This is a genomic window from Microbulbifer maximicatervae (SeqCode) (assembly GCF_056232625.1).
In genome coordinates, this window is sequence record NZ_CP174324.1 from 2943195 (window position 1) to 3165000 (window position 221806).

Consider the following 221806-nt stretch of genomic DNA (forward strand, 5'->3'; position numbering starts at 1 on the left):
AATACTGGGGGAAAAGAGATAGAGAAACCCAGTGGCTTCTCATTGATAATGACTCCACGAAGCGATTTTTCGCTTCTCTCTCTAGTTGAACAACTAACAAAATCCCTCGAAGGAATAGCAGGCAGCACCTACGGTGCTACCTGAAAAAGCGATCAGCCTTTTAACGCCCTTTAACCAAATAAGCGATGGCTCGATCCAATCCCTCCAGGGTCATCGGATACATATGCCCGTCCACCAGTCTCTGGGTCATACCGATACTGGGAGTATATTGCCAGTACTCCTCTCCTACAGGATTCAACCAGATCAGGTTACTGTAGGTGTCGGTAACACGCTCCATCCAGGCCGCACCGGGCTCTTCATTCATATGTTCGACACTGCCGAAACGACTGGTAATTTCGTAGGGCGCCATAGACGCATCGCCGACAAAAATTACTTTGTAGTCCTTGCCATAGGTGCGCAGTATTTCCAGCAGCGAGGTATTTTCGCTATAGCGCCGCTGATTGTCTTTCCACACATGCTCGTAAACAAAATTGTGGAAATAAAAATATTCGAGATGCTTGAACTCAGAACGACAGGCGGAGAACAGTTCTTCACAGACGCGCACATAGGGGTCCATAGAGCCCCCTACATCGAAAAAGATCAGCACCTTAATCGCATTATGTCGCTCCGGCACCATTTGAATATCCAGTAACCCTGCGTTGCGTGCAGTAGAGGAAATGGTGTTATCCAGATCCAGTTCCTCCGCGGCACCGGTGCGGGCAAATTTGCGCAACTTGCGCAGAGCCACCTGGATATTGCGGGTGCCCAGACTGATACTGTCATCCAGATTTTTAAACTGGCGCTTCTCCCAAACCTTTGACGCCGAGCGATTGCGCCCCTTGCCGCCCACACGGATACCGCCGGGATGATAACCACTATTGCCAAACGGGCTGGTGCCGCCAGTACCAATCCAGCGATTACCACCGCTGTGACGCTTCTTCTGCTCCTCTAGACGCTTTTTAAATTCCTCCAGTAGTTTTTCCAAGCCACCGAGGCTTTGCACCTGGGCCTTTTCCTCTTCGGTCAGCTGTTTCATAAATTCTGCACGCAGCCAGTCCTCGGGAATCATTTGCTCGACAATGTCGTCGAGGGTCTCAAGGTCCTTAAAATAGGCGTCGAAAGCGCGATCAAATTTATCGAAGTGCTTCTCGTCCTTGACGAGGCAAACTCGGGCAAGGAAGTAAAATTCCTCAAGGTCGGCAAATACCAGGCGCTGCTGTAATGCCTCAAGCAGGGCCAGCAGTTCGGTGATGGTTACCGGTAATTTATAGCGGCGTAAATTCTGGAAAAAGCCAATCAGCATAATAATTCGCAGTCAGCACAGGGAAAAAATAACACCCGGTTAAACCGGGCCGAAATCACCGAGGACAACCTAAGCCCTCGGTGACATTAACCAACACAGTTTAGCGATTATCGCGACGGGCCATAAACGCCAGGCGCTCCAGCATATGGACATCCTGCTCGTTTTTCAGCAGGGCACCGTAGAGCGGCGGAATGGCATTGCTGCTATCGCTGTTTTTCAAGATCTCCTCGGGAATATCATCAGCCATCAACAGCTTGAGCCAATCGATCAGTTCGGAGGTCGAAGGCTTTTTCTTCAGGCCTGGAACCTCGCGCAGCTGGAAGAAAATATCCATTGCCTCGGCCACCAACTGCCCTTTGATCTCTGGATAGTGCACATCGACAATTTTGCGCATGGTGTCACGATCGGGGAAGCTGATGTAATGGAAAAAGCAGCGGCGCAAAAAGGCGTCCGGCAACTCTTTCTCATTATTGGAAGTGATAATTACGATGGGGCGCTGCTTGGCCTTGATGGTTTCTCCAGTCTCATAGACAAAGAACTCCATGCGATCCAGCTCAACCAGCAGGTCGTTGGGAAATTCGATATCCGCTTTATCGATTTCATCGATCAGCAGCACCACGCGCTCTTCTGCCGCAAAGGCCTCCCAAAGCTTACCGCGCTTAATGTAGTTGCCAATATCGTGAACCTTATCCACCCCCAGTTGGGAGTCCCGCAGGCGGGATACCGCGTCGTACTCGTACAGGCCCTGCTGGGCTTTGGTGGTGGATTTAATATGCCACTGAATCAGCTTTAGTCCGAGGCTCTCTGCTACCTGCTCGGCGAGCAGTGTTTTGCCGGTGCCGGGCTCACCCTTGATCAATAGTGGGCGCTGCAGGGTAACGGCCGCATTCACCGCCATCTGCAAGTCGTCGGTCGCTACATAGCTTTCGGTACCGGTAAACTTCATAACTGCTCCAATCCTGTCGTCGAGGCTAACTATCTCTTTTAGCGAATGATAATTGAACAACAGGTTGGGGGCGAGGCGGTAACGCTCAATTTGGATGACCAGCTTGCGCTGGGGGAATTTGCCAGTCCCGCAGGGCAAGCCTTGAAAGTACGCGTGGGCTTTCCGAAGCAGCCTAGGCCATCTGGGTACTGCGGCGGTGTACAACCTGGCGACCTTTGCCGGTGATATACCAGCGGATGCCCAGGTGACTGTGAATTTTCCCGACCATCTCCAGCACCAGCAAGCTATTCAAGGCGCGGGCAATAGAATTGGTTTCCATACCGCTGTCCTGCACCATGCCGGAAAGAGACCGAAATACACACTCCCCCGTATTTAACAAATGCAGTACCTGTAGGGCATTGTCATCCAATTTACGGATCTGATTGAAATCGATGGTCGGCCCCTGCTCGGGATCGCCCTCAATTTCATGCTCCAATAGGGGCATCATTTCCAACTGCATGGTGCGCAGTTCCTGCTCCATATTCTCTACTCGGGCACGGGCAATACTGGCGTCGCGCAACTGGCGCCGCGCGGCGTTAAACACGAACATACGGGACGCAATTGCAGCGAGCAGGCAGTAACCGGTAAAAATCAATAAACGCGAGGGGTCACCCTGGATTTCTATCAACAAGTCACTCTGGGTGAATTTAAGGAATATCGGCACCATCAAGGCGCCACACAGCCCCATAATCAGGCAACGTGCGAGCCCCGCTGGATCTTCTTCGGTGAACAGCATTTGATAGTAATTGACCAGCCCACCCAAAATGCCCGAAACCAGCATTACTGCAGTCAATATAAGCAGGTGATCGAGCATCAGTATTCCTCAGCCATTCGGCTCTCACTGCCAATCCGGGCAAGTGGGTATTGAACTGAATATTTCACTCTATTCACGACTGCCCTTGCCCTCTTCCTCTATTAGGTGCGAGGTATTTCCCACATACCGGATACAGCCGCCTCTTGTTGTTACTGGATACCTGGCAGAAAAGTGACACGGCTTTTACATTGTTTTCCATTGCGCCACAGCGGGAACCAGCTTAATAGATATAGCAGCTGTCATTGACTGGGGTTGTCGGTCTAAAGGGTTTTAGCGCCTTTGATACGAGCAACCGAGTGAAGGCCTGGATATAGGCGTCGAGGAGGGACGATGGCTGCGCAAGTGAATTAAAATGCAACAAAAAATACTGGGTGAATGGCTACCCTGCCCTCAGGCATGACAGCCATATCTTGGGTTATTGTTCGTTAAAGTAGGGATCTTCATCAAAGCGACGACGCCTGTCCCGACGAAATCTCATCAGCAAGCTGACAATCCCCCAAACAACCATGATCGCCAGGGCTCCACCCGAAGCGAATATCAAATTGGTAGTGACCTCTGGCGCCGCTCCATTTTCTTCAAACAGCGTTTGATAAACAAATAGCGGCAACACCGGCACAGCAACTGACTCCGCTACAGAGGTCTTTGCCGGCGCCAACAACACTGCCGCAGCCACTAACAGTAGAGTCTGGCGCACCCAACTCCAGCGCCAATTGCGCATAAACCACCAGCCCGCCAACAGCATAACCAGTGTTGAAGCGGCGTATACCATCCAGGCAAATTGGAAATCTTCTGTCATTCTCTCACTCTACTTTCTGGCACACCGATTTAATATCGGGCGAATATGCCAGGGTCCTTTACATCGTCACTCGCTCGGAACCGGCATATTTACGCCGCTTCGCAGACAAAGACTGCCAGCGATAATTAATTCGAAGAATCGAATTAATTATGCGCAATATTCAAAGGCGTTCACAGGTCGCAGTTCCCGTTTGCGATCAACCTTGTTCAACCCAAGAGACAATATGATCCTCCATATCGTCTGGATGAACCGACTCTTCACTGACAACGCGCCCACGCACCGATATCCCCGCCCGATGTACGGATTCCGGGTCCCCCGACACCAATGGGTGCCAGTCTGCAAGAAGGCGCCCTTCCGCAAGACTGCGGTAGGCGCAGGTGAGCGGCAACCAATCAAATTCGGCAATATCCTCTATACGCAACTGAATGCATCCGGGGACATGGGCTTTGCGCTGGCTGTACTTGCTGCACTGGCAGGAATAGGTATCCAACAGGCGACAGGCCACATTAGTGAGGTAGACCTCACCCGTATCCTCATCCTCCAAACTGTGCAGACAGCAGCGACCACAACCGTCACAAAGCTGCTCCCACTCGGATCGACTCATTTGCTCCAGCGTTTTCCGCCGCCAAAAAGGCTCCTGTGCCATTTAGCTCGACTCAGCGTTGCAACTTGCTGTTCTTCAGCGCGATTTCACTCATTTCGGAATCGGCTATTGGCGGCATCTGTAAGTAATAGCCGCGAGTGCGCACCTCTTTGAGCAACTTGTCCGCCTCTGCACGGGCCAGCTTTTTGTCCGGCGTCACCAACATCGTAGTGACGTGCTGCGGCTTGCCGAAAAGCTCCAGTAGATTTTTGGGAACCCTCGCAGTGCCCTCGCGCTTATCCACGTACAGATACATTTCGTCTTTATTTGGACTGCGATAAATATCGCATAAAACTTTCACTTCAATTCCTCTTTACGCAATTGTTTCAGAGCTTCGAGCAAAGGATGGCCAATCACATCGGCCCGCCACCCTCTGAGCCGCCCCTCTAACTCGGGTCGACGGGCCTGGACCAGAGCTTCGAGCTCTTTTTTGCGAATTAATATTTCGGCAGGCAACCCGGCCCGCTCGGCAATAGACACCATCTCAAGTCGCAGTTGCTTGAGGATCTCTCCCTGCTGCCGGTTGAGAGGCTGCTGCATTCGCGCAGGTGGATCGCTTCTCTCACAGGCTTGGGCAACGATTTTTAACAGGGTCTCTCCGTGCTCACGCAAAGCCCGCCCTTCCATACCCAGTTGGCTCAAGGCGCCTCTGTGCCGGGGCAACTGCTGGGCCAGGCCGAGACAGACATTCTCTTTCAACAAGTGATTGCGCGGCATATTCAGCGCCCTGGCCTGCTTTTCGCGCCAGGCACATACATCCTGTAGCACTGCCAGTTGTTTACTGCGCAGGCGCCAGGCACCTTTCACTTTTTGGTAGTAAACCTCAGGTGGGTTCGGGTTCCGAGCCGTGACCACCAATGATGCACAGTCTTCCTGCAACCACTCCAGGCGCCCCTTCGCATTGAGGTCCTTTACCAGTACGCCGTAGAGTACCGGCAACCAAGCGACATCGAGGGCGGCATAGGTTTTCTGTGCATCACTGAGAGGTCTCTGCAGCCAGTCCGAGCGGGTTTCACTCTTGGGCAACTCAATATGCAGTAGCTGGTTAACTGTCGCCGCATAACCTAAGCCTGCTCCCATACCACAGATTGCAGCGGCAATTTGGGTATCAAAAATGGGCTCGGGAATCACGCCCAGCAAGCGCTCAAGGGTTTCCAGGTCCTCACTACAACTGTGCATGATTTTAGTGACAGCGGTATCGAGCAAGAGGTCGCGAAGCGGCTGTAACTCCTCAATCGCCAAATTGTCGATCAGGTAGCAGTGTTTTCCATCACCTACCTGGACCAGGGCCGGTTGGGGATAAAAAGTACGGCTGCGCATAAACTCGGTATCCAGGGCTACCGCACTCTGCTTGCGCCATTCTGCACACAACTCTACCAGCTGCTCGTAACTGTCGACCCAGCGTGGAGTGGTATCTATTTCTGTCATCGATATCACTCAACTGCCGGAAAAAAATGCGGTTCGACTATTAAAGGCGTGGGCGAGAGTGCCGCCATCGATATATTCCAATTCTCCGCCGATGGGCACACCGTGGGCAATCCGGCTCACCGCCACCCCCTGGGCACGAGCTCTCTCCGCGATGTACTGCGCGGTGGCTTCACCTTCTACCGTAGGGTTAGTGGCGACAATAAGTTCGCGCAACTGCTCAGTAGCGAGTCTCTGCTCCAGCAAGTCGATCCCCAGGTCCCCCGGGCCAATACCATCGATGGGCGAGAGATGCCCATGCAGGACAAAGTAGCGACCGTGATAATTACCAGCCTGTTCAATGGCCAGAACATCAGCGGGCGTCTCAACCACGCACAGTGAGTCCTGCTCGCGCCGGCTATTGCTACACAATGAGCAAACGGGCTCCTCTGTCAGGGTGCGACACTGCCCACAGCGCCCCACTTGTTCCACCGCTCGCGCCAAACTCTGGGCCAGCAGTGAGGCAGCTTCGCGGTCTTTTTCCAACAGGTACATCGCCATGCGCTGCGCGGACTTGGGGCCCACACTGGGCAGACAGCGGAGCGCGCGGATCAGCTCTTCAATCAGGGGACTAAACATACAAACTCAAAACCAGTGGATGGCCACTTCTTAAAAGGGGAACTTAAAGCCTTCAGGCAAATTGATACCTGAAGTCAGGTCTCCCATCCCCTGCTTTTGCAGTTCCTGTGTTTTTTCCTCTACACGGCGCACAGCGTCGTTGACCGCAGCGGCTAGCAGGTCTTCCAGCATTTCCTTCTCCTCGGTCATCAGGGAGGGATCAATTTCCACAGATACCACATCGTGGCGACCATTCATCGTCACCTTGACCATACCCGCCCCAGACTCACCGCAGATGCGAAGCTGAGTCAGGTCCTGTTGCATCTTCTGCATTTTTTCCTGCATATCGGCCTGCATTTTCTGGGCCTGCTGCATCAAATCGCCCAAACCTTTCATAGGTAACCTCTATCTTGTGCATGTAGCCCCGGAATAAACCGGGCCCTAATTGTCATTAATCTTCTACTACTAGTGATTCTACGGAGCCCGGCACCAGTTCCGCACTCAATTCTGTCTGTAATTCTTGAACCAGTGGGTCAGCAACCAGTGCATCCTGGGCAGCTTCTAGCCGCGCTTGGCGGGTAGCTGCGACTAATCGGGCGGGGGTACTCCCATGTACCTGCCCTACTTGGATCTGCGCCACCACAGGCTGCTGGAAGAAGTCAGCCAGAGAGTCCCCCAGGCGCCGCTGGTGAACTTCGTCGTAGAGGCTGCTGTAGGATTCATCCAGGGTGAACGAGAGTGTATTGTCCTGCCTGCCCACCATCTCCAAGTGCTGGGCAATAGAGTGCAAAATACCGGTAATACCCAGCTGTCCATACATTACCGGCCAACTGCCAGGCGTTAATGCTTCCAAACGCCCTTTTGGCACTTCCTGACTGCGGCTTTCTACCGGAGCCTCCCGCGAGGTATTCACCGTATTTTGTGGTACTGGTTGCTGTGGTGCCGGCGCCGACTCCACTTCCGCAACTCGCTGGCGCAGCTCGGCCAGGACATCTTTACGCTGGGGACGCTCTTCTGCCACTCCCTGGACAGGGGGCGGGCTTGTAATTTGCTCCGGCTGAGCCTCCGTCACTGGCTCACTGATCATTTCAGTTGGGACTGCCGGCTCTACCTCTCGCCGCTCAGCCTGATGCTTTAACGGTTGTAGGCCCTCCACTGCCTGCGGGGGAGTTAGATCAACCGCTGTAACAGCCTGCGGCTGTGCCGCTTCAGGCTTTTTTGCCGGACTGACCTCCGATACTTCTGGAGCTACAGGAGCCTGTGGCTGTAGCACTTCTGGAGCCGGTGCTGGTGAAACGGGTTCGGAAGCCGATGGCAGTGGTGAACGGGGAATATCCGCAACCCCCTGAGGACGGAAAGCCAACATCCGCAGCAGAGCCATTTCAAAGCCACTGCGCTGATCCGGGGCCAAGGGCAGGTCACGCCGGGCCAGCAGGGCCATTTGGTAATACAGCTGCACATTTTCCGGGGCGATACGCCCAGCTAAATTTCTCAGTCGCTCACCATCACCCAGGGAATTATCGATAGATTGAGGCAACACCTGAGCCACTGCGATACGGTGCAGGTTATCGGCAAGTTCTGCCAGCGCTGCACTGTAATCAGGGGCCTGCTGAGACAACTCAGCAACTGTGGCAAATAAAGCCTGTGCGTCCTCTTCAGACAAGGCTTGCAGCAGCTTCCACACCAAACCGGTATCGATACTGCCCAGCATACCGCGCACTTCTGCCTCAGTAATTTGTCCCCCACCAAATGCGATGGCCTGGTCAGTAAGACTCATCCCATCTCGCATACTGCCATCTGCGGCGCGACCGAGATGCCACAGGGCCCCTTCTTCAAACGGAACCTGTTCCTGCTCCAACACAAACTTCAAGTGCCCCACAACCCGCTCGGGGCTCATATTCTTCAGTTTGAACTGGAGACAGCGGGACAGCACGGTAACCGGCAACTTCTGCGGATCAGTCGTTGCCAGTAGAAACTTCACATGGGGAGGCGGTTCTTCGAGGGTTTTTAACAGCGCGTTAAACGAGCTGTTCGACAACATATGGACTTCGTCGATCAGGTAAACCTTGAAGCGACCCCGGGTCGGTGCGTACTGCACGTTCTCAAGCAGTTCACGAGTATCTTCGACCTTGGTACGCGAGGCTGCATCCACTTCGATCAGGTCGACAAAACGGCCATCGGCAATCTCATTGCAAGTGTGGCACTGGCCACAGGGCTCAGAACTGACTCCCTCTTCACAATTCAGGCACTTGGCCAGGATTCGTGCGATCGTGGTTTTACCCACACCACGGGTACCGGCAAAGAGGTAGGCGTGGTGCAAGCGACCATTATCCAGGGCGTTGATCAACGCCTGGAGAACATGCTCCTGCCCCACCATCTCGCGAAACAGCTTCGGCCGCCACTTCCGTGCCAGTACTTGATAACTCATTCAATCTCCGGTGCTCGACACACCTCTGCAAGGTCTTATTGTCTGCGCCTGTGGCGCGGCCGCCATTATACCGGCATCCACCGTCAGGCATAGAGAATCGGAGAGTGTGACCATTCAAGTTCGATCGTACCTCTCGTAGCGAAACCAATGCTTGTGATATAACTGTGCGCCAGCTCGCACTAAGAACAATCAGTCCATAACTACAGCGAGCAGGGTACGGGGATCACGATCAGTAATGAATAAGGCCAGGAAGACGCTTCTTGAAAGGTTGTTTACCGAGCACGGACAGGCCTTGGTACGCTTTGTCTCTCGCATTGTAAAAAGCCCTGACGATGCCGAGGATATCGCCCAACACGCCTATCTACGCCTGCAAAAACTCAGCGATGAGAAGGAACTTGAGAATCCACGGGCCTACCTCTACCAGATTGCCAATAACCTTGCTGTGGACCAGCTCCGCCGAGGCAAGCTTCATGTAGAGTATGTGAGCCAGCAGATCCCCATGGAGGGTGAGCCCTACACCGACGACCACGCGGACCACCAGTCACCAGAAAGATTGCTGGCAGCCCGTCAGCAGTTGCAGTCGATATACGAAACCATGGACAAGCTGCCCCTTAAGTGTCGCCAGGCCTTTCTATTGCATAGGACCCGGGGCCTCTCCTATAGCGAGATAGCTAAGGAGATGAATATCTCCGTGAGTAGTGTGGAAAAGTATATTTTGCAGGCTTTGAAAGCGTGTCGTAAGAAGGTAACTCCTGAAAGGTGACCTTCAGTCAGTTGCGCCACTTATGACACCTATCCTTAACATAACGATAAAAAGAAGATGAATCACCGGTATTCAAACCTTAGCAGCAGCGCCACAAAATTATTTGAGGGGGGAAGCTGTTCAGCCGTCTCAGCTTCGAAGGGCCGTATTGAGTAAACCTAAATACTCTACATACAACAGAACTTTTTACTGCAATACAGTAAAAACACGTTGGAATTATTTTTTTACTCAAAGGTCCGTGTAGTAAAGGTCGCACAAATTGAGAGACTTTGAGTAATATGCCGCCTTTAGTATCAAAGTACTAAGTTAATTTTCGCAAATCCAAGGTGCTAGAGCAGCCATGAAGACTAACCCTAAGCAAGCATTAAGTGAAGATAGCCTGGATCAGGCTTGCGCTTGGGTTGCTCGTTTGCGCTCTGACTCGATCACATCTAGCGACCGCCGTCAATTCAAGCAGTGGATTTCCAAAGAAGAGAATCAGCTGGCTTTTACTGAAATCACTGAACTCTGGGGAGATTTGGGGGCCTTGTCTCATCTGCCGATCGACACACTGTTCCCTGAAAGCATCCCCTATCCACAAAGTAAAGCGGCCTCATGCTCCGCATCTAGCGAAACACAGAAGCAGCTGAGCTCGAAGCAATGGACATTGCCTCAGTGGCTTATGGGCGGAGGACTGGCAACCTGTGGAGCAATAGTTGCCCTGTGGGTTGGTTATCAGGGTATGGGCGGCGAACTCAAAGCCCAAATATATGTGACCGAACGCGGACAAATACAAACCATAAGCCTGTCCGACGGCTCAGAAGTGAAACTGAACTCAAATAGTGAACTTCGGGTAATCTATAACCGCAATGAGCGCCGCACGGAGTTAGTCCGAGGTGAAGCCTTCTTCGAAGTGGCAAGACAAACTTCTCGCCCCTTTACTGTTACTGCCGGCAGCGCCAATATCCGCGTATTGGGAACTGAATTTAACGTTGAGCTCAACCCGCAGAGCACGAAAGTATCCGTAACCGAAGGCACCGTCTCAGTCAGTGAGACCGATAGCGCTCCCGGCTTAGGACCCGAATCAGTACAACTAATCAAGAACGAAAAAGTCAGTGTTTCTGAAAGAGGCCTTAGCCCAATTGGCCAAACATCACCGGAAGAAGCTACCGACTGGACAAAAGGACTGTTAGTCTTTGAAAAAACCCCACTTAAGGATGCTTTAACTGAGTTAAACCGCTATTTAGCTGTTCCCGTTGCCGCCTCCCCCCAAGTAGAGGACAAATTAGTTTCGGGGACCTTCGAGATCTCCGATCCAGACAGCACCTTGAAAGCTATCGCTACTGCGCTCGACTTACACGAAGACCACAGTAACTCCAACCTGACTATCTTGTCTCCCGCACATAACTAGGTTATAACCGTCATCACGGCGGTTATATATTACATAAGCAAAATTAGTCCGCCCAAAAACTAAAAAAACTATAGATTTGCTGCATTTTGACATGCTGCATGTATTTGAATGGGCACCTCATTGACACTTAGGTACTGGATAACAATATCCCTTGTGTTAGCGCTCTGCTCCCCTGGCGCTGCTTATGCCCTATGCCCTGAATCAGGCGTCGTAATCTCCAAAGGGAACCTCTCTAAAGCACTGATATCTCTGGGTCAGCAGTGCAAAATATCATTACTCGTAAAAGCCTCATCTGCGACTAGATTTCAAGTAAGCAAGCAAACTTTACACAGCCCTGAAGGCCGGTTTGAGCCCGCGCTTGAAGAACTACTGTCAGGGGTCCCCTTATCCTTTAAAAAAGTTGGACCGTCATCTGTTGCAATTATTGAATCCCCTGAACAGGATACCCCTCAGCTAATAGAAACGGGTATTGCACAAACTGAAGAGGTAACAGTCACAGGGCAAAGCCTAACAGGAAGCCATTTGCGCCACTTCCAATCAGAGGGGTATCTCCCTGTTGACCGGCTTTCGCGGCAACAGCTGGAAATGACTGGCGCTCAAACTATCGCCGATCTACTTAAGTTCCTACCTGCCATTTCTGGCAACTCCACGAGCACCTCTGTAAGCCTGGAGAGCGATGGTACTGCGACTGTCTCACTGCGTGGCCTACCTGCTAACAGCACTCTTGTTCTCCTCAACGGCAGGCGCATCATTAGTGACGGATTTAATGGGGAGGCAACAGACCTAAACACTATCCCTCTAGCTCTTGTTGAAAGGGTAGAAATCCTCAAAGACGGCGCCTCAGCAGTTTATGGATCCGATGCAATTGCAGGGGTTGTGAACATCATCCTGCAAACTGACTTTGAAGGGCTCTCAATAAAGAACTATTACGGTCAGGCTTCGCAAGGCGACCGACAGAGCGAATCCCACCACTTAACCTGGGGATGGAGGGGAGACCGCTCCCATGTAATGGTTAACCTGGCCCAGAAGCGCCAAGGAAAAGTAATGAGCCGAGACAGAGGGCTCTCCAACTCAGCAGACAGCCGTACAAATGGCGGCACCGATCAGCGATCATCCGCTATCCCCGGCGGATTCATTGCCCTAGAAAGAAATGAAGTATTGACCAACCTCTCACCCGGCACATATCAGAAATGGTCACCGGAGGATAAATTTGACTACAACGACTACACCTCAGCAATAACTCCCACTCAAAGCAACTCGATATACATAGTGGGAAATCTAGATATCGGTGATAGCGCGCAAGCTTTTTCTGAGGTCATGGGAGTTCGATCCAGTGGAGAGTCAATTTCAGCCCCGACCCCGGTATTTACACGCTTTGACAATGGGGACCTAACGATATCTGCCGACAATATTTACAACACATTCAATCAAGAAGTTTACGACGTTCGCAGGCGCGTTATTGAGCTTGGCCCACGGACACAAAACAACCGGACAGACACCTGGAGATTTAATGCTGGGGTAAAAGGCTTTTGGGACGAGTGGCAATGGGAGTTGGGTGCTTCGATCCATAAGACCCGCAAGAAAGAAACACTTAATAATGTAATAGACCCCTTCGCACTGTCGCTAGGTCTCAAGGGGCCAGACCTCTGCAATGCCACAACATCCTGTGTGGCAATCAATCTCCTTGGTTCCAGCGGTAGTATCGACGCAGAACAATTGGATTTTGTGCGAGGGAAAAGTGTCACGACCAGCAATTCACGAATGACCTCCCTCACATTCATAACCGACGGCATCATCAAAAAGGTACCGGCGGGAAATATTCTCGCGGCAGCAGGCATTGAGTTAAGACGGGAAAGAGTAAGCCTTCACTCAAACGATAGTTTCGGAATGTCATTTATTGGAGGGCATGCGCCAGGGTCAACTGAGGGAACTCGACTCGTCAAAGAAGCCTTCGCGGAACTGTCCATCCCATTAATTTCTGAAAGATTATGGCTGGATGGAGCGATCAGAAGCTCTCATTACGATGACTTTGGAAATACCAGCAATCCAAAGCTCGCCTTGAGATGGAAGCCCAGTCCCTCCCTACTTGTACGAAGCAGCTATACCACGGGATTCAGGGCACCGACTCTGACAGATATGAACCAGCAGGGCTACCAAACCCAGGAATTTCTATTCGACCCCTGCTCAAGCTCAAATGCAAATAATCTGCCGGGCTGCCAATTTCAATCTGATAGCTCCCGGATACAATATTTAACCGAATTTAGTGGGAATTCAGATCTTTCACCCGAAACATCCCACACAGTTTCTCTCGGAGTAACATGGGAGCCTCTTCAAATCCCCGACTTTATGGCTAAATTTGATCTTTATGATATAGATGAAGACCAAGTAATCGGCACCAACCCCCAATTCCTATTGGACCAAAATGCCTACTACAACCTCTATACCGATTTAGTCATACGCGACCAGAGTGGTGACATTACCAAAATTTATGCTTCCCGCATTAATCAAGGTAGCCGAGAAATCCGCGGATATGATGCTGCTTTTCGTTATCGCCTTTCGCTGAATAATGATAATAAGCTGCAATTAGCTTTAAACATCAGCAAAACTCTTCACTATCTGAATCAGAGCTCCCCCAATTCAGTCAAAGAAGATCTATCTGGCACTTTCACGGACACTTCCGCCGGTGGCCTAGGGTCGCTGCCAAAGTGGAAAGCCAATGCTGGGGCCTATTTAGATATGGGGGCTTGGGATGCCGGCTATACCGTTCATTACGTCGACAACCTCGAAGAAACCTTTACCAATCTAGATGGCACTACCGAAAACCGAAATATCAGCAGCTGGTCATCCCATGATATACAGATTGCCTACTCCTCGAGTTCTCGATTGAGGTTTTCTATCGGCATCAATAATTTATTTGATCGCTCTCCTCCATTTGCATCAACAGCTGAGAGCAATAATCACGATTACCTAACCTATGACCTCACAGGTCGATTTTTTTACGCAAGTTTTTCTCTTAGCCTCTAGGCTTAGCCATTCAACTCCAACCTCTCTTGCAGCTCCTCACGCCTCTAATAGTGCTCAAAAGTAAGGCAGAAAGGCTGCTAAGCAAACACCTGCCAACCTACCAAACCTGACAAAACGCAGTATCAGAAAAAAACACGATTCTATTGAGGGGTTCCGTCCGCCACTCGTTAATAGGAGTGTTGGGAGGGAAGTAGCCACTTGGGGGTAGCTATTTCCAGCAATCGTCATTAATGACCAAAGACTAAAAATCCAACGATCAAGAGAGGATTGACAATGAAAAAGAACCTCCTGTCCGCAGCCGTAAAAGGAGCCCTGGGCTTCACCGCTGCCGCACTTATGGTTCCTGCAATGCCAGCTTTCGCTCAAGAAGATGCGGAAATGGTTGAAGAAGTAATCGTAACTGGCTCCCGCATCCAGCGCGCCGATCTGGAAGGTGCTCTGCCGATCCAAGTAATGGACTCTGACGCCATCGCCGCTACCGGTGTGACCTCTACACCTGAGCTAATGTCCATATTGACTTCTATGCAAGGCATGACCGTAGCTGCTGACTCTGTTGGCGGTAGCGGCGGCGGTTTGCAGACTGCCAACTTGCGCGACCTCGGCGACCAATACACCCTGGTGCTCTTAAACGGCCGCCGTATGGCTTCCTCTACCTCTGACAATCAGGTCGACCTGAGCCACATCCCTCTGGCTGCTATTGAGCAGGTTGAAGTATTAACCGACGGTGCAAGTGCCCTTTATGGCTCCGATGCTATTGCCGGTGTTGTTAACTTTATTCTCAAACGAGAAGTTGACGACACTACAGTAAATTTCCGCTACGACATGACCGAGGCTAGCGGCGGCGGCGAGATCGCTACCTTCGATATTACTAGCGGCTTTGGCAGCCTGGACGAAGACGGCTTCACCATTATGGGAAGCTTCACTCATAGTGAACAGAGCGAGCTCGCCGCGAAAGACCGTGACTGGGCAAGCAGCGGTATTATTAACATAACCAACCCGGTTACTGGCAGCAAGGGCCAGTTCTTCAACGGTTCTTCCAACTCTATCCCGGGTAATGCCTACGTTTACTACACCGAAGAGTATCGCCAAAAGTGGGCCGATGAAAATGGAGTAGACCTCAGCGAAGCTCCAATAAATGAAAGCTTCAACCCATACAGGCAAGCAAACGGCAATTGTGCCGAAGGTAATGCACCTTCTGGCGACTTATGCTCTTTCGACTACACCAGCACCCTGTATATCCTGCCGGAAAAAGAAACTGATTCCGTATTCCTGTCTGGTAGATACCGTATCAGTGATAACCTGGAAGGCTTCGGCGAGCTGGTTTACTCCCAGCGCACCATGACTACCAAAATCGCGCCTTTCCCAACTGGTGGCGTGCCCCTGCCGATGGACTCTGACCTAGTTCAGGATAATGTATTACCCCACGCAAGCGTTGATGAGGCTGATATCGAGCAAGTTGTCGGTACTTGGCGCGCCCTGCCTGCTGGCAACCGCACCACGGAGTGGAAGTCAGATGCTTTTCATTTTGTAACAGGTCTTGCCGGCTCTGTTGGCGAGATCAATTATGAAGGTGCATTTTTCCACTCCTCAACCGACCAAGAGCAGAACTTCGTTGGCGGATGGCTGCTGGAAGAGGAGTTCATCAATCTAGTTTCATCTGGTCAAATCAATATTTTTGATACTCCAGACAACTTGTCTGACGACGCCAGTGCACTCCTGGCTGATACTATTTACTACGGCAACAACGACACCACTGAAACTGCCACTACTGGCATCGACTTTTCTGTGGACATGCCACTATTTAGCATGAATGGTGGTGAAGCCCAGCTGGCAGCCGGTATTGACTACCGCCGCAACACCTATGAACAGGGCATTTCTGACGCTAACAGAAACGACCTTATCCTGTTCGGAGATCCAGGAACTACCTACGACCTGGAGCGCGACACCTACGGCGCTTACGCTGAAGCCCTTTTCCCGGTGCTTGACACCCTGGACTTCACCGCATCTCTGCGCTACGACTCCATTGGCGGTGTCGATGCTGTCGTTGATGACGTAAACTACGGCTCCGTAAACAGTTCTGAATCTGACCTCACCTACAAGCTGAGCACCCGCTGGGCTGCGACCGAGAACCTATCGTTCCGCGCCTCTTACGGTACTGGGTTTAAAGCGCCTTCCATGATTCAGCTGGCACGTCCGCTGGTGAACTTCGGCGTAACGTCTGGTACCTTCGACTGCCCGTTCGAGCCAGGCGATGAACTGCGCAATCTCTGTATCGCATCTGAAGGCTTCCAGGCTCAGGTACTAAGTGGTGGTAACACGGAACTGAGCGCAGAAACTTCTACTCAATACTCCTTCGGCTTTGTTCTGGACACCGACAGCGGCTTCAATGCCACTATCGACTACTGGCACATCGAGATGGAAGACCAAGTAGATTCCTTGACTGAGCAGGAGATCTTTGCCAACCCAGTTGAGTACCGCGAACTGTTTGTAGGGGTACCCAACTCCAGTACTGGTCGTGATGAGCTTGGCATTATCCAAGCCTTTGTGAACATCGGGGAATCCACTGCAAGCGGTGTTGACTACCGTTTCGAGCAATCACTCGAGCTGTCTTTCGGTGATATGCTGTTCTCCCTGGGCGGAACCTACATGATTGAGAACGATAACTCCCTTTACGGCTCCAGTATGGGAGAGTTCGGTTCTGATGACAGTGTGACCTTCCGCAACCAGATCCGCGGTGCCGTCACCCTGTCCCACGGTAACTTCACCCATAACCTGGGCATGAACTACCGTAGCGGTTACCTGGACCAGCCTAACACAATCATGCTGCTCAACGATGACGGCTCCTACAAAACTGAAACCATTTACAATGAAGATGGTGAAGGTACTGTTAGAATCGCAACGGAGACCGTACAGCTGACTGTGCCGTCTTACATTACCTTCGACGTACAGAGCCAGCTTGCCCTAATGGAAGATCAGCTGACCCTGAAACTCGGTATCAACAACCTGACCGACGAAGAGCCGCCGCGCACCCTGCGTACTAGTGGCGCCGGACACCAGTTAGGTTTCGATCCACGTTACTCTGATGGCTACGGCCGCACTGTCTACCTGAATGCAGGTTACACCTTCTAAGAGCGCAAGTTCTTAGTAAAGCCCGCGGCGTTCGCGTCGCGGGCTTTTTTGTTCAACAATAAATTGATGGAGCAGAACAAAAGATAAAAAGGCACTTCTTAGAAGAATTAAAGCGTCACTTAATGCGGCATATCTGCCAATTTTTGAACTAGGACGGCGGGAAGTAATTTGCCTGGAACAGCCCCCCTTAACCTGATTCTCTCAAATACCCCTTTTCTAGTGGTCTTCAGAATGAATCCCACTACACCGGCCTTATTCAGTTCGCCTTTCTTCCACAGCCATCAAGTTCGCATCTCGGCAATAGTCCCTCAAAGCAAACTTCACAGGTAGAAAGAACAAGTTGATTTGCTGACTAACACTCTATTCTTTCCACACAAGTATCGCCCAGACCCTAGGTGCCAGCTCACAAGGGTTGATTGAGAAAAGAAACTACCCCCTAAGATTCATCAGTTTTCAAGTACCAGCATTTCGTAAGCACTCACTTGAAGTAATCTATCGAGCATTGAGAATGCCGGAAGAAGTCGCACATCAGCAAAGTAAAGTTTATTGAAGAACCCTAGGCTACCAACAGGTGGCTCACTATCTAGAACTTGCTCCTCCCCTCTCCAAAGCCCCTCAATGGCAAAGTGGCGTGATCGTTATTTGCTCAATTATTCAGATAAAAAATCTCATACTAAGTTAAAGCTATAAATAGGCTTCAACTTGCCTGAAGCACCAGCTTTAAGGAAGAAAATCCAAGTACTGCCTAAAAAACAACCCAAATACCCTAAACATATTGAGTGAAATTGTTCATAAGTCGACCAAAAACTCATCGTAAAAGTTCCATATTTACCTTCAATGCATTAAAGTCAGCTTCGACAGCTTTTAACTCATATCATAAAAAGCACTATAAGCACCTTAAGTATAAGAAGGTTCCACTATGATTAAGACCAAATTGAGCATAGCCATCGCTGCTCTGGGCACCCTCGCCAGCACAGGCGCTTTTGCCCAAGAGTCTGCTGAGATTGGCGCAGAAGTAGAAGAAGTAATTGTTACCGGTTCACGTATCGCTCGTGACCCGCTATCCACTACAGGTCCAATTACTCTGGTTGATTCCGAAGCGATCCAACGCTCCGGCGTAGGCACTATTGATGAGCTGCTGAACCAACTTCCTTCTATGGGTACCACTGGTATCAATGCGAATGACAACAACGGCGGTGCTGGTCTTTCATTTGTAGACCTTCGCAACCTGGGTTCTGCACGTACCCTGGTTCTCGTTAACGGTCGTCGTTTCGTATCTTCCAGTTCTGGCGTGGCCGCCGCAGTGGATATGAACAATATTCCTGTAGATATGATCGACCGAATTGAAGTGCTAACTGACGGCGCTTCCGCTGTTTACGGCTCAGACGCTGTAGCAGGTGTTATCAACGTAGTTCTAAAAGATTCTTTCGAAGGTGTGCGTGTTAATGCCCGTGCCGGCGCCACTGAATCTGGTGGTGGAGAGAATGGCGAACTGTCTATCACTTTCGGTCAAGAATTTGAGCGCGGAAAATTCATCGCCAACCTTACTCATAGCAAGCGTGATGAGATCGCTTACACCGACCGCGATTGGGCTGGGCTGCAAAGCTCCATGTCCCCAACCGGTAATATCTTCACCTCATACGGTAATTTCGGCGTTGCTGAAGATGGGACTACCCTAGGCGACTACGCTAGCTATGACATTGGCCAGTACATGTGGCTGTCGGGAGCTATGGAGCGTACCAGTTTTACTGGAAGCGGCACCTTCTCAATTACTGACTCCATCGAGCTCTATGGTGAAGGTTCTTACACTACTAAAACTACCAATCAGCAGCTCGCCGCCCAGCCGATGTACGCTGGTAACGGCTTGAATATCACTGCTGACCACCTTTCAGCAGAAGTTCAATCTCAACTATCTGACGCCTGGCAAGAAGCTGAAGACGCTTACCAAATTGAGCTCGCTGCATACAACGCAGCAGTGGCAGAGTGGGAGGCCCAAGGCAGCCCTAAAGATCTTGAGCCTACTGCACCAGTAGCCACCCACGGTGAAAACTGGCAAGACGGCCTCAGTGATGTACGTCTCCGCCCAGTTGCTGGCGGTACTCGCGACTCCGAACAGGAAACCAAAACTTTCCGTGCCCTCACCGGTTTGCGTGGTGATTTGTCCAATGGCTGGGGCTGGGATGCATTCGTAAGCTACGGCAAGAACAAGGGTGATAACACCGTTGGCAACTCCATCAGTAAGACTAAAGTTCAGGAAATTCTTGATGGTGTAAGCGGTATTGCCGAAGAAGATGTTCAATTCCTGGGCGGTATGAGTGATGAAGTCATTGACTACATTAGCTACACCGATCGCGAAGATAACGAATACGATATGCTCAATGTCGGCGCCAGCTTGACTGGAGATATCGACGCTCTTGAGTTCCAAGGTGGAACCTTAGGGTTTGCTGCTGGCGTTGAATATCGAAAAGAGTCTGGTGAATTCAATCCCAGTGAAGAAACTCAGCTAGGCGAAACCTTTAGCAATCAACAAGATGCTACCTCTGGTGACTTCGCAGTAACTGAGGTGTTCGCAGAGTTCAACCTGCCAATCCTGGCTGGCCTCGACCTTGCTGATGAACTCTCCTTTGACGCAGCTATTCGCTATTCTGACTATGACACTTTTGGCGGTCAGGCAACCTACAAGCTTGGCGCTATATACGCACCAACGGAAAACCTACGTTTCCGCGCTAGTTTGTCTACTGCATTCCGTGCTCCAGGCATCTATGAACTATATAGCGGTTCTGCCCAGAGCTATGAATACCTCATTGACCCCTGTGACACCAGCAGTAGTAATGAGGCAGGCCAAGGTGCAAACTGTAGCATGGTAGGTGCAGGTTTCACCCAGGCAGGCAGCCAAGTACCAACCAACATCGGTGGTAGTGAGGATCTGCAGCCAGAGGAATCTACTAGCTTCACCGCAGGTATCGTATGGACTCCAGCTTTCGCTGAAGATCTGTCCATAACCCTCGATTACTTCAAAATTGAAATCGAAGACGCAATCACCTCAGCTGACACCCAGCAGATCCTGGATGATTGTTACCGTGATGGCAACGCAGCAGCTTGTGCACTGGTTCGCCGCAGCGACAGTGGCCAAATCGAGTACCTGGAAGGCTCTCTGATGAACATCGGAGAGATCAATACCAGTGGTATCGATATTGATGTAGTGCAAAACTTCCATTACGACGCTGGTAAGCTAGCCTTGCGTGCCCAAGCAACTCACCTGCTTGAGTACGAAGAGTACAATTCTCAGACAGACCAAACCACTGACCGCGTAGACTATATCGGTACTAACAGTGAGGCTTACACTAAGTGGCGCGGCCTTGCCAGCGCAACTTGGTACGCCGACAGCTGGGACTTCGGAGCTGACATTCAGTACATTGGTGATGGCCACAGCCCATACTTGGACATGCCCTCCCACACCTACCTGAACTTAAAGGCGGGCTGGGATGTGAATGATACTACGCGGCTTACTGCGGGTATCGACAACGTTACTGATCGCGAGCCGGCTACTACTTCCGGCAGCGACTGGAATGGTACTTACGACTTCCAGGGCCGCTATGCCTGGGCTGGCGTTACTTACCAGTTCTAAGTGCTAACTTTCTAAGTCAAGCCGAAAAGGGCGCCTTTTGGCGCCTTTTTTTGTTTCAAGTGAAATAACCTTGTAAAAGCTGCTACCCCCGAATCTAATCCCCGGTCCTCAGCAGAAGGTTCAACTTGTTTGTATATCTATTTTTTACATCCAAATTACCAACTAGTGAAAATGCTTCAGTAAAGCTCTCTTTGGAGGCCGCGATATCACCAAGCCGGTACCGAGTTAACCCCAATAAAAAATGAAATCGATGATCACTCTGATCTGCCCGCAGTGCCCTTCGAAGGCGTTTTTCAGCGAGTTTAAATTTATTGTTTTCATAGGCTTCCCGCGCCTGATAATAAAGGTAATAGGGGTTCCTGTTGCGGTGATAACGCACACGGCTCGCAAAGTCATCAGCCAACCTCTCCCTACCTGTCTTGCGATAAAGCCTCTCCAGATTACTCGCCGCAACAAGGTTACCTCTCTGCAGCTGCAATGCATGCAGATAGCTCTGCTCAGCTTCATCAATAAGGTCGAAATAGCTGTAGAAAGCCCCTAAATTTGACCAAAGGTCCCCTCTTTCCGGCTGTAACTGTAGCGCCTTGCGCAGATACAGAAATGCTCGCTCCTTATCTCCCGCACGCATCAACTCTACCCCCCGATTACTGTAATAAAGGGCAAACGCAGTGCTGTCTTCAAGCTTTTGCTGCTTATAAATTGGATCGTAGACTGCCAGATTAAAGTCAATCACTCGCCGAATATTTCTATACTCAGAAACCATATTGACATGACGGTAGACAGTAAAAACCTCAAGGTCATCCTGGCCCCAAACCGGAGGCACATCCACCTCATTAAAATAGGCTTCCACACCCAGCTCTCTAGCCATAGCAACCATCATCAAGGTAAACGCAAGGCAGTTACCCCGCTGTAGCTGGTAAGTTTTACTCGCTGGAAAAGTACTGTTGGGGTTATATTCGACCTGAAAGTCACCTCGTCCATAGCCATCCACTAAAGACTGTAGCCGTTTAGACGGAGACTCTGCAGGAGCGATAGTATCCAAATAGGCCAATACATCAGCGTCAAGACCCAGGAGATCCTCATCGGGCAGCTCCGCCGGCAAAACTGACCGATTGAGGATAGCCCGCCCACTAAGGGCGCTACTTAGATCAACAGCCCCAGAGTATTTAGGGGGAATTTGGGTACAACTAGAAACAAACAGGACCAGAATAAAAGCTAGTGAGGTCTTCATCGTTATTTTCCCCTCAATATTTTTAGCCTTATGGGATTTAACACCAATTTAACGTAAATAGAAGTACCCTGTTGCCATTTATAGAAATCCCCTCACTTCGGTTCGCCTGTTAAATAGACAACTGGTAAACTTTCCAAGTTACGCAGGAGGTAGGCGCTACAAACATTTAGGCCTTGGAGCTGGCAGAAAACATCTACCCAAGCCCGGATAAGTCCCGACCTCTTTAAACAAGAGCAATACAGGAAAGAAATAGTACTCTGACACACGGATAATTTACCTGGCTAACCAAAGGGCACCGAAATTTCAGTTCCCTGGCCAGGCTGCCTTCCTAATATGCAACAACATATTGCATTAGAGCTATAACAACTGGAATTTCAGCTTATGTCGTCAAATACAGACCAAAATGACGCTGGCTTTTTTGGCCACCCCAAAGGGCTCTCGACACTTTTCTTCACCGAAATGTGGGAGCGGATGAGTTACTACGGTATGCGAGCCCTGCTTGTGCTGTTTATGACAGCCAGTCTTCAGGAAGAGGGCTTGGCCTTTACCGTTGCAGCAGCGGGAGCTATTTATGGGCTCTACACTGGCGCCGTGTACTTCCTCGGCCTGCCCGGTGGCTGGATTGCAGACCGCCTACTAGGAGGGCAACGCACCATATGGTACGGCGGCATCATCATTATGTGTGGCCATATTGTGCTCGCTATCCCAACCAGTTGGAGCTTCTTTATAGGCTTGATCCTTGTTGCTACCGGCACCGGCCTGCTCAAGCCCAATATCAGCGCAGCAGTTGGACACCTGTACCAACCAGATGATGTTCGCCGCGACAGTGGATACGCACTGTACTATATGGGCATCAATATGGGCTCAATCATCGGTTATGCCGTCTGCGGGTACTTTGGTGAAAATGTCGGCTGGCATTGGGGCTTTGGTGCCGCTGCTGTGGGAATGGCTATTGGCTTGATCCAGTATCGCCGCACTATCCACAATCTGGGGGACGCAAGCCTCAATCCCGAGAACCCACTTTCGCCAGAAAAGGCAAAACTGGCTTGGCGCATAATTGGTGCTGTCGTAGTCGGTGTTGCAGTGATTACTGGCTTGGTGATGAATGGCACTATTACCATCAACCCGGTAGAAATAGCCAAGTACGTAGCTGTAGCCTTCACCCTGACTTTCCTTGCCTACTTTGGCTTTATCTACTTTGGCGGCCAGCTGAGCGGGTCAGAGAAAAAGAAAATGTGGGCGCTATTCCTAGTCTGTGTAGCCTCTACCTTTTTCTGGTCGGGCTTCGAGCAAGCGGGCTCCTCACTGAACCTATTCGGTCGCGACTACACGGATCGCCTGATTGGCAGCTTTGAAATGCCCACCTCCTGGCTACAAAGCTTTAACTCCATCTTTATCATTACCCTGTCCCCCTTCTTTGCCGCGCTGTGGATTAACCTGGGCAAACGCATGATCACCCCATCCTATGGGCTGAAATGTGCACTTGGCCTGATCATCATGGCCAGTGGCTTCCTGGTAATGTTCTTTGCCGCTCAATACGCAGCAGCGGGCCTGAAAGTTGCTCCTTACTGGCTGGTAGCCACTTACTTCCTGCACACTGTCGGTGAACTCTGCCTGAGCCCGGTGGCCCTGAGTGCAGTAAGTAAACTTTCTCCTCGCCGCTTTGCTGGCCAGATGATGGGTGTCTTTGTTCTGACCTACTCTATCGGTAACCTCTTTGCCGGCCTTCTATCAGGTAACTTTGATCCGAACAATGTTGCTGAGATGCCAAACCTATTCCTGCAAATCAGCTTGTTCACAATCGGAGTGGGTATCATCCTGGCCCTGATCAGTCTCAAGTCCAAGTACTGGGAAACTGACTCAGAAGCACCCCAGAATACTGCGACAGCTGAAGGCTCTACTAAAACGGCCTAATACTTAGCTGTATTCCCAAATAAAAAGGGCCACTGCTATGCAGTGGCCCTTTTTATTTTCCCTCCCCTAAAGCAAGCCTTGTAACAGACCAACGTTCAGCCAGATAAAGCGCGCCCCAATAATAAACAGCAAAATGGCAAAGCAATGCTTAAGCATTTTGGGAGAAAGGCGATGGGCGAGATTGGCACCAAAGCGGGCAAAAAACGTGCTGGTGACAACGATTCCAAAAAACGCAGGCCAGTACACATAGCCACTACTCCATTCTGGTAGAAGCTGATTACCCCAGCCCTGGAAACCAAAGCTCAGCGCACCCGCAACCGCAATGGGAAGACCACAAGCCGCCGACGTAGCGACCGCACGCTGCATCTTCACCCGGCAGCGGGATAAAAATGGAACGGTTAGTGAGCCCCCACCGATACCAAAAATCGCGGATACCCAGCCAATAACTCCCCCAGCAGATAGCAATAAGGATGACCTTGGCAAGTTCCCAGCCCCCTCCGTCAATTGATCATGCCGGGCACCACTAAGCCACATCCTCACCGCGATCACGATCGCAAAGACGCCGATCAACAGCTGCAGCCAGGCACCGGGCAGTAACTCAGCAGTGGCACCTCCGGCCCAGGAGCCGATTAAAATGCCTGGAGCCATAATCCCAAAGATCTTCCAGTCCACTGCCCCTTTCTTGTTGTGGGCGCGCACTGAACTGGTTGAAGTGACAATGATTGTTGCTAGGGAGGTGCCCACAGCCATGTGGGTGAGGATTTCAGGGGATATCCCCATGGCGGTGAAAACAAAAACCAAGGCAGGAACAATGATCAGGCCACCACCTACGCCAAATAGTCCGGCAATAGTTCCAGCAGCGGCACCGACCAACAAATAAACCAGTAGTATTTCCATAGCCCACCCCGTTTAAATACAACAAACAATTTTGTCGCATTTAAACAGATATAAGCTGGGGATAGATAGCGACCTTAACTCCGGCTTTCCACTGTAAGCCAGTCAAAGCCTTCCTGCTGACAGGCAAAAATACAGCTCTCCACTGTTTCGGCAACTTCTGCCAGGGCCTCCTTTGCCAGAGCAAGGCTGTTATTTTTTTCACTGATATGGGCTACAACCAGGTGCTGTAGCTGTTCATAGCCAACCCGCTGTAGAAAGCCAGCAGCCTGCTGATTACTCAGGTGGCCATAGGCACCTCCAACGCGTCGCTTCAACGAAGGTGGATAGGGTCCTTGAGCGAGCATCAGAGGGTCGTGATTTGCCTCTAGAACCAAGGCATCACAATCACCAAAGTGCGCTTCAACATGAGGGGTGATAGTCCCCAAGTCCGTCAACAAGCCCAGACTGCTACCGCGACAGCGAAACACAAACTGTGCCGCCTCACGGGCATCGTGAGGAACCGCGACCGGGGTTATTTCAATATCAGCGACAACAAAAGGCTGATGCCCCTCAATTAAGTGCAGCTCCGGTAACTTGCCAATATCTCGCGCCTTAAAAGTACCGGGCGTCAGGTAGACAGGCAGGCCATATCTGCGCGCAAGTGGACCTACACCAGAGAGGTGATCACTGTGTTCGTGGGTAACCACAATCGCAGAGATATCAGCGGGAGACATACCGAGCCGCGCCATACGGCGCTCGGTTTCCTTGATGGTAAAACCGCAGTCAACCAAAAGAAAGTGGTCGCCACTGGCGACCACTGTTCCATTGCCTTTACTGCCGCTTCCCAAAGAGGCGAAGCGCAGGCCCATTAAATAAGGTTCTGCTGGATAGATTGAAGCAGCTGGGAAGCTTCATTCTTTGAAAGCGGCTGTCCGCGAGTATCGCGCACGCGCACTTCAATCTCATCGTCATTGCCACGAATAACAATCAGGTAACCGGGATAAGCCTCGCTTGTAGCGGTTCCTACTCCCAGGCCTTTGATTTCCTTGAAGAGAGCAGGTTCAGCACCCTCAGTCATATCAATTCCAGCCAAGATCTGCTGTAGGCTCACCTGATCAGCGCTCTCTGCCAGCTCGTCTTCATCGCTCTTGCTACCCCAGGAGAACCAGCCTCCGTCACCATCTTCCTCATCAGAAGCAAGTGCACGGTCTTCATCGTAGGTGACGTAAAAAAGTCCAATATCGGAATCTTCACGGTGCAGACGATAAGCACCAGAATTCACAGCATGAGCGACAGTAGCCCAGGCCCGATCCATATCGAGCCCCATCGCAATATAAGGTTCGTGACCAGCAGGTTCCAGCAATTGAACTTTAAGAGTGCTGCTTCCAATTGCCTGGGCAACTAAAGACGCTGTAGCAGCAGCTGTTTCTGACGCCAGTGCCGTGGACATTTCATCAATCATCCACCCTTCACGCTCAGGGCTCGAAGAGCGATCAGGCCAATTAACGCTACCGCCAACCGGGGCTGCAGAAGGCACAGACAAGTGGCGCACATGAATCTCTGTCGTATCGGGTTGCACACCAGTTTCTACCTGCAAGCGATACTTATCTTTAGTGTCAGGACTCTCTTTAAAGGCCATCCAGGCAGTTTCCATCACACCCGCATTGGCATCTGACATTTCTATATTCAAGCCTGAGCTGCGAAGGAATTGGTGCAACTGGGGCCACACCTCTTCAGGAGGCTGGGATACCAGCACCCAGCGATTTCCGCCGAGCTTTTGAATCTTTACTCTCTCCAGACCCGCATTCACTGAAAGCGCTTGAGGACGCGGAACTTCAAACTCCCCCTGGGCCAGCTGCTCTCCTGCAATCTGGGGGATCTCATAGAGTTCCTCCTGGTGCTTGGTATTAACACCTTCAGGTATCCGCAGAGGCGTCAGGCTATCAGCATGCTGGTAATCATTACTGCGATCGCGGAAATAGCCATCGTTGCCGAACACACCGCACCCTGCCAGCGTAATACTGGAGATAAAGAGCCCGGCTCCAACGGTCAATTTTTTCATTAAAGCTATCCTGGTTAATTCTCAGTTCGCGGGTTTAGAGTACACCGGCACTGCGCAGAGCTTCGCGCACTGTTCCGTGGTGCTCAGGGGATAAACTTGTCAGAGGCAGGCGTATTCCACCGTCGACACGACCCATCTCCCGGAGAGCCCATTTCACCGGTATCGGGTTGGACTCCAAAAACAGCACTTTGTGCAATATTTGTATTCGCTGGTCAATTGTCCGTGCAGTCACCGCATCGCCAGCTAGCGCAGCTTCACACATTTGGGCCACTGCTGCGGGGGCCACATTAGCGGTTACACTAATATTTCCATGACCACCCAGTAACATTAGTTCAACCGCGGTACTATCGTCGCCAGAGTAAACGGCAAACCCTTCGGGCAGAGTATCTATTAAAACCTTAGCCCGCTCCAGATCACCGGTGGCTTCCTTGATGCCTACGATATTGCCGACCAACGCCAGGCGCTGTACCGTCTCCGGCAACATGTCAACTGCTGTGCGACCGGGAACATTGTAGAGAATTTGGGGAATGGAGACAGCTTTGGCCACCGCACGATAGTGCTGGTAGAGGCCTTCTTGGGTGGGCTTATTGTAATAAGGTGTAACCAGCAAGCAGGCATCTGCACCACATCGGGCGGCATTCTCTGTGAGGTCAATCGCTTCAGAAGTAGAGTTTGCGCCAGTTCCAGCAATCACTGGCACTCGACCTGCCACTTGGTCCACAACACGTCGAATAACCTCAATATGCTCATTGAAGTCCAAGGTTGCAGATTCACCGGTAGTTCCCACAGCAACCAGTGCTCGGGTCCCCTGCTCGATATGCCACTCAACGAGGTTGTGCAGGCTGTCCCAATCCGGGCTTCCGTCTGCGTACATTGGGGTGGCCAGGGCCACCATACTACCGGTTAACATCCTCACTCCTTATTTTTTGCACTCCACCCGGAATACCACCGCCAGAGTCAGTTCAGTATGTTACTTAGGCCAGGGTATCTGCGCCAGTGCGACTAGCTCGCCACTCTTTTGCGTTTCTTTTTCTTTTTGCGTACCCCGTGATACACGTTTTCTGCCCCTTCAGGACGGGTCTTAAAACGGCGATGCACCCACATATATTGTTCTGGGGCCTCGCGAATACGAGCTTCGATAAACTGGTTCACCAGGATCGCATCTTGCCGTTCATCTCCAGATGGAATTTGCTCGATGGGATCGTAAATCTTCACGTGATAACCTGAACAGTCTCCCCTCCGGGTTACCATATAGGGCACTACTTTGGCCCGTCCAACTCGGGCAAACCGGGAGGTTCCCGTTACTGTTGCCGCGGGAATACCAAAGAAGGGGGCAAAGATTCCCTGCTTGATCCCATAGTCTTGATCCGGAGCATACCAGACTGCACGTCCCCTCTGCAGGGCGCGAAGAACACCGCGTACATCTTTGCGCTGATAGACACTGCCATTCTCAGAGTGGCGCTCGCGACCCTTGCGCTGAAGATAGTCGTAAACCGGGTTCTTATGAGGCCTGTACATACCATCCAAGGTAATACTAGCCCCCATCATGGCTGCACCAATTTCCAGCGTGGTGAAATGCATAGCGGTAAGCAAAACACCCTGTCCTTCAGCCTGGATTTCCTGCAAACTCTCCAGCCCTTCGAAGGTAAAACGCTTGCGCAACCAGCGTATGGAACGAAACCAGGCCATGCCGGTTTCCATCAAGGCCATACCACTGGACTCAAAATTACGCCTAAGAAGTTCAGCCCGCTCATCTTCCCCCAACTCAGGGAAACACAGCGCGAGATTGCGTTCGGCGATCGTTCGCCGACTGGTAGCTACTCTTAGCATTAAGCGGCCAAATGCACGGCCCATGGCCAACTGCCAGCGATAGGGCAATTGCGCAATCAAAAACCATAGTGCAAAAAGCAGCCAGGTCAGCCAGTAGCGAGGATGCAGCAGCGCCGCGCGAAATCGGGGTTTTTCCATCAGATCTATATCAGGGTGTGGCGCCGAGGCGCAACCTAAGTCGGTTGAAAACGACGTAGTATACCCTATGCGAGGAGAGCAGGGACTGCGTAACAGCCACAGGAGGTCAGTGCCTTAACAGGGTGTCCAACTCATCCACTGCGACACACCAATCCGAATCATCCAAGATAGCATTCTCCAGGAACTCTCGTTGCCCATCACTCCAGAAGGAGGCGGAGGAAAGCTTCTCATGACGGTGCAAATAGTGCGTGACCAGAAATTCATGGATCTGTGCATCTTCAGACGCCAGCCCCAACTGGGAAAACAGGTCCTTCAGTGTGTGATGTCCAGTAGTTTCCATAACGATTACCGCTATCTATTCTGGCAGCCATATTTTCATGGCGACTACTCCAATTATAGTTGGGCAGCCCCTGATTCATTCCGCATTATTCCTGCGGGGCTTTCAGAGGCATCACAGGCTTTCATCAATAGAATTCAGACTCTGCCCTTTTAGGGCGCCGGGTTGGGATTCCCCTGGTGTATAGCTTCGATAGCCGCTAATTGCTCACCATCCAGGGTGATTTCAACGCTGGAAATATTGGAGCGCAATTGCTCGATAGTTGTGGCGCCAATGATATTTGAAGTGACAAATGGCTGCTGATTCACGAATGCCAGTGCCATCTGCGCAGGGTCCAGACCAAACTCCCGGGCCAAATCCACATAGGCCTGGGTCGCAGCCTGGGTTCGCTCTCCAGCGTAGCGCTGAAAGCGATCATAGCGGGTAAGTCGCGCACCCTCAGGCTTCCTTCCCCCCAGATACTTACCCGAAAGAACCCCAAATGCGAGGGGGGAGTACGCCAATAGGCCACATCTCTCGCGAATAGCAATTTCAGCGCAGCCAACTTCAAAAGCCCTGTTTAAAAGACTGTAGGGGTTTTGAATCGATACAATCCTTGGCTTCCCGTAGGCAATCGACTGCTGCAGGTACTCAAACATACCCCAGGGGGTCTCATTGGAAACACCGATATGACGAACCTTGCCCTGCTCAACCAACTCCTCGAGTGCGCCCAATGTTTCAGCTATAGACACACCATCGTCGCTGCCGTGGGTATAGTCCAGGCGCCCGAAGAAATTAGTTTGCCTTTCAGGCCAGTGGACCTGGTAGAGGTCAATGTAGTCAGTGCGCAAACGTTTTAAGGAATCGTCACAAGCCTGCAAAATCTGCTCTCGGTTCAGGCGGGGACCCGAGCGAATATGGCCAACACCTGAATTGGCGGCACTGCGGCCCGCCACTTTAGTTGCGACAACAACCTGGTGCCTGCCTCCTCGCGCAGCCAACCAGTTGCCGATATATTCCTCGGTTCGGCCCTGGGTTTCTGGCCGTGGCGGTACGGGATACATTTCCGCGCAATCAATGAAGTTAACCCCTTGAGATATTGCATAGTCGAGTTGCTCAGCGGATTCAGCTTCATTATTTTGTTCACCATAAGTCATGGTGCCCAGGCAAATCTGGCTTACCTTAAGGTTGGTGGTGCCGAGTTGGCGATACTCCATTGAAAAACCCCCATAAACCGAAAAACCGGATTATGCAGCTTTGCTAGGAAGAGTTGTAGGAGTGCGTTACGGAAGGGGAAACGGGACTCCCAAATGGAGTCCCGCATAAAATCAATCGAATTTGGTATCTACCATGGGTGAGGTATCTGCATCGTAATCAATACCATCAACACCAAATCCAAACAGCTTGAGGAAGTCCGCCTGATAGCCCTTGAAGTCAGTCAAGTCAAACAGGTTCTCAGCAGTTACCTCTGGCCAGAGCTTTTCGATCTTCGCCTGAGTCTCAGGGCGCAGCTCTTTCTCGTCCATACGTAAACGGTTCACATCATCGAGACGTGGAGTATCGGTATAGAGCCCCTCAGTGTAGAGGCGGTATAGCTGTTCGATACAGCCCTCATGAGTCCCCTCTTCTTTCATGATTTTGTACGCAAGAGAGATATAGAGTGGCATCACCGGAATAGCAGAGCTGGATTGGGTAACCAGCGCCTTCAAAACGGCAACGTTAGCCGCAGCCTTACCGTTATCGGTGATCGCTTTTGCCGCGCGATCAAGATCTTCTTTAGCTTTACCGATAGTCGCGTGACCATAAATCGGCCAGGTCAACTTTTCACCGATATAGGTATAAGCCACAGTTTTGCAGTTATCAGCCAATACCCCGGCATCACCGAGGGCCTGCATCCACAGTTCCCAGTCTTCACCACCCATAACCTTGACGGTATTTGCGATCTCTTCGTCGCTCGCCGGCTCCAAAGTAATATCGGAGATCTCCAGCTTGTCAGTGTTCAGATTCTTGGCAGTGTAAGATTTGTTAATGGGCTTGAGTACAGAGCTATACAGCTCACCGCTTTTCGGATCTGTGCGACGCGGGGATGCCAAGCTGTAAACCACGAGATCAACCTGACCGAGGTCTTCTTTGATCATCTCTACAGTCTGGGCTTTCACCTCATCAGAAAAAGCATCGCCATTGATACTCTTCGCGTAAAGCCCCGCTTTGTGGGCCTCCTGCTCAAAAGCTGCGGAATTGTAATAACCCGCCGAAGCCGTGCGCTTTTCAGTAGGCGGCTTCTCGAAGAACACACCAAGGGTGCTTGCGCCGCAACCAAAAGCAGCTGTAATTCGTGATGCCAGGCCGTAGCCTGTGGAGGCACCTATCACCAGTACCTTTTTGGGCCCATTTTCGACCGCTGGCTGGGACTGAATATACTCAATCTGCTCGCGTACGTTAGCAGCGCAGCCCTGCGGGTGGGCATTGGTACAAATAAAACCGCGTACTTTCGGCTGGATGATCATCCTTACAGTCTCTCCCTTCGTCTTTTGGGAATCGTTGTTACCTGATTACAGATACGCTGGTGGCGCTCCGGAGAACTATCAACCCAAGGTCGTGAGTGCGACGCCTGGGTCAGGTTCGTGGGCCATTCTAATCTTTGTCGCCGAGGAGTCCCATAGCGGTATTTCCCACAATCGATAGATGACGTCCAAAATATCTACTATCCCGGCCAAAGCGCCATATCCTGTTTAAAACCCAAACAGGAAATCGATATTTCCTGGCTTTCCTGCACATAAAAGGAGCTACAGTGATTAATGTCGCGCCAAGCCGGTGCCACAAAAGGGCTAATTGACATATTTCCACAGGAAAATTCATCAACCGCGCGTTTTCTGGCTTGGCACGCTGTATGCAGTTTCACCAGTGAAGGAAGCTTTTCGCTGTCATACAGCAAGCCAGGGATGGCTCGAGCATTGTTAAACCTGTAGTAAGTTAGGAAGGTCAGAGTGAAATACTATTCGCGACACTGTGTGAAACCCGGAGACCTCAATCCCGCCCAGCGCCTGTTTGGCGGACAGCTACTGTCCTGGATTGATGAGGAAGCAGCAATCTTTGCCGGCTGCCAGATGGGTACCCCAATGCTGGTCACCAAACTGATGTCGGAAATTGACTTCGTCAGCTCCGCTTGCTGCGGTGATGTGGTGGAGTTTGGATTCGAGGTGGTTGGTATCGGCCAAACCTCGCTCACAGTCCACTGCGAGGTTCGCAACAAACAGTCACAACAGCTGATTGTGCAAGTGGACCAAATTGTTTTTGTCGCGCTGGACGCAAATGGCAAGCCCACCCCTCACGCGAAGGCCGGCATGTCTCTGGAACAGGCCCGAATTGTTACTCAACAAGAGCGGGAGGTTCGCGAACGCAGAATTGCCAGCTGACTCTACCCCAGAGCAATAACGCTCTAGAGCAGTGAAACGGTGGCGGTATACTGACGCTTTGCACTAACCGCCATCGACTATGTTTGAACTGCGATTTCACACCCCCAAACCCTGGGCTCAAGTGGTGCTCGCCGACTTTGATCGATTTCTGCAGGACCATGCTGCCGCAGAGAAAAAGGCCTCCGGCATGGCGGTATCCATGTTCTCCCACTATCCCGACAAGCCCGTTTTAGTGGAAGCCATGATCAACCTGGCACTGGAAGAAATGAACCACTTCCGCCAGGTTATTAAGATTATGCATGATCGAGGGATCTACCAGGCACCGGATGAGAAAGATCCGTATATCAACGCCCTGCGCCAACTGATTCGCCGGGGGCCAGATGAATACTTGATGGACCGCCTGCTCACCGCAGCGATCATCGAAGCGCGGGGGTGCGAGCGCTTTGGATTGGTGGCTGAGGCACTGCCAACTGGCCCCCTGAAGACCTTCTACCAGGTCATCACCGATAGTGAAGCTCGCCACCACGAACTATTTGTCGAACTTGCCCTGGAGTACTTTCCCCGCGAAAAAGTGGAAGCGAGGCTATCTGAATTACTCGACGAGGAAGCCGCGATTACTGCCGCACTCCCAAATCGCGCGGCATTGCATTAGCGGACCGTAATTCAACGCAATTCCTATTCCCCTCCAATGGTGTATCCTGGCGCCAATCTCTAGCCCGACGTAGAGGCGCCAAACATATGCAGACTTTTCTTCGCCAACACTGGCTCCACCTGTTCTTGTTGACCACATTTGCCATTACCTGGGCCTGGTCTGCCTGGAACCCCCTGCACCCCGATGACTGGTTGCTTGAGAACTATCTGGTATTTGCCGCTCTACCGATCATTTTGATCAGTGCACGGAGTTTTCCCTTATCGAATATCTCCTATACATTGATCACCATCTTCATGTGCCTTCATGTGATCGGCTCTCACTACACCTATGCCGAAACGCCTTTTGGCTACACCTTGCAGGAATGGCTGGGCTCCGATCGCAATATGTACGACCGCCTGGTGCATTTCAGCTTTGGCCTTCTCCTGGCCTATCCGGTGCGAGAGGTTCTTGTGCGCCTGGCTCAGCTGCGTGGATTCTGGGCCTATTTCTTCCCGGTAGACGTGACTTTTGCGCTCTCATCAATCTACGAAATCATCGAGTGGCAAGCGGCAAAAGCTGTCTCTCCAGAATTGGGCGCAGCCTTCCTCGGATCTCAGGGAGATATTTGGGATGCGCAGAAAGACATGCTGCTGGCGGGGCTCGGCTCTATCACCACCATGCTGGTGGTACTCGCCCTGAACCTGTGGTTGAACTCCAACGCCTGGAGTGAGATTCGCAACAGTCTTAAGGCCCCCCCGGGTGACAGCGCCCTGGGAGAAACCCGCTTGCGCCACTGGTGGAGTAATCGACGCGGCTAGAGTCCAGCCCTATTTGGACAATGCATGATTTAGCGGTAAACGGGTTGTCTGCTTCATCGTCTCCATTACAAAACTGGAGCTGACATCAAACAGGTCGGCCTTGATCAGTTCCTTATAGAGACGATCGTAGCCAGGCATATCGGTGACTACCGCTTTGATCAGATAGTCCAAATCTCCACTCATACGATGGACCTCAAGAATTTCAGCCACCCCCTGTATCAATTCGCTAAAACGGGCGGCCCACTGATCATTGTGCTGGTTGGTACGAATTGAAATATAGACCGTCAGCGGCAAGTTCAGTTTTTGCTGATCAAGGAGGGTAACCCTGTCGCAAATCACCCCCTCATTCTCAAGACGGTGAATGCGGCGCCAGCACGCCGACTTGGACATCCCAACCCGCTCGGCAATGTCCCCCACTGACAGGGTCGCATCAGCCTGCAACAGCTCTAGTATTGCCCTATCCAATTTGCTTAATCCTTCAGTCATCACTCAGTCCCCGCCTCACCCAATCACACAAAATGACGCCTTATGGCACATTTTTACGATTTAAATCTTATTATCGGCACATTCATTCATAAATTACACAATAAAAGATACAAGTAGAGACATTGTTTCAAGCATTCGGGACTAAAGTGAGCCCCACAAAACAGGGGAAAGGAAATCATGACAGACCTGATAAAGCACATCCGCGACTCGGTAATCGGCGAATTGCAAGCAATCGTAACGCCGTTTGGAAAACGTCCTCTGGTGTACGCCGATTACACAGCTTCCGGTCGTGCGCTGACATTTATCGAAGAGACTATCCGCCAGCAGGTACTGCCCTTCTATGCCAATACCCACAGCGAGAGTTCTTATACAGGTGCCCATACCACCGCGCTGCGGGAGCAGGCCCGTGAAGAAATTCGTCAGGCAGTCAACGCCAGCGATAACCATAAAGTGATTTTTTGTGGTTCTGGTGCAACAGCCGCGATCAACAAATTGATCGATATTCTCAACTTGCGCCTGCCCGCAGACCTGGATAGGCAACACCAGCTCTTAAGTAGAATTCCCGAACATGATCGCCCGGTTATTTTTATCGGCCCATACGAGCACCACTCCAATGAACTCCCCTGGCGAGAGAGCATTGCCGATTTAATCACTATTCCACTGGATCAAAGTGGCAAACTTGACCTTGAAGTACTGGAATCAGAACTGCGTGCCCATGCCCATAGACCATTTAAAATCGGCAGTTTTTCTGCGGCCTCTAACGTAACCGGAATCAAAACAGATGTAGAGGCAGTGACTGCACTCCTTAAAAAACACGGAGCTTTATCATTTTGGGACTACGCCGCCGCAGCACCCTATGTGCAAATTAATATGCAAGGGCCAGCAACGCCGGATAGCCACTACCAAAAGGATGCCGTGTTTATCTCCCCGCACAAATTCATCGGAGGACCTGGCACCCCAGGTATTCTGGTTGTACACGAAGATCTGCTGAAAAATTCAGTACCTGCCACACCTGGAGGCGGTACCGTCCTTTATGTCACGCCGGAAGATCACCGCTATCTGGAAGACGCCGAGCGCAGTGAAGAGGGCGGCACTCCAGCTATTATCGAGTCGATCAGGGCCGGTATGGTTTTCAAACTTCAACAGACGGTGGGCGCAAAAGAGATTGGTCGACGCGAAACCCAATTTTTACAGCGGGCACTGCAACGCTGGTCGGAGGAGGAGGCCATTGAGATACTCGGCAATACTGACTCCGCACGACTATCCATCATCTCCCTGCGAATTAAATGGAACAATAAGGACCTTCACTACGGTTTTGTGGTGGCATTGCTCAATGACCTGTTTGGTATTCAGGTTCGCGGAGGCTGCTCCTGTGCCGGTCCCTATGGACACGCTTTATTGGGCATCGATATGGCCCACAGTAAATCCCTGGAAGAACAAATCCTGCAAGGTCAGAAGGTACTGAGACCCGGTTGGATAAGACTCAACTTTAACTATTTTATCAGCGAGGAGGTCTTCGAATACTTATTGGAGGCAGTGGCCCTGGTCGCCAACTACGGCTGGAGATTGTTGCCGTTTTACCGTTTTGACCCACTCACCGGCGTATGGAGATATCAGGATAAGAAAATGAGGACATCGCTTGATATTTCTCAGCTGACATTTACTGATAAAGACACGCAACAAGGGCAGGAAAACCGTTGCAACTTAGATCCTAAGAGCTATTTAATGATGGGAGAAAAAGAGCTTCGCAAAGTTGGTCGCGAAGCCCATTTCTACGATTTAAGACTACCCGATGAGGCAGAACCCCTACGCTGGTTTGCCAGCCCCCGGGAAGCGGCACTGGCACTTTAAGTGGGAAGCGAAGGGGCTTCTACCGCAACAGCAACAGAGGCTGGCGGGCTTTCAACAACATTTTAACGGTGATGCTTCCCATCAGAAGGTCGTGCAGGCGGTTGTGACTGAAAGCTCCCATCACGGTTAGGTCAATCTGGTGCTCAGTTTGGTAGGCCACCAAAGCTTCAACGGTATTGCCAGTGAGATTACTGGCAGTGCAAGTGAGTCCTGCAGAATCCAGTTTGGCCGAGGCTTCAGCCAACAAATTCTCCGCAGTTTCAGCGGGCCCTACATAGACAAGGTGACAGGAGAGTTCGCGAAATAATGGGCTCTCTGCAACCATCGCCAATGCCTTGCACGAGGCCTCACTGCCATCGTAGGCAAGCATCACCCTGCTGGGCTCTGTGAAGTCCCGATTGACCACCAGAATCGGCTTGTGCAGTGAGCGCACTACTGTCTCCAGGTGAGCGCCAAGTCCACGCTCAGAATCCCCGTGCTCTTCACCGCGAATTCCTAACACCAGCGCGCGAATGGAGTCTTCCATTTCCACCACTGATTCTGTCAGGCTGTCGTGACGCTGGCAGGCTTTGATATTTTGCACACCGGCATCTTCGGCGCGGCTGCGGGCGGCCTGTAGCATCAGCTTGCCCTGCTGCACCATTAACTGCGCCCGCTGCTGCTCCAGCGCAGTTAACTCTTCCAGCAACTCCTCCTGACTTCCCAGGCCAATACTGCCGGTAAAATCGGTTACCGCAGGGACACTGCTTCTTTCGATGTTGTGCAACAGCTTCAGCGGTGCTTGCAGGCTCCTGGCCAGCCAGGCCGAGTAATCACACACCGCTCCAGTGTAATGAGAGCCATCGATACAAGAGAGTATCAATGGCGCCTTGCCGCCATTACCTGTGTTCTCATTGTTATTTTCGCTGTTGCTTACGGCCATCAATGTCCTCCAAGAACCCGCTCAATTTCCTCGGGCTTATCGTGTACGCCAAAACGGTCGACGATCGTTTCACTGGCCTCATTCAGTCCTACCAGTTCAACTTGTGCTCCCTCGCGGCGGAACTTAAGCACCACCTTATCCAGCGCATTAACCCCGGAAACATCCCAGAAATGCGCACGGTTGAGGTCGATCACCACCGTATCCACCACCTCTTTGAAATCAAATGAAGCGGTAAACTTATCGGCTGAATTGAAAAATACCTGCCCAATGACCTTGTAAGTGCGGCGACTCTGCTTTTCATCCAGAGAGCTGCTCACATACATAAAGTGACTGACTTTGTTGGCAAAGAACAGCGATGCCAACAGCACACCGACAAATACACCATAGGCCAGGTTGTGAGTCCACACTACCACAACCACAGTGGCCAGCATGACCAAATTTGTAGAGAGTGGGTAGTGCTTCAGGTTGCGGATGGAGCCCCAGTCAAAGGTGCCGATAGAGACCATAATCATGACTGCCACCAGCGCCGCCATGGGGATCACAGCAACCCAGTCACTGATAAACACTACCAGTGTCAGCAGACCGATACCGGCCACCAGAGTGGAAAGACGGCCGCGGCCACCGGATTTCACATTAATAACAGACTGGCCGATCATCGCACAGCCAGCCATACCACCCAGGGTACCCGCAGCAATATTGGCAATACCCTGACCTTTACACTCGCGGTTCTTGTCACTGGTAGTATCCGTCAGGTCGTCGACAATCGTCGCGGTCATCAGGGATTCCAGCAAGCCCACAACGGCCAGACCTGCGGAGTAGGGAAAGATAATCTGTAAGGTTTCAAAGTTAAGCGGAACTTCTGGCCAGAGGAAAACAGGCAAAGTATCCGGCAGCTCACCCATATCGCCGACAGTGCGAATATCCAATCCCATAGTCACCGCCACTGCGGTGAGGAGCAGAATACACACCAGCGGTGATGGCACAGCCTTGCCAATCACGGGGATATAAGGGAACAGGTAAATAATCCCCAGACCCGCCGCAGTCATTGCATAGACTTCCCAGGTGCCGCCGATCAATTCCGGCATTTGCGCCAGGAATATCAATATTGCCAGGGCATTGACGAACCCTGTCACCACAGCCCGGGAGACAAAACTCATTAAGCTCCCCAGCTTCAGGTAACCCGCAATAATTTGCAGTACCCCCGTCAATAAGGTTGCCGCAAGCAAATATTGCAGCCCGTGTTCCTTCACCAGGGTCACCATCAGCAGAGCCATGGCCCCGGTGGCAGCGGAGATCATTCCCGGGCGACCGCCAACAAATGCAATCACAACAGCAATACAGAAAGAGGCGTAGAGCCCGACCCTGGGGTCAACGCCCGCGATAATCGAGAAAGCGATGGCTTCGGGTATCAAAGCCAAGGCCACTACCAGGCCGGCGAGAACATCCCGACGTATGTTGCCGAACCAGTCGGCTTTGGTCGATGAGAGCAGCGAAGGAAACATAGGAGACAGCTAATTAAATTGAGATTGATCAAAAAAAGGCCGCGCACTCTAACATAAACGGCAGTAACCCCGCATGGCGCAGCCTCCCTCTCCCCACTTTTCCCCTGATAAATATCAGAACTGTCCACAGCTGTCCGACCGCGGACAAGGCGGACACCGGACACTTTTTGCGGACACCATTAAGAAAACAAAAAAACACAAAAACCTAAAAAAGTCTTTTTATATCAACAGGTTAAATAAAATTTAACTGTTGGCATGCTTATTGCGATACCCCTCCTAACAAGCAGATTCTTAGCTCTGAATCCAAATTTCCAAAAGCCTGCATCCAAATAGCAATGACAGGCAAAACAGCAAGAGAAACGGAAAGCCGCAATGATTAGAGATACTTCCGGACAAGATACCAAGATAGAAGCCGTGCCGGTTTGGAAGAACAAAAAGGTCGTCAAAGCCTCGGTATTTGCCGGTTTGACAGTGGCATTCCTGACCTGGGGTATTAGCTCCTGGCACAGCAATAGCTCTGTCGACAGCACCCTCTCCCTGTCTCAAGTCAATATCGCCCAGGTCCGGCGAGGAGACCTGGTGCGGGATCTGGTGGTTCAGGGCCAAGTGGTCGCCGCAAACAGCCCCACGCTTTTCAGCCCTGCCCAGGGCATTGTGAAGTTTGCAGTGAAAGCTGGGGATACCGTTGACGAAGGGCAGTTGTTGGCCACCGTCGACAGCCCGGAACTATCCAATCAGCTGGCCCAGGAAAACGCCCAACTCAACCAGCTGACGGTGAACCTGCAGCGCCAAAAAATCCAGGCCAAACGCCAGCATATGGAAAACCAGCAAAAGGCCGACCTGGCCAAAGTCAACCTCACCGCAGCCAAACGAGAATTGAGGCGAGCAGAGTTGTCGATGGAAAAGCAAATTATCTCGCGGCTGGATTTTGAAAAAACCAAGGACGATATGGCCCGCGCCCAGCTGGAGTACGAACAAGCCGTACAAAATGCGGGACTGGAAAAAGAATCACTGACCTTCGAAACCCAGAACCTGGAACTCCAGGTCTCACAACAACGCCTTCAGGTAGAAGAAACTGAGCGCCGTGTACGCGAGCTGAACATTATCTCACCGGTCAACGGCACCGTCGGTAGCTTAGCTGTGGCGCAGCGCAGCGCCGTGGGTGCCAATGCGCCACTTATTACAGTTGTCGATCTCACCAGTTTTGAACTCGAGGCCAAGGTGCCGGAAAACTATGCCGACGACCTGGGCATCAGCATGGCCGTGGTAATCAAACTCGGTGGAAAAGAATTACCAGGGGAAATTACTGCAATCTCCCCCGAGGTTATAAACGGCCAGGTGGTCGCACGGGTTCGTTTCACTGAGGGTCAGCCGAAAAAGCTTCGACAAAATCTCCGCCTCACCGCCCGCATACTGCTGGAAAACCGCAATAACGTACTGTTGGTCAAACGCGGTGGCTTCCTCGATCAAAGCGGTGGCAACCATGCCTTTCGTTTGAACAGCGAACAACAGGCAGAGCGAGTTGCCATCCAGATAGGCGCCTTTGGCTTAAAACAGGTAGAGATTATCTCAGGTCTACAAGAGGGAGACAGAATCATTATCTCCTCTTCCGAGGAACTCGAAAATGCCCAGCTAATTGCGCTGACAGATTAACCCCGAATTCAAATTGGAGCTCAGTAAAGCTCCTTAGTAAATCAATCAATAATTTAAAGTTTAAGAAAAAGGGAATATCGCAATGTTAAAAATGAACAATATCCGTAAAAGTTTCCGTACCGATACTATCGAGACACATGCGCTGCGCGATTTCAGCCTTGAAGTTAAAGAGGGTGAGTTTGTTTCTGTGACCGGCCCCAGTGGCTCCGGTAAAACCACCTTTCTTAATATTGCCGGCCTACTGGAAACGCCCACCAGTGGAGAGTACCTGCTCGACGGTGAGAATGTTAGTAATCTCAATGACCGCCAGCGCTCACATCTGCGCAACGAAAAAATAGGCTTTATTTTCCAGGGGTTTAATCTGATTCCCGACCTAACTTTATTCGACAATATCGACGTTCCCCTGCGCTATCGTGGTTTCAATGCAAAAGAACGTCGCAAGCGTATTGAAAAAGTGCTCGAGCAGGTAGGCCTTTCTGCACGCGCTAAACACCTGCCGGCACAGCTCTCCGGTGGACAGCAGCAACGTATCGCTATCGCCCGCGCTTTAGCTGGCGAACCCCGTTTTCTACTTGCGGACGAGCCCACCGGTAACCTCGACTCCTTAATGGCCCGCCAGGTAATGGAGCTACTGGAGTTTATTAACGAGTGGGGAACCACCATCGTGATGGTTACCCACGATCCAGAACTCGCTCGCCGTGCCCATCGCAATATCCAGATCGTGGATGGGCAGGTGTGTGATTTACGTGCGGTCCCCGAACAGCCTGCTGCCGTTACTGCTTAAGGAGTCTGCACCATGTTTGGATACTATATTTCCCTCGCCCTACGAAGTTTGCGCGGAACCCCGATTTTAAGCAGCTTAATGGTTGCCGCTATTGCAGTCGGTGTCGGTGCCTCTATGACAGTACTGACCCTGAACTACACCATGTCCCAGAATGCTTTAAAGCACAAAGACGACGTTCTCTTTGCCGTACAGCTAGACAGTTGGGATGTTAATAAAGCTTACAAAAGTAAAAATGAAATACCCTGGCAGCTGACCTATCGGGACGCCGAAGCGTTATTGCGCTCAGATATTCCCACCCGCCAAGTTGCCATGCATCGCTACGGTTTTACCGTTGAAATTGATAACTCTGCTATTAGACCTTTTGAATCACATACCCGGGTAACTACCCGAGACTTTTTCGCTTTGTTCGATGTGCCCTTTATTTATGGCGGCACCTGGGAGGAGTCTGCTGATAGCTCTCCTACTCAAGTAGTTGTGCTTTCCAAGCCGACAAATGACAAGCTTTTCTCTGGTCAAAATAGCGTTGGAAAGACAATAAAACTCAACGACGAACCCTATACGGTAGTGGGCGTTATCGACACTTGGGAGCCCTCACCAAAGGTATATGATGTCAACAACAGCCCATTTGATACAGTAGAAGAGTTATTCATACCCTTTGGCTTACACCGCAAATTGGAAATTCACAGCTGGGGCAACACCAATGGCTGGGACAATGCCGATCCGCAGGGATATGAAGAGTTTCTACAGAGTGAATATCTCTGGGTTCAATACTGGGTTGAACTTACAACTAGCGAACAAAAAGCACAGTACGAAAATTTTCTTCGCGCTTATATTCAGCAAGAGAAAGCTCAAGGACGTTTCGAGCGACCACTAAAGTTTGCCTTGAGTAAGCCATCTGAGTGGTTGGTTCTCAATGAGGTACTCAGCGATGACAACCGCATTCTTGGGTGGGTTTCTTTGGCGTTTCTCTTGGTATGTATTATCAATGCCGTTGCATTATTGTTGGCAAAATTTCTACGCAAGGCACCAGAAGCTGGTGTACGTCGCGCCTTGGGAGCAAGTAGAAGTGCGATTTTCACCCAGCACTTAATTGAAAGCGCAACCATAGGAATCATCGGCGGAGTAGCAGGTATTTTTCTCGCCATACTCGGCCTTAGCGGCATTCGCTACCTGGCCATGGGCCAAATCGACACACTCCCAACTATGGATTGGGTCATGATGGTTGCGGCTATTGGCCTGGCTATTGTCGCAAGCCTATTGGCAGGTTTCTATCCAGCATTGAAGATCAGTCAAACCAACCCTTCTATCTACCTGAAAACCCAGTAAGGCCTGACCATGCTTGAATTAAAACCGATGCTGTCCGCCCTCTGGCGCAACAAAGTTTCTGCACTGCTGATTGCCCTTCAGCTTGGCTTAACCCTGGCAATAATCAGCAACACAGCAATAATAATCCAAGATAGAGTAGAAAAGATAAACCGGCCCACAGGAATCGATGTAGACAACATTATTACTATTGGGTTCATGGCAATACCAAAAGACTACGACACAATTGGGGCGGTACGAGCCGATTTGGGGATTCTCCGTCAACTTCCAAATGTTGTCGATGCTTCGATCACTCAACAAATCCCTCTATCGCAATCAGGATCGTCTTCGGTATATCACAATAAAGCCAACCAGGAAATCGGCGGAGAAGGAGCCAACTATTATCAAGTTGATCCACACTTTATCAACACCCTCAATTTAAAGTTAGTTGCAGGTCGTAACTTTACCGAGGCCGATATGCAGGCCAGCAACTCTCACGAGGCTACAAAAAAACCTGTTGTCATTATCACCCAGCAACTTGCTGACAAGTTCTACCCCAATCAGGATCCTATAGGGCGGCCAATTTTCTCCGGTGGTAGCTCTGAACCGATGGAAATAGTCGGAGTTGTAGAGCGGCATCTGGGAGCCTGGGTTGGATGGTCCAAAGCTGGCAATGTGATGTTTTACCCAGAAATAAAAAATAGGCGTTATGCAAAATATATAGTGCGCACTGAACCGGGCAAACGCGATGAGGTAATGAAGGTGTTAGCTGACAAGCTTTCTGAACGGGACCCTCAGCGAGTAATCTCTGTCGAACCACTCTCCAAGTATGTCAAGCGCAGCTATGCTATCGACAATATGATGGTTAAAGTACTTTCTATTGTTGCAGCCATGTTGAGCTTTATTGTAGCTCTTGGCATTGTAGGTCTAACCATTTTCTGGATTAATCAAAGGGCCAAGCAGATTGGTGTTAGACGTGCATTAGGCGCTACCCGTACCAATATCAGCCGGTATTTCCTTATAGAGAATGGAATGATAGCGAGCCTGGGTATCGCAGTGGGAAGTGCAGCGGCACTGATTGCCAATCAATATATGGTTCGCGATTACTCACAGCCTACTTTAACAATTGTACCTCTAGTTATTTGTGCACTACTGGTTCTCTTAGTCAGCCTTGTAGCTGCACTTGCCCCAGCACTACGAGCAGCCAATATATCGCCGGCGACAGCCACCCGAAGTATTTAAACAACAACCTTTAGGGGGTGAGCTAATTGCTCACTCCCAAGATAAGGTAAAAATTTTCCTCATTCATTTTCATGGTTTATCTGCCACATTCGGTCGACATACCCCCCAGTAAAAAAACAATAGGGACATTGATCTTGCTTAAAAAAATATCTTCTTTATTTTTTGTGGGGCTAACCTTCATTAGCCCAAACTTACAAGCTGAAAAACATCCGGTTATTGCTGGCCCACTAGTAACTGAAGAACTAGTACAACAAATTACAAAAGCTGACCAACACTTATTTGATGCGTTATTCAATAATTGTGATCTAAGAGAAGCACAAAATCTGGTTACCGATGACTTTGAAATGTACCATGACAAGTGGGGTCAAACAGCAAAGTCTGGAGAAGAGTTTGTCAAGGCCATTACCAATATGTGTGAACAGCGTGAAAATGGAAGTGGTATTCGTGCACGTCGTGAATTGGTAATCGAGAGCACTAAAATCTACCCAGTCAACCATTATGGCGCTATTCAATCTGGCACCCATCGATTTTACGGCATCAATGACGACAAATCTGAAGTCTTACGGGAAATTTCTCAGTTCACTCATCTCTGGAAACGGGTAGATGGAAAGTGGCAGCTAGCAAGGGTGCTCAGCTTCGACCACAAACCTGCCGAGCAACATATCGGCCACTAGCCCTTCCAGATCTATTTGTGGCAGAGAAAACCTGCCACAAGCATTCCCCCTCGCCACCAACACATTGCATAATAGGCGCCTTAATAGCGTGTCTTAGAAACTATGGACAAAGTACTTATTATTGATGACAACAGCAGTATCGTTTCCGCCCTGGAGATCCTGTTGTCCCTGCATGACTTGCAGCCACTTTGTGCGATTACTCCTCAAGCCGGACTACAACTGCTACGAGAGAACAGCGATGTTAGCCTGGTTATCCAGGATATGAATTTCACCGCTGATACAACCTCTGGACAAGAGGGAAAAGAACTCTTCTTTGCGATTCGGGAAATAAATCCGGACCTTCCGATTATCCTGCTGACCGCTTGGACTCAACTAGAAATGGCCGTCGAGTTAGTCAGAGCTGGTGCTGCTGATTACCTGGGTAAGCCCTGGGATGATAATAAACTAATATCCACAATAAACAATTTATTGGAACTGGGAGAATTACAAAAGCGCCAGCAGGCATCCCAGCAACAAGCTTTGAATGCTCGCAGCCAATTACGGGAGGACTTTTTACTACAAGGCATAATTTACCGCAGCGATAAAATGCAAAAGCTGTTGGAGATGGCCACTCAAGTAGCGAAATCTGAAGTTCCCATCCTGATCACAGGGCCAAATGGGGCCGGCAAAGAGAAGATTGCTGAGATTGTCCAGGCGAACTCTTCATCTAGAGAAGGGCCTTTTATTAAAGTTAATGTGGGTGCACTGCCGGAAGATCTGATGGAAGCAGAGCTGTTCGGAGCCGAACCCGGAGCCTATACCGGCGCCGGCAATCGGGCACGCGAGGGCAGGTTTGAAGCCGCCAATGGCGGCACCCTGTTTCTCGATGAGATTGGCGAACTGTCACCCAGTGGCCAGGTGAAACTACTGCGCGTACTACAAACCGGGGAATTCCAGCGTTTAGGCAGCAGCCAAACCCGCAAAACCAAAGTTCGGGTAATCAGTGCTACCAATAGGGATCTCCACAAGGCTATCGAGGAAGGCAAGTTTCGCCAGGATTTATTTTATCGACTCAATGTTATAGAACTGCGCCTCCCGCCACTGCATGAACGCCCTGAGGACATCCCTCCTCTCGCGATGAGCTTCCTCGCGGAAAGTGGCAACTCAAAAAAGCTATCTCCTCAAGCGTTAAGCGCCCTTACTCGCTATCATTGGCCCGGCAATGTGCGGGAACTGCAAAATGTTATGCAGCGAGCGGCCGTCCTAAGTCAGGAGGATACTATCGATGAAGCCGTCCTGGCACTTCCTGAGCAAATGCCAACCGATAAAGTGGAAGTGAGTTTTGAGCCCAGCCGTGAGTTGCTACAAGAGACACTATCCAACTGCAATGGCATTATTGCCCAGGCTGCGCGAGAACTCGGTATGAGCCGCCAAGCACTATACCGCCGCCTGGAAAAACACGGTATACCCTATTGATGTCGAAATATTTTTCACTTGAAGGCCGCCTTATTGCCACGGCGGCCCTGCCTATAATTACTGGTATTACTATTTTCTGGCTCGGCACTCGAGCAGGCTTTGCCCCACCACTCGCATGGGCAACGTCAGTTTTGGTTTCATTGCCACTATTAATTGTACTGGTTCGCCTTATAATTGCTCCCCTAACTAGCACCCTAAAGTCACTACAAAATGGTCTTCTAAATTTTCGCGATGGAGACTTCTCCATTTCTATTGTCTCCCCCAAGGACAATGAACTCCGCCAAATAACCCTCCTTTATAATGAGATTGGCGAACACTTGCGCAAAGAGCGCGCTCATATTTACCAGCGAGAACTCCTTTTGGATACTGTTATCCAAACGTCTCCACAAGCCCTTTTACTGGTCGATCAAAACGACCGCATCATTTATTCGAATAGCAGTGCCAAACAGCTACTGAATAGCGGCCGGCCAATACAGGGGCTTCATCTACAAAAAGTCCTACTCAAAAGCCCTCAGGAAATCGCTAGCGCTATTTATAGCTGGAAAAACGGCCTATTTAATTACACCGACATCCATGGGCCACACTCCATGCATATAGGTAACAGTACTTTCGTGCTGAACGCACAAAAACACCGCCTAATTGTACTGCGCGAAATGACGCGCGAACTGACTCGCGCAGAGGTGGAAGTATGGAAAAAGGTTATCCGTTTGATCAGCCATGAGCTAAACAATTCTCTAGCCCCAATTTCATCACTTGCGCATTCTGGAAAAATGCTGGCAACAAAACCTGGCAAAGAACGGGCTTTGGAGAAGGTTTTCGATATTATCGCAGACCGCTGTAAACACCTGACAGAGTTCACACAGGGATATGCCACTTTTGCCAAGCTGCCAGCTCCAAGCTGCGAGACCGTTGACTGGCAAGAACTGATCAACCGAATAATGCCCATTCAAGCTTTCTCTCTAAAAGGTACCCCACCCGAAGAACCGGGTTACTTTGATCCAATTCAAATAGAGCAAGCCCTACTTAACTTAATTAAAAATTCACGAGAAGCCGGCAGTGAAAGCAGTGACATAGAACTTGAAATCAGCACCGATAACTTTGGGCAAAAACTAGTACTCTCCGATCGTGGCTGTGGCATGAGTGAGAAAGTGCTCGAGCAGGCTTTGCTCCCCTTTTTCTCAACTAAAGAGCAAGGTGTCGGCCTGGGCTTAGCGCTCTGCCGAGAAATCATTGATGCACACGATGGGCACATACAACTCTTAAACCGCCCCGGTGGAGGGTTACAAATTTGCCTCTGGCTACCATGGAAAAACAATAAAAATTAAATGTGCAACAAGTTATGCTACAGAAGCCATCCAGATGGGGAAATAATTTCCAATAACATCATCGGGAAAATTTCTCAGTGATCAAATGGATGTCACACTTTAGTTTAAAATTACGCTAAATCCCCATAAATTTATTGCGGCCTAATCATCTTAAAACGTCATCCCTCTGTAGCTAATAATAAAGAATCTGAGCTGCCACAAATTGAAATCTGACTATTTTAGTAAGTTTTATTTATGTCTAATTTCAGAACTTAAAATCATCTCGGAACGCACAAGAAGGGATCATGCTAAAAATAAACAGTTTGCTCTCCGTCGGCGCGCTTGCACTGAGCCTGATGACAGTCAATGCCCACGCCGTTAATTCATCTCAAAAGGATGGTGATCAAGTTGACTTGGTCATTGCCAATGAAGCCAAATTAATTGATATGCTCAAGCGCTCTGGGCGCATCAGCCAAGATGCTTCTATTGCAGAAGCTGAACGCACTTTACGGGTTTATTTAAAAGAGCGGGCCACCCATAGCATTAATGGGGCTCAAGATCTTTCCAGCGATACCGTAACGATGATGCGCGATGCCCGAGGAGGACACCACCCCCGGCTTAAAAGGGGCAAAGGTTCCCTTCACCGCAACCATGGCAGCCGCCACCCTAGAAACATTCAACTTGAGAGCTACGATGGTGAAGCCCAAACTGCACGGGTTCTCGCTATTTTGATGGAGTTCCCCGATTTTCCCCATAACAGCATCGAGCCCGGGGAAAGTGATATGTACTACGCGGATTACGCCGCTGAACATTACGCTGACTTACTTTTCTCCCAAAACGGCTTTGAAGGCCCCAGTGGGGAAAACATGCTATCCATGCAACAGTTTTACTGGCAGCAATCCGGTAACAGCTACTCAGTTGAAGGCTCTGTAGCAGGTTGGTATATGGCCAGCCAACCAGCAGCTTTTTACGGCAATAACACTGATGGTGATGCTCGCTCCCTAATTCGTGAGGCCCTGGAAGCTGCAGCTGCCGACCCCGCAGTAAACCTGTCAGATTTTGATATTGAAGACCGTTACGACTTGGATGGTGATGGCGATTTTTGGGAAGCAGATGGTTTGGTAGACCACATCATGATCTTCCACTCCTCGGTTGGTGAAGAAGCAGGTGGCGGGCAACTGGGTGAAGACGCCATTTGGTCTCACCGTTGGAACCTTGGCAGCGTCTATTCACTTGAAGGAACTACTGCGGAGGTAGATTACTGGGGCGGCACTATGGCTGCTTATGATTACACCATTCAGCCGGCGGACGCCGCTGCAGGGGTTGTCAGCCATGAATATGGCCATGATTTGGGCTTGCCCGATGAATACGATACCGATGGTAGCGGTCGCGGTGAACCCGTCTCCTCCTGGTCCATTATGTCCAGTGGTAGCTGGGCCGGTATTATTCCGGGTTCAGAGCCCACCGGCTTCTCTGCCTATGCCAAGGAATACCTGCAACACAACCATGGTGGTAACTGGCTTCATGGTGAAACTATTGCACTAGATGAAATTCCTCGCCGCGGTATCGAGTTGCTACTCGATGAAGCGGTTAATAAGGGGACCAATAACGATGCAGTACGAATTGACCTACCAGCAAAACAAGAAATAGTTACCGAACCCAGCAGTGGAGAATACGCCTACTTCAGCGGTAGCGGCAACAACCTGCAAAACTCTATGACAATATCTGTTGATCTGAGCAATGCAGAAACAGCAAGCCTCTCTTTCAAAGCTTGGTACGACATTGAGCTGGATTGGGATTACGCCGCGATCATGGTAGATTCCGGTGATGGCTTTGTCTCCATTCCTGGTTCAGTAACTACAGATACCAACCCCAACGGCACCAACCCAGGTAATGGTATTACTGGTAGCTCCGAGGGCTGGATTGACGTTACATTCGATCTAAGCGCTTACGCCGGGCAAGAAATTAGCCTTTCACTTGCCTATATTACTGATGGCGCCGTAGCGAATTCAGGTCTTTTTGCCGATGACATCAGCATCGAAATTGATGACACAACATTCCTTTTCGATGATGCTGAAACTGATGGCAACTTTAGCCTTGCAGGCTTTAGCCGAAACCCAGGCTATCTCGAGCACGATCACTACTACTTACTCGAATGGCGTACGCATCGCGGCGTTGATGCCGGATTGGCACATGTGAATGTAGCCGGCGAGATGCTCACTTTCACAGAAGGCCTCTTGGTTTGGTACGTAGATTCCAGCTACGATAATAACTGGGTTGGCGTACACCCAGGAAACGGCTTCCTCGGAGTTGTTGATGCCGACCAAAATGTATTGAGATGGAGTGATGATTCCGTTGCCAGTACCCGCTATCAGGTTCACGATGCCACATTTAACATCGAAAGAGCCGACGACATGGTTCTGGATTTACTCGAGGACTACGGCATACTCTTAAGTGACACTCACAACCGCCGCTACCCATTGTTTAATGACACCCGGAGCTATAGCAGCGAAGAAATACCAGATGCCGGCCGCGCTATCACACCTTACGGCTTAAAGGTTCGGGTCGTATCTCGCAGCGGAGATAAATCTGTAGCTAAAATACGCGTAACCAAGTAAAGAAGTAAAAACAGACGGCGCCTACATGGCGCCGTCTCCAATTTAACAAATAGAATAAGATTACCGCTTAAAACAAAGCCTTTAATTTGAGCAAAACTCCCTTCTCCAGCTAACCTGAATGCCAGAAACTTATTTTCATCATTCAGGCGTTCATTTATGGAAAAGCCTCTAGACAACTCCCGTCGCCACTTTCTTAAGCTTTCAGGGACATCGCTACTTTTAATTCCTGCCACATTTATTGCAACACCCTCAGCTCAGGCCCAAATCAAAGCGCAAAAAGATAAGGTAAATTACCAGGATACTCCCAAGGATGGGAAAAAGTGCGTGGACTGTCAGCTGTTTGAGCCCCCCAATGCCTGCCTGGTTGTGGAGGGCGATATCAGTCCCGAAGGGTGGTGTAGCTTATTTGTTCTGAAGCAGGGCAACCCAGTTTCAAATTAAGCTGGGACCCGCTGTTCACCGCGCAATTTAATCACGTCCGCGCGGGGCGGAAGACCAAACATGCGGCTGTATTCACGGCTGAAATGAGAGGGGCTCTCATAGCCAACCCGATAGCTGGCGGAAGCCGCTTCCAGCCCCTCGGTCAACATTAAGCGTCGCGCCTCATGTAAGCGCAGCTTTTTCTGGAACTGCAACGGGGACATGCGGGTGATCTGCTTAAAGCTGTGATATAGGGATGACTCACTCATATTGGCCTGGTCGGCCAAGTCACTGATACGCAGCGGTTCTGAGAAACGGTCCTTGAGTACCTCAATCACCCGCGATACGCGGTTTGCCTGGCTATCAGCCATGGCGAATTTGCGCATCTTTGCGCCAATCTCCCCCATTAAAGCACGATAGATAATTTCACGCCGCGCGAGAGGAGCCAATATGGGCACATCTCTGGGGCTATCCAGCAGAGAGACTAGTCGGTTAAGCGCATCCAACATGCCGTAGTCCATTTTGGTCAGGCACAGGCCGCAGCTGACTTCCGGGCAGTCGTACCCCGCCTCAATTCCAGGAGCCTTATCCCCCAACTCCAGAACCAGGTCTGCCACCTCTTGCGGATCGATCGTTATCTTTACGCCGAGAAACGGAGTATCCAGGGAAGCGTCTTCAACACGCCCCAGGATCGGTAAGTGCACTGAGGTTGCCACATAGCTCAGCGGCATATAGGAAATTTCCCGGTCTCCCAGCTCCAAGGTCTTGCGGCCTTGAATAATAAAATTCAGGGACGGTGTATACACCGATGCCGCACAGGCTCCCGGCTCGTTGCAGCGAATCAGGGAGAGACCACCCAGTACTGTTTCATTTAATCCCTGTTCCGGTGCCTGACGCATCAGGGAGGCAATCAGTTTCTGCCGTATCGACTCCATATCCATGGCGACAGAGTTGAATTCCGCTCTTTTTTCAATGCTCATATGCTCCCCTTGTGCCCGCTAACAATTCCACGACTCAACACGAAGTGGCACAGAGTATACGGAGTTTTAGGCAATTTCCGCGCAGTTTTGCAGGATTGGGCAATTACTGTGCAGTAATAGGTAACCATAATCGATTAACAGGCCTACAGTCACTGTAATATCTTAATCACTTTTTGCGATAACTAGTTATATATCCAGTTATTTACACGTCCACCAGAATGTGATCCTTCCAACCCAAAAGCACGCCTTAAGTAGAAATAGGCAATCAATTAACAGTTCCCGGATACCGCAACCAACTTGGCCACCGCTAGAGTTACGCCCTTACTGGGAGAAGCACCCAATAGCCCTTCCCCCTCCGTAGCAAAGGGAGTACACGCGTAATGGTAAGAAAATTAACGACGGTTTTATTCGGCGTATCTGCACTGGTACTCGCCGGCTGCAACAGTGACGCACCCAGCGGTCAACAACCGCCTCCCCCAGCCGTGGAGGTCGCCCAGGTATCTGCAGGAAATACGACATTGTGGCGCAGCTTTACCGGCCGTGTGGCAGCCCCAGAAACCGTTGAACTACGCCCGCGGGTTAGCGGTTATATCGACAAGGTTTCATTTGCCGAGGGAACTCTGGTCAAGCAGGGCGATGTCCTGTTCACCATTGACCCCCGCCCTTACCAGGCCCGCGAACGCGCCGCCCGCGCAGACCTGGCTCGGGTTCGCAGCGACCTCTCCTATAGCGAGAAGCAAGCTGGCCGGGCAAAACAGCTACTCAACAGCAAAGCCATCTCCCGCGAGGAATACGATCGGCGTATCGCTTCGCGAGATTCGGCCCGAGCGGCCCTCAGCGCCGCCGAGGCAGCGCTGGAAAATGCCCAGTTGGACCTTCAATACACTGAAGTTAAAGCACCAATAAGTGGCCGAGTAAGCCGCGCCCTGGTTACTCAAGGCAATCTCGCCAATGCCGACAGCACCCTGCTGACAACCCTGGTCTCTGTCGACCCAATGTACGTGTATTTCGAAAGTGACGAACAGACTTTTGCTAAGGGCCGCGACTTACTTAATAGCGGGCAAAAACCTACTGTGCGCGTAGGTCTCGCCGGTGAGCAGGGCTATCCACACAGTGGAGAGTTGGACTTTATTGATAACCGCTTGAACAGCCATACCGGCACTATTCAGTTCCGCGCTGTGGTTAACAACAGGGACGGCTTTTTCAGACCGGGGCAATTTGCCCGGGTGGAAATGCCAATTGAAGAGGTTTCACAGGCAGTTTTAATCAATAGCAAAGCGGTTCTTACCGATCAGGACCGCCGCTATGTTTACATCGTCAACGACAGTAATGTCACCGAAAAGCGCCCCGTGGTCGCTGGCCAACGCCAAGGTGACCTAGTGGTTATCCGCAGCGGCCTGGAGCCCGGCGAGAAAATTGTGGTGAATGGCCTGCAAAAGATTTTCTTCCCGGGCATGCCCGTCGCACCGGAAATGGTGGCCATGCAGGAGCAGGTAAAGGCGACCCAAGTCGCCGGCCACTAAACAAAGAGCAAGGGGCTTGCCGAAGTGAGCCCATACATTCAGCTAATCCTATCAATGGAATCCGAGCGGCTGACTAAGTCGCTCTCGGAGTAGCAGTATATGAATTTTTCCCGTTTCTTTGTCGACAGACCGATATTTGCATCCGTGTTGTCGATCATTATTTTCGTCGTCGGCCTGATCAGTATTCCCTCACTGCCGGTCAGCGAATATCCCGAAGTTGTACCCCCCAGCGTGCAAGTGAGTGCTCGCTATCCTGGCGCCAACCCTAAGACGATCTCAGAAACTGTAGCCACGCCGCTGGAAGAAGCGATTAACGGCGTGGAAAATATGATCTACATGAAGTCAGTGGCTGGTAGTGACGGCACCCTGACTTTGAACGTGACCTTTGAGTTGGGCACCGACCCGGACCAAGCCCAGGTACAGGTGCAAAACCGGGTGTCCCAGGCCCTGCCGCGCCTGCCCGAAGATGTCCGCTTGCAAGGTGTTACTACCCAGAAGCAGTCACCAAACCTGATGATGGCGGTGCACCTGATTTCACCGGACGACAGCCTCGACGCTACCTATATTCGCAACTACGCCGTACTGCATATTCGCGATGAGCTATCGCGTATTCCCGGCGTAGGCCTCGCCGCCGTATTCGGTTCCGGTGACTACGCCATGCGCTTGTGGGTGGACCCGCAGAAAGCCGCCGCCGTAGGCATTACTGCTGCCGATATTGTCAGTGCCGTGCGTGAGCAGAACGTACAGGTTTCCGCCGGCCAGATCGGCGCCTCCCCCATGCCGAACGGCTCCGACTTCCTGATTTCCATTAACGCCAAAGGCCGCCTGGAAAGTGAAGAGGAGTTTGGCGATGTTGTACTCAAGACCGGCAATAATGGTGAGATCACCCGCCTGCGAGATGTGGCCCGTGTAGAGCTGGCCTCTTCCCAGGACTCCCTGCGCGCCCTGCTCAACGGCCGCCAGGCTGTCGCTATCCCTATTTTCCAATCCCCCGGCTCCAACTCACTGGAGGTTTCTGCGGCGGTACGGGAGAAAATGGCTGAACTGGATGATCAGTTCCCGGAAGGCCTCAAGTGGGAAGTCGCTTACGACCCCACGGTTTTTGTTAGCACCTCCATCAGCTCAGTGATCAAGACCCTACTGGAAGCCGTGCTGCTCGTGGTTCTGGTAGTTATCCTGTTCCTGCAAACCTGGCGCGCCTCATTGATCCCACTGTTGGCCGTACCGGTATCTATTGTCGGCACCTTTGCGGTGCTGTTGATGTTGGGCTTCTCAATCAACACCCTGACCTTGTTCGCTATGGTGCTGGCCATCGGTATTGTGGTGGATGACGCCATTGTGGTGGTGGAAAACGTCGAGCGGAATATCGAGGAGGGACTGACGCCTTTAGCCGCTGCCCACCAAGCCATGCGCGAGGTGAGCGGCCCGATTGTCGCGATCAGCCTGGTGCTCTGCGCAGTGTTTGTGCCCATGGCATTCCTGGACGGCATCACCGGCCAGTTCTACCGCCAGTTTGCCACCACCATTGCCATCGCCACTATTATCTCCGCGATCAACTCTCTGACTCTGTCTCCGGCTCTGGCGGCAACTCTGTTGAAGCCTCACGGCGCCAAACCGGATATGCCCGCGCGGATTATTGAGCGTTTGTTCGGCTGGATATTCCGCCCGTTCAACCGCTTCTTCCAGCGCAATTCCGAGCGTTACCAGCGGATCGTTGGTGGTAGCCTCAAGCGTCGCGGTATCGTATTTGGTGTTTACCTGATATTGCTCGGCGGTACTTTCGCCCTGTTCCAACAGGTGCCCGGCGGTTTTATTCCGGTTCAGGATAAGACTTACCTGGTGGGTAGTATCCGCCTGCCGGAAGGTGCTTCTCTGGACCGCACCGAGGAAGTTGCTCGCCGCGTGAGTGAATTGGCCCTGGAAACAGAAGGTGTTGCCAACGCCGCGGCCTTTGTCGGCTTCAATGCCCTGCAAGGTACCAACACCCCCAACGTGGGCACGGTATTTATCCTGTTCGACGATTTCGATGAACGTGAGCGCAGTGCCCAGGAAATCGCTGCGGAGCTAAATGGCAAGATCTCACAGATCAAGGAAGGCTTTGCCATGACCTTTATGCCGCCGCCCATCTTCGGTCTGGGTGCCGGCTCCGGCTACTCCCTCTATGTTCAGGACCGTCGCGGTGCCGGCTACGGTGAGCTGCAAAACGCCACCAATATGTTGGCTGGCGCCCTGAGCCAAGCCAGCGGCCTCAGCTACCCCTTCAGCTCCTACCAGGCCAATGTGCCGCAGATGGACGCGGAAGTGGATCGACTACAGGCCAAGGCTCAGGGTGTGCGCATGGACGACTTGTTCGGCACCTTGCAGCTCTACTTCGGCTCTATGTATATCAACGACTTCAACCTTTTCGGCCGCACCTACCAGGTCGTTGCCCAGGCTGACGCACCCTTCCGCGATGAAGTGCAGGATCTCGATAATCTCTACACCCGCAATATGAATGGGGAGATGGTGCCCATCAGCACCATGGTGACCCTGCGCCAGAGTTACGGACCCGATCCGGTGATCCGCTACAACGGCTATCCCGCAGCCGATCTGATGGGGCAGTCCGATCCCAGCATGCTGTCCTCTTCCGAGGCACTGGCAGCGGTTGAGCAGGTTGCCAGCCAAGCCCTGCCACCGGGCATGCAAATCCAGTGGACCGACCTCAGCTTCCAGCAGGTCAACCAGGGCAATGCCGCTATGGTGGTTTTCCCTCTCGCAGTACTACTGGTATTCCTGGTGCTGGCCGCCCTCTATGAAAGCTGGGTAATGCCACTGGCGGTGATCCTGATCGTGCCCATGTGTCTGCTGGCTGCACTATTCGGTGTCTGGGCTACTGGCGGCGACAACAATGTATTTGTTCAAGTCGGGCTGGTTGTACTGATGGGGCTGGCTTGTAAGAACGCTATTTTAATCGTGGAATTTGCCCGCGAACTGGAAATGGAAGGCAAAGGCACTGTCGAGGCTGCACTGGAAGCCTGTCGCCTGCGTCTGCGCCCGATCATTATGACTTCAGTCGCCTTTATTGCCGGTGTTGTTCCACTGGTATTGGCCGGCGGCGCTGGCGCTGAGGTGCGCAATGCCATGGGCATTACCGTATTTACCGGCATGATCGGTGTAACTCTGTTTGGCCTGTTCCTCACTCCGGTATTTTATGTTGCCCTGCGCAAGATTGCCGGCGGCAAACTATCAGCTGCCCGCACTACAGATAGCCAGGAGAGTAACTTACCTCTGGAGCAAGTAGCTAACACCTAACCCCGCTTAGCCCGAGCGCATAAATGCTATGCGCCCGGGCTTTTTTCTATTTGCGCGTTTCCTTTTTCCAGCGGGCTCTCGGAAATAAAATTACATACACCCGAATCAATAATCCCATGGGTACACAAAAAATAATAACGATCACCCCCAGAAGGGCTCGCATATAGTCACTGCCCTCTTCGTGCTTCTCAGCGCGATCCCACAGATAAGACTGGTAACAGTGATCCGGCCCATCTATTGGCATCAAGGTGTAATTAATCACCCGTTCCAAAAATCTCCAATAATGGCGAAAACGGGTTTCCGTCACTCTGGAAAAATATCCACAGCGTGCCGATATTGTTGCATCGGGATTACCACCGGCAATGGCATTTCCCAGCTGATCCACTGCGACAATAACATTTCGCATCCAGCTTCTATTGGCACCCCTCATTATTAAACCTGTTTAAATCGGCATCCCAAAATAAAACGATCCAGTCTTAATTTTTACTCCACTCAGGAAAAAACAATGGAGTCAAAATAAACTGCGTGCCCCCATACCGCCATCTCACATCGGCTCAAAAAGCGGCACTAGTGGAAAATTACTCGGTCAGTAGAAACTGTAACTCAACTCAAACGGTGAATAAGGTCCTTCACACCAATCACCGGTATCCAATTGATAGCAGTGCACACCCTCGGCAATACAGTTATCGAGACTTCCCATATAGGGATCACCGGCCAGGCAAAAACGCGGGAATGCAGTAAGTTCATCCGGTGGCACCGGAGTAGTTTTGTAGGTGTAGTAAGTTGCCGTGCCGGTTAAGTCATAACCGAAACCGTCAGCCACGCAGCCCGCCAGGGACTGCGCTACAAGAATAAGAAAAAAAACAACGCTAATTTTCATAGGAAATACAACGCCTTCCACCGGAAATGTCAAAACAACGGGCACTGGGTGGACAAATAGAACCCGGCGCCAGCTCCTCAGAATCTCCCGGGCAGCTTGTTGGAGACGCAGGCGCATCTGGCACATGGGAGGAATGAGAAGAGTGAGAAGAGGGGTAACCCCGGTATTCCGCATGGCGGGGAATTGGCGGGCTTACGGGATAAACCACTTGATTGCGCGTATCAGGGGTTCCACAACCCTCAAGGAATACACCCATCGACAAGGCAGAAATAAATATCGCAAACTTTTGCATGGTAGCGCTCCGTATCAGCACCGCGCGGACAGAATCCACGCACTTTTAGATCCGGCTATTTCGCAACAGCTCCACACTGGGCTCGGCTACTGTCGTTAGTAAACCCGCAATATAGGGAAAAACCAGGCCATGGAGTCCTGCAAGCTATCTACGCAATCCGCCGCCTCGCATTTGCTTTTGGCGGTAAGGGGTTGTGGGTATTTTGTGTGATTACTGCCGACTTCCACAAAGCTGGCGCTTTGTCCGGCAGCCTCTGCCTCATAAAAGAAAGGGTCTTCGCCCTCCACTTCGTCCGCAGGCAAAAACAAGCAGCCCTGCATCGCAAATACCGCCACAAGCGGCAACGCGAATTTCCTTGTAGGTCCCATAATCCGACACCTCACATTTTCAGTGCTGCGATGATAGTAGCCTCTCTGTGAGTCTAGCTGCCGAGGCATTAGCAGCCAGCAACCCAGAATCGATTTGCGCGTAAATCATCTTATTGTTGTTTTACGCGGCGAATAGTTCATTTCCACTTAAAGGCTAACTTACTTATATGGAATTTAGTCCTGACTATAAAAAAAGCGGCCGATTGGCCGCTTTTTTTTACTGGCTTTAACTCGCTGGCAATTACAGCAACAGTCTGCGCACATCTGCCAGCACGCTGACCAAGTAAGTCATAAAGCGTCCGGCATCTCCGCCATTTACTGCGCGATGATCGTAGGAGAGCGCCAAGGGCAACATTTGGCGAGGCTCAAAGTCCTTGCCGTTCCACACCGGCTTCATCGCCAGCTTGGAAACACCGAGGATACCAACCTCCGGAGAATTGACGATCGGGGTAAATCCGGTGCCGCCGATAGCCCCCAAACTGGAAATGGTAAAGCAGGCGCCCTGCATCTCGTTGGGCTTCAGCTTGCCATCGCGGGCTTTCAGGGCCATTTCAGTGGCCTCTGCCGCCAACTCGTACAGGCCTTTCTTATCCACATCGCGGATAACCGGCACCATTAAGCCTTTGGGTGTATCTACTGCCATACCCACATGCACATAGTCCTTGCGCACAATGTGCTCGCCATCGTTGTGCAGGGACACATTAAAGTTGGGCTCTGCACGCAGGGCCGCAGCTACCGCTTTCAGCAGGAAAGGCACTGGAGTGAGCTTCACTCCGCGCTTCTCCGCCTCGGCCTTCATGGACTTGCGGAAGGTTTCCAGCTCTGTGATATCCGCATCGTCAAACTGGGTGACGTGAGGCACATTGAGCCAGTTGCGCGACATGTTGGCTGCGGTGATCTTGTGGATCTTGCTCATCGGCTCCACATTCACCGCGCCAAACTGGCTGAAGTCGATATCCGGCATCTTGGCGATACCGATCCCACCGCCGACACCAACCGCACCGCTCTCAGCTTTCTTCACCTGCTCGCGGATGTAATTGTGCAGATCGTCCTTGGAGACCCGGTTGCGCGGGCCGGTGGGCTTCACCTTGTTCAAGGTAACACCCAACTCGCGGGCCAGTTTGCGCACGGCGGGGCCGGCGTAAACCTGGGCTGCTGCGGTGAGGTCGCGCTCCAGCTGATAGTCTTTCTGTGGCACTGCCGGGGGCTCAACAGACGCAGATGCCTGCTGTGGCGCGCTCTCGGCAGGCGCTGTCGCTGCAGGGGCTGCAGCTGTAGCCGCAGGCTCGGCGGCGCCTGCAGCAACTACTTTCAATACGCCCAGGGTGTCACCCGTGGAAACCTTATCGCCTTCTTTTACCGCGATAGAAACTACGGTACCGGCGCTGGGGGAGGGCACATCCATAGAGGCTTTATCGCCTTCCACCACAATCAGGGAGTCCCCCTCTTCAACCGCATCACCGGGCTGCACACTGATCTCGATCACATCAACCGCATCAGCGCCACCCAGATCCGGGATCTGGATCGTTTCTTCTTTCGGCTCGCCGCTCGGCGTCGCCACAGGGGCTTCAGCCACAGGCTCTGCAACGGGTGCAGCTTCTTGCTTGGCGGGGGCCGCAGCGGGCTCCTCTGCCGGCGCTTCCGCCACATCGGTTTCGATTTCCCCAATCACGTCGCCTTCAGAGACCTTATCGCCCTCTTTCACGCTGATGCTGAGGATTTTGCCAGCCACTGGGGCTGGCACATCCATGGAGGCTTTATCGCCCTCCACCACAATCAGTGAATCCTCTTGCGCGACGGTATCGCCGACAGCAACAGAAATTTCAATCACATCCACCTGATCGGCACCACCGAGATCAGGCACTTTAATGACTTGTTTTGCCATAGGAGTTCTGCCTTCTCTTAGCTGATGCGTGGATTAACTTTTTCGGCGTCGATATTGAGCTTCACGATTGCTTCCGCAACCTCTTTCGCATCAATAACGCCCTGCTTGGCCAAGCCGTTCAGTGCGGCGATCACCACGTAGTTGCGATCCACTTCGAAGAAGCGACGCAGCTGCTCGCGGCTGTCACTGCGGCCGAATCCATCGGTACCCAGGGTGGTCAGTTCACCGTCGATAAATTCGCGCAGTGGCTCCACATAGGAACGGATGTAGTCGGTGGAGGCGATAACTGGGGAGGTATTGCCTTCGAACTGCTCAGTGATCCAGGCTTTGCGCGGCTCGGCTTCCGGGTGCAGCATATTCCAGCGCGCCACATCCTGGCCTTCACGGGCCGATTCCACAGCGGAGGTGAGGCTCCAGACATCGGAGGTCACACCGAACTGGTCGGCGAGGATATCCGCCGCTGCCAGTACTTCGCGCAAAATAGTACCGCCACCAATCAGCTGTACATGTTTCTTCGCCGCTTTGCCCTTGGCGCCTTTCTTGACGTTGGACTGCAGCTTGTAGATACCGCGAATAATGCCCTCTTCCACGCCCTGAGGCATTTCCGGCTGCAGGTAGTTTTCGTTCTCGATAGTGATGTAGTAGAAGAGGTTCTTCTGCTCTTCGTACATCTCTTTCAAGCCGCGCTGCATAACTACAGCCAGCTCATAACCGTAAGCCGGATCGTAGCTGCGGCAGTTGGGGATAGTGGAGGACAGTACGTGGCTGTGGCCATCCTGGTGCTGCAGACCCTCACCGTTCAAGGTGGTACGGCCAGCAGTGGCACCGATCAGGAAGCCGCGCGCCTGCATATCGCCAGCGGCCCAGGCCAGGTCGCCGATACGCTGGAAGCCGAACATGGAGTAGTAGATATAGAAAGGCACCATCGGCACGCCGTGGTTGCTGTAGGCAGTAGCCAACGCCATCCAGGTGGACATGGCACCGGCTTCGTTGATGCCCTCTTCCAGCACCTGGCCTTTCTTATCTTCCTTGTAATACATGATCTGGCCGTGATCCACCGGGGTGTAGCGCTGCCCCTGGGAGGAATAGATACCCAGCTGGCGGAACAGGCCTTCCATACCAAAGGTACGGGCTTCATCGGGAACGATCGGCGCAATGTTCTTGCCGATATTCTTGTCTTTTACCAAGGCTGCGATAGCGCGGACAAATGCCATGGTGGTGGAGATTTCGCGCTCACCGGAGCCTTTGGTCAGTGCGCTGAAGGCATCGAGACCGGGAACTTCCAGTTTCGGGCACTCAACCGGGCGACGGGGAACCGGACCGCCCAGGGCCTTGCGGCGCTCCGCCATATATTTCATTTCCGGGCTGTCCGGAGATGGGCGGTAGTAAGGGACCTCTTCCAGCTCTTTATCGGTGAGCGGAATGGCAAAGCGATCGCGGAAACGCTTGAGGGAATCCAGATCCAGCTTCTTCACAGAGTGGGTATCCATCGCCGCTTCACCGGCGGAGCCCAAGCCGTAACCTTTAACGGTCTGGGCCAGGATCACGGTGGGCTGGCCTTTGTGGGCCATCGCCGACGCGTAAGCTGCGTAGACTTTATAGGGGTCGTGGCCGCCGCGATTGAGCTTCATAATCTCATCGTCGGACATATCCTTAACCAGCTCCAGCAGCTCCGGGTATTTGCCGAAGAAGTGCTCGCGGGTATAAGCGCCGCCGTTGGCCTTGAAGTTCTGCATCTCGCCATCGACCACTTCGTCCATGACTTTCTGCAACAGGCCTTTGTCATCTTTCTCCAGCAGCGGATCCCATAGGCGACCCCAGAGTACTTTGACAACATTCCAACCGGCACCGCGGAATACGCCTTCCAGCTCCTGCACGATCTTGCCGTTGCCGCGTACCGGGCCGTCCAGGCGCTGCAGGTTACAGTTAACCACGAACACCAGGTTTTCCAATTGCTCGCGGCCGGCCAGGGAAATTGCGCCCAGGGTTTCCGGCTCGTCACACTCACCGTCACCAAGGAAAGCCCACACTTTGCGATCGCCGCGCGGGGACAGGCCGCGGGCAGACAGGTAGCGCATAATGTGCGCCTGGTAAATCGCCTGGATCGGCCCCAATCCCATGGAAACTGTGGGGAACTGCCAATACTCCGGCATCAGCCAGGGGTGCGGGTAAGAGGACAGGCCATTGCCGTTCACTTCACGGCGGAAGTTGTCCAGCTGCTCTTCATCAAAACGCCCTTCCAGGTAGGAGCGAGCATAAATACCCGGTGCGCTGTGGCCCTGGAAGAAAATCAGGTCGCCGCGCTCTTCACCTTCATTGCCACGGAAGAAGTAGTTAAAGCCCACATCGTAGAGTGTGGCCGCAGAGGAGAAACTGGAGATATGGCCACCGAGGCCATCGTCATTCTGGTTGGCACGTACCACCATCGCCAGGGCATTCCAGCGAATCAGGGAGCGAATGCGGCGCTCCATAAATAAGTCGCCAGGCATACGCTTTTCCGCATTGGGCGGAATGGAGTTGCGATAGGGAGTGGTGATTGCCGCAGGCAATTGTACGCCTACATCGGTAGCGCGGTCAGACAGCTGCTTCAGGAGGAAGGCTGCGCGTTCTTTGCCGCTATAGCGGATAACCGCTTGCAGCGCGTCCAGCCACTCCTGCGTTTCGAGGTTATCGGTATCTTCGTGCATCAAGTGCTCCTCGGCGAATTAGGCGACGTCGAGTCGGTCTATTTCTCAAAAATCGGTACGCGGGCAAACTACAGCGCGAGCAAAAAAAAGCTTCCTTTTTTTCTTGGTTCCGCCAATTCACCAACTTTGTTGGCGTAAATGCAAAGTTTGTGAATCTTTACTCGAATATGACGGTGAGGAAAGCGGCGCAATTGATTGCCGCAAGTGCCTAGTTTGACTGTGATTATTTGTTCCGGGGCCCGCGCAGACTGGCGGACAAAACCCCATCCCCGGTTGTTAGCGGAGGGAATTGTAGTATTACTACAAAAAATTTTCCAGATAGGACGGTTAGTAACAAATAAAACAAAAGAGCAAAACAATTATTTGCCGTTTAGCCGTTTCGCCGGAACATTTAGTGGAATTTTTGAGAAAATGAACTACAAAATCGAGTCTCAAACAAAGACATCAGTCACAGCTGAACCAGCTCCCCACCGGGTTGATATTCAGCGTAGACCAAGTAACGCAGCGGGCCACCAGCCGCCAGGGCATTAAAGGGGTAACAAGTCACCAGCAATAAACCCCGCTCGGCAAAGATCGGCAAACGCTCTCTCTCACTGTCCACAATTCGCATTTCCGCAACCCGATAAGTATGCCAGCGTCCGCGTTTATCCTGCAGGTAAATGGAGGTACCCCGCCTGACACGCTCTAATCCCGCAAAGTGAGTATCCCGGTGTGCGGCAATAACCGTGGTGCGAGACTCGCCGGGATTGCCGGACCCAGCTAAGAGACCAGGACCGAAAGCCAACGCCTGGCCACTACCGCCGCTGAGGACAATTAATGGCGACTGCCCTTCCAACTTTAACTTGGCCACAGGCCAGGTGTCCGCCCAGGGCCAGGGCTTTTGCAGAGCCCCGCCCTGTAGCTGTTCTTCCCAAGCACTATTAATCAACACTTGGGCCAATTCTGCCTTGGCCAGAAGCCAGCTGGCTGAACCCAACTGCCACAACCCCGTTCCCAAGCAAAGCATAAAGAGCAGTGAGCGAGCCACGCTTACACACCTCCCCGTTGCAGAGGAATAGCGCCGCTGGGTTGACGGGGGTCTGGTAAAACCCTGCGCAGGAAGGAGCGCAGGGCTCGGGTCAAGTTGCTGCGCAAGGCCCGACCGCGTTGGAAGATCGCCGCAAACATCAACAATACCGCCGCTGCCAATAACTGCCCGTAGAGACCTGTAGCAGTTTGCGGATAGGCCTGGCGCTGTAGCACTTGCCCTTTAGCCACCATATTGGTGACCGAGCTGCGAGATAACTTCTCTTCAGCGCTGCGCACAACTTCCTCTTCGACTGCAACAAAACTGGTATAGGGGCTGGCAAGTTGATGCCTCAGGGCAATCTGCAAAATCTGTTCGCGCAAAGCCAGCCCCGCATCCGACTGCTCTCCTGACTGAAGCTGCCGGTCCCGCAGAGAATCTATCTTGCTGCGCGCCCAGACACTGCCGATGCCTGAAGTATCGCTACCACTCTCTACTTTCAGAGCGAGTTTGCGCACAAACTGTTTACCTGCCATTCGGCCCCGCAGCTGGATATCTCCCTGCAAGAGATCACCCTGCACCTTGGCCACCAACTGCATAGGCTCACCGTTATAGAGATCCGGGATACGCTTGGGGTAGGCATCCGCGACGACTCCCTGGGGCCAACTGAGTTGCAGGTCTGTAGCCATAGGGTTTTCCAACTTGGCGAACAGAGCCTGCATACGCTCACGAACTTCGGAAATATCACCGATGGTGACGAAAGTACCGCGCCCAAACTGAGCAGCTTTGCGCATAAAGTGGCTATTGGGAGCCGAACCAATACCCACTGTAAACAGCCGGGCGTTATGCAAGGACTGGCTAATTAACTCGAACAGGGCCCGCTCATTGCCCACCGCACCATCTGTAATAAATACGACTTGCTGAACGGTACTGGTGTCGTCCTGCATTTGCTGACCGAATGCCATTCGCAAGGCCGGCGCCATTTCTGTACCCCCCTCCGCATTCAGGTTTTCGATTTCCTGACGCGCACGGCGGATATTCTCCGCGCTCGCCGCTATCGGGCGCGGGAAAAATGCGCGGGTTGTACTGTTAAATTCAATAACGTTAAAGCGATCATTGCTGTGCAGGCGAGACAGTGCCAGGGTAAGGCTCTCCTTCGCCTGGCGAATAGAATTGCCAGACATGGAGCCGGAAGTATCGATCACATAAATCACTTCCCTCGGTAAACGCTGCGCAGAGGTACCGTCGCTGGGTGGCAGCAGCATGACCTGCAGATAAGCACCAGCCTGCTCTTCTACCCCCTCTTGCGCTGTGATTTTCTCGCTAAACAATGCCGCCCGCGGCATAGCAGAAGCGCGCGGCTGCCAATTCAATAAGAAATCCCGATCCATTGCAGCTGTTTCATCGCGCAACTGAATCCGATAGCGACCGTCACCTCGGTTATCAATATCAATCTGGTGATAGGGGCTATCGATTTTTGCTAGCGGCAGTCCGCCATGCAGATCCACCTCGATAGAAATATTATGACTACCCAGTGCCTCTAGCTCCTGCGCTGGCTGCATAAACGGAGTTATCGACGCAGCATCCGGCACTTGATTAGTGGGCAGTGCCCAGCCACTACTCTCTGCCACCAACTCCTGTTCATCGCCGTTCAACGCCTGGGAGGGTATTGGCTTGCCAGGGATATAGCGCGGGGTCAATGTGGTGGGCATGCGCAGTGAAAAAACGCCGCTGTCATAATTAACCGGCTGCAAGTAGCGGATATTAATTTGTACCATCTCATCGGGGGCAATATTGGCCACTTTATTGGTAAACAGGTTCGGGCGCTGCTGCTCGAGAAGAGCTGCACGCTTACCCGCCGCACGAGCAGCCTTATAAATCCTGGAGGCCTCTTTCCGCTCACGCACCTTGCCAACAATACGGCGTTCACCCACCTGAATTTCAAGCCCCACCACCGCAGCTTGCTCAGGCAGTGGTAATGCATAAACTGCTTCCTGCCAGCCGTCGGTGGTATTCTTGAATTGCTGCTGAAGCTCGACTTCCGCTACCAGACCCCGCACGGAAATACTGACCTGACTTTTCAGGTGCACCGCTGGAATATACTTTCCGGACTCATTGCCAGTAAAAAGTAAGTCCCCGCCCTTTACATCGTCCAGAGTAACTGCCTCGGTGAACTCCTGCTGGATCGCATCACTCACAGAGGGAAGCTCCTGGGCATTGACCTCTGCCCCGATTGCCGCAATGACTACCGCCAATACCACCACAATAAATAACAGCCAGCGCCCAGCACCACCGGTCCTCTGGCGGCGACGATAGTATTCCTCTGTCGGCAACATCAGATCGTCTTTATGGAACCGCTGCCCAAATAACATCACCCTGTTCACTCACTTACCTCCACTTTTAAATTGGATGTTGAAGTCATTAAACAAGGAGGAGCTGGCGAAAGAAGGTAGGGAATCGGGCGGGAAATGGGAGGAATTATGGCGAAATATGGCGAGGGGCCTTAATACACCTATCGCCTTAATTTAACAGAACCGGGGAAAGGAAGAATACACTGTATTCGTCAGCAAGTTAGACGTGGATACCAATTATCGGGCTACCGGCACCTATCACAGCACACCTTGGGCTCAGTACATTTTTTCTCTGCCCAATAGGAACTTCCTGGCGCAATACCCAAAAGGCGATGCCGTTACGGATCTCACAATAAGACGCTTGGCAGTACCTTCGATCCCCTAATTTATTTTTAGCCTCTTGGAACGCTACCTTCAACGATAGCCTGGTAGCAGACGAGATCTGGTCTACTGGACTGATAAATTAATCGTCCTAGAATCCGCCCGCCACCTCGTTAGTTAGCAAAGGCACTTTCGCTAACTTGGTAACCGTTTAGACCGTTACTTAGGGAGCCTCTGAATAACTCCGTAATGCCTCTGCGGGTCTTGAAGGCTGCAGATGTTAGGCGCAGCTCGCCGTGAATGGCCGTAGCCCTTGGCAAGGGTTGCAACGCAGCAGCTGTGGCCTTCAAGGCCCGCCCTTCGGGGCTTGCAGAGCGATGCACACTCCGCGTTGCGACTTCTTGAAAGGTCTAGACATTCCTGCGAAGCCGCGCCTTGATTGTGAACCGCTCTGCATGCCAGAGATATCATGGAGTTATTCAGAGGCTCCTTAGCTTGCATATCCCTTCACCATTACAGGCCTTTCACACAGACAAACATAGTTAGTTCTAATATCTTTTTATCTAGTTCTTTTAGTTTTTCTGAGAGAGACTTAAACTCTGGATCAGCTTCTTGAATCCCCTTACTCTTCTTTTTTATTTCCTTTATTTCCAATTCAATTTTGAGCAAGAATTGAGATGCGGGCGTCGATGTTTGAGAATGTTTAGGAGAAAAATTCGGACTATCTGCCAACATCTTCTGATAATCTTCAAAATATTCCAACGACTTAGTTAACTGATATGCCTTTTCGCTTAGCGTCTCCATAAGCTTACGCTCTTGTGCTGGTTTACTAGCAGTAATTTCATTCGGAGTTTTGGCCGTGCTTGCCTCTCCCGTCATAGAGGGAGAGCTCTTTGTAAAAGCCTCAGAGGACTCATTCCTTAATTCTGCAAAAGCACTTTCACCATTTTGAGACCGCCCTTCCCTTGGTGCAGTACTTACTATAGTGGGGAGACTGGAGAGACTGGAAGTACGTCTAATATTTAAATTAGGTTCAGGCATTCTATTTATCCTATCTATACCTTAGTGTTTGCATTCAGGAACTATTATATTTATTAATTGAAGACCAAAATACAATTCTCCCGAATGCTATCCGCTTTCAAGCAACCTGTCTTTCAATTTTGACTCTGATTTTTTAGACTTTGGGCAACAATCCAGATAAATAGAAATATTCTCCTACATTCAACTTTAGGAACCTCCAAAAAAATGGTTTCCCAGTGATCTATTCGGTATAGCACAGTTAAGAAATGACTATTTTTTAAAAATCGGATTCCCTACCTATTTATTCCATTTTCACCTCCCTGAAATCTGCATTTTGCAGATTTCAGGGGCACAGGCCTTTCCAAAAACCTTTTTCTGTATTCAACCCTGAAGTGCATCAACCATATTTATTTGGACATCATACAGAACTATAGAGTCGCTAGGTTAATACCCAAATGTTGAGGAATCGCCCTCAGATCACATACTCTCAAAGTATTGTTTTTCAGAATTCACATCACCCCCGAGGGCTATAAATATACGACGTAAGTTTTGCTGCACGGCGGATACATCTTTGGCAAATTGAAGATCAGCATTAGGTCCTCTTACGTCATCACTGCCATCTATTTTGTCAATTTCTTCCTTAACCCCATTGTATATGCCACGCCCTTTCTCCATTGCCTCGGCTCGCTCCCCCTCTGACATATGACGCCAGTTCAGAAGTTCTTCACGAAGCCCCATCAATTTTTTATTTAAATCAGATAAGTCAGCTCTCTTCGCCTCTAGATGATCGCTTTTTTCTTCCACTTTATTAGTATTAATTTTATTCTGTTCCAGAGGCTCACTATTTTTTGCCACTTTATTAGCATGAATTTTATTCGGAGTTTTGGCTGCATTTGCCTGTCGCCCCACCAAGGGCAACCTCTTATAAATTGCCTCCTTGACCTTTTTCCTTAAATTTGCAGCAGCACCTCCTCCCTTTTGAGACCGCTCCTCCTTTGGTGCAGTATTTTCTGCTGAGGACAAAGTGGAGACGGTGGCGACGCTGGAGCGATCGGAACAAAACTGAACATTTGAATTAGGGAAAGGCATTCTTTTTATCCTATATACTCTAGTGTTTACATTCAGGGAGCGCTCGATCTATTAATTGAGCGTCCAAGTACGATTTATCCCGGATAATACTCGCTTTTAGCCAACCCAACTTTAGGGGGCGACCCCAGATTTTAGTTTTTGGCCCAAAGGCGCCAATTACCAAAAATAAGTTTACTGACTTGGTGATCGCCTGGGCTGTCACTTAGGCTGAAGGGGGCAGGGAGACTTTGATCACTTTTGGCCTTCCGTTTGCTTGCTTGGGCTGCGCCTCTAAAATACGATTATTAAAACACAGTAGCCCCACTAATTTTTATAATCAGGTAAAGATCAACCCAAAAACCTATTTATTGCCCAGGGCTTCAAGTAACTCCGCTCTGGGAATACCCGGCATCTCCAGCTTCGCACCTAGGATATTCCCCTCAATCCTTATAGGGATGCTGGGGAAATCCATCAGTATAGGCTCCAGCAGTTCACTGATGCTTAAGTGATTAAACTAAGGGAAGTGCAAAGGAGAAGGAAGTATGACCAGCCGAGCACTCTCTGTGGCCAGTTCTCTCGGCATCCCCTCGACTCTGATGTAACTTCGCCATCTGTAAATCCGGGAAGGCTGCAATTCGAGCTGTTTAACGGTAACGCTTACACCAACCTTGAGCGACAGTACCAGGGCCGCTTTTCTATACTCCCCTGAGTATTGTTTACGAAAGGAACCTCCGAATAAGTTTGCCCCCTAAATGGGGTAGAAAAACAGCCTATCGCAAGACAATTAACGTAACACAAGCCATGCAGCAAGCCAGCTTTGCAGAGGCCGAATACCGGAACAAACGCTGCAAAACTCGCAAAGAAAAGCTCCTTGAGCAGATGGATTTATTGATTCCCTGGGGGGGCTTGAAGACAACATTGACCCCTTCTTTACAAAGCCAGGAAAGATCGCCGCCCTTACCCGTTAAGGGTCATGGTGCCTATTCACTGCATGCAACTCCTTTATAACCTCAGCGACCCGGCTATGGAGGATACTCTCTATGAGATTGAAGCCATGCGCTGCTTTGCGGGCCTGACACTCACGAAGCCCATTCCAGATAAAACCATTATTCTTAAGTTTCACCGCCTACTTGAAGCACACCTACTGGGTCGCCAGATCTTTAAAGAAATTAACAAACACCGCAAAGGAATGGGCATACTATTGAAAGAAGGCTGTATTGTAGATGCAACAATTATTAGTGCCCCCAAGCCCCAGCAAAATTCAAGAAAATACTCGCGATCCAGAACAGCAACAGAACGAGTCCTCCATGGTAAAGAAAATCGTGAAGGGCTGAAAGAACGAAAGATGGACTGGTATATGGCGATGAAGCAGAGCAAGCTAAAAACCCATCCGGGACAAGGGGCACCTGGCAAGGCGAAGGCACAGATTAGCGCTAAAGTGGAGCATCCCTATCGTTAGATCAAGTGCCAATTTGGCTACAACAAGACTCGATATCATGGGTTATCGAAAAATATGGAACGCCCACACCTGTTGGCAGGCTTTACCAACTTACTGATAGGGACAAGATACTCGGCTGCCTGGGGGCAGTGCGCCTGAAATCCGTGTGCAGCGGACTTCAGGTAGAAAATTAGAGGATCATATTGCCGAAATTGACGTTTTTCCTGAAAAACAGCCCACTTCTTGATCGACTGAGATTTCTCAGGAAAAAAGGCCGGCTTGATCAGAGGTCCCCCGAGTTCGACTTTTTAGCCTCGAGGATTTTCTTAAGCCCATCGATTTTTTTAGCTAGAGTCTCTACCGCCATCTCTGTAAGAAGGTAATATTCCCCATGCTCTTTATACTTATCTTTTAGTTCTTCTAACTTCTTTTGTTGGCCTTCCAGGTTCTCACATACTTCTCGTATATCCGAAGACTCCTTTTTGGCGTCATCTACAGAGTCTAGAAACATACGATTTATTAGCCTGAGGCTACAATCTAAACTGGCGTCTTCATTAGAATCGGAATGATTGCGCTCTAAATTACTTGGTGCTTTTGGAACATCATCTTCCAGGACGCTTTCAAGGGAGGTATTCGAAGAACTGGAACGGTTACGCTCTAAATTGCTTGATACTTTTTGGGGATCACCTGGCTGGGTGTTTTCAAGGTTATCAGCTCTATTCGGAGCTTTATAACATATCCGGGCGGGGTTTAAGCTGCTTCCCATAGAGGCTAGCATATTAGAAACTGCCTTTCGGGCCCGGCCCATTAGATTTGCAAAAGTGCCTGTGGTCACAGTGGGTAAAGCCTGATACTGACCGGCGGCCCGGCGGTTAACTACTGCTGCAGAAGCATTGGGAATTCCCGATCCAGCCATTTTATTTATCCTATCCATACTTTAATATTTACATTCAAAGAGCACTCTATTTATTCATTGAGTGCCCAAATGCGATTCTTCCCGGATACTATTCGCTTTTAACTTACCTGTCTTTTGAACCTGGACCTATTTTTTTAGCTTTTGGGCTTAAAAGCACCAGTTGCCAAGCTGTAGTGGTCAACTACGATCCATCTCAAGTGTAATATCCTGAAGATCAGCTAAAATAAATGAGGGGGCAATAGGTCCAACTGCGTTGCGTTGAACATAATCCTGGAAGGCAGGAGTGAGATATGGGTTTGATGGCTCGCCAAAACTAAAGCCAGCCAAGTTCTTTCTACCCATGCTCACAAAGCTGAATAGCTGCTGTTTGGAAGATACCTTGACTACTGGTGTAGGCGACCCATAAGGGCTAACCGCAGCAATTACGGCTAAGCGGAAGTACCTATAGCGCAACCACTGAAGCAGCAACACAAGTGGAGCGAGAACGCTTCACTAAAAAATGGGATGATACCCTCAGTAGGGTAATAAATTGTCGTTGTTCAGACTTGATCTGACAGTTATCGGTTTTTCAGGAGGTGCTCTGTCAGATCAAGTCTGGACTACTACATCTAACTACCGGCACACACTTTCAGCGCAGCTTGAAATCAAACTATTTTATCTTCTAACCCGGTTTGAACTTCCTGCCGCAATATCTAACAAACCATACCCATACAGATCTTACCAATAAAGTACAAGGGAGGCCCCCTTTCATCAACTCATCTTTTTTACTCTCTGAATGCTATACCGGTTTCCACATTCTTAATCAGCTCTTCTATTTCGTTACGCAGAGTGCCGAAACTACGCTTCGCCTCGTCTAAAGTGCTATATAGTTTATCTAGCATAGGAGAAATATCTTCAAATTTCTCAGGTAGCACAGAAGGAGCCTTTCCATCAGCAAATTTAATTTTTTGAAACTTGCGGTCGTGAGTACCCAATCGTCCTTCATATTTCTCCAGACATTTCAACCCATGGGTTAATACCATTCTTTTATATTCAAGATTCTCATAGATTTCATCCAAGGAATCTTCCCCGATTTCTTTTGAGGAACCTTCCCTCTGTTTCAGTTGGGATATTAGTTCATCATACGACCGCTGGCATTCCAGCTTTTTATCAATAGACTCTATAGCACCATTAATATCTTTTTCCAAATTTGGTAGCACTATTTTTTTTATGCCGTACAGAGTACCTCCGTCAAGAATTCCCAATTCTTGTGGTTTGGGGGGAGGAGCGGGGGGAGCAACCTTAGATTCATAAATGCCTTCCGCCTCTACCTGATAGCCGGTGAAATCAACCTTAAATATGCTTGCAAGACATTGCTTATCATCCATCGAACTTCGAGCCTCTCCACCCAGCTTGCCTTGCTCTTCAGTGAATGAAATACTCTCTAATTTATACGGAGCTTTAGAATCTATTTGGGCGGATTTTGGCCTGCTCCCCGCAGGGCCCTGTAGATTAAAAAATGCCCTCTTGGCGTTACCGATTAACTTTGCAAAAGCCCCCCGCTGAGGCAAAACTCGCCCCTCGCCGGGCTGCGGGATAGAACCCTTTGCCTTGGAAGCCACTGAAATACTGGATGATTCCGGTCCAGGCATTTATTTATCCTATCTCTACCTTACGCTCTATTTGACTTGCACACCCAGACAGCAATCTGTTTATTAATTGGGTATCCAGGCACCATTCCTTCCGAATGTTATCCGATTTAAGTTTGCCGATCTTTAAAATTTGACCACAATTCTTTATTTTTTGGTTTTAAAGGTACGTTTTTTAGCGGCTTATTAACACGGCTTAACTCCGCATCCCAGGGGGTAGCCACTCATTAGTGCCTACTTGGGGGAGGCGCCAGCTCTGCCTGCCCCCTTACCCGTTGCGCTTATTACCCGAAACCAAGGCTTATTAAGCAATTCACTCTGATAATTAATTGATGAAGGTGATCTATCTAGCTGCCCAGAATACCTCAAAAAGAATAGTCGACACCTATCCTGCACTGGATAGGTGAAAATAAATCAATTTAAATTCAATTGTGACGTATGTCTCACAGACTGCCAACAATCGGCAAGGCAGGGCGGTTATGCAGAATTATTTTCCCCCTCCGGAGTTAACTCCTTCAACGCTTTAAAATCAATATTGATCCCAACACCGCTCAATTCCTCAAGAGTAAAACGTTGCTCAAGCTTAAGCCAAGCTGGAATAACCCTATCAAGAATTGCTTTCAGATTTCCATTTTCTCTTTTCATATTGCCTTCTATATTTTTAATATTGTCTTCTAAATTTTTAATATTCCTCCGAATTTGTACGCTTTTTTCGAAACCCTCTGCAAGGTGCACTGTTCTTGTTTTCTCAAGAGCTTTATTTAACTCAGCTAGCTTCTTCTTGGAATTGTTCAACTTAACATCGCACTTGCACATAAATTCATCCAACGCCTTTATGGTTGCCCGATCTTCCTTCAACGCCTGAGCTATCCGCTCAAGCTCCCTTCCTTTACTTTCTTTATTTTTATCAATCTTTGTTAACTTTTCACCAGCACTTACTTTATTAGGAAGGGGAGTAGGGGCTTTGACTACAGGCCTTAATGCACACCTAGTTTCTTTCAGTGTTGCAGAAAACGATTTTATTGAATTTCTATCACCTTTTGACGAGAGGGCTGCTCCGCTCCGATCAATAGATTTATTGCCGATTTTTTTGATACACACTTTTTTTACCTACGTTTCACAGAGCGCCCCAACAAATCCAGAAGTAAACTTTGATACCTTGAGACACTTTTTATGATTAATTTTTACCTATGGAGCCCCTGAATAACTCCGTGATACCCTGCAAGCCCCGAAGGGCAGGCTTTGAAGGCCCGTAGAGGCATTGCGGAGTTATTCAAAGGCTCCCGATAAAGCAGAATTTATAAAAACTAATAAACAGTCATGTGCTTTATAGTCTAGTCATAGACTCCATAACTTCCTGGAGGCCACCCGTCATCTCGCTAGTTACTAAAGGCACTTTTGCTAATTGGCTAGTCGTTTATGGCTATAATTTAGACTGAAGAATGAAAGATGGACTACATCCCCTCCGTCAATATAAACTCATCATTACCTAAGTCGGATAATTCCATAGTGTAATTATTAGTAGCTTCAGTTAAATTACTCTGTAGCTCTAACATCTGACGCTTAATCTCTTTATCTTCTATTTTCTGTGCTATATACGTCTCTCCTGCTTCTTTTAAGCGCCCATGAAACCCTTCCAGCCCACGAAGAATCTGCTTTATTAGTGCCTGCTTAATACTCGGGGTTAACTCCCCTTTTAACCAGCATTCACTTTCTTTTAAAAACGCGTCAAGATCATCCCCTATTGTTTTTACTTCCTCCTCCATAAACTTTTCATTTATGGCAAGGGAGTCTCCCGAAGAACTGAAACGATTGCGCACTAATCCATCACCATCAAAGCTCGACATAAAATCCTGTTGAGCAATATTAAACTGTGCGAAGCTCAGCTTTTCTTTTATGAATTGGTTTTGCGTCTTTTTTTCAGATAAAACCTCTGCATTAGATTGACTTTTTACGAGTCTGCCTGGCTGGGTGTTTTCGCTCTTACCAGTATTGTAATGCATCCGGGCGGGGTTTAACCTTTTCCCTGTAGATGCTAGCATACTAAAAAATGTCTTTCGGGCCCGTCTCATTAAATTTGCAACAGTGCCGGTAGCCGAGTTGGGTAAAGCCTGGTGCTGCCCAGCTGTCCGATGGTTAATCGCTGCTGTGGAAGCACTGGAAATTCCTGGCACAGGCATTTTATGTATCCTATCTATACTTTAATGTTTACATTTGGGAAATGCTCTATATTTTAATGGAGCTCCCAAACACAATTCCTCCCGCATACTATTTGCTTTTAATCTATCTGTCTTTTGAATCTGGACCTAGTTTTTTAGTTTTTGAGCTTAAAAGCACCTCTGTTAGTTGCTTTTTTATCATTCAAATCCGTAGCTTTGGGCGATTCGCCGGGCAAATAGAAATATTCTTCAGGCTGCCAGTTTTGATCTTCAACCTGCTTTTTTGGGCTGCACCTTTAAAATACAATAATAAAAACCGGCACTTTGGCCGGTTTTTTATTCTCAGGTACCAATTAAGGAATCTATGAACAACAGGATATAATCCTGGCGCAGCACATCAAGCAGTTTTACGTTGGGGAGACGCCTGCCTGCCCCCTTACCCGTTGCGCCTATTGCCCGAAATCAAGTAGGCAACCAGGGGGGGGTGTTTTTCTCTCCCCGGCCTGCCTCTTCAACCTTTAGCTCTGGCAGTAGTTCGGTGGAGGTCCCGGGCCGATTGACTGTTTTAGCTGCATCCCCAAGCTTAAAAGCCTTTACCCGGCTCGCGGAAATCTGCTAGCGGATCCACGTTTAGCCAGTTAATCCAATTATCATTCTCTATATTCGATACTAGTTTTTCGAATGAGTGTTTTTGCCCATTGACTTGCCCCTCTACCTGGGTGTCTCCCGTACCTGCATTAACCTTTACTGTAGAAGCTCGTGTGGATTCCGAGGCCACGAAACGTCCTTCTCGTAAATTACTATCATCAGGGGATAATTGCTTCTGCAATCTATCTATGGTCTTTACTGACTGATCACGATTAAGGATTTCATCTTTGCTCTCCCGATCATCTCTTTCCAGGAGCCTATTCTCATCTATTAACACGACTTTTCCCGTAAGTAATGATGAGCTCTCTTTGGTGTTATCAATATTATTCGGAGCTCTATAGCATATCTGGGCGGGGTTTAATTTGCGCCCCACTGAGGATAGCAGATTAAAAAATGCCCTCCTGGCGCTACCGATTAAGTTTGCAACAGTGCTCCCCCGCTGAGGTAAAACTCGTCCCTCGCGGGGCTGTTGGACAGAGTTTCGTACTGTGGAAACCGTTAAACTTTTAGATATTTCTGGTCCAGCCATTTGTTTATCCTATTTCTACCTTGCGCTCTATTTAGCCTGTCAACCCAGAGAACAATCTATTTATTAATTGGATACCCAGGCACCATTCCTTCCGGATACTATTCGCTTTTAGCCTGCCGGTCTTTAAAATTTGACCCCGATTCTTTATTTTTTGGTCTTAAAGGTGCCTTTTTAGCGGGTTATTAACGCAACTTAACCCTGTATCCCAGGGGGCGGCGCCAGCTCTGCCTGCCCCCTTACCCGCGTTGCGCTTATTACCCGCAACCAAGCCCCAGTTGTTGGTGCATTTACTTCCAAATTTACAGAGAAACACTAAAAGCCCGTACGGGCTTTTTTCAATAGGTAGCTAAGGGCCTTTTTCTCTCCCCGACCTGCCTTTTCAGCCTCTAGCGCTGGCAGTAGTTCGGTGGAGGTCCCAGGCCAATTGACTGTTTTAGCTGCATCCCCAAGCTTATAAGCCTTCTAGCCAGGGAAGCGGTTTGGGGCAGGGGAAATACCGGCATTAGGAGCTATGCTTTTTTACCTTACGAGTCGGAATCATTTAACGGCTTTTTCTTGATCCCTTGCTAGCCTGCCAGTCCTATGATCAGGACTCTACCATATTCTGCCGCTTCTTCTTATGATCAGACGACTCTAAGACCTTCTGCACCTCCTGGTGCAGCTTGTTCTCATCCTTATTCGAAAATATGTCCTTCATCTTATTCTCTATGCCCTTCTTGTTTAGTATTTTGGGCGGGACTTCGGGGGGGCGTACCTCAGGTTCACGTTCGACTTGCCGCTCTACCTGGGTGTCTCCCGTATCTGCACTAACCTCTGCTACAAGAACCTTTAAATCGGGGTCCGCGATCCGAAAATTCCTGGCACTAGCGGACTCAGGATCCGGCTTTTGCAATATGTCAGCAGAAAATTTGGCTGCTCCCCCAACCGATTCTTCCTCATAGTTTTGAAAAAATTTGTTACACTCTTCTAAATCCTCCTTAGCAATTTTTAGAAGATCTTCAATTCTCCAATTCTGGAATTTTGGCCCCAAATATTTTTTATCTCTGGTTTGCAAAAAAATTTCTAACCTTTCTATATATTCTCTCACTTCCCCCGGGGTTCTCAAGCTTTTCTGCAAGTTCTGACTACCTCTTTCCAGGAGCCCATTCTCATCTATTAACACGACTTTTCCCATAAGTAATGATGAGCTCTCTTTGGTGTTATCAATATTATTCGGAGCTCTATAGCATATCTGGGCGGGGTTTAATTTTTGCCCCACTGAGGATAGCAGATTAAAAAATGCCCTCCTGGCGCTACCGATTAAGTTTGCAGCAGCCCCCCCCCGCTGAGGCAAAACTTGCCCCTCGCGGGGCTGTTGGATGGAAATTCTTTCGGTGGAAGCCCTCGAAATCCTAGCTAATTCGGGTCCAGCCATTTATTTATCCTATTTCTACCTTACGTTCTATTTAGCCTGTCAATCCAGAGAGCAATCTATTTATTAATTGGATACCCAGGCACCATTCCTTCCGGATACTATTCGCTTTTAGCCTGCCGGTCTTTAAAATTTGACCCCGATTCTTTATTTTTTAGTCTCAAAGAGCCTCTGAATAACTCCGTAATGCCTCTGCGGGTCTTGAAGGCTGCAGATGTTAGGCGCATCGCCGCGAATGGCCCTAGTCCTTTGCAAGAGCTGCAACGCTGCAGATGCGGCCTTCAAGGCCCGCCCTTCGGGACTTGCAGAGCGATTCACACTCCGCGTTGCGACTTCTTGAAAGGTCTAGACATTCCTGCGAAGCCGCGCCTTGATTGTGAACCGCTCTGCATGCCAGAGATATCACGGAGTTATTCAGAGGCTCCTTAAAGGTACGTTTTTAGCGGCTTATTAACACAACTTAACCCTGTATCCCAGCGGATAGCCACTCATCAGTGTCCTGCGCGGGGGCGGCGCCAGCTCTGCCTGCCCCCTTACCCGTTGCGCCTATTACCCGCAACCAAGTAGGCAACTAGGGAGTGTTTTTCTCTCCCCGAGCTGTCTTTTCAACCTTTAGCGCTGGTGCTAGTTTCTCACCTTCCTCAGGACGCTCAACATACGAGTCTTGACGGTCTTCAGGGGAGATCTGCGAAGTACCTCCCGCCTCCCGTGTGCGTTTGTCTTCCGTTGATGCAGGTTGTTCTTGTGCCTGGTGATTTCTCTTGCGACGAGGTAGGGGCAGGGGGGGCGGAGTGCGCTGGGGCTGCAGGGGGGATACTAGAGGCCAAAGCTTGGGGGGGAGCTTAGAGGACTCAGCATCAAAGAATTCGAAACACTCAGTTTTTGCTTCAGAAAGTTCCATCGCACGTAAAGCCCTATCGAAGCTACCCATAGTATTTATACGCTTAAGAGGAGGCGGTGCATTAAACACCTTAGGGGCGATTTTATGAAGCAGGTTTTCTCGCTTTATTTTCAGCTTTTTATATTTTTCATTTTCCTCTTTATATATCGCCTTTAGATCATCATACTCCTTAATACTACCAACCGGCCCTTTTATCGCACCTGAAATGATCTTCAGATCCTGAGTACGCTCCGCTAGTTTTTTGTCTATAGCCTTTAACCTTTTCACTAGTCTCTCGACGTTGGAAGGCTCTACTTCTACTTTAGAATCTTCCATCGCATCAGGAACCTGATCGAAGCTATCTCGACACTTATGATGTTCTTTATTAGGATCATCATATATCGGTTTATAGTTTTCCACGAAATCAGCATGCGACAATTCTACCTGTTTAGGAGGGGGCAGTGCTTTAAACTGCTGAATATAGATTTCCTTAAGCTCGTCTTCTTCCTTTTTCAGCTTGTTATAATTTTCTTCACCTTCTTTATATTCAAGCTTTAATCTATTGCACTCCTCAGAAGTCTTATCCGGCTGTTTTTTTATATCTTCTGAAATTAACCTTAGCTCCTTAGAGCACTCAGCAACCTCTTTTCCTTTAGCCTCGAACTCCTCCTTTGCTTTTTGTACGTCACCTAGCAAATTGTCGTTAATTTCATCAAGTCTGTTTGGAGCTTTATAACATATCCGGGCGGGGTTTAACTTGCTCCCCATGGATACCTGTATATTGGAAAATGCCTTTCGGGCCTGGCCCATTAATTTTGCCGCGGCACCTGCGGCCGACTTGACTAAGGCTCGATTCTGTGTAGCATCGGCGGGGTTAACCGCCAATTTAGATGTTTTGCTAATTACTGTTCCGGTCATTTATATACCCTACTTGCAATCTATAAGTTGTTTTTAATACCTACATCCGTGAGGCGCTCTATTTATTGATTAGGCACCAAGATACTATTGGCTTTAAGCTAGCCTGCCTTTTAAAATTGACCCAGGATTTTTAATTTTCAACCTTAAAAGCGCCTTTGTTAATTATTTTTTAAGACCCCTAAACTTCGTATCATAGAGGGACGGCAAACCGGAGAAAAACACAACTTATAGAAGCGCCCTTGAAATTGTCAATTTTGGCTTCCAGTTGGCCAGCTCGCATATCAAATAGATTGCTGTTATAGAAAACCCTTAAAACCTTGACCTAGAATATATTGCACAAAGTACAAACATCTATTTTTATTGGTTTTTTATGCCTACACTTAGGGAGCCTCAAGCTTAAAGGGTGGATTCCCTATTAATATATCCCTGATACTCTCTCCAGGATCGGAAACATTTTCGTTCCACGATTTTAGTCGCATCAGGGGCTAATTTAACCTCAACTCTCTTTAAGGTCCGTTCACCCGGGAGGGGCATTTCTTCTTCGCGCAAGAAGTTAAGCTGTAAGCCATCGGGCAAATTACGCGCTAGACGCTCCCACCCCTCGGTAAGAAAATCTCTTGACTGGTATAATTTCTCTAATTTATTTTTAGCCTTTTGATACGCTTCAAATAATTTAGCAGGCTCGCCAGAACCATCGTGAAGTCTGGTGATATCCAGCTCGTTTATAATCTCTTCTTGCTTCTCTATGTTTTTATCTAGGGTTTCTATATCTTTCGTTATTTTTGTTACATTGATTAACATGGCGTCTTCAATTTAGCAAATTTATTTGGACTTTTATAACTTACCCAGGCGGAAATTCCCCCCATGGATGCCAGTGTATAAAAAATAGATTTTTTGGGCCTGGCTCATTAATTTTCAGCAGTACTTACCGCCGAATAGGATAACTCTCGATACTGACCGGATTGCAGAGGGAGTTAACTGCAATCACAGTATTTTTAAAGATTACTGATCCGGCCATTTCCTATTCCAGTCAAGCTCTAGAAACTGTATTCGAAACCTGCATTTAGGAAACGCTCCTTTTAGTTGACACCTAAATACAATTTCAACTAAATAGTATTCAATTCTAGCCATCCCGTCTTATATATTTCGACCCGTTTTTTTAGATTATGGGCTTTTTAGAAAACTCGCCCTTAACACTGCACTATATTGCGGACAACTCAAAATGACTGTTGTTACTCGAAAATTAGCCGCCTGTACGCAATTATCTCTATTTTTACTCCCTCAAAGCCGCACCTAGCAGCTTTAAGGCTCTCCGCCTCTAAGTTGGTAGATAATTACATCCCATTAATAAACTGATCAGTACTGAAAATAAGAATATTTTCTCTAAATATCAAGAGCTCCCTTCATAGTCAAAAATTTTCTATATATAAGAATGGGCATCCTACTTTCGCGCTAACGCTATAGTTTTCTATCTACCAATTTAGCAACCGGCACTGACACCCATTTCTGTGGACTCCAGCTGGGTGGCATGCCCCTAAGAGGGCGTCGCCTGGGCATTGGCCTTTGGCCCGATTGCCGCAATGACTACCGCCAGTGCTACCACAACCAGTAACAACCAGCGCCCAGCGCCACCGGTCTTCTGACGGCAATAGTATTTCTTTCGGCAACAGCAGATCGTCTTTATGCAACCGCTGCCCGAATAACATCACCCTATTCACTGACTTCCCTCCACTTTTAAATTGGATATTGAAGTCATTAAACAGAGGGAAGCAGGCGATAGGAAAGTGGAATTGTAGCAGCCATAAAAAAACCGGCACTCACGCCGGTTTTTACTAACCTTCAGAATAACACCCAAGCCCAACCTTCTCATAGAAGCTTGCTTAGGGAGCCTGTTGCTTTAAGTAATGTGTATAAAATTGCTACGATCTTAAATGGATTCTACGAACGGATATGTTCTCGCAGTTCAAAATTTCCATATTTGCTTTGGGTGTAAAGAGTAACCGGGAGCACGGCTGTATCCAGCACGACAGAGAACATTGAGTCAACTACAGTACAAGCCAAAATGATGTTACCAAAGTTCTTGGGTTTGGAGTTCATTTTACATACATTGTAAGCCACGCCACTATATACGCGGGGCATGCTATTACAATAAGAGCCTTCCCTTGTTAAAGCACTACCCACCGCATAGTTGTCGCGGCCAACAGTTTTGACTGTACCGCAGCCGATCATCGTCAAAGCTAGGGCAATTACGATAATTTTTTTCATTTTAACTCCTTTTATCTTTATTTGATTTAGCCTAATTCAAGTAGCGAGCTTAGATTCAAACCATAGGAAAAGTTCACTTTAGGCTACCCCAGCTGAGAGTTTAATTTTGGTATCTGAGCACAATTTCTTGCCTGTTATATTCAGGGACTGAAAAAAGTAATCATCAGGCAAAGAAATTTGCAAGCGCAGATTGTTGCACTCAGGCCCAGATCAATCGACCAAGCCATAATCCTTACGCAACACTTCAAGCAATTCCGCTTTTGGATTATCAGATATCTCAAGTTTCGTACCAATAATCTTCTCAGCAATACCAATATAAGTATTAGAGAGATCTATCAGCATAGATTCTGGCAGCTCGTTATCACGAGCCAGAGCCGAGCGTTCATCCATGCGATCTTTGTTCAGCAGGATATCGGCATCGGGGAAGTATTTGAGCAGGGCCTGGCGGAAACCCTCTTTGGATTTCTCCACAACCTTACCCGCGCGGTACTGTTCGCCGTCCCAGATACGGGAGGAGTCCGGGGTGCCCACCTCATCCATATAAATCAGCTTTTCTTCACCATTGGCAGAGGTGACATAGCCAAATTCAAACTTGGTATCGACAAAGACCTGGTCGAGCTTTTCCAACTCTGCGGAAATCAAATCGAAACCTTCTTTCAGCAACTTCTCGTACAGGTCGATATCGCCTGCATTGCGGAAGCCGAAGGCTTCGAAATTGTCTTCAATATTCTTGCGGGTGACATTGACATCATCTACTTCCGGCACACCGGGGATCCCCTTGAGAATACCTTTGCTGGAGGGGGTAATGAGCAATTCAGGCAGCTTCTGGTCTTTCTGCAAGCCATCGGCAATCTCGATACCGCAGAACTCCCGCTCACCCTTCTCATAGGAGCGCCACATGGAGCCGGTAATGTACTGACGGGCGATCGCTTCGATCATAACCGGGCGCGCCTTCTGCACGATCCACACCAACGGATGGGGGATATCCAGAATATGGCTATCGGCGAGGCCCTGCTCTTTAAACAGCTTGAACCAGTGATTGGAAATAGCATTTAGTGCTGCGCCCTTGCCAGGTACGCCACGCATGCCGCCTTCACCAGTCCAGATACAGTCAAACGCGGAGATACGGTCAGAAATCACCATTATCGCAAGTGGGGTGTCAGGAGAAACGGGGTAGCCCTTCTCCTCAATCAGGCGGCGGCTGTCTTCTTCGCTCAGCCAGTATACGGAGCGGACCTTGCCACTGTGGATAGGCTTGTCGGTGCGGATTGGCAGGTCATTATTGACCGCTAGAACTTTGTCAGCCAGGCTCATGGGCTCTCACCTATTTGAAGGGACCAAATAAAAGAAAGCGCGGCATTCTAGCAAATGCCGCAGCCTACAGACAAAGAAAGTATCGGGTAATTACTCCGAGCTTCGCCGGGCCTCCCATTCCACCTGGTGCTCATGGGTAGGCCAGGCACTCATAATGGCCTTGAGCAAGGTCGCCAGGGGAATTGCGAAGAAGACGCCCCAGAAACCCCAGATGCCGCCAAAGAACAACACCGCAAGGATAATGGCAACCGGGTGCAGGTTAACTGCCTCAGAAAATAACAGTGGTACCAGTACGTTGCCATCGAGCAGTTGGATAATGCCGTAAGTCATCATCAGGTATAAAAACTCATTACTCCACCCCCACTGGAAAAGCCCAATAGCCGCAACGGGGATAGTGACAACCGCTGCACCGATATAAGGAATCAACACACTGAAACCCACGGCTACCGCCAGCAACAGGGCGTAGTTCACCCCCAGTAACAGAAAGGCGGCATAACTGACAGCAGCCACAATGCCAATTTCTATTACCTTACCGCGTACATAATTGGCCACCTGATCATTCATCTCATGCCAAATCTGGTGGAGCATGGGCCGCTCTTTGGGCAGGAAAGAGGTGCACCAGCGGATCAGCTGTTCCGCATCCTTAAGGAAGAAGAACACCAGGATCGGCACCACTACAACGTAAATCAGCAACCCGGCAAAAATGGGTAGGTTGGTAAGGGAGAAGGCCAGCAGTGTCTGTCCCAGGCCGCCCAATTCGCTGCCAAGGGTATTGAAGATTTCATCGATCTGTCCGGCCGAAATTAATCGTGGGTAGCGTTCAGGGAGTAACAATAATAGTTCTTGGCCGCGCTGCACCATATTGGGCAACTCTGCCCCAAGCCGCACCAACTGACGCCAGATAATAGGTAGCACCACAAATAACAGAGCCACAATAGTACCCACCAACACCAAGCAGGACAGGGTAACCGCCAGCCAGTGTGGCACACGCCAAGACTTCAGCTTTTGCACCATACCCTGCATCAGGAAGGCGATCACCAACGCAGTGAATACTGGGGCCAGCACTGCGCCCAGAGTCGCCAGGACCACCAGGGCCAGGGTCAAAATCAAAACCAGAAGCACCACTTCTTCCTGACTGAAGTAGCGGTTCACCCAGCCTTTTACAATCGATAACATAGACTCTCGGGATTTATCTTTATTCATTTGCCAGCGTACAGCCAATATTGAAAGGTATTATTACGTCGCTCAGCGCGGAGCAGGGGCCGGCCACTTAAAGATGCAAAACTGTGGAAGTCTCGCCAGGACCCTTCATCAGTGGCCAGCACACAAAGCAGCGTTCCCTCTGGGTATTCCCGCAATGCCCGGCGCATGGCCAGTAACGGTTGTGGGCAGGGCAGATTTCTTGCATCCACAATAGTGGCCGCGTCCCAGTTCGGTATCTGGGTATCGGGCTGATTGGTAGAAGAAGTTACTGACATTGCCTTTTTAGTCACAAACCAGAATTGCCGGGGATTATAGCGCGAACCAGACGCCATAACCCGCGCAGGCTTTACGCTTTTTAACTTTCCGCCTGGCGCAAGTGTGAACCTTTTATGGTCCACTAAGTCCAAACCTCGACAGTCCAACGGGGTAGCGTATAGAGTTGGACTATAGATCCTTCATGGACAGACCGAGCAGTAATCAAGATGACTGATTCCAAAAACAGCCTGCTTCACCGAACGCGCCCCTCAGCTATCCTCCATCGACTTCGCGCAGGACTGCGAAGCCTGGGTATGGGGTTGTTACTCGGCGCAGTCCCGTTTGCTGCCATAGCGGACAGCGATGAAATCCGCCTCCCCGAACTGGGCGATAGGACCAGCGGGGTCGTCTCCCACACCCAGGAAAAAGAACTGGGGCAAATGTGGCTGCGTATTTTTCGCAGTCAGGTTCGCACCTCCAGTGACGCCCTGATCCAGCAATTTGTCGAAGGCATGGTCAAGGAATTGGCCGAATACAGCCCGCTGGAAGACAAAGAAATTGATGTTGTTGTAGTAAACAACAAAACCATGAACGCCTTTGCAGTCCCCGGTGGAGTCATGGGGGTCCATACCGGCCTGTTTCTGTTTGCAGAGCGTGAAGACCAGTTTGCATCGGTAGTTGCCCACGAATTGGGCCACCTCAGCCAGCGGCACTACGCCCGCTCCCTGGAAGCACAGCGCAATAGCACAATTCCTACTCTGGCCGGTATGCTCGGTGCCTTGGTTCTGGCGGCTACCGCCGGTGGTGAAGCGGGGATCGCGGCCATGAGCGTGACCCAGGCTGCAGCCCTGGACAACCAGCTGCGATTCAGCCGCAAGAATGAGCAAGAGGCAGATAGGGTCGGTATCGATACCCTGGCCAAATCCGGTCGCGATCCAGAGGCCGCCGGTGAAATGTTCGAGCAAATGCTCAAGGCCACACGTTACTACCAGCGCCCGCCAGAATTTCTCCTGACCCACCCCGTTACAGAAAAGCGTATTGCCGATGCCAAGTTGCGCGCTCAGCGTATGGAAAAAGTGGCTCCCAGCGAGGATCTGAATTATCACCTGATGCGCGCCCGAGTGCGGCTCGCCACAGAACCAACGCCGCAGCAAGCAGTAAAACGCTTTAGCGCGGAGCTGAATGGTATTAATGACAATGAGGATGCCGCCCGTTACGGCCTCGCCCTGGCCCAAGTAGCCGCAGGCAGGCCCGATTCAGCGCTCGACACCCTGCAGCCCCTGTTAGACAAAACTCCCTCAAAAGCAGCCTATGTGCTGGCCCGAGCGGATATCGATCTGTTGCGAGAAGACTACAACAGTGCCACCAAGCGCCTGCAGTGGGCCCTCGATCGCAATCCGGGAGACCACGCCTTAATCATGGGCCTTGCCAATGCCCACTTTAAAGCCGGCAACTACCTGGCCGCAGAGCGCCTGCTGGCGAAATATAGCCGTACGCGGAAGAAAGACCCGGCAGTTTGGTACCTATTGGCGGAGACCCACGGATTAGCCGGAGATATTGTCGGCGTGCACGAGGCCCGGGCTGAGTATTACATTCTCAATGGCATATTCGACAAGGCTATTCAGCACCTGCGCCATGGAATTCGCATGTCAAAAGACGATTACCAGGTCAATGCCATCCTGGAACAGCGCCTCAAAGATGTACTGAAAATGCAGGAAAGAATCGAGGAGCTGTAACTCCCCCCAACGAAAAAGAGCGGCCACTGGCCGCTCTTTTTGTTTACTCACCGCTAATCCCTCAAGAGCTAACCTTTGCGGAAATCCAACATCCGCTGCAGCGGGATCATCGCCTTGCGCCCCAGTTCCGGGTCCACAAAGATCTCATTATCCCCGCGCTCCAGTACACCGCAGAGGTTCTCCAGAGAGTTCATCGCCATCCAGGGGCAATTAGCACAGCTGCGGCAAGTGGCTCCAGCACCGGCGGTTGGCGCTACCATAAGCTCTTTGTCTGGGCACTCCTGCTGCATCTTGTAGAAAATGCCCTGGTCGGTAGCCACAATAAAGCGCTTCTCCGGGCGGGTCTTGGCAGCATTAATAATCTGTGAGGTAGAACCCACCACATCGGCCAGGGCTACCACAGAGGCGGGAGATTCAGGATGCACTAGAACCACAGCATCCGGGTAGAGGGCCTTTAAGTCCTCAACCCCCTTGGCCTTAAACTCTTCATGCACAATACAGGAACCGTCCCATAACAGTACGTCTGCGCCGGTTTCCCGCTGGACATAGCCGCCGAGGTGTTTGTCAGGTGCCCAAAGGATTTTTTCGCCATTGGCATCCAGGTGATCCACCACATCCAGCGCAATACTCGAGGTCACCACCCAATCGGCCCTGGCTTTTACCGCAGCAGAAGTATTGGCATAAACCACCACAGTCCGGTCCGGGTGCTGATCGCAAAAGTCAGAGAATTCTTGCGGGGGGCAGCCGAGATCCAGGGAGCAGGTTGCCTCAAGGGTCGGCATCAGTACTTTCTTGTTCGGGGTAAGGATCTTAGCGGTCTCACCCATAAACTTTACTCCGGCCACTACCAGAGTATCCGCCGAGTGCTGAGCGCCAAAACGGGCCATTTCCAATGAGTCAGAAACACAGCCACCGGTTTCCTCTGCCAGGGCCTGAATCAAAGGGTCGGTATAGTAGTGTGCGACCAATACTGCATTCTGTTCTTTCAACAAGCGCTTGATGCGCTCGCGCCATTCTTGCAGCTCTTCTTCGCTATATTGAGACATTACCGGCTCCGCCAGGTGCGCTTGCACCAAAGAGCGAGAATCTACCTTGTCTGCGGCAATGGACTTATGAGTCATGACTAACTTCCAGTCGCGGAAAAGAGCGCATTATAGCGCAATGAAACGACACCACCACGCACCCTTTCGACAGCAATTTTAATCTGGCGTTACAGGCAAAATAGGCCGAAGGGAGTCAACCTGGTCACCTCAGAAAGTACACATTTCGGCAACAGGACCGCTATGGAGATTTTGGATACCGTGTTAGTCGGGGCTGGGGTATTAGGACTTGCCTGCGCCTACCAGCTGAGCCGTGCCGGCCACAAAGTGATGGTACTGGAACAACACAGTGCCATTGGAACTGAAACCAGCGCGCGCAATAGCGAGGTTATTCACGCAGGCCTCTACTATCCAACAAACAGCTTGAAAGCTCGTGCCTGTGTTAAAGGTAAATCCATGCTGTACCAATTTTGCCAAGAATATGCGGTGCCCCATAAGCAAATCGGCAAACTGGTAGTCGCCACCGATAAAGCACAGCTTGCGCAATTGAGAGACCTCAAAAATCAGGGGGATACTAATAACGCTGGCGGACTTCGATTACTAAGCGCCTCTGAAGCCCGATCTATGGAGCCGGAATTACAATGTGCCGGTGCCATTTACTCTCCGACGACCGGCATTATCGATAGCCACAGCCTGATGCTAGCCCTTGAGGGTGCCATGGAAGCCAGGGGAGGAGAAGTTATACTTGCGAGCAAAGTTGCGCGAATTGAAATATCCAGCGGCACTTGCCAACTCGTGATGGAGGATGGCTACAAACTGAAAACCTGCAATCTAATTGTGGCCGCAGGCCTCCACACAAGCTCGCTAGTGGGGACGATAAATAGCGAAGCTATAAAACGAGAAATCCCCACCACGTATTTTGTTAAGGGCAGTTACTTTACCCAGTCAAGTAAGGTGCCTTTTTCACACTTAATTTACCCTCTACCTGAAAGTGCCGGTCTGGGTATTCACCTCACTCTGGATTTGGCTGGAGGTGCGCGCTTCGGTCCGGATGTGGAGTGGGTTGAGGCCATTAACTACCAAGTGGATCCGAGTAAACTAAATACATTTCATGACAACATCCGTCGCTACTGGCCTGGAATATCAAAGAATACTTTACGGCCTGGCTATGCGGGCATTCGCTCCAAAATTGTACGCAGGGGCCACCCCGCTGGTGATTTCCAGATTTATCACAAAAGCCTATCGGATAAATCTCAGTTAGTGGCATTTTTTGGAATTGAATCCCCCGGGCTGACCTCTTCACTGTACCTCGGAGAAGTAATCGTAAAAATGATTTGCTAATTATTTATCCACTGGAAGAGAAATTCTGTTTAACTCAAACAATCTCAACGAAAGCAGAAAGAATACGCTATTGAAGTGATAAAGTAGGAATAGTATTTATCCACCAATCACCTACATCAGGTTCAACATAAACCCCAGGGTATTCTTTCCCTCTAGCTTTTACGGTGCGAATTACTGAATAATCATACCCATATTTCCCGTACCCAGCTGTGTTGCCAGTGCGGTTTGGAAATCATTCACTTGAGTGGTGGTATGAGTATTTAAAGTACCTGATTGAGAGGTGGTGCTGGCGCTACTGGAAACCCCAGTTTGGCTAACATCAACCGTATTCATATTTCCATCTTGGGTAATGGTGATATTGGATGATGTGACATCCGTTTGTAACACCATCAGAAAATTTGATGTGCCAGTTTGCAAAGTAGTCACACTACTCAGATCAACCAATGTATCTTGCTCAACATCAGCGGTATTATCCGTTCCCGATTGGGTGATATCAATCACACTATTACTAATAAATTCGTCCTGTTCAGCATCCACCATATTGGTGGAACCACTCTGAAATACCGTCAATGTTGAAGAGTCTACAAAATTACTTTGACTAATATCTACTTCATTCATACTACCGTTTTGTATAACAGTCGCGGCTGTTGAGGAAACGTCTTCCTCTTGACTTACCCCGGCTTCATTGTTATCGCCAGTTTGGTTAATAGTGATAAAACTCTGGGAAACCAGGTCTTCCTGATCTACAAACATTCCATTGTCATTGCCGTTTTGGGTAACAATGATAGAGCTATTTGAAATCTCATCACCCTGATCTACGTCTGCCTGATTACTTGCACCTGATTGAAAAATGCTCGCGGTAGACGAATCAACAACTGAAGCCTGAACTATATCACCATCATTTGAAGAGCCCAGCTGTATAATAGTCGCGGTGGATGAAGTGATATTGCTAAACTGATCGACATCTAAAACATTATCATCGCCAACTTGATTAACAATAATAGTGCTAGCCGAAATTACAGTCGACTGTTGTGCATCTGCATCGTTCATATCACCATTTTGAACACCACTAATCGTGCTGGTATCAATTAAGTCTTCCTGCTCCAATTCGGTTCTGTTTGTTGAGCCCACCTGAGATGAGATTACACTACTGAAACTAACTTGGTTATCCTGCCTGGATTCAAATTCATTATCAGTTCCCGACTGGGTTGCGACCACAGAACTATTACTCACGATATCCCCTTGTGGGACCACTGCATCGTTCATATCCCCTGTTTGAGTGATCAACACCAGGCTCTGGGTAACTCCCTCCTCCTGATCAAGGTCCGCATCGTTGGAATTGCCAAATTGGTTGACCGTTAAACTGGATGATTCAACTGTATTCTCCTGAAAGGACTCAGCCTGATTCATATCCCCCTGTTGATTAATTGTGTTATTAGCTGCATTAACATTTATATCCTGAATCGAACTTGCCTCATTGTTATCTCCAATTTGTATGTGTGTAATCACACTATTGGTTGTATTATTCACCTGTTCCGCATCAGAGACATTTCCAGTTCCATCTTGAATAACCACAATCTGATTATCTGTAACCGAAGGATCAGACTGGTCAATTGTGGCTGCATTCATAGAGCCCTGCTGGGAGACACTGCTGACATTACTGTCTGCTAAAGCCCCACAGTGAATCACGGCCAACACTGCCGCAGCCAATGGCTTCATAAACTTCATAGCAAATTCCTTTTCAAACAAATTACCGACCAAACTACTGAGCAGGGGACTTCCTCACAAGGATAACGAGGAATTCATAACTATTTAGCACTATCAATCACAATTAAAAATTATGAATTAACAATAATAAATACAGGCATAATTTTATGGCCTTGAAATTCTACTGCATAATACTTCCCGTATTACCCCCCCCCACTTGGCTAGCAATAGCCACCTGCCCATCATTTGTTTGTGTCGTGACATGAATATTGGAAGAACCTATCTGGGAGACAGTGGCCAATCCAGTACTTAGTCCCAACTGAGAGACTTCTACATAATTCATATCACCACTCTGTAAGGTGGTAATAGAGGAGAAAAGAGCAAAGCCCTGCCCTACCAATGCCTCGTTGAGAGTTCCATCTTGCTCAACACTAATAAAGCTTGATTCAGTTAAGTCTCCCTGAAATAACTCGGCACTATTTTCACTCCCAAGTTGATTAATTAGCCCAGTGCTATTAAGCGCAAAATCCTCATGGATTGCTTGTGCAAAGTTCATTGTCCCAGTCTGAGTAACAGCAACAGTTCCCTGTATCCCCCCAACATCCACCTGGGCAGCAATACCCTCATTATTTGAACCGGACTGGATAACAGAGGCACTACCTGCAACAACAAAGTCATCCTGAACCACCCAACCGAAGTTGCCATCGCCAGATTGACTAATTAGAGCTGTACTTTCTGAGACTTCTGCAATTTGCTCCAGAATCGCCTCATTCATCAAACCCGATTGCTCCACCGTGCCCATATTCAAATCTGTAAGTGCCCCCTGTAAAACAGACACTTGATGTGAGTCTCCGGTTTGGGTTATTGAAACGGTATTATTGGTGCTGGTAGGATTAGACTGATCTACTGTTGCCAGATGTCCGTCGCCATCCTGGTCAATATCAGTCGTATTATTACCGCCCATAGAGTGACCACTAAAAGTGAGCGCAGCTATTGCAGTAACTGAAGTCCAAACTTTCATTTAACTAATTCCTTATCCATAGATTTCACCTCTTGCGTTAAGCAAATGCACAGCACAACGCCCCCAAATCAAAACCTAAACTCTCTTTGGAAAGTAGAGTTAAAGGCCTATATCAGATAGACGAAAATCAATAGGAGGAAACATTTTTACCTCCTTGAAAATGATTATCTGATCCTAAAATACAAAATTGAAAAATACATGGAGCTCCGCAGTCGCATTGCAGCGATCCGTATTCACACTAATACCGCGAAGCCCCTATCCAATTTACTGAAAAATAAATCCAATATTTGAAATACCATTTTGCGTCGCAATAGCAGTTTGCGAATCGGACAATTGCTCGGTTGTATGTTGATTTAACTCACCTATTTGGGTGGTTGTAGCAACACTGAGCATATTTCCCTGCTGGAGCACACCTGCAATATTGCTAATGCCATCTTGAAGTATGGTTCCTGTAACCGAGCTTGCAGTAACTTGTCCAAGCATCGCCTCATTCGAAGTCCCCGATTGAGAAATCGATGCTAATGCTGCTGATGTTCCACCTGCCTGCTGGGTAACTCCCATGTTCATCGAGCCCAATTGACTGACATTTCCAACACTTGTATCAACTATTGCTTGTTGAACTCCGCCACCAAAGTTTCCATCTCCAACCTGATTTACGTTTACAGAACTGTTCTCGACACTATCTTGCTGCAATGAACCAGCAAAGTTTCCATTACCTACCTGAGTAATAGAGACAAAGCTGGTAGTGATTCCATTTTCTTGATCAGAGTCAACCTCATTCATATCCCCAGATTGCAGAACACTAATAGTGGAGGAGAACACCCCCATTATTTGTTCACTGACAAAGAGATTTTGACTGCCAATTTGATCGACAGAAATAGTGCTAAACTCCACAACGCTTTGCTGACCGATCTGGGCCATATTGTCATCGCCAATTTGATTTAGGATGACATCACTTCCCAATATATCGAAGACCTGCCCCATTATGATCGCATCATTCATATCGCCAGTTTGAGTCACCGCGATACTAGATGCTTCGGTATCAGTCTGGGTGATGGTCATAAAGTTCATTTCCCCAGCTTGATTTAGTTCCTGGGTAGAACCAAGTGATTCAAGTTGCTCCGCTGTCGTATCGTTATTATTCCCAATCTGGTTAATTTCCAGCGAGCTTGACTCAGTCATAAACTGCTGGAAAGACTCGGCCATATTGCCATCACCCTCTTGGTAGTGGGTCATGGTATTGCTTACGGCATCGCTCGCCTGGGTCGATGACGAAGAGTTTGCATCGCCAATCTGGGTAACATCTATCAGGTTCCCTATGGCCGTAGGGTCAACCTGATTGGCGTTCGCTGTATTACCGACTCCCTGCTGATCTATTAACGTCGTATTATTACTGGCCATCGCACTTCCACTCACTGCGACCAATATAGCTAGAGCTACAGGCTTCAACTTCCTCATAATTCAATCCTTCATTAACTATTCAAGCTTTTCTTGGGACTCAACTTAGAGGGCCTCATCAACAACATCGATACCAATAGGCATGCCGGCGTAAGGCATGCGCAAATCCAATTTAGCGCCATCCCTACTCCAAACAGCAGTATCCACCAAAGAAGTGTTAAAGCTCGCCAAACTCGAGCGCTGAGGCAATAAAATTGTCACAGGCAATTATGCGAACAACAAATCCCAAGAGGAATTGACATGCACTGGCACAAGGTCACTTGCGATAATGAACGACTGAATATTTAGAAACTATTCTCAAATCGCTGATCATGGGCCGACCAACTACTGGGTAAGAGTTAACGATAAGCGGCGATACAGCTATAAGAAGGAAGTGGGGAAAAACTAGGAACAAAGTTTGGAATTAAATTTCTGTGCCACCGGTAGAGCATTAATAACTCACTCTTAGCGGGTCAAGTCACTCAACAATTAAGAAGATGACTCTCTCTAGCCACTTATGTCGCTAATCTGGTGCCAGTAGTACCAGCACGAGAAGTGACATATTCCTTAGATAGGTTCGGTCAAGATCTAGAAACGCCTTAGTGATGAAATAAAATAGATCCAGGCGCACGAACAAATTGCTTGCGTTGTCAGCACCTACTGAAAAGCAGCACCCAATAGTCAAGAGAAAATATACAGCAAACAGAAATAAAAAATTAAATAGATTTTAGAGAAGTCTAAGAGAAGTAATTATTACGGAAGCAGAGAAGATATGGTGGGTCGTGCTGGATTCGAACCAGCGACCAATTGGTTAAAAGCCAACTGCTCTACCAACTGAGCTAACGACCCCCAGGATGGTTGGACTAACTTGGTAATGGTCCAACTTGGGTTGTTTTTACCTTCGCGCAGAAGTGTAAAAACTGGGTGGGTTGCCTTGGGCATCCCTGTCGAAAATGGTGGGTCGTGCTGGATTCGAACCAGCGACCAATTGGTTAAAAGCCAACTGCTCTACCGACTGAGCTAACGACCCTTTTCGATGCCTCGTTGTGAGGAGCTGCGTATCTTACGGATCTATTTCGAAAAGACAATACCTAACTCGAAAAAAAATCTAACAAATTTAAGGAGTTAGGTATTTGTTCAAAAAATTGGCGCCAACGGCCAATTAAGGTGCGTAGACCGTGGGGTCCTCCAAGCCGGCCTCTGCGAAGCCGGCAGCCCTCAGGCGGCAACTGTCGCAGCGACGGCAGGCAGCGCCATCTGGCAAGGCTTGGTAGCAGGACACAGTTAAACTGTAGTCCACCCCTAAGCGGGTTCCTTCGGTAACAATATCCGCCTTGCTCATGTCCATCAGCGGCGCACGTATAGACAGCTTGTTGCCCTCGACACCGGCCCTGGTAGCCAGGTTGGCCATCTTCTCGTAGGCCTCAATATATTCCGGGCGGCAATCCGGATAGCCGGAGTAGTCCACGGCGTTCACACCCACAAAAATATCCTGGGCGCCCAGCACCTCTGCCCAACCCAGGGCAATAGACAGGAATACCGTGTTTCGCGCCGGCACATAGGTCACCGGAATACCGGAGGTTTCCTCTTCGGGTACTTCGATAGAGTCATCGGTCAACGCCGATCCGCCGATTGAGCGCAGGTCGAGCTTAACCACCTTGTGCTCAACGGCCCCCAAGTCCTTCGCCACCTTCTGCGCAGCCAATAGTTCTGCCTCGTGACGCTGACCATAATCGAAGCCCAGGGCATAACACTCGTAGCCCTCAGCGCGAGCCATGGCCAGTACGGTGGCTGAGTCCAGGCCACCGGATAGCAAGATTACTGCTTTCTTTGCTGTCATTTTTTCCTCTTTTCTTGATGTGGCGCAGCGGCGCTTTAGACGCCGGGGATGTCACCCCACAACAGCTTGTGCATTTGCATCTGCATACGCACCGGTAACCCATCCTCTAGTATCCATTCAGCTAGCTGGCGCGGCTGCAGCTGCTCGTAACTTGGGGAGAAAAGCACCTCTCCAACCCGCTCAGGCATGCGGTACTGATCCAGGGTAAATCGAGCCCAGTCGTAATCCCCGCGATCACAGATCACAAATTTAATCTGGTCCTGGCGAGTGAGTACTTGCATATTCTCCATTCGGTTGCGGTGCTGCTCCCCGGAGGCCGGCGTTTTCAGGTCGACCACTCTCGACACCCGCTCATCCACTTTATCCACAGGCATTGCGCCACTGGTCTCAAGGGACACCGCATAGCCCGCATCGCAAAGCGCCTTCATCAGGGGAAAACAATTGGGCTGGGCCAGGGGCTCACCACCGGTAACACACACATGGCGAGCGGGATGGCTTTGCACCTGCTGCAAAATCTGCTCCAGCATCATGCGCTCGCCACCGTAAAAGGCGTACTCGGAGTCGCAATAGGTACAGCGTAACGGGCAGCCCGTCAGGCGTACAAACACCGTAGGAAGGCCACTTTCTCGCGCTTCTCCCTGGAGGGAGTAGAAAATTTCACTGATTCTGAGTGATTCTTTGGAAAGATCGGTCATACACACCCAACACAAAAACGCCCGAGTGGCACATGCCACCCGGGCGCGGGATCATAGGCTTTTTCTGCTCAAAAAACCAGCGATGGCAGTCAGTAGCGGCTGAAGGCTACTGGAAGTTCTCCTGCAGATACTTCTTCGCCAGGTTCGACGCTCTGGCGTCACTGGCTGCCACCTGCTCCAGCAGGTTGCGAGCTTTTTGCTGGTCGCCCAGCTGGTGATAAACCGTACCCAGCTTGTAGCGGCCATCCCAGACTTTACTGGAATTCGGGTAACCGTCGAGGAGGGCTACGAACCACTCCCGAGCCTCTTCCAGGTTGCCTTGAACCAGTGCAATTTCACCCAACCAGTAATTCGCATTCGGGGCATACTGACCATTGGGGAAGTCCTGCAACAGGCTTTTGAACTCTTCACTGGCGCCGCCGTAATCGCCATTGCGGGCCAAGCCAAAGCTGGCCTGGTAGCGGTCGCGCTCGCTCTTGCCGTCTTTCGGGCCCTGGGGTTTAGGCGGCATTGCTGAGCCCCCCTGCCCTTGCATGGACGAAGCACCGCCTTCAGCGGCAGACGGCGGCTGAGCCGCTGGCTCTGTACCACTCAGGCGCGCAATACGCCGGTCCAGATCCATATAATCTTCGGTGCGCTGCTGTTTGAGACGCTTGATCTCATGGCGCAACTCTTCAACTGTGCCACGCAACTCCCGCACTTCCTGCTGCAAAACCTGCATTTGATAGTAGGCTTCGGCCTGGGGGTTCCCCTGGACTCGGGGTGGTGACATACCGGCGCGGGCGAGCTGTGTCGGAGCACCGCTTTCCTCTTCATCGGTATAAGTAATGGTCGACTGGTCCTGGCTTTTAGAAGACAGGTCTACAATCGGGGCCTGGGAAAATACCGGCGATGCCGCAGTCATTACTGCTGCGGCGATCGCTAGTTTTCTAATCGTTAAAGCCATTGGCATCCATTTTTACGATTAGTTAATAACAACGCGACGGTTCATCGCACGGGCAGATTCGTTAGAACCCATTTGAGCCGGACGCTCTTCACCGTAGCTGATTACTTCCAGGTTAGCTGCGTCTACGCCTTGCAGTACCAAAAAGTCGCGAACGGCATTGGCACGACGCTCACCCAGAGCCAGGTTGTACTCGCGAGTACCCAGTTCGTCAGCGTGGCCTTCCAAGCGAACAGAACCGGCGGCAGCGCGCATACGGTCAGCGTGACGGATCAGCAGTTCACGGGTTTCGGGCTTCAGCAGAGACTGGTCGAAATCGAAGTAAACTACGTTTTCCAGAGGTGCTACAGGCTCTTTCGGGGTATCAAATTCGGTGGTTTCAACCGCGGTATTATTTGCGGTTTCATCAACAATGGTTTCCCCGCCAGTCTTGGTGTCATTGCTACTACAACCAGCCATTACTGCCAATACACAGGCTAACCCGAGGCCTGTTTTTACTGATTTCAACATAAGCTACTCCGCTTTATATATAGTGTTATCGAAAATCCTGAAAGATTTCTAATTGCTCTAATTCACACCCTTCGCTTAAGCGCGTCGGGCATCCCCGCCTTATTCAAAGTACGGCGACCAGGCCGGTTCACGGACATCACCCCTCTGAGAGGGCAGGTTGTACTTCACCCCAGCATCCAGCGACACCGCTGCCAGAATACCTTTATCCCCACGTTTGGTAGCGTACATCAACATGGCCCCATTCGGCGCGATACTAGGGGATTCGTCCAGCGTAGTCTCCGTAAGGACACGCACTCTGCCCGAGTTGATATCCATCGTAGCGATGGTAAATACGCCCCTATTACGATGCACCATCACCAGTGTCTTTCCATCGGGAGAAACACGGGGCCGCGCATTGTAATCGCCATCGAAGGTTAAGCGGTCGACTTGACCAGTGGCAAGAGTCAATTGGTAAATTTGTGGCTTCCCTCCCCTATCGGAGGTGAAAACCAGTGATTTACCATCTGGCATCCAGTTCGGCTCGGTATCAATGGAGAAGTGCCTTGTCATTCTTGTCAGCTTATTACTGACCAGATCCAACACATAGATCTCCGGGTTGCCGTCCTTGGAGAGCACCATTGCCAGTTTGGTTCCATCCGGGGACCAGGTCGGCGAACTGTTGATGCCCTTGAAGTTAGTTAATTGCTTGCGCGCACCCGTGCGCAGGTTCTCGCGGAAAATTGCCGGGCGCCCGGTTTCAAAGGAGACGTAGGCGAGCTCCTGGCCATTGGGGGACCACATGGGAGACATCACCGGCGCGCTGAAACGACGGATCTGCTTGGCGCGAGCACCATCGATATCCGCACGCATCAGCAGATAGCTGGGCTTGCCGCCACGAGTCTCTTCCTGCACGTACACCATTTCCGTGGAGAAGGCACCGCGAATACCGGTGATAGCTTCAAAGATCTCATCGGCGGCGCGGTGGGCGATATCCCGCAGCTGGGTCTGGCCGCCGCGCACTTGCTTGGTGAACATCTTGTGCTGGCCGAAAACATTGACCAGATCAAAAGTGAGCAGGTAACCGTTGGCCTGCGGCTCAATGCGGCCGGTCACTATGTACTCGGTGCCGAGTATACGCCAGTCGCGGAATACCACGTCTTCCGGGGCCTTGGGGAAAGACAGCATGTCTTCCTTGGGCACAGGGGAGAAAAGGCCACTGCGGCGAAGGTCTGAGGAAATAATCCCGGAAACATCTTCCGCCAGTACCCCGCCACCAGACCAGCTGAATGGGGACACAGCGATCGGTGTGGGGTCATCGATACCGCTGGTGATATCCACCACCAGCTGGGCTCGGGCCCCCAGGCTCACCGAGGCGATTGCAATAATGACGACTGTCTTCAGTAAACTCTTGATCATTGGCGCAGATCTTCGACTTTAAAGTTCAAAATAGTTGTGCGGACTTCCCGCTCAAATACTACTGGTTCCTCCCGGGCCAGGTCGGCCACTTCGGGAAATACCTCCACTTTTTTAATAGCGGTCAGTACCGAGCGATCCAGGGCGGCATTACCACTGCCCTCGACGATATTAGCTGCCACCACCCGGCCGGTGGGGACAAAGTTTATTCTCACCTTGGTAAGCATACCGTTTCGGGCACTGGGCGGGCGACTCCATACCGCCTCAATTTGTTGCTGGATCGCCTGGCCAACGGACATCACCGCTTGCTCGGCCTCATTCGCATCCAGCAGTTCCTCTTCATCCTGGAGGGCCTCATCAAAAGAACTCTGGCGCTCTTGGGCCAGCTTCTCCTTCAGCTCTTTTTCTTTGCGCGCCTTCTCTTGCTGCTCTTTCTCGCGACGGGCCTTCTCTGCCTGTGCCTTGCGATCAGCTTCGACTTTCGCTTTGCGTTTCTTTTCCGCCTCGAGCTTTTTCTTCTGCTCCAGGGCCGCGCGGCGCTTACGTTCGACCTCTGCCTTGCGTTTTTGCTCCGCAGCGCGATCGGCACGCTGTTTTATTTTATCGACCTTTTTCGGCAGTTTCTTCTTCGGTGTTGCCGCTTCAATCGTCACCAGCTTAGCCTGCACAAACTTTGGCATCGGTTTGCGCTCAGGCATACTGCTGGCTTCCCAGCCGTAGGTCATGGCAGCTATCAACGCCCCGTGCAACACGAGGCTGATGATAATCGCCAATGCATAAAAGCCTTTATTCACCAGCACCCTACCCCTGAGGTGGCTCTGTCACCAGGCCGACGCTGGGCGCTCCCGCCTGCTGCAGTTCGGTCATGGCATTGACGATCAGGCCATAACGGGCCTCGGTGTCACCCCACACCAAAACCGGAGTTCCCGGCTTTTGACGCAACACCTTAGCGACCGTTTGTTTAATTTCTTCGAGCGGCTTGGCACTCTTCTCGTCAGTCCCCAAATTTAGGTAATAGGTGCCATCGGAGCGCACAGAAATAATCAGCGGCTCTTCATCGGTTTCTTCCATCGGCGCCGAGGGCGCGTTTGGAAGGTCGACTTTGACCCCCTGCATCAACAATGGTGCCGTGACCATAAAGACAATTAGCAGCACCAGCATTACGTCAATGTAGGGCACCACATTGATCTCGGAGACCAGCTTCTTTTTGGTTCCCTTGCGAAACACACTCATAGGGTTCGCCTATTCACTACTCAGCCAGAATGCACTTTGCGGTGCAGGATAGAGGAAAACTCCTCGGCGAAAGTTTCGTAGCTGGACAACAGCGACTCCGCCTTGGCGGAATAGCGGTTAAAAGCCATCACCGCAGGAATTGCTGCAAACAGGCCCATAGCCGTAGCCACCAACGCTTCACTGATACCGGGTGCGACCGTAGCAATAGTGGCCTGGTGCATAGTGGCGAGGCCACGGAAGGAGTTCATGATCCCCCACACAGTGCCAAACAGGCCGATATAGGGACTGACAGAGCCTACGGTTGCCAGGAACGGCAGGTTCATTTCCACCATTTCCTGCTCCCGGGACATAGCCACACGCATGGCCCGCTCAGTGCCTTCCATCACCGCTTCAGGGCCGCTGCTGCCCTGTTGGCGCAGGCGGGTAAACTCGGTAAAACCGGCGCGGAAAAGGGACTCAACGCCATCCGTCTTGCCTTTTTCCGCTCGCTCGTTACCTTCGCGGAAGAGTTTGTTCAGGTCGGCACCGGACCAAAAGCGGCGTTCGAAATTGTTCAGGGAGCGCTTGGCCTGGGACAGGTATAGCCCGCGCTGGATAATCATCACCCAGGACACCACAGAGGCCAGTAACAGCAGCAGCATTACTAACTGTACCAACAGGCTAGCGTTCTGGATTAGCCCCCAAAGAGAAAGTTGTTCACCGGCGTTCATCTTCTTAAATAACTGCCTTTAATGCTGAATAAATAGGTTCCGGCAGGGCACAGGGCCTGCGGCTGTCGTCAGCGACACAAGCAACTTTGACCACACCTTCGCAAATTAGCTCATCGCCGCGCCAGATTTTTTGCTCAAAAGTCACTGCGGCCCGCCCCAGTTTGCCAATCGAGGCCGTAGCGCGCAATGCATCATCAAGAAGTGCGGACTTTCGATACTGGATCTCGGCGGAGTGCACCACCAGTAACAGACCCTGTTCTGGCATCGCCGGCTTATCATACCCGAGGGAGCGCAGCAGTTCTGTGCGCGCGCGCTCCATATACTTCAAATAATTGACGTAATAAACGATACCACCTGCGTCGGTATCCTCGATATAAACTCGCAGCGGAATACTGAAAACTTCCTTCACCCCATCCTCTCTCTACTTATTATCTGGCTTCGGCAGGCCGAAGTGCTCGTAGGCCAGGCCGGTTGCCACTCGCCCTCGCGGTGTGCGGGTGATATAACCCTGCTGAATCAAGTAGGGCTCTAATACATCTTCCAGGGTATCCCGCTCTTCACTGACTGCTGCAGCGAGACTGTCCACCCCCACCGGTCCACCATCGAACTTCTCGATCATGGCCAATAGCATACGGCGATCCAGCTGATCGAAACCACGGGAATCCACATTGAGCATGTTGAGGGCGGCATCGGCAATTCCGGAATCCACGGCACCATCACCTTTAACTTCGGCGTAATCGCGCACGCGGCGCAGCAGGCGGTTGGCTATTCGGGGGGTACCCCGAGCTCGACGGGCAACTTCGAGAGCACCACCTTCATCCATCTCCACTCCCATCAGGCCAGCGGAGCGACGGACAATACTGGTGAGATCCTCAACGTTATAGAACTCAAGCCGCTGGACGATGCCGAAGCGATCCCGCAGTGGCGAGGTAAGCAGGCCCGCCCTCGTGGTGGCTCCCACCAATGTGAAGGGTGGCAGGTCTAGCTTGATGGAGCGTGCCGCAGGTCCTTCGCCGATCATAATATCCAGCTGGTAGTCTTCCATCGCCGGATACAGTACCTCTTCTACATGGGGGCTGAGGCGGTGGATCTCATCGATAAAAAGCACATCCCCCGGCTCCAGGTTGGTCATCAACGCAGCCAGATCGCCAGCCTTCTCCAGTACCGGGCCCGAGGTGGTCTTAATGGCCACTCCCATTTCAGCGGCGATGATATTTGCCAGGGTGGTTTTACCCAGCCCCGGCGGTCCGAATACCAGGGTGTGATCCAGGGCCTCTTTGCGCAACTTGGCAGCCTGAATAAAGATTTCCATTTGCTCCCGCACCACTGGCTGACCCACATAATCATCCAGGGTTTTGGGGCGCACGGCGCGGTCGTACTGCTCTTCCTGGCCCGAGGGGCCCACGGGCTCCGGTGCCACCAAACGGTCGGCTTCGATCATTGCAACAACTCCAGGGCCTCAGATTAAGCGGGGGCCATTCCCTTAAGGGCCAGGCGAATCAAAGTCGCACTATCGGCATCCGGCTGCTCCTTGCTGGCGCGGGCCACCATTTTGCTGGCTTCAGTGGGCTTGTAACCCAGAGCCGCCAGGGCGCTCTCCGCTTCACCGGTGTGATCCACCTTGGGCTCGGCAGCAGCGGCCATCAGGGGGATATCGTTGGCGTCGCCAAAATCCGGGGTCAATTTATCCCGCAGCTCCACAATCAGGCGCTCGGCAGTCTTTTTACCGACGCCGGGGACTTTGACCAGCGCCGCTACATTATCCTCCGACACACAACGGGCCAGGGCAGCGCCGTCCAGCCCGGATAAAATAGCCAGGGCCATCTTGGGACCCACTCCACTCACCTTGATCAGGGTGCGAAACAATTTGCGGTCCCCATCGCGAATAAAACCATATAACTGCTGGGCAGTTTCGGATACCGCTAAATGAGTGTGCAGCTGTACCGGCTGCCCCAGTGCGGGCAGTTCAAAAATCGTGGTCATGGGTGCGAGCACTTCATAGCCCACCCCCTGTACATCCACCAACAGCAGAGGTGGCTGCACTGCGGCCAGGGTACCGCTCAATCTTCCAATCATGTGTTATTCCAGGTTTATATTGTCTGCGCCCTTTACGGGGCCAATTCTACCAGCCGATCACACGCTCAGGCGGCCGCGACGAAAACGACTGCGCGCACCGCCAGCGGTAAATACCAGGGTTTGCTCGGTATGCATATGACACAGAGCCACGGCCAGCGCATCGGCGGCATCCTCCTGGGGCGACGCAGGTAGGGACAGCAGGGTTTTCACCATATGCTGGACCTGCAATTTATCCGCTCCACCGTTGCCGACCACTGCCTGCTTCACTTTGCGAGCTTCATATTCGGCTACTGCCAGACCACTATTTGCCCCTGCCACAATAGCTGCCCCCCGGGCCTGTCCCAATTTCAGGGCGGAGCCGGCGCTCTTGGACATAAAAACATTTTCAATTGCCATCTGAGCAGGCTGGTATTGCTGGGCGATCTGGCTCACTGCATCAAAAATCAGTTTGAGGCGCTCAGGCAGGGCACCTTCGGGAATACGAATCACCCCGCTGGCCACATAGCGAGCCTTGCCCCGCTCCACATCGATAATTCCATAGCCCGTTTTTCGCGAGCCGGGGTCAATACCCAGGATTCGGGTCAAAAGGCAGCTCCCCAAATATCTGTATGTTTATATAGTGGTGGGAGTGTCCCAAGGTGAACAGGAAGCGTCAAGGGAGGGGGAGTAAGAAGGGCTTGAAAAGATAAAAAACCAGAGGCGGGACAGTAGCCGCCTCCAGTTACGGAACCGGCTTTAGCCCAGCTCCTCCATCACCTCTGCCGGAATATCCGCATTGGTGTAAACGTTTTGCACATCATCCAAGTCTTCCAGCATCTCGATCAGAGCGAGTACTTTTTCAGCACCGTCTTTATCCAGCGGAATCGTGGTGGACGGAATCATGGCAATTTCGGCACTGTCCGGGGTAAAACCAGCTGCAACCAGGGCGTCCTTAACCGTCAGGTAGTCCTGGAATTCAGTGGTAACTTCAACACTGCCGTCATCGTTGGATTCGATATCCTCAGCCCCGGCTTCGAGAGCTGCGTCCATCAACGCATCTTCATCCACTCCGGTCTCGTAGAACATCTGACCTTTGCGGGTAAACAGATAGCTCACGGAACCGTCGGTACCCAGGTTGCCACCGCGCTTGGTGAAGGCGTGACGCACTTCAGCCACAGTGCGGTTGCGGTTGTCAGTCAGGCACTCCACCAGGACCGCTACACCACCAACGCCGTAGCCCTCGTAAACTACGGCTTCGTAGTTTTCACCATCCGCATTGCCGGCGCCACGGGCGATAGCTTTATCGATGGTGTCGCGCTTCATGTTGGCGCCCAAAGCCTTATCGATAGTGGCGCGCAGCGCCGGGTTATCGTCCGGGTTTGGACCCGATTTGGCAGCTACCGTCAACTCGCGAATGATCTTGGTAAAGACCTTGCCCCGCTTGGCATCCTGAGCTGCTTTGCGGTGCTTAATATTGGCCCATTTACTATGTCCGGCCATTTTCCGTCTCTCTTCAGTCAGTGCGTAGGATGGGCCAAAGAGCGAAGCGAATCGCCCATCACTACGATTGGATGGGCCCGCTTCGCTCGGCCCATCGGGGAAAAATCAGCTGATTTTTTCTTCTTTTTGTCGCAGGCGAATACTCAGCTCACGCAGTTGTTTCGCATCTACGGTACCCGGGGCATCTGTCATCACACAGGCGGCGCTCTGGGTTTTCGGGAAAGCGATAACATCGCGAATAGAGTCACTGCCGGTCATCAACATCACCAGGCGATCCAGGCCAAAGGCCAAGCCACCGTGGGGCGGCGCACCGTATTTGAGTGCATCCAGCAGGAAGCCGAACTTCTCGCGCTGCTCTTCAGCATCGATACCCAGGATGCGGAATACCGCTTCCTGCATCAACTGGTCGTGGATACGAACAGAACCACCGCCCAGCTCGGTGCCGTTAAGTACCATATCGTATGCGCGGGAAAGTGCTTCGAGCGGATTCTTTTCCAACTCTTCCGGGGTACAGGAAGGCGCTGTGAAGGGGTGGTGCAACGCAGTCAGGCTGCCATCGTCATTTTCTTCAAACATCGGGAAAGCGACAACCCATAGCGGCGCCCACTCGCTGGTGTACAGATCCAGGTCTTCACCCAGCTTGCAGCGCAATGCACCCAGGGCCTCGGAGACAATCTTGGCCTTGTCCGAGCCGAAGAAAAGAACGTCACCGTCTTCTGCTTGCAGGCGATCGAGAATGGCTGCACGGGTTTCAAGCGGCAGGAATTTAACGATTGGCGACTGCAGACCATTTTCCAGGTCAGAGCGATCGTTAACCTTGATGTACGCCAGGCCCTTGGCGCCATAAATACCGACAAATTTGCCGTAATCGTCCAGCTGCTTGCGGGTCAGTTTCTTACAACCGCCAGGTACTTTAATCGCAGCAACACGTCCCTTCGGATCATTGGCCGGCCCAGAGAATACCTTGAAGTCCACCTCGGTCATCAGGTCCTTGATCTCCACCATCTCCAGCGGAATACGCAGGTCCGGCTTGTCGGAACCGTAGCGCAGCATCGCCTGGTAGTGGGTCATGCGCGGGAATTCACCCAGATCAACACCCTTAAGCTCTTTAAACAGCTTGCGAACCATATTCTCGGTGATCGACATGATTTCCTCTTCGTCGAGGAAGGAGGTCTCAATATCAATCTGGGTAAATTCAGGCTGACGATCAGCGCGCAAATCCTCATCGCGGAAACACTTGGCGATTTGGTAGTAGCGATCGAAACCAGAAACCATCAGCAACTGCTTAAACAGCTGTGGTGACTGTGGCAGGGCGAAGAACTTGCCCTCGTGGGTGCGGCTCGGCACCAGGTAATCCCGGGCACCTTCTGGGGTGGCGCGGGTCAGGATTGGGGTCTCGATATCGAGGAAGCCGTGCTCATCCAGGTAATTGCGGATTGCGGTAGTCAGCTTGGAACGGAAATACAGGTTGTTCTGCATCTCGTTGCGGCGCAGATCCAGATAGCGGTATTTCAAGCGGATATCTTCACCCACCTCGGTGTGCTCATCCAGCTGGAAAGGCACTGTCTCAGCAGTATTGAGGATCTCCAGCTCTGTGCCGTAAACCTCAACTTCACCGGTCACCATATTGGGATTCACGGCCTCTGGGGCACGGGCGCGCACACGACCTGTCACTTTAAGCACATATTCGCTGCGCACGCGATCGGCCATCTCGAAGTGTTCGGCCGCATCGGGGTCGAACACCACCTGTACAATTCCCTCGCGGTCGCGCAGGTCGATAAAAATCACTCCGCCGTGATCGCGGCGGCGGTCGACCCAGCCACAGAGGGTTACTACGCGGTCAATGTCCGCAGAACGAAGGACGCCACAGTAATCGCTGCGCATGGATGAAAATTCCCGTTATCGATAGGTGAAAAGATTAGTTAGAGGGTACACCGCACGGACAGCCCCGCACAGCTCGCCTAGGCCGTCTTTGCCGCCGCTGTGCCAGACTTGTCGCTTTTGGCCTTACCACTGTTGGCAGAGTCACCGCCAGCGAGGTTTTTCTTGCTACCAGTTTTAAAATCAGTCTCATACCAACCGGCGCCCTTCAGGCGAAATCCAGCCGCTGAGATTTTCTTGCGCAGCTCGGCCTTCTCGCAAGCTGGGCAGTCTTTGAGCGGGTCATCGCTCATCCGCTGCAAAGCTTCCATTTCATGGCCGCAGGCATTGCACTGGTATTCATATATCGGCATTACACAGTACCTGGTGCTTAAAAAAAGGGGGAGAGAGTATACATGAGGCCTACAGAGGTAAGAAGCTGCACGGGTCTTTTCCCTGGGTAAAGCGTCCCATAAAGGCGACGTGAGGCTAAAAAATGTAAAAAAAGCACTATTTTTCTAGTATTTCTTCGTGCGGCCGAACAAAAACTATATATACTTCCCCCATCACCCGCTGAGACACCCGTAACGGATGCAGCGCAGCGGGAGAAAAAACACACTTTTACCGGATATATACCGAACAACAAAGAAGGAAGTAAGCCATGGCTGTCTCCAAGAAAGCTGCTACTAAAAAGGCCCCGGCAAAGAAAGCTGCGGCCAAAGCTGCACCGGCCAAGAAAGTAAAAGCAATCAAGGAAAAGTACACTAAGACTCAAGTACTTAATCAGATTGCAGAAAGCACTGAGCTGTCCCGCAAGCAGGTTCAATCTGTTCTGGACGAGCTGAACGATATCATCGAAGGCCACATCAAGAAGCGCGCAGTTGGCGAATTCACCCTGCCGGGCCTGATGAAAATCACCACCGTGAAAAAGCCGGCTAAGAAAGCTCGCAAGGGTATCAACCCGTTCACCGGTGAAGAGACTACCTTCAAGGCGAAGCCTGCCAGCATCCAGGTTAAAGTTCGCCCACTGAAGAAGCTGAAGGAAATGGCAGAGAACTAATACACTCTGTAAAGCCTCAGCTTAAAAACCCCGCTTATGCGGGGTTTTTTATTCACTCCCATTCCAAGCCAGTGCCCAGGCACCTGCTAAATAGATACCCCGGTATAGCAAAAGGCAATCCGCATTAAGGCAATACTGCCCCCAGGCAATATTTATTGCCCAGCGAATAGCGTAAAATAGCCAGCTTACCCGTAATAGAATCCATATAATTCCTATGCGCGCATCTCGTTATCTCATCGCAACCCAAAAAGAAACTCCCAACGACGCAGTGGTGATCAGCCATCAGCTGATGCTGCGTGCCGGCATGATCCGCCGTCTATCTTCAGGTCTCTACACCTGGCTGCCCACCGGGTTGCGGGTGTTGCGCAAAGTCGAGCGCATTGTTCGCGAAGAGATGGACCGCGCTGGCTCCCTGGAAGTACTGATGCCGGTAGTGCAGCCGGCAGAGCTTTGGGAAGAGTCCGGCCGCTGGCAGCAATACGGCCCCGAACTCCTGCGCATCAAGGATCGCCACAACAATGACTTCTGTCTGGGCCCGACCCACGAGGAAGTCATCACCGACCTGATCCGCGGTGAAATCAATAGCTATAAGCAGTTGCCCGCCAATTTCTACCAGGTGCAGACTAAATTCCGCGATGAAATCCGTCCGCGCTTTGGCGTAATGCGCGCGCGCGAATTCACCATGAAGGATGCCTACTCCTTCCACGTGAACGAGGACTCCCTGCAGGAAACCTACGATATTATGCACGGCGCCTACTGCCAGGTTTTTGAGCGCATTGGCCTGGACTACCGCCCGGTACTGGCAGACACCGGTTCAATCGGTGGCTCCAGCTCTCACGAATTCCACGTGCTGGCGCAGAGCGGCGAAGACGATATCGCCTTCTCTACAGAATCCCGCTACGCCGCCAATGTCGAATTGGCAGAAGCGGTTGCCCCAGCTGGCGAGCGCCCTGCTCCGTCGCAGGAAATGCAGGAAGTTCATACGCCGAACCAAAAAACCATCGCCGATGTCAGCGAGTTTTTGAAAAGTGATCCCGCCCATTCAGTAAAGACCCTGATTGTTCTAGGCGAGTGCGAAGAGGGTGAAACCGCTCCATTAATTGCCCTGGTACTGCGTGGCGATCACGAGCTGAACGAATTAAAAGCAGAGAAGCTGGCTGGAATCGCCAGCCCCATTCAGTTCGCCTCGGAAGAGCGCATCGCCGAAGAACTCAGTTGCAACATTGGCTCCCTGGGCCCGGTGGGCATAAAGATCGAGACTGTTGTGGATCGCTCTGCAGCGCACCTGGCAGACTTTATCTGCGGCGCCAATCGCGATGACTACCACTTAACCGGTGTGAACTGGGGTCGCGATGTGGAATTGGGCCGCGTCGAAGACCTACGCAATGTAGTGGCAGGCGACGCCAGCCCCGATGGCCAGGGCACCTTGGAAATCAAACGGGGGATCGAGGTCGGCCACATTTTCCAGTTAGGCGACAAGTACAGCCGCGCTATGAATGCCACAGTACTGGATGAAAACGGTAAAGAGCAGGTTATGTCCATGGGCTGCTATGGCATCGGCGTTTCCCGAATCGTCGCTGCGGCGATCGAGCAGAACCACGACGACTCAGGGATTATCTGGCCCACTGCGATTGCACCTTTCCAGCTGGCGATTGTGCCAATCAATATGCACAAGAGCGATGTGGTAAGGGAGAGGTGCGAGCACCTGTATGAGTCCCTGCGCAGCAAGGGTATTGATGTATTGCTAATGGACGAAGCCAAAGCGCGACTGGGCGCTATGCTCGCCGATGTGGAGCTGATCGGCATTCCCCACCGCATTGTTATCGGCGATCGCGGCCTGGAAAAAGGTGTGGTGGAATATAAGGGTCGCGGAGATGCGGAAAGCCAGGAGTTTGCCGTATCCCAGCTCGAAGAAGTGTTATTGGAAAAATTTAATCAATAATTGTCGAGCCGCCCGGTCTGCCCCCAAGCAGGCCGGGACCTCTTACGGCAAAAATGCTTTTTATCGGCGGCGTCACAAAATCACACTGCCCATTTTGCCGGGCTTTTCGTAGAATCACCCCATGATAAAAAAAGCCACCGCCCTCTTATTGCTCTGCCTTACCTGCTGTGCCGCCCAGGCTCAAAGCAGTAGAGCCGAGATCGACCCGGAGTTGCGCCTCGCCCTGCAGGACGCAGTTACCCAGGCCGACAGCTTTGTGGACCGCTTCGATGCGGAAGTGTGGCTAATGTCTAAATCCCAGCCTCTGTCCCGCTATATCAAAGATCCCAAGCGGCGGATGCACGTACTGAAAGCCGTCCACCGTGAGGCAACTCGGGCCGGGCTGCGCCCGGAAATTGTATTGGCGGTTATCCAGATTGAGAGTGCTTTTGACCCCTATGCGATATCCCGCGTTGGCGCTCTGGGTATGATGCAGGTAATGCCATTCTGGAAAAATGAAATCGGTCGACCCGACGATAACCTGATCGATATGGACACCAATCTAAGGTACGGATGTACCATTCTTAAACACTACATCAAAAAAGCCAAAGGCAATCTAGCCAACGCCCTCGCCTATTACAATGGTAGCTACGGCCGCCATACTTATAGCAGCAAGGTCCTGGATGCCTGGGCCGAGCGCTGGAGATAAACGATGACCGCCGGCTACTTATTTTTCTCCGGCGGTGCATGCGCTCTTCTTTTATTGGCAGCAACCAAGGTTGCTATACATCACTACCGGCTTGTTGCCGGGCGCTGCTTACTGGCCCTGCTGATAGCCGTGATCTGCTATTTACTCTGGCCCATCCTGCCACAATTGAGTGGACCTACTGCGCTCTTGCTTAACCTGCCAATTACTCTGATTCCCGCAATTTTTTGGCTGTTTACTCACCTGTTATGCCGCGAGGAAGAACCTTTTCCCCTGTGGGGCTGGATCCCGATTGGTATTACCCTGGTCATCGGTATAGTCGCCTACCACGCACCCTTGCCATTGACGTCAGATCAGCAATCCCCACTATTTACCCTTTCGCAGCTACTCAAACTCGGTTTAATCAGCCTCGGCCTACTGACACTACAGCGGCAATTTCACCTGGACTTGGTCGCAGAGCGCCGACGCCTGCGCACAACCCTACTTATCGCCGTCGGCGCCTATATGCTGGTGGTAATTGGCGCAGAATCTATCTTTGCTTACCGCCCGCTTCCCAACGGTGTACCGACACTGCACGCACTATTTGCCAGCCTGTTGTCACTGGTTGCCTGCCTATGGTTGCTGGCCCTTTCCCCCAGCGCTCTGGGAGAATCCTTGCCGCGCCCGAAGAGCAGCGAGCCAGAGGAGGAAGAACAGCCTTTAGCTCCGCCACCTGAATTGGATGAACAACAGCAAACCCAGCTGCAAAAATTACAGGAACATATGCACAACGGTGGTTATCGCCACACCGGACTCACCATCAGGGAGCTCGCGGAGCAGTTGGATATTCGCGAACATGTGCTGCGTGTGCTGATTAATCGCCACCTGGGTTATCGCAATTTTAACGAATACCTAAATCAGTTTCGTATTGATGAGGCCAGCAACCGGTTGGCAGACCCGGAGCAGGCCCATTTGCCAGTACTCACCATTGCTCTGGACATCGGTTATCGCTCCTTGAGCCCATTTAACGCTGCTTTCAAGCGCCGTCACAGCCAAACTCCCACTGAGTACCGCCGGGAAAAGCTGCCCGCCTGAATCTCCTCTCCTGAAAGAATCCGTCAGCATTTTTTCATATTCCGTAAGCCCGCAAAGTAAAAGGCTCCCAGACTGGGAGCGCGGTGAAAGCGATTTTCCCGCTGCGTACCCGGCTCACCGAGACCCGATTTAACACCGGTGAGTCTCCCTTCAATAGAAGAATAATGATGGTGAGAATATGGATTTTTTAGTCGACATATCCCAGGACGGAGCCAAACATTTCCAGTTGAGTTTATTTCGCTATGTGCTGGCCGCTTCAGTAATGAGTATTTTGGCCGGCTGGCTATTTCGCACCTGGATGAACCGGCGCCGTATCCAAAAGCGTCGTGCCGAGTGGAAAGATATTCGGCGGGAGGTGAGTTATTCACTATTAACGGTGTGTATCTTTACCCTGGTAGGGGTTATTACCACCATGATGCACGATCTGGGACTGACCAAATTTTACTGGCAGTGGAGCGATTATCCACTCTGGTGGAGTATTGCCAGCCTGCCAGTAGTGATTTTGATCCACGACGCTTATTTTTACTGGACCCACCGAGGTATGCACCATCCCAAGGTGTTTAAACACTTCCACCGCCTACACCATCAGTCCAGAACACCCACGCCCTGGACGGCATACAGTTTTTCCGTAGGTGAAGCGGTCCTGATGGGCGCTTTCTCCCCCCTAATTGCGCTGATACTGCCGCTTAATCCAACTATTTGGTTCACCTTTTTATTTATCAGCATCTTCCGCAACGCCATGCTGCACACTGGCCGCGAGTTCCACCCCCGCAGCTGGGTCGACGGCCCTATGGACAGGCTCACCACCACGACTCACCACGACTTGCATCACCAGCGCTTCCAGGGCAACTACGGCTTTTACTTCACTTGGTGGGATCGATGGATGGGCACAGAGTTTAAGGACTACAAGCAAGTCTTCCGGCAAGCGGTGGATGGGCAATTACACGGGGGAGAAAAAGAGATAGAAATAGACAGCAGTGCAGCAGAAGGCGCAAAAGCTCACGCTTAACCCACTCAAATTACTTAAATGGGTGCCGGGGCTCCCCCGGCTCCTTTCTACTAGTCGTAACAACCGTGTTAATGGCCATGCTGCAAAGGCAACCAGCGGGATTCTCGATAACAATAAAGTCCCCAAATCACAAAGACGACTTCGATAGCAAAAAGCACTAAATTGCGCTGGTCAAAACCACTGATAAATAACATTCCGTAGAGGCGCCCAAGAGCGAAGCCGATATAGGCGATAGACATCGCAGCGTAAGCAACCCTGCGGTGCGGGCGCATAGCCAAAGCCACCAGTAGAATCACCGCAATGGCCAACATAAACCCGCCATAAGTGGCCATAAACTCGGGCATGGCTTCGGGGGTATCAAATGAAAAATCCACTTCATTCGCAAGGCTCTGCGGCTTAAACAGGGCCCAAAGGCCAATAGAAGCAAAAACCAATAGATTGAGTGTCAAATAGACTCTTCCCAAATATTTCAATCGATTCTCCCCTCTAATTTCTGTTACTCACCCCTATACAAGGGGAACACCGCTTTGGAGTACTGTCACAGTATATATGAGCCACACCCCGCCATACGCCGGAACAATTCACCAATTTGGTACAAAGCGATGGATTTATCAATAATTTCTTACTGGCAAACTGAGAATGTCTTTCCATAATTAGAATCCACAGCGCAACTCCGACCCACTCCAAAATAAGGGCCGCGCTTTTGAATACCACCACCTTCCTCAAGTCATTGGCGAAAGAGCCCCTGCTGTATTTTATTTCGATCGCCCTAATCCTATTGGGATTGGGAGAAATCCTGGAACCGCCTGCACAAGAGATTGTTATCAGCGAGGGGCGCGTCGAACATCTACGTTCGGTGTTTGAGCGCAAGTGGCACAGGTACCCCACCGATAGCGAGCTGGAGCAACTTATTGAGAATTACCTAAGAGAGGAAATACTTTACAGGGAAGCGCTTGCCCTGGGATTAGCCGAGAACGACACGGTAATCCGCCGCCGCCTGCGAATGAAAATGGAACTTACGGCGCGTAATTTCACTGACACTCAAGACCCAGGCGATCGAGTATTGGAGAAATTCCTTCAAGGCCAGGCCGATAAATACCAGCTTCCCCTCACCCTATCTTTCCAACAACGATTTTTCTCAGTGGATCTGGCCTCATCAGATTCACGTGATTTTAACGACTTACTTATGCAGCTAAACAGCGGTCAGGCTTCGCCAATGATTGGAGACTCAACCCTACTGCCAGCTGCTTTTATCGACACTTCAGAGCCACGAATAGACAGGCAATTTGGGCTGGGATTTTCCGCTCAATTATCCAAGTTGCCTATTGGCAAGTGGAGTGGTCCAGTCCGCTCGACCTTCGGCGATCACCTGATCCTCCTTGAGGAAATCAAGTCCACCCAGCTACCGGCATTGGCTGAGTTACGCAGCCGCGTACTAAATGATTGGCAATTCCAGGCGCAAAAGAAGATTCTGCAGGAGCAGTATCTCCAGTACCGTAAAAACTACGAGGTCACTGTCCACAAGCCGGATAACTTCTCAGCCGAGGTTGCCGTCAAGTGATGCACATACGGCCACTCCTGTTCATTCTGCTCCTCAGCTCTACTCCAATACTATCTGCCCACGAACTGCGCCCGGCTTACCTGGGCATCACTCAAGTTGATGCACAATTATTTAAAGTACTTTGGCGATTGCCCGCACAAGGCGATCTTCGCCTCGCTCTGAATGTCCATTTGAACCAAGCTGCCTCCCCCCTAAGCCAACCCAGAGCGCAAATAAGTAAGGGCTACTACACAGAGCACTGGACCATCCATCACCCCAGGGAGCTACAACAGCTGTCGATTCATATCGATGGCCTACAGAGCACTATGACCGATGCGCTAGTGCGGATCTCCTGGTTAGATGGGCGTGAGCAAGTTATCCGACTGACACCAGACCAGCCAGAATGGACCCTTGACCAACCCGCCAGCGAGTTCCAAGTCGCCCAAACTTACTTTGTGCTGGGCGTTGAACATATTCTTCTCGGTGTCGATCACTTGCTGTTCGTTTTGGCCCTGATCTTACTCAAACAAAGCCTTCGCCAGCTGATCGGCACTATCACTGCTTTCACTATCGCCCACAGTATTACCTTGGCAGCTGCCGTACTGGGCTATATCCATCTGCCATCGGCGCCAGTGGAGGCGATTATCGCCCTCAGTATTTTACTGGCAGCCAGAGAGGCTCTACGCCAGAGGCATGGTGTTTTCAGTTTGACCAGTCGCTATCCATGGGCAATTGCCTTTGCTTTTGGACTTTTACACGGTTTGGGTTTTGCCGATGTATTGGGGGAAATTGGGCTTCCCCAGGGGGCTATTCCCCAGGCATTACTGACTTTTAATCTCGGTGTGGAAGTGGGGCAATTAGTATTTATCACTGCTGTTCTTACAGCAATCAACTTGTATCAAAAGCTCCTCAAACTCTGGCTAGGGTATGCCATTCGGAACCGCGAACAATACTCTTTCGGGGAGGGTGGAGGTATCGGAATACCAGTCGCTACAGTGATCGCGTATACGCTGGGGGGCATTGCCTGCTACTGGGTGATTGAGCGCAGCCTGCTTATTGTTTTCCCATAACAGAGAACATTAACCGGCGCCCTGCAAATCACGGGCACCGGTTAATTTAAGGCTCAGTCCTGAAACAAGAGTTCCAGTGGGTAGCCGGTAAAAGGCTTGGTTTTCTCAATCACCAAATGAGAAGTCATACGGGAAATCGCCGCCTCTTCATTGGCCAACAACTGCTCTGAGACTCGATTAAAATCTGCTGCGTCCGGGCAGACGAAATGCAGCATATAGTCGAACTCACCAGACATCTTCACACAGGAAACAATCTGTGGAATATCGCTAATAATGCGGCGAAAGTTCTCACTGGTACGGGCATCCTGCCGCTTAAGCGCAACGTTTACATAAAACTCTGCATGCCGAACTTTATCCAGGTTTATCTCGGCAAAGAACTCGCGGATATAGCGCTCACTGGTCAGGCGTTTAACCCGGGCCAGGCAGGCACTTTCCGATAATCCAATTTTTTCACTCAAATTCAGGTTACTTGTACGTGCGTTTGATTGCAGGGCCTGCAAAATACGCAAATTATGCCGGTCAATTTTCACGGAGCTATTTTCTTTTGAATCTGAAAGGGGGCAAGGATAGCGGTATTCGCCGGTGGCATAAACATTACAGCCACCGGCATGGGAAACTTGTCATCACTTCAAAAGCGAATTTGGCGACAACCAGCCTCCCGGCAAAGGCCTAACCGGCCTGGCGGTTACCACTGGTGACGAACTGTTCAATGCGATCCAAGGCCCGCGACAACTCGGCCTCATCAGCCGCCAGGGTGAGGCGAACATGATTCACTGAACTGCTACCAAAGGGCGCGCCAGGCAGTACCGAGACCCGCTCAGCATCCAAAAGGGCTTCAGCGAAGGTTTGCCCGGAGCTGGATACCTTGGAGACATCCACCATAACAAACATCCCAGCCTCAGGGCTGTAGCAACTCAAGCCAGGTATCTGGCCAATCCTCTCAACAATCAGGTCTCGACGCTGCTGATAGGCATCCCGCATCTGCTTCACGAAGTAGCTATCAAACTCCAGGGCAAAGGCTGCAGCCTCCTGGATGAACTGAGGGCATCCAAAAATTGTCGCCCCTGCAAAAGCAATCAAACGATCTACCAGGGGACCACGAGCCACTGCCCACCCCAGGCGCCAGCCACTCATGGCGTGGGATTTGGACAAGCCATCAACCACAACAATATTATCCAGCGACTCCGCTGCCGTACGCAGAGAGGTGTGGCGGCGGGCAAAGGTGATCATTGAATAAACTTCATCACACACCAGCCAAATATTGCGCTCGCGGCAGTATGCCGCCAACTCGCGCAATTGTTCAGGGGTAGCCATCGCGCCAGTCGGGTTTACCGGCGTATTGATCATAACGACCTTGGTCTGCTCACTGATGGAGGCCTTGATAGCGTCGACATCAAAAGCAAAATTAGTCTCCGCCAGGCAGGTGACCCGTTTTACGGAGAGGCGCAAGGCATCACAAATGGGGACATAGCCGATATACATCGGCTCGGGAATTACAATCTCCTCACCGGGGTTTAGCAGGCAGGCAAGTACTGCGTAGATTGCGTTGGTTCCACCGGGGAAAACAACAACATCATCCGGATTACAGGGATGGGGGGAGACCTTGCTCTCGATATCCGCGATAGCCCTGCGCAACATTGGCTCCCCGGCGGCAGGGGAATAGTGGGTGCGCCCCACTCCCAGGCGAGCGCGGGCAAAGTCGAGGATCGGTTCGGGGGTGTCAAAGTTGGGATCACCAACGCAGAGAAAGATAACGTCCTCCCCTTTATTGGCAAGCTCGTGAGCCCGGTCACTCACAGCCCAAACATTGGCGTCCTCACCATTCAAAGCCTCACTTTGCAAGCTGAACCTGGGGGTAAAATTTGTCACGTTTTTCACTATTTAGCAGCCATTTATAGGGGCTAAGGTAACAACCATCTGGGTAATCGGTGCCGCTATATGACCGTCAATTTCGCATTAGAGGGAGCTTTTCTCAGGTATTCCCGCAGATAATGCGGCGGCCAGTGTGTTCGCGTGGATCGCGACTAGAAATAGATTTTTAGTCTCAGTTACTCAGGTCGATCCTGGCGCCCCAGAGAGAGCGAGTAATGAGTAAAACTTAAGCAAGGTATCACCCCATCCCACTGCAATTGAATACTATTAACCGGAGCCAGGAAAATCCCAGGGCTATAGACAAAGCTTCATTACGATATTCTTTTTTGACATCCCCTCCGCGCCCCATACCCCCTTTCACCTGGCTCGCAGCAATCTCCCTCAAGTTTTCGCTGTATTTAGATTAACTTTAATCTTCAAAGATAGAGGGCAAGCTCCAATCCCGGTATAGGTGCAAAGCTGGCCCCTTAGCGCCTCTGGATATACTTAATGTTAACCAGCTTTGGGCTTCGGAGACTATCTATTACGACTTGATTGCGTGTTATCGTTAACACCTGAAAACCAATAAGTAAATATAAATCATGGATAAGATGAAACAATTACTAACCTAACTTTTGCTCTCCTGTTCACTTACGGCAATCGGCACTGAAATTTCTCAGGAAAGGAAGTTGGAGCTTATTAATTATATCGAGAAAAAGATCGCCTCCAACTATGTCCTGCAAGAAAACCTGGAAGCGACTCACTCTTCATTAGATAAAATAGCAATCCCTATCGCCAAGGCAGTTAATCCGATTACCAAAGCTAACTGGGAGGGGACTGGTGTAAAACCAGATATCGAGACATCCCGGGAGAAAGCATTTCCAACAGCCTATAGACTCCTCTTACAAGAAACCAAAGCCTCTACTGCATACCCGGAACATTTAAAAGAAATTCAACAAAAACTGCAGGATCTCGGAACTCTCTAGATTACCTGCAGTCCTCACCAAAACAAATTGATATATTTATCAGGGAAGACAAGTAATTACCAAGTATTTCTTCCCTGATAGAATCAACAATCAATAAAATAAAAATACGAATGAGATATCACAACTTGTTTAAATCTTATACATATCTGAGGACTTCTCGGAACGCTTTAACCCCCACAGATGAGCATCTAAAGCCCATATCGAATATATAGTTTTAGTCTATATCCTGGTGCACCAACCAAATGGAGCAATACTGCCATTTTCATAAAGAGTAAAGCTATTGACAAATGCCTTGAGAAAGTAGAATGCCGCCACTCCTAACCGGAACCAAATGCACAAGTATTTTTTCAGGGAATTATACGAGATTTAGCTTCTCAGCAATATAAACTAGCAAATTAATATCAACCCATGTGCTACCGGATAAAAACTAGAACTTCAGATAAACTCAGCTCTTACCCTTCCCTGAGAATTTTCATCAAGGATGGGTTTGACTATTAATCGACGAACTGTATTAATATAAGACAATTCACTCAAATACTACGCAAGTACCACCACTCCTCTTTCGAGGAGAAAATTTCAGAGATTTTGTAGTACCCACATTACATAGCGATAGGACTTATATAAAATATGAAGTTTATCCAAACCAGATTACAAGGGGTTATTTTTAGACTCAAAAGGCTGGCCATCCAAGTCAGTCTACTTTTATCTCTATACCTAGCACTAGCTTATATATTTAAAGCCCCCCAAAAGACGGAAGTCCTAGAAATGTACCTACTAGGATTAGGCCTAATCCCAGTCCTGACCACACTCTGGCTTATAATATTTAACTCAGGAAAAGGAAAGGTAGATGAGTATAGCCTTGAGTTCACAGATACTCACATCATTTATAGATCACTCTATGGCAATATAATCATTCCAATGTCAGATAAACTTTCAATTAAAACACACGGCAATCCACCTAAGTCCATTTCCATAACAGGACACAACCACTCAGCCCATGTTGATTTAAACCTATTTTCACCACAACAGAGAAAGGAAATTCTTAAGCAATGTTATTTACTAAAAAATAGCTATCAAGGTTAACCTTAAACACCACTTTCACGATCTAAAGCCATAACTGTATAAACCCATCAAGGCTTACACCTCTCAATCACAAGCAGTTGACTTTTATCATACACCTTAGAATCAGCTCTCAGATGGTTAGTATATTCTATCAACTCCCCTAGAGTACTTACAAAAATCCTTTTTACTCTTAGATTTACATTTTTATAATCATCAACAGATTGGAAAACCCCACGTTCAAAATCAGAAAAAGCTCTCTTTAAATCTGAACTTGAAATACTCTGGGCCATTCGTACCCCTGAGAGAGTTACAATATAGGTACCTTCATCATACTGGCCAATATATAGGGAGCTACATTTAATGGCCCCATTCTCTATATCGTAAAACCCCTCCTCCATATCTAAAAACTGTTTGTAATCACCAAGAATTACTTCAACCTCATTACAAATATTGTGCTCTATTAGAGACAACAAATCTAATTCTTTCTTATCAATCCCTTGTGTAACAAGCCCATACTCAATTACTGAGCAAAACTTCGCTGCCTCTTCTTTATGGGTTAAAGACAGTTCTCCATCACTCCCCACTTGAATAGAAAAGGAGAAACTAAACTGGTTTAGAAAATCCACTTTCGACAGGAGATGGGAGTTTCCTTGAAACGAGGTTAACCAGGTGCCAAATGCATTAGGATACTCAACCAAGTAGATACCCGGTTCCACTTCTACCAAATCAAGTATATAGCTACTATCGATTGGCTGCCGCTCTGAAGGGGAGCCTGACTTCATTTTAAATACGTCTTTTCTTCGTACTTCAAATTTTTGTGAAAACACTCAAATAAAATCTCTTATTAACTTAATATCCGCATCAAGATGCTTGCAAGACCATATAGTAAACCACCAGATAGCGTAGACATTTACCCGTGGCAACCAACAACAAAAACCAAACCAAGCGAATTCTTAGAATACCAGCCATTACAGTAAGGGGATCACCAATAATGGGCACCCAGGAAAAAAACAGGGAGAATACCCCATATTTTTTAAATCTCTGTTCAGTCTTTACAAATTCCTCTTCAGACATTCTTAACCATTTCTTGATCACACCCAAACTGGCCCAGTAGCCTAATGCATAATTGAGAAGAGAGCCCGCTACATTCCCAGTAGTGGCGACTATTATCAGGATCCAAGGGGAGAGCCCCTGGAGCAATAGACCAGTCATTACAATTTCTGAGCTTAGCGGCAGAATGGTCGCTGCCAGGAATGCTGATACGAAAAGCCCCAAAAATCCAAACTCAAGAAAGTACCCCATAATGACGACTCATACCTAGCTAAACTCGGTATTCCTTCTATCTATACTTATAATTGCGCCACTATAATCGAAAAAGGGGGACATCCCAACAACCCGCCTCGTCAGTGATAGCGATACTAGCCACAAGCCTCTACTTTTTATATTCACCCTTGTTAACACACTTTAGAATTCATAACCTTACCCAGACTTACTTAGGCCCAAGTACAGACCCGCTCATCCGAAGTAGAAATCAGTGTCCACCCCATAATCCTCCAGCCACCTTCCAGTTTTGCTATCGACAAGATATTGCAGGTAGCTTTCCTATTCCTTTCTTTTGATTTGGATCGCTGAAAAACAACAAGCGATGTTGCTGAGCCATCTTTTGAAGCATAAATTTTCTCTATATATAATCCGGAAAATGGATATGTCTCTAGATCCATAGTTTTACGCAGCTGGCCGATAATTACGGGGATTAAATCGGGATGATTAGACAACCCCGGCTGCTCACCGATAAAAAATAAAGGGGATTGAGCAAAGTACTTCTTCAAACTACTCGGCGGAGATGAACTATTAAATGCGCTGTAAAAATTTTTAATAAGATCAGAGACTTCACTGCGCGAGCTTGCATAGATCTCAGATGAAAAGACAATAAATACGACAACCAACAGCGCCATAGCAATTTTCATGGCTACCACTTCCTATTTTAAGGAGTTTCTAAGTAACTCTGCAATTAGAGGGGACTGACTAAAGGTTGAAGTATAGTTATGCTATTAATTCGCATGGACTAAAGAAGGAAATCTGACAATCACCAGACGGAGTTATCCTGTGCCAGAGGTAATAGTGGAGAGAAGTATTTACTGCCCTTATTGTGGTGAAATCATAAAAATACTGGTTGATTCATCAGTTTTGCCTCAACAGTACACTGAGGACTGCCAAGTTTGCTGTAGACCTATCGTTTTCTCTGTGGAACTCGATTTAAATGGTGAGCTATCTGTCGCAGCTCATACTGAGGATGAAGCGCTCTAAGCCGCATTGTCGCGCACAAATTCACTTCAAGTTGGCAAAAACCTCTATGGCTCGCTTCCGTCCAGCCCCCACATCGCAAATCACTTGAGGATAGCCTTGAGTCGGCGGTGGATCGTGTATGGCTTTGTCGCTCAGCTCCTTTAGCTCAGGTACAAATTTTCGAATAAAATCTCCATTGGGATCAAAACGTTGCGACTGACTATAAGGATTAAATACACGAAAATAGGGTGCAGCATCAGTACCCGTGGAGGCAGTCCACTGCCAGCCCCCATTGTTGGAAGCAAAGTCTGCATCAATTAAGCGCTGCATAAAGTAGCGCTCACCCCAGCGCCAATCTATCAGCATATTTTTACTGAGAAATGAAGCTACTATCATACGCAATCGATTATGCATCCAGGCAGTCTCATTTAACTGTCGCATCGCTGCATCAACTATCGGAACCCCAGTCTCCCCCAAAGTCCAACGCTCAAACTGACCCTTATTGTAGGACCAGGGAATTTGGTCAGTTTCCTGCTTGAATGGCCTCCCTTTACTCAGACGGGGAAAGTCCACCAACAAATGGGTATAAAACTCCCGCCAGATCAATTCGCTGATCCAACAGGCCGCCCCATCATCTCCACCCAGCCAACGTCCCTCATTCATATCCAACGCCATAGCTATACATTGGCGAATCGAAACAGCACCACTATTTAGGTAGGGGGATAAGCAGGAGGTACTATCGAGTGCTGGAAAGTCTCTCTCTGCCTGATACGCAGATATTTTTCCACTGAACTTCTTGAGCCGTTTCAGTGCCGCCTTTTCTCCTGCTTGCCAACCTTTAATCAGGCCTGCATCGTCGATCTTATCTATCGAGTATGTCGACAGTTGCGCTGGAATCTTTTGGCTTAATTTCTGCCCTTCAGATAAAGAAAGCCACTTTGGCCAATGTGCTCCATTTTCCCGGGTAGAAATTTTCCGAGGCTTAGGCAAGGTTTTTACTTCACTATCGGCACACAATTGAATCAGTGCTCGCTTGAAGGGGGTAAACACCTTGTAGGGTTCCCCTCCGCCGGTTCTTACTGCTCCCGGTGGAAGCAGGGTGCGATCACTGTAGAACTGAACCTGAACCCCCTCATTTGTCAGTAAATCTTTTACTGCATTATCACGGCGAAACTCATTGAGTGGATATTCAGCATTCGCATAGAGAGCATTGATATTCAGGCGCTCAACTATTTGCTGAAGAACCCCTGGAACCTGAGCAAAAGTAGGAACTTCAACGAAGTACAGCGGTATATTGCGCTCCTCTAATCCATCTTGTAATTCACGCAAACAGGCGATACGAAAAGCCACCAGCGGATTGCCTTCATCCTGGCTCTGCCAGGTATCCGGACAGGCAATAAATACAGCAGCCACCTCCTTACATTGCATACTGGCTTGGTAAAGTGCTGAATTATCATTGAGGCGTAAGTCACTGCGTAGCCATACCAGGCCACGCGGCAAAGTCACTGGGCGACTCATAGCTTTAAAGACTCCCGCAATTGTGTAACTGCACTCTCTGTATTTCCGGCAAGTACTTTTGTTAAAGGGAGTCGGTTCAGTTCAGTCAAAGCCAAACGCTGCACCTCAATAAAATCACCCGCAAGCCACAGAGGATCAGTCATCCCCTGAACAGCACTTGGTAGCTCACGCTCAAGAATATTTTTGGGCAGAGCCTTGTGGCTATAGCAAAGCACTCCCTGAGCATTCAGTTTTTTGACTGTACTTCCCAGCTCCAATAATCCCACAGGATAAGCCAGGGTACCGACCTCTATTCCTGCGGCAAGGAGTACCGCAATAAACATCTGTATAAATGCCTGTTGGCCCTGAACGCCAATTTCCAGTAAAAGAACACGGGGCTTCGCCAGGGACTTGTCTTTGTCCAGGTTTTTCCTGGCCATACCATTAGCCAGAAGTAGCTGTTCATTTAACAGAGGCCAGAAGAATGTCTGCGCTCCATGGGCTTCAGGTAGGCGAAATCGCTCAAGCCGCACATGCAAAGGTTTCAACCAGTGCTCCAATAGCAAAGCGGCAGGGAATGAGGAAAACCACTGATCGAGACGGCGGCGCAGCTGGGGTTCCGCAAAGTCTCTGAGAAGACTGGAGGTTTCATCCAGCATCGCCTGCCAATTGTTTTTTCCATCGCCTGTAGTCGCTGGCAACCCCAATTTGTCCTGCTCTCGCGCTAACAAGTTTCGCACTTGACCAATGGAAACGCCCCTGGCGAGGCATTGCAGGACCTTTTCGATCTGCTCGACTTCCTCTTCACTATAAAGGCGATGCCCTTTGCTGGTGCGCATGGGTTTTAGTAAACCATAGCGCCGCTCCCAGGCCCGCAAGGTCACAGGGTGCACCCCGGTCCTTCGGGCTATCTCTCGAATCGGAAAATAGTTTTTTTCAACAACTTCTGGGTCGGACATGACGCTCATTATCGAAATTCACATAAACCTAATTCAGCCGGCTCGGCAGCGAGCAAGACCTGGCTGTGGATAAAGTGGTGTGGGCTTCTCGGCAAGTAATGACGGAGCATAGTAAGCACCGCCGAAATCGGTTTATGCCCTTGCCGGTACTCCTCGATAAGCTGGGCCAGCTCAGCCCGCTCTTCCCGGCTTAAATAGCCCTTTAAATGCCCCTGGCTGTGCATCAGTGCATTGGTTCGATCCTTGCGCGATGCATGTTGGGAGAGAATATCCATAATTCGCCCACGAATTTCATAAGCGAACTCTTCGGGGGTCACCGCACGAGAGTTGGAAACAAACTGACCCAAGGCACGGGTCAGAGACTGGCTATGGGCTAGCAAGAGGTACTTATAAGCGGTGTAAAACTCAATAACTTTAGCGGGTCGAGGATCCGGCGATACATAGCGATGCCAGGCATCGTAAGCAAATACTCGGGTTAAAAAGTTCTCGCGAATATCGCTGGCATTCAGTCGCCCTACTTCCTCCATAGGGAGGTGGGGGAAATTCTCTCTCACACGTGCAGCAAATAGACCTGCCGAATGCGCCAGTACACCGCGACCATCTTCTTTGTAATGGGGGGTAGTACGCACACCGCAGCTGGGAGACTTTTGCATCAGGATAAAACCGCGCAACTGCTCGACCTCCGGACTTATCTCGTCTGCGTAAGCTTCAAGGTCCTCTGTCACATCGATATTGGTGTCATCGCGCCCAACTGCGCGCAGGCGATCACTGACAATCAGGTGAATTGGCGGGCGGGGCACTCCCAAGCCTATTGCCACTTCCGGGCAGTAAGCTTGCAGATCAAAGCAATTACCCAGCAGCTGAGTGCAGACTTTGCTGTGCTTATGGCTACCGTTATATCGAACTGGATCACCCACGGCACAGCGGCTGATACCAACGGGAATCTTATGCGGCAGGAATTGAATATTCATAGTCACAAAGTGTGCAGGTAATGGCCTACCTTTTTTATAGCCTGCCACTAAAACTTATACAAGATCTGCTCTTGTATAAGTTTTTGAAAGTCTCTAACAAGGTAACCGTGGCTTGCGCAAATGCAAACCAAAGCTACAATGCAAAGCCGCGTTCATTCCGAGATTTAGCGCTGCGCGCACTCTTATCGCCAGTCCCCGGTCTGCGATGCGGCCCATACCTCCCGGAAAGTACGGATTAGCTCATGATTCCAGCATTGCGCGAAGTCGACGAGGTTCAGGCGCTCTATTTGCAGTTCTTGCAGGAACTGAAGGACGCAGGTTTCCGTGGCGATACCACCCCCAGTTATGCCAGCCGCACGGTTCTGGCTACCGATAATTCGATATACCAGGTCCTCCCTCAGGCCGTTGTTTATCCCCGCGACAATCGCGACTTGCAGCTGCTCGCCGAGCTGGCTGACAGGGAGGAGTTTCACTCGGTAGTGCTATCCCCCCGTGGCGGTGGTACCGGCACAAACGGCCAGTCCCTGACCGATGGACTGGTTGTGGATATCTCCCGCCATATGAACCAGATCCTCGAAATCAATGTTAAGAAGCGCTGGGTCCGGGTACAGGCCGGTGTGGTCAAAGATCAACTGAATGCAGCACTCAAACCCCACGGCCTCTTTTTTGCTCCGGAGCTTTCCACCAGTAACCGAGCCACCATTGGCGGCATGATCAATACCGATGCCTCGGGCCAGGGTTCATGTGTCTACGGCAAAACCCGCGATCACGTGCTGGAGTTACACACGGTATTATTGGGCGGTGAGGTTTGGCACTCGGCCCCGATCGACGATGAGGAGCTGGCACAAGTTAGTGTCGGGGATAAACGCTCTGCGCAGGTTCACCAAGTCTGTGATTCTATCGCGCGTACAAAAGCAGAATTAATCACAGCAAAGTTTCCCAAGCTGAACCGCTGCCTCACCGGCTACGACCTGGCTCATATTCGCGACGACAAAGGCTTTAACCTCAATAGTGTTCTCTGTGGCTCAGAGGGAACCCTGGGTTTTATCGCCGAGGCAAAACTCAACCTGTTGCCAATTCCCAAATGTGTCGCCCTAGTCAATTTAAAGTACGACCATTTTCAAGAGGCGCTACGCGACGCCAAAGACCTGATGCTGGCCGGTCCCATGTCTATCGAGACAGTGGACAGCAAAGTGTTGCAGCTGGCGATGGAAGATATCGTCTGGCACAGCGTCAGTGAATTTTTCCCAGCGGACGATCGCCCGGTCAAGGGCATTAATTTAGTCGAGTACGCCGCCGATAGCGAAGAGGAATTGGAGCAGGCACTAGCCCAATTTACCGCTCATATTGATGAAGCTATTGGCCAAGCAGGTAAAAGTTTCGGTTATTCCATTGCCCGAGGGCACGCCGAGGTCAATCGAATCTGGGCCATGCGCAAACGGGCCGTGGGCTTACTGGGGAATGCCCAGGGAGAAAAACGCCCAATTCCCTTTGTCGAAGACACGGCAGTACCACCGGAAAACCTGGCGGATTTTATCGCTGAGTTCCGCGCGGTATTGGATGAGGCCAATCTCGACTACGGTATGTTTGGCCATGTCGATGCGGGCGTGCTGCACGTGCGTCCGGCAATTGATATGAAAGACCCCCAGCAAGCCGCACAAATTCGTCCGATCACCGATCAGGTAGTCTCCCTCACACAGAAATATAAGGGCCTTTTGTGGGGGGAGCATGGGAAAGGTGTCAGGTCTGAATACGCACCAGAATTTTTTGGCGAGCTCTACCCAGAGCTGCAAAAAATCAAAGCCGCCTTCGATCCTCGCAACCAACTCAATCCGGGGAAAATAGCTACCCCCAGTGATGACAGCCAGCTGCTGAAAATTGACGAGGTATCCACCCGAGGCGAGCGGGACCGGCAAATTCCCGCCCAGGTCTGGGAGGGCTATGAGGAAGGTGTGCACTGCAACGGCAATGGCGCTTGCTTTAACTGGAACCCCGACGATGCCATGTGCCCTTCCTACAAGGCCACTCGCAACCGTATTCACTCTCCCAAAGGGCGCGCCTCTTTAATGCGCGAATGGCTGCGATTGCTCAGCGAAAAAAATGTTGATGCGGTCTCCAGTGCCCAGCGCCTGCGGGAACGCTCCTTTTTTGTCGGACTCCCCAAGCGCATCATCAATTCCCTGGCAAAAACCCGGGGTGAGTACGATTTCAACCACGAAGTTAACGAGGCGATGCAAGGCTGCCTGGCCTGTAAATCCTGTGTAGGGCAGTGCCCGATAAAAGTGGATGTGCCGGAGTTTCGCAGCAAATTCCTTGAACTCTACTACAGCCGCTATTTGCGTCCGCTAAAAGATTACGCCGTCGGTGGGCTGGAATTCCTGATGCCACACCTGGCCAAGCTACCCCAGTTATACAACTGGCCACTAAAACTCAAGCCAGTTTCCTTCCTGATGGAGCGCCTGTTCGGCATGGTGGACAGCCCGCTGTTATCGGAAAAAACTTTGAAAGCGACTATGGCGGAGCTGGGTGTGCCTGTCGCCAGTGCGGCCTGCCTGGAGTCCCTGGGTCCGGCACAGCGCAGTCGCGCAGTGGTGATAGTGCAGGATGCTTTTACCAGTTACTTCGATGCCCAAGTGGTTGCCGACATCGTGCGCTTGTTAAAGCAGCTCGATTTTGTCCCCATGCTGGCGCCCTACCGCGCCAACGGCAAACCCCTGCATGTGCACGGTTTCCTGCGCCAGTTCCAGAGGGTCGCTGAATTAAACAGCCAGATGCTTAACGACCTCGCCGCCAGCGGTATACCCCTTGTGGGCATCGACCCCTCAATGACCCTGACTTATCGCTCGGAATATAAAAAGCTGATGGGCGATGAGGCCCCCAAGGTCCAGTTGTTACAGGAATGGCTGGCTTCCCAGCGGGAGCACCTGGAACAACAGCGCCACCGCATAGAGCCCGCCAGCTTCCAGCTTCTACCCCATTGCAGTGAACAAACCAATGCCACCGCCTCGGTGAAAGACTGGAAAAATGTTTTCACTGCCCTGGGCCTGGAACTCGCTACCGAAAGCCTCGGCTGTTGCGGTATGGCCGGTACCTATGGCCACGAAGCAGATCACAAAGAGACCTCACGAGTCATTTTCCAGCAATCCTGGGCGCCCCGATTGAACAGTAGCGAAAACCAGTTGGCCACCGGCTATTCCTGTCGTTGCCAGGCCAATCGCTTTGCAGGCGTATCCTTGCGCCATCCGCTACAGGGGCTACTGGCACAACTGGATAAATAGGCATTTACTGACGTAAGGGGCCCATATCTCCGGGTCTCTTACTGTCCACCCAAAGTAGCCTGCGGGAAGTGCCTATGCACAAACATCTCTCAAACCTGCTCATGCTGTTTTACGCACTGCTTGGCATCGCCGTATTGCTAGCAGCAATATCCATAAGCTCAAACTCCGGGAAACAACAATTAGGGCACCATCTATCCCAGGCCCAACACTCCCTGGCATTGGTTACTGAGGCTGAAACCTACGCCCGCACGGGCAACTACGCCGACGCACTGCCACTTTACGAAAAGGCCATCTCCTCACTGTCCGACTATCCGGATCAACAACAGGCCCTGCGCTACCGCTACGGCATTGTGCTCAATGCATTTAGCGCCCAAGCGCGACCTGACCTCTACCCCCTTGCCCGCGCACAGTTCGAATCGGTCCTCAATTACCTGGATGCCGGCGCGGTGCTACCGCAGTCCACCGCAAGAGTGCGGTCGGCCATGGCACACACTTACCATCAGCAAGCAGCAACGGAGAAAGAGCACACTCAGCGAGCTCATCTTTTACGCTCGGCTTACCTTCTATATAAGAGTGCAATCCAAGGCCTGCGCGAACAGGCGGAATGGCAGAACCTTGCCATCACCTATTTCAACCTGGGGCAAGTCTGTGAATGGCAGGGAAACCTGGAGGAAGCCATCATCTGGTTGGAAAAAACGGTGAAGCTGGACATGCAGCACAAGCTGCCGGACCTCCAGGAAGACAGTGACTACTTATCCGCACTGCGCAGCCAGGTGGAACCGATACTGGAAAACCCCGAAACCGCGCTGTAAGTACTGGGGATTCCCTGCACTTTTTAATGTGACGCACCGGTTTTTCCGCTAAAACCTGCTGTTTTTTGTCATATCAGCAATATATGGAGAATAAGTCACAAATAATTTATAAGGAATTTTTTACTGTTCCAGTCATGCTAAGCAATGTCCTCCACCACTCCTAGCACGACTCTTTAGAATGACATCGCTGTCACGCAATTTTTCTCTTTTGAAACCATTTACCAAGGAGCTGGGTTCTATCCGGCCATTTCCTTCTGTACAAAATATATACAGCGCAATTTTATTGTTCTTTATATCTGAAAATTAAGCCATTTTTTTATTTTCTGTAAATAACCCGCCAATTCATACGGCTTTTTCTCGCTTTGCAGGAAAAAGTTGATACCTCAGGATTCGCCGGTAATATAGCCAGCGTTGATTAAATATTGATCAACGATTTCCAAACAAACTTGGAAATTTCACAAGCAGCCCTTGGCTTGTGACCATTTATGACCTGGAGGTAATGGGACATGATGAAACAGACTCTGCGAAATACTGCCTTTTTTATTGCTGCCTTGCTCGCTATCGGTGTAAGCGTTAATGCCTCAGCAGCACTTAAGAAAACCATGATTGTTGACGCAACTGCTTACAACTCTGTACCCGGACAAACTGACAGTGATCCCTGGGTAGCAGCTTGGAACAACCGCCTGCGCCCCGGTGACAAAATTATCGCCGTATCCCGTGACCTGGAAAAACACGGTCTGACTAACGGCGCCAAAGTTAAAATTGAAGGTCTGCCTGGCACCTATACCGTGCGCGACCGTATGAACAAGCGTTTTACTAACCGAATCGATGTTTGGATGGAGAAAGACATTAAGAAAGCCCGCGCCTGGGGCAAGAAAAAACTGAAGATTGTTTTTGAACCCGTAAAGTAATTAGACCTAATTTCAACAGAGCTTGTGACCCCGCCCTCCAGCGGGGTTTTTTTATTGTTAAAAGAATTTATATCCAATCCACCAAAAAGCAATCAGGGTTCCATCTCCATTAAAAACCCTTCTAGCTCTGTACAATTTGAATTTCCGATATAAAACAAGCTCGGCTGCTGGTTCTCGGTATAGCGATGTTTTAATCCATCCTCGCCAATTAATATTAAGTATTCTGATTTTACCCAGCGCTCACCCTCCCTGTATTCCGTTAGCCATAAAAGCGATGGCTGCCCCTCGTGACAGAGCCCATAAAACATGCGGGTTTTTTCCACCAGTTTCTTGGTCATGTAATCTAGATAGCGGCCGGGATAGGTATAGCGATCAGCCTCAATACCAATTTTCTCTGGGTTTATCCCCATATCGGCGCGGCCAACTCTCTGTATATAAATTGCCAGGTTCTCGTCGCAATCGAGACAATGGCGCCCGGCAACAATGGCATAGCCACTCAATTCGGAGATAAGTCGGGCTTCTTTTAGGTCAGTGGTGAGCAGCTGTCGATTGGAAAGGCGGATGCTCTCTGCGGATACCAGTGGACTTAATACAGTCACCAGCAGAATAAGGCAGCGCAGGTTCATGGGGAGGGTAACCGCAGGTTAGGTAGTACCGCCGGAGACCTGGATTCCACCATTGTCTCGCGGCGGCACTGTGATTGGGTGTGCTGTTACACAGTCGCGATTCCCTTCTCACATTAACCATAGCAGTTTGAACAAATGTCAGCCGACTTTTGCCACAACTCCCGCTGGGAATTGCCAGTCAGCCGATTCATTCTGAAGAGGGCTTACCAGCTGCCATCGGCTTCCTGAACTGGCCCAACAAAGGTAGCGATCCCCTCCTCTTTAAGAGCATCGAGCGCTTCATCCAGCGCTTCCCGCTCAGTCTCAAACGCGTCTTCCCAAACGGTTGAGTTGTTGTGTTCATCGACGATTTCAAGCAGCCAGCCGCCCTCACCATCTTCATAAATATCGATCTGGACGGAAACCTCGCCCTCCCGATAGATCTGGCTCAACTCCGACTCTTTCGGTGCAAACTCTTCGCCCATGGGATTCGCCTCGCTGTGACCTTGAAATTTCGGCCAGAACTTTGACAACTTGCGGCCCGACGGTCAACTACAAATCCCTTTTCTTGCAGATGCGGACCGCCTGCTTACTGTACGACAAGCTCCTTTTTTTGCGATAAAATGCGCGGCGATTTTTTCTGCTCCGGATTTGCGATCCGGCCCGCAACTGAGGAAGTACCATGAACCAATTTGTTGTCTGTGCACTGTATAAGTTCGTTACCCTTGAGAACTTTGAAACGCTTCGCGCCCCACTGCTGGAGGTGATGCAAGAAAACAGTGTTCGCGGCACCCTGCTGTTGGCCCAAGAGGGCATCAATGGCACTGTAGCCGGCTCCCGCGAAGGTATCGACGCGGTATTAGCCCATTTGAAGTCAGACGAGCGCCTCGCCAACCTGGACTACAAAGAGTCCATCACCCAGGCAATGCCCTTCCTGCGCAGCAAAGTGAAGCTAAAGAAAGAAATTGTCACCATGGGTGTAGAGGGCATTGATCCACTGCGCACCGTCGGCACCTATGTCAAACCCAAAGACTGGAATGCCCTGATCAGCGACCCAGAGGTTGTTGTCGTGGACACCCGCAATGACTATGAATTCCAGGTTGGTACTTTCAAGAATTCCATCAACCCAGAAACTGAAACTTTCCGCGAGTTCCCGCAGTACGTAAAAGAGAATATGGACCCGGCCAAGCACAAGAAGGTCGCCATGTTCTGCACCGGCGGTATCCGCTGCGAGAAGTCCACAGCCTATATGAAAGAGCAGGGCTTTGAAGAGGTATATCACCTCCACGGCGGTATTTTGAAATACCTGGAAGAAGTCCCAGCAGAAGAATCCCTGTGGGAAGGCGAGTGCTTTGTTTTCGATGAGCGGGTGACAGTCAACCACAACCTGGAACGCGGCAAATACGATCAATGCAATGCATGCCGCATGCCCATCACTGAGGAAGACCAGCAATCTCCCCTGTTCGAGCAGGGTGTAAGCTGCCCGCACTGCCACGACAAGGTGCCTGAAGCTGACCGAGCCCGTTTCCGCGAGCGCGAAAAGCAAATTCAGCTGGCCAAACAGCGCGGTGAAGTACACATTGGCCAGGACGCCCGCGCGCAAACCGTCTCCCGCCGCGAGCAAAAGAGAGAGGAGCGCCGCCGCCAGGCTGAAGCCCAACAGGCGCGCAACCAGCAGGCCTAACTCCTCCCCTAGAGAGCAAGAGGCTGAGGTACGACCTTTATCTGGGCTAGCCAGGCCTCTGCCTCAGCCTCCACAACGAACTCCCTAGAACTGAGCCTGCACAGGCAGGAGCCATGGCTGGGCAGCGGACAGGTCCAGCGCCCTCGCGGATGTAACACCGCGATAAATGCCCGTCGCAGTACAGGGTTCTCAGCAATAAAGTGAATAAATTTCTGGTGCTCCTCCAGTGTGGTTTTGCTGCGCGCATAACGCAGGTCGAGTAGTACACGTAGGGGCTTTCGGTGGCGATACTTTTCCACCAGTAGTGCAATGGCTTCTATTTTGTCCTTATACCCCACCGGACCAAAAAAAAGCACACGCGCTATTCCACCCGCCGGCCGATAGCTAATATGAAAATTCATTGATAACAGCACCCGTGCGCTTGTCTTTTTTATTTTTATCGACTACAGCTTCCGCAATGCCTCTTTTTATTGTCTTACCTGTATTGAAAACGCGAAATAAGGCAGACTTTTTTCTCGTACACTCCTGATATTTACTTCTATCTCAACGGCAATCCAACATCCGTATAAAGGGTTTGACGTTTGTCGGCGAAAATACTGCACCTGTAAACCCGTTTTAATACCCTCAGCCCCAACTGCATTTAATAAGCGACAAAAAACCTGCAAATACTGCCACCTAAAAATCATAAGCGGTCTATATCGCAAAAAAATATCGGCTTTATGATTTTTAAAACAATAAGTAACTAGTACGATCAAAATACCCCTGTTTTTTACCAGGTAATTCTGTGAAATATTTTGAAACTTCTAATTTACCCAGGGCGCGACAGAAATGGACTATCGCTAAAAGGAAATCTGTACCATAAAACAAGGAACAAACTAGTACGGCTTACTTCAATGAGGGACACCGGGCTGCATCAATATAAAAATATTGGAGCCCGGTAAAAACAGAAAAACAAAGAAAATTATTTCTTTGTGATCAATATCGCGAATGGGTTCAACTTATTTCGATTTCCGGCATATCGCTGTCATCACTGCTGTTTAACCAGATCTGGGCAGCAGCCTTGCGGGCAATTTCGCAATAAAAACCAGCAATTTCACTATCTGGATCGGAAATAACACTGGGCTGTCCGCTATCCACATCGGCGCGGATTTTCTGTGCCAGCGGAAGCTCACCCAGTAAATGGGTATCGTACTCTGCAGCGATTCGCTCACCGCCACCGGTACCGAAAATTGGCTCGCTGTGACCACACTTGGAACAAGTATGCAGCGCCATATTTTCCACAATACCCAACACAGGTACCGATACCTTGCGGAACATCTCCACGCCCTTAATGGCATCTTTTAGTGCCAGGTCTTGAGGGGTAGTTACAATTACCGCACCGGCCAAGGTAGTTTTCTGTGCCAGCGTCAATTGAATATCCCCAGTACCCGGGGGCATATCCACAACCAGGTAATCAAGCCCATCCCGACTTTCCCCCCACAGGGTTTGACTGAGAATCTGGTTGAGCGCGCCGCTGGCCATAGGCCCGCGCCATACCGCTGGGGTCTCCTCGGTCATCAGGTACCCCAGAGACATTGTCTCTATTCCATGGGCCTCTACCGGCACAAAGAATTTCTGTTCTTTCACATGCGGGCGCTGGTCTTCAGTTCCCAGCATGGTGGGCAGGCTCGGGCCGTAGATATCAGCATCCAACAAACCAACCCGGGCACCTTCCGCCGCCAGGGCCAGGGCCAGATTGACCGCAGTCGTGGACTTGCCAACCCCGCCTTTGCCCGACGCCACAGCAACAATGTTTTTTACCTTCGCCAAAGTCTCCGGCGCCCCGGAAGTCGGCGTAGCGGGAATATCGCTGAACAGCTCAAACTGCAACTTGGAGCCTTTGAGGGGCCCGGCTTTCAACAGCGGCTGACAGCTCTCCTCCACCCGCTGGAGCCAATCTGCCTCCTGGCTCGCACACGGATATCCCAGGGTAATCCCGGCGAAAACAGTTTCGTCCTCATACCCAACTTCAATTTCTGCGTCCAAATCATCCAGCGGCAAGCCACTGGCAGGATCATGCAACTGGCCGAGGCACTCCGCCAGTCGCTCCAGTTCAGCCTGAACTTCCTGTGACAGCTCGTCATGATCGTGATGATGATCGCTCACGGTATCTCCCTCTCAGCGCTTCTAGATTGGCTCGCATTGTGTCGGATGACGCGGCCTAACACCAGCCACAGCAGCCAAACAAGGATTCACATAAGCCAGCTTGATCCCTCCACGACATAGTGCAAATCTGCTATATTCCGCGGTCTTTTGACGATCTTCGGCCGACTCTCCGTGAGTCCCTGGCCGCAACCCCACAGCGATGGAAAAACCGATGTCCGATACGCGCAACATTCTCGTCACCAGCGCACTGCCCTATGCCAATGGCTCCCTACATCTGGGCCATGTGCTCGAATATATCCAAACCGATATTTGGGCCCGCTTCCAGCGTGCGCGCGGTAATAACTGCCTGTATATCTGTGCCGACGATGCTCACGGCACTGCAATTATGCTGAAGGCTGAACAACTGGGCCTGACCCCGGAACAGCATATCGCCAATATGCAGGCAGAACACGAGCGCGACTTCGCCGACTTCCTAATTGGTGTAGACAACTACCACTCCACCCATTCAGAGGAAAACCGCGAGCTGTCGGCAATGATCTACCGCCGCCTCAGCGAAAACGGCCACATCGCATCGCGCACTATTACCCAGGCTTTCGATCCAGAGAAACAGCTTTTCCTGGCGGATCGCTATATCAAGGGAACCTGCCCCCGCTGCAGCACGCCCGACCAGTATGGTGATAACTGTGAAGCCTGTGGCGCCACCTACAGCCCTACCGAACTGATCGATCCGGTATCAGCAATCTCCGGCGCCACTCCGATAGAAAAGGAGTCAGAGCACTTCTTCTTTACCCTGCCCGCATTCACCGAATACCTGCGCGAGTGGACCCGCTCCGGCACTCTCCAGGATGAAGTAGCCAACAAGCTGGCCGAATGGCTGGAAGAGGGCCTGCAAGAGTGGGATATTTCCCGCGACGCCCCTTACTTCGGTTTCGAAATTCCCGATGCGCCGGGCAAATATTTCTACGTGTGGCTCGACGCTCCCATTGGCTATATGGCCAGTCTCAAAAACTACTGCGACAGCAAAGGGCTGGACTGGCAGGAGTACTGGAAAAAAGACAGCGACGCCGAGGTCTACCATTTTATCGGCAAGGATATCGTCAACTTCCACGCACTCTTTTGGCCAGCCATGCTGGACTCAGCGGACTTCCGCACCCCCAACAAAGTTTGCGTACACGGCTTCCTTACCGTAAACGGCAAGAAGATGTCCAAGTCCCGCGGCACCTTTATCAATGCTCGCAACTACCTGGATCACTTGAGCCCTGAGTATTTGCGCTACTACTTCGCCGCCAAACTGACCGGTGGCGTCGATGACCTGGATCTGAACCTGGACGATTTTATCGCCAAGGTGAACTCTGACCTGGTGGGTAAAGTAGTCAATATCGCCTCTCGCACCGCCAAGTTTGTCAGCAAGTCCGGTGGCAAGCTGGCCGGCGAACTGGCCGACGAACAATTGTGGAACCAATTTGTAGAGGCGGCTCCACGAATTGCTGAATATTACGAGCAGCGAGAATACGCCCGCGCCATGCGCGACATTATGGCTCTGGCCGACGCCGCCAATGCCTGGATCGCCGACAAGGCTCCCTGGTCCCTGGCCAAGCAGGAGGGCACCGAAGCTGAGGTTCTGGCTATTTGCTCCCAGGGTGTGAATATGTTCCGCGCCCTGATCACCTGGCTCGCCCCGGTATTGCCCAACACTGCACAAAAAGCGGCGGAGTTCCTCAACAGTGAGCTGGATTGGAACAGCGCAACCAAACCGCTGACAGATCACGAAATCAAGAAGTTCAAGCCGCTGCTGCAACGGGTGGAGAAAACCCAGGTAGATGCAGTTATGGATGCGGCTGCGGAATCCCTGGCCCAGCTACAAGCGGAAACCAAAGCTGCTACCGGCCCTCTGGCGGAGGACCCCATTGCTGAGGAAATCCAGTTTGATGACTTCGCCAAAGTAGACTTGAGGATCGCCCTGATCGCCAAAGCTGAGCATGTTGAAGGCGCCGGTAAACTGCTGCGCTTAACCCTGGACCTGGGCGGCGAAACCCGCCAGGTATTTGCCGGTATTAAAAGCGCCTACGCCCCTGAAGACCTGGAAGGTAAGCACACCGTTATGGTCGCTAACCTGGCGCCGCGTAAAATGCGCTTTGGTGTCAGTGAGGGTATGGTTCTGGCAGCAGGTCCCGGAGGTAAGGACCTGTGGATACTGGAGCCCCACGAGGGCGCCAAACCCGGTATGCGCGTAATGTAATTTCCCTGCGCTAACGCAGGGAAACTGCAATCAAGCCGGCACACACCAGCCCCACTCCCAGCAGCTGGGGCCTGTGTGCCGGCTCCTTGAGTAACCAGACCGCCAAGCCCACGCCCAGGGGAATACTCAACTGCCTTAGGGCGACTACATAACTAACATTTTCAGTCATTGTCATCGCCAGCAGTACCAGGCCGTAAGTCGCTCCCATCATGGCACCGGTCAGAGCCCCGACCTTCAAATCCCGAAAACTTTGGATCAATGGCGCAGTGCCACTCTGACCCAAGCACCCCAGAAGCAGCCATACACCACAGGCGAGAAACTGCATCCCCAAATAGCTGTAGGCCAGAACAAGCGCAGGGATAGTGCCTCCCGCAGCATCTCCCAGGTAAATCAGCGCCCCTTTATCCGCCAGTGAATAGCCCACAGTGCCAATGGCTGCTACCAGCGCCCAGGCGCAGTCCGCGCGCCAATAAGCTCTCCAGTGCCACTCGCGGAAATACACCAGCGGTACCAGCAGGCAGCCAATTGTCACCAACAGCATTCCCACCCAGGCGAGTGGAGGCAACGATTGCCCCAACAATACCGTTGCCAGTGCAACCAGCAATACCGGCAATGCTCGAGCAACGGGATAGACCAATCCCATATTGGCTCGCTGGTAGGCGAGGGATAAGCCCCCCATATAAATCATTTGAAAAAAACCACTACCGATAAGGAGGATCCAAAAACCTCGCGGGAGTGAATCAACCTGATATAGCAACCAAAAATTTAGCGGTAAAAGAAAAATTCCAACACTGAGAGTCGCGATACAAAAAAAGGCGGGAGTTGGTGTGCGGGACTTCCCCAGTAAATTCCAACCCGCGTGTAGAAATGCAGAAATTAAAACAAGACTGGCAGCGGTAAACGATATTCCCATAGAGGCCCTCTTCAATTGCGACAGAAAGGCCCCGACAAACCAACCGTAGCCACGAATATGCGCAGTTAAGGCCGCTGGCCAGCAAAGTTTTGCATTCCCTCTTCACTGCCGTAGCATGTCCACCACACTGCAAATCTATCGAGGAGATGTCATGCGCGGCGTATTTCTGGACACTTTGACAATGAAGCTTGAGGAGCTGGATACCTCGGCCCTAACAAATAGTCTAGACCAGTGGGACTTCTATGAAACGACTCCCGCCGAAAAAGTCGCGGAGCGAATCGCCGAGGCCGAGGTGGTAATAACCAATAAAGTCATAATAAGCCGCACATTATTGGAGCAGGCCAGCAAATTAAAAATGATTTGTGTTTGTGCAACCGGTACAAATAACATCGATCTCGCCGCCGCACAGGAATTAAATATTCCGGTGTACAACGTTAAAGGTTATGCGGGGGCTTCTGTACCACAGCACACTCTTGCCCTGATCCTGGCTCTTGCTTCCAAGTGGCACCGCTATCACAACGATGTTTTTGCCGGACGCTGGAGCCAATCTACAATTTTTTGCCTGCTCGATCACCCAGTGGTTGAACTCGCAGGAAAAACACTCGGTATCATTGGCTTTGGTGCCCTCGGGCAGAAGGTGGCAAAACTGGGGGAAGCCCTGGACATGCGGGTACTGGTGGCTGAATCATTTAGCGGCACACCCGCTGAAGGCAGGACGCCACTGCAACAATTGTGTGCAGAGTCCGATGTCATCAGTCTGCACTGCCCGCTCACAGAAGAAACCGATCAGCTGGTAGACGAGCAATTCATCGCCGCGATGAAACCCGGCGCACTCCTGGTCAATACGGCTCGGGGCGGGCTGGTAAATGAACAGGCACTGGCGGATGCTTTGCGCAGTGGACACCTTGGGGGGGCGGCGCTGGATGTCCTCAGCCAGGAGCCCCCACCCGCCAGTCACCCACTATTGGACAGAGATATCCCCAATTTGATTATCACCCCCCACAACGCCTGGATCAGCCGTGAATCACGCCAGCGCCTACTCAACGGGGTCGTAGAGAATATTGAAACCTGGAAAAGTGAGAGTACCAGCCATCCATAAACAACTCGCTTTTATCTAACCCAAGCCATCTCAGGCATCTGCCGGTCCGAGGACTAATCCCCTCTGTGAACTCAGGCCGGCTTTTGCCGTTTGAAACTACGACCGGGCCCGAACAGCTGCCAGCCATAGTCCAAGATCAGTAGCAGAGATAGGGACTTTTTCCTGCAAAAATCGCGTGAAAAAAACCCCTTTTTCAAGTGGGAATTACCACGCGGGACTATAGACTTCCTCGGCAATTAAACCCCGAGAGGAGAAACCTGATGGCAACCGCAAGATCTCCACATACGAACTCCAGTAGGGAGAAGCTGCAACAGGCCTATAATCTTGCTGGAGAGGCCGCTTCACAAGCTGCTGGCAGCTTGAAAGAGAGGGCCCGGACCTCTGTAGAGTCCCAGAGACAACGTGCCACCGATGTAATGGAAAAAGCGGAGTCCTCACTTCGGGAGCGCCCCATTCTCGCTGTTGGCTGTGCATTTGTTGTTGGCTGGGCAATTGCGAAGCTCTTTAAGTAACGCTTCTCTCTTTTTTTCGACTGGTAAGGACACCCCCTGATGGGCAATGAAAAAAAGTCCCAAGCGTCTGGCGAGAATGCCGATTCCGCTGCGCAGGAGCGCAGCCCGGGTCAGTCTTCACCTTCTCCCTCAGGGAAAGACTCTGATGGAGAAGGTGAAAATAGCCTTGAAGCTACCCTCGCTCGCGCCGAGGCAACACTGACCCTACTGACTGCCTGGTTGGCTAATATTCAAAAGCTATTCCAGTTGGAGTTGGATAGAACAATTGCAGCCGGCAAGCGTATTGTTGCCCTGCAACTAATGTTACTGCCTCTAAGTGCGGCCCTCATCGTCAGTCTCTGTGGAGGCGTTGGGCTGATTGCCTACTATTTTTCCCAGTCTATTTATTTGGCATTTCTGGTATTTATTCTTATCCAGGTCGCTATTTTGGCGGGAGCTATCGTTTATCAAAAGAAGCTGGTGCCCCTACTGGGTTTTGAAGAGACCAAGCGACAAGTTAAAGAGGCTTTAAACGATGTCACTGAAGTCTTTAAATAAACAGATCGAACTATGTAGTCGAGACACGGAGCGACAACGGCTCAGTGTATTGGCAATCGTAAATCAGCAACAGCAAGATGTTCAGCAGCGTTTACAGGGAATTCCCCTGCCACTGGTTTTAGGTCTGGCTTTAATCGCCGGCTTCGCGGCGGAAAAATTATGGCAATTGCCCCGCACCTCACAGGTGGTTCAGTTTATGCTTTCTATGAGGGCTTTTTAGCCGGCGCTACTCTTTATAAAAATATTAATTCAACGGCTACTTTTAAAAAGAGGGGCACCGGAGAATAGCCATAGAAAATAGTTACTGGCACATCCTTGTGCCAGCCTTACCTATTAATACCCTGTATTAATCAACATCCTTATCGGTCACTTTATCTTGGGTGTTACTGTCAAAATCACCGGCGCTGTGGCGTTCATGTAGTTGTTCGCTGGGCTCACCCCAGGTTCGATTGACCATTCGTCCGCGCTTTACCGCTGGACGCTCTGCAATTTCCCCCACCCAACGATTGAGATTTTTATAACTCTGGGTATCGAGAAATTCCGCCGCACTATAAGCTTCATTGCGCACCAGAGCCCCATACCAGGGCCAGATCGCAATATCGGCGATGGTATAAGTCCTTCCCGCCACATACGGATGCTTCGCCAGCTGTTGGTCCAATACGTCCAACTGGCGCTTTACTTCCATAGCAAATCGGTTGATCGGGTATTCATATTTTTCCGGTGCATAGGCATAAAAGTGTCCAAAGCCTCCTCCCAGGTAAGGAGCCGAGCCCATCTGCCAGAAGAGCCAATTCAATGCCTCAGTGCGCTGCTCGGGTGTATGGGGCAAGAGGACATTAAACTTTTCAGCCAGGTAAAGCAGTATGGAGCCACTCTCAAATACCCGGATTGGTGGCGTAGTGCTGTGATCCACTAAGACCGGGATCTTGGAATTTGGGTTTGCTTCAACAAAACCACTGCCAAACTGCTCTCCTTCAGTGATACGGACTAAATGGGCATCGTATTCGGCTCCCTCAAACCCGAGTTCCAATAACTCCTCTAACATCACCGTCGCCTTAACCCCGTTCGGCGTGGCCAAAGAATAGAGCTGCATCGGGTGCTGCCCCTGCGGCAGCGCTTTATCGTGGGTCGCACCCGCTACCGGCCGATTGATACTGGCAAAAGCGCCCCCGCTTTCCTTATCCCACTGCCAAACCTTGGGGGGAGTGTAGGTTTCGTTCGACATTAAACTGCTCCAACTGAATTTAAGGTTGCTCTCAAGCAAAAACACGCATGCCGCGTCAATATACTGTATTGCCTCTACCCCACGCTTAACACCAAGTACCAAACTGGGTTACCCATCTTGTACCTATCGTTTCAAATTGGCAAAGGTACTGCAAATAGTATCCACAAAGGCCTCCACCTTTACTCCAAGTGGAGTCCTTTTGATCCAGAGGTGGCCCTTTGTCGGCCCTTTTCCCCTGCCACCCTCCTCACGAGTTGAAGCCCCCAAGCGACTCAACCATAATAGCCGCCCTGCGCGGCATTCGACGGTGCTCACAAGGAAGGTGCTAGTCTCACCTTAACCCTGCCGACGCCATTGCCGCTGTTCGCGCCACTCCGCCCTCGGGCTTTAACCGGACCTGTTATGACCGAATTTGCCGTCATTCTGCTCAGCACCATCTTGGTCAATAATTATGTGTTAGTGCAGTTTCTCGGCCTGTGCCCGTTTATGGGAGTTTCCAATAAACTGGAGACCGCTGTGGGTATGGCCGGCGCTACCACCTTTGTACTTACTTTGGCCTCTATTTGTTCATACCTGGTCAACACCTATCTGTTGGCCCCTTTTGGTATTGAAGATCTTCGCACCATCTCATTTATTCTGGTGATTGCTGTTGTCGTACAGTTCACGCAGATGTTTATCCAGAAGACCAGCCCGTTGATGTACAAAGTGCTAGGCGTTTTTCTACCGCTGATCACTACCAACTGTGCCGTGTTGGGTGTCGCTCTGCAGAACACTATGAAAGCGCACACTTTTATACAGTCCACTCTTTACGGATTTGGCGCAGCAGTGGGTTTCTCCCTGGTGTTAATCTTGTTTTCCTCGATGCGCGAGCGCCTTTTTGCCGCCGATGTCCCGCTGCCATTTCGCGGCGCCGCAATCGGAATGGTCACTGCCGGACTGATGTCACTGGCATTTATGGGCTTTAGCGGTCTGGTATAGGATTTCGAAATGCTGGACTGGATTTCACAAATTTCTTCTCCCCTGCTGGTGCTCGGTGGCATGGCATTGGTATTCGGTGCCCTGCTGGGTTTCGCCGCCGTTCGCTTCCGGGTGGAGGGTGACCCGCTCGTTGAGCAGGTCGATGCCCTGTTGCCACAGACTCAATGTGGCCAGTGTGGCTACCCCGGCTGTCGCCCCTACGCAGAAGCGATAGTGCACGGCGATACCATCAACAAGTGCCCCCCCGGCGGGCAGGCCACTATCAATGAGTTGGCCAGTCTGCTGGATATAGAGCCCATGCCATTGGACGCCGAGCACGGCGTTGAAGATGTAAAAAAAGTGGCATTTATCCGCGAGGCGGAGTGCATCGGCTGTACCAAATGTATTCAAGCCTGCCCGGTAGATGCCATTGCCGGCGCCGCCAAATATATGCACACGGTGATCACCGATGAGTGCACAGGGTGTGACCTTTGTGTCGAACCCTGCCCCGTTGACTGTATCGATATGGTTCCCCTGGAAACCGCTTTACAGGATTGGCATCCACACAAGCCCAGCGATAGCTCGGTGCTAATTGCCAGCGATCGCCGCACTATTCAAGAACATACCGGGGGAGGCGCGGTTTGAACCCCGTAGATAGCAAGACCAAACAAAGAGAGGCCGTTCAGGAGAGACGCGCAGCCCGCGAGGCACAACTGATTGCCAGTGAAAAAGCGCGCGAGCTGCGCCCCAACGACTTCCCCGGCGGAGTGCACCCTCCCGAGAACAAACACCAGAGTACCGGTGAGCCTATAGGAGTGATCCCCCTCGCCGAGGACTTGATCGTACCACTGCTACAGCACTCCGGTACCACCGCCATACCGCTGGTGAACCTCGGTGATAAGGTATTAAAGGGGCAAAAGATTGCCGAAGCCGACGGTTTCATTAGCTGTCCAGTGCATGCTCCCAGCTCCGGCAGGGTTATGGCCATTGAACCCTATCCAGTGCCCCACCCTTCGGGTCTGCTGGAGGACTGCATTGTCATTCGCACAGATGGCGACGATGCCTGGTGCGATCTCACCCCCTGCGAAGATTACCTTCAGGTTTCACCGATAGAGCTTCTGGACAAGATCCGCGACTGCGGTATTGCCGGCATGGGCGGTGCAGGGTTCCCAACCGCTGTGAAGCTAGACCCTCACGGCGGCGCCGAAATTGATACTTTGATTATCAATGGCACAGAGTGTGAACCCTATATCACTGCCGACGATATGCTTATGCGGGAGCGTGCCGACGAAATTATCGCCGGCGTAGAAATTCTTGCCCATATCCTCGATCAGCCCGAACGAGTATTGATTGGTATTGAAGACAATAAGCCCAAAGCTATCCGCGCGATGCGCAAAGCCGTTGAAGGCACCCGTTTCGATATCGTGGTATTCCCCACAAAGTATCCGTCCGGCGGCGAAAAACAGCTGATCCAAATCCTTACCGGCCGAGAAGTGCCCAACAAAGGGCTACCGGCCAATGTGGGGATTGTATGCCAGAATGTCGGCACTGCTCGCGCGGTATATCGCGCGATTCGATTTGGCGAACCCCTGATCAGCCGAGTGACGACTGTTGTCGGCAAAGCGCTGGAGCAGCAGCGCAATATCGATGTACCTATCGGCACTCCCATAGAACATATCCTCCAATACCACGGTGTCCATCGGGGCCTGATGCAAAAGGTGATCATCGGCGGTCCGATGATGGGTTATACGATTGACGATCAACGCGCCCCAATCGTGAAAACCACCAACTGCCTGCTGGTACCGACCCGTGAGGAGCTACCGCCAGCACCGGTGGCCCAAGCTTGTATTCGCTGCGGTTTTTGCGCAGAGGCATGCCCGGCTTCACTGCTACCGCAACAACTCTATTGGTATGCCCGCGCCGACGAACGGGAGAAGCTACAGGCCTATAACCTGTTTGACTGTATCGAGTGCGGTGCCTGCTCTTACGTCTGCCCCAGTACGATTCCCCTGGTTCAGTACTATCGCGCTGCCAAAGGTGCAATTCGCACTGCTGAAGCGGAAAAAGAGAAGTCCGATCGCGCACGCGATCGTTTCGAATTCCGCAAGTTGCGCCTTGAAAAAGCTGAAAAAGAGAAAGAAGCAAAACGCGAAGCCCGGCGCAAAGCCGCTGAACAAGCTCGCCAGCAAAGGGAACAAAACCCTGAATCTCCGGCAGCCAAAGCTGAGAAGCAGGAAGCAGATGTTGTCGCCGCCGCCCTGGCGCGAGTTAAGTCCCGCCAGGAGGACCCCGAGCAGCTTTTAGCCCGCGCCCAGCGTACTTTCTCCAGTGCCGAGAGCCGGGTGGAACGCATGCGTAACAAACTGGAAGCTGCCGATGAGAGCCAGCGCGACCAATTGGCAGCACAACTCAAAGCTGCTGAAGTGAAATTGCAGGAAGCACAACACAAGTTGACCCTTGCCGAACGACGCGCCGATAGAGATACCACCCGGGAGCCCAACCAGGAAGAAACCAATGCAGCTGTGCGGGCAATTACCAAAGCCCGTGCCTCCGCAGAGGCGCGGGCCCAGATGAGTGACGCCGACAGACTTGCTGCAGATATCGAAGCACTGCGCAAGCGCGTCGCCAAAGCTGAGACTCGCCTGCAAAAGGCTCGGGATGAAGATGATGCCAATCTGGGCGCATTCGAAAGTGCCCTGGAGAAGCTACAAAAGAAACTGGAAGACAAAATGCGCGAACAACAAGCAGCACAGGACGGAAAGCAATAATGTCTCTGATGCGCGCCACCTCCCCTCACGCCCGTTCCGGCAATGACACCACTAAAGTCATGCTACAAGTCGCCGCGGCCACCATACCCGGTGTGCTGGCGATGGTGATTTATTTCGGTATCGGAGTACTGATCAATATTGCCCTGTGCACAATCACAGCGCTTCTGTGTGAAGCAGCGGTAATGAGATTACGCGGCAGGCCGGCAGCATTCTATCTGCGGGATTGCAGTGCTTTTGTAACTGCACTGCTGCTCGGTATCGCGCTTCCGGCCTACTGTGCCTGGTGGCTGCCGATAGTGGGCACTGCGGTGGCTATTGTCCTGGCCAAGCATCTTTATGGCGGTATGGGGTACAACCCATTTAACCCCGCAATGGTGGGCTATGTTGTCCTGCTGATTAGTTTCCCGGTAGATATGACCCGCTGGGTGGGAGCTGCAGAGGTTATCGGCGGGACACCCAGCCTGGAGGAAGCCTTCTCTCTGGTAATCGGTAGCTACAATGTCGATGGTTTTACCCGCGCTACACCGCTGGAAATCGTGCGATTAAATGAGTCAGTGCTTCTCTCCCAGCTCTATGAAATGGAGCCGGTCCTCAATAAAGGCACATTTGCTGGAGTCGGTTGGGAAACCGTCAGCTTCGGATTCCTGTTAGGTGGGCTGTTCTTATTATTTCGCGGCATTATTACCTGGCATGCACCGGTTGCCATGCTCGCCACCCTCACTCTGATTTCCCTGTTTTTCTACGACAGCGGCAGTTCCTTGTCAGAGGGATCCCCCGTACTGCATTTATTTTCTGGGGCCACCATGTTTGGGGCCTTCTTTATTATTACCGACCCTGTCAGCGGTGCCACCAGTAACCGGGGCCGCCTGATTTTTGGGGCCGGTGTGGGGCTGCTCACTTATGTAATCCGGGCCTGGGGCACTTACCCCGATGCGGTGGCTTTTGCTGTATTGCTGATGAACTTTGCAACACCAACCATTGATAACTACACGCTTCCACGGACCTATGGCCACAAGGGCTCCCGCCGCGCTACCGACCTGGAGGAGAGCTGATGCTTAAACAGTCAATGGCCTCCAATGCCGCCGTTCTCACTCTTATCGCCCTGGTCACTGCAGGTACACTCGCAGTGACCCAAATTACGACTAAAGAACCGATTGAGAGAGCTATCCGGGAAGCTTCGGCGAAAGCACTACTGGAAATTATCCCATTGGAACGCCACAGTAATGACATGTTGGTAGACACCTATCCAATTCCAAAACCTTACTGGAATCAGCTAGGCCTGCAACAAGGTGGAGATATCAATCTCGCGCGGGAAGAGGACGGAAAAGTCTCTGCAGTCATTGTGCCCGCAGTCACACCGGATGGATATTCCGGCCCGATAAAAATACTCGTTGGTGTGAATCGCGATGGCACTATTGCTGGCGTCAGGGTAACAAGCCACACAGAAACTCCGGGGCTGGGCGATAAAGTCGAGCTGAAAAAAAGTAACTGGGTGCTCCAGTTTGACGGCCTGTCACTAAAAAATCCGCCTTCAGCCGATTGGAAAGTACAAAAGGATGGCGGTGTTTTTGATGAATTTACTGGCGCAACAATTACTCCTCGCGCTGTTGTCAATGAAGTGCACCAGGTGCTTGAGTTTGTAGCCCAGCACCACGAACAAATATTTAATGCGCCAATGTCCAAGCGAGCGGTAGAGATTGAGAACTCTGAAATCGACTCGGAACAAGTACCTGCGGCGGTTGAGGAGCAGAACTGATGGCAACTCCCGGCTACACAAAAATCGCCCAAAATGGGCTGTGGAAAAATAACCCCGCGCTGGTGCAATTGCTTGGCCTCTGTCCCCTGCTGGCGGTCACCGGTTCCGTAGTGAACGGCATCGGCCTCGGTTTGGCCACTACCGGAGTTCTCACCTGCTCCAACCTTGCGGTCTCCCTAATCCGACGACAAATTCCGGATACTGTCCGTTTACCAGCCTCCGTTATGATCATCGCCACCTTCGTTACCTGCGTTGAGCTATTGATGAAGGCTTATACCTACGAGCTTTACTTGGTGCTAGGTATTTTTATCCCGCTAATCGTAACCAACTGTGCGATCCTCGGGCGAGCAGATGCTTTTGCCAGTAAAAACCCCGTGCTTCCGTCCCTGGCAGATGGATTTATGATGGGTATAGGTTTCACTGCAGTACTCATCGCCATTGGCGCAGTCAGAGAAATTCTTGGCCAAGGCACACTATTTTCAGATATGGACTTGTTATTTGGTTCAATGGCAAAAGATTGGGGTATTTCCATTTTTGGCAGTGACTATCCAGGCGTTCTTGTTGCCGTGCTTCCTCCCGGTGCATTCCTTGTCGCCGGCTTATTGATCGCAGCAAAAAACGCCATTGATATCGGTATTGAAAGACATAAAAGCCAGAAAGTTAAGATCATTCCAGGCTCAAAGCGCGTACGTGTTACCGGAAAAATCTCTTAAGATAAGCAGCAGCTAACCAATTTAATTCTGCAATTGAATGGCTATTTATCCTGCCAATCGATTGCAGAACTTAATTTTTTCACCAAAAGCCAAAATGTGAACCCCCTCACTAATCTGTATCTTGCGGATTTTTCATCTTTCACTTTTTCAGTATGATGAGATACATCATCAAATCCCCACTTTTTTACATTTATTGCGCTGTACCAGTGCAATATTCGTGTAATCGAATGTAATAGCATTATTCCCTTTTTTTAATTTTGTTTGGCTAGAATGGCACGGCCGACCAGCTTCACCTTGCTATCGGCGCCAACGCAATAAGACAGGGATAATGCTATGACTGTAGACACTGGAAAGTCTGAATTGGTCTACCACGGCCGCCGGGCCCAACGCGCAGATAGCCGTCTGCGGCGCAAGGCGATTCTAGAGGCCACCCTGAGACTGATCGTTAAAGAAGGTATCCGCGGCATCAGGCACCGTGCAGTCGCCCGCGAAGCTAACGTTCCTCTCGCGGCTACTACTTATTATTTCAAAGACCTGAATGACCTGATCAGCGATTCATTTACTTATTTTGTTGAGCAGGGACTCGAGGCTACACGCCAACTGCATGAAGAGAGTTTTAGTGCGGCACGTAATTTATCCGCACAGGAACGGGCATCACATAGCAGTCGTAAACTGCTGATTCAACAATTGACCCGTTTTATTCTTACTCATGTCCGCACCCAGGCTGAAGACCGGGATCGCAGATTGGTTGAACTGGCATTCCGCAATGAAGCGCTTCGCAATGAGCAGCTGACCCGCGCGGTGCGGATGGCCAATCACGCCAGAGAGTCAATGATTAAGGAATTCTTCCAATTACTGGGTCTGGCTGATTCTGAAGCGGCTGCACAAATTGCTCACGGTACGATCCTGAACCTTGAGTATGAAATTTTGAGCGGTGCTATTGCTATCGACTCACCGCTGTTGGAACGCACCGTCACCTTGATGATCAACGGATTAATTCCAGCGGCAACAGTTGTTGCTGAAACTGCAGCATACGGCTGAATCTTTCTGAATTACTCGTCTCCAGGAAACGGGTATGGAGTTGTCCCCTCCATACCCAACTCCTCTTCATATAGCTCTTTCCAGATAGCTTCCAATAAAGATTAAGTGCAGCTTCCCGGTAGGGAGCTTACCCACTGCTTTAGTAATTCAACGCCCTCTGTATGCACCATGCTTCTACCTAATTCAGGCATCATGGCCCCAGGCGCGGTAGACTCTACACGAAAATTCAAAATAGAATTTTCAGGCTCTCCCGGTACTATTGCGAATAAATGCCCTCCACTGCCTGTACCCGCAGCAATAGGCGGTTTACATAGCCCAAGTTTGCGCCAATCAGTTTCGCCATGATGCAACATAAGCCCTGAGGTATCTGCCGGCCCAGTGGGATTGTGACAGTGGCCACAATTGATATCCAAATAAGCCCTGGCGCGATCCTCGAGCGACACAGTCGCATCGTAAATATAGGCATTTCTCGGCACACTTTTCAGATCAGGCAGCCCACGTAAATAGCCGGCCTTCTGCCAAAACAGCAATTGATTCTCTACTCCGCTACCATAGGGATAGTCTTTATTCAGATGTCGAGCTTTAGGGCCGAGAGGAGAAATGGCTTTGTCAGTAAACTTTTCTGCATGGCAACCAGCACATTGATTGGCGTCAGGTACTACATAGCTAAGGTTTTCCTGCTGCCCGCTCAGGCTAACCAACTGAAAATTTTTCACATCTCCAGCAATCTCAAGAGTTGCCTCAGTCTGCTCTTTATTCCAGACATAGGGCAGCGCCTGCCAATTTTCCTGCCTGCGGATTAAAAGCCGTGTCTCAACGAGACGGACACGATTTAAATCAAGTGCCTGCCCAAAGCGCCCCTCAACATAATCCGCAGAGAAGTCATCGGTACGGCGAACTACACCACTACTCTCCTGTGGATAGTAAAATGTCTTGCTTAGGATAGTTCCGACAGGGTAATTAAACTGTTCTTCTCCGTAGGTTGCAAAAGCCCCCTCAGGCAGCCAGACAGTTCTGAACTTATGAGCATAATCGGTAAATAACCCCGTATTTAAATCGTAGGGCAATGCTCTTTCCGCAGGGAAGAGCACACCTTTCTCCAGCCTCAATAAATTCCATGCACTGAGTTTTTCGGGTACCTCTTCTACTGGAAATAAATGAACATCCTTTTTGTATGATTCACACCCCGCAAGGCCAACCAATAATATAAGACTCCAAATAGAGTAGATAAGCTTCCTACTTATTTGATTATTATTCTTCATTAGCTACCTCTATCACTGCCAAATGGTCTTCATTTTCCAGCTTTGAATCAAAGTCTAAAACTACTTTGGCAAGCTTTTCCAAATGACACTGATGAGGCGCTATATCCGTGGATATATTCTTATACTCATTTCCAAAATCTATATTGAGAATTCCTGCAGGTTTGTTATCAATACATAACTTTAATGCCCCAGGTATTTGACCATCCACCAGTTTACTTTGATCAACAACCCCATCCCAAAGAATATCCGGCAATGTACCTGAGATTCCAAACATAGCTAGCTTCAGAGCTTTTAACTTAAGATGATCTGGCGATGTACCACCGCCAGAAAAGTTATTAGCATAGATATAGATCCCCTCTGGGTATGGGTCAAAATCAGCCTGCGTAGACTTATCACTATAGTATCCAGCCGTAAAATAGCTGCTGATCAATATGTTAGCAGTATCATTATCAGAAATATCATTTTCAAAAATCTCCACCCGATCATTCGAGTTAATAACCACCCCAGACCCTGCTGGAACGGCAGCAACCGGCGTGCCCTCATGACCAAAATTTTTAGTATTATTATTCTTTATCTGATTATTGTAGATACGTGTACTGTGCCCTGGCTGCGGAAGATTAGGCATATTAAAAACAAGAATTCCCCCAGTATTATTCACAGCAATATTGTTGTAAACATCTGCACCGATCGTATTCTCTACCTCAATACCCGCCACATTAAATTCTGCACGGCTATTACGAACAATAACATTCCGCGACTGACCGACATAAATTCCGGCATCTGAAGCACCAATAGCTACCACACCATCGATTAAAGTATTTTCAGTCTGTACAGGATAAATACCATAGGCACCATTCTGGGTAGACGGGCCATTGGTCCATTCAACACGAACATCCCTGATGATAATGTTTTTGCCTTCATTAATTTTCAGGGCATCGCCTATGGTATCCTCAATAGCCAATCCCTCAATAGTAAAGTTACTGGCATTAACTAATATCCCCTCAGCACCCTGAATTTGCCCCTCAAAGGAGAGGACAGATTTATCCATGCCAGCTCCACGTAGCGTTACCCCATCAATATTCAGGGATAAACTACGATTGATATGGAATTTACCCTCAGGAATAGTAATAACATCCCCGGTCTTTGCAGATATCAGTTTTTTTAATAGTTGCTTTTGAAAATCAACCTTACTGGAACTGTCCTCAACTCTGGATTCAGGCCGTTCAGAACATCCAACGGATACTATTAAAGCCAGAATTACTCCCATATACGCTAAAGTCTTCATAGCCACACCTTTTATATAAATTATTGTCAATTGAGCTACTCAAACCTCAAATTGGTACTTCTGTACCAATTTGAAGGTGAAAACAGGACTAAATACACACTTTGATACTATCCAACCAACACCTCGTTATCAAGGCGCTATTATTAATACAAAAGACAACCCTAGAAATGCATTTAAGCGCCATACTCTCAAAAACAAAAACCACTTATTGAAATCAAGATGGTCAGCACTTCAATCAAAAAATATCAGTTTTTGTGTTTTCTTATTTACGTATTCTGCTCACTTGACGCTGCTGCCGAAATGATAGCGATACAGATTTCTGCTCCTAATGGATCAAACCTCTACACAGAACAACCTATCGATAAAAGTACAGATATCAAAGGAAGCGAGCCTATCTATATCAAAATATCATCAACTCAATATCAAGCAATAAAGTGCAAAGGGCCGTGGGGCGCTACAAAGTACAAAAAATGGATGACGGAGGGGCCTGGTTTCAAGCTCTACCAAAGTGATAAGCAGCTGCTCATTCAGGTTGTTGAACACCGGGTAATTAGCGCTGACATAGCCATTAACTCCATGAGCATACATTGCATGGACGCAGAACCTAAACAAGTTATTAAATCAATAGCGGAGATAGTGATCGAAAGATCAATAAATTCAGAAGAAATACTAGAGTTTGATAATGGGTATAAATTATCTTACCAGTACTCAATTACAAAAGGAAAGCCGTAAGTTTAGTCATTCAGGAAACTATTCATACCGGCATAAACTTTTGCGCACTCCCCTTTCACCAAGTCTTCAAGAATCAAAAATGGATGAATCATATCGGAAAAGTGAACATTTTCAGATCTAACACCCACCTCTTCCACTTTCCGGTAGTAAATATCCCCAGTATCCCGGTGCGGGCAAAACTCCACGGTAAAAACTAAGGTTTCAGGAAGAGCTGCCGTAAAATCCATAAAAAGAGGGGATGCTTTTTTTCTACACTGCCCCTCAGCAAAATATTGCCCCAAGTACCAAATTGATTTTCGTGCCTCTAAAAAATAGCCTACCGCATTCTCTTCATGGGACCGTAAATGCATGGTGTAATCGAGAACCGGATAAATTAAAACCTGCTTTTTAATCTTAACGCTGTAGTCAAATTGAGCCAGGTGAGACATTGTGGCGGCCAGAGCGCCACCTGCAGAGTCCCCAGCGACCGACAAACTCGGTTGATAATATAAGCCCAATCTATCCAGTGCCGCCCAAACCCCAACAACTGCGGCATAGCAATCTGTTACTGCGCTCGGATAGCGATTCTCAGGGGCCAACCGGTACTCAGGCGCAACAACAATATGTCGAGTCTCCCGGGCAATCTTTCTGCAAATCGGGTCAAATGAATAAACGTTTCCAGCTACATGACCACCGCCATGAAAATAGACAAGAACAGGTAGAACTTCATCGGGATAGGGGACAAAGACTCTTACCGGTACGTCATATCCAGAGGCATAGATAATGCCATCTTGCACCGAGGCAACATCTGGAATATCGGTCACATACTTATCTATAAACTTTGTGGTCGATTCCCGAACATTGATGGGGTTGAACTCAAAGCCCTTCGAGTAGAGCTCTTTCATAGAGCTGTTGAATTCTTCGAGAAACCCCGAAAGGCGGTCATTTACTTTACGCATTGTCGATACAGCCAGGATAGAAGAGACTTCGCCGTACCCGTGAATATGAGCCCCTTCACCGGGTACGACGTCGATAGCTTGTATCCCCACCACAACAACAGCCCTAAATCTCCTGGCGAAAATGCCTGAAACGACATTTCATCTAGTGATAGCTAGGAGCCCAAACTACTCAAGAGGAGTAAAAGACCGGTGCGGATACATAACTCCAGAATAGAACTGTAGCAACCATAATAATGACTGCCATGACGAGTGACACCGTAATAATCGCACTGGCAAAAAGGAAGCCACGCTCTTCAGAAACACCCATCACAATAGGAATTCCCAAATAAAGCAGATAGACGGCGTAAGCAACCGCCAGAGTTGCGAGTAGTATGTCCAGCCACAACACAGGGTAAACCCCTGCAATACCCACAATAAAAATAGGCGTGGCAGTGAAACCCGCTACAACAACGCCTTTAAGGGGGTGAGTTTCGGCTCCGTAAGTCTTGGCCATCCAATGGATGAAATAACCAATAGCAGTGACAGCCAAAACCATTGTGCAATAAAATACGGCGACCAATTCCAAAGCACTTTGTCCCGTAATTCTCACCGGGGTACCAGTGCCAATCGTCCAGCCAACTTGTGTCGTGCCAAAATACCACGCAGCTGCAGGAAGTAATGCCAGAACGATGACATAAGGAACCTGTCTACGCAAATTACGTTCAGAGAGACTGCCAATAAGCTGCCACTGTCTACGTGGTTGCAGCATAAGGCCAAGCATATGGGTCAACATCTCGTTATCCTCGACTGTGCAAGGAACTATAAGCGAGACCTATTAGCTCAAATTGATCTTGGAACTGCTGGTCAAAATGAGGTGTACCGCAATCAGGCCACTCTCAAGCTCCAATTTATTTCTTATTTAACCCCTTCACTTTTAGGTGTTAAGGTCGCACAAGTCAACAAACTCAATTAAATTGGCGGGAATGTTTACGCGAGCGTTTCGCTTGGAAACAAGTAAATAGAAAACACTGCTACAAAAAAACCCGCGAAGGATAAAGCAGGATTTATGGTGGGGAAAAGCTGGTTACTAGACCCAGGCAGCCTTGGAAACTGCCCGGGTACGAAGATTCAGTACTTAAACTACAGGCTCAACAGAGTGCATCCACCCGTAAGCATCCTCAGAACGCCCCTCCTGAATATCCAGCAGTGCTTGTCGCAAACGCTCTGCAACAGGACCTGGGGCATCGGCTAGTTCGTACTCCCTATCGCCATCACCGATTACGCTGATAGGACTGATTATTGCAGCAGTACCACAAGCAAAAACTTCGCTACAGTCTCCAGAAGCTACCTGCTCTAACAGTTCATCAATGGGGATCGCCCGCTCAACAACCTTGTACCCCAATCCCTCCGCAAGCTGGATCAGAGAATATCGGGTGATGCCCTCGAGAATTGAGCCGTTCAACGCTGGGGTATATATAGCACCATCAATGACCGCAAAAAAATTCATCCCTGACAGCTCATCGATACTCTGCCGATTAGAGGGGCTCAACCAAAGCGACTGATCATAACCTCGCTCTTTAAGGCGGCCGATACTAAGTAGAGAACTGGCATAATTTCCGCCAACTTTAGCATCCCCAGTTCCCCCTACTGCAGCTCGAGCATCTTCTCTCTCAACCCACAAACGCATATTGCCGGAATGGTAGGCTTCCGAGGGACTAGCTATTACATAAAATTCATAGGCATTACTGGCTGAAACCGTTAGGTCCGGCTGGGTTCCCATTAGGAAAGGACGCAGGTACAGGGACTCACCGCTGTTGCTCGGGAGCAGGCCAGCGCAGTAAGCAGTCACAACACGAACGCCATCCAGGAATAGGGACTCAGGAACCGGAGGCATACATAAGCGCTTCGCTGAATATGCCATTCGTGCAGCATTCATTTCGGGCCGGAACAGTGCAGCTCCCCCCTCGGAAGTTCGATAGGCCTTCATTCCTTCAAAGCATGACTGCGCGTAGTGAAGTACCTTAGCAGCAGGGTCGACGGTCAGAGGCGCATAGGGGATCAACTCTCCACTACTCCAGCAACCATCCTGCCAAATGGCGCGAAACATTACTGGGGCCATGGCGGTTCCAAAGCCCAGCTTCTCGGGTGCTTCATAGCCCCGAAGGCTTACCGCGATCTCTGGATCGATATAGATACTCACTGAGCTCTCCTCTGAATTCGAATCAGCTGATTATGGCGCTTGTTACGCTGCAATCCAAATAGATCAACCTCTGATACAGCAACAGCAGTAATCTAGCCCCAAATTCAGCATACTTGTTAGGACGATGATCCACCTATTTAGCTTCCGCCATCCTGATGTGGCACCAGCGCCAACCAAGCCACTCGCTACACTTCGCTGCCAAGTCGCGATATCGGACGTAATCAACAAATTTTTGGCATCTACTTACAGTCCCTCACCCCTAATTTGCACTCCCAACTGCTAAACCAAAAGGGTGGTCACAGGCATGCTGGCGCAATGGGCATTAAGTGGCTGAAGTACCCGCCGCAGCTTCCTTCTTGGCACATAGTGCTAGCTATACTGACTAATACGCGGCCAGGCAGGCATTTATAAGCATCCAGTCGCGCCGTCACTGTGAGCTTGAGGATACCCCCTCAATGCGCTCAGGGTCGAGAGAACCACATTCAGGAGAGAACTTCCGCCGTATTCGCTGTTGCAGTGGGCGAGCGGAAATAAGACCCGAAAACTGACAGGTGCAGGTTCCAACCTCAGCTGTTTGGTATTCGGTGAAGCCAAATATGAAACGGAAGTGGTTCAATCGTGACACAGATAGATACCAGCAATTCCTTTGCTATCGGCTTGATGTTTACAGCCACAGCACTGCTGTGTAATGGCGCCCTGGCCGACGATGGCGCACCTGTGGCAGTCCAAACTAATGCACCTCCAAAAGCCTTTATTGAAGCCGCCTCGAAACCACTCAAGAAAACACCTCGACAGCTAAGGCCCTCCGAGGCTGTAGAAAATTACCGTGAACGTATAGAGGAGCTCGAAGCCCAATATGGTGCTTATGGCGCCGGTATTGATGAACAGCTTTTGGGGCTGGCCACCGCATTACAGAAAGCTGGCGATCATGAGCAGGCTGTCACTGAATTTCGTCGTGCAATGCTGATTAGCAGAGTCAATGAGGGGCTCTATTCCCTAAGCCAAATCCCTATGATCAAGCGCTTGATCGAGAGTCAAATAGCGCTCAATCAGTGGGAAGAAGCTAACGACAACCAGCAGTACCTCTACTGGCTCTACCAGAAAAATTACGGCGAAAAAGACCCCCGTATGCTGCCAGTAATCAACAACTTGAGTCGTTGGCATTTACAGGCTTATGTGGAGGAAAAAGGGGACACGCTATTTGAGCATCTAATTAGTGCAACCAATCTTTACAGTTTGGCGGTAGATATTATTACAAAAAACTTTGGCTCCACCGACCTTCGCCTTGTTGATGCCCTGCGCGGATTAAAAGCAACTAACTATTATCTGGCCACCTATAAGGGTGAACCCAACTCTCCAGTTTTTGTTAACGCCAGCTTTGGTGGTAGTGGCCCCGACTCACATCAGCGAACCAAATTAGATCACTACCGGATGAAGAGTTTTAACACCGGGAAAAAAGCCATTACCCGTATCGTTGATGTCTACCAAAGAAACCCCAAGTCCCCCCCGGCAGCCTCAGCCAAAGCCAAAGTTGAACTCGGCGACTGGTACATGATGTTTAACAAGTGGCACTCCGCACGCCAAACCTACGGCGAGGCCTACAAGGCACTTTGGGATAACGGTGCCTCTAACGATGAAATTGAGGACATATTTGGACGGCCTGTGGCTTTACCCGCGCTCCCCGTTTTGGAGTCGGACAGCAAAGCCCTAGCCAATTCCCGGATTACGGTCTCCTATGATGTCACGGCTTTTGGCAAGGCGAGGAATATAAAAATACTCAGGGCTTACCCTTCAGATAAAGTGAAGATCCGCTCAAAAGTTAGAAACATTCTAAAACGCGCCAAATTCAGACCAAGGTTTGAAGATGGAGAGGCGGTGGAAACCCGCGGAATTGTGCAACGCTTTATATTCGACTGAGAAACCTATCACCACTGACACCAGCTCGATGTGGAATCTACGCAAATAATCAAATAACAACTATTTTTAAAGTTCCACATTGAGCATTTGCTAGTACCGGAAAAACACTTCATGTGTCTAACGCGGTCACACCGGCAAACAGTCTAGGAGAGAAAGAGATGACACCTCGAGCAGCGGTAGAAAAAATTCACCGCCACAGCTGTTTGTCAAATGTACTGGTACCAATTGCTTTGGCGGCGATCTTAACCGGTGGGTGCAAGAGCCAACAAACTCAGTCACAGCCACCAGCAATGCCATCTCTACCATCCTCCAGTTCATCTTCAAGTTCTGCATCGCAATCACAATCGCAATCTAGTAGCAGCAGTAGTTCGCAAAGATCTGGCCAATCAACGGCTTCGAGCAGTGGGCAGCCTAGTAGCAGCTCTTCCAGCCAGCCCAGTGCGAATATGCCTACAGCAAGATCAGAACAGAGCCAGTCCTCCAGTAGTGGAAGTGGCGGATCAGAGTCGAGGGATCAAAGTTCACCTGGGGATCAAATGCCGGACCCAAACGGTTCAAATGATCCATCGTCACCAATTTATACGGATCCCGAACAAACCAGCCAAAATGGAGAGAAACCTACTGATCCTTCGTCTGGTGAAGATGGAACGCCTCCCGAAGAAATTGATTTTTCTGAGGAGGAGCAATCATCTTCGTCTTCCAGCGCATCCTCTAGTAGTTCAGCTTCTAGCAGCAGCTCATCCAGTAGTAACTCAGCGGCTAGCGGCGCGCCTGCCAGCAGTTCAGCTTCTGGGCAACCCGGCGGTGGTTCGCCACGTTCCGGCAGTGCCCCCAATGAAGCTCCCACATCATCGGCAGATCGCGTTGCAGAACTTGAGGGCCAGTTTGAATCCACTATGGTCAGCTATGACGGCATGATTTTGCGGGAGCGTGACTTTGTAAGAAACAGACCGGGGTCAGCCTCCGAAGAAAATAAAGAAGAGGCGATGGATGAGGCACCACCAGCAGGGGAATCCCTAGAAGACTTAATTCAATCTGCAGAAGCCGAAATTCCACCTCCCCCCAATGCAGGCCCAACATCAGGTAACGGCCCCAAAAATAATAACTCCAGTGGACAAATAACCGGTCCCGGACTGCCCGCCTCTGGACGTAAAGGAGATTTTAATCACGGTGGTTCACAGGCAGTTGTGCCCGCCGATATACCCAGTGGTACAGATGATGACGTCGTAGCTCGACAGATTCGTGAAGCTGCCACACGCGAGACTGACCCCGAATTGCGCGAAAAGCTTTGGGAAGAGTATCGCAAGTATAAAAGTGCAACGCAGTAGTCTTGGAGAACGCCGATATGTCGACCAACCAAAAAACCCGACCGGTTAAGTATCAGTTCATAACAAGAGTCGCAGCATTTTTTCTAACTCTTGTTGTTATCAATGGTTGTACCACTACCGAAGTAAGAACTACCGCATTTACTCCGCTAACAATCGAAGATAACAATGTTCCCGAAGAGAGACTGCTGGATGTCGGCGTTATTCAATTCAATCCAGGTCTCGATACAGCACAAGCAGATGAAGATGAGCTTGTTTTTCCCGAGCTTCGTCAAGCTGAATCCCGCTATATGGCTGTCACCCTTGCCGATTCATTGCAGTCCAGCCTGGGGTGGGGAGCTGTAAGGGTTATTCCATCGAGCCGCACCAATATTGATGTGACCGTATCCGGGCGTATTTTGCAATCTGATGGAGAAAAGCTGACGGTGGAAATCACCGTATCCGATTCCCGGGGGCAGTTGTGGTTTACCAAGCAGTATTCAGAGAACGCATCCCACTATGCCTACGACCGAAAGCACCCTACTGAAGGAGATGCTTTTCAGGGAATCTATAACCGTATTGCTAACGACATGCTGAATTACCGACAAAAACTTTCAAATCAGCAAATTGTAGAGCTGCGCACAATTTCTGAGATGCGGTTTGCACGGGATTTTTCTCCCCAGGCATTCAATCGCTATTTAACTCAAAGCGCTGAGGGTGTCTATTTTTTAAGTGCTTTACCCGCAGAGAATGACCCCATGTTACAGAGGGTAAGAAAAATACGGGAAAGAGATTATCTGTTTGTCGACACTCTGCAGGAGTACTACGGCACCTTCGCCAAAAGTATGGAAGTTCCCTATCAGGAATGGCGAGCCCGCAGCTATGAAGAAGTAAGGGAGATGCGAGAGTTAAAGCGCAAAGCCCGCAATCACACAATTATGGGAGCAGCAGCCATTATTGGAGGTATTGCAGCTGCTGGCGCTGGCACTGGAAGCGCCCAGGCAGCTGGGCAGGTTGGGATCGGTGCTGGGGGCTATCTTGTTAAAAGTGCATTTGACCGAAAATCCGATGCCAAGATGCATTTGGAAGCTCTGCAAGAATTAGGAGACTCCATCGAGGCAGAGGTAGAACCACAAATTGTTGAGCTGGAAGATCGCACTATTACCCTCACAGGTACTGTAGAAAATCAGTATCGGCAATGGCGGGAAATTCTAAAGGAAATCTATGAAGCCGAAACTGGCGCAGTCAGTAACAGCATTTAAATCACGTTAGAGGTACCCAAAAAGCACGCTAATCAATGTGATTAGTTATTACTGAATACCCAACATCTTCACTGGGTCATTGAATAACACGGCGGAATCACTATGCAGCACCGCGATAACTCCAAGGAAGATACAGTTCATATAGAGCCCGCAGAATTCACATTCGGCGGAGAGGAAAGCTCTAAATCCCCTAAGTCAACGACTGCCAACACTATTCATCAACGGGAGCAAAGGTCCTACTGGCCCGCCGTTCTTGGAGTGATAATGGTAAGCGCACTGGTCGGTGTATTTTGGGGGCTTCCTCAAGTTGTAAAACCACCAAAGCGTTCAGCCGATACAATTGTCTCCGCACAGCCTGGAAACAGCGCAGCTGTGGAGAGCAACCAAAAATCTCCTTATAGCGATGCAGAAATAATGCAGCAGCGCAGGGAGGTTCAAAAGGTTCTCCAGGAAATTCTTGAAATCAAAGAAGAGCTCAAAGATCGAAAGGTAGAAGTATGGGCTTTTGAAGAATTCTATTCTGCTGAAGACTTGGCTCTAAAAGCCGATGAAATTTATCGCAAACGCAATTTTATGGCAGCACTCGAAAAATACCGGGAATCACTCCAGGCATTAGAGTACCTGAAAGATAGTATTCCCGAGCGCATTGAGACGCATATTAGTGAAGGTAATCGAGCTCTGAGTCAGGGAGATAAGGATTCCGCCAGCGATGCTTTCAAGATGGTATTAACCATATCCAATAACCATCCCAGAGGCCTTAAGGGTATTGAGCGAGCCGACAAACTCCCCCTCGCTTGGTGGTACTTAACTCAAGGAACAAAGGCATTTAAACAGGCCAAATTGGATTTGGCTCAGGAACAGCTCAAGAAATCTCTCGCGATCGACTCAGAAACAGCCGATGCTCAGGATCTATTGGCAAAGGTTGAGGGTGCAATTACAGAAAGGGATTATCAAAGCGCGATGTCATCTGGCTACGGTGCAATTGCCGAAGAAAAATTTGAATCGGCAAAATCCTATTTTCATCGAGCAAAGAACTTAAAGCCAACAGCAAAAGCCCCCGATATCGGCTTAGCACAAGCACAAAATGAAGCTGACAGAGTGCAGATAGAAAAACTCCTCCAACAAGCCCGCATGGAAGAAACCAAGGAAGAATGGCACAGAGCCCTAAAAAGTTATACAGACCTGGTCAAGAAGGACTCTAGCCTGGTGGACGCAATAACAGGCAAGGCTAGAGCTGCTGCCAGAGCAAAGCTGGATGACCAGTTAAAAGACTTAATTCAAGATCCATTAACCCTTGGCGAAGGTAAAAGGAACTATTTTGCCCGACAAGTACTAACAGACGCTCGCAAACTCAATACTAAAACCCCAAGGCTGCAAAGACAAATTGAAGACCTTGAAAATGCCCTGACACAAGCCCTGATCCCCTTACCGGTTAAATTCAAGTCGGATCGAACCACCAGTGTCACCATTTACCATGTAGGGAAATTAGGTAATTTTGACCAACGGGAAATCGCGCTGAAACCTGGGCGCTATATCGCCATTGGTACCAGAGAAGGTTACCGGGACGTTCGCCAAGAGTTTGTTGTAAAACCAGGTAAGCCCACAACGGAAGTTGTTATCCAATGTGCCGAAAGGATAAACGGTGCCAATAATAGTTAAATGAGAGAACCCAGACAGCAGCATAAACTCTAAAAATAAGATTTTCCGTAATGAGCTGCGATGACAACAGACACCTCGTTGAGCTGAGCGAAACGAGGTGTTCTGTGACAAACACCCTATAAATCCCCATGCAGATTACGCCAGCAAGCTAAGCTTTCTGCAGATAGAAAATTGTGTACCCACCTTTGGTCAGGCTGACTGAGCATAAAGCGATACGTGCCAAACCAATGCCATTGCGAAAAATCTATAAGTACCAGCAATAGGGAAACATAAATGACAGTGAAGGAAGCAGTACCTGTCCAGGATGAAAAGCCGCCAGTTCAGGAACAAAGCCTGATTGAGCCAGTTGGATTCACCCCGGTACAAATAAAATCTACCCGCGCGCGACTCTTTCTTTCTAAGCGAGCATTGATTGTCGCAGGTTGCCTTTTACTCGCTATTTTTGCACTCAGCTATCTGATTATGGCGCGGTCATTAATCTTTGATACCAACCCGGTTGATGCCCGCATCAAAGTCAGTGGGTTCGCCATCCCTCTGGGCGATGGCCATTTGGTTTTACCTGGTAATTATCAATTCACGATCAGTGCCGACGGCTACTTACCCCAGAGCGGCGAAGTCGAAGTAAAACGTGACGGACACAGTCGCCACTCTGTTTCCCTGGAAAAACTTCCAGGCCACCTACAGGTTAAAACAACGCCCCCTGTACCAGTAAAAATCCTTATCAATGGACGGGAAGTACCCAATAAAAATGGTCTTGTGGAAGCAATCAACGCAGGTCCTATGCGTGTGACTGTCCTATCAGACCGGTACTTGCCGTTCACCCGTGAAATCAATGTTGAGGGGCTAGACAATACCCACACACTGGAGGCCGCGCTTCGACCGGCCTGGGCCAATATCACCGTCAGCAGCAACCCTCCCGGGGCCACGGTCACGGTTGAAGGAAAAGTTCTCGGCAGAACACCACTGACCACTGAGTTAGTTCAGGGCGACAGAACCGTATCCATTTCACTGCCGGAACATAAAACTGTCGATATTCCTGTCGCTGTTACAGCCGGTGTCGATCAAACGCTAGCAACCGTCAGCCTGGGACCCGCTGATGGACTTTTACGCGTTGTTACCACCCCAGAGGGAGCGGGAGTGACAGTCAACGGAGAGTTTCGAGGTCATACCCCACTGGAACTGGAATTGGCCTCCGGCCACAGGCATAGACTTCGCTTCTTCAAGGATGGCTACGCCTCTATTGAGCACACAGTTGACCTCGGTGCTGGAACACAGCGGGACCTGAATATAAACCTAAATGCTGTGTACGGCAGGGTTCACGTCAGTAGTGTCCCTCCAGATGCAGAAGTTTACATTGATGGTCAATACGCCGGGAACAGTGGACAAACTTTCAACCTGCCAGCCCGCAGCCATAACATTGTCGTACGCAAACAGGGCTACCAGGAATTTGACACTCGTGTCATTCCCAGCACCAAACTGGAGCAAACTGTCAGAGCGGTACTGCTTACATCCGAACAAGCGCGCTGGAGAGAAACCCCATCAACTTTGCGTCACGCAGCTGGCGGCACCATGAAACTCATGCGCCCCAACGCCGTATTTACCATGGGATCATCCCGGCGAGAACAGGGGCGGCGGGCAAACGAGGTTATGCGTCAGGTATCTCTAAATCGGCCTTTCTATATTGGGACCACTGAAGTTACTAACCGGGAATATCGGCGTTTCAAGCGCCTGCATACCTCAAGCCATGTAAATGGTGTCAGTCTCGACAATGACAATCTGCCAGTTGTAAATGTCAGTTGGGTAGAGGCAGTGCTATTTTGCAATTGGCTCAGTGAAAGAGACGGCCTCACACCGGTCTATTTGACGGAAGCAGGGCGTGTTGTTGGCTTTGATGGCGCAGCCAACGGTTATCGTTTACCGACTGAAGCCGAATGGGCCTGGGTTGCACGATACGATCAAGGCACCATGAAAAAATTCCCTTGGGGAAATGAGCTACCAATAAAGAGCAATTCCGGAAACTACGCAGATACGACTGCCACAAAACTAGTTCCTGCAGTCCTTCGCACCTACAGTGATCGTTACGCAGCTACCTCACCGGTAGGTAGCTACAGTCCTAATGCTTTTGGTATTTATGACTTGGGTGGAAATGTCTCTGAATGGATTCACGATCTATACACGATAGGGACCGGGTTATCCCGACGTATCGAAGAAAACCCTGTCGGTCCAGAGGATGGGGACTTCCATGTAATCCGTGGTTCCAGTTGGCGTCATTCGGGGTTGACTGAATTACGCCTCTCCTACCGTGATTACGGAGAGTCCGCTCGTAATGATATTGGCTTCCGCCTTGCCCGCTGGGTGAATTAGGAGACTAGTGTGAAATTTTTATTACTTACCTTACTGCTTCTATTTATCAACTTCACGTACGCAGAAGATGAAAACAAGCCGGAAGAGAACCAGCAAACAGCGGCAGTAATTCCCAAGAAAGAAGCACCAATAACTAGGAATAAAAGTAATTCAGATGACTATAAGGCCTCGGAAGAAATCTCCGAAGACTTATCGGTTTCCTTTCCCGTAGATATATAGAAATAGCTTCTAGCGAGTATCGCCATGAAATTTAAATCATCGGATTTTGTCTTCCAGGTCTTTGCTCTTCTGGGGTCTATTATTTTGGTCCACGCGATTTATGTCGCCATTATTCGCCCTAATGCAGATGCGCTAATTGAGGAGCAACTGGCGAGGGAGGCCGCTGGGGAAACCTACGTTCAACAACGCTCTATCTACATTGTGATGCGCGACTATGAGCAAGAGGCCTGCTTTGTTCTGATGTTGTGGGCAATGGCCATTATGGGACTAAAGGCACAGAGAAGCATTCGCGAGCGAAAATTACTGGATAAAGCTCTACTTAATATCAGCGAGGGAACTCCTATTCTTCCCGAGGATACCCGTGATTTATCCCGCCCGATACAAGCGCTTCCTGAAGAGGAACGACGATATTTAGTTCCCAGGGCACTACTCACCGCCCTACAGAGATTCGGTTCTACCAAGAATGTCGCCGCCGTTTCCAACTCTGTAAAAGAGGTTTGCGAAACTGAGGGAGACAGACTCGATTCTGAACTGGCAATGGTTCGCTATATTACCTGGGCTATTCCATCTATCGGATTTATTGGCACGGTACGAGGTATCGGAGAAGCATTATCACAGGCGCATCGAGCCGTAGAGGGGGATATAGCTGGCGTGACGGTAAGTCTGGGGGTCGCGTTTAACTCTACCTTTATCGCCCTGGTAATTAGTATCGTCATTATGTTTTTCACTCACCAGCTACAACTCATGCAGGAGCGCCTGGTGTTGGATACACAAAGTTACTGTGACAACCGCTTACTGCGTTTTCTGAAAATCAGCTAGCGGTTCTACCTGAATAAGTCGTAGCGAGGAATAAACCCATGGGACAAGGCGTCCTGGAAATAAATGACTGCGGATTACGTGTATTTTCAAATACTAACGAAGTACTGGAAAGTCCTGGAATTGCAGTTATTGAACACAATAAAATTCATATTGGTACCTCAGCTCAAATGCGTGCCAGGAGCCATCCGACTCAGGTTAACAACCAGTTTTGGAGAAGACTGAGCCTCGAGTCGCTAAAGTCAGAAAATCAACGCTGCCGCCACCATGCCGACTTGGTCTACTGCCACCTTCAGGAAATAGCGGAGCACTGTGACCTTCCCGATGAAATTGTTCTCGCTGTTCCCGGCAATTTTACCCACGAACAACTGGCCTTACTTCTGGGAGTTATTAAAGTCAGCGATATCAATATCGTAGGCATTGTTGATGCAGCAACCGCGTGCCTGGGTAATTTGGCTCCTGCAGGAATCCAACTGCATATCGACCTACAACTCCACCAGACACTGGTAACAAAGATTGCTGTGGATAAGCAAGCCACGGTGAAAACGATAGAAACTGTTGCCGACGCAGGACTACACAACTTCCAGGAATCCTGGGCTCGCGTATTTACCGATGCATTTATTATGCAGTGCCGATTTGATCCGCTACATTCAGCTGAATCAGAACAGCAACTCTATGATTTGATGCCCCAGTGGACTGATCGAGCGATGCGTCACGGAGAAGTTCTAGCTGAACTTGATGATCGAACAGCAAAGATCAGCCTGCGGCAGCTTCAAGATGCAACAACCCCTCTCCTTTCTCGTATACGGGCAATGATTGAAAACCTGGAGGAAAGTCAAAGTGTGAGCTTTATCTCCCATCGCTGGGCTGATATCCCAGGGGGAATTCAGCTTGCCCAACGTGTACATCTTCTCTCAAGAGACTCCATTGCACATGCCATAAATCATCGCTGGAAAGAATTACGCAGTGATAGCAGTACATTGAAACTGATCAACTCTGTCACTGCCCTCCCCCCCAATGAGGTCAAGGTGCATGTAGAGAAATCCTCAGAAACCGTAGCGACACATTTACTTTTTGGCCACAAGGCACTGGCCGCCCAGGAACCTCTATTCGTTTTCTGGCATGACGAGAAATTTCAAGTCACCCCAACACCACCGGAGCACCCTGCTGCAACAGTCACAAATCATGCCGGCAGACTTGCTTTGCGGGTGGATGCTGGAATTCAGCTCACACTCAATGGAAAAGAGATTGAGTCACCCGTTAATCTCAACGCCGGCGATACAATTGGAGTTGCAGATTATCAAGATGTGATAACTGCGATTAGCGTGGAGCGATATGGGGCGTAAAAAGCGTCGTTTTTCCACATTTAGCCTGTCCTTCCTCGATATCATGTCCTGTGGTTTTGGGGCAGTAGCGTTAATTTTTCTTATTATCAAACACGGCTCCGATCACCAAGTTGAAGTAGAGACTGAAGATCTCACTGCCGAGGTTAACCTTCTGGAAGAGGAGGTGGAATTTGGACAGGAACACTTAGTTCAAGCCAGAAATACTCTGGATGTCGTTAGTGATGAACTGGTTGAGGCTCAAGGGCTTGCCAGGCGCATTTTGGAGCAAATAGAGGAAACCAAAGGCAATATCGCTGAAATCGACAGTATCGATGAAGAAGAGGATATCAAGAGGCTACAAGATAAACTCAAAAAACTGGAGCAGGCGAAAAAGAACCTTGAGGAAGAAAATAAAAAGCTGGGAAATAACGTTCGCAAGTTTGTCGGTGATGGGGACCGTCAATACCTCACCGGCCTGCGCCTAGGCGGTAATCGTATCCTGATACTATTAGATTCATCGGCGTCTATGCTCGGCGACGAGCTTATTAAAATAATACGCGCCCGTAACATGTCTTCACCGGTAAAACGCAAAACTGAAAAATGGCGCAGGGCCGTCAGCACAGTCTCCTGGCTTACTGCTCAGTTTCCCAGGGATAGCCAATACCAGATCTATACTTTTAATACCTCTTTTCGTGCCGCAATCGCCGGTACAGAAGATCGCTGGCTCAATGTGGATGACCGCGACCAGTTGGACCAGGCTATCAAGGGACTAGATGAAGTAGTGCCGGAAAATGGTACCAGTCTAGAGAGAGTATTTAACGCTATTAACGCTATGACGCCACTGCCCGACAACATTATTCTCATTACCGATGGGTTACCGACCCAAGGGATGAGTGCGCCCAGAAAACCCACTATTTCTGGTAGAGACAGACGCAGTCTATTCAAGCGCGCGGTCAAAGTGCTCCCCAAGAATATCCCCATCAATGTCATTCTTGCCCCTATGGAGGGGGACCCATTTGCGGCTAGTGAATTTTGGAAGCTGGCGATGCAAAGCAAAGGTTCTTTCCTTGCACCTTCGAGGGACTGGCCATGACAGGAGCACAAAAAAAGCGTCGCCAGGAGGAGTTCAGCATTTCCTTCCTGGATGTTATCTGCTGCGGATTTGGCGCAATTGTTTTGCTGCTGATGATCGCCAAGACTGCAGAACCGATTGTATTAGAGGAAGCTGAAGTAGATCTCGAAGGGCAGGTATTGGAACTACAACAACAGCTGGCAGAAATCCGTGGTGAGACCACAGTTATCAACCGGGATCTAAATTCAAAGCGAGAACAAATCGATATCGAGCGCAAGAGAATTGCCAACCTGCGCGGTGAGTTGGAAGCACTTCAAGCGGAATTTGCCAGTAAAACCGAAGGGCAAAGTGAGGATGGCAAACTCAAAGGTGAGCTGACCATTGCACTACAATCCATCACTGATGAAATGCGTCGCCTACTGGGCGAGAACTACCAGCGTAAAAACAATGTTATTGGCGGAATCCCTGTCGACAGCGAATACATTCTCTTCATTATCGACACCTCCGGCAGTATGTTTAATTACGGCTGGGACCGAATGATGGCGGAGATGGTCAATACTCTAGACCTTTATCCCAATGTTAAAGGTATCCAGGTCATGAATGATATGGGGGACTATATGTTCTTCAATTATCGAAACAAGTGGATACCTGATACCCCAGGGCGCCGCCAAGCGATACTAAAGCGGTTGAAGTCCTGGAATCCTTTTAGTAACTCCAGCCCTGTTGAAGGTATCCAGAAAGCCGTCCGCAGCTTTTATGATCCCAGTAAGAAAATCAGTATTTATGTGCTTGGCGATGAATTCACCGGAAAATCAATCCGCAGGGTTATGTTAGCTGTCGAACGGGTAAATGCTAAGCACGGTGAGGGAAAACGAAATATCAGAATCCATGCAGTAGGATTCCCTGTACAGTTCTCTCGCCCTCCACACCTACAAACCACAGGACTGCGCTTTGCGGCCCTTATGCGCGAACTCACCTATCGAAATGGCGGCACTTTCGTGGGGTTGAATGACTTTCGCTAGTTAAATGATTCAAGGAGGAACATATGAGGTATAGGTCGACTTCCTTTGGACACCTAAAGGTACTTATTCTTGTAAGTTTCTTCCTGGGTGCTTGCAGTCATACAGTACAGGTAGATGGCAATTACCCAGCCCCAATAGGCGATCAATTGCCAATAACAGTAGGCTTCTACCTCAGTGAAGACTTTAAAAGTTTCACTTATAAAGAAGACAGTGAAGATCGTGAAGAATGGAATATAAGCACAGGCAGAGCACAAAAAAATCTGTTTGAAACAGTATTGGGTTCCATGTTTACCGATACCGTATCTCTATCCAGTTATCCACAGGAAGTCCCCGCCAATGTCGAACTGGTGATAGTTCCAGAAGTGCGAGAGCTGCAGTTCACAATGCCCAGAGAGACAAGGGTCAATATTTTTGAGGTATGGATTAAATACAACATGACTGCATTTGACCCCAGTGGCGGACAGGTTGCCAACTGGGTAATAACCGCTTACGGAAAAACCCCTACCGCATTTTTACAGTCCCAGGAACAGGCATTAACTCAGGCGATAAATATCGCCCTGCGCGATGCCGGAGCAAATCTCTATACCGGATTTGGGAAAGTTCCTGAACTACAGGCCTTTCTCTCTGGGAAGCGCCGATCGCTATCACTGAGAGAAATCAAGGTGAAAGCCAAAAAGGCTGAATAAGAGGAGTAAATCGTGTTCAAGCCACTTCTAGTTGCAGCGATAATCTTTATTAGCGGTTGTACTACTGTCGTAATTGATGAGTATCGACGCTCCGACGGTGAGCTTGCCGAAGGAGATTCCGTCGTCATCCTGGGCCGCCGTCACTCCAGTGAATATGAAACAGAGCCTGATTTAATTGCCTGTGTTGGTAGAGAACTACACAACCCTGAGTTAGGTGTAAACGTTATTCCAGAGCAAGATTTTGTCGATCTTATGTACCCTTGGTTTGAACCCAGGACAGCGCCTATGCATGTTCGCTCCCTAGATCGCCTGATGGAAAATGAAAGTGTGCGTGAGCGAATGGAAACCTATGGAGTGAAGTACATCGTCTGGATTGATGGTTCGACAGAGACCACAGCCAGTGCCGGCTCTATCAGCTGTACCATCAGTACCGGCGGTGCAGGGTGCTTTGGCTTTGGGACTTGGGATAAAGAATCTGACTACGAAGCGGCAGTATGGGATTTCAGGGACCGCGAACTGTCTGGGAAACTTAGTGCAGATGCCAAAGGAACCTCTTATATGCCTGCAATCGTGGTTCCAATACCACTAATCGCCAGAGTCCAGAATAATGCCTGTAAAGGAATGGCGCTGCAGCTCCAACAATTCTTGATGCCATCAGTAACACCCAGTTCATAAAAATTAAGACGCTATGGGAGGCCAGGGGTAATGAAATTTATCGAGCGTGTTTTTGCCAGCGCTATCCTAATACTCAGTGCAGGCTGTGCATTTAACCCTGCCACCAATAAGCCTGACCTGGTTCTAATGTCTGAGGACAAGGAGATCTCCATCGGTCGGGAGATGCATGAAAAGCTGATAGAGAGCACTCCAATCTATAAAGACCCAGTCCTAACCGCTTATGTTAATCATGTCGGGCAAAAAGTTGCCGCCGCCAGCGACAGACCGGATATCAAGTACCAATTTACGATCATCGACAGCCAGGATATCAACGCATTTGCCCTTCCCGGTGGGTATATCTACATCAACCGAGGCCTTCTAACTTACCTGCACTCAGAAGCTGAAATGGCCGCTGTACTAGCTCATGAGATTGGCCATATCACCGCCCGTCATGCGGTAAGGCAAAAAACAGCTGCGACCGGAGCCAGCGTTGTATCAGTATTGTCAGTTTTGGTTACCGGTAGTGGTGTAGTCGGAGATGTTGCAAATTTATATAGCACCGCTGCAGTGAAGGGTTACGGCCGCGAGATGGAACTGGAAGCCGATCGCTTCGGCGCCCAGTATATGTTCAACGCTGGTTATGACCCCCAGGCTATGATCAATGTTATTGGGCTATTAAAGGATCAGGAGACATTTGCCCGACGCCGTGCCCGTATTGAGGGCAAGAAACCGCAAACTTACCACGGTGTTTTTGCATCTCACCCTAGAAATGACCTTCGCCTACAGGAAGTTGTAAACGCTGCGGGCCAGCTTCCCGAAGATAACAAAGAAACCAAAGTAGAATACTATCGGGAAAAAACAGATGGCCTTGTGTACGGACAAAACACACAGCAGTCCACTAAAAATCGCTACAATCACAAGCGGCTGGGCTTCTCCCTTTTATTTCCCGATGGCTGGTTGGTAGAAAATCAACGTTCAGCCATTGTCGGCTCTGCACCTGATAAAAGTGCACAAATTACCATTACAGTTACCCAACGCGATGGCAACCAGCCCGCTGACATGGCTCTGCGCTCAGAGTTCGATCTACGACAACTGGAGAAAGGGGAGAAACTCAATCAATATCGACTTGAAGGCCATACCGGAAAAATTCCACCGCTTGAAAAAGAGGATGCAGATCCAGACAGAATTGCGGTAATTTTTTATGGTAGCAGACAATTTGTACTGCAGGGAAAAGTCACAAATGATGAAGACTCAGATCCAGAAGCTATTGATAAATATGACAATTTATTCCTGACCAGCATTAGAAGCTTCAGGCCGCTACGACAAACTGACATTGTAGAAGAGAAGGACATCAAACGCTTGCGCTACGTCCAGGCCAATGAAAAAACTACTTTTGCCTCCCTGGCAAAACATATGGAAATCGGCGAATATGCAGAGGAGCAATTACGCCTCTTAAATGGTTATTATCCCCGAGGAGAACCCAAGCCCGGAGAATGGATAAAGATCGTTCAATAATTTTATAAGAATCAGCCCCTAATCCTTTTTCTATCACCCCCCAAAATTTTGGAGGGTTAGTGTCTATCTGAAAATAAAAGATAATAATAAGGAGTAAGTGATGAATGGCATGATGATGCAATCCCAGCTCATCCTCACCGGTATTATGAAGCATGCTCTAAGCAACTCACCGGATAGTGAGATTGTTTCAGTTACCTTGGATAACCCCGATTTTCGTTATAGCTATCAACAAGCTTTTGAGCGAGTCTCGCAATTGGCAAATGCACTACAAAAGCTTGGAGCCAATGATGGAGATCGAATTGGTACTCTTGCCTGGAACGATCACCGGCATTTTGAACTCTACTACGCAACTTCTTGCAGCGGGCTCATTTGCCATACCATTAACCCCCGGCTTTTCCCTGAGCAAATATCTTACATTATTGAGCATGCCGCAGATCGATGGCTGTTTATTGATCCACTATTTATGCCCCTAATCGAATCTCTGGCAGAATATCTAGATTCGATTGAAGGCATCATTGTGCTAACTGATAAAGCACATATGCCCGCCACAAGCCTGAGCAATGTTTACTGCTATGAAACATTGATTGCAGCAGAGCCCACTGAGTTTCAATGGCCTGAATTAGAGGAAGAGAGTGCAGCAGCACTCTGTTATACATCAGGCACAACAGGCAATCCCAAAGGGGTGCTTTATTCCCATCGCTCTCTGATGCTGCATACCTACGGCGTATTAATGCCAGATGTCTTTGCGATTAGAAGGGACGAAGCCATATTGCCTGTTGTTCCCATGTTTCACGTCAACGCCTGGTCAATACCCTATGCGGCACCGGCTGTTGGAGCAAAACTCGTGTTACCTGGCCCCAAAATGGGGTGTGGAGAAACGCTCAGTCAATTAATTCAAAAGGAAGCCGTTACTATCGCTGCCGGCGTTCCAACCGTTTGGCTCGCCCTGCTCAAGTACCTGCGGGAAAGTGAAGAGACCCTACCCAGCTTGAATCGAGTAGTCGTGGGTGGATCGGCTTGCCCCTGGAGTATTATGGAGGAATTCGAGCAAAAGCATGGGGTATATACCCATCACGCCTGGGGCATGACTGAAATGAGCCCGCTGGGAACCTACAATGCCCGCATACCTGAGAACCTCTCTAAAGACGAAGCACAGGCCCTCAGGCTCAAGCAGGGTCGAGCGGGCTTTGGGGTCGAGATGCGTATTGTAGACCCCGAGGGAAATACCTTGGCACAAGACGGGCTGGCTTTTGGAGCCCTTCAAGTGCGTGGTCCCTGGGTCTGTGAGCGCTACTACCAATCCAAAGAGTCAGCACTTACCGAAGACGGCTGGTTTGATACTGGTGACGTTGCCACGATCGATGCTGACGGCTACCTGACAATCACTGATCGCACTAAGGATGTTATCAAGTCCGGCGGCGAGTGGATTTCCTCTATTGAGCTGGAGAATTTTGCTATGACACAGGCGGGAGTAGCCGAAGCCGCTGTTATTGGGGTTGCCCATGAAAAGTGGGCTGAGCGGCCTCTCCTGATCATTGTTCCTGCTGAAGGCAAAACACTAAAAACTGAGGAGATTCTGGCATCCTTTAAAGGGCATTTTGCCAACTGGTGGATTCCCGATGACTGTGTCATTGCCAAGGAAATCCCCCATACGGCTACAGGCAAAGTCAGCAAAAAAGACCTTCGAGAAATCTATGCCGACTATCTATGGTCTCACGAAGCCACTGTGTGAAGGGGATTAAGACGCTTTTGGCAGGCATCATCGCGGCATAGCAAAGCGTTGCACTGTAATAACGCAATTTTACCTACCTCAAGTCTTGATTAAATTTTGACGGCGCCGAAATAGCGCCGTTTTAGAGTGCTTAACTTCCTGTTAATACCTAAACCAGCGGTTCCTCTGTAGGCGACAATCTTTGCTTGCTGACTATTAACCCTTATCGATTCATGGTTTCCGGGCTGACTGGATATCGGTTTATCTTCTATTGACTTACCTAGGCGCACTAGCCAACCAGAATTGTCTAGAATTATCTTGAGTAGAAGTATCTGACTGTGGATATCCTGGAATATCTCAGTCCATGTGAGAGGGAATAGGGAATTTACACTTCCTTGCGTTGGATGGCACTGGCTTACAATCTAGCCATTATCATACTCCTCACAGCAACGGCATTTACTCATTAACGAGGAAGTCACAATGAAGAAATTATTCAGTTTGGTAATCGCTGCAATAATTACCATTTCTGCAAATACCCTAGCTTGGGCAGATAATGACCATGCCGCACAACTTGCGGAGCGCTTAGAGGCAACTAAAGCCAAGCTTAACCTCTCTGATGAGCAGGTAGAAAAAGTAAAGCCAATCCTGGAATCAGCCAATGAACAACGCCGCCAAGTGCTTGCAAAATACGGCGTTAACATAGAAAGTCCCTCTGGCGCTATCCAAAAGATGAGCTTTCGTGAGAAGCGCCAGTTAGGCAAAGAAATGGCCGCTATCAGAAAATCTACGCTCAGTGAAATGTCCACCGTACTGACGGATCAGCAATTAGCAGAGTTCAAAAAACTTCAAGAAGAAAATCGAGCAGCCTTCAAAGCCAAGCTTCAAGAGAGAAGAAATTAGAGTGTCCAGGGTTCATAATGCCTATCAGATAGACGAAGCCGCGCTGAATAGCTCTACGCTCGCTCTGCGAAAGCCTCGCCCCGACGGGGCTCTCGTATTCAGTTATATCCCTGTCATATTTCTCTGCTAGAAAGTGCCCCACAATTCATCACGGGCCTTTATCACATGTTAAAAAACCTTCTATCAGTAGTGTTGATTGGCTTTTCTGTAGCCGCAACACTAACCTGCGCGGACAACTTTGATCAGAGAAATAAACAAACTATTGTGGTAGCTCATAGAGGTGCCTCTGCCTACCTACCTGAACACACCCTCGAATCCAAAGCGCTGGCTTACGCTATGCGTCCAGACTATATCGAGCAAGACTTGGTACTCAGCAAAGATGATCACTTGATCGTAATGCACGATATTTATCTAGATAGCGTAACTAATGTCGCCAACGTTTTTCCCCAGCGCGCTCGCGATGATGGTCACTTTTACACTATCGATTTTACCCTGACCGAACTTAAACAGCTTCAGGTATCAGAGCCCTTCATAGATAGTGAGGATGGACTTCAAGCAAAATATCCCGAGAGATTTCCAATATGGAAATCTAGCTTTAAGCTGTCCACCTTTGAGGAAGAACTGGAATTAATTCAGGGGCTTAACCGATCTCTGGGCTACGATATTGGCATCTACCCGGAGATTAAAAAACCCTACTTCCATCACTGGGAAGGAAAAGATATTGCCTCTATAGCCTTGCAATCACTCAAGAAATACGGCTATACCGATCGCGATCACAAAGTTTTTTTCCAATGCTTTGACGCAGAAGAGCTCCAGCGAGTTAAATTTGAGCTGATGCCCTCCATGGGGATGGATCTATCATTAGTTCAATTGATCGCCGCTACCGACTGGGGGGAAAAATTGGTCGAAGTGAATGGAGAAATTGAAAAGTACAATTATGACTGGATGCTGCAACAGGGGGGCTTGCGCAAAATCGCCACCTACGCAGATGGGATTGGCCCCTGGTATCCTATGTTAATGGAAGTAACGGATGGCCAACCAAGAGCTAACAGTGTTGTCCGCCGGGCACACCGCAGACAGCTAGAAGTTCACCCCTATACCTTCCGCGCGGATACAGGCAAGGTTCCCGAAGAATTTGAAAGCTTCGAGGACTTCCTGCATTTCGCTGTATATCAGCTGCGCATTGACGGTCTCTTTACCGACCACCCCGACAGAGCCGTTAACTATCTTTCCCGGGGACATAGGGATCGTTAAAAAATGAAATCAGAAAAAAGGCCGCATAGTGCGGCCTTTTTTTACTTAATCAAACTTGGAGAAGTCCGCTGGTCTCTTCTCCATAAAGGCCATAGCAGCCTCTTTAAACTCATCAGAGGCGAGGCGCTCCTTAAAGTAACGGCCTTCGTCTTGAATAAACTCTAACCCTTTCTCTAGAGTTGCTCTGCGCAAAAGCTGTTTAGTTAAACGGAGGGCAGCCGGAGCTTTCCTCGCTAACTCAGCTGCGGCTTCACGTGCGCGAACTATGGCCTGTTCTGGCGCCACTGCGGCATTACAGATACCAATCTCAACGGCTTCCTGAGCACTAAAACGCTTGCTCAACAATAACAGTTCAGAAGCTTTGGCATGGCCGGCGATCCTGGGCAACAAGTAGCTGGAGCCATACTCTGGACACAGTCCCAGGTCCACAAATGGCATCTGGAACATGGCGTCGTCCCCAGCAAAAGACAGGTCGCAATGCAACAGCATGGTTGTACCAATACCTACTGCAGGGCCATTAACGGCTGCAACTACCGGCTTGGGGAAGTGGTAAAGAGCACTCATAAACTGGAAAACCGGAGACTCCTCCCCTTCGGCAGAGCCGCCCAGGAAATCTGTCAGGTCGTTACCACTGGTGAATATGCCCTCAGCACCGGTAATAATCGCGACGCGAACATCCGGGTTTGTAGCTGCGCTATTCAATAACCCTGCCATCGCGGTATACATGGCCATAGTCAGGGCATTTTTGCGCCCGGGTCGATTAATTGTAATCTCGAGGATGCGGTCCTTAAGCTGAGCCTGAATTTCAGCGCATTCGCTTTGCATATTGTTCTCCGGGGTAATAAGTAGATTGGGCTACTCTCAGTAGCCTAATTATGGAACCCCAACGGAAGCCACTTGTAATCCGCTGTAGGCCATCTATTTAGGAGATTCATATTAACCGCTACTCCCAGAGGTTCGAGTTCCTAATCAACCACTTTCGTTGACGGGATTAACCCGGTCACCAGTGACCGGGCCCTCTAGGTAACCAGCAATAGTAATCAAACTTTATTGGCTGAATCCCGGCGTAGAGGTTGGCACATGCAATGAACGCCACCGCCCCCCGGAGTAATCATTGAAATATCTGGGTCGATAACTTCCAGGCCATGTGCGCGACACTTCTCCGCCAGTCCGGTATTGGCCTTAGGTAGCATCACTCGATCGTTCCCCAGGGCAACGACATTCACTCCAAGTTCCAATACCTGTGGGAAGGGAATATCGATAATCTCTATATTTCGACTTTTAAACCACTGCACCAGCTCCGGCTCAACAGCATCAACACAAATTGCTGCCAGCTTTTCCGCAAGCATGGCTACCATCACATCAATATGCAGGAAGAATGGATCGAACTGGTAGCCTTTAACTTCCCAGCCCTCTTTTTCCACCCAACTTTTCATCTGCTCAAATCCCTGCGGGCTGGTGCGTTCGCCGGAGTAGCCACACAGAATAACGCCGGGCTCTAGCACCATAAAATCACCGCCCTCCAGAGAGCCTGCGGTAATAATGTCGTAAATAGGGATATCCAGCTCTGCATATTTCTTCACTATGGGCGCCCACTCACCACGGCGCCAAGGGCTGAACATCTGTGTCACGATAGGCCCCCAAGGGGTCATTACCGAAGAATCACGACCGTAAATTTGGTAGGGCAATGTGCTGTCTGCTGGAATTAGGTGCGTATTCACTCCTGCGTGGCGGTAAGCATCGAGCATCTCTCCATGCTGTGCCATCGCCACCTTGTGATCAAACTTCATTCCGAGGCGCTCAGCACGTCGCGCACTCGCATTACCAGTGCGCCAACTGAAGTTATCCACAGGCCCAATTAAAACATCCCGCAGTACACCGTATTCTGAATCCATCCCCCACTCACTCAGGGGTGCCGTACCGCCGTTATCCTGACGGTGCTTCAAAGTAAAATTACTCATTCGCCTAAATTCCAACTTGTTATCAACTATGCCAAAACAAAGACAGTGCAACGCCGACAGTTGACAGAAGCACTTGTTTTACCGCTACTTAAGCCTGCTCCGCACTGTTTAGCATTGCGTGAAGCAACACATTACAACCCGCCTCAAGATGATCCGGCTCCGCCGATTCTGCTTCATTGTGCGACAGCCCTCCTTCACAGGGCACAAAGATCATAGAGACAGGGGCAACTCGGGAAACATATACGGAATCGTGCCCAGCACCTGAGACCATCTTGCGATTGCTATATCCCAAGGTCTGCACAGCACTGCTAACCGAATCAATGCAATGCTTATCAAAGGCGACGGGAGGTGAGTACCACTCTTCCCGAATATCGACTCTGGTACCTGTTTCTTCTTGTACTTTTTCAGCCGCCCTATACAAGGCTTTATGCAGATGGTTTAACCCTTCAGGTAACGGGTGACGGAGGTCCAGTGCCAGCACAACCTCTTCAGGAACTGTATTTCGGCTGCCCGGCGCCGCCCTTAAATCTCCACAGGTCATACGCGCATCTTCTGAATACTCCCGGACTTCACGATACATGCGCTCGCACAGAATGGACATTGCCTGGACCGGATCGCGGCGGTCCTCCATCGGAGTTGGACCCGCATGGCAAGGCGTTCCGCAAAAAGTTACGTCATACCAACGAATACCCTGTACACCGGTGACAACACCAATTACCTGATCCTGTTTTTCGAGGATCGGGCCCTGCTCGATATGCGCTTCAAATGAAGCCTTAATAGCCCTCGGCTGAGCGGGCTCAGTACCGAGATAGCCGATCCGCTCCAACTCTTCACCGATAGTGATACCCGATTTATCCGCACGGCTGTGCCCATACTCCAAGCTAAATTCACCAGCCCAAACTCCGGAGCCCACCATTGCAGGGGAAAAGCGCGCACCCTCCTCATTAGTCCATACAACCACCTCTAATGGGGCCTTGGTCCTGATACCTTGATCCTCTAGAGTGCGCAGAACTTCCAGGCCGGCAAGTACGCCATATACACCGTCAAATTTGCCACCCGTGGGCTGGGTATCCAAATGAGAACCAGTCACTACCGCAGGCAAGCTGTTATCTGCTCCCGGTCGGCGGGCAAAAATGTTGCCCATCTGGTCCACTCTGACCTCACAGCCTATATCTTGGCACCAGCGCACGAAAAGGTCGCGCCCTTCACGGTCTTCATCTGTCAGGGCTTGTCGATTGCATCCGCCCGCTGGGGTCGCGCCTATCTCAGAAATTTCCATCAGGCTATCCCAAAGGCGAGAGCCATTGACACGTAGGTTTTGTGCTGGGTTTTCCATTCAAAGAGCTCCGGGCTTTATAATGGGTCCAATATTAATCACTTTGCCGTAATTTTTGTTTTGATCCACACCGGCTAAAGAGAGCATTATTTTGTAACTGGTCAAAACACACTCAGGAAGCAGCTGACTATGACAATAACTTATAGCTCTTACCTAAAAGTAGACGAGCTTTTGCAGTGCCAGAAACCCCTTTCCGATGGTCCCGAGCACGACGAACTACTTTTCATTACTATTCATCAAAGCTACGAGCTCTGGTTCAAGCAAATGTTGCATGAACTGGATTTCCTGGTGCGACTGTTCAACGCAGGTGAACGCAATCGCGCATTGCATACACTTAAACGTGTCGACACGATTTATCGTACTTTGATTCAACAGGTCGATATCCTGGAAACCCTAACTCCCCTGGAGTTTATGTCTTTCCGCGATCGACTATCCACAGCTAGTGGTTTTCAGTCGTACCAGTTTCGCGAGTTGGAATTTCTTTACGGAGCCAAGGACCCGAAAAAACTGGAAAACTATACCCCTGGCTCAGAGCACTACCAGCGCTTGATGAAGCGCCTTGAGGCGCCGACCCTTTGGGATGCCTTCCTAAACTTTTTGGTTCACGAGGGGCATAAGGTACCCGCTAATGAGCTTGAAAGGGATTTTAGCCAAGTTGCGGAGCCTTCTTCAGCCGTCCAGAAAATACTGATCGATATCTATCGCAATGATCCACTGGTAAGTGAAATCTGTGAGGCTTTGGTGGACATCGATACTTCGTTACAACAGTGGCGTTACCGACATGTGAAAATGGTCGAGCGAACAATTGGCAGGAAAATGGGGACTGGTGGCTCGAGCGGGGTAGGTTATTTACAGGGAACCCTATTTAGACCGGTTTTCCCCGACCTCTGGGCAATTCGTTCAGAATTCTGATATCGGATTTCATTTGAGGGGGTACTTGAGTACCCCCCAATTTGTGACCAGTTCAAAACCATAATTCACAAATGAAAAAAGCCAGCAATATGCTGGCTTTTTAAGCGCGGGTAACTCACCGGGAACTTAGTCGCCCTCGTAAGGTACCAGGGAGACCTGAATACCCAGGCTCACTTCCTTCGCGGCATCCGCAATCTGTACGTAAGTATCCGCACTAGACTTGTTGTGCGCACGCACAATCACCATTGCCTGCGGGTTCTCCGCATACATCTGAGCGATACGAGCTCGTACTGCACGAGTGTCAATACGGCTGCCATCCGCCGTGGTGATTTCATCATTTGCACTGACCATCAACAGAATGTTCTGCTTGTCAGGGTCTGGATTAGATTGGCTGGTCTCATTTGGGTCAGGCACATTCACATCCAGCGCCTTCTCTTTAACAAATGAAGCAGTCACGATAAAGAAAATCAGCATGATAAACACAACGTCCAACATAGGCGTCAGGTCGATATCTGCCTTTTCTTCTTCTACGGCCTTTCCGCGTCGTCTACTCATAAAACACCGTGCAATTTTCAAATATCAGGGGTGCCGGATTGACCGGTCTAATCTGGTGGGCAAGATTGCCGCGATTTCGCAAGCATTGCAAGTGCGAGCGATAACAGAGATAAATAAACCTTAAAAATCAATAAGTTACAGAATCAAGCCGATAGAAAAGATCAAATTTTAAGCAAAAATTCCGACTAACGCCCTGCTAGATAGCTGTGATAGTCAGGCACCTCATGTTCGAAGGATTGGTCCATCAATGGTGACTGTACCACCATATCTGCACTGCTCTGGTTGCAAGCCACAGGGATATTCCACGCTGCAGCAATACGCAGTAGTGCCTTGACGTCCGGGTCATGGGGCATGGGCTCAAAGGGGTCCCAGAAGAATATCAGCAAGTCCACCTGTCCCTCGCTAATCCTCGCTCCGAGCTGCTGATCACCTCCCAGAGGGCCACTTAAGAGCTTTTCAACACTTAAACCCGTCGCATCTTCAATTTTTCCACCAGTAGTCCCCGTAGCCAATAACTGGTGTTGTTTGAGCAGACAGTGATGTCTGAGACACCACTGAATCATGGCGTCTTTACGGTTGTCATGGGCTACCAGAGCCACTCGCTTTGTCGCCGGCAGTGCTTTAGCAATAAATTCCATTTGAACCTCAATATCAAGAGTCTCTTCTATAGTATCTCAAATAAGCACCGACAGATTTGATTTTCCCGTAGGTTTAGTCCCTGTTATCGCAACCCAACTCCTTTATAAAGACTTCCAAAATTACTACAAGACGATTCATTAGATTCGAAGAAGTAATGTGGATTAATTCAAAGATCTCTTTATTCATTGTTATCTAGAGTAAGATCCCCCTGAACGCAGCCCCCCTCGCTATAATGCAACAGCAAGAAACCGGACCTTTATAAGGAGTAAGTATGAGCGTAGGAGCCTGGGAGCCACAGGTAAGTGGCCCACAAAATGAAACCAGTGAAGAATTCAACCGGGAGCAGTTGCTCAGACTTATCGAAATTGCAGAGTCAGATAAACCTTTTACAGAATCAGTAGGAGCGTTTGAAAAAGTACCCTCCACACTTATTCGCCTTCCCTTCCAACACTGGATCGAAGAGAGCGAACATTGGAACAGTTCCCAGCTATGGCAACTGATTCGCTTCTTTACCTTGGCAGAAATGAATCTGCCAGGCTGGGACGCCGGCGCTGAGTCTGCAGTAATTCCCCTCGCCAAAGTACTCAAGCAACGCTCGACGCCATTAACAAAAGAACAACTGCTATGGATTCGCCAGAATTCCAACAATCGTTATTTGCCCTACGGGCCACTATAAAGCTACGCGATTGACTCCATATCACCCCAGTGACAGAGATATTCTGTTACTGGGTCAGTCCTCTCCCCCTCTCCCATTGCAAAACTCATAAGGTTGCCTTTGGTAAGAGCAGCCACTCCAAAGCAGAAGCATTGCCCATAAAAATATCATTAAGATTGTTGATCAACGCACGGATAATCAGGACTGCATTCAAATAGCTTCTGGTATTACTTGCCTCTGAATAACTGCCCTCTACTCCTTTTATGACTAGCAGGGATGTCACGTGATAGCAAAACAAATGACTAGAGACCAAGCGCTCGCTTTCTCGGTAATTAAAAAGACCTCGACTGAAGAGCACAAACTAATACAGTTCCGTCCCATTATATATATGGTTATAACTAGATTTATCACTGGTTTGCTTTCCGCCATGTAAAAGTAAACCTCGCAGCAGTAATGGCAGATCCCGGCAGCCAAGACCCCAAATACCCCAACCGGTTGGTACTTATATACGGGGCACTAGATCCCGTACATGAGTGTGAGTTATCCCCCAGTTTTTAATTCCTTACTAAATACCAGGGTACGGCAATAGGACTCAAGCTGTCTCTGACATCTTGACACTTGCCAACTTTCCGCAATTTGAATATCACACTTCAATACGCAAGGTTACACAACCAGCTATGGAGGTTGCCCGCTAATTGACGCAGGCAAAAGCTCGCAGTTAAGTTTTGTTAATCCGGCTCTCTGTTAATTGATGAACAGAAACTATCTGCCACCATCAAAATCCAACTATAAAAGCCAAAACAACTAAACCAACAGGTTCATAAAGCTTACAAAATTACTCAACTATTTAACGCCACTGATACTGACTTGATACAAAGAATATTGAAGTTAAAGAATCACCAGTAATGAGTGCTTTCAAGTTCCCAAAAAGATCAAAAACACAGTTCAAACGGCCCCCAATTGAAAAATATGTAAAAAAAAGCCATTTTTTTTACATTAAATAGAAAAAAACCATCTAAAGGACTTGCAATTAGGTATACAAATAAGCTGCAATTAGCGCCGCTAGCTTGGGGGGACTCACTATCAATTGTTTTCTGCCGAAAACATGCATCTTGGACGGTGCCTAATTCCGTTAAAGATGGCTGAGAATAATTGATAGGAATGCCCCCACTTACTAAAACAATTCATTTTGCAGGGATATTTAAATGGCTACTAAAAAAGCTGCTCAAGTCGCTACCAGCGACGTCGCAAAAATGGAAGCGGAGCTACGCTCCCTTACCGCTAAACTGGAAACTGCCCGCCTTAAGCAGGAAAAAGACCTGACTGTCAAAGCCGAGAAATTGGCAAACAGTGCCAAGAAGGCTGCCGCCAAAGCAAAAACTACCCAAGATAAAGTAGCGACTGTTAGAGCTAAGAAAAAGACTGCTGCTCAACAGCAACAGCTGAAAAAAGCACGTGAAGCCGCCGCTGCAGCTAAAACTGCTGCAACTGAAGCCAAAACTGCTGCAACTGAAGCCAAAGATGCACTGGCTGAAATCAAAGCCGCCAACAAGCTGGCTTCTCAGGTAGCTAAGATCGTCGCTAAAGAAGAAGCTGCTGTAGCTAAGAAACTGGCTGCTGCTGAAAAGAAAAAAGCCGCTGCCGAAGCGAAGAAAACTGCTGCTGCCGCTAAAAAAGCCGCTGCTGCTGACAAGAAGAAAGCCACCGCAGCTAAGAAAAAACCCGGTCGCCCAGCTAAAACTGAAGAAGCCAAGAAGAAGCCTGGTCGTCCCGCTAAGACCGAAGAAGCCAAGAAAAAGCCTGGCCGTCCCAAAAAAGACGCCACTGAAGCCAAAAAGAAGCCCGGTCGCCCAGCAAAAACTGAAGCCGCTAAGAAAAAGCCCGGCCGCCCCAAAAAAGCAGAGACCGCAACCGCCGCAGCAACTGATGCTGCTCCTGTAAAACGCGGTCGTGGCCGCCCACCTAAGGCAGAATCCGCACAAAAGAAGCCCGGTCGCCCAGCAAAAGCGGAAGCCGCTAAGAAAAAGCCAGGGCGCCCCAAAAAAGCAGAAGCCACAGCCGCAGCAGCAACTGAAGCTGCTCCTGTAAAACGCGGTCGCGGTCGTCCGCCCAAGGCTAAGTAAGCCAGCGCTTAAGTAAAACTGATTTATTCAGTTAGTTTAAACCCTGGCCTCGCCAGGGTTTAAACAGAACTTACTGCATCCGCAAGCCCTTCACCTGATGGTCCTCCCCCAACTCAATAACACAATCTGCCCAACCCGGCATATCCTCTAGTAAGCTCCGCGTCACTCTTTCGTAGTGTTGTACAAACTGAACAATTTGTTGATCTGTCATCCCCATTCCGGAGCGAACCCTGAGTTTATGTTCCTGTAACTTACGCCACTCAACGATACATTCCATACTCGGCGCTTTGAGCATCACCCATACATCGATAAGCGAAAAAAGATCTCGATAAGAACCTTCCAACTGTTGATTAATATAATTTCGCCATTCGCCAGTACTATCTTCCCTGCACTCCAATTCATTGAGCGGTCCTTCATGCCCTTCTGAAGGCTTGGCCCCTAGGCACCATCCTTCGAAGATAACAACATCAACTTGCCCCTTGAATACGGGCCACAAGTGCTCAGGGATCCGATCATCACGTCCTTTATCAAACCTAGGTAATGCGATAGCGGAATCAGTATTGGCTGCACACAGGGCCTTGAGCGTGCTAATTCCCAAGCCGATATCATGGGTTCCCGGCACACCACGAGTTTCGAGTAAAGGGTGTACCTGTGTAGCCAGCTTGCGGCGCTGTTCCAGCGTTAAATAGATATCATCCAGAGACAAAACACAGCAGCGATAGCCCATCGCCTGGTAAATACATTGCCACACATCTGCCAGGGTCGACTTGCCGGTACCCTGCCCCCCGCTAACCCCAATTATTAATGGATTACTGCGCTTATGGCGAGTCAGTACCCAAACTCCGAGAGGAAGAAAAAGTTGTTCGAGTACCTGGAGGAAATCGCATGGTAATTGATGCTCACGCAACAGCTCCTTAAAAGGCCCCGATAAACTCTCCTTAAGCTGTCCACTACGCTCTAAAACTTCATTCGGCCATTTAGCCTTATTCATAAATTCCCTGCTATAAAAACGGGGGCCTAAGCCCCCGAATTTTGTGATCACTAAGTATGATTACAGTACTGATATAGCCGTCACTAACTCGTTACCGACTCAATACCCCCCTCTGGATTACCCCTCTTCTTGGAGCGGCCCGGTAGTACTAACATAATGGGTGTGACCAATAACGTCAGCAAAGTGGAAAAGGTAAGCCCGTAAACAATTGCACTGGCTAGCTTCACCCAAAAAGAGGCTATCACTCCATCGACAACAATATTGCGCCCGACCATATCCACACTGACGCCTAGCGCCAGGGGCAACAACCCGAGGATAGTTGTTGCCGTTGTCAAAAAGACCGGTCTCAGCCTCTGTGTCGATGCCTTTACTGCTGCTTCCATTGGTGTGAGGCTCGGCTCATTCTTACGCACGAAATTATAGGTATCTATCAGTACAATATTATTGTTCACCACGATTCCAGCCAGCGCCACAATACCCACTCCAGTCATAATCACACTGAAGGTGCTTTGTGTTATTAGCAGACCAAACATCACTCCCAAAGTGGACATAATCACAGATGAAAGTACCAATAAAGACTGATAGAAGCTGTTGAATTGTGTTACTAACAGGATAAACATTAAAAACAGAGCCAGGAGGAAGGCTATACCGAGGAATTGAAAAGACTCATTCTGCTCCTCATCCGCCCCACGGAATAGCAGCTCAACCCGGTTATCCACCGGATTACTCTGCAACCACTTCCTTATTTCCTTCACTTTGTCATCCGGCAGAATCCCCTCTTGCGCATCAGCCTTAATTTGCATGCGAGTAATTCCGTCGATTCGCTCAATCTTATCGACCTTGGGCATGGCTTCTGTGTGCACAAAACTGCTTATCGGAACGGTACCTTGCACGGTATTAACTTTTAGCTGATCGAGCGCGGCTATGCCTCTGGCACTTCTGGGGTACCTGATACGTATATCTACTTCTTCATCCGTATCATCGGGTCGATATTCTGCAACCCGGACGCCATTGGTAACCAACTGCACCGCCCTGCCAACTTCAGTTAGATCGGCACCATATAGGGCAGCCTTGGCTCGATCGACTTTCACTTCCCACTCGATGCCAGGTAGTGGCGCGGTGTTTACAATATCTCGCAACCCGCCAATTTCCTCCATTGCACGGTGTAGTCGCCAGGTTTCCAGCAGTAGCTGCTCATAGTTCTGACTGCGCAACTCCAGAACAATATCCTTGCCTACCGGCGGTCCTCCCTCCATTACATTTGCGGTTACTTTAATTCCGGCAAAATCTGAGGTGCGGGAACGGATATCGGCAAAAATGTCGCGGCTCCGTCGCTCGCGTTCCTCTGCGGGATAAAGCTCCACTAACATATTGGCGATTTGATCTGGGGAACGATCAGAATTTCCAGAAATTCCGCCAGAACCAATAGTAGTGTGAGCTATTCGGACCTCAGGCACACTAAGCACGGCTCTTTCCACTTGCACCACCAGGGCTTTTTTCTCCTCCATGGACAAATTGCCCTGGGCCCTAATTTCTACATTACCGTATTGCTCTTCTGTATCCGTGAAAAATTCAACACCCGCACCAAAATTGACAAAGCCAATAAAGATGGCAACCAAAATGGCAATAGTGGTTAAGAACCCACCCAATGGGCGCTGCAGAACCTTCTCAAGAATACGCGCATACCAGCCGGTAATTCCAGGCAGGGCTCGAGGTATCCCATCCTCTAACTGGCTCAGGTAGTTACGAGTAGAGGCATCCATTGCGCTTTTGCCAAACAGTGAACCCAGCACAGGAGCAAAAAACAGGGCGTACAAGAGCGACCCCGCCAATACTGCAAATACTGTAACTGGCAGGTAACGCATGAAGTCTCCCACCACTCCAGGCCACAGCATAATCGGCAAAAATGCTGCAAGGGTAGTCGCCGTTGAGGCAACTACCGGCCAGAACATCCGACTGACTGATGCAATATAGGACTCCCTTGCTGACAAGCCTTCAGCCATTTTCCGATCGGCAAACTCGGTAATCACAATGGAGCCATCAATTAACATACCGAGGGCCAGCAACATTCCGAACATCACCATAAAGTTAAACGAATAGCCCAGATACCAGGTGATGATGGAACCAAACAGCAAAGAGAAGGGCACTCCCAGTCCCACCAGAATTCCCGAGCGAAAGCCGAGCGCGGCAACGACAATAATCATTACCAATAGCATCGCGGTCAGGATGTTTCCCTGCATCTCACTGACCATATCCCGTGCAAAATCAGATTGGTCAAAAACAAACTCAACCGTAATTCCCTGCGGCAAAACACCAAATTCAGCCTGAACCACTTCCCGGACTCGATCCGCGACATCGACAGAGCTGGCATCGTTGCGCTTTTCAACATTAATAGCGAGCCCCGGACGACCATTGATACTGGTGTAGCTCACTGCATCCTTGAAGGTTCTCCGAATATCTGTAACAGCACCCAAGGTCACAACTCCATCGCGTGACTTCTTGAGCGGAATTTCATAAACATCCTGAGCGGTCTCAATCAACCCAGGGACTTTCACTGAAAAACGGCCCCGATTGGTTTCCAGCTCCCCTGCAGGAATTAACAGATTGTTCCCCAATACCGCGTTGATTAACTCCGCACTGGTGATTTGATAGTGCTCCAGTCGCACCGGATCAATCACTGCCTCAACAACCTCCTCCCTATTACCGTGGAGATCTGCACCTAGCACCTCAGGGATACTCTCTATCTTCCGCTTAAGCAATTCAGCCGAGCGCAGTAAAACCCGTTCATTCACTTGCTCGCCGGATAGGGTAACGACGATGGTAGGGAAAGGTTGAGCGGATACTTCCTCCACAGTGGGCTCGTCGGCATCCCGGGGCAGCTCAGCCCTGGCCCGCTCTACAGCATTGCGAATATCATCGACGGCATCATCTACACCAATGGCAGAATCAAATTCAATCACGATATATGCAAGGGATTCCCGGGCGACAGCAATCACCTCGACAACCCCTTCCACCGCACGAATTTCCTTCTCCAGAGGGCGGACCAACAGGCGTACACCATCCTCTGGGGAAATTCCCTCATGAGTGACCTGTACAATTACAAATGGGGGGTTCACCTCAGGGCTTGATTCAATTGTCATCGCTGCGCGAGCAACTATGCCAATTAAAACAATCAGCAGCATCAGGCATATTGTGCTGCGATTTCTCTGAACAGCGCTTTCCAACAGCTTCATCGCGAATCCCCCTCGGGAATCACTGAAGTTTCGGGTACCGGAGTCACCTCAGCGGAATCTACTGGGGAAGCTTCCTTCGCTTGGTTCTCCCGGGAAAACTCTTCCCCAGTTTTCAGTATTTCCGCACGAACCAAATCTCCCGTAGTGACATATTCTTGTCCCACAGTAATCAGAGTGACTGTGTCGGGCAGTCCAGAAACCCAGACGCCGCCATCACCATCCCCAACCAATGAAACATTGATAAATTGCACTTGGTTTTTATCATTGAGAGCCCGCACCCCCAATTCACCGCTATCATCCAGCGTGAGTAGAGAAGCATTAATATGGTGCGCCGTAATTTCACCGGTCGGGAGGACCAGCTGACCACTCAAGCCTCCGGGAAGTTGATTACCTGGATTATCTACTGCTACCTCCACTCGGTAAGCCCGAGTAATTTCCTGCGCCTGTTGACTGATATAACGAAGGTACCCGTCTACTAACAGTCCTCTTTGTAATTGGGCTCTGGCCGGCCCGCCCTCAACAAGGCTCCCCACTTGATCCTCTGAAACTTCGCCAACAATTAGGATGGGATCCAAGTCAAGAATGGTCGCGCATTCCTCTCCCCGGCGAATAAAATCTCCCAGCTCCACCGCTCGGCTATTCACTACTCCAGCAAATGGTGCACGAATTTGCAGTTTCTCTACCGTCACTTTGGCACGTGTGTACTCCGCCTTGGTTCGGGCAAGCTCAACTTGCTGCTGGGCCATTGCGGTATCCGACTGCAGTCCTTTTTTCTTAAGTTTCTCGGCACCGGCAAAGTCTATTTCTGCTTTGCGTTTTGCCGCTTCAGCTAATGCCAGTTGCTCAATACGATCTTCAGCCTCGATTTCGCAAATGACATCCCCTTGTCTAACTGTCTGCCCTTCCGCAACTGGAAGTGCAGCAATAATGCCATCCAGTTCAGCGCGCAGACGTACATGCCGGTTAGCCTCAGTGCGCCCATTCACTAGTATCTGAGTGGCGTATGGGCTGGACTCAATGATTTGGGCTTGAATTCGCAATTCAGGCTCTGGCTTCTTGGCAGTTACCTCTTTAGATTCTGACTGCTCATCCTCTGCATCGGAGAATAACTGCCCACTCAGCAGCCATAAAATAGCGATCACCGAAACAATAATTGCCATTCGGTAATTGCGCCTTGACCAGATTGATGCCAATACATTCATAACTTACTAAACCTGTTGGGCAATGATGCGCCATCGCAAAAGGGGTCTTAATTCCAATCGAAGGGATCTGCGATAACAACTGAAGCGAAGCGATTTTTACACAATCACAGCGACTTATAAAAAGCTCCGCTGTGTCCTACTCGAATTCTGTCAATAAATACGTGGTTAATGTCGGGCAAATGAAATATACGAGTGATCTACAAATTTAGACTGGAATCAGCAGATAGTCCCCCCTTAAGAAAGGTGTACACATGTGCCAATAAAAATAAGTACAAAGAGGAGGGAGGGCAGTCAGGAGCGAGGAAATAATTCTCTCGCCCATGGTTTGGTCGGGAAATCTCTACGACAGCATAGATTCCAGAAATCCAAGCATGTCGGATTCATCATCAACCAGCTCACCAGAACCAAACTCCGCATTCCAGTCGAGCAGAATTTGAGCCAAAGCTTTCGCCTGTTCCGCTAAGGCAATTAACTCTTCCCGGCTATTTTTGGGTCCCGTATAAAGTTTCAGTTTTCTATGGCTATTCGCCAACTGATGCCCCGGATACTTGGACCTATAGACCTCAAGCTTCCAACGCAATGAATGCACCATATTGCGATAGAAGACCAGTTTTGCTGGCAATTGTAAAAGTGATAAGTCTTCCAGGTCACCAAACAGCGTGCAATCAACGCCCAGAACCTGAGTATCCTGGCTATTATTCGCGGCAAATACGTCAGCACTGCGGGGCTCCGCCAATAACATCGACAAATCACCAAACAACTCACCTGGACGTATTACCGCCAAAGGACGTTCATTTCCCGGAGCCTCCTCAGCTGCGGGACTATTCACCTTCACATGTAGCTCGCCGCGTAACAAGAAGTAGACCCATTGATCCACATCCCCTGCACGCAGCAGCTGTTCGCCCGACTGAAGGCTGACCAACCGGGAGCGCTTTAGCAATACATCGTATTGCCACTCACTCGAGGCACGAATATCCCGAAATAGATGGATGACATTGAGAAGACGATCCACAGCATCCCGTGGATACTCGCTAAGAGGTTTAATTTCCATGCACAATTCAAATTTAGTGAAAACTATTCCATTTTCCTGAAAAGAGTGGCCTAAGCCACTCTGCAAAGTGCCATTCTAAACGATATCGACCTAGCACACCTGTTTCTAAGTGTGACAATCGTTTCTTTACCAACCCATCATCTTGCGATAAAGAGGACAGTCTGCCCCTCACAGGGTTGAACTCCGTTCCAGTTACAGTAGAGTTAGGTGTAGTGGGTAGTACATTGTACTCCTACAAGCTTTGGGCGCGCACTTTTTAATCTGACTTGTGTGCATTGGGGTTGGGGCCCCGAAATTCTTACTTAGCGGAGCAATTTACTCCTGCTACTCAGACACCATAGAACAATGAAATCGATAAAAATTGTCCTCTCTTTTTGGGTGTTTACATTTGCTTTCACTGCGAAAGCGGCACCACTCCTGAACGGTATTGCACTAGAAAAGCAATTTAACAAAGACATTTATATCGCTGCGATCTACTCGGAAAACTTGACCCGGGATTCCAGCACACTGCTCGATAACAACATTCCCCGGCGGTTGGAAGTTCGTATTATCACCAATAGCCTTCCCGCACGCCGATTCCGCAATCAGTGGATGGAAGCCATTGCCATTAACAACCGCGGAGACACATTGAGCAGTCAGGCAGAAAATATGGTAACTTTTGCCAACATGTTTACCGGGCGCTTTGTTCACGGCGATCAATTGAGTGCTGAGTTTGCGGCAGACACAGGCTCGACCACCATATCCCTCAACAGCATCCGGTTAGGTGAGATTGCCGACCCTAATTTTTTCAATACCCTGCTGCGAGCTTGGATTGGCTCAGTTCCCCCTTCTAGCGACTTCAAAGACGGATTGCTCTCCGCCGGTCAGGTATCAGGCAACTTGGTTACCACATTCGAATCTCTGACACCAACTAGTGAACGAATTGCAGACCTGCAACTGAAGCAAATAAACCAGGAAGAGGCTGTCGCTGCGGAGGTGGCACCTACGGAGAAACCACTTCCTACACCCGCTATTGAGATTGCCGACCTGCCCCCACCCACCCTAGCCCTTGCAGAAACGGCCCCTGCCGCAGTAATTTCCCCAGACGCAGGTGGAATTCAAGAGGGCTCTAAGGTGGCTTCACAATCAGAGGAATCTGCATCAGCGCTGGCCGAAGAAGAGATTGAATTGATTACGGTCCCTCCTGAGGATGGACCAATACTGGCCGAAGGTGCGGCCGATATGTTAGAGGAAGAAGAGGAAGCCCCCCTGACGGCGGATATGATCCTGGCACGCCAGATTTACCATTCCAGTTTACTTCGTCACACCTACCGCTATATTCGCTACCCTAAGCGGGCACAGGGGCGTGGACAAGAAGGCAGTGTCCGTCTAAATGTGACCATCAATTCCCGAGGGGAGGTATTAGAGATTCAGCCAATCCAGGAATCCCGCTTCTCGAGCCTTAACCGTGAAGCCCAAGCAGCCGTTCACAGAGCTGGCCCCTACCCGGGGGTCCCTTCGCAACTGAGTACGGATACTTATAATTTTTCTATTCCTATCACCTTCCGTCTCCCCGATTAAGCGAAAAGATTAAAAACTAGCGTTTTAGAGCCCCGCATTGCGGGGCTTTTTACTAGGCTCAATCCAACGCACCTCTTCCCCAGCTAAACGCAGCCCCCTTGCCCAAACTCCCCTCCTGCTTTTAGTATGCTCAAAGGATATTCAGCCAAAAGAACAAAGATGAAAAAGCTACTTTTACCACTCGCGATCGCCGGAACTCTGGCCGGGACTCAAGCTCCTCTGTTTGCTGTCGCGCATGATCACGCCACTAACAATAAAGCCGCCGCTGAGCAGGCCCAGCTCTCCTCGGGTATCGACCTGAGCGCCATGGATACCAATGTACGGCCTCAGGACGACTTCTTTGCTTATGTAAACGGCACTTGGCTGAAGAATACTGAGATCCCTGCGGACAAGTCCCGCTGGGGTGGTTTCTCTATCCTGAGAGACCAAAGTACCGAGCAAGTCAAAGCTCTGATTATGGATGCTAGTCAAGGAGCCAAGAGCGCCGATGCCAAGCAAATCGGAGATCTCTACAACAGCTTTATGGATAAGAAGCTGATCGAGAAAAAAGGGCTCTCAGCCATTACCGGCGAACTCGCCAAAGTCGATGCAATTAAGAGCCGCAAAGATCTTACCGATTTCTTCGCCTATGCGGATACCGTCGGCTACGATGTACCATTTGGTGGCAGCATCTGGCAGGACCTGAAACAAGTAGAAAACTACATGACCTTCCTGTGGCAGGCAGGCCTAGGACTCCCTGATCGCGACTACTACTTCGAGGACACTGAGAAGAGTAAGAAACTCCGCGAAGCCTATGTAACCTACCTCGCTGATCTTCAAGGCCTCGCAGGACTTAAAGAGGCTGAAGACTTTGCCAACAAGATCTTCAAACTTGAGGAGAGTTTGGCAAAACACCATCGCAGCCGCGTTGATAACCGGGACCCGGAAAAGTACTACAACAAGAAAACTGTTGCTGAACTTAAAGAGCTAATGCCCGTTGTAGATTGGGACAGCTACCTAGCCAAAGCCCAATTGAAGAAAGCAGATAGTTTTATTGTCGGCCAGCCTGAATACCTGGAAGCGGCCAATGAGATTATTGCCAATACTGAGCTGGCAACCTGGAAGCGCTACCTGAAGGTCAAAGTGCTTAATGCAATGGCGCCCTACATGCATGACGAAATCGCACAACTGCGCTTCGACTTCTACGGCACCACTGTTCACGGTATTGAACAAATGGAACCCCGCTGGAAGCGCGGCGTGCAATTCGTCAATGGTTCTGTAGGCGAGCTGGTCGGTAAGCGCTACGTAGAAAAGCACTTCCCGCCTGAAGCTAAAGAGCGAATGGTTGTACTTGTGGACAATCTGAAGGCCGCCTACCGGGAATCCATCGAATCCCTCGAGTGGATGGGCGAAGATACCAAAAAGCAGGCTCTGTTTAAGCTAAGCAATTTTTCCACCAAAATCGGTTACCCAGACAAGTGGCGTGACTACAGTAACTTGACAGTTAAATCCGATGACCTGATTGGCAACGTTCTGGCAGCTAACTTGTTTGAGTCCTCATACGATCGCAATAAGCTGGGCAAGCCGATTGATCGCGATGAGTGGGGCATGAGCCCACAGACTGTGAATGCTTACTACAACCCAGCCATGAATGAAATCGTATTCCCTGCAGCGATTCTGCAACCACCATTCTTTAATATGAATGCGGATGACGCAGTCAACTACGGCGGTATCGGCGGTGTAATCGGCCACGAGATTGGACACGGGTTCGATGATAAAGGCAGTAAATTTGATGGACGCGGCTATCTCAACAACTGGTGGACCGACTCCGACCGTAACAATTTTGAGCAGCTGACCAGCAAGCTCGTATCCCAGTACAACGCCTACGAGCCGCTTGAGGGTGAACACATCAACGGCGAGCTGACCCTGGGCGAGAATATCGGCGATTTATCAGGCCTGGGAATTGCCTATAAAGCTTATAAAATGTCTCTAGATGGCGAAGAGGCACCTGTTATTGACGGCTTTACCGGCGACCAGAGGGTCTTTATGGGCTGGGCTCAGGTATGGCGCAGTAAAATACGCGATAAAACCCTCAGTGGCCGTTTGAAGGTAGATAGTCACTCTCCCGCAGAATACCGTGTACAAGGTGTTCTACCTAATATCGATGCCTTCTACGAAGCCTTCGATATTAAAGAAGGCGACGGCATGTACCTTCCTGAAGAGGAAAGAGTGAAAGTCTGGTAAACAGATATCTCTCACCTGGCCGCCCACGCGGCCAGTTTTCCCCTGCTTTAACCCTACCTTTGCTCTCAAGCCCCTCCATATTGCACCATCGTTCATATTAAAACTGGGGATACCTCCCTCCAGCGCTATGACTTACCATTAGCTCACTTAAATAAGAAGAGAGTTGCCAATGGCTAACCAGTCTCAGTTTCATCTTCTCACTAGCCGCCGCTTTTTGCCGTTCTTCAGCACCCAGTTCCTGGGCGCCTTCAATGACAATGTTTATAAAAATGCCCTTATTGTCATGATCGCCTTTCGCCTGGTGGAAAGTGAAGCGAACGCACTAATTAACCTGGCTGCTGGTTTGTTTATTCTTCCCTTTTTCTTATTTTCTGCCTCCGCCGGTCAGATCGCAGACAAATACGACAAGGGGAGGTTAATACGCTGGATTAAGCTAGGAGAGATAGGTATCGGTGCACTGGGTGTTTTCGCCCTTTTTAGCGGAAGCAACGCACTCTGTTTAACTGTGCTCTTTCTCCTGGGCATACAGTCCGCCTTTTTTGGCCCGGTGAAGTACGCGATTATCCCTCAACACTTGAAGCGTTCCGAACTGATAGGGGGCAATGCTCTGGTGGAAATGGGAACATTTGTGGCCATTTTAACGGGAACAATTGTCGGTAGCCTACTCGCAGGCCTCACAGGCCATGGGCAACAGGGAATTCTCTACTTAGGCCTGGTAATTATGGGCGCAGCTACCCTGGGATATCTGGCCAGCCGCTCAATCCCCGCAGCGCCAGCCCCTACACCCAATCTAAAAATAAACCCTAACCCCATTACTCAAACCCATAAAATACTCCGTGCCAGCGCGAATACTCCCTCAATTTTCTACTCCATTATTGGAATATCTTGGTTTTGGTTGATGGGGGCGGCCTATCTGACACAAATTCCCAGTTTTACCAAGAATGTCCTAGGTGGCAGTGAATCAGTGGTTACATTACTGCTGTGCAGTTTTACCATTGGTATTGCCATTGGGTCCTTAATCTGCGAACGCCTCTCCAGTGGGTTTATTGAACTTGGCCTGGTGCCTGTTGGTGCTGCTGGACTCACCATAAGTGGTATCGCCCTGGGTATTGTCGGGGGAAACTTTGCAGAACTCCATGAAGCCAGCTTTACCGCATTTCTAAGTACCGATGGTGCATACTCTCTTCTCAGTTGTCTGGTACTACTGGGGATGTTTGGGGGTCTTTACATCGTTCCTCTGTACACCATGATCCAGGATCGATCCGACCCGGCAATTCGTGCACAAATTATCTCCGTAAACAATATTTTGAACGCCCTCTTTATGGTGGCTTCGGCGCTACTTGGAATTCTGTTCCTCAATATGCTGGACGCGACCATACCGCAGTTCTTTCTTGTTATTGCCCTTATGAATGCGGCGGTCGCCATTTTTGTGTTCGCCAAGGTGCCAGAATTTGCTATGCGCTTTTTGATCTGGGCCCTTTCCCACACCATGTACCGGGTAAAGCACCAAGGGCTTGAACAGATACCCACAGAGGGACCAGCCCTAATCGCTTGTAATCATGTGAGTTATGTCGACGCACTATTACTCGCCGGTGCTGTCCGCCGCCCTATCCGCTTTATTATGTACAAGCCCATTTATGAAATTCCAATTTTGCACTTCGTCTTCAAAACAGGCAGGGCAATTCCAATTTGCTCCAAGCAGAAAGACCCTGAAGGGTATGAACAGGCTTTTCAAGCCATTGAGGAAGGGCTAAAAGATGGAGATCTTCTCTGTATATTCCCCGAAGGTCAATTGACTAAAGACGGAGAACTACAGCCATTTAAAGCCGGCATAGAAAAAATTCTGGAGAGAACCCCTGTCCCTGTAATCCCTATGGCCCTCCAAGGTCTCTGGGGTAGCTTTTTCAGCCATAAAGGCGGTCATGCCTTCACTACCTTGCCCAAGCGCTTTTGGTCGCGGGTGAGCGTCGTTGCCGGCAGGCCTGTCGAAGCAGCCGGTGCCAAGGCAGAGGCTCTATACCGCCAGGTGCTGGGCTTGCGTGGAGAGAAACGCTAGCCTCCCCTTTTTCTTGATCAACAAGGATATGTGCCTACTTCACTGGTAGGCACATAAATTCTTCTCCTCCCTCACGATGCCAGCCCCTCCTTAAATCATTCCGATCACCTATTCTGATAGCGAGAATAGAAATACATAGCTGCTAAGGGCGGCACAGGGACGAAGGCCTAACCATGGCTCAAAGCAACCAGTTCAAGCTCCTCGCCAGTCGCCGCTTTATGCCACTGTTTCTCTCACTGTTAAGCAGCGTTTTTAATGACAACCTGTTTAAAAACTCCCTACTAGTCATACTGGCATTTCATTTAGCCAAAGCAGAAGCCAATACACTAATTAATCTCGCCAGTAGCCTTTATGTCATACCGTATTTTCTATTTTCACTCGCCGCTGGACAATTAGCTGACAAGTATGAAAAGGGTCGAGTCATAAGAATTATTAAAGCCGCCGAAATACTAATCGGTATCCTCGGGGCCATTGCGCTACTCACTGATGACCGAGTTTTAAGTTTCATTGTATTGATACTTTTTGCCACCCACACAGCTTTCTTTAGCCCTGTCAGATATGCCATCTTACCTCAGCACCTAAAGCAATCAGAATTGCTTGGAGGAAATGGTTTAGCCCAAGTTGCATCCTTTTCCGGAGTACTCGTTGGAACAATTGTCGGCACCCTCCTAGCCGGTGATGTGGGCCAGGGAAAACCTGGGCTGTTATATCTGAGCTTGGTGATGGTCACTGTCGCCGTACTAGGCTATCTCGCCAGTAGGGCAATCCCTCCGGCTCCTTCCTCAGCCCCCAATTTAAAAATAGATTGGAACCCCATCAGCCAAACGCTGAGAATTATGCGGGAAGTGATTAAAACACCCACCGTTTTTTACGCAATTATTGCAAACTCCTGGTTCTGGTTATTTAGCACGGCATACCTAACCCAGGTTCCCAGCTTTGTAAGAAATGTGCTTGGCGCCAGTGAACCAATAATCACGATTCTACTCTGCTGCCTAACTGTTGGCGTTGCTATAGGCTCACTAATGTGTGAGAGCTTGTCTCGCGGGCGTATTGAACTGGGCTTGGTGGCAGCCGGCGGGCTGGGAATGACGGTGGCGGGACTTTGGTTGGGCATCCTATCGGGAAACTATCAAATGCTCTCCAACGCATCCCTTAGCCAATTTCTACAGAGTGATGGTGGACTGACCATCTTATTTATCACGACTTTCATTGGCGTTGCCGGCGGTATTTTTATCGTACCGCTATACACTATTATTCAGGAAAGAACAGCAGAACAAATTCGCGCGCAGGTTATCTCTGTCAATAATGTCCTTAATGCCGTATTTGTAGTCATTATTTCTTTTTCTATTATTGGGCTACTCGGGCCTGTGGGAATGACAATTCCCCAGGTATTTACCCTGCTGGCCGTACTAAATTTCGCTCTTTTAGTACTCCTGCTTTTTCGAATGCCGGAAATGTTATTTGACACCCTTTCTTGGCTTATCTATATCCTGCCCAGGCGCACGAAATACGAGGGGACTGAGCAAATCCCTAGCGAAGGTTCAGCACTTCTAATTGCCCGCTATTCTAACCTGCTAACCCCATTTATTGTTAGCGGGGCAACGCAACGCAAGGTTCGCTTTATCCCCAGCGACGCCATTACTAACAGCCCTAGGCTTCACGCACTTTTACGCAAAAGTGACTATTTCCCCAAAAACTACTATGAAATCGAAGCTTCAGAGCTCAAGAGAAAGCACAATGCGATTCATAAGGCAGAGGCAACCAGGGATCTTCTGTGCATCCTGATTGAAGAAAGCAGCAGGAAAGAAATTACAGAGCTTGTCACTCTGCTCAAGGAAAATTTTCAAAGCGCATCATTGCCACTTATCCCTCTATCGATCCAAGGTTCGTTTAGCTATAAACGAAACCTAAAGACAACAGTACAGGTTGGCAGCCCAATACCGCTTGCAGAAATTTCTCCAGAACTGCTATTCGATAACCTGAAGGGTGCCGAATAAAGAGGGGCGGCCATTAAAAATAGGGTACCCACAGAGTTGCGGGTACCCGAAAGCCATTTAGGCCGCTTTAGCGGAACTGGAATCCGAGCGGCCGCCTTTCAGTAGCAACCACAGAGCGACAACCAGTATTGCCCCCTGAACACCAACACCTTGCCAAGTCGGATAAATACCCAACCAGTCGAAGCTGAGATTTACCGGCAGCGGGGAAATCGCAATCCATGCCGCTTCTTGCAGTGCCGCGACTGCCTTGCCCGCAAGAACAAATGACAACGCCAACAGTAAATAGGTCGTCATGGAGAAGAACTTGCCTATAGGCAAGCGAGCAGAGAAGCGCACAAAGGCAACGCCCAACACAACCAGCAATATCGCACCGGCAGCGAGGCCACCCCATAGGGCGCTGTACTGACTGGAAGCTGTTTGCACCAATAGGGCCTGGTAGAACAGGATGGTTTCAAAAATTTCGCGGTACACAGCGACAAATGCGAGACCGGCGATGCCCCACAGGGCGCCAGCGCTAAGGCTGCGGTTGATGCTGTTCTGGATATATTGCTGCCACTGATTCGCCTGGGTCTTACTGTGCATCCAGAAACCCACATAGAAGAGCACAACTGCGGCCAGAAGCGCTGCGACCCCTTCCATAACTTCCCGGCTGGCGCCACTGATGGAAACCAAACTCTGTGCGGCAACCCAAGTAACAACACCTGCGACCGCGGCGCTGACCCAACCGAAGTGAACAAATTTCAACGCATCGCGACGACCGGTTTTTACCAGGATCGTTGTCAGTGCAATCACAACCAGCAGCGCCTCGAGACCTTCGCGCAGAAGAATCACCAAGCTGGCAATAAATAGTGCACCCGCAGAGAGAGTTGTCTCCTGCATTAAAGATTCGGCGCGCCCCAGTTGCTCAAGAATTACCTGTACCTGAGCCGTGACTTGCTCGGGGTTACTATCGGCATTCAGCTGACTGCGCAGCCCGAGCAGCTCCCGTTCAGTGGCTTTACGCAGATCGGCGTCGAGGGAATCCAGAGAGCTCTCCGCCATCTCAAAACCGTCCAGGTAGGCACTAATAGCCAGGGTGCGAGCGTGATCGTAGTTACCTTCCTGGTAGGCCACCAAGGACTTTTCCAGTTGCGCACGGGCTATCTCAATCGGCTGGCTACCGAGGCTCTCCTCACCAGCAAAGAAGGGTGTGGGGTCGGCACGCAGGGAAGCAACTGCCGCGCCGGACAGTTCCGGGCGATCACTCTGCAGCACATTGGGGCTGTACATCACGATATCCTGCAAGCTCGGCTCAACGCCATCACCCTCCCCCACTTCACCTTGGAAAGCCAGGCCGCCAACATAAAATGCCAGGGACCAGCGCTGCTGCTCATTCAGGTTTTTGAAGGCGGTCATTGCAGTGCCATCGATACCGTTACTGATAGCATCGTAAAGGCCCAGCAGGGAGCGATTTTCAGCGCGCTCCAACTCGTAGAAGTTTGTAGGCGCCGGCTCCAACTGTGCCGCTAAGGGGCCATCCCCTTTACCCTCGATACCATGGCAGGTAACACACTGCGCCTGGTAGATAGCGCGACTCTCATCCACATTCAGCAATGCAGTGGGCAAAGATAGCGCGGGGGCGATAGACAGTAGCCCCTGACGCAACTTGGCGGTATGTGCCTGCACTTCCTGCACACTGGCCTTGCGAAGAATCGCCGCTTGCAGCGCATCCGCCTCGGTGCGGATCATCACCGCTTCCGGCGACTCTTGCAGTTGTGCGCCGCGATCGATCAGTACCGAGGCGAACTCCTGCATCTCTGCAAACTCATCGTCACTAATGATCTCCCCATCTGCCACCGCTTCCGGATAATCCACACCGATGTACTCTGCCATCTGCATCAGCTGGCGCAATTCCTGCTCTGATAGACCGGAGGCCTGGGCTTGGACGGGTAGAACCGTAATGGCCAGTAGCGCCACTAGCAGGCGGGCCAAGTGTAAGGTGAGGCGCATGGAGAATCCTTTACTGTTATTGCAAAAGGGTTTTATCAATCTGGCGCATAATATAATTGGTAATCATTCTCACAATAAAGCCTGCAAAAGGGCTACTCCCAAATAAAGCGGTTGCAAAAAAGATTGTGCACAACTAAATTTAGCAAAATACAAACCGTCGAGGCTCTCCCAATGACCGATCTCTACTCAATTCCCGTGCAAACCGCTGATGGGCAAAAGACCACTCTGGCCGATTACAAAGACAAGGTGGTGCTAGTTGTCAACACGGCCAGTAAGTGTGGCTTCACCAAGCAATACGCGGGCCTGGAGGATTTATATAAAAAATACAAAGACCGTGGATTTACCGTCCTGGGCTTTCCCTGCAATCAATTTGGCAAGCAGGAACCCGGTAGCGATGAGGAAATTCAGGAGTTTTGTGAACTGAACTTTGGAGTCAGCTTCCCCGTCTACGCCAAGCTGGACGTCAATGGCGATGAAGCTCACCCGCTGTTTGTGGAGCTCAAGAAACGTGCGCCGGGCCTATTGGGAACCGAGGGCATTAAGTGGAATTTCACTAAGTTCTTGATCGGTAAGAATGGCGAGAATGTTAAACGCTACGCGCCAAAGGATGCACCGGCATCCCTGGAGACAGAAATCGAGCGTATGCTCTGATGGTTGTCTGTGATGACGATTCCGGCGAGCTGGCACTGAACCGCCAGCTATGTTTTGCCCTCTACGCCGCATCCCGAGCCATGACCCGCGCCTACCAGCCGATGCTAAAGGAATTGGGGATCACCTATCCGCAATATCTGGTTTTAATGGTTCTGTGGGAGTGGGCCAACACCGAGGCGCCATCGGAAGAAGAGCAGAGCGTCAGTGCACTGGGGCAGAGGCTGATGCTGGATTCCGGCACCTTGACCCCGCTGCTTAAGCGGATGGAGCAAAACGGCCTGGTCAAGCGTCGCCGCAGCAATCTGGATGAACGGATAACCCTGATCACTGTGACAAAGGAAGGCCTTGCCCTTAAACCAAGAGCCAGAGAGTGGGTGACAACACAGCTGGACAACAGCCGTATCAGCCGCAGCGAGGTAGAGCAACTACACGGAGACTTGTGGCAGTTTCTGCATAAATTGACCGATACCACCCCTTAATAGCGGGCCCCATTGAAACCTTCAGTGGGGCAGCTCTTCAAAACCAGGATATAAACACTAAAAAGCAGCCATTACCGAAAACAACATAACAAAAACATAAAATAATACGCCGATATTAGGATATGCATTGACCTTCCGATTGATTCCGCTTCATAATGCCCTGAATCCGACCTAATGCGGAAACTGTTGTATATGAAGACTCCATTTATCACTCAGCGCCAATCTTTTCTTGCCCTAGCTTTCTCGCTACGACTGCCCCTGCGCGGCATATAATTTTTCTCCCCCCCACCCCCAACAGAATTCCAAACTTTATTTGAGCGATGCATAGACAGCGGCAAGGCCCCCTGTTTAGCCTCAAAGCAAATAAGGAGAACAAACGAAAATGAGCACTAAAAAAGATAAGTTAGTCATTTTTGATACCACTCTGCGCGATGGTGAGCAGAGTCCTGGCGCCTCTATGACGAGAGAGGAAAAAATACGCATCGCCCGCATGCTCGAGAGAATGCGTGTCGATGTCATTGAGGCTGGATTCGCGATTGCCAGTCCCGGAGACTTCGAGTCGGTCAAGGCCGTCGCTGAAGCCGTTACCGAATCACGGGTTTGCAGCCTGGCCCGAGCGGTCAATGCCGATATCGTGCACGCTGGCGAAGCCCTGAAGAATGCCAACGCCTCGCGTATCCACACATTTATTGCCACTTCTCCAATCCATATGAAATACAAGCTGCAAATGGAGCCGGAAGCGGTGTTGCAGCAGGCAGTGAAAGCGGTTCAAACAGCGCGCAACTTTACCGACGATGTGGAATTCTCCCTCGAGGATGGCAGCCGCTCCGAGCCGGAATTTATGTATCGCATCATCGAAGCGGTTATCGCGGCAGGGGCCAGCACTATCAATATTCCCGACACCGTTGGTTACGGGGAACCGGAAGAGTATGGGACTATGTTCCGCCGTGTTATCGAAAACGTTCCCAACTCCGACAAAGCCATCTTTTCGACCCACTGTCACAACGACCTGGGCCTCGCCGTTGCCAACTCCCTGTCGGCCGTGATGAACGGTGTGCGCCAAGTGGAATGCACCATCAATGGCTTGGGAGAGCGCGCCGGTAATGCTTCCCTGGAGGAAATCGTTATGGCGGTACAAACCCGCCAGGATCTCTACCCGGTAGAAACAGGGCTGGATACCAGCCATATCGTGCCCACTTCGAGAATGGTGTCGTCGATTACCGGATTCCCAGTGCAACCCAACAAGGCCATTGTCGGCGCCAACGCCTTTGCCCATGAGTCTGGTATTCACCAGGACGGTGTTCTGAAGCACCGCGAGACCTACGAAATCATGCGCGCAGAAGATGTCGGCTGGGGTCAAAACCGTCTGGTTCTCGGTAAACACTCCGGCCGGGCTGCCGTCCGCGCCCGTTACGAAGAGCTGGGGGTAGATTTCGCCGATACCGAAGAATTCCAGCAGGTATTTGCCCGCTTTAAAGACCTCGCCGATAAGAAGCATGAGATCTTTGACGAAGATTTGCACTCTCTGGTGAGCGGAGGCGAGTCACCGGTAGAGCGATTCCAACTGAGTGACCTGGATGTGCGCACCAAAATCGGCTCAGCCCCCCAGGCCTTTGTCAGCCTCACCATTGACGGAGAGCCCCGACAGACTGAAGCCAGCGGAGGCGGCCCCGTAGATGCCACCTTCAAAGCTATTGAACAGCTGGTAAACAGCGGCGCCGACTTAAAACTTTATTCTGTAAATGCGGTCACTCAGGGAACAGACTCCCAAGGGTCCGTTACAGTGCGCCTGGAAAAAGACGGCCGCCTGGTCAACGGCGTTGGCGCAGATACAGATATCCTGATTGCCTCAGCACAAGCCTACATGGATGCGTTAAACTTGCTCGCCAGCAGTGAGAGTAAGAAACAGGGCGTATAAGTGAACGAGCTTCAGCGAGCGGAATATTTATCAGTACTTGGGGTTCCAAGCTATGTGCCCCGATTCGTATTGCCGCTCGCACCCGATCCTCGCCAAGCCGAACTGCCTCCCGCCGAAGAAGCTGCTGGGACTCAGCAGCCTCCGGTTGCAAGTGGAATAGCTCAAAACCCACTGCCCCACTCAGCAGATCAGATAATCACCCAGCCGGTGCAAAGTCCGGAGCGCAACGCCCGTGTGCTAGATGAAATAAGCGCTCTCACCGGCCAGACAAAACGCCCACAAGAGACGGTGGCAGTGACACCAGCTCCTGTTGCCCCCCCCCAGCACAGTGTTAAACCTTTTGTTTTGAACTGCTGGCGTATTGGGGAGGAACTCCTGGCCGTGGACAGCCACGAGCCCGGTGCAGCTCTTCCCCTGGAAGCCCTGTTCAACAATATTCTCCGCGCTTTGCACTGGCACCAGCTCCCCCGGCAACAGGAGCGCCTGCAATGGCCTTTAACAGAAAATCGCTTTGGTCCAGCCGAAGACGCCTCACAGGCTCGCGATACATTCTCCAGCTGGTTGGAGGCCTCTTATTCTCGTATGCCGGTTAAATCCATCTGGCTGATGGGCAGTGAAGCTCAAGACTTTTGCACTCCAATCCCTTTGGAAAGCCAGGTTGTCGAATGGCAGAAGGCCCGCTTAATTAGTATGCCCAGCCTCTCGCAACTACTGCGAGCCCCCGAACTAAAACGCCCCCTGTGGAATCTGTTGCGCACTAGTTACCCGACTGAAACCCGCGCAGAATGACCCATTTAAATTACACTGAGCTACAGTTGCGCTCCGCCCTTGCCGACGACTGTGCATCTCTGGCCCAGCTGGCAAAAAGTGCCCACAGTCATCCGTGGAGTGAAGCCCAATACCAGCAGAGTCTCAGCGCCGGCCACTACTGCTGGGTCCTGATCCAAGGCGATGACATTATCGCCTGTTGCGTGATCAGTAGCCTATTTGACCAGGCAGAAATCCTGGACATTGCTGTATCGCCAGCGCGACGCCGACAGGGCCTCGCTGAGGCACTGCTGAACAGCGTGAAAACGGAATTATCCTGCGAAGTTGAGCGAATTTTGCTCGAGGTGCGGGTATCCAATCTCGCTGCGCGCTCCCTCTATCGCAAACTGGGTTTCTCTGAAGACGGGATACGCAAAAATTATTACCCCGCGCAAAACGGCATGCGCGAGGACGCCGTACTCATGAGTCTCGCTCTGAATGACACTCAGTCGTAGAATGAGCCTCTCATTCGGAATTCCCGCCTTACCGACAAGGCCTTGAACGGCAGGCAACCACTCCTGCTCTGTAACACTATTCCCGACTTCCCAACCCCCTCGTTGGATTGACAAGAGTTATACATGTCTCTATCAAAAAGCAGCCCATCACTGCTGGAAGGTTCAGTTTCCAGTCACTTACAGAGACTGGCACTACCCATGGTCTGGGGAATTCTCGCCGCCATGTCCTTTAATATCGCCGATACCTATTTTGTCTCCCAGCTGGGCGATGGCCCCCTGGCGGCGATGAGTTTCACCTTCCCGGTAGTGATGGCCATAAACAGCTTTGCTATCGGTCTCGGCGCAGGTACTTCTTCGGCTGTGGCCCGGGTTTACGGCGCAGGGGATATAAAGAACGTTCGCCGCCTGGTAACTGACGCATCTGTACTGGCACTGCTGATTGCTGTTGTGATTACTGCAGTCGGCCTGGCCACCATGCGCCCTCTATTTGAGCTGCTGGGCGCCGGCCCCGATATGCTTCCGCTTATTGCCGATTACATGATCCCCTGGTATCTGGGAACCATCTTTGTCATTGTCCCGACCGTCGCGCTCGCTGCTCTTCGCGCCATTGGTAACAGCGCGGTAACCGGCCGTATTATGGTGGCGGTAGCCCTACTGAACCTGATTCTCGACCCCATTTTGATTTTTGGGCTTTTCGGCTTTCCCCGGCTTGAGCTCCAGGGAGCAGCTATCGCTACGATTATCGTGCGCGCCCTGAGCTTTATTGCTGCACTTTACTTCATCATCAAAAAAGAACAGCTAATGACAGCCCCACAATGGCGGCTGAGCGGCCTACTCGAATCCTGGCGCAAAGTGTTAGCTGTCGGGCTTCCCGCTGTGCTCACCAATGTCATTATTCCCGTATCGGGAGGTGTTGTCGTTGCACTCGTTGCCGTGCACGGCGAAGATGCCGTCGCGGGCCTGGGAGTCGCACTCCGGGTAGAACCCCTGGCACTGATTGTATTTTACGCACTTTCCTCTGTGGTCGGCCCTTTTATGGGACAGAACGCCGGGGCGGAAAAGACCGACCGCCTGCGGGAAACCGTGAGCGTACTGGCAAGGTTCTGCCTGGTATTTGGAGCGGGACTGGCGGTGCTTCTCTACTTTGTTGCAGAACCTATCGTAAGTCTGTTCAGTGATTCCACCGAGGTTCTCGCTGTCGCTGTTGCCTACCTGACCCTGGTGCCTCTCAGCTATGCCGGGTACGGCTTTGTGATGTCTGCCAATGCCGCATTCAATGGACTCGGGAAACCGCTGCCAGCAACCGTCATTTCTTTCCTGCGGGTACTGGGTCTCTACCTACCCCTGGCCTGGATTGGGAACAGCCTGTGGGGCATGACCGGCCTGTTTGTCGCTACAGCAGCATCCAACCTGATTCTCGGCTTTATTTCCTGGTGGTGGCTGCGCCGCGATACGCACCAGCGCACAGCAGAGACAACAACCAGCCCCGAGCTGTCAACCAACTGATCGATCTGTGGGCCGAATTACTCCTGATTCGGCCCATATCCATCCACCACCCCTAAAAACACAACACAAGGAAATCAGTGCCTTAACGGGCAGCGTACACATTACTTCCCATTTTTGCCGATAACTTCAAATTCCTCCAAACCCCGGCAGACAGCAACATAGCCCGCCTTCTTCTCTTACTGCGAAACATGGATGGTGATTCGATGAGGCTTCAGGAGATTTCCCCCCTTCAAACCCGCACCCTGTTAATCAACACACTGGCAATTTTTCTGGCCTGCACACCTTTAACAGGTTGTGACAATGACGATTCAGACCCACCCCCTTCAGACGACGATACTGGCGATGACAGCAGCCCCTGGGTGCTAAATACCGACGATGAACGGGCGCCTTATATCTATGAGAGCAATAGTAATGAGCAGGTCCTGGTCAATGTGCAAAGCATCGAAACGGTCACTGTCGACGGCAAGGAATACACTCAAGTTACCGCGTCCGGCATCCCGGATTATGAAATTGAAATCACCACTGCTATCTACAACGAACTAATCAATCGCCCCAAGGCGAACACCGACTTTGTCTACGGCAGCCCTACAGTACAAATTGGCGATATCGTGAATTTTGGCCAGGATATCGGCTTTAGCAGTAATCCCAATACCTGCTACGCCGAAGCGGGATTTGGATTTTGGCCGCCGGGCCCGGTCTGCCCAGAAAATGTTTCCCACAACAGCTATTTTCCAACTGAGCCAGAGGTCTCGGAAGAAGACTGTGAGAGTGGACTCGGACCTCAGGGTTATTGGGTCAACGGAACCTCTATCTACCAGTGGAGCGATGGACAGTCCGTGAATGGTACCTGGCATACTCTGGCACCGGTCGCTGAGATGTACGATGTTGATATCTGTGGTGGACACGCTGCTCGGGGAGACTATCACCACCACTTCTACAGCGATTGCCTGGCCAACTTGGTTGGAGACACTGGAGATAGCCACTCCCCCGTCTACGGGTTTACCGCTGATGGCTATCCCATTTATGGCCCTTGGGAGGCCGATGGTGTACTTGTAGTAAGTAGTTGGGTCACTAGAGACTATGACGATGCCGACTCTACCAGCGGCTGCGGGATTGCCGGTGAGCGCAGTTGTTTACTGGTAGATGAATACGATTTATCACAGGGCACAAATACACTTGCCCAATCCGGCCCCAGTACCAGCGATACTTTTACGTCCCTATCAGGCAACCTTTTTCAAACCACCAGCGGTTTTTTTTACGAAGACTATTACTGGGACTCCAATTTGACCAATCAGGAGGGCGCTTATCTGGATCAATACAATGGGCACAGTGACAGCGAGCGTGGTTATCACTACCACCTAACGGTAGAACTGAATGATGAAGGGCAGCTGACACCATCATTCCCCTATACTTTTGGGCCCCGCTTTTACGGCAAACTCGATGACCAGACAATTGTGAATGTTTGCTCCGATGAAGTCGGCGGAGGTTTTCCCCCTGGCCCACCGCCCATGTAACTAGGCCAGCAGAAAACAGCTTACCTATATCACCTATAAATCATTGATAAAGCCCCACGCCAGCCTGGAACCGGTTAAAGCTTCCAGACTGGCGACTCTCCCAAATACAGTCTCAGAATCCAGGCCTCTGCTTTCAGTAGCTGGCTTCACTAGATACAGCCAGCCAACTACTAGGGAGCCTCTGAATAACTCCGTGATACCTCTGGCATGCAGAGCGGTTCACAATCAAGGCGCGGCTTCGCAGGAATGTCTAGACCTTTCAAGAAGTCGCAACGCGGAGTGTGAATCGCTCTGCAAGCCCCGAAGGGCGGGCCTTGAAGGCCACAGCTGCTGCGTTGCAGCTCTTGCCAAGGGCTACGGCCATTCGCGGCGAGCTGCGCCTAACATCTGCAGCCTTCAAGACCCGCAGAGGCATTACGGAGTTATTCAGAGGCTCCCTAGACCTTTTAGTCAAAAAAATATCGAAAGAATAATATTTTATTTAAATTAAATACAAAGAAAGTCATTAACGAGATAAGTAATTTTCCAGCAAATAACTTTTTAACTGTTGATACAGAAAGAAAAGCCATCCTTTTGAACTTACGCACAAACTAAGCAGAAATAGAGAGCCAATTTAACCCTTTGCAAATTAGGTTAATATTTATCCACATTTTCTCCACTTTTATCCGCTAATTTCTGGACTAACCCCCATCTAGTTCACGGTGTGCTATGAAATTAACGGAAATTTTTGACACGGACCGAAAGTCCATTTTGCCTTATGTAATATCTCTGGTATTGCTTTCAGGCGTACTCCAGGCATGCGGTGGAGGCGGCAGCTCTTCATCTGATTCAGATTCGTCATCTGAAGATACTAGCGACAGCGGCTCAGATTCCGGTGACGATAATGACGATGACGATTCATCAGATGATAGTGACAGCTCAGACTCGAGCACTGATAGCGGGGTTTGGATTCTAAATACTGATGATGAGCGCGCACTCTATATCTATGAAAGTAACAGCAATGAACAAGTACTAGTAAATGTTCAGAGCGTTGAATCTGAAACTGTCGACGGTAAAGAATACACTGTTGTATCAGCAACCGGCATTCCAAATTACACTATCGAAATTACACAAACTGTTCTCGATGCACTCCTGGAACGTCCAAAAGCATCCTCTGACTTTTTAACCGGCAGCCCCTATGTCAGCGTTGGAGATATTGTCAGTTTTGGGCAGGACATTGGATATAAAAGTAATTCGTCCTGTGGTGCAGAAGCTGGTTATGGCTTTTGGCCACCGGGGCCTGTCTGCCCTGAAAATGTTTCCCATGTTGGCTATTTTCCCGTTGAACCTGAACCTGCAACTGACAGTTGTGAAACTGGTTTAGGGGTACAGGGCTACTGGGTAAATGGAACCTCTATTTATCAATGGAGTGACGGGATGAGTGTTGATAATACATGGCATACACTCGCCCCCCTAGCTGAAGTCTACGACGTTGATATTTGCGGTGGTCACGCAGCAAACGGTGATTATCACCACCATTTTTACAGTGAATGCCTCGCAGAGATGGTCGGTGATATTGGTGACGACCACTCTCCAATTTATGGCTACACCGCCGACGGCTATGCAATTTATGGCCCTTGGGAAAGTGAGGGTGAATTAGCGGAAAGTAGTTGGGCTGTTCGAGATTACGATGATGCCTCATCCGAAAGTGGCTGTGGTGTCGCCGGCGAGCGCAGCTGCTTATTAATCGATGAATATGATATTTCCCAAGGCGTGGAAACTACTTCTAATACTGGTCCAACTACAAGTGATTCTTATACCTCCGCGTCCGGAAATGAATTTGAAACAGCTGCTGGTTTTTTCTACGAAGATTATTATTGGGACGAAGAACTTACAGCTCAAGGTGGAGTCTATTTAGATCAGTACAATGGCCATTCGGATGATGAGCGAGGATACCATTATCATCTTACCGTCACTGTCGATAGCGATGGACAATTAATCCCCGCCTTTCCCTTCACTTTTGGACCGCGCTTTTACGGAAAATTGGATGACCAAACTGTTGTCAGCCGATGCTCAACAACCGTGGGGCGGTAACCAATAAAGATAAATTGAGGTAACCTTCTCGTGAAAATTAACGGGTACTTTCTTGCCGGCTCATTAGCCTGGCTAACTGCAGCCAGTGTTGTGGCTCAACCTAATCCCAACTCTGGGCATAACAACGATCAACGTTCGGTTAGGGAAGTACCTGTTCGCAATAGCAATGGAAGAAACTGGCAAAACAACAACTCGATAAATTCAGAAAACACTAGAAATAACACTGCAGATTCCTCCACCGACTCAAGCAGCAGTACAGTTGAAGAGGAAAGTCCAACAGATACTACGGTAGATAATCCAACAGAAACAACTACCGACGAAACAAGCAATACATCGAATAATAACGAGGACACTTCTTCGGACGTTAACGAAGACAATTCCGACTCCTCAGATAATTCGACCATTTCAGGTAACGAGGAAAGCTCGGTCACAGAGAGCTCCGGTACTACCTGGATTATCAATTCAACTAACGAACGCGCCCCCTATATTTACGAAAGTAACAGTAATCAGCAGGTTCTGGTTAATGTGCAAAGTGTTGAATCTGTAACCGTTGCCGGAAAGGAATATACCCGCGTATCTGCTACCGGTATCCCGGACTACCAGATTGAAATAACCCAGGAAATACTAGACGCACTTATCAGCCGTCCAAAAGCCTCTACAGACTTCGTCAATGGCTACCCCTTGGTACAAACTGGTGAGGTTGTTAGCTTCGGCCAGGACATCGGCTATCGCAGTAATTCCAGCTGCAGCTCAGAAGCCGGTTATGGCTTCTGGCCCCCAGGTCCCGTGTGCCCCGAAAACGTCGACCATGTAGGCTATATTCCTGCTGAGCCTGAGGCATCCACTGACAGCTGTGAAACTGGGCTCGGTGTACAGGGTTACTGGGTAAATGGAACCTCAATTTACCAGTGGAGTGACGGACAGTCAGTAAATAACACTTGGCATACCCTGGCTCCCATGGCAGAAGTCTATGACGTAGATATCTGTGGCGGCCATGCAGCTAACGGCGACTACCACCATCACTTTTACAGTAATTGCCTGGCTGAAATTGCCGGGGACACCGCCGATGGCCACTCCCCTATCTACGGTTATACCGCCGATGGCTACGCAATTTACGGTCCATGGGAAGACGCAGGTGTGCTAGCTAAAAGCAGCTGGGCAATACGGGATTACGACGATCCCCGTTCAGACACCGGCTGTGGCGTTGCCGGGCAACGCAGCTGTCTGCTAGTCGATGAATATGATATTGATCGCGGCGTATCCAATACAAATAACACCGGCCCCACTACCAGCGGTAGCTACACCTCTCAATCCGGAAACGAATTTGAAACTCCGGCAGGTTTTTTCTACGAGGATTATTACTGGGATGAAGGCCTGACAGCGCGAGGTGGCGAATACTTGGATCAATTCAATGGACACACTGACAGTGAAAGAGGTTATCACTACCACCTGACAGTTACGCAGGATAACAATGGCCAACTAATTCCAGCTTTCCCATTTACCTTCGGCCCGCGCTTTGCCGGCAAGCTGGATGACCAAACTATCGTCAATCGCTGCTCAACCACCGTTGGCCGCTAACTCATATTCAAGCTTGGGAGTAAGAGTTAAATGAAAATGCACAGGTTCTTTATCGCTGGGTCTTTGGCCTGGATTGTTTCAGCCTCTATGACCGCGTATGCGGCACAGCCAAATCCTCACGCGGGCCACAATGGCGATCTGCATCCGGTGATAGAGATACCTCTGCATGTTGCCGCTCCCAGAATCGAACTGGACATGAGCCGCGACGATATGTCCGGCTATAACCTGCATATTGACTACGATCGGTTTGAGCTGGAATCCCCTCGCTTTGCCAATGACGATTCTGAGCAGTTTCTGGAGGGGCACGCCCACCTTTACATCAATGGGGAAAAAATCCAACGTCTTTACGGCTCGGATTTACATATTCCCGGAAAATTACTAAAACCTGGTTTTAACCAAGTCACCGTGACTCTCAATGCACACGACCACAGCACTTGGAGCCGCGGTGGAAAGCGAATACTGGCAACCTTATTTGTTCACCTCGATAAGAAAGAGCTGGTATTACACCGCTTTTCAACATCACCTATCGGGGGCAACAAACAAATAGCCAAAGTCAGCCGACCTGATAATTAGATTAAGACCTGGAATTTTTCAAAGAAAGAATTGGAGCTAATACCCAAAAAAATATTTAATTAATAGCCGGCCCAATAATTAAAGGCTACTTAGGCTATTTACAATAAAGCAATAAGATATTTTTGCCTGACTCACGGAGTATCGCTTTTGAACGCAGTGCACAAATCTGAAAAAAATTAAGACGATAAAGAGGATATAAAATGTAGCTAGCAGGCCATCCACATTTCATTCACTTTTGTGCGCTAGGTTCGGGGAGCAACTCCTCCATATGCCACGGTGTGATATGAAAATAATTAAAATTTTTGACCGGAATGGCCAGCCTACACTCTCTTATACACTAGCGTTGATAATATCTCTCGGAGTTCTTCAGGGATGCGATAGTGGCTCTTCCTCAGATGAGGATGGCGATGACTCTTCTGAGACCTCCTCTGAAGAGTCAGATTCCAGCACTGATACTGGTGTCTGGATTATGAATACTGATGACGAACGCGCGCCTTACATTTATGAAAGTAACAGCAATGAGCAGGTTCTGGTCAACGTCCAGAGCGTAGCATCAGAAACCGTAGATGGCCGGGAATACACCGTTGTCTCAGCAACCGGTGTTCCCGACTACGAGATTGAAATTACTCAAAGTATTCTAGATGGACTACTTGAACGTCCATTAGCCTCCTCTGATTTCGAAACCGGCAGCCCCACTGTCAGCGTTGGAGATATTGTCAGCTTTGGGCAAGATATTGGCTATACGGGTATTGGCACCTGTGATGTAGATGCCGGCTATGGATTTTGGCCACCGGGGCTCGTTTGCCCAGAGAATGTCTCTCATGTCGGATACATCCCTGTCGAACCCGAGCCCGCAACGGAGGAGTGCGCAACGGGGCTCGGCGTACAGGGCTACTGGGTAAATGGCGTCTCTATTTATGATTGGGGTGATGGTCAATCAGTGGATGGCACCTGGCAAACCCTGGCACCGGTTGCTGAGGTCTACGATGTGGATATCTGTGGTGGACACGCCGCAAACGGAGATTACCACCATCACTTTTATAGCGATTGCCTAGCCGATCTTGTTGGCGATATAGGTGACGACCACTCCCCTATCTACGGCTATACCGCCGACGGCTATGCAATCTATGGCCCCTGGCAGAGTGAAGGAGAACTCGCAGAAAGCAGCTGGGCTGTACGAGATTATGACGACCCCAGCTCCGAGAGCGGTTGCGGCGTAGCAGGCGAGAGAAGCTGTCTCTTGGTGGATGAATACGACCTCTCCCAAGGAGTCGAAACAACATCGAATACCGGCCCCACGACAAGTGGCTCTTATACCTCCCTGTCAGGCAATGAGTTCACTACAGCAGCGGGCTTTTTCTACGAGGACTATTACTGGGACGAAGACCTGACTAATGAAGGCGGAGTATATTTGGACCAGCATAACGGTCACTCAGATGACGAAAGGGGATACCATTACCACCTGACTGTCACTGTCGATGATGATGGTGAGCTTGTCCCCGCCTTCCCATATACTTTTGGCCCCCGCTTTTACGGCAAGCTAGATGATCAAACTATTGTCAATAAGTGCTCAACACAGTAGTTCAGCGGTGCACTAACATTGAAGGCCAAGCCACTTTCCTAATACGCCGGAAATCTCCCTGGAGTCGCAGTAAGTGTAAGCTTTGCGGTCCCTTGTTTTTACGGGGACCGACACCCCAGGTAATGGAAGTAACTGGAGCAATAGCACCCGATAGACTAAAAGCACTGGTAACCAGAAGTATTCACAGCAACAGCAGTTTGAATGAAGTATGTTGCCCCATCGCCAAACCTGGGAGTGAGACAATAATGAAAATTCTTCGAGCCGTTCTTATCGGGTCTTTTATCTGGGGAATAACCAACCTTGCTACAGCACAGCCAGACTCACACACGGGCCATAACGGCGACCAACACCCAGTAGTCGAGATCCCTTTACACAATGCTGCACCGCGCATCGAACTGGACATTAGTCGCGATAAAATGTCCGGATATAACCTACATATAGACTACGACCGGTTCGAATTAGAATCCCCTCGCCACGCCAATGATGCCTCAAAGCAATATCTGGAAGGTCATGCCCATCTCCATATCAATGGTAAGAAAATACAGCGAATCTATGGTCCAGACTTACACCTTCCCGACAAGCTGTTTAAATCGGGCTTCAACCAAATTACTGTCACTCTTAACGCCCATGACCACAGTACCTGGAGCCGGGGAGGGAAGAGAATTCTTGCAACTCTATTTATCCGGCTCGATAAGCCCGATCTGATATTGCATCGTTTTTCTACACCTCCAATAAAGCCGGGAGTAAGCACAGGCAAACCGGGATAACAATAGAAGTAACTACCAGTAGGGACTCAATCTCTCCTACCGACTCAGGGCATGGAGGCCCCAAGAACAGCTTTGGATAACCAAGCTAAGCTTATTGGCACTTAGCTTGGGCTCTTATCGCGAGACTCTCGGAGTGTTAAAAGATTGCTCTGATATTTACAGTAAGTGTAGGCTTGATCTTCTGAGCCGCGTTTCCTCAGTGGAAACAGAGTAAAATGCACCTGAGCTCACTGTGAACACAGGCTACTGAAATCCAAGCTACCGGCTATGTCGTTAAATATTCGCTATAAACTAAGCCTCGCTTTCTTATTGACTACAGCAATTACTGTTGGCGGAATGTTCGTATTCTTTCAGTGGAGCTTTAAGCATGGCTTTATGACCTATATCCAGTCTCAGGAGCTTCGCGAGGTCGGCGATTTGGTAGATGAGTTACAAGAAATCTACGCCAGCGAAGGGAGCTGGCAATCTATCGACGGCAATAGCAGGCGCTGGCAAAGACTCCACAGACGCGTGATGTCCAGTCACTTTGAGGATATGCCACCCCCACATCGTCCACCTCCGGGTACGAGGGGCCCCCGCCGCCCGCCTGAGCCCCCACCTGAACACGCAGTGGGCAAGTCGCTTAATGCCCGCCTGGTCCTGTTGAACAAAGAGAAAAGACCTCTGATAGGTCGTTATTCAGGATCTGAGAACATGGTAATGCAGCCTCTGGTTGTGGACGGAGAAACCGTTGGTTACCTGGCTATCAATCCACTACCGGTGTTAGATGATGATTTGGCCGTAGGGTTTGTTAAAGAGCAATCGCGGACTTTCGCTCTTATCTCTGTTGCCACCTTCATTCTGGCACTGGCCATTGCCATCCCCCTTGCCTGGCAGCTGGTAAGGCCCATCCGTAAGCTGACCGAAGCGACATCCCATCTTACATCCGGCAACTTCAAAACCCGTATTGATATAGAGCAGCGAGATGAGCTGGGCCAATTAAGTGCTGACTTTAATCGGCTCGCCGCAACGCTGGAAGCAAATGAACATGCCCGAAACCGATGGATGGCAGATATTTCGCATGAGCTGCGCACACCTCTCGCAGTATTAAAAGGGCAGATTGAAGCCATTCAAGACGGTATCAGATCAGCCACACCAGAGAACCTGCGCATACTGCACAGCAAAATTCAACAATTGAGCCGCCTGATAGATGATCTCTATGAGTTGTCTCTCTCCGACGCGGGGGCACTAAGTTACTGCAAGTCCGACATCTCCCTGGAGAATATCCTACGAAGTGTTATCGAAGACTTTGAGATTCCATTCGACCAGAAAGGTATTCACTTAAGCAGTGACCTCCAACTATCGGAAGATAAGTTAGTCTACGCAGATGAAGCACGCCTCAATCAGTTATTTAGCAACCTGTTAACCAACAGCCTGCGCTACACCGATAGTGGGGGACAACTCAAAGTAATTGCGCGCTGTGAAGCCCGAACAGCCATTATCACTTTCGCCGACTCCGCCCCCGGTGTTGCCAGTGCTGATATACCACACCTGTTCGAGCGCCTGTATAGGGCAGATAGTTCACGCAGCCGGGAAACCGGCGGTGCGGGTTTGGGGCTGTCAATTTGCCAAAATATTGTTACAGCACACGAGGGTAGCATTTCTGCAACTCCGTCCACTATGGGCGGCCTTGAAATAAGTATTTTTTTACCCCTAAGCCAAAGGATTAAATGGTAGGAAGTTATGAGCGCCAAAATATTAATAGTCGAAGATGAAACCGAACTTGCGCACCTACTACTGGATTATCTTCATGCCGCCGACTATCAAGCCGAGATCATTTCTGATGGTAATCAGGTTGTCCCCAAAGTGGAAACTATGAAACCGGATTTGATCCTTCTCGACCTGATGCTACCTGGGCGGTATGGGATGGAGATTTGCGAAGAGATTCGCCAAAAAGGCAACGACGTTCCAATTATTATAATGACTGCGCAAATTGAGGAACCCGATCGTTTGCGCGGCCTGGAATCCGGTGCCGACGACTATGTTTGTAAACCCTACAGCCCCAGGGAACTCGTCGCACGGGTGAAAGCGGTGTTGCGCCGTCGACCACAAAAGGGCGAAGTCGGAAATGGTGGCATCGAACTAGATAGAAATACCGGGCAACTGCGAATCGGAGGTAAAGACGCCAATCTTACTGCGCTGGAGTTCCACCTATTTGACCTACTTTACAGTGAGCCCGGTCGAATTTTTTCCCGCGAACAAATCATGGACCGTATCTATTCCGACTACCGCGTAATCAGCGACCGAACTATTGATAGCCACATCAAAAAAGTGCGCAAGAAAATATCAGTGCTTATGCCTGAAAAAGAGTTAATTCACTCTGTGTACGGTGCTGGCTATAAGTTTGAGATAAATTAATTATGCCTGGGGGCACGCAGCCCCCAGATTCACACTACAAAGCTTCAGTAGCCAATTTTAACCATTCAGCAGTTTTTTCAGTAACCAGCGGGGTAATCACATCTCGCACCCTCTGGTGGTAGCGATTCAGCCATTCCCGTTCAGTCTCAGTGAGTAGTGCCACGTCAATCAAATTACGATCGATCGGAGCTAACGTAAGTTCTTCAAATTCTAGAAAATCTGGATAATTTTCGCTCTTTTTCACAAACACCAAATTTTCAATACGGATGCCGTACTGCCCAGTGAGATAAAACCCCGGTTCGTTGGAAACGATCATCCCCGGCTGAAGAGCAACACCTGTTACAGCCTTACCTATCCGCTGTGGCCCCTCGTGAACACTTAAGAAACTACCAACACCGTGACCGGTACCATGGGCATAATCCAGACCCACCTCCCAAAGCGAACAGCGTGCAAGCGCATCAATTTGCTCTCCACAAGTCCCCCTGGGGAATCGCAAAGTCGCAATTGCAATATGTCCCTTTAAAACCCGGGTAAAATTTTCTTTTGCCGAAGGCGGGAACTCACCCAGAGCGACTGTTCGGGTAATGTCAGTGGTGCCATCTGGATATTGGCCTCCAGAATCGCACAGATATACCCCTTCTGGCTTCATAGCCAAACTGGATTCAGGGCTCACCCGATAGTGAACAATGGCCCCATTCGGACCATAGCCGGAAATTGTCTCAAAACTGTTGCCCTGAAACCCTTCGCGAGCCTCTCTTTTACTTCGTAAAAGCTTTACTGCGGACAATTCGTCAAAATGGCCTGTGGCAACCTGTTCAGGTATTTCCGCCAGGAATTCACACACCGCAGCACCATCCCTTTCGTGTGCAGCCTGGCTTCCTGCCAGTTCAATCGCATTCTTACGGGCCTTGGCTTCTGTGACCGGGTCACCTTCCAGCATTAGTTCAATATCCAGTGCCCGCAATTGCTGTAAAGTCCAACTGTTGCTAATCAGGGGGTCTATCCATATTTTATTGACGTGGCGGCGCTTAATATTTTCAAATAATTCCCCTTTGGCCACGACTAGACTTACATCTTTATCCAAGTGCTCGATCAACGCATCCCCTACAGCGCCCTCCCCCAAATAAAGAGTTGCACTGCCATCCCGGTAAAGTACTGCATTGGCCAAGACCACTGGTAAGTGCGGAATATCCTCTCCACGGATATTAAAAAGCCAAGCACAGCTTTCAGGATTTGGTAGCCATAAAGCATCGGCTCGTTTTTCTGCGAGACGTCGGGCAATCCTCTGCCGTTTCTCTTTGGAATGCTCGCCAGTAAAGATGAAGGGGTGTGGGCGTGCAGGCCCACAGGGAGATGCGGGGCGGTCATTCCAGATGGCATCAATCGGGCTCTGTTCCATCGGCTGTAGTTGGATATCCCTTTCAGCCAATCGCTTCTTGATCAAGGCCAATCCCGGCTCCGTGTGCAGTCGCGGGTCATACCCCAGAGACTGACCGGCATCCAGCTGACTACATAGCCACTCAATGATCGCGACTTGACTGAGGCTCATTAACTCAATGGGTTGATCACCAAGTTGTTGCTGCGCCTGCAAGGTATAGCGACCATCAACAAACAATGCCGCTTCTCGACTGCCTACCGCAGCCATTCCTGCGGAACCAGTGAAACCTGTCAGCCAGGGCAGTCGCTCATCTGCCGCAGGCACACTTTCATTTTGGTACTCATCAGCCCGGGGTACCAAGAAAGCATCGACACCCTGCCGCTGCAACTCTTCCCGCAATGCCTGTAAACGCTCCCGGCTCATAACCTCTCCCCTTCAATAACTGAGTTTGCCACTGCACCGCTAAAAGCTCCTCGATGACTGTTGGCCACAACAGAGCACAGTGTTAATCCAAATGGATTTGAGCAAATTGTCCAGGTGTGCCAGTCCCGCTGGCAACTCAGCCCATTGACATGACCCCATTCGCCGAGCTGGTAAACTGACAAGTCTAATTTCGCAGTATACCCCACCCTCGGAGCAACGCCTGCGTGTATAATACGCCCCTATTTTTTTCGAATATCCAGTGATCGAATCTTAAAGTATGGGTCAAAGTTCTTCCCTGGCAGGCTTTGCCGGCCGCCGCACCTTCGCCATTATTTCTCACCCGGACGCCGGTAAAACAACCGTGACCGAAAAGCTTCTTTTGTTCGGGAATGCAATCCAGCAAGCGGGCTCCGTTAAGGGGAAAAAAGGTCCCCACGCACGCTCTGACTGGATGACGATGGAACAGGAACGCGGTATTTCTGTTACTTCTTCCGTTATGCAGTTCCCCTACAAAGAGAGGACTGTAAACCTACTGGATACACCGGGGCACGAAGACTTCTCTGAAGATACCTATCGGGTACTCACCGCCGTCGACTCCGCACTGATGGTGATTGACGGGGCCAAAGGTGTGGAAGACCGCACCATCAAGTTGATGAATGTGTGCCGCTTGCGAACAACGCCGATTCTCTCATTTATCAACAAACTCGACCGGGATATTCGCGACCCGATCGAGGTAATGGATGAGATTGAAGAAGTTCTGAATATCCAGGCTGCCCCTATCAATTGGCCTTTGAGTTCAGGAAAAGGTTTCAAGGGGGTCTATAACCTCTACACCGATACCATCCATGTATTCTCCCAGGGTCAGGGCCACAGAATTCCCGATGATATTCAAATTAAGGGTCTGGACTCCGCTGAGGCTGACGCACTACTTGGCGAGTACGCCGAGGATATTCGGGAAGAGATTGAATTGGTTCGTGGAGCCACTCATGAGTTTGACCAGGAAGCTTATCTTGCCGGTGAACTGACCCCGGTATTTTTCGGTACGGCCTTGGGTAACTTTGGCGTAAGGGAAATGCTCGATGGTTTCGTTGAATGGGCGCCCTCACCCCAATCCCGGGAAACCAAAGAGAGAAAAGTAGAGCCCAGCGAAGATAAATTCTCCGGCTTTGTTTTTAAAATCCAAGCGAATATGGACCCCAAACACCGCGATAGAATTGCCTTTATGCGTGTCTGCTCCGGCACCTACAATCGCGGTATGAAAATGAAGCATGTGCGCATTGGCAAGGATGTAAAAATTGCCGATGCGGTGACATTTATGGCTGGCGACCGAACCCACGTAGAAGAGGCCATTGCCGGCGATATTATTGGTTTGCACAACCACGGTACTATCCAGATCGGCGATACCTTTACCGAAGGCGAAGCACTGAAATTTACCGGCATTCCCAATTTCGCCCCGGAGCTGTTCCGTCGTATACGTTTAAAAGACCCTCTCAAATTAAAGCAATTACAAAAAGGGCTTCAGCAGCTTTCTGAAGAGGGGTCCACCCAGGTATTTTTCCCGCTGGATAACAACGACATTATCGTGGGCGCAGTTGGTGTACTACAGTTCGAAGTAGTCGCTTACCGATTAAAAGACGAATACAAAGTTGAAGCCATCTACGAAAACGTCAACGTGAACACTGCGCGCTGGGTAGATAGTGAAAGTGCCAAAGAACTAGAGAATTTCAAGCGCAAGGCCAGTACCAACCTGGCACTCGATGGCAGCGGACACCTGACCTACCTGGCACCGACGCGCGTTAATTTACAATTGGCTGAAGAGCGCTATCCGGAAGTTCGCTTTTATGCCACGCGGGAACACTAAAGCAGCAAGGCTAAGTACCTTTGCTGAAACCTTAGTGTGACAGCAGTAAAAAAGAGGCAAATAATGAGTCAGTTTGTAGAAATACCTACTGAAGTACCCAATGAAGTACCTCGGCTGGGCAATCGCATCACCAAAGCTATTGGCAAGTTGATAATCAAGGTGCTCGGCTGGCGAATGGACGGGGAAATCCCTCCAGAAAGAAAAGTCATGGTGGCTTTGGCTCCCCACACATCCAATTGGGATTTTGTGGTTGCCATGCCATTTATTATGGCATTGGGTATTAAAATTTCCTGGCTCATGAAAAAGGAAGCTTTTTTCTTCCCGTTTAAAGGACTATTTATGTGGCTTGGAGGTGTTCCTACCGATAGGCGCGCCGCAGGTAATATCGCTCTACAAGTTGCATCGAGTTACCGGGAAAATGAAAAAATGTGGGTGGGGATTACTCCCGAGGGGACCCGCAAAAAAGTAGGGCGCTGGAAGAACGGTTTTTTAAGGATTTCCTATACCGCTCAAGTTCCTATTTTGCTTGTTGCCTGGGACTTTCCCAATAAGCGTATTTGCATTGACTCCCTGTACCAGCCTATCGGTGATCTGGAACAGGATATGGCAGAGATCCAAAAGCGCTTTAGCAAGTATCAGGGGTATTACCACGATAATGAAAGTACTCTTGAAAAGGGGTAACCAGTCCACTCGTGATACAGTTAAGTAGTGAGCTTTCTACTTATACCTACCTGATACTGACAGTAATCGCCTTTACCGCAGGCTTTGTCAGTGCGATCGCCGGGGGAGGGGGAATAATTACCCTCCCCGCTTTACTCTGGGCCGGCATTCCCCCACTCGATGCTCTCGGTACCAATAAGTTTCAAAGCGTCTTTGGCACCCTATCATCCACCATTAACTTCCTGCAAAAAGGCCAGTTGAATTTACGCCCCCTCTGGCCAGGACTACTTGCTGCAATTATCGGTTCCTGCCTAGGCACCTTAACAGTCGCTTCACTTGGGGAGGCTGGTCTCAATACCTTACTTCCCATCCTGCTCATTGCTATTGCCCTCTACTTTATTCTGTCCCCTCGCATTTCCGACATTGACTCAAAACCCAGAATCAGTAACGTTACTTTTAATCTAGTTTTTGGCGGTGGGCTCGGCTTTTACGGGGGCTTCTTTGGCCCTGGGATGGGGTCTATCTGTGCAGCCGCCTTCGCAGCGCTACTCGGCTACAATATGCGTGCAGCTACGGCATCAACAAAACCTATTGTGCTCGCTACCAATGTGACCTCTATGCTAATTTTTATCGCTGGAGGCCATATTTTTCTATTGCTCGCTATCGCTATGTCTTTTGCCCAGGTTGTAGGAGCTCGTCTCGGCTCCAACCTCGTGATTGCAAGAGGTGCCAGTATTATCAAACCGGTAATCATTATTGCCACCATTGCTGTGGCAATAAAACTATTAATGGAGAATTGATATCGTGACCTGGCTGGCAACGCTTATTCTTTCTTTCATTGCCTTTGTTATTGTGGTTTGGGTTCTTATGCACCTGCGCAGACCCAGATTTCGAATGGACCGAGGCAGTTTTGTTAAGGGCCTTGAAGATGTAATCACCGGGCAAGCCAGCGATACTGAATGGCGAGCACTCCTCGCCTGCCCAATGCGACACGACCCAAAGCTTGAAGAGATGCGACAACGTTGCCTCAATATTGAAGACAGCGAATATACTGGCGAACCGCCCTACTTATTTACAGAAAAAGGCCTGCGTAAGTTACGTGAAATTCGCGAGCAACTGATCGCGGCCTCATCAAATAACGAGCCAAAAGCTTAAGACTGAAGAGTATTAACAAAGGATAGACCGATGTTGAAACCACTGCTTTCCCTTACCGGGGGACTGATCACTACCATGGCACTGGGAATAGCCCAGGCAGCCCTTCTGTCACAGGAAGATGTATCTGTGGCGGAAGTATTACGTGACCGGGCACTGGAAAGCTCCGACGCCTACAGTATTGTAGAGTCTTTGACCGTCGAGGTTGGACCACGACGGACAGGCACTGAGGGCGATGAAAGAGCCGTTGCCTGGGCACAAGACAAAATGAAGGCATTTGGCTTTGATCGCGTCTATACCGAGCAAATTGAGGTACCCCGCTGGATTCGTGGCCATGCTCACGCCGAAGTCATATCCCCTTTCCCCCAGCCACTAGTTGTCTCCTCCCTCGGCTATGGCGCCGCCACTCCTGAGGGAGGGTTAACAGCGGAAATTATCGAGTTTCCCGATGTGCAGGCCCTGTTGAAGGCCCCGGCCAGCCAAGTGAAAGGTAAAATCGCTTTTATCAATAAGCGTATGGAGAGAGCGCGCACGGGGGATGGCTACGGCCCTGCAGCGCAAGGTCGCAAGCTGGGAATGCGTGCTGCCGCTGAAAAAGGGGCTGTTGCCATGCTGTTGCGCTCCGTAGGAACCGACTCAGACCGATTTGCCCACACCGGTATGATGTCGGTTGATAATGTGGAAAACCCAGTTCCTGCACTCGCACTTTCCGCTCCTGATGCAAACCTGCTCGAGGCTATGCTCCAACGCGGCAAGCCAGTCCAGGTAAAACTTGATGTTGAAACTGAGCGACTGAGTGACGGCCCCTCTTTTAATGTCATCGGTGAAATTACTGGCCGTGAGAAACCTGAAGAAGTCATGATTATTGGTGCACACCTGGATTCCTGGGATGAAGGCACCGGGGCCTTGGACGACGGAGCTGGGGTTGCCATTGTTATGGAAACTGCACGTCTCATTGCTGAGCTACCACAGCGCCCCCGTCGTACACTGCGAGTCGTGCTATTTGGTGCAGAGGAAATTGGTCTGGTAGGTGCTAAGCAATATGTTGAGGCGCACGTAAAAGAGCTGGACAATATTATTGCCGTTTCTGAGTCAGACTTTGGAGCAGGGAAAGTCTGGCGTTTCGATACCCGCCTCCCTGAGAGCAAATTTGATATTGCAGATCAAATGATGCAACTCCTCGCCCCCCTGGGTATTGAGCGCGGAAATAATGAATCTTATGGTGGCCCAGATAGCAGTGTGTTTGTTGCGCGCGGTGTACCAGCCTTTGGTCTATACCAGGACGGTACCGACTACTTCGATTATCACCACACACCCAACGATACCCTGGATAAAGTCGACCCTGAGAATCTTCGCCAGAATGTAGCGGCCTGGGTTGTAATGTCTTTCCTGACCACAGAGATGGAAGGAGACTTGGGCCGAGTACCTACTGCCTCTGAATAAATAAAAGATACAGACGATATTTTTAAAGCCCCACCTGGTGGGGCTTTTTTTATCCCCAAATTTTTCTTCTCTCGCATACTGGCGTACCAATCAGCCGCAGTAATCCACAGATTTATCGCTCATAACACTGTTAATAACTGATGTCCGTTTTATGGCGCCTTTGTTACCAACAGAAACCATGGATAGAGCTGTGTATAACTCCGGGATATCCCCGGCCAGCCCCGTGTTTCCTTGGCTCTATTGAAGGCGGGTAAAAAAGCAGCACTTTTTGCGTGGATTTCCACAGCCAGCGGTTACTAACAGAAAGTCTGGATAGAGTTGTGTATAACTTTAATAAATGGGCTACAGGCCCCGTGGTTACAAGGGATTACTGCAGAGACTAAAAAATCACCGATATTTTTACCGGCTAAATTTAATTTTTGGCGGGAGTGGTATGGGTACTTTTCTGGTATTTGCGCGAGTTATTTTGTTGGATTATTTTTTGAGTGAGTGTAAAGGCGTTTGGAGAGAAGATCGGTAAAGACCTATTTTTATAGGCTTTTTAGGAGAGCGTCTGTTTAAGGTGCTCAGGTAGTTTTAGGTTTTTCTTTTTTTAATTACTGACTGATTTTTCAAATAGAAAGTTGAGCATTAAAGTTTTTCAGAACTATTTTAGTTTTTCTATTTAATTTCGACTAAGTAATTCCTGCTTTCCCTTTCTTAGTTTTTTTGTTTTTTGCTTTTTGTTTTTTAAAATATTTTTAGCCATAAAAAAAGGGCCACCCTGTTGGGTGGCCCTTTTCGGATTAGAAGCCTGACGATGACCTACTCTCACATGGGGAAGCCCCACACTACCATCGGCGATGTTGCGTTTCACTTCTGAGTTCGGCAAGGGATCAGGTGGTTCCACAACTCTATTGTCGTCAGGCAAACTGGCTTGGGTTGGCGTTGGTCTTATAAGCAAAGTGCTTGGCCTGCCTTGTTATCGCTGTTTGCCTCGGTCATTATTGACCGGCGATAACCCCAAATAAGTCGGTAAAACAATCTGTAGTAATACACCGCAAGCGATCGTATGTCTCTAACCCACAATCCGCTAGCTTAGCTAGTCGTTAGTAACCATCTCTGTTGTATGGTCAAGCCGCACGGGCAATTAGTACTGGTTAGCTCAACGCCTCACAACGCTTCCACACCCAGCCTATCAACGTGGTAGTCTTCCACGGCCCTTCAGGAGGCTCAAGGCCTCAGGGAGATCTTATCTTGAAGGAGGCTTCCCGCTTAGATGCTTTCAGCGGTTATCCCGTCCGAACATAGCTACCCGGCAATGCCACTGGCGTGACAACCGGAACACCAGAGGTTCGTTCACTCCGGTCCTCTCGTACTAGGAGCAACTCTTCTCAAATCTCCAACGCCCACGGCAGATAGGGACCGAACTGTCTCACGACGTTCTAAACCCAGCTCGCGTACCACTTTAAATGGCGAACAGCCATACCCTTGGGACCGGCTTCAGCCCCAGGATGTGATGAGCCGACATCGAGGTGCCAAACACCGCCGTCGATGTGAACTCTTGGGCGGTATCAGCCTGTTATCCCCGGAGTACCTTTTATCCGTTGAGCGATGGCCCTTCCATACAGAACCACCGGATCACTATGACCTACTTTCGTACCTGCTCGACATGTCTGTCTCGCAGTCAAGCGCACTTATACCATTATGCTCATTGCATGATTTCCGACCATGCTGAGTGCACCTTCGTACTCCTCCGTTACTCTTTGGGAGGAGACCGCCCCAGTCAAACTACCCACCATACACTGTCCTCGATCCGGATAACGGACCAGAGTTAGAACCTCAAACATACCAGGGTGGTATTTCAAGGACGGCTCCACAACAACTAGCGTCGCTGCTTCAAAGCCTCCCACCTATCCTACACAAATAGGCTCAAAGTTCAGTGCAAAGCTGTAGTAAAGGTTCACGGGGTCTTTCCGTCTAGCCGCGGGTACACTGCATCTTAACAGCGATTTCAATTTCACTGAGTCTCTGGTGGAGACAGCGTGGCCATCGTTACGCCATTCGTGCAGGTCGGAACTTACCCGACAAGGAATTTCGCTACCTTAGGACCGTTATAGTTACGGCCGCCGTTTACCGGGGCTTCGATCAAGAGCTTCGCCGAAGCTAACCCCATCAATTAACCTTCCGGCACCGGGC

190 protein-coding genes, 2 tRNA genes and 2 rRNA genes (2 of these 194 only partly in view) are annotated in these 221806 nt (G+C 50.1%); 94 read left to right on the plus strand and 100 right to left on the minus strand.

Translation table 11 applies throughout. The annotated features are described in order from the left end of the window. Positions 1-144, plus strand: the 3' portion of a protein-coding gene (locus ACJJI6_RS12815) for an amidase family protein (RefSeq protein WP_475713454.1). It extends 1104 nt beyond the left edge of the window; 144 of the gene's 1248 nt are visible here — the last part of the coding sequence; its start codon lies beyond the left edge, outside the window; its stop codon occupies positions 142-144. A gap of 16 nt (positions 145-160) precedes the next feature. Here ACJJI6_RS12815 and ACJJI6_RS12820 read toward each other — a convergent pair whose 3' ends face one another. The 10 genes from ACJJI6_RS12820 to dnaX form a co-directional block, all read right to left on the minus strand. Then, a complete protein-coding gene (locus ACJJI6_RS12820) occupies positions 161-1342 on the minus strand; it encodes a vWA domain-containing protein (protein WP_108731893.1) in 1182 nt (393 codons plus the stop codon). 100 nt (positions 1343-1442) lie between these two features. Further along, positions 1443-2288: an AAA family ATPase gene (locus ACJJI6_RS12825; protein ID WP_475710733.1), complete on the minus strand. Its 846-nt coding sequence runs from the start codon at positions 2286-2288 to the stop codon at positions 1443-1445. Between the two features lie 172 nt (positions 2289-2460). Next, positions 2461-3141 carry a YEATS-associated helix-containing protein gene (locus ACJJI6_RS12830; protein WP_108731891.1) on the minus strand — a complete coding sequence of 227 codons (681 nt, stop codon included), beginning with the start codon at positions 3139-3141 and terminating at the stop codon, positions 2461-2463. A 415-nt stretch (positions 3142-3556) separates the two neighbouring features. Continuing rightward, positions 3557-3937, minus strand: a complete 381-nt coding sequence (locus ACJJI6_RS12835; RefSeq protein ID WP_282934168.1) for a hypothetical protein — start codon at positions 3935-3937, stop codon at positions 3557-3559. A 196-nt stretch (positions 3938-4133) separates the two neighbouring features. Then, on the minus strand, positions 4134-4583 hold the full coding sequence (locus ACJJI6_RS12840; protein WP_475710735.1) for a YcgN family cysteine cluster protein: 450 nt from the start codon (positions 4581-4583) through the stop codon (positions 4134-4136). Between the two features lie 10 nt (positions 4584-4593). After that, on the minus strand, positions 4594-4881 hold the full coding sequence (locus tag ACJJI6_RS12845) for a YcgL domain-containing protein (protein ID WP_444892840.1): 288 nt from the start codon (positions 4879-4881) through the stop codon (positions 4594-4596). Continuing rightward, a complete protein-coding gene (gene rnd, locus ACJJI6_RS12850) occupies positions 4878-6008 on the minus strand; it encodes a ribonuclease D (RefSeq protein ID WP_475710736.1) in 1131 nt (376 codons plus the stop codon). Before rnd ends, ACJJI6_RS12845 begins: the two co-directional genes overlap by 4 nt. Before the next feature lie 9 nt (positions 6009-6017). After that, a complete protein-coding gene (gene recR / locus ACJJI6_RS12855; RefSeq protein WP_108731886.1) occupies positions 6018-6623 on the minus strand; it encodes a recombination mediator RecR in 606 nt (201 codons plus the stop codon). A 30-nt stretch (positions 6624-6653) separates the two neighbouring features. Further along, positions 6654-6998: a YbaB/EbfC family nucleoid-associated protein gene (locus ACJJI6_RS12860; RefSeq protein WP_475710738.1), complete on the minus strand. Its 345-nt coding sequence runs from the start codon at positions 6996-6998 to the stop codon at positions 6654-6656. A gap of 55 nt (positions 6999-7053) precedes the next feature. Continuing rightward, on the minus strand, positions 7054-9030 hold the full coding sequence (gene dnaX, locus ACJJI6_RS12865) for a DNA polymerase III subunit gamma/tau (protein WP_475710740.1): 1977 nt from the start codon (positions 9028-9030) through the stop codon (positions 7054-7056). A gap of 235 nt (positions 9031-9265) precedes the next feature. On the opposite strand from dnaX, the gene ACJJI6_RS12870 reads away from it, so the two are divergent. The 5 genes from ACJJI6_RS12870 to ACJJI6_RS12890 all read left to right on the plus strand — a co-directional run bounded on the left by ACJJI6_RS12870 (position 9266) and on the right by ACJJI6_RS12890 (position 20964). Next, complete coding sequence (locus ACJJI6_RS12870; RefSeq protein ID WP_413664471.1) at positions 9266-9793, plus strand: RNA polymerase sigma factor; 528 nt, start codon at positions 9266-9268, stop codon at positions 9791-9793. Positions 9794-10133: 340 nt separating this feature from the next. Beyond that, complete coding sequence (locus tag ACJJI6_RS12875) at positions 10134-11183, plus strand: FecR family protein (protein ID WP_444934931.1); 1050 nt, start codon at positions 10134-10136, stop codon at positions 11181-11183. 108 nt (positions 11184-11291) lie between these two features. After that, positions 11292-14207 (plus strand): TonB-dependent receptor, encoded by a 2916-nt coding sequence (locus ACJJI6_RS12880; RefSeq protein WP_475710742.1) that lies wholly within the window; start codon positions 11292-11294, stop codon positions 14205-14207. Positions 14208-14480: 273 nt separating this feature from the next. Next, the gene (locus ACJJI6_RS12885) at positions 14481-17336 is read left to right on the plus strand and encodes a TonB-dependent receptor domain-containing protein (RefSeq protein WP_475710744.1); all 2856 of its coding nucleotides are present in this window, start codon (positions 14481-14483) and stop codon (positions 17334-17336) included. A 919-nt stretch (positions 17337-18255) separates the two neighbouring features. Then, the gene (locus ACJJI6_RS12890; protein WP_475710746.1) at positions 18256-20964 is read left to right on the plus strand and encodes a TonB-dependent receptor plug domain-containing protein; all 2709 of its coding nucleotides are present in this window, start codon (positions 18256-18258) and stop codon (positions 20962-20964) included. Between the two features lie 94 nt (positions 20965-21058). On the opposite strand, the gene ACJJI6_RS12895 is transcribed toward ACJJI6_RS12890, so the two are convergent. Further along, on the minus strand, positions 21059-22195 hold the full coding sequence (locus ACJJI6_RS12895; RefSeq protein WP_475710748.1) for a tetratricopeptide repeat protein: 1137 nt from the start codon (positions 22193-22195) through the stop codon (positions 21059-21061). A 381-nt stretch (positions 22196-22576) separates the two neighbouring features. Here ACJJI6_RS12895 and ACJJI6_RS12900 point away from each other — a divergent pair, with 381 nt between their 5' ends. Continuing rightward, complete coding sequence (locus ACJJI6_RS12900; RefSeq protein WP_444895125.1) at positions 22577-24109, plus strand: peptide MFS transporter; 1533 nt, start codon at positions 22577-22579, stop codon at positions 24107-24109. 66 nt (positions 24110-24175) lie between these two features. Here the strand turns inward: ACJJI6_RS12900 and ACJJI6_RS12905 are convergent, their stop codons facing one another. The 8 genes from ACJJI6_RS12905 to fabV all read right to left on the minus strand — a co-directional run bounded on the left by ACJJI6_RS12905 (position 24176) and on the right by fabV (position 31838). Further along, a complete protein-coding gene (locus tag ACJJI6_RS12905) occupies positions 24176-25006 on the minus strand; it encodes a sulfite exporter TauE/SafE family protein (RefSeq protein ID WP_475710750.1) in 831 nt (276 codons plus the stop codon). 74 nt (positions 25007-25080) lie between these two features. Next, a complete protein-coding gene (locus ACJJI6_RS12910) occupies positions 25081-25854 on the minus strand; it encodes an MBL fold metallo-hydrolase (RefSeq protein WP_413664459.1) in 774 nt (257 codons plus the stop codon). After that, a complete protein-coding gene (locus ACJJI6_RS12915; protein WP_475710752.1) occupies positions 25854-27047 on the minus strand; it encodes an NlpB/DapX family lipoprotein in 1194 nt (397 codons plus the stop codon). The genes ACJJI6_RS12910 and ACJJI6_RS12915 overlap by 1 nt, the downstream gene beginning before the upstream one ends. 34 nt (positions 27048-27081) lie before the next feature. Next, positions 27082-27957, minus strand: coding sequence for a 4-hydroxy-tetrahydrodipicolinate synthase (gene dapA / locus ACJJI6_RS12920; protein WP_282934185.1), 876 nt, complete (start codon positions 27955-27957; stop codon positions 27082-27084). A 92-nt stretch (positions 27958-28049) separates the two neighbouring features. Next, positions 28050-29015, minus strand: coding sequence for an LpxL/LpxP family Kdo(2)-lipid IV(A) lauroyl/palmitoleoyl acyltransferase (lpxL, locus tag ACJJI6_RS12925; protein ID WP_475710753.1), 966 nt, complete (start codon positions 29013-29015; stop codon positions 28050-28052). Positions 29016-29121: 106 nt separating this feature from the next. Continuing rightward, positions 29122-29355, minus strand: coding sequence for a DUF2789 family protein (locus ACJJI6_RS12930; RefSeq protein ID WP_413664456.1), 234 nt, complete (start codon positions 29353-29355; stop codon positions 29122-29124). 149 nt (positions 29356-29504) lie between these two features. Then, on the minus strand, positions 29505-30548 hold the full coding sequence (locus ACJJI6_RS12935) for an NADP(H)-dependent aldo-keto reductase (protein ID WP_475710754.1): 1044 nt from the start codon (positions 30546-30548) through the stop codon (positions 29505-29507). Positions 30549-30659: 111 nt separating this feature from the next. Next, positions 30660-31838 carry an enoyl-ACP reductase FabV gene (gene fabV, locus ACJJI6_RS12940; RefSeq protein ID WP_444939984.1) on the minus strand — a complete coding sequence of 393 codons (1179 nt, stop codon included), beginning with the start codon at positions 31836-31838 and terminating at the stop codon, positions 30660-30662. A 480-nt stretch (positions 31839-32318) separates the two neighbouring features. Here fabV and ACJJI6_RS12945 point away from each other — a divergent pair, with 480 nt between their 5' ends. The 3 genes from ACJJI6_RS12945 to ACJJI6_RS12955 all read left to right on the plus strand — a co-directional run bounded on the left by ACJJI6_RS12945 (position 32319) and on the right by ACJJI6_RS12955 (position 34196). Next, positions 32319-32747, plus strand: a complete 429-nt coding sequence (locus ACJJI6_RS12945) for an acyl-CoA thioesterase (protein WP_108731868.1) — start codon at positions 32319-32321, stop codon at positions 32745-32747. Between the two features lie 79 nt (positions 32748-32826). Continuing rightward, a complete protein-coding gene (locus ACJJI6_RS12950) occupies positions 32827-33399 on the plus strand; it encodes a tRNA-(ms[2]io[6]A)-hydroxylase (RefSeq protein WP_475710756.1) in 573 nt (190 codons plus the stop codon). Positions 33400-33485: 86 nt separating this feature from the next. Then, positions 33486-34196 (plus strand): DUF2238 domain-containing protein, encoded by a 711-nt coding sequence (locus ACJJI6_RS12955; protein ID WP_475710758.1) that lies wholly within the window; start codon positions 33486-33488, stop codon positions 34194-34196. A 9-nt stretch (positions 34197-34205) separates the two neighbouring features. Here the strand turns inward: ACJJI6_RS12955 and ACJJI6_RS12960 are convergent, their stop codons facing one another. Further along, the gene (locus tag ACJJI6_RS12960; protein ID WP_444914710.1) at positions 34206-34682 is read right to left on the minus strand and encodes an Lrp/AsnC family transcriptional regulator; all 477 of its coding nucleotides are present in this window, start codon (positions 34680-34682) and stop codon (positions 34206-34208) included. A 177-nt stretch (positions 34683-34859) separates the two neighbouring features. Between ACJJI6_RS12960 and ACJJI6_RS12965 the strand changes: the two genes are divergently transcribed. Further along, a complete protein-coding gene (locus ACJJI6_RS12965) occupies positions 34860-36533 on the plus strand; it encodes an aminotransferase class V-fold PLP-dependent enzyme (protein WP_475710760.1) in 1674 nt (557 codons plus the stop codon). Between the two features lie 19 nt (positions 36534-36552). Here the strand turns inward: ACJJI6_RS12965 and ACJJI6_RS12970 are convergent, their stop codons facing one another. Together ACJJI6_RS12970 and ACJJI6_RS12975 are read right to left on the minus strand one after the other, a co-directional pair. Beyond that, on the minus strand, positions 36553-37455 hold the full coding sequence (locus ACJJI6_RS12970; protein ID WP_413664448.1) for a universal stress protein: 903 nt from the start codon (positions 37453-37455) through the stop codon (positions 36553-36555). Continuing rightward, on the minus strand, positions 37455-38957 hold the full coding sequence (locus ACJJI6_RS12975; RefSeq protein WP_413664447.1) for a SulP family inorganic anion transporter: 1503 nt from the start codon (positions 38955-38957) through the stop codon (positions 37455-37457). Before ACJJI6_RS12975 ends, ACJJI6_RS12970 begins: the two co-directional genes overlap by 1 nt. A 372-nt stretch (positions 38958-39329) precedes the next feature. On the opposite strand from ACJJI6_RS12975, the gene ACJJI6_RS12980 reads away from it, so the two are divergent. The 9 genes from ACJJI6_RS12980 to ACJJI6_RS13020 all read left to right on the plus strand — a co-directional run bounded on the left by ACJJI6_RS12980 (position 39330) and on the right by ACJJI6_RS13020 (position 50430). Further along, the gene (locus tag ACJJI6_RS12980) at positions 39330-40610 is read left to right on the plus strand and encodes an efflux RND transporter periplasmic adaptor subunit (protein WP_475710762.1); all 1281 of its coding nucleotides are present in this window, start codon (positions 39330-39332) and stop codon (positions 40608-40610) included. A gap of 82 nt (positions 40611-40692) precedes the next feature. Continuing rightward, a complete protein-coding gene (locus ACJJI6_RS12985) occupies positions 40693-41394 on the plus strand; it encodes an ABC transporter ATP-binding protein (protein ID WP_108731860.1) in 702 nt (233 codons plus the stop codon). Positions 41395-41406: 12 nt separating this feature from the next. Continuing rightward, a complete protein-coding gene (locus tag ACJJI6_RS12990) occupies positions 41407-42720 on the plus strand; it encodes an ABC transporter permease (protein ID WP_475710764.1) in 1314 nt (437 codons plus the stop codon). A gap of 9 nt (positions 42721-42729) precedes the next feature. Further along, positions 42730-43938, plus strand: coding sequence for an ABC transporter permease (locus ACJJI6_RS12995; RefSeq protein WP_444912150.1), 1209 nt, complete (start codon positions 42730-42732; stop codon positions 43936-43938). A 134-nt stretch (positions 43939-44072) separates the two neighbouring features. Then, positions 44073-44612: a nuclear transport factor 2 family protein gene (locus ACJJI6_RS13000; protein ID WP_475710766.1), complete on the plus strand. Its 540-nt coding sequence runs from the start codon at positions 44073-44075 to the stop codon at positions 44610-44612. A gap of 102 nt (positions 44613-44714) precedes the next feature. Then, positions 44715-46067, plus strand: coding sequence for a sigma-54-dependent transcriptional regulator (locus tag ACJJI6_RS13005; protein WP_475710768.1), 1353 nt, complete (start codon positions 44715-44717; stop codon positions 46065-46067). Further along, a complete protein-coding gene (locus ACJJI6_RS13010; protein WP_475710770.1) occupies positions 46067-47392 on the plus strand; it encodes a sensor histidine kinase in 1326 nt (441 codons plus the stop codon). Before ACJJI6_RS13005 ends, ACJJI6_RS13010 begins: the two co-directional genes overlap by 1 nt. A gap of 284 nt (positions 47393-47676) precedes the next feature. Continuing rightward, positions 47677-49989 carry an immune inhibitor A domain-containing protein gene (locus ACJJI6_RS13015; protein WP_475710772.1) on the plus strand — a complete coding sequence of 771 codons (2313 nt, stop codon included), beginning with the start codon at positions 47677-47679 and terminating at the stop codon, positions 49987-49989. Between the two features lie 156 nt (positions 49990-50145). Then, positions 50146-50430 carry a hypothetical protein gene (locus ACJJI6_RS13020; protein WP_413664439.1) on the plus strand — a complete coding sequence of 95 codons (285 nt, stop codon included), beginning with the start codon at positions 50146-50148 and terminating at the stop codon, positions 50428-50430. Here the strand turns inward: ACJJI6_RS13020 and ACJJI6_RS13025 are convergent. After that, positions 50427-51389, minus strand: coding sequence for an AraC family transcriptional regulator (locus ACJJI6_RS13025; RefSeq protein ID WP_475710774.1), 963 nt, complete (start codon positions 51387-51389; stop codon positions 50427-50429). The genes ACJJI6_RS13020 and ACJJI6_RS13025 overlap by 4 nt on opposite strands. A 380-nt stretch (positions 51390-51769) precedes the next feature. Between ACJJI6_RS13025 and ACJJI6_RS13030 the strand changes: the two genes are divergently transcribed. Next, complete coding sequence (locus ACJJI6_RS13030; protein WP_475710776.1) at positions 51770-52912, plus strand: efflux RND transporter periplasmic adaptor subunit; 1143 nt, start codon at positions 51770-51772, stop codon at positions 52910-52912. Between the two features lie 99 nt (positions 52913-53011). Next, positions 53012-56203, plus strand: a complete 3192-nt coding sequence (locus ACJJI6_RS13035) for an efflux RND transporter permease subunit (RefSeq protein WP_282934204.1) — start codon at positions 53012-53014, stop codon at positions 56201-56203. A 46-nt stretch (positions 56204-56249) separates the two neighbouring features. Here ACJJI6_RS13035 and ACJJI6_RS13040 read toward each other — a convergent pair whose 3' ends face one another. The 10 genes from ACJJI6_RS13040 to ACJJI6_RS13085 all read right to left on the minus strand — a co-directional run bounded on the left by ACJJI6_RS13040 (position 56250) and on the right by ACJJI6_RS13085 (position 68102). Beyond that, positions 56250-56609, minus strand: coding sequence for a hypothetical protein (locus ACJJI6_RS13040; RefSeq protein ID WP_444892827.1), 360 nt, complete (start codon positions 56607-56609; stop codon positions 56250-56252). 180 nt (positions 56610-56789) lie between these two features. Further along, a complete protein-coding gene (locus ACJJI6_RS13045; protein WP_413664437.1) occupies positions 56790-57083 on the minus strand; it encodes a hypothetical protein in 294 nt (97 codons plus the stop codon). After that, positions 57073-57375, minus strand: a complete 303-nt coding sequence (locus ACJJI6_RS13050) for a hypothetical protein (protein ID WP_282934207.1) — start codon at positions 57373-57375, stop codon at positions 57073-57075. Before ACJJI6_RS13050 ends, ACJJI6_RS13045 begins: the two co-directional genes overlap by 11 nt. 95 nt (positions 57376-57470) lie before the next feature. Continuing rightward, a complete protein-coding gene (locus ACJJI6_RS13055) occupies positions 57471-57743 on the minus strand; it encodes a hypothetical protein (protein ID WP_475710778.1) in 273 nt (90 codons plus the stop codon). Between the two features lie 241 nt (positions 57744-57984). Then, positions 57985-59628, minus strand: a complete 1644-nt coding sequence (gene aceF / locus ACJJI6_RS13060) for a dihydrolipoyllysine-residue acetyltransferase (RefSeq protein ID WP_444940000.1) — start codon at positions 59626-59628, stop codon at positions 57985-57987. A gap of 17 nt (positions 59629-59645) precedes the next feature. Beyond that, the gene (gene aceE, locus ACJJI6_RS13065; RefSeq protein ID WP_282934210.1) at positions 59646-62315 is read right to left on the minus strand and encodes a pyruvate dehydrogenase (acetyl-transferring), homodimeric type; all 2670 of its coding nucleotides are present in this window, start codon (positions 62313-62315) and stop codon (positions 59646-59648) included. A 448-nt stretch (positions 62316-62763) separates the two neighbouring features. Further along, positions 62764-63342 (minus strand): class GN sortase, encoded by a 579-nt coding sequence (locus ACJJI6_RS13070; protein WP_444919034.1) that lies wholly within the window; start codon positions 63340-63342, stop codon positions 62764-62766. A 2-nt stretch (positions 63343-63344) separates the two neighbouring features. After that, entirely contained in the window at positions 63345-65705 is a 2361-nt protein-coding gene (locus tag ACJJI6_RS13075) for a marine proteobacterial sortase target protein (protein ID WP_444940002.1), read from the minus strand. Positions 65706-66506: 801 nt separating this feature from the next. Beyond that, entirely contained in the window at positions 66507-67034 is a 528-nt protein-coding gene (locus tag ACJJI6_RS13080) for a hypothetical protein (protein WP_444919032.1), read from the minus strand. 456 nt (positions 67035-67490) lie between these two features. Further along, the gene (locus tag ACJJI6_RS13085) at positions 67491-68102 is read right to left on the minus strand and encodes a hypothetical protein (protein WP_444919031.1); all 612 of its coding nucleotides are present in this window, start codon (positions 68100-68102) and stop codon (positions 67491-67493) included. A 970-nt stretch (positions 68103-69072) separates the two neighbouring features. Between ACJJI6_RS13085 and ACJJI6_RS13090 the strand changes: the two genes are divergently transcribed. Next, positions 69073-69540 carry a transposase gene (locus tag ACJJI6_RS13090; RefSeq protein WP_444940003.1) on the plus strand — a complete coding sequence of 156 codons (468 nt, stop codon included), beginning with the start codon at positions 69073-69075 and terminating at the stop codon, positions 69538-69540. Positions 69541-69802: 262 nt separating this feature from the next. Here ACJJI6_RS13090 and ACJJI6_RS13095 read toward each other — a convergent pair whose 3' ends face one another. The 12 genes from ACJJI6_RS13095 to ACJJI6_RS13150 all read right to left on the minus strand — a co-directional run bounded on the left by ACJJI6_RS13095 (position 69803) and on the right by ACJJI6_RS13150 (position 83680). Beyond that, the gene (locus ACJJI6_RS13095; RefSeq protein ID WP_444919029.1) at positions 69803-70435 is read right to left on the minus strand and encodes a hypothetical protein; all 633 of its coding nucleotides are present in this window, start codon (positions 70433-70435) and stop codon (positions 69803-69805) included. 764 nt (positions 70436-71199) lie between these two features. After that, positions 71200-72066 carry a hypothetical protein gene (locus tag ACJJI6_RS13100; protein WP_444919028.1) on the minus strand — a complete coding sequence of 289 codons (867 nt, stop codon included), beginning with the start codon at positions 72064-72066 and terminating at the stop codon, positions 71200-71202. A 474-nt stretch (positions 72067-72540) separates the two neighbouring features. Further along, positions 72541-73164: a hypothetical protein gene (locus tag ACJJI6_RS13105; RefSeq protein ID WP_444919027.1), complete on the minus strand. Its 624-nt coding sequence runs from the start codon at positions 73162-73164 to the stop codon at positions 72541-72543. 353 nt (positions 73165-73517) lie between these two features. Further along, complete coding sequence (locus ACJJI6_RS13110; protein ID WP_444919026.1) at positions 73518-74243, minus strand: hypothetical protein; 726 nt, start codon at positions 74241-74243, stop codon at positions 73518-73520. 562 nt (positions 74244-74805) lie between these two features. Next, complete coding sequence (locus ACJJI6_RS13115) at positions 74806-75147, minus strand: hypothetical protein (protein WP_444919025.1); 342 nt, start codon at positions 75145-75147, stop codon at positions 74806-74808. Between the two features lie 838 nt (positions 75148-75985). Next, a complete protein-coding gene (locus tag ACJJI6_RS13120; RefSeq protein WP_444919024.1) occupies positions 75986-76813 on the minus strand; it encodes a hypothetical protein in 828 nt (275 codons plus the stop codon). Between the two features lie 568 nt (positions 76814-77381). Beyond that, positions 77382-78608 (minus strand): hypothetical protein, encoded by a 1227-nt coding sequence (locus ACJJI6_RS13125; protein WP_444919023.1) that lies wholly within the window; start codon positions 78606-78608, stop codon positions 77382-77384. A 396-nt stretch (positions 78609-79004) separates the two neighbouring features. Next, positions 79005-79409 (minus strand): hypothetical protein, encoded by a 405-nt coding sequence (locus ACJJI6_RS13130; RefSeq protein ID WP_444919022.1) that lies wholly within the window; start codon positions 79407-79409, stop codon positions 79005-79007. 1137 nt (positions 79410-80546) lie between these two features. After that, on the minus strand, positions 80547-80873 hold the full coding sequence (locus ACJJI6_RS13135) for a YceK/YidQ family lipoprotein (protein WP_444919021.1): 327 nt from the start codon (positions 80871-80873) through the stop codon (positions 80547-80549). A gap of 210 nt (positions 80874-81083) precedes the next feature. Next, the gene (locus tag ACJJI6_RS13140; RefSeq protein WP_475710780.1) at positions 81084-82187 is read right to left on the minus strand and encodes a phosphoribosylaminoimidazolesuccinocarboxamide synthase; all 1104 of its coding nucleotides are present in this window, start codon (positions 82185-82187) and stop codon (positions 81084-81086) included. A gap of 90 nt (positions 82188-82277) precedes the next feature. Next, complete coding sequence (locus tag ACJJI6_RS13145) at positions 82278-83363, minus strand: AI-2E family transporter (protein WP_282934585.1); 1086 nt, start codon at positions 83361-83363, stop codon at positions 82278-82280. Positions 83364-83386: 23 nt separating this feature from the next. Then, positions 83387-83680: a sulfurtransferase TusA family protein gene (locus ACJJI6_RS13150; protein ID WP_444914722.1), complete on the minus strand. Its 294-nt coding sequence runs from the start codon at positions 83678-83680 to the stop codon at positions 83387-83389. A gap of 192 nt (positions 83681-83872) precedes the next feature. Here ACJJI6_RS13150 and ACJJI6_RS13155 point away from each other — a divergent pair, with 192 nt between their 5' ends. Next, on the plus strand, positions 83873-85381 hold the full coding sequence (locus ACJJI6_RS13155; protein WP_475710782.1) for a M48 family metalloprotease: 1509 nt from the start codon (positions 83873-83875) through the stop codon (positions 85379-85381). A gap of 68 nt (positions 85382-85449) precedes the next feature. Here the strand turns inward: ACJJI6_RS13155 and nadA are convergent, their stop codons facing one another. Next, positions 85450-86502 carry a quinolinate synthase NadA gene (gene nadA / locus ACJJI6_RS13160; RefSeq protein WP_444895159.1) on the minus strand — a complete coding sequence of 351 codons (1053 nt, stop codon included), beginning with the start codon at positions 86500-86502 and terminating at the stop codon, positions 85450-85452. Positions 86503-86664: 162 nt separating this feature from the next. Here nadA and ACJJI6_RS13165 point away from each other — a divergent pair, with 162 nt between their 5' ends. Beyond that, positions 86665-87762: an NAD(P)/FAD-dependent oxidoreductase gene (locus ACJJI6_RS13165; protein WP_475710783.1), complete on the plus strand. Its 1098-nt coding sequence runs from the start codon at positions 86665-86667 to the stop codon at positions 87760-87762. Between the two features lie 171 nt (positions 87763-87933). Here the strand turns inward: ACJJI6_RS13165 and ACJJI6_RS13170 are convergent, their stop codons facing one another. The 21 genes from ACJJI6_RS13170 to ACJJI6_RS13270 all read right to left on the minus strand — a co-directional run bounded on the left by ACJJI6_RS13170 (position 87934) and on the right by ACJJI6_RS13270 (position 105039). Continuing rightward, the gene (locus ACJJI6_RS13170; RefSeq protein ID WP_444940009.1) at positions 87934-89490 is read right to left on the minus strand and encodes a hypothetical protein; all 1557 of its coding nucleotides are present in this window, start codon (positions 89488-89490) and stop codon (positions 87934-87936) included. Between the two features lie 160 nt (positions 89491-89650). Beyond that, positions 89651-90490, minus strand: coding sequence for a hypothetical protein (locus ACJJI6_RS13175; protein ID WP_475710785.1), 840 nt, complete (start codon positions 90488-90490; stop codon positions 89651-89653). Positions 90491-90754: 264 nt separating this feature from the next. Next, positions 90755-91948 (minus strand): hypothetical protein, encoded by a 1194-nt coding sequence (locus ACJJI6_RS13180; RefSeq protein ID WP_475710787.1) that lies wholly within the window; start codon positions 91946-91948, stop codon positions 90755-90757. A gap of 45 nt (positions 91949-91993) precedes the next feature. Further along, positions 91994-92149 carry a hypothetical protein gene (locus ACJJI6_RS13185; RefSeq protein ID WP_444940011.1) on the minus strand — a complete coding sequence of 52 codons (156 nt, stop codon included), beginning with the start codon at positions 92147-92149 and terminating at the stop codon, positions 91994-91996. 551 nt (positions 92150-92700) lie between these two features. Continuing rightward, positions 92701-92776 (minus strand) — tRNA-Lys (locus ACJJI6_RS13190). A gap of 105 nt (positions 92777-92881) precedes the next feature. Next, positions 92882-92957 (minus strand) — tRNA-Lys (locus tag ACJJI6_RS13195). A gap of 132 nt (positions 92958-93089) precedes the next feature. Next, the gene (gene queC, locus ACJJI6_RS13200; protein WP_475710789.1) at positions 93090-93767 is read right to left on the minus strand and encodes a 7-cyano-7-deazaguanine synthase QueC; all 678 of its coding nucleotides are present in this window, start codon (positions 93765-93767) and stop codon (positions 93090-93092) included. A gap of 35 nt (positions 93768-93802) precedes the next feature. Continuing rightward, on the minus strand, positions 93803-94462 hold the full coding sequence (gene queE / locus ACJJI6_RS13205; protein WP_475710791.1) for a 7-carboxy-7-deazaguanine synthase QueE: 660 nt from the start codon (positions 94460-94462) through the stop codon (positions 93803-93805). Between the two features lie 106 nt (positions 94463-94568). Further along, complete coding sequence (ybgF, locus tag ACJJI6_RS13210; protein ID WP_475710793.1) at positions 94569-95408, minus strand: tol-pal system protein YbgF; 840 nt, start codon at positions 95406-95408, stop codon at positions 94569-94571. Positions 95409-95426: 18 nt separating this feature from the next. Next, positions 95427-95915 carry an OmpA family protein gene (locus ACJJI6_RS13215; protein WP_445363246.1) on the minus strand — a complete coding sequence of 163 codons (489 nt, stop codon included), beginning with the start codon at positions 95913-95915 and terminating at the stop codon, positions 95427-95429. Positions 95916-96014: 99 nt separating this feature from the next. Then, complete coding sequence (gene tolB, locus ACJJI6_RS13220; protein WP_475710795.1) at positions 96015-97310, minus strand: Tol-Pal system beta propeller repeat protein TolB; 1296 nt, start codon at positions 97308-97310, stop codon at positions 96015-96017. Continuing rightward, positions 97307-98101: a cell envelope integrity protein TolA gene (gene tolA / locus ACJJI6_RS13225; RefSeq protein WP_444912139.1), complete on the minus strand. Its 795-nt coding sequence runs from the start codon at positions 98099-98101 to the stop codon at positions 97307-97309. Before tolA ends, tolB begins: the two co-directional genes overlap by 4 nt. 7 nt (positions 98102-98108) lie before the next feature. Beyond that, complete coding sequence (tolR, locus tag ACJJI6_RS13230; protein WP_444892812.1) at positions 98109-98540, minus strand: protein TolR; 432 nt, start codon at positions 98538-98540, stop codon at positions 98109-98111. Between the two features lie 20 nt (positions 98541-98560). Beyond that, on the minus strand, positions 98561-99250 hold the full coding sequence (gene tolQ / locus ACJJI6_RS13235; RefSeq protein ID WP_475710797.1) for a protein TolQ: 690 nt from the start codon (positions 99248-99250) through the stop codon (positions 98561-98563). 4 nt (positions 99251-99254) lie between these two features. Beyond that, positions 99255-99659: a tol-pal system-associated acyl-CoA thioesterase gene (gene ybgC / locus ACJJI6_RS13240; protein ID WP_282934233.1), complete on the minus strand. Its 405-nt coding sequence runs from the start codon at positions 99657-99659 to the stop codon at positions 99255-99257. A 12-nt stretch (positions 99660-99671) separates the two neighbouring features. Beyond that, the gene (gene ruvB / locus ACJJI6_RS13245; protein WP_475710799.1) at positions 99672-100691 is read right to left on the minus strand and encodes a Holliday junction branch migration DNA helicase RuvB; all 1020 of its coding nucleotides are present in this window, start codon (positions 100689-100691) and stop codon (positions 99672-99674) included. Between the two features lie 23 nt (positions 100692-100714). Then, positions 100715-101326, minus strand: a complete 612-nt coding sequence (gene ruvA, locus ACJJI6_RS13250; protein WP_282934234.1) for a Holliday junction branch migration protein RuvA — start codon at positions 101324-101326, stop codon at positions 100715-100717. A 57-nt stretch (positions 101327-101383) separates the two neighbouring features. After that, a complete protein-coding gene (gene ruvC / locus ACJJI6_RS13255) occupies positions 101384-101911 on the minus strand; it encodes a crossover junction endodeoxyribonuclease RuvC (RefSeq protein ID WP_282934235.1) in 528 nt (175 codons plus the stop codon). 150 nt (positions 101912-102061) lie between these two features. Continuing rightward, complete coding sequence (locus ACJJI6_RS13260) at positions 102062-102805, minus strand: YebC/PmpR family DNA-binding transcriptional regulator (protein WP_282934236.1); 744 nt, start codon at positions 102803-102805, stop codon at positions 102062-102064. 105 nt (positions 102806-102910) lie between these two features. After that, positions 102911-104689 carry an aspartate--tRNA ligase gene (gene aspS, locus ACJJI6_RS13265; protein ID WP_444940017.1) on the minus strand — a complete coding sequence of 593 codons (1779 nt, stop codon included), beginning with the start codon at positions 104687-104689 and terminating at the stop codon, positions 102911-102913. 77 nt (positions 104690-104766) lie between these two features. Continuing rightward, positions 104767-105039, minus strand: a complete 273-nt coding sequence (locus ACJJI6_RS13270; protein ID WP_282934238.1) for an FmdB family zinc ribbon protein — start codon at positions 105037-105039, stop codon at positions 104767-104769. A 287-nt stretch (positions 105040-105326) separates the two neighbouring features. Between ACJJI6_RS13270 and ACJJI6_RS13275 the strand changes: the two genes are divergently transcribed. The 5 genes from ACJJI6_RS13275 to ACJJI6_RS13295 all read left to right on the plus strand — a co-directional run bounded on the left by ACJJI6_RS13275 (position 105327) and on the right by ACJJI6_RS13295 (position 110435). Further along, positions 105327-105725, plus strand: coding sequence for an HU family DNA-binding protein (locus ACJJI6_RS13275; RefSeq protein WP_282934239.1), 399 nt, complete (start codon positions 105327-105329; stop codon positions 105723-105725). A gap of 214 nt (positions 105726-105939) precedes the next feature. Beyond that, entirely contained in the window at positions 105940-107667 is a 1728-nt protein-coding gene (locus ACJJI6_RS13280) for a proline--tRNA ligase (protein ID WP_475710801.1), read from the plus strand. A 121-nt stretch (positions 107668-107788) separates the two neighbouring features. Continuing rightward, on the plus strand, positions 107789-108355 hold the full coding sequence (locus tag ACJJI6_RS13285; protein ID WP_108731817.1) for a lytic transglycosylase domain-containing protein: 567 nt from the start codon (positions 107789-107791) through the stop codon (positions 108353-108355). A 3-nt stretch (positions 108356-108358) separates the two neighbouring features. Continuing rightward, positions 108359-109426 (plus strand): helix-turn-helix transcriptional regulator, encoded by a 1068-nt coding sequence (locus tag ACJJI6_RS13290; RefSeq protein ID WP_108731816.1) that lies wholly within the window; start codon positions 108359-108361, stop codon positions 109424-109426. 178 nt (positions 109427-109604) lie between these two features. Then, positions 109605-110435, plus strand: a complete 831-nt coding sequence (locus ACJJI6_RS13295; protein WP_475710803.1) for a sterol desaturase family protein — start codon at positions 109605-109607, stop codon at positions 110433-110435. Between the two features lie 68 nt (positions 110436-110503). On the opposite strand, the gene ACJJI6_RS13300 is transcribed toward ACJJI6_RS13295, so the two are convergent. Next, positions 110504-110908 (minus strand): DUF4345 family protein, encoded by a 405-nt coding sequence (locus tag ACJJI6_RS13300; protein ID WP_282934243.1) that lies wholly within the window; start codon positions 110906-110908, stop codon positions 110504-110506. A gap of 230 nt (positions 110909-111138) precedes the next feature. Here ACJJI6_RS13300 and ACJJI6_RS13305 point away from each other — a divergent pair, with 230 nt between their 5' ends. Then, the gene (locus ACJJI6_RS13305; RefSeq protein ID WP_475710805.1) at positions 111139-111996 is read left to right on the plus strand and encodes a peptidylprolyl isomerase; all 858 of its coding nucleotides are present in this window, start codon (positions 111139-111141) and stop codon (positions 111994-111996) included. Then, complete coding sequence (locus ACJJI6_RS13310; protein WP_475713455.1) at positions 111996-113045, plus strand: HupE/UreJ family protein; 1050 nt, start codon at positions 111996-111998, stop codon at positions 113043-113045. Before ACJJI6_RS13305 ends, ACJJI6_RS13310 begins: the two co-directional genes overlap by 1 nt. A 53-nt stretch (positions 113046-113098) precedes the next feature. Here ACJJI6_RS13310 and ACJJI6_RS13315 read toward each other — a convergent pair whose 3' ends face one another. Together ACJJI6_RS13315 and ACJJI6_RS13320 are read right to left on the minus strand one after the other, a co-directional pair. Further along, positions 113099-113575, minus strand: coding sequence for an Lrp/AsnC family transcriptional regulator (locus tag ACJJI6_RS13315; RefSeq protein ID WP_108731811.1), 477 nt, complete (start codon positions 113573-113575; stop codon positions 113099-113101). 139 nt (positions 113576-113714) lie between these two features. Further along, positions 113715-114914: a pyridoxal phosphate-dependent aminotransferase gene (locus ACJJI6_RS13320; RefSeq protein WP_475710807.1), complete on the minus strand. Its 1200-nt coding sequence runs from the start codon at positions 114912-114914 to the stop codon at positions 113715-113717. A gap of 671 nt (positions 114915-115585) precedes the next feature. Between ACJJI6_RS13320 and ACJJI6_RS13325 the strand changes: the two genes are divergently transcribed. Both ACJJI6_RS13325 and ACJJI6_RS13330 read left to right on the plus strand, forming a co-directional pair. Continuing rightward, entirely contained in the window at positions 115586-115882 is a 297-nt protein-coding gene (locus ACJJI6_RS13325; protein ID WP_475710809.1) for a hypothetical protein, read from the plus strand. Positions 115883-116509: 627 nt separating this feature from the next. Then, positions 116510-116965 (plus strand): hypothetical protein, encoded by a 456-nt coding sequence (locus tag ACJJI6_RS13330; RefSeq protein ID WP_475710811.1) that lies wholly within the window; start codon positions 116510-116512, stop codon positions 116963-116965. A 47-nt stretch (positions 116966-117012) separates the two neighbouring features. On the opposite strand, the gene ACJJI6_RS13335 is transcribed toward ACJJI6_RS13330, so the two are convergent. From ACJJI6_RS13335 to ACJJI6_RS13345, 3 genes are all read right to left on the minus strand, one after another. Then, entirely contained in the window at positions 117013-117771 is a 759-nt protein-coding gene (locus ACJJI6_RS13335; protein ID WP_475710812.1) for a hypothetical protein, read from the minus strand. Between the two features lie 34 nt (positions 117772-117805). Beyond that, positions 117806-118246 (minus strand): YqaA family protein, encoded by a 441-nt coding sequence (locus ACJJI6_RS13340; RefSeq protein WP_475710813.1) that lies wholly within the window; start codon positions 118244-118246, stop codon positions 117806-117808. A gap of 191 nt (positions 118247-118437) precedes the next feature. Next, positions 118438-118911 carry a hypothetical protein gene (locus ACJJI6_RS13345; protein ID WP_475710814.1) on the minus strand — a complete coding sequence of 158 codons (474 nt, stop codon included), beginning with the start codon at positions 118909-118911 and terminating at the stop codon, positions 118438-118440. A gap of 154 nt (positions 118912-119065) precedes the next feature. On the opposite strand from ACJJI6_RS13345, the gene ACJJI6_RS13350 reads away from it, so the two are divergent. Then, entirely contained in the window at positions 119066-119251 is a 186-nt protein-coding gene (locus ACJJI6_RS13350) for a CPXCG motif-containing cysteine-rich protein (RefSeq protein ID WP_475713456.1), read from the plus strand. A gap of 21 nt (positions 119252-119272) precedes the next feature. Here the strand turns inward: ACJJI6_RS13350 and ACJJI6_RS13355 are convergent, their stop codons facing one another. The 3 genes from ACJJI6_RS13355 to ACJJI6_RS13365 are packed head-to-tail and all read right to left on the minus strand — an operon-like array spanning position 119273 to position 122657. Further along, on the minus strand, positions 119273-120748 hold the full coding sequence (locus ACJJI6_RS13355) for a cryptochrome/photolyase family protein (RefSeq protein ID WP_475710816.1): 1476 nt from the start codon (positions 120746-120748) through the stop codon (positions 119273-119275). Continuing rightward, positions 120745-121695: a MerR family transcriptional regulator gene (locus ACJJI6_RS13360; protein WP_475710818.1), complete on the minus strand. Its 951-nt coding sequence runs from the start codon at positions 121693-121695 to the stop codon at positions 120745-120747. Before ACJJI6_RS13360 ends, ACJJI6_RS13355 begins: the two co-directional genes overlap by 4 nt. Continuing rightward, positions 121695-122657, minus strand: coding sequence for a YbgA family protein (locus ACJJI6_RS13365; protein ID WP_475710820.1), 963 nt, complete (start codon positions 122655-122657; stop codon positions 121695-121697). The genes ACJJI6_RS13360 and ACJJI6_RS13365 overlap by 1 nt, the downstream gene beginning before the upstream one ends. Positions 122658-122899: 242 nt before the next feature. Between ACJJI6_RS13365 and ydiJ the strand changes: the two genes are divergently transcribed. From ydiJ to ACJJI6_RS13380, 3 genes are all read left to right on the plus strand, one after another. Further along, the gene (ydiJ, locus tag ACJJI6_RS13370) at positions 122900-125935 is read left to right on the plus strand and encodes a D-2-hydroxyglutarate dehydrogenase YdiJ (protein WP_475710822.1); all 3036 of its coding nucleotides are present in this window, start codon (positions 122900-122902) and stop codon (positions 125933-125935) included. A 74-nt stretch (positions 125936-126009) separates the two neighbouring features. Continuing rightward, the gene (locus ACJJI6_RS13375) at positions 126010-126747 is read left to right on the plus strand and encodes a tetratricopeptide repeat protein (RefSeq protein WP_444934885.1); all 738 of its coding nucleotides are present in this window, start codon (positions 126010-126012) and stop codon (positions 126745-126747) included. 506 nt (positions 126748-127253) lie between these two features. Beyond that, complete coding sequence (locus tag ACJJI6_RS13380) at positions 127254-127658, plus strand: 3D domain-containing protein (protein WP_238152122.1); 405 nt, start codon at positions 127254-127256, stop codon at positions 127656-127658. Positions 127659-127750: 92 nt separating this feature from the next. Here ACJJI6_RS13380 and ACJJI6_RS13385 read toward each other — a convergent pair whose 3' ends face one another. Both ACJJI6_RS13385 and ACJJI6_RS13390 read right to left on the minus strand, forming a co-directional pair. Beyond that, entirely contained in the window at positions 127751-128284 is a 534-nt protein-coding gene (locus tag ACJJI6_RS13385; protein WP_444934884.1) for a hypothetical protein, read from the minus strand. Positions 128285-128487: 203 nt separating this feature from the next. Next, positions 128488-128748: a hypothetical protein gene (locus ACJJI6_RS13390; RefSeq protein ID WP_108731798.1), complete on the minus strand. Its 261-nt coding sequence runs from the start codon at positions 128746-128748 to the stop codon at positions 128488-128490. Positions 128749-128945: 197 nt separating this feature from the next. On the opposite strand from ACJJI6_RS13390, the gene trhO reads away from it, so the two are divergent. Next, a complete protein-coding gene (trhO, locus tag ACJJI6_RS13395; protein ID WP_444892795.1) occupies positions 128946-129947 on the plus strand; it encodes an oxygen-dependent tRNA uridine(34) hydroxylase TrhO in 1002 nt (333 codons plus the stop codon). 8 nt (positions 129948-129955) lie between these two features. On the opposite strand, the gene ACJJI6_RS13400 is transcribed toward trhO, so the two are convergent. Together ACJJI6_RS13400 and apbC are read right to left on the minus strand one after the other, a co-directional pair. Continuing rightward, positions 129956-130348, minus strand: a complete 393-nt coding sequence (locus ACJJI6_RS13400) for a hypothetical protein (RefSeq protein ID WP_282934259.1) — start codon at positions 130346-130348, stop codon at positions 129956-129958. Between the two features lie 592 nt (positions 130349-130940). After that, entirely contained in the window at positions 130941-132092 is a 1152-nt protein-coding gene (gene apbC, locus ACJJI6_RS13405) for an iron-sulfur cluster carrier protein ApbC (protein WP_444914753.1), read from the minus strand. A gap of 211 nt (positions 132093-132303) precedes the next feature. On the opposite strand from apbC, the gene metG reads away from it, so the two are divergent. Continuing rightward, positions 132304-134331, plus strand: a complete 2028-nt coding sequence (gene metG, locus ACJJI6_RS13410; protein WP_282934262.1) for a methionine--tRNA ligase — start codon at positions 132304-132306, stop codon at positions 134329-134331. A 10-nt stretch (positions 134332-134341) separates the two neighbouring features. Here the strand turns inward: metG and ACJJI6_RS13415 are convergent, their stop codons facing one another. Next, positions 134342-135244, minus strand: coding sequence for an EamA family transporter (locus ACJJI6_RS13415; RefSeq protein WP_444926681.1), 903 nt, complete (start codon positions 135242-135244; stop codon positions 134342-134344). 151 nt (positions 135245-135395) lie between these two features. On the opposite strand from ACJJI6_RS13415, the gene ACJJI6_RS13420 reads away from it, so the two are divergent. The 4 genes from ACJJI6_RS13420 (at position 135396) to ACJJI6_RS13435 (ending at position 137612) form a co-directional block, all read left to right on the plus strand. After that, positions 135396-136343, plus strand: a complete 948-nt coding sequence (locus tag ACJJI6_RS13420) for a D-2-hydroxyacid dehydrogenase (RefSeq protein ID WP_282934264.1) — start codon at positions 135396-135398, stop codon at positions 136341-136343. A gap of 260 nt (positions 136344-136603) precedes the next feature. After that, on the plus strand, positions 136604-136855 hold the full coding sequence (locus ACJJI6_RS13425) for a hypothetical protein (protein ID WP_282934265.1): 252 nt from the start codon (positions 136604-136606) through the stop codon (positions 136853-136855). Positions 136856-136894: 39 nt separating this feature from the next. Continuing rightward, the gene (locus ACJJI6_RS13430) at positions 136895-137392 is read left to right on the plus strand and encodes a hypothetical protein (RefSeq protein WP_413664388.1); all 498 of its coding nucleotides are present in this window, start codon (positions 136895-136897) and stop codon (positions 137390-137392) included. Further along, a complete protein-coding gene (locus ACJJI6_RS13435; RefSeq protein WP_444895197.1) occupies positions 137370-137612 on the plus strand; it encodes a hypothetical protein in 243 nt (80 codons plus the stop codon). Before ACJJI6_RS13430 ends, ACJJI6_RS13435 begins: the two co-directional genes overlap by 23 nt. A 126-nt stretch (positions 137613-137738) precedes the next feature. Here the strand turns inward: ACJJI6_RS13435 and yghU are convergent, their stop codons facing one another. Then, on the minus strand, positions 137739-138617 hold the full coding sequence (yghU, locus tag ACJJI6_RS13440; protein WP_475710824.1) for a glutathione-dependent disulfide-bond oxidoreductase: 879 nt from the start codon (positions 138615-138617) through the stop codon (positions 137739-137741). Between the two features lie 402 nt (positions 138618-139019). Here yghU and rsxA point away from each other — a divergent pair, with 402 nt between their 5' ends. The 7 genes from rsxA (at position 139020) to ACJJI6_RS13475 (ending at position 145852) form a co-directional block, all read left to right on the plus strand. Then, a complete protein-coding gene (gene rsxA / locus ACJJI6_RS13445; protein WP_108731788.1) occupies positions 139020-139595 on the plus strand; it encodes an electron transport complex subunit RsxA in 576 nt (191 codons plus the stop codon). Positions 139596-139604: 9 nt separating this feature from the next. After that, the gene (rsxB, locus tag ACJJI6_RS13450) at positions 139605-140219 is read left to right on the plus strand and encodes an electron transport complex subunit RsxB (RefSeq protein WP_444912122.1); all 615 of its coding nucleotides are present in this window, start codon (positions 139605-139607) and stop codon (positions 140217-140219) included. Positions 140220-140290: 71 nt separating this feature from the next. Then, complete coding sequence (gene rsxC, locus ACJJI6_RS13455; protein WP_475713457.1) at positions 140291-142342, plus strand: electron transport complex subunit RsxC; 2052 nt, start codon at positions 140291-140293, stop codon at positions 142340-142342. Further along, complete coding sequence (locus tag ACJJI6_RS13460; RefSeq protein ID WP_282934269.1) at positions 142342-143394, plus strand: RnfABCDGE type electron transport complex subunit D; 1053 nt, start codon at positions 142342-142344, stop codon at positions 143392-143394. Before rsxC ends, ACJJI6_RS13460 begins: the two co-directional genes overlap by 1 nt. Next, a complete protein-coding gene (gene rsxG / locus ACJJI6_RS13465; RefSeq protein ID WP_413664384.1) occupies positions 143394-144098 on the plus strand; it encodes an electron transport complex subunit RsxG in 705 nt (234 codons plus the stop codon). The genes ACJJI6_RS13460 and rsxG overlap by 1 nt, the downstream gene beginning before the upstream one ends. After that, positions 144098-144811: an electron transport complex subunit E gene (locus ACJJI6_RS13470; protein ID WP_444912121.1), complete on the plus strand. Its 714-nt coding sequence runs from the start codon at positions 144098-144100 to the stop codon at positions 144809-144811. Before rsxG ends, ACJJI6_RS13470 begins: the two co-directional genes overlap by 1 nt. 333 nt (positions 144812-145144) lie before the next feature. Next, positions 145145-145852, plus strand: a complete 708-nt coding sequence (locus ACJJI6_RS13475; RefSeq protein ID WP_282934272.1) for a TetR/AcrR family transcriptional regulator — start codon at positions 145145-145147, stop codon at positions 145850-145852. Between the two features lie 101 nt (positions 145853-145953). On the opposite strand, the gene ACJJI6_RS13480 is transcribed toward ACJJI6_RS13475, so the two are convergent. Continuing rightward, positions 145954-147114: an SO2930 family diheme c-type cytochrome gene (locus ACJJI6_RS13480; RefSeq protein ID WP_475710826.1), complete on the minus strand. Its 1161-nt coding sequence runs from the start codon at positions 147112-147114 to the stop codon at positions 145954-145956. Then, entirely contained in the window at positions 147104-148399 is a 1296-nt protein-coding gene (locus ACJJI6_RS13485; protein ID WP_475710828.1) for a parallel beta-helix domain-containing protein, read from the minus strand. The genes ACJJI6_RS13480 and ACJJI6_RS13485 overlap by 11 nt, the downstream gene beginning before the upstream one ends. A 219-nt stretch (positions 148400-148618) precedes the next feature. Here ACJJI6_RS13485 and ACJJI6_RS13490 point away from each other — a divergent pair, with 219 nt between their 5' ends. Further along, positions 148619-149131, plus strand: a complete 513-nt coding sequence (locus ACJJI6_RS13490) for a hypothetical protein (protein ID WP_444895203.1) — start codon at positions 148619-148621, stop codon at positions 149129-149131. Between the two features lie 2 nt (positions 149132-149133). Here ACJJI6_RS13490 and ACJJI6_RS13495 read toward each other — a convergent pair whose 3' ends face one another. From ACJJI6_RS13495 to ACJJI6_RS13505, 3 genes are all read right to left on the minus strand, one after another. Continuing rightward, entirely contained in the window at positions 149134-150162 is a 1029-nt protein-coding gene (locus ACJJI6_RS13495) for an alpha/beta hydrolase (RefSeq protein WP_444940030.1), read from the minus strand. A 76-nt stretch (positions 150163-150238) separates the two neighbouring features. Next, on the minus strand, positions 150239-150841 hold the full coding sequence (locus ACJJI6_RS13500; RefSeq protein WP_282934278.1) for a Yip1 family protein: 603 nt from the start codon (positions 150839-150841) through the stop codon (positions 150239-150241). A gap of 342 nt (positions 150842-151183) precedes the next feature. Beyond that, positions 151184-152248: a branched-chain amino acid aminotransferase gene (locus ACJJI6_RS13505; protein ID WP_475710830.1), complete on the minus strand. Its 1065-nt coding sequence runs from the start codon at positions 152246-152248 to the stop codon at positions 151184-151186. 618 nt (positions 152249-152866) lie between these two features. Between ACJJI6_RS13505 and ACJJI6_RS13510 the strand changes: the two genes are divergently transcribed. The 16 genes from ACJJI6_RS13510 to glpQ all read left to right on the plus strand — a co-directional run bounded on the left by ACJJI6_RS13510 (position 152867) and on the right by glpQ (position 171928). Then, on the plus strand, positions 152867-154165 hold the full coding sequence (locus ACJJI6_RS13510; RefSeq protein WP_413664377.1) for a hypothetical protein: 1299 nt from the start codon (positions 152867-152869) through the stop codon (positions 154163-154165). A gap of 536 nt (positions 154166-154701) precedes the next feature. After that, entirely contained in the window at positions 154702-155493 is a 792-nt protein-coding gene (locus ACJJI6_RS13515) for a hypothetical protein (RefSeq protein WP_444918979.1), read from the plus strand. Between the two features lie 17 nt (positions 155494-155510). Beyond that, positions 155511-156731, plus strand: coding sequence for a hypothetical protein (locus ACJJI6_RS13520; RefSeq protein WP_444892784.1), 1221 nt, complete (start codon positions 155511-155513; stop codon positions 156729-156731). Positions 156732-156833: 102 nt separating this feature from the next. Further along, positions 156834-158390, plus strand: a complete 1557-nt coding sequence (locus ACJJI6_RS13525) for a tetratricopeptide repeat protein (protein ID WP_444892783.1) — start codon at positions 156834-156836, stop codon at positions 158388-158390. Positions 158391-158663: 273 nt separating this feature from the next. Continuing rightward, positions 158664-160754: a PEGA domain-containing protein gene (locus ACJJI6_RS13530; RefSeq protein ID WP_475710831.1), complete on the plus strand. Its 2091-nt coding sequence runs from the start codon at positions 158664-158666 to the stop codon at positions 160752-160754. A 9-nt stretch (positions 160755-160763) separates the two neighbouring features. Continuing rightward, the gene (locus ACJJI6_RS13535) at positions 160764-160973 is read left to right on the plus strand and encodes a hypothetical protein (RefSeq protein ID WP_475710833.1); all 210 of its coding nucleotides are present in this window, start codon (positions 160764-160766) and stop codon (positions 160971-160973) included. Between the two features lie 24 nt (positions 160974-160997). Continuing rightward, complete coding sequence (locus ACJJI6_RS13540; RefSeq protein ID WP_282934287.1) at positions 160998-161792, plus strand: MotA/TolQ/ExbB proton channel family protein; 795 nt, start codon at positions 160998-161000, stop codon at positions 161790-161792. A gap of 38 nt (positions 161793-161830) precedes the next feature. Further along, complete coding sequence (locus ACJJI6_RS13545; RefSeq protein ID WP_475710835.1) at positions 161831-163135, plus strand: hypothetical protein; 1305 nt, start codon at positions 161831-161833, stop codon at positions 163133-163135. Next, complete coding sequence (locus tag ACJJI6_RS13550; RefSeq protein WP_282934290.1) at positions 163125-164207, plus strand: vWA domain-containing protein; 1083 nt, start codon at positions 163125-163127, stop codon at positions 164205-164207. Before ACJJI6_RS13545 ends, ACJJI6_RS13550 begins: the two co-directional genes overlap by 11 nt. Beyond that, on the plus strand, positions 164204-165208 hold the full coding sequence (locus ACJJI6_RS13555) for a VWA domain-containing protein (RefSeq protein ID WP_475710837.1): 1005 nt from the start codon (positions 164204-164206) through the stop codon (positions 165206-165208). The genes ACJJI6_RS13550 and ACJJI6_RS13555 overlap by 4 nt, the downstream gene beginning before the upstream one ends. A 23-nt stretch (positions 165209-165231) precedes the next feature. Then, entirely contained in the window at positions 165232-165894 is a 663-nt protein-coding gene (locus ACJJI6_RS13560) for a hypothetical protein (protein ID WP_282934292.1), read from the plus strand. Positions 165895-165906: 12 nt separating this feature from the next. After that, complete coding sequence (locus tag ACJJI6_RS13565; RefSeq protein WP_475710839.1) at positions 165907-166569, plus strand: hypothetical protein; 663 nt, start codon at positions 165907-165909, stop codon at positions 166567-166569. 30 nt (positions 166570-166599) lie between these two features. Next, entirely contained in the window at positions 166600-168063 is a 1464-nt protein-coding gene (locus tag ACJJI6_RS13570; RefSeq protein WP_444892777.1) for a M48 family metalloprotease, read from the plus strand. Between the two features lie 100 nt (positions 168064-168163). Beyond that, complete coding sequence (locus ACJJI6_RS13575; protein WP_444892776.1) at positions 168164-169795, plus strand: long-chain fatty acid--CoA ligase; 1632 nt, start codon at positions 168164-168166, stop codon at positions 169793-169795. Between the two features lie 459 nt (positions 169796-170254). Continuing rightward, on the plus strand, positions 170255-170674 hold the full coding sequence (locus ACJJI6_RS13580) for a hypothetical protein (RefSeq protein WP_444892775.1): 420 nt from the start codon (positions 170255-170257) through the stop codon (positions 170672-170674). A gap of 165 nt (positions 170675-170839) precedes the next feature. After that, entirely contained in the window at positions 170840-171928 is a 1089-nt protein-coding gene (gene glpQ, locus ACJJI6_RS13585; protein ID WP_475710841.1) for a glycerophosphodiester phosphodiesterase, read from the plus strand. Between the two features lie 45 nt (positions 171929-171973). Here the strand turns inward: glpQ and ACJJI6_RS13590 are convergent, their stop codons facing one another. The 3 genes from ACJJI6_RS13590 to ACJJI6_RS13600 all read right to left on the minus strand — a co-directional run bounded on the left by ACJJI6_RS13590 (position 171974) and on the right by ACJJI6_RS13600 (position 175225). Beyond that, on the minus strand, positions 171974-172753 hold the full coding sequence (locus ACJJI6_RS13590; RefSeq protein ID WP_444926660.1) for an enoyl-CoA hydratase: 780 nt from the start codon (positions 172751-172753) through the stop codon (positions 171974-171976). Between the two features lie 215 nt (positions 172754-172968). Next, on the minus strand, positions 172969-173889 hold the full coding sequence (locus ACJJI6_RS13595; protein WP_444926659.1) for a dimethylarginine dimethylaminohydrolase family protein: 921 nt from the start codon (positions 173887-173889) through the stop codon (positions 172969-172971). 88 nt (positions 173890-173977) lie between these two features. Further along, positions 173978-175225: a Zn-dependent hydrolase gene (locus ACJJI6_RS13600; protein ID WP_475710842.1), complete on the minus strand. Its 1248-nt coding sequence runs from the start codon at positions 175223-175225 to the stop codon at positions 173978-173980. Positions 175226-175354: 129 nt separating this feature from the next. Between ACJJI6_RS13600 and ACJJI6_RS13605 the strand changes: the two genes are divergently transcribed. After that, on the plus strand, positions 175355-176137 hold the full coding sequence (locus tag ACJJI6_RS13605; RefSeq protein ID WP_413664361.1) for a tryptophan 2,3-dioxygenase: 783 nt from the start codon (positions 175355-175357) through the stop codon (positions 176135-176137). Positions 176138-176263: 126 nt separating this feature from the next. On the opposite strand, the gene ACJJI6_RS13610 is transcribed toward ACJJI6_RS13605, so the two are convergent. Further along, positions 176264-176692, minus strand: coding sequence for an ExbD/TolR family protein (locus ACJJI6_RS13610; protein WP_475710844.1), 429 nt, complete (start codon positions 176690-176692; stop codon positions 176264-176266). Positions 176693-176877: 185 nt separating this feature from the next. After that, a complete protein-coding gene (locus tag ACJJI6_RS13615; protein ID WP_475710846.1) occupies positions 176878-177330 on the minus strand; it encodes a methylglyoxal synthase in 453 nt (150 codons plus the stop codon). Between the two features lie 272 nt (positions 177331-177602). Between ACJJI6_RS13615 and ACJJI6_RS13620 the strand changes: the two genes are divergently transcribed. Both ACJJI6_RS13620 and ACJJI6_RS13625 read left to right on the plus strand, forming a co-directional pair. Continuing rightward, positions 177603-178007: a hypothetical protein gene (locus tag ACJJI6_RS13620; RefSeq protein WP_475710847.1), complete on the plus strand. Its 405-nt coding sequence runs from the start codon at positions 177603-177605 to the stop codon at positions 178005-178007. 1184 nt (positions 178008-179191) lie between these two features. Then, a complete protein-coding gene (locus ACJJI6_RS13625; protein WP_444892769.1) occupies positions 179192-180109 on the plus strand; it encodes a hypothetical protein in 918 nt (305 codons plus the stop codon). A gap of 70 nt (positions 180110-180179) precedes the next feature. Here the strand turns inward: ACJJI6_RS13625 and ACJJI6_RS13630 are convergent, their stop codons facing one another. From ACJJI6_RS13630 to ACJJI6_RS13645, 4 genes are all read right to left on the minus strand, one after another. Next, positions 180180-181100, minus strand: coding sequence for a phosphoribulokinase (locus tag ACJJI6_RS13630; protein ID WP_475710849.1), 921 nt, complete (start codon positions 181098-181100; stop codon positions 180180-180182). 83 nt (positions 181101-181183) lie between these two features. Further along, positions 181184-184333 (minus strand): efflux RND transporter permease subunit, encoded by a 3150-nt coding sequence (locus tag ACJJI6_RS13635; RefSeq protein WP_475710851.1) that lies wholly within the window; start codon positions 184331-184333, stop codon positions 181184-181186. Next, positions 184330-185493: an efflux RND transporter periplasmic adaptor subunit gene (locus ACJJI6_RS13640; protein ID WP_475710853.1), complete on the minus strand. Its 1164-nt coding sequence runs from the start codon at positions 185491-185493 to the stop codon at positions 184330-184332. The genes ACJJI6_RS13635 and ACJJI6_RS13640 overlap by 4 nt, the downstream gene beginning before the upstream one ends. A 382-nt stretch (positions 185494-185875) precedes the next feature. Next, entirely contained in the window at positions 185876-186586 is a 711-nt protein-coding gene (locus ACJJI6_RS13645) for a Crp/Fnr family transcriptional regulator (protein ID WP_413664353.1), read from the minus strand. A 345-nt stretch (positions 186587-186931) separates the two neighbouring features. Between ACJJI6_RS13645 and ACJJI6_RS13650 the strand changes: the two genes are divergently transcribed. The 4 genes from ACJJI6_RS13650 to ACJJI6_RS13665 all read left to right on the plus strand — a co-directional run bounded on the left by ACJJI6_RS13650 (position 186932) and on the right by ACJJI6_RS13665 (position 194422). Further along, the gene (locus ACJJI6_RS13650) at positions 186932-188146 is read left to right on the plus strand and encodes a TonB family protein (protein WP_475710855.1); all 1215 of its coding nucleotides are present in this window, start codon (positions 186932-186934) and stop codon (positions 188144-188146) included. 159 nt (positions 188147-188305) lie between these two features. Then, the gene (locus tag ACJJI6_RS13655) at positions 188306-190369 is read left to right on the plus strand and encodes a M13 family metallopeptidase (RefSeq protein ID WP_475710857.1); all 2064 of its coding nucleotides are present in this window, start codon (positions 188306-188308) and stop codon (positions 190367-190369) included. Positions 190370-190538: 169 nt separating this feature from the next. After that, positions 190539-192425 (plus strand): MFS transporter, encoded by a 1887-nt coding sequence (locus tag ACJJI6_RS13660; RefSeq protein ID WP_444934861.1) that lies wholly within the window; start codon positions 190539-190541, stop codon positions 192423-192425. 173 nt (positions 192426-192598) lie between these two features. Then, complete coding sequence (locus tag ACJJI6_RS13665) at positions 192599-194422, plus strand: MFS transporter (protein WP_444912098.1); 1824 nt, start codon at positions 192599-192601, stop codon at positions 194420-194422. Positions 194423-194479: 57 nt separating this feature from the next. Here the strand turns inward: ACJJI6_RS13665 and ACJJI6_RS13670 are convergent, their stop codons facing one another. After that, positions 194480-196411 (minus strand): FTR1 family protein, encoded by a 1932-nt coding sequence (locus ACJJI6_RS13670; protein ID WP_475710859.1) that lies wholly within the window; start codon positions 196409-196411, stop codon positions 194480-194482. A 171-nt stretch (positions 196412-196582) separates the two neighbouring features. Between ACJJI6_RS13670 and ACJJI6_RS13675 the strand changes: the two genes are divergently transcribed. From ACJJI6_RS13675 to ACJJI6_RS13740, 14 genes are all read left to right on the plus strand, one after another. Beyond that, on the plus strand, positions 196583-197062 hold the full coding sequence (locus tag ACJJI6_RS13675; protein WP_282934317.1) for a glutathione peroxidase: 480 nt from the start codon (positions 196583-196585) through the stop codon (positions 197060-197062). After that, a complete protein-coding gene (locus ACJJI6_RS13680) occupies positions 197062-197541 on the plus strand; it encodes a MarR family winged helix-turn-helix transcriptional regulator (protein ID WP_475710861.1) in 480 nt (159 codons plus the stop codon). Before ACJJI6_RS13675 ends, ACJJI6_RS13680 begins: the two co-directional genes overlap by 1 nt. 382 nt (positions 197542-197923) lie before the next feature. After that, a complete protein-coding gene (locus tag ACJJI6_RS13685) occupies positions 197924-199459 on the plus strand; it encodes a 2-isopropylmalate synthase (RefSeq protein ID WP_445363200.1) in 1536 nt (511 codons plus the stop codon). Further along, on the plus strand, positions 199460-200248 hold the full coding sequence (locus tag ACJJI6_RS13690; protein WP_444912095.1) for a uracil-DNA glycosylase family protein: 789 nt from the start codon (positions 199460-199462) through the stop codon (positions 200246-200248). It abuts the gene before it with no gap. Beyond that, on the plus strand, positions 200245-200721 hold the full coding sequence (gene rimI, locus ACJJI6_RS13695) for a ribosomal protein S18-alanine N-acetyltransferase (protein ID WP_475710863.1): 477 nt from the start codon (positions 200245-200247) through the stop codon (positions 200719-200721). The genes ACJJI6_RS13690 and rimI overlap by 4 nt, the downstream gene beginning before the upstream one ends. Before the next feature lie 123 nt (positions 200722-200844). Next, positions 200845-202227: an MATE family efflux transporter gene (locus tag ACJJI6_RS13700; protein WP_475710865.1), complete on the plus strand. Its 1383-nt coding sequence runs from the start codon at positions 200845-200847 to the stop codon at positions 202225-202227. A gap of 203 nt (positions 202228-202430) precedes the next feature. Further along, positions 202431-203741 carry a YHYH protein gene (locus tag ACJJI6_RS13705; protein WP_475710867.1) on the plus strand — a complete coding sequence of 437 codons (1311 nt, stop codon included), beginning with the start codon at positions 202431-202433 and terminating at the stop codon, positions 203739-203741. Positions 203742-204449: 708 nt separating this feature from the next. Beyond that, the gene (locus ACJJI6_RS13710) at positions 204450-205814 is read left to right on the plus strand and encodes a YHYH protein (RefSeq protein WP_475710869.1); all 1365 of its coding nucleotides are present in this window, start codon (positions 204450-204452) and stop codon (positions 205812-205814) included. 30 nt (positions 205815-205844) lie between these two features. Then, positions 205845-207392, plus strand: coding sequence for a YHYH protein (locus ACJJI6_RS13715; protein ID WP_475710871.1), 1548 nt, complete (start codon positions 205845-205847; stop codon positions 207390-207392). 30 nt (positions 207393-207422) lie between these two features. Then, positions 207423-207965 (plus strand): hypothetical protein, encoded by a 543-nt coding sequence (locus ACJJI6_RS13720; RefSeq protein ID WP_475710873.1) that lies wholly within the window; start codon positions 207423-207425, stop codon positions 207963-207965. Positions 207966-208248: 283 nt separating this feature from the next. After that, on the plus strand, positions 208249-209547 hold the full coding sequence (locus tag ACJJI6_RS13725; RefSeq protein WP_475710875.1) for a YHYH protein: 1299 nt from the start codon (positions 208249-208251) through the stop codon (positions 209545-209547). Between the two features lie 245 nt (positions 209548-209792). Further along, positions 209793-210314 (plus strand): hypothetical protein, encoded by a 522-nt coding sequence (locus ACJJI6_RS13730; protein ID WP_475710876.1) that lies wholly within the window; start codon positions 209793-209795, stop codon positions 210312-210314. A 267-nt stretch (positions 210315-210581) separates the two neighbouring features. Continuing rightward, the gene (locus ACJJI6_RS13735) at positions 210582-212030 is read left to right on the plus strand and encodes an ATP-binding protein (RefSeq protein ID WP_475710877.1); all 1449 of its coding nucleotides are present in this window, start codon (positions 210582-210584) and stop codon (positions 212028-212030) included. 6 nt (positions 212031-212036) lie between these two features. Continuing rightward, entirely contained in the window at positions 212037-212711 is a 675-nt protein-coding gene (locus ACJJI6_RS13740; protein WP_475710879.1) for a response regulator, read from the plus strand. Between the two features lie 34 nt (positions 212712-212745). Here ACJJI6_RS13740 and ACJJI6_RS13745 read toward each other — a convergent pair whose 3' ends face one another. Next, complete coding sequence (locus tag ACJJI6_RS13745) at positions 212746-214512, minus strand: aminopeptidase P family protein (RefSeq protein WP_475710881.1); 1767 nt, start codon at positions 214510-214512, stop codon at positions 212746-212748. A 277-nt stretch (positions 214513-214789) separates the two neighbouring features. On the opposite strand from ACJJI6_RS13745, the gene ACJJI6_RS13750 reads away from it, so the two are divergent. From ACJJI6_RS13750 to ACJJI6_RS13770, 5 genes are all read left to right on the plus strand, one after another. After that, positions 214790-216373, plus strand: a complete 1584-nt coding sequence (locus ACJJI6_RS13750) for a peptide chain release factor 3 (protein WP_413664332.1) — start codon at positions 214790-214792, stop codon at positions 216371-216373. A 63-nt stretch (positions 216374-216436) separates the two neighbouring features. Continuing rightward, positions 216437-217054, plus strand: a complete 618-nt coding sequence (locus tag ACJJI6_RS13755; protein WP_444906448.1) for a 1-acyl-sn-glycerol-3-phosphate acyltransferase — start codon at positions 216437-216439, stop codon at positions 217052-217054. Between the two features lie 11 nt (positions 217055-217065). Further along, positions 217066-217833, plus strand: a complete 768-nt coding sequence (locus ACJJI6_RS13760) for a TSUP family transporter (RefSeq protein WP_475710883.1) — start codon at positions 217066-217068, stop codon at positions 217831-217833. A 4-nt stretch (positions 217834-217837) separates the two neighbouring features. Continuing rightward, complete coding sequence (locus ACJJI6_RS13765) at positions 217838-218188, plus strand: hypothetical protein (protein WP_282934336.1); 351 nt, start codon at positions 217838-217840, stop codon at positions 218186-218188. Positions 218189-218218: 30 nt separating this feature from the next. Continuing rightward, the gene (locus tag ACJJI6_RS13770) at positions 218219-219628 is read left to right on the plus strand and encodes a M20/M25/M40 family metallo-hydrolase (RefSeq protein WP_475710885.1); all 1410 of its coding nucleotides are present in this window, start codon (positions 218219-218221) and stop codon (positions 219626-219628) included. A gap of 791 nt (positions 219629-220419) precedes the next feature. Here ACJJI6_RS13770 and rrf read toward each other — a convergent pair. Together rrf and ACJJI6_RS13780 are read right to left on the minus strand one after the other, a co-directional pair. Continuing rightward, positions 220420-220535: ribosomal RNA gene (gene rrf / locus ACJJI6_RS13775) — 5S ribosomal RNA — on the minus strand. 201 nt (positions 220536-220736) lie between these two features. Then, positions 220737-221806: ribosomal RNA gene (locus ACJJI6_RS13780) — 23S ribosomal RNA — on the minus strand (it continues 1812 nt past the right edge of the window).

Coding starts and splice junctions, on each gene's coding strand:
- ACJJI6_RS13725 (WP_475710875.1), top strand. CDS start 208,249: ATGAAAATAATTAAAATTTTTGACCGGAATGGCCAGCCTACACTCTCT.
- ACJJI6_RS13595 (WP_444926659.1), bottom strand. CDS start 173,889: ATGAGTAATTTTACTTTGAAGCACCGTCAGGATAACGGCGGTACGGCA.
- ACJJI6_RS13430 (WP_413664388.1), top strand. CDS start 136,895: ATGGGCAATGAAAAAAAGTCCCAAGCGTCTGGCGAGAATGCCGATTCC.
- ACJJI6_RS12915 (WP_475710752.1), bottom strand. CDS start 27,047: ATGAAAAAATTGACCGTTGGAGCCGGGCTCTTTATCTCCAGTATTACG.
- ACJJI6_RS13025 (WP_475710774.1), bottom strand. CDS start 51,389: ATGAGCATTGAAAAAAGAGCGGAATTCAACTCTGTCGCCATGGATATG.
- ACJJI6_RS13560 (WP_282934292.1), top strand. CDS start 165,232: ATGAGGTATAGGTCGACTTCCTTTGGACACCTAAAGGTACTTATTCTT.
- ACJJI6_RS13520 (WP_444892784.1), top strand. CDS start 155,511: ATGTCGACCAACCAAAAAACCCGACCGGTTAAGTATCAGTTCATAACA.
- ACJJI6_RS12950 (WP_475710756.1), top strand. CDS start 32,827: ATGTTTGAACTGCGATTTCACACCCCCAAACCCTGGGCTCAAGTGGTG.
- ACJJI6_RS13355 (WP_475710816.1), bottom strand. CDS start 120,748: ATGAGTCGCCCAGTGACTTTGCCGCGTGGCCTGGTATGGCTACGCAGT.
- yghU (WP_475710824.1), bottom strand. CDS start 138,617: ATGTCGAACGAAACCTACACTCCCCCCAAGGTTTGGCAGTGGGATAAG.
- ACJJI6_RS13575 (WP_444892776.1), top strand. CDS start 168,164: ATGAATGGCATGATGATGCAATCCCAGCTCATCCTCACCGGTATTATG.
- ACJJI6_RS13275 (WP_282934239.1), top strand. CDS start 105,327: ATGGCTGTCTCCAAGAAAGCTGCTACTAAAAAGGCCCCGGCAAAGAAA.
- ACJJI6_RS12860 (WP_475710738.1), bottom strand. CDS start 6,998: ATGAAAGGTTTGGGCGATTTGATGCAGCAGGCCCAGAAAATGCAGGCC.
- ACJJI6_RS13130 (WP_444919022.1), bottom strand. CDS start 79,409: ATGTTAATCAATGTAACAAAAATAACGAAAGATATAGAAACCCTAGAT.
- ACJJI6_RS13330 (WP_475710811.1), top strand. CDS start 116,510: ATGAAGTTTATCCAAACCAGATTACAAGGGGTTATTTTTAGACTCAAA.
- ACJJI6_RS12985 (WP_108731860.1), top strand. CDS start 40,693: ATGTTAAAAATGAACAATATCCGTAAAAGTTTCCGTACCGATACTATC.
- ACJJI6_RS12825 (WP_475710733.1), bottom strand. CDS start 2,288: ATGAAGTTTACCGGTACCGAAAGCTATGTAGCGACCGACGACTTGCAG.
- ACJJI6_RS13050 (WP_282934207.1), bottom strand. CDS start 57,375: ATGCAAAAGTTTGCGATATTTATTTCTGCCTTGTCGATGGGTGTATTC.
- ACJJI6_RS13710 (WP_475710869.1), top strand. CDS start 204,450: ATGAAATTAACGGAAATTTTTGACACGGACCGAAAGTCCATTTTGCCT.
- ACJJI6_RS13605 (WP_413664361.1), top strand. CDS start 175,355: ATGACAATAACTTATAGCTCTTACCTAAAAGTAGACGAGCTTTTGCAG.
- aspS (WP_444940017.1), bottom strand. CDS start 104,689: ATGCGCAGCGATTACTGTGGCGTCCTTCGTTCTGCGGACATTGACCGC.
- ACJJI6_RS13400 (WP_282934259.1), bottom strand. CDS start 130,348: ATGAATTTTCATATTAGCTATCGGCCGGCGGGTGGAATAGCGCGTGTG.
- rsxB (WP_444912122.1), top strand. CDS start 139,605: ATGCTGGACTGGATTTCACAAATTTCTTCTCCCCTGCTGGTGCTCGGT.
- ACJJI6_RS13120 (WP_444919024.1), bottom strand. CDS start 76,813: ATGGCTGGACCCGAATTAGCTAGGATTTCGAGGGCTTCCACCGAAAGA.
- ACJJI6_RS13750 (WP_413664332.1), top strand. CDS start 214,790: ATGGGTCAAAGTTCTTCCCTGGCAGGCTTTGCCGGCCGCCGCACCTTC.
- ACJJI6_RS13125 (WP_444919023.1), bottom strand. CDS start 78,608: ATGACCGGAACAGTAATTAGCAAAACATCTAAATTGGCGGTTAACCCC.
- ACJJI6_RS13485 (WP_475710828.1), bottom strand. CDS start 148,399: ATGAAGACTTTAGCGTATATGGGAGTAATTCTGGCTTTAATAGTATCC.
- ACJJI6_RS12995 (WP_444912150.1), top strand. CDS start 42,730: ATGCTTGAATTAAAACCGATGCTGTCCGCCCTCTGGCGCAACAAAGTT.
- ACJJI6_RS13500 (WP_282934278.1), bottom strand. CDS start 150,841: ATGTTGACCCATATGCTTGGCCTTATGCTGCAACCACGTAGACAGTGG.
- ACJJI6_RS12820 (WP_108731893.1), bottom strand. CDS start 1,342: ATGCTGATTGGCTTTTTCCAGAATTTACGCCGCTATAAATTACCGGTA.
- ACJJI6_RS13390 (WP_108731798.1), bottom strand. CDS start 128,748: ATGGGCGAAGAGTTTGCACCGAAAGAGTCGGAGTTGAGCCAGATCTAT.
- rsxA (WP_108731788.1), top strand. CDS start 139,020: ATGACCGAATTTGCCGTCATTCTGCTCAGCACCATCTTGGTCAATAAT.
- ACJJI6_RS13215 (WP_445363246.1), bottom strand. CDS start 95,915: ATGTTGAAATCAGTAAAAACAGGCCTCGGGTTAGCCTGTGTATTGGCA.
- ACJJI6_RS13635 (WP_475710851.1), bottom strand. CDS start 184,333: ATGAAGCTGTTGGAAAGCGCTGTTCAGAGAAATCGCAGCACAATATGC.
- ACJJI6_RS13675 (WP_282934317.1), top strand. CDS start 196,583: ATGACCGATCTCTACTCAATTCCCGTGCAAACCGCTGATGGGCAAAAG.
- metG (WP_282934262.1), top strand. CDS start 132,304: ATGTCCGATACGCGCAACATTCTCGTCACCAGCGCACTGCCCTATGCC.
- ydiJ (WP_475710822.1), top strand. CDS start 122,900: ATGATTCCAGCATTGCGCGAAGTCGACGAGGTTCAGGCGCTCTATTTG.
- dnaX (WP_475710740.1), bottom strand. CDS start 9,030: ATGAGTTATCAAGTACTGGCACGGAAGTGGCGGCCGAAGCTGTTTCGC.
- ACJJI6_RS13080 (WP_444919032.1), bottom strand. CDS start 67,034: ATGCCTGAACCTAATTTAAATATTAGACGTACTTCCAGTCTCTCCAGT.
- ACJJI6_RS13700 (WP_475710865.1), top strand. CDS start 200,845: ATGTCTCTATCAAAAAGCAGCCCATCACTGCTGGAAGGTTCAGTTTCC.
- ACJJI6_RS12955 (WP_475710758.1), top strand. CDS start 33,486: ATGCAGACTTTTCTTCGCCAACACTGGCTCCACCTGTTCTTGTTGACC.
- ACJJI6_RS13655 (WP_475710857.1), top strand. CDS start 188,306: ATGAAAAAGCTACTTTTACCACTCGCGATCGCCGGAACTCTGGCCGGG.
- ACJJI6_RS12900 (WP_444895125.1), top strand. CDS start 22,577: ATGTCGTCAAATACAGACCAAAATGACGCTGGCTTTTTTGGCCACCCC.
- ACJJI6_RS13010 (WP_475710770.1), top strand. CDS start 46,067: ATGTCGAAATATTTTTCACTTGAAGGCCGCCTTATTGCCACGGCGGCC.
- queC (WP_475710789.1), bottom strand. CDS start 93,767: ATGACAGCAAAGAAAGCAGTAATCTTGCTATCCGGTGGCCTGGACTCA.
- ACJJI6_RS13035 (WP_282934204.1), top strand. CDS start 53,012: ATGAATTTTTCCCGTTTCTTTGTCGACAGACCGATATTTGCATCCGTG.
- ACJJI6_RS13645 (WP_413664353.1), bottom strand. CDS start 186,586: ATGGAAATTAAACCTCTTAGCGAGTATCCACGGGATGCTGTGGATCGT.
- ACJJI6_RS12965 (WP_475710760.1), top strand. CDS start 34,860: ATGACAGACCTGATAAAGCACATCCGCGACTCGGTAATCGGCGAATTG.
- ACJJI6_RS13030 (WP_475710776.1), top strand. CDS start 51,770: ATGGTAAGAAAATTAACGACGGTTTTATTCGGCGTATCTGCACTGGTA.
- ACJJI6_RS12935 (WP_475710754.1), bottom strand. CDS start 30,548: ATGGAGTATCGCCAACTCGGCACCACCAACCTTAAGGTAAGCCAGATT.
- tolQ (WP_475710797.1), bottom strand. CDS start 99,250: ATGAACGCCGGTGAACAACTTTCTCTTTGGGGGCTAATCCAGAACGCT.
- ruvB (WP_475710799.1), bottom strand. CDS start 100,691: ATGATCGAAGCCGACCGTTTGGTGGCACCGGAGCCCGTGGGCCCCTCG.
- ACJJI6_RS13360 (WP_475710818.1), bottom strand. CDS start 121,695: ATGAGCGTCATGTCCGACCCAGAAGTTGTTGAAAAAAACTATTTTCCG.
- ACJJI6_RS13540 (WP_282934287.1), top strand. CDS start 160,998: ATGAAATTTAAATCATCGGATTTTGTCTTCCAGGTCTTTGCTCTTCTG.
- ACJJI6_RS13730 (WP_475710876.1), top strand. CDS start 209,793: ATGAAAATTCTTCGAGCCGTTCTTATCGGGTCTTTTATCTGGGGAATA.
- queE (WP_475710791.1), bottom strand. CDS start 94,462: ATGACCGATCTTTCCAAAGAATCACTCAGAATCAGTGAAATTTTCTAC.
- ACJJI6_RS13280 (WP_475710801.1), top strand. CDS start 105,940: ATGCGCGCATCTCGTTATCTCATCGCAACCCAAAAAGAAACTCCCAAC.
- ACJJI6_RS13755 (WP_444906448.1), top strand. CDS start 216,437: ATGAGTCAGTTTGTAGAAATACCTACTGAAGTACCCAATGAAGTACCT.
- tolB (WP_475710795.1), bottom strand. CDS start 97,310: ATGATCAAGAGTTTACTGAAGACAGTCGTCATTATTGCAATCGCCTCG.
- ACJJI6_RS13310 (WP_475713455.1), top strand. CDS start 111,996: ATGCACATACGGCCACTCCTGTTCATTCTGCTCCTCAGCTCTACTCCA.
- ACJJI6_RS13375 (WP_444934885.1), top strand. CDS start 126,010: ATGCACAAACATCTCTCAAACCTGCTCATGCTGTTTTACGCACTGCTT.
- ACJJI6_RS12880 (WP_475710742.1), top strand. CDS start 11,292: ATGGGCACCTCATTGACACTTAGGTACTGGATAACAATATCCCTTGTG.
- ACJJI6_RS13345 (WP_475710814.1), bottom strand. CDS start 118,911: ATGAAAATTGCTATGGCGCTGTTGGTTGTCGTATTTATTGTCTTTTCA.
- ACJJI6_RS13650 (WP_475710855.1), top strand. CDS start 186,932: ATGAAATCGATAAAAATTGTCCTCTCTTTTTGGGTGTTTACATTTGCT.
- ACJJI6_RS13770 (WP_475710885.1), top strand. CDS start 218,219: ATGTTGAAACCACTGCTTTCCCTTACCGGGGGACTGATCACTACCATG.
- ACJJI6_RS12870 (WP_413664471.1), top strand. CDS start 9,266: ATGAATAAGGCCAGGAAGACGCTTCTTGAAAGGTTGTTTACCGAGCAC.
- ACJJI6_RS13090 (WP_444940003.1), top strand. CDS start 69,073: ATGCAACTCCTTTATAACCTCAGCGACCCGGCTATGGAGGATACTCTC.
- ACJJI6_RS12890 (WP_475710746.1), top strand. CDS start 18,256: ATGATTAAGACCAAATTGAGCATAGCCATCGCTGCTCTGGGCACCCTC.
- ACJJI6_RS13420 (WP_282934264.1), top strand. CDS start 135,396: ATGCGCGGCGTATTTCTGGACACTTTGACAATGAAGCTTGAGGAGCTG.
- aceF (WP_444940000.1), bottom strand. CDS start 59,628: ATGGCAAAACAAGTCATTAAAGTGCCTGATCTCGGTGGTGCCGATCAG.
- ACJJI6_RS13640 (WP_475710853.1), bottom strand. CDS start 185,493: ATGGCAATTATTGTTTCGGTGATCGCTATTTTATGGCTGCTGAGTGGG.
- fabV (WP_444939984.1), bottom strand. CDS start 31,838: ATGATCATCCAGCCGAAAGTACGCGGTTTTATTTGTACCAATGCCCAC.
- ACJJI6_RS12905 (WP_475710750.1), bottom strand. CDS start 25,006: ATGGAAATACTACTGGTTTATTTGTTGGTCGGTGCCGCTGCTGGAACT.
- ACJJI6_RS13630 (WP_475710849.1), bottom strand. CDS start 181,100: ATGAATAAGGCTAAATGGCCGAATGAAGTTTTAGAGCGTAGTGGACAG.
- ACJJI6_RS12835 (WP_282934168.1), bottom strand. CDS start 3,937: ATGACAGAAGATTTCCAATTTGCCTGGATGGTATACGCCGCTTCAACA.
- ACJJI6_RS13555 (WP_475710837.1), top strand. CDS start 164,204: ATGACAGGAGCACAAAAAAAGCGTCGCCAGGAGGAGTTCAGCATTTCC.
- ACJJI6_RS13460 (WP_282934269.1), top strand. CDS start 142,342: ATGTCTCTGATGCGCGCCACCTCCCCTCACGCCCGTTCCGGCAATGAC.
- ACJJI6_RS12875 (WP_444934931.1), top strand. CDS start 10,134: ATGAAGACTAACCCTAAGCAAGCATTAAGTGAAGATAGCCTGGATCAG.
- rimI (WP_475710863.1), top strand. CDS start 200,245: ATGACCCATTTAAATTACACTGAGCTACAGTTGCGCTCCGCCCTTGCC.
- ACJJI6_RS13665 (WP_444912098.1), top strand. CDS start 192,599: ATGGCTCAAAGCAACCAGTTCAAGCTCCTCGCCAGTCGCCGCTTTATG.
- ACJJI6_RS13680 (WP_475710861.1), top strand. CDS start 197,062: ATGGTTGTCTGTGATGACGATTCCGGCGAGCTGGCACTGAACCGCCAG.
- ACJJI6_RS12980 (WP_475710762.1), top strand. CDS start 39,330: ATGATTAGAGATACTTCCGGACAAGATACCAAGATAGAAGCCGTGCCG.
- ACJJI6_RS13580 (WP_444892775.1), top strand. CDS start 170,255: ATGAAGAAATTATTCAGTTTGGTAATCGCTGCAATAATTACCATTTCT.
- ACJJI6_RS12830 (WP_108731891.1), bottom strand. CDS start 3,141: ATGCTCGATCACCTGCTTATATTGACTGCAGTAATGCTGGTTTCGGGC.
- ACJJI6_RS13685 (WP_445363200.1), top strand. CDS start 197,924: ATGAGCACTAAAAAAGATAAGTTAGTCATTTTTGATACCACTCTGCGC.
- ACJJI6_RS13380 (WP_238152122.1), top strand. CDS start 127,254: ATGATGAAACAGACTCTGCGAAATACTGCCTTTTTTATTGCTGCCTTG.
- lpxL (WP_475710753.1), bottom strand. CDS start 29,015: ATGGAAAAACCCCGATTTCGCGCGGCGCTGCTGCATCCTCGCTACTGG.
- ACJJI6_RS13170 (WP_444940009.1), bottom strand. CDS start 89,490: ATGAAGTTTATGAAGCCATTGGCTGCGGCAGTGTTGGCCGTGATTCAC.
- ACJJI6_RS12885 (WP_475710744.1), top strand. CDS start 14,481: ATGAAAAAGAACCTCCTGTCCGCAGCCGTAAAAGGAGCCCTGGGCTTC.
- ACJJI6_RS13015 (WP_475710772.1), top strand. CDS start 47,677: ATGCTAAAAATAAACAGTTTGCTCTCCGTCGGCGCGCTTGCACTGAGC.
- ACJJI6_RS13285 (WP_108731817.1), top strand. CDS start 107,789: ATGATAAAAAAAGCCACCGCCCTCTTATTGCTCTGCCTTACCTGCTGT.
- ACJJI6_RS13135 (WP_444919021.1), bottom strand. CDS start 80,873: ATGAAAAAAATTATCGTAATTGCCCTAGCTTTGACGATGATCGGCTGC.
- ACJJI6_RS13085 (WP_444919031.1), bottom strand. CDS start 68,102: ATGCCTTTCCCTAATTCAAATGTTCAGTTTTGTTCCGATCGCTCCAGC.
- ACJJI6_RS13720 (WP_475710873.1), top strand. CDS start 207,423: ATGAAAATGCACAGGTTCTTTATCGCTGGGTCTTTGGCCTGGATTGTT.
- ACJJI6_RS13415 (WP_444926681.1), bottom strand. CDS start 135,244: ATGGGAATATCGTTTACCGCTGCCAGTCTTGTTTTAATTTCTGCATTT.
- ACJJI6_RS13110 (WP_444919026.1), bottom strand. CDS start 74,243: ATGCCTGTGCCAGGAATTTCCAGTGCTTCCACAGCAGCGATTAACCAT.
- ACJJI6_RS13550 (WP_282934290.1), top strand. CDS start 163,125: ATGGGGCGTAAAAAGCGTCGTTTTTCCACATTTAGCCTGTCCTTCCTC.
- ACJJI6_RS13660 (WP_444934861.1), top strand. CDS start 190,539: ATGGCTAACCAGTCTCAGTTTCATCTTCTCACTAGCCGCCGCTTTTTG.
- ACJJI6_RS13735 (WP_475710877.1), top strand. CDS start 210,582: ATGTCGTTAAATATTCGCTATAAACTAAGCCTCGCTTTCTTATTGACT.
- ACJJI6_RS12840 (WP_475710735.1), bottom strand. CDS start 4,583: ATGGCACAGGAGCCTTTTTGGCGGCGGAAAACGCTGGAGCAAATGAGT.
- ACJJI6_RS12990 (WP_475710764.1), top strand. CDS start 41,407: ATGTTTGGATACTATATTTCCCTCGCCCTACGAAGTTTGCGCGGAACC.
- ACJJI6_RS13270 (WP_282934238.1), bottom strand. CDS start 105,039: ATGCCGATATATGAATACCAGTGCAATGCCTGCGGCCATGAAATGGAA.
- ACJJI6_RS13525 (WP_444892783.1), top strand. CDS start 156,834: ATGCAGCACCGCGATAACTCCAAGGAAGATACAGTTCATATAGAGCCC.
- tolR (WP_444892812.1), bottom strand. CDS start 98,540: ATGAGTGTGTTTCGCAAGGGAACCAAAAAGAAGCTGGTCTCCGAGATC.
- ACJJI6_RS13620 (WP_475710847.1), top strand. CDS start 177,603: ATGAGCGTAGGAGCCTGGGAGCCACAGGTAAGTGGCCCACAAAATGAA.
- ACJJI6_RS13155 (WP_475710782.1), top strand. CDS start 83,873: ATGACTGATTCCAAAAACAGCCTGCTTCACCGAACGCGCCCCTCAGCT.
- ACJJI6_RS13615 (WP_475710846.1), bottom strand. CDS start 177,330: ATGGAATTTATTGCTAAAGCACTGCCGGCGACAAAGCGAGTGGCTCTG.
- ACJJI6_RS12960 (WP_444914710.1), bottom strand. CDS start 34,682: ATGACTGAAGGATTAAGCAAATTGGATAGGGCAATACTAGAGCTGTTG.
- ACJJI6_RS13670 (WP_475710859.1), bottom strand. CDS start 196,411: ATGCGCCTCACCTTACACTTGGCCCGCCTGCTAGTGGCGCTACTGGCC.
- recR (WP_108731886.1), bottom strand. CDS start 6,623: ATGTTTAGTCCCCTGATTGAAGAGCTGATCCGCGCGCTCCGCTGTCTG.
- ACJJI6_RS13515 (WP_444918979.1), top strand. CDS start 154,702: ATGCCGGACCCAAACGGTTCAAATGATCCATCGTCACCAATTTATACG.
- nadA (WP_444895159.1), bottom strand. CDS start 86,502: ATGACTCATAAGTCCATTGCCGCAGACAAGGTAGATTCTCGCTCTTTG.
- trhO (WP_444892795.1), top strand. CDS start 128,946: ATGAACCAATTTGTTGTCTGTGCACTGTATAAGTTCGTTACCCTTGAG.
- ACJJI6_RS13745 (WP_475710881.1), bottom strand. CDS start 214,512: ATGAGCCGGGAGCGTTTACAGGCATTGCGGGAAGAGTTGCAGCGGCAG.
- rnd (WP_475710736.1), bottom strand. CDS start 6,008: ATGACAGAAATAGATACCACTCCACGCTGGGTCGACAGTTACGAGCAG.
- ACJJI6_RS12970 (WP_413664448.1), bottom strand. CDS start 37,455: ATGGCCGTAAGCAACAGCGAAAATAACAATGAGAACACAGGTAATGGC.
- ACJJI6_RS13095 (WP_444919029.1), bottom strand. CDS start 70,435: ATGGCTGGATCGGGAATTCCCAATGCTTCTGCAGCAGTAGTTAACCGC.
- ACJJI6_RS13425 (WP_282934265.1), top strand. CDS start 136,604: ATGGCAACCGCAAGATCTCCACATACGAACTCCAGTAGGGAGAAGCTG.
- ACJJI6_RS13295 (WP_475710803.1), top strand. CDS start 109,605: ATGGATTTTTTAGTCGACATATCCCAGGACGGAGCCAAACATTTCCAG.
- ACJJI6_RS13165 (WP_475710783.1), top strand. CDS start 86,665: ATGGAGATTTTGGATACCGTGTTAGTCGGGGCTGGGGTATTAGGACTT.
- ACJJI6_RS13435 (WP_444895197.1), top strand. CDS start 137,370: ATGTCACTGAAGTCTTTAAATAAACAGATCGAACTATGTAGTCGAGAC.
- ACJJI6_RS13610 (WP_475710844.1), bottom strand. CDS start 176,692: ATGAGTAGACGACGCGGAAAGGCCGTAGAAGAAGAAAAGGCAGATATC.
- ACJJI6_RS13020 (WP_413664439.1), top strand. CDS start 50,146: ATGGAAAAGCCTCTAGACAACTCCCGTCGCCACTTTCTTAAGCTTTCA.
- ACJJI6_RS13590 (WP_444926660.1), bottom strand. CDS start 172,753: ATGCAAAGCGAATGCGCTGAAATTCAGGCTCAGCTTAAGGACCGCATC.
- ACJJI6_RS12895 (WP_475710748.1), bottom strand. CDS start 22,195: ATGAAGACCTCACTAGCTTTTATTCTGGTCCTGTTTGTTTCTAGTTGT.
- glpQ (WP_475710841.1), top strand. CDS start 170,840: ATGTTAAAAAACCTTCTATCAGTAGTGTTGATTGGCTTTTCTGTAGCC.
- ACJJI6_RS13005 (WP_475710768.1), top strand. CDS start 44,715: ATGGACAAAGTACTTATTATTGATGACAACAGCAGTATCGTTTCCGCC.
- ACJJI6_RS13100 (WP_444919028.1), bottom strand. CDS start 72,066: ATGCCTGGACCGGAATCATCCAGTATTTCAGTGGCTTCCAAGGCAAAG.
- dapA (WP_282934185.1), bottom strand. CDS start 27,957: ATGTTAACCGGTAGTATGGTGGCCCTGGCCACCCCAATGTACGCAGAC.
- ACJJI6_RS12930 (WP_413664456.1), bottom strand. CDS start 29,355: ATGGAAACTACTGGACATCACACACTGAAGGACCTGTTTTCCCAGTTG.
- ACJJI6_RS13180 (WP_475710787.1), bottom strand. CDS start 91,948: ATGAGGAAGTTGAAGCCTGTAGCTCTAGCTATATTGGTCGCAGTGAGT.
- ACJJI6_RS13470 (WP_444912121.1), top strand. CDS start 144,098: ATGGCAACTCCCGGCTACACAAAAATCGCCCAAAATGGGCTGTGGAAA.
- ACJJI6_RS13140 (WP_475710780.1), bottom strand. CDS start 82,187: ATGAGCCTGGCTGACAAAGTTCTAGCGGTCAATAATGACCTGCCAATC.
- ACJJI6_RS13545 (WP_475710835.1), top strand. CDS start 161,831: ATGGGACAAGGCGTCCTGGAAATAAATGACTGCGGATTACGTGTATTT.
- ACJJI6_RS13385 (WP_444934884.1), bottom strand. CDS start 128,284: ATGAACCTGCGCTGCCTTATTCTGCTGGTGACTGTATTAAGTCCACTG.
- ACJJI6_RS13040 (WP_444892827.1), bottom strand. CDS start 56,609: ATGCGAAATGTTATTGTCGCAGTGGATCAGCTGGGAAATGCCATTGCC.
- ACJJI6_RS13475 (WP_282934272.1), top strand. CDS start 145,145: ATGACTGTAGACACTGGAAAGTCTGAATTGGTCTACCACGGCCGCCGG.
- ACJJI6_RS13365 (WP_475710820.1), bottom strand. CDS start 122,657: ATGAATATTCAATTCCTGCCGCATAAGATTCCCGTTGGTATCAGCCGC.
- ybgF (WP_475710793.1), bottom strand. CDS start 95,408: ATGGCTTTAACGATTAGAAAACTAGCGATCGCCGCAGCAGTAATGACT.
- ACJJI6_RS13740 (WP_475710879.1), top strand. CDS start 212,037: ATGAGCGCCAAAATATTAATAGTCGAAGATGAAACCGAACTTGCGCAC.
- ACJJI6_RS13055 (WP_475710778.1), bottom strand. CDS start 57,743: ATGGGACCTACAAGGAAATTCGCGTTGCCGCTTGTGGCGGTATTTGCG.
- ACJJI6_RS13490 (WP_444895203.1), top strand. CDS start 148,619: ATGGTCAGCACTTCAATCAAAAAATATCAGTTTTTGTGTTTTCTTATT.
- ACJJI6_RS13175 (WP_475710785.1), bottom strand. CDS start 90,490: ATGAAAGTTTGGACTTCAGTTACTGCAATAGCTGCGCTCACTTTTAGT.
- ACJJI6_RS13570 (WP_444892777.1), top strand. CDS start 166,600: ATGAAATTTATCGAGCGTGTTTTTGCCAGCGCTATCCTAATACTCAGT.
- rsxG (WP_413664384.1), top strand. CDS start 143,394: ATGCTTAAACAGTCAATGGCCTCCAATGCCGCCGTTCTCACTCTTATC.
- aceE (WP_282934210.1), bottom strand. CDS start 62,315: ATGCACGAAGATACCGATAACCTCGAAACGCAGGAGTGGCTGGACGCG.
- ACJJI6_RS13340 (WP_475710813.1), bottom strand. CDS start 118,246: ATGGGGTACTTTCTTGAGTTTGGATTTTTGGGGCTTTTCGTATCAGCA.
- ACJJI6_RS12910 (WP_413664459.1), bottom strand. CDS start 25,854: ATGGGCCTGCGCTTCGCCTCTTTGGGAAGCGGCAGTAAAGGCAATGGA.
- ACJJI6_RS13625 (WP_444892769.1), top strand. CDS start 179,192: ATGGCTACTAAAAAAGCTGCTCAAGTCGCTACCAGCGACGTCGCAAAA.
- ACJJI6_RS13045 (WP_413664437.1), bottom strand. CDS start 57,083: ATGAAAATTAGCGTTGTTTTTTTTCTTATTCTTGTAGCGCAGTCCCTG.
- ACJJI6_RS13600 (WP_475710842.1), bottom strand. CDS start 175,225: ATGGAAAACCCAGCACAAAACCTACGTGTCAATGGCTCTCGCCTTTGG.
- ACJJI6_RS13290 (WP_108731816.1), top strand. CDS start 108,359: ATGACCGCCGGCTACTTATTTTTCTCCGGCGGTGCATGCGCTCTTCTT.
- ACJJI6_RS13705 (WP_475710867.1), top strand. CDS start 202,431: ATGAGGCTTCAGGAGATTTCCCCCCTTCAAACCCGCACCCTGTTAATC.
- ruvA (WP_282934234.1), bottom strand. CDS start 101,326: ATGATTGGAAGATTGAGCGGTACCCTGGCCGCAGTGCAGCCACCTCTG.
- ACJJI6_RS13480 (WP_475710826.1), bottom strand. CDS start 147,114: ATGAAGAATAATAATCAAATAAGTAGGAAGCTTATCTACTCTATTTGG.
- ACJJI6_RS13145 (WP_282934585.1), bottom strand. CDS start 83,363: ATGTTATCGATTGTAAAAGGCTGGGTGAACCGCTACTTCAGTCAGGAA.
- ACJJI6_RS12975 (WP_413664447.1), bottom strand. CDS start 38,957: ATGTTTCCTTCGCTGCTCTCATCGACCAAAGCCGACTGGTTCGGCAAC.
- ACJJI6_RS13530 (WP_475710831.1), top strand. CDS start 158,664: ATGACAGTGAAGGAAGCAGTACCTGTCCAGGATGAAAAGCCGCCAGTT.
- ACJJI6_RS13260 (WP_282934236.1), bottom strand. CDS start 102,805: ATGGCCGGACATAGTAAATGGGCCAATATTAAGCACCGCAAAGCAGCT.